The 226,608-nt window shown below is 73.5% G+C and carries 205 protein-coding genes, 4 tRNA genes, 1 pseudogene and 1 riboswitch; of the genes and pseudogenes, 121 read left to right on the top strand and 89 right to left on the bottom strand.

Annotation, left to right across the window (positions count from 1 at the left end; all coding sequences use genetic code 11):
- Positions 1-6 precede the first annotated feature (6 nt).
- From GA0070609_RS29750 to purD, 3 genes are all read left to right on the top strand, one after another.
- Positions 7-1,296 carry an adenylosuccinate synthase gene (locus GA0070609_RS29750; protein WP_088996856.1) on the top strand — a complete coding sequence of 430 codons (1,290 nt, stop codon included), beginning with the start codon at positions 7-9 and terminating at the stop codon, positions 1,294-1,296.
- Between the two features lie 613 nt (positions 1,297-1,909).
- On the top strand, positions 1,910-2,407 hold the full coding sequence (locus GA0070609_RS34660) for an endonuclease domain-containing protein (protein ID WP_231928455.1): 498 nt from the start codon (positions 1,910-1,912) through the stop codon (positions 2,405-2,407).
- Positions 2,408-2,509: 102 nt separating this feature from the next.
- Complete coding sequence (gene purD / locus GA0070609_RS29760) at positions 2,510-3,757, top strand: phosphoribosylamine--glycine ligase (RefSeq protein WP_088996858.1); 1,248 nt, start codon at positions 2,510-2,512, stop codon at positions 3,755-3,757.
- A gap of 172 nt (positions 3,758-3,929) precedes the next feature.
- Here the strand turns inward: purD and GA0070609_RS29765 are convergent, their stop codons facing one another.
- The 3 genes from GA0070609_RS29765 to GA0070609_RS29775 form a co-directional block, all read right to left on the bottom strand.
- Positions 3,930-5,495: an AMP-binding protein gene (locus GA0070609_RS29765; protein WP_088996859.1), complete on the bottom strand. Its 1,566-nt coding sequence runs from the start codon at positions 5,493-5,495 to the stop codon at positions 3,930-3,932.
- A 146-nt stretch (positions 5,496-5,641) separates the two neighbouring features.
- Positions 5,642-6,856 carry an acyl-CoA dehydrogenase family protein gene (locus GA0070609_RS29770; protein WP_088996860.1) on the bottom strand — a complete coding sequence of 405 codons (1,215 nt, stop codon included), beginning with the start codon at positions 6,854-6,856 and terminating at the stop codon, positions 5,642-5,644.
- A gap of 1 nt (position 6,857) precedes the next feature.
- Positions 6,858-7,310: an SCP2 sterol-binding domain-containing protein gene (locus GA0070609_RS29775; protein ID WP_088996861.1), complete on the bottom strand. Its 453-nt coding sequence runs from the start codon at positions 7,308-7,310 to the stop codon at positions 6,858-6,860.
- Between the two features lie 66 nt (positions 7,311-7,376).
- Here GA0070609_RS29775 and GA0070609_RS29780 point away from each other — a divergent pair, with 66 nt between their 5' ends.
- Positions 7,377-8,015, top strand: a complete 639-nt coding sequence (locus GA0070609_RS29780) for a TetR/AcrR family transcriptional regulator (protein ID WP_088996862.1) — start codon at positions 7,377-7,379, stop codon at positions 8,013-8,015.
- A 4-nt stretch (positions 8,016-8,019) separates the two neighbouring features.
- On the opposite strand, the gene GA0070609_RS29785 is transcribed toward GA0070609_RS29780, so the two are convergent.
- Positions 8,020-8,661 carry a DedA family protein gene (locus tag GA0070609_RS29785; RefSeq protein ID WP_088996863.1) on the bottom strand — a complete coding sequence of 214 codons (642 nt, stop codon included), beginning with the start codon at positions 8,659-8,661 and terminating at the stop codon, positions 8,020-8,022.
- 168 nt (positions 8,662-8,829) lie between these two features.
- On the opposite strand from GA0070609_RS29785, the gene GA0070609_RS34965 reads away from it, so the two are divergent.
- Together GA0070609_RS34965 and GA0070609_RS29795 are read left to right on the top strand one after the other, a co-directional pair.
- Positions 8,830-10,032: a sensor histidine kinase gene (locus GA0070609_RS34965; protein WP_088996864.1), complete on the top strand. Its 1,203-nt coding sequence runs from the start codon at positions 8,830-8,832 to the stop codon at positions 10,030-10,032.
- Positions 10,029-10,670, top strand: coding sequence for a response regulator (locus GA0070609_RS29795; protein WP_088996865.1), 642 nt, complete (start codon positions 10,029-10,031; stop codon positions 10,668-10,670). The genes GA0070609_RS34965 and GA0070609_RS29795 overlap by 4 nt, the downstream gene beginning before the upstream one ends.
- 11 nt (positions 10,671-10,681) lie before the next feature.
- On the opposite strand, the gene GA0070609_RS29800 is transcribed toward GA0070609_RS29795, so the two are convergent.
- Genes GA0070609_RS29800 through GA0070609_RS29810 form a run of 3 tightly spaced genes read right to left on the bottom strand, consistent with a single transcriptional unit; the run spans position 10,682 to position 13,569 of the window.
- Entirely contained in the window at positions 10,682-11,287 is a 606-nt protein-coding gene (locus tag GA0070609_RS29800; protein WP_088996866.1) for a DedA family protein, read from the bottom strand.
- A 40-nt stretch (positions 11,288-11,327) separates the two neighbouring features.
- Complete coding sequence (locus tag GA0070609_RS29805) at positions 11,328-12,209, bottom strand: MaoC/PaaZ C-terminal domain-containing protein (protein ID WP_088996867.1); 882 nt, start codon at positions 12,207-12,209, stop codon at positions 11,328-11,330.
- A 1-nt stretch (position 12,210) separates the two neighbouring features.
- A complete protein-coding gene (locus GA0070609_RS29810) occupies positions 12,211-13,569 on the bottom strand; it encodes a 3-oxoacyl-ACP reductase (protein ID WP_088996868.1) in 1,359 nt (452 codons plus the stop codon).
- A 54-nt stretch (positions 13,570-13,623) separates the two neighbouring features.
- On the opposite strand from GA0070609_RS29810, the gene GA0070609_RS29815 reads away from it, so the two are divergent.
- Together GA0070609_RS29815 and GA0070609_RS29820 are read left to right on the top strand one after the other, a co-directional pair.
- Complete coding sequence (locus GA0070609_RS29815; protein WP_088996869.1) at positions 13,624-14,916, top strand: acetyl-CoA C-acetyltransferase; 1,293 nt, start codon at positions 13,624-13,626, stop codon at positions 14,914-14,916.
- A gap of 132 nt (positions 14,917-15,048) precedes the next feature.
- Positions 15,049-16,737 carry a sugar ABC transporter permease gene (locus GA0070609_RS29820; RefSeq protein ID WP_157748330.1) on the top strand — a complete coding sequence of 563 codons (1,689 nt, stop codon included), beginning with the start codon at positions 15,049-15,051 and terminating at the stop codon, positions 16,735-16,737.
- 80 nt (positions 16,738-16,817) lie between these two features.
- On the opposite strand, the gene GA0070609_RS29825 is transcribed toward GA0070609_RS29820, so the two are convergent.
- On the bottom strand, positions 16,818-17,558 hold the full coding sequence (locus GA0070609_RS29825; RefSeq protein ID WP_088996871.1) for an SDR family NAD(P)-dependent oxidoreductase: 741 nt from the start codon (positions 17,556-17,558) through the stop codon (positions 16,818-16,820).
- A 179-nt stretch (positions 17,559-17,737) separates the two neighbouring features.
- Between GA0070609_RS29825 and GA0070609_RS29830 the strand changes: the two genes are divergently transcribed.
- Positions 17,738-18,328, top strand: a complete 591-nt coding sequence (locus tag GA0070609_RS29830; RefSeq protein WP_157748331.1) for a hypothetical protein — start codon at positions 17,738-17,740, stop codon at positions 18,326-18,328.
- A gap of 62 nt (positions 18,329-18,390) precedes the next feature.
- Complete coding sequence (gene purB / locus GA0070609_RS29835; RefSeq protein WP_088996873.1) at positions 18,391-19,815, top strand: adenylosuccinate lyase; 1,425 nt, start codon at positions 18,391-18,393, stop codon at positions 19,813-19,815.
- A gap of 134 nt (positions 19,816-19,949) precedes the next feature.
- On the opposite strand, the gene GA0070609_RS29840 is transcribed toward purB, so the two are convergent.
- Entirely contained in the window at positions 19,950-20,516 is a 567-nt protein-coding gene (locus GA0070609_RS29840; RefSeq protein ID WP_088996874.1) for a YbjQ family protein, read from the bottom strand.
- Between the two features lie 23 nt (positions 20,517-20,539).
- Positions 20,540-21,223 carry a S1 family peptidase gene (locus GA0070609_RS29845; protein ID WP_088996875.1) on the bottom strand — a complete coding sequence of 228 codons (684 nt, stop codon included), beginning with the start codon at positions 21,221-21,223 and terminating at the stop codon, positions 20,540-20,542.
- Between the two features lie 412 nt (positions 21,224-21,635).
- Between GA0070609_RS29845 and purS the strand changes: the two genes are divergently transcribed.
- The 4 genes from purS to GA0070609_RS29865 all read left to right on the top strand — a co-directional run bounded on the left by purS (position 21,636) and on the right by GA0070609_RS29865 (position 26,193).
- Positions 21,636-21,899: a phosphoribosylformylglycinamidine synthase subunit PurS gene (gene purS, locus GA0070609_RS29850; RefSeq protein WP_088996876.1), complete on the top strand. Its 264-nt coding sequence runs from the start codon at positions 21,636-21,638 to the stop codon at positions 21,897-21,899.
- Entirely contained in the window at positions 21,896-22,579 is a 684-nt protein-coding gene (gene purQ, locus GA0070609_RS29855) for a phosphoribosylformylglycinamidine synthase subunit PurQ (protein ID WP_088996877.1), read from the top strand. The genes purS and purQ overlap by 4 nt, the downstream gene beginning before the upstream one ends.
- 70 nt (positions 22,580-22,649) lie before the next feature.
- Complete coding sequence (gene purL, locus GA0070609_RS29860; RefSeq protein ID WP_088996878.1) at positions 22,650-25,433, top strand: phosphoribosylformylglycinamidine synthase subunit PurL; 2,784 nt, start codon at positions 22,650-22,652, stop codon at positions 25,431-25,433.
- Positions 25,434-25,437: 4 nt separating this feature from the next.
- Positions 25,438-26,193, top strand: coding sequence for a 2-phosphosulfolactate phosphatase (locus GA0070609_RS29865; protein WP_088998043.1), 756 nt, complete (start codon positions 25,438-25,440; stop codon positions 26,191-26,193).
- Between the two features lie 165 nt (positions 26,194-26,358).
- On the opposite strand, the pseudogene GA0070609_RS29870 reads toward GA0070609_RS29865, so the two are convergent.
- A pseudogene (locus GA0070609_RS29870) lies at positions 26,359-28,304 on the bottom strand (hypothetical protein).
- Positions 28,305-28,436: 132 nt separating this feature from the next.
- Between GA0070609_RS29870 and GA0070609_RS29875 the strand changes: the two are divergent.
- From GA0070609_RS29875 to amcA, 5 genes are all read left to right on the top strand, one after another.
- The gene (locus GA0070609_RS29875; protein WP_408630687.1) at positions 28,437-28,781 is read left to right on the top strand and encodes a sterol carrier family protein; all 345 of its coding nucleotides are present in this window, start codon (positions 28,437-28,439) and stop codon (positions 28,779-28,781) included.
- Between the two features lie 145 nt (positions 28,782-28,926).
- On the top strand, positions 28,927-30,468 hold the full coding sequence (gene purF, locus GA0070609_RS29880) for an amidophosphoribosyltransferase (protein ID WP_088996879.1): 1,542 nt from the start codon (positions 28,927-28,929) through the stop codon (positions 30,466-30,468).
- A gap of 55 nt (positions 30,469-30,523) precedes the next feature.
- Entirely contained in the window at positions 30,524-31,678 is a 1,155-nt protein-coding gene (gene purM / locus GA0070609_RS29885; protein ID WP_088996880.1) for a phosphoribosylformylglycinamidine cyclo-ligase, read from the top strand.
- Between the two features lie 130 nt (positions 31,679-31,808).
- The gene (gene amcB / locus GA0070609_RS29890; protein WP_331716944.1) at positions 31,809-32,909 is read left to right on the top strand and encodes a cyclophane-forming radical SAM peptide maturase AmcB; all 1,101 of its coding nucleotides are present in this window, start codon (positions 31,809-31,811) and stop codon (positions 32,907-32,909) included.
- Complete coding sequence (gene amcA, locus GA0070609_RS29895; RefSeq protein ID WP_088996882.1) at positions 32,881-33,114, top strand: multiple cyclophane-containing RiPP AmcA; 234 nt, start codon at positions 32,881-32,883, stop codon at positions 33,112-33,114. Before amcB ends, amcA begins: the two co-directional genes overlap by 29 nt.
- A 144-nt stretch (positions 33,115-33,258) precedes the next feature.
- Here the strand turns inward: amcA and GA0070609_RS29900 are convergent, their stop codons facing one another.
- Both GA0070609_RS29900 and GA0070609_RS29905 read right to left on the bottom strand, forming a co-directional pair.
- On the bottom strand, positions 33,259-33,474 hold the full coding sequence (locus GA0070609_RS29900; protein WP_088996883.1) for a DUF3073 domain-containing protein: 216 nt from the start codon (positions 33,472-33,474) through the stop codon (positions 33,259-33,261).
- A gap of 293 nt (positions 33,475-33,767) precedes the next feature.
- A complete protein-coding gene (locus GA0070609_RS29905; protein WP_088996884.1) occupies positions 33,768-34,850 on the bottom strand; it encodes a Glu/Leu/Phe/Val family dehydrogenase in 1,083 nt (360 codons plus the stop codon).
- A 170-nt stretch (positions 34,851-35,020) separates the two neighbouring features.
- Here GA0070609_RS29905 and GA0070609_RS29910 point away from each other — a divergent pair, with 170 nt between their 5' ends.
- Entirely contained in the window at positions 35,021-35,860 is an 840-nt protein-coding gene (locus tag GA0070609_RS29910) for a hypothetical protein (protein ID WP_088996885.1), read from the top strand.
- A 251-nt stretch (positions 35,861-36,111) separates the two neighbouring features.
- A complete protein-coding gene (locus tag GA0070609_RS29915; protein WP_007073996.1) occupies positions 36,112-36,321 on the top strand; it encodes a BldC family transcriptional regulator in 210 nt (69 codons plus the stop codon).
- A 99-nt stretch (positions 36,322-36,420) separates the two neighbouring features.
- Here the strand turns inward: GA0070609_RS29915 and GA0070609_RS29920 are convergent, their stop codons facing one another.
- A complete protein-coding gene (locus tag GA0070609_RS29920; protein WP_088996886.1) occupies positions 36,421-36,801 on the bottom strand; it encodes a PPOX class F420-dependent oxidoreductase in 381 nt (126 codons plus the stop codon).
- Between the two features lie 53 nt (positions 36,802-36,854).
- Here GA0070609_RS29920 and GA0070609_RS29925 point away from each other — a divergent pair, with 53 nt between their 5' ends.
- Positions 36,855-37,634 carry a class I SAM-dependent methyltransferase gene (locus GA0070609_RS29925; RefSeq protein ID WP_088998045.1) on the top strand — a complete coding sequence of 260 codons (780 nt, stop codon included), beginning with the start codon at positions 36,855-36,857 and terminating at the stop codon, positions 37,632-37,634.
- Positions 37,635-37,678: 44 nt separating this feature from the next.
- Here the strand turns inward: GA0070609_RS29925 and GA0070609_RS29930 are convergent, their stop codons facing one another.
- Entirely contained in the window at positions 37,679-37,975 is a 297-nt protein-coding gene (locus GA0070609_RS29930) for a hypothetical protein (protein ID WP_088998046.1), read from the bottom strand.
- Positions 37,976-38,212: 237 nt separating this feature from the next.
- Here GA0070609_RS29930 and GA0070609_RS29935 point away from each other — a divergent pair, with 237 nt between their 5' ends.
- The gene (locus tag GA0070609_RS29935; protein ID WP_088996887.1) at positions 38,213-39,070 is read left to right on the top strand and encodes a 3-hydroxyacyl-CoA dehydrogenase family protein; all 858 of its coding nucleotides are present in this window, start codon (positions 38,213-38,215) and stop codon (positions 39,068-39,070) included.
- Positions 39,071-39,116: 46 nt separating this feature from the next.
- The gene (locus tag GA0070609_RS29940; RefSeq protein WP_088996888.1) at positions 39,117-39,860 is read left to right on the top strand and encodes an enoyl-CoA hydratase/isomerase family protein; all 744 of its coding nucleotides are present in this window, start codon (positions 39,117-39,119) and stop codon (positions 39,858-39,860) included.
- Between the two features lie 63 nt (positions 39,861-39,923).
- Here GA0070609_RS29940 and GA0070609_RS29945 read toward each other — a convergent pair whose 3' ends face one another.
- Positions 39,924-41,261 carry an ABC transporter substrate-binding protein gene (locus tag GA0070609_RS29945; protein WP_088996889.1) on the bottom strand — a complete coding sequence of 446 codons (1,338 nt, stop codon included), beginning with the start codon at positions 41,259-41,261 and terminating at the stop codon, positions 39,924-39,926.
- A 161-nt stretch (positions 41,262-41,422) separates the two neighbouring features.
- Here GA0070609_RS29945 and GA0070609_RS29950 point away from each other — a divergent pair, with 161 nt between their 5' ends.
- Together GA0070609_RS29950 and GA0070609_RS29955 are read left to right on the top strand one after the other, a co-directional pair.
- A complete protein-coding gene (locus tag GA0070609_RS29950) occupies positions 41,423-41,812 on the top strand; it encodes a hypothetical protein (protein ID WP_088996890.1) in 390 nt (129 codons plus the stop codon).
- 61 nt (positions 41,813-41,873) lie between these two features.
- A complete protein-coding gene (locus GA0070609_RS29955) occupies positions 41,874-42,578 on the top strand; it encodes a DUF2786 domain-containing protein (RefSeq protein ID WP_088996891.1) in 705 nt (234 codons plus the stop codon).
- Positions 42,579-42,585: 7 nt separating this feature from the next.
- Here GA0070609_RS29955 and GA0070609_RS29960 read toward each other — a convergent pair whose 3' ends face one another.
- Positions 42,586-43,107 (bottom strand): SRPBCC family protein, encoded by a 522-nt coding sequence (locus GA0070609_RS29960; RefSeq protein WP_088996892.1) that lies wholly within the window; start codon positions 43,105-43,107, stop codon positions 42,586-42,588.
- 160 nt (positions 43,108-43,267) lie between these two features.
- Between GA0070609_RS29960 and GA0070609_RS29965 the strand changes: the two genes are divergently transcribed.
- On the top strand, positions 43,268-44,233 hold the full coding sequence (locus GA0070609_RS29965; RefSeq protein WP_088996893.1) for a hypothetical protein: 966 nt from the start codon (positions 43,268-43,270) through the stop codon (positions 44,231-44,233).
- Positions 44,234-44,251: 18 nt separating this feature from the next.
- On the opposite strand, the gene GA0070609_RS29970 is transcribed toward GA0070609_RS29965, so the two are convergent.
- A complete protein-coding gene (locus GA0070609_RS29970) occupies positions 44,252-44,728 on the bottom strand; it encodes a DUF488 domain-containing protein (RefSeq protein ID WP_231928456.1) in 477 nt (158 codons plus the stop codon).
- A gap of 76 nt (positions 44,729-44,804) precedes the next feature.
- The gene (locus GA0070609_RS29975) at positions 44,805-45,206 is read right to left on the bottom strand and encodes a RidA family protein (protein WP_231928457.1); all 402 of its coding nucleotides are present in this window, start codon (positions 45,204-45,206) and stop codon (positions 44,805-44,807) included.
- Positions 45,207-45,310: 104 nt separating this feature from the next.
- On the opposite strand from GA0070609_RS29975, the gene GA0070609_RS29980 reads away from it, so the two are divergent.
- The gene (locus GA0070609_RS29980; RefSeq protein ID WP_231928458.1) at positions 45,311-46,297 is read left to right on the top strand and encodes a helix-turn-helix transcriptional regulator; all 987 of its coding nucleotides are present in this window, start codon (positions 45,311-45,313) and stop codon (positions 46,295-46,297) included.
- A gap of 207 nt (positions 46,298-46,504) precedes the next feature.
- On the opposite strand, the gene GA0070609_RS29985 is transcribed toward GA0070609_RS29980, so the two are convergent.
- From GA0070609_RS29985 to GA0070609_RS30020, 8 genes are all read right to left on the bottom strand, one after another.
- Positions 46,505-46,578, bottom strand: a tRNA-Phe gene (locus GA0070609_RS29985).
- A gap of 100 nt (positions 46,579-46,678) precedes the next feature.
- Positions 46,679-46,755: transfer RNA gene (locus GA0070609_RS29990), tRNA-Asp, on the bottom strand.
- A gap of 30 nt (positions 46,756-46,785) precedes the next feature.
- A tRNA-Glu gene (locus GA0070609_RS29995) sits at positions 46,786-46,858 on the bottom strand.
- Positions 46,859-47,011: 153 nt separating this feature from the next.
- Positions 47,012-47,800, bottom strand: coding sequence for a polysaccharide deacetylase family protein (locus tag GA0070609_RS30000; RefSeq protein ID WP_088996895.1), 789 nt, complete (start codon positions 47,798-47,800; stop codon positions 47,012-47,014).
- A 76-nt stretch (positions 47,801-47,876) separates the two neighbouring features.
- Positions 47,877-48,818 (bottom strand): MerR family transcriptional regulator, encoded by a 942-nt coding sequence (locus GA0070609_RS30005; RefSeq protein WP_088996896.1) that lies wholly within the window; start codon positions 48,816-48,818, stop codon positions 47,877-47,879.
- Positions 48,808-49,431, bottom strand: coding sequence for an isopentenyl-diphosphate Delta-isomerase (gene idi / locus GA0070609_RS30010; RefSeq protein WP_088996897.1), 624 nt, complete (start codon positions 49,429-49,431; stop codon positions 48,808-48,810). The genes GA0070609_RS30005 and idi overlap by 11 nt, the downstream gene beginning before the upstream one ends.
- 32 nt (positions 49,432-49,463) lie before the next feature.
- Entirely contained in the window at positions 49,464-50,945 is a 1,482-nt protein-coding gene (gene crtI, locus GA0070609_RS30015) for a phytoene desaturase family protein (RefSeq protein ID WP_088996898.1), read from the bottom strand.
- Between the two features lie 28 nt (positions 50,946-50,973).
- Positions 50,974-52,128 carry a polyprenyl synthetase family protein gene (locus GA0070609_RS30020; protein ID WP_088996899.1) on the bottom strand — a complete coding sequence of 385 codons (1,155 nt, stop codon included), beginning with the start codon at positions 52,126-52,128 and terminating at the stop codon, positions 50,974-50,976.
- Positions 52,129-52,193: 65 nt separating this feature from the next.
- Here GA0070609_RS30020 and GA0070609_RS30025 point away from each other — a divergent pair, with 65 nt between their 5' ends.
- Entirely contained in the window at positions 52,194-53,123 is a 930-nt protein-coding gene (locus GA0070609_RS30025; RefSeq protein ID WP_088996900.1) for a phytoene/squalene synthase family protein, read from the top strand.
- Positions 53,124-53,148: 25 nt separating this feature from the next.
- Here GA0070609_RS30025 and GA0070609_RS30030 read toward each other — a convergent pair whose 3' ends face one another.
- Entirely contained in the window at positions 53,149-54,216 is a 1,068-nt protein-coding gene (locus GA0070609_RS30030; RefSeq protein WP_088998049.1) for a serine hydrolase domain-containing protein, read from the bottom strand.
- Positions 54,217-54,430: 214 nt separating this feature from the next.
- Between GA0070609_RS30030 and GA0070609_RS30035 the strand changes: the two genes are divergently transcribed.
- The 8 genes from GA0070609_RS30035 (at position 54,431) to GA0070609_RS30070 (ending at position 70,006) form a co-directional block, all read left to right on the top strand.
- Positions 54,431-55,906: a dihydrolipoyl dehydrogenase family protein gene (locus GA0070609_RS30035; protein WP_231928459.1), complete on the top strand. Its 1,476-nt coding sequence runs from the start codon at positions 54,431-54,433 to the stop codon at positions 55,904-55,906.
- Between the two features lie 115 nt (positions 55,907-56,021).
- Entirely contained in the window at positions 56,022-57,020 is a 999-nt protein-coding gene (locus tag GA0070609_RS30040; RefSeq protein WP_088996902.1) for a LacI family DNA-binding transcriptional regulator, read from the top strand.
- A 531-nt stretch (positions 57,021-57,551) separates the two neighbouring features.
- A complete protein-coding gene (locus GA0070609_RS30045) occupies positions 57,552-58,931 on the top strand; it encodes an ABC transporter substrate-binding protein (RefSeq protein WP_088996903.1) in 1,380 nt (459 codons plus the stop codon).
- Between the two features lie 86 nt (positions 58,932-59,017).
- Positions 59,018-59,968 (top strand): carbohydrate ABC transporter permease, encoded by a 951-nt coding sequence (locus GA0070609_RS30050; protein WP_088996904.1) that lies wholly within the window; start codon positions 59,018-59,020, stop codon positions 59,966-59,968.
- A gap of 12 nt (positions 59,969-59,980) precedes the next feature.
- Positions 59,981-60,868: a carbohydrate ABC transporter permease gene (locus tag GA0070609_RS30055; RefSeq protein WP_088996905.1), complete on the top strand. Its 888-nt coding sequence runs from the start codon at positions 59,981-59,983 to the stop codon at positions 60,866-60,868.
- Positions 60,869-60,968: 100 nt separating this feature from the next.
- Entirely contained in the window at positions 60,969-62,618 is a 1,650-nt protein-coding gene (locus tag GA0070609_RS30060; RefSeq protein ID WP_088998050.1) for a glycoside hydrolase family 13 protein, read from the top strand.
- A 153-nt stretch (positions 62,619-62,771) separates the two neighbouring features.
- The gene (locus tag GA0070609_RS30065) at positions 62,772-65,609 is read left to right on the top strand and encodes a discoidin domain-containing protein (protein ID WP_088996906.1); all 2,838 of its coding nucleotides are present in this window, start codon (positions 62,772-62,774) and stop codon (positions 65,607-65,609) included.
- Between the two features lie 110 nt (positions 65,610-65,719).
- Positions 65,720-70,006 (top strand): discoidin domain-containing protein, encoded by a 4,287-nt coding sequence (locus tag GA0070609_RS30070; protein WP_088996907.1) that lies wholly within the window; start codon positions 65,720-65,722, stop codon positions 70,004-70,006.
- Between the two features lie 90 nt (positions 70,007-70,096).
- On the opposite strand, the gene GA0070609_RS30075 is transcribed toward GA0070609_RS30070, so the two are convergent.
- Complete coding sequence (locus GA0070609_RS30075; protein WP_088996908.1) at positions 70,097-70,861, bottom strand: crotonase/enoyl-CoA hydratase family protein; 765 nt, start codon at positions 70,859-70,861, stop codon at positions 70,097-70,099.
- A gap of 162 nt (positions 70,862-71,023) precedes the next feature.
- Between GA0070609_RS30075 and GA0070609_RS30080 the strand changes: the two genes are divergently transcribed.
- Positions 71,024-71,875: a Rieske 2Fe-2S domain-containing protein gene (locus GA0070609_RS30080; RefSeq protein ID WP_088998051.1), complete on the top strand. Its 852-nt coding sequence runs from the start codon at positions 71,024-71,026 to the stop codon at positions 71,873-71,875.
- A 287-nt stretch (positions 71,876-72,162) separates the two neighbouring features.
- Here the strand turns inward: GA0070609_RS30080 and GA0070609_RS30085 are convergent, their stop codons facing one another.
- Genes GA0070609_RS30085 through GA0070609_RS30140 form a run of 12 tightly spaced genes read right to left on the bottom strand, consistent with a single transcriptional unit; the run spans position 72,163 to position 81,449 of the window.
- Complete coding sequence (locus GA0070609_RS30085; RefSeq protein WP_088996909.1) at positions 72,163-73,473, bottom strand: LysM peptidoglycan-binding domain-containing protein; 1,311 nt, start codon at positions 73,471-73,473, stop codon at positions 72,163-72,165.
- A gap of 15 nt (positions 73,474-73,488) precedes the next feature.
- Positions 73,489-73,917, bottom strand: coding sequence for a hypothetical protein (locus tag GA0070609_RS30090; protein ID WP_088996910.1), 429 nt, complete (start codon positions 73,915-73,917; stop codon positions 73,489-73,491).
- Positions 73,914-74,393, bottom strand: coding sequence for a TadE/TadG family type IV pilus assembly protein (locus GA0070609_RS30095; protein WP_088996911.1), 480 nt, complete (start codon positions 74,391-74,393; stop codon positions 73,914-73,916). The genes GA0070609_RS30090 and GA0070609_RS30095 overlap by 4 nt, the downstream gene beginning before the upstream one ends.
- Positions 74,378-74,818: a TadE/TadG family type IV pilus assembly protein gene (locus GA0070609_RS30100; protein ID WP_088996912.1), complete on the bottom strand. Its 441-nt coding sequence runs from the start codon at positions 74,816-74,818 to the stop codon at positions 74,378-74,380. The genes GA0070609_RS30095 and GA0070609_RS30100 overlap by 16 nt, the downstream gene beginning before the upstream one ends.
- A 6-nt stretch (positions 74,819-74,824) precedes the next feature.
- A complete protein-coding gene (locus GA0070609_RS30105) occupies positions 74,825-75,028 on the bottom strand; it encodes a hypothetical protein (RefSeq protein WP_088996913.1) in 204 nt (67 codons plus the stop codon).
- 23 nt (positions 75,029-75,051) lie between these two features.
- Complete coding sequence (locus tag GA0070609_RS30110; RefSeq protein WP_408630688.1) at positions 75,052-75,924, bottom strand: type II secretion system F family protein; 873 nt, start codon at positions 75,922-75,924, stop codon at positions 75,052-75,054.
- Between the two features lie 43 nt (positions 75,925-75,967).
- Positions 75,968-76,870, bottom strand: a complete 903-nt coding sequence (locus tag GA0070609_RS30115) for a type II secretion system F family protein (protein WP_088996915.1) — start codon at positions 76,868-76,870, stop codon at positions 75,968-75,970.
- A gap of 3 nt (positions 76,871-76,873) precedes the next feature.
- Positions 76,874-78,481 (bottom strand): CpaF family protein, encoded by a 1,608-nt coding sequence (locus GA0070609_RS30120; protein WP_088996916.1) that lies wholly within the window; start codon positions 78,479-78,481, stop codon positions 76,874-76,876.
- Entirely contained in the window at positions 78,471-79,271 is an 801-nt protein-coding gene (locus tag GA0070609_RS30125) for a P-loop NTPase family protein (protein ID WP_088996917.1), read from the bottom strand. Before GA0070609_RS30125 ends, GA0070609_RS30120 begins: the two co-directional genes overlap by 11 nt.
- Before the next feature lie 2 nt (positions 79,272-79,273).
- Complete coding sequence (locus GA0070609_RS30130) at positions 79,274-79,933, bottom strand: SAF domain-containing protein (protein ID WP_088996918.1); 660 nt, start codon at positions 79,931-79,933, stop codon at positions 79,274-79,276.
- Positions 79,930-80,889, bottom strand: a complete 960-nt coding sequence (locus tag GA0070609_RS30135; RefSeq protein ID WP_408630614.1) for a hypothetical protein — start codon at positions 80,887-80,889, stop codon at positions 79,930-79,932. The genes GA0070609_RS30130 and GA0070609_RS30135 overlap by 4 nt, the downstream gene beginning before the upstream one ends.
- Positions 80,883-81,449 (bottom strand): hypothetical protein, encoded by a 567-nt coding sequence (locus GA0070609_RS30140; protein WP_088996919.1) that lies wholly within the window; start codon positions 81,447-81,449, stop codon positions 80,883-80,885. The genes GA0070609_RS30135 and GA0070609_RS30140 overlap by 7 nt, the downstream gene beginning before the upstream one ends.
- Before the next feature lie 804 nt (positions 81,450-82,253).
- Here GA0070609_RS30140 and GA0070609_RS30145 point away from each other — a divergent pair.
- A complete protein-coding gene (locus tag GA0070609_RS30145) occupies positions 82,254-82,964 on the top strand; it encodes a prepilin peptidase (protein ID WP_231928460.1) in 711 nt (236 codons plus the stop codon).
- A 175-nt stretch (positions 82,965-83,139) separates the two neighbouring features.
- Entirely contained in the window at positions 83,140-86,475 is a 3,336-nt protein-coding gene (locus GA0070609_RS30150; protein ID WP_088996921.1) for a S8 family peptidase, read from the top strand.
- A 40-nt stretch (positions 86,476-86,515) separates the two neighbouring features.
- Here GA0070609_RS30150 and GA0070609_RS30155 read toward each other — a convergent pair whose 3' ends face one another.
- From GA0070609_RS30155 to GA0070609_RS30170, 4 genes are all read right to left on the bottom strand, one after another.
- Positions 86,516-89,374, bottom strand: coding sequence for an AfsR/SARP family transcriptional regulator (locus tag GA0070609_RS30155; protein ID WP_088996922.1), 2,859 nt, complete (start codon positions 89,372-89,374; stop codon positions 86,516-86,518).
- Between the two features lie 133 nt (positions 89,375-89,507).
- On the bottom strand, positions 89,508-90,032 hold the full coding sequence (locus GA0070609_RS30160; RefSeq protein WP_197700198.1) for a sigma-70 family RNA polymerase sigma factor: 525 nt from the start codon (positions 90,030-90,032) through the stop codon (positions 89,508-89,510).
- Positions 90,033-90,146: 114 nt separating this feature from the next.
- Entirely contained in the window at positions 90,147-92,960 is a 2,814-nt protein-coding gene (locus tag GA0070609_RS30165; protein WP_088996923.1) for an AfsR/SARP family transcriptional regulator, read from the bottom strand.
- Positions 92,961-93,025: 65 nt separating this feature from the next.
- A complete protein-coding gene (locus tag GA0070609_RS30170) occupies positions 93,026-93,661 on the bottom strand; it encodes a phosphatase PAP2 family protein (protein WP_088996924.1) in 636 nt (211 codons plus the stop codon).
- A 170-nt stretch (positions 93,662-93,831) separates the two neighbouring features.
- Between GA0070609_RS30170 and GA0070609_RS30175 the strand changes: the two genes are divergently transcribed.
- Positions 93,832-96,219 (top strand): glycoside hydrolase family 65 protein, encoded by a 2,388-nt coding sequence (locus GA0070609_RS30175; protein ID WP_231928461.1) that lies wholly within the window; start codon positions 93,832-93,834, stop codon positions 96,217-96,219.
- A 335-nt stretch (positions 96,220-96,554) separates the two neighbouring features.
- Positions 96,555-97,046, top strand: a complete 492-nt coding sequence (locus GA0070609_RS30180) for a GNAT family N-acetyltransferase (protein WP_088996926.1) — start codon at positions 96,555-96,557, stop codon at positions 97,044-97,046.
- Between the two features lie 14 nt (positions 97,047-97,060).
- On the opposite strand, the gene GA0070609_RS30185 is transcribed toward GA0070609_RS30180, so the two are convergent.
- A complete protein-coding gene (locus GA0070609_RS30185; RefSeq protein WP_088998054.1) occupies positions 97,061-97,525 on the bottom strand; it encodes a hypothetical protein in 465 nt (154 codons plus the stop codon).
- Between the two features lie 243 nt (positions 97,526-97,768).
- Between GA0070609_RS30185 and GA0070609_RS30190 the strand changes: the two genes are divergently transcribed.
- Entirely contained in the window at positions 97,769-98,932 is a 1,164-nt protein-coding gene (locus GA0070609_RS30190) for a low temperature requirement protein A (protein WP_088996927.1), read from the top strand.
- A 233-nt stretch (positions 98,933-99,165) separates the two neighbouring features.
- Here GA0070609_RS30190 and GA0070609_RS30195 read toward each other — a convergent pair whose 3' ends face one another.
- The gene (locus GA0070609_RS30195; RefSeq protein WP_088996928.1) at positions 99,166-99,744 is read right to left on the bottom strand and encodes a TetR/AcrR family transcriptional regulator; all 579 of its coding nucleotides are present in this window, start codon (positions 99,742-99,744) and stop codon (positions 99,166-99,168) included.
- A 135-nt stretch (positions 99,745-99,879) separates the two neighbouring features.
- Here GA0070609_RS30195 and GA0070609_RS30200 point away from each other — a divergent pair, with 135 nt between their 5' ends.
- Entirely contained in the window at positions 99,880-101,457 is a 1,578-nt protein-coding gene (locus GA0070609_RS30200) for a carboxylesterase/lipase family protein (protein ID WP_088996929.1), read from the top strand.
- Positions 101,458-101,516: 59 nt separating this feature from the next.
- Here the strand turns inward: GA0070609_RS30200 and GA0070609_RS30205 are convergent, their stop codons facing one another.
- Positions 101,517-102,404 carry an SdrD B-like domain-containing protein gene (locus GA0070609_RS30205; protein WP_088996930.1) on the bottom strand — a complete coding sequence of 296 codons (888 nt, stop codon included), beginning with the start codon at positions 102,402-102,404 and terminating at the stop codon, positions 101,517-101,519.
- Positions 102,405-102,657: 253 nt separating this feature from the next.
- Here GA0070609_RS30205 and GA0070609_RS30210 point away from each other — a divergent pair, with 253 nt between their 5' ends.
- The gene (locus GA0070609_RS30210; RefSeq protein ID WP_088996931.1) at positions 102,658-102,846 is read left to right on the top strand and encodes a hypothetical protein; all 189 of its coding nucleotides are present in this window, start codon (positions 102,658-102,660) and stop codon (positions 102,844-102,846) included.
- Positions 102,847-102,857: 11 nt separating this feature from the next.
- On the opposite strand, the gene GA0070609_RS30215 is transcribed toward GA0070609_RS30210, so the two are convergent.
- On the bottom strand, positions 102,858-103,145 hold the full coding sequence (locus GA0070609_RS30215; protein ID WP_088996932.1) for a DUF1905 domain-containing protein: 288 nt from the start codon (positions 103,143-103,145) through the stop codon (positions 102,858-102,860).
- A gap of 134 nt (positions 103,146-103,279) precedes the next feature.
- Between GA0070609_RS30215 and GA0070609_RS30220 the strand changes: the two genes are divergently transcribed.
- Positions 103,280-104,113 (top strand): LolA-like protein, encoded by an 834-nt coding sequence (locus GA0070609_RS30220; RefSeq protein WP_088996933.1) that lies wholly within the window; start codon positions 103,280-103,282, stop codon positions 104,111-104,113.
- Positions 104,114-104,210: 97 nt separating this feature from the next.
- On the opposite strand, the gene GA0070609_RS30225 is transcribed toward GA0070609_RS30220, so the two are convergent.
- Complete coding sequence (locus GA0070609_RS30225) at positions 104,211-104,957, bottom strand: class I SAM-dependent DNA methyltransferase (RefSeq protein ID WP_088996934.1); 747 nt, start codon at positions 104,955-104,957, stop codon at positions 104,211-104,213.
- A 295-nt stretch (positions 104,958-105,252) separates the two neighbouring features.
- Between GA0070609_RS30225 and GA0070609_RS30230 the strand changes: the two genes are divergently transcribed.
- Positions 105,253-105,627: a DoxX family protein gene (locus GA0070609_RS30230; protein WP_231928462.1), complete on the top strand. Its 375-nt coding sequence runs from the start codon at positions 105,253-105,255 to the stop codon at positions 105,625-105,627.
- Here GA0070609_RS30230 and GA0070609_RS30235 read toward each other — a convergent pair.
- A complete protein-coding gene (locus tag GA0070609_RS30235; protein WP_088996936.1) occupies positions 105,621-106,328 on the bottom strand; it encodes a hypothetical protein in 708 nt (235 codons plus the stop codon). The two genes, GA0070609_RS30230 and GA0070609_RS30235, sit on opposite strands and share 7 nt — an antisense overlap.
- Positions 106,329-106,561: 233 nt before the next feature.
- On the opposite strand from GA0070609_RS30235, the gene GA0070609_RS30240 reads away from it, so the two are divergent.
- Both GA0070609_RS30240 and GA0070609_RS30245 read left to right on the top strand, forming a co-directional pair.
- The gene (locus GA0070609_RS30240; RefSeq protein ID WP_088996937.1) at positions 106,562-107,641 is read left to right on the top strand and encodes an endonuclease/exonuclease/phosphatase family protein; all 1,080 of its coding nucleotides are present in this window, start codon (positions 106,562-106,564) and stop codon (positions 107,639-107,641) included.
- Positions 107,642-107,725: 84 nt separating this feature from the next.
- Complete coding sequence (locus GA0070609_RS30245) at positions 107,726-108,130, top strand: RidA family protein (RefSeq protein WP_088996938.1); 405 nt, start codon at positions 107,726-107,728, stop codon at positions 108,128-108,130.
- A gap of 80 nt (positions 108,131-108,210) precedes the next feature.
- Here the strand turns inward: GA0070609_RS30245 and GA0070609_RS30250 are convergent, their stop codons facing one another.
- Positions 108,211-109,302 (bottom strand): ArsR/SmtB family transcription factor, encoded by a 1,092-nt coding sequence (locus GA0070609_RS30250; protein ID WP_197700199.1) that lies wholly within the window; start codon positions 109,300-109,302, stop codon positions 108,211-108,213.
- Between the two features lie 118 nt (positions 109,303-109,420).
- On the opposite strand from GA0070609_RS30250, the gene GA0070609_RS30255 reads away from it, so the two are divergent.
- The gene (locus GA0070609_RS30255) at positions 109,421-110,752 is read left to right on the top strand and encodes an MFS transporter (RefSeq protein ID WP_088996939.1); all 1,332 of its coding nucleotides are present in this window, start codon (positions 109,421-109,423) and stop codon (positions 110,750-110,752) included.
- A 55-nt stretch (positions 110,753-110,807) separates the two neighbouring features.
- Here the strand turns inward: GA0070609_RS30255 and GA0070609_RS30260 are convergent, their stop codons facing one another.
- Both GA0070609_RS30260 and GA0070609_RS30265 read right to left on the bottom strand, forming a co-directional pair.
- A complete protein-coding gene (locus GA0070609_RS30260; RefSeq protein WP_088996940.1) occupies positions 110,808-111,581 on the bottom strand; it encodes a maleylpyruvate isomerase N-terminal domain-containing protein in 774 nt (257 codons plus the stop codon).
- A 359-nt stretch (positions 111,582-111,940) separates the two neighbouring features.
- Positions 111,941-112,015 (bottom strand) — tRNA-Lys (locus GA0070609_RS30265).
- A 158-nt stretch (positions 112,016-112,173) separates the two neighbouring features.
- Here GA0070609_RS30265 and GA0070609_RS30270 point away from each other — a divergent pair.
- Entirely contained in the window at positions 112,174-112,476 is a 303-nt protein-coding gene (locus tag GA0070609_RS30270; protein ID WP_088996941.1) for a hypothetical protein, read from the top strand.
- A 158-nt stretch (positions 112,477-112,634) separates the two neighbouring features.
- Positions 112,635-113,717: an NAD-dependent epimerase/dehydratase family protein gene (locus GA0070609_RS30275; protein WP_088996942.1), complete on the top strand. Its 1,083-nt coding sequence runs from the start codon at positions 112,635-112,637 to the stop codon at positions 113,715-113,717.
- Positions 113,718-113,830: 113 nt separating this feature from the next.
- On the opposite strand, the gene GA0070609_RS30280 is transcribed toward GA0070609_RS30275, so the two are convergent.
- The 4 genes from GA0070609_RS30280 to GA0070609_RS30295 all read right to left on the bottom strand — a co-directional run bounded on the left by GA0070609_RS30280 (position 113,831) and on the right by GA0070609_RS30295 (position 118,042).
- Entirely contained in the window at positions 113,831-114,997 is a 1,167-nt protein-coding gene (locus GA0070609_RS30280; protein ID WP_088996943.1) for a hypothetical protein, read from the bottom strand.
- Between the two features lie 62 nt (positions 114,998-115,059).
- The gene (locus GA0070609_RS30285; protein ID WP_088996944.1) at positions 115,060-115,809 is read right to left on the bottom strand and encodes a ZIP family metal transporter; all 750 of its coding nucleotides are present in this window, start codon (positions 115,807-115,809) and stop codon (positions 115,060-115,062) included.
- A 240-nt stretch (positions 115,810-116,049) separates the two neighbouring features.
- Positions 116,050-117,243, bottom strand: coding sequence for a GNAT family N-acetyltransferase (locus GA0070609_RS30290; protein ID WP_088996945.1), 1,194 nt, complete (start codon positions 117,241-117,243; stop codon positions 116,050-116,052).
- Positions 117,244-117,322: 79 nt separating this feature from the next.
- On the bottom strand, positions 117,323-118,042 hold the full coding sequence (locus GA0070609_RS30295) for a PP2C family protein-serine/threonine phosphatase (RefSeq protein WP_088996946.1): 720 nt from the start codon (positions 118,040-118,042) through the stop codon (positions 117,323-117,325).
- Positions 118,043-118,104: 62 nt separating this feature from the next.
- Here GA0070609_RS30295 and GA0070609_RS30300 point away from each other — a divergent pair, with 62 nt between their 5' ends.
- Positions 118,105-119,130, top strand: coding sequence for a LuxR C-terminal-related transcriptional regulator (locus GA0070609_RS30300; protein ID WP_088996947.1), 1,026 nt, complete (start codon positions 118,105-118,107; stop codon positions 119,128-119,130).
- Between the two features lie 39 nt (positions 119,131-119,169).
- Here the strand turns inward: GA0070609_RS30300 and GA0070609_RS30305 are convergent, their stop codons facing one another.
- Entirely contained in the window at positions 119,170-119,802 is a 633-nt protein-coding gene (locus GA0070609_RS30305; RefSeq protein WP_231928463.1) for a helix-turn-helix domain-containing protein, read from the bottom strand.
- A gap of 86 nt (positions 119,803-119,888) precedes the next feature.
- Here GA0070609_RS30305 and GA0070609_RS30310 point away from each other — a divergent pair, with 86 nt between their 5' ends.
- Positions 119,889-121,124, top strand: coding sequence for a benzoate/H(+) symporter BenE family transporter (locus GA0070609_RS30310; protein WP_088996948.1), 1,236 nt, complete (start codon positions 119,889-119,891; stop codon positions 121,122-121,124).
- 74 nt (positions 121,125-121,198) lie between these two features.
- Here the strand turns inward: GA0070609_RS30310 and GA0070609_RS30315 are convergent, their stop codons facing one another.
- The 4 genes from GA0070609_RS30315 to GA0070609_RS30330 form a co-directional block, all read right to left on the bottom strand.
- Positions 121,199-121,573, bottom strand: coding sequence for a hypothetical protein (locus tag GA0070609_RS30315; RefSeq protein ID WP_088996949.1), 375 nt, complete (start codon positions 121,571-121,573; stop codon positions 121,199-121,201).
- 71 nt (positions 121,574-121,644) lie between these two features.
- A complete protein-coding gene (locus GA0070609_RS30320; RefSeq protein WP_088996950.1) occupies positions 121,645-121,893 on the bottom strand; it encodes a hypothetical protein in 249 nt (82 codons plus the stop codon).
- A gap of 81 nt (positions 121,894-121,974) precedes the next feature.
- Complete coding sequence (mscL, locus tag GA0070609_RS30325; protein ID WP_088996951.1) at positions 121,975-122,448, bottom strand: large conductance mechanosensitive channel protein MscL; 474 nt, start codon at positions 122,446-122,448, stop codon at positions 121,975-121,977.
- 39 nt (positions 122,449-122,487) lie between these two features.
- Positions 122,488-123,171 carry a FadR/GntR family transcriptional regulator gene (locus tag GA0070609_RS30330; protein ID WP_088996952.1) on the bottom strand — a complete coding sequence of 228 codons (684 nt, stop codon included), beginning with the start codon at positions 123,169-123,171 and terminating at the stop codon, positions 122,488-122,490.
- A gap of 50 nt (positions 123,172-123,221) precedes the next feature.
- Here GA0070609_RS30330 and GA0070609_RS30335 point away from each other — a divergent pair, with 50 nt between their 5' ends.
- On the top strand, positions 123,222-124,574 hold the full coding sequence (locus tag GA0070609_RS30335) for an MFS transporter (RefSeq protein WP_088996953.1): 1,353 nt from the start codon (positions 123,222-123,224) through the stop codon (positions 124,572-124,574).
- 10 nt (positions 124,575-124,584) lie between these two features.
- On the opposite strand, the gene GA0070609_RS30340 is transcribed toward GA0070609_RS30335, so the two are convergent.
- A complete protein-coding gene (locus GA0070609_RS30340; protein ID WP_088642031.1) occupies positions 124,585-124,941 on the bottom strand; it encodes an STAS domain-containing protein in 357 nt (118 codons plus the stop codon).
- Between the two features lie 162 nt (positions 124,942-125,103).
- On the opposite strand from GA0070609_RS30340, the gene GA0070609_RS30345 reads away from it, so the two are divergent.
- From GA0070609_RS30345 to GA0070609_RS30370, 6 genes are read left to right on the top strand one after another with little or no spacing between them, the layout of a single operon-like run.
- Positions 125,104-125,964, top strand: coding sequence for an STAS domain-containing protein (locus GA0070609_RS30345; RefSeq protein WP_088996954.1), 861 nt, complete (start codon positions 125,104-125,106; stop codon positions 125,962-125,964).
- Entirely contained in the window at positions 125,964-126,377 is a 414-nt protein-coding gene (locus GA0070609_RS30350; RefSeq protein ID WP_088996955.1) for an STAS domain-containing protein, read from the top strand. The genes GA0070609_RS30345 and GA0070609_RS30350 overlap by 1 nt, the downstream gene beginning before the upstream one ends.
- Entirely contained in the window at positions 126,374-126,793 is a 420-nt protein-coding gene (locus GA0070609_RS30355; protein ID WP_088996956.1) for an ATP-binding protein, read from the top strand. Before GA0070609_RS30350 ends, GA0070609_RS30355 begins: the two co-directional genes overlap by 4 nt.
- Positions 126,790-127,806, top strand: a complete 1,017-nt coding sequence (locus GA0070609_RS30360; RefSeq protein WP_088998057.1) for a SpoIIE family protein phosphatase — start codon at positions 126,790-126,792, stop codon at positions 127,804-127,806. Before GA0070609_RS30355 ends, GA0070609_RS30360 begins: the two co-directional genes overlap by 4 nt.
- A complete protein-coding gene (locus tag GA0070609_RS30365; RefSeq protein WP_408630615.1) occupies positions 127,803-129,158 on the top strand; it encodes an ATP-binding protein in 1,356 nt (451 codons plus the stop codon). Before GA0070609_RS30360 ends, GA0070609_RS30365 begins: the two co-directional genes overlap by 4 nt.
- Before the next feature lie 2 nt (positions 129,159-129,160).
- On the top strand, positions 129,161-130,699 hold the full coding sequence (locus tag GA0070609_RS30370; protein ID WP_088996958.1) for a fused response regulator/phosphatase: 1,539 nt from the start codon (positions 129,161-129,163) through the stop codon (positions 130,697-130,699).
- A 79-nt stretch (positions 130,700-130,778) separates the two neighbouring features.
- Here the strand turns inward: GA0070609_RS30370 and GA0070609_RS30375 are convergent, their stop codons facing one another.
- Positions 130,779-131,597: a helix-turn-helix domain-containing protein gene (locus GA0070609_RS30375; protein ID WP_088996959.1), complete on the bottom strand. Its 819-nt coding sequence runs from the start codon at positions 131,595-131,597 to the stop codon at positions 130,779-130,781.
- Between the two features lie 31 nt (positions 131,598-131,628).
- Between GA0070609_RS30375 and GA0070609_RS30380 the strand changes: the two genes are divergently transcribed.
- The 6 genes from GA0070609_RS30380 (at position 131,629) to GA0070609_RS30405 (ending at position 137,713) form a co-directional block, all read left to right on the top strand.
- On the top strand, positions 131,629-132,201 hold the full coding sequence (locus tag GA0070609_RS30380) for a TIGR03086 family metal-binding protein (RefSeq protein ID WP_088996960.1): 573 nt from the start codon (positions 131,629-131,631) through the stop codon (positions 132,199-132,201).
- 95 nt (positions 132,202-132,296) lie between these two features.
- Positions 132,297-132,833 (top strand): PadR family transcriptional regulator, encoded by a 537-nt coding sequence (locus tag GA0070609_RS30385; protein ID WP_088998058.1) that lies wholly within the window; start codon positions 132,297-132,299, stop codon positions 132,831-132,833.
- Complete coding sequence (locus GA0070609_RS30390; RefSeq protein WP_088996961.1) at positions 132,830-133,531, top strand: ABC transporter ATP-binding protein; 702 nt, start codon at positions 132,830-132,832, stop codon at positions 133,529-133,531. The genes GA0070609_RS30385 and GA0070609_RS30390 overlap by 4 nt, the downstream gene beginning before the upstream one ends.
- Complete coding sequence (locus tag GA0070609_RS30395; RefSeq protein ID WP_088996962.1) at positions 133,528-135,054, top strand: FtsX-like permease family protein; 1,527 nt, start codon at positions 133,528-133,530, stop codon at positions 135,052-135,054. Before GA0070609_RS30390 ends, GA0070609_RS30395 begins: the two co-directional genes overlap by 4 nt.
- 110 nt (positions 135,055-135,164) lie before the next feature.
- Positions 135,165-135,581 (top strand): hypothetical protein, encoded by a 417-nt coding sequence (locus tag GA0070609_RS30400; protein ID WP_157748333.1) that lies wholly within the window; start codon positions 135,165-135,167, stop codon positions 135,579-135,581.
- A gap of 2 nt (positions 135,582-135,583) precedes the next feature.
- Positions 135,584-137,713 (top strand): bifunctional polysaccharide deacetylase/glycosyltransferase family 2 protein, encoded by a 2,130-nt coding sequence (locus GA0070609_RS30405; RefSeq protein WP_088996964.1) that lies wholly within the window; start codon positions 135,584-135,586, stop codon positions 137,711-137,713.
- A 102-nt stretch (positions 137,714-137,815) separates the two neighbouring features.
- On the opposite strand, the gene GA0070609_RS30410 is transcribed toward GA0070609_RS30405, so the two are convergent.
- Positions 137,816-138,010, bottom strand: coding sequence for a hypothetical protein (locus GA0070609_RS30410; protein WP_088996965.1), 195 nt, complete (start codon positions 138,008-138,010; stop codon positions 137,816-137,818).
- Between the two features lie 10 nt (positions 138,011-138,020).
- Complete coding sequence (locus GA0070609_RS30415) at positions 138,021-140,117, bottom strand: S9 family peptidase (protein ID WP_088996966.1); 2,097 nt, start codon at positions 140,115-140,117, stop codon at positions 138,021-138,023.
- 87 nt (positions 140,118-140,204) lie between these two features.
- Between GA0070609_RS30415 and GA0070609_RS30420 the strand changes: the two genes are divergently transcribed.
- On the top strand, positions 140,205-141,554 hold the full coding sequence (locus GA0070609_RS30420; RefSeq protein WP_088996967.1) for an FAD-binding oxidoreductase: 1,350 nt from the start codon (positions 140,205-140,207) through the stop codon (positions 141,552-141,554).
- Positions 141,555-141,564: 10 nt separating this feature from the next.
- On the opposite strand, the gene GA0070609_RS30425 is transcribed toward GA0070609_RS30420, so the two are convergent.
- Positions 141,565-141,996 (bottom strand): hypothetical protein, encoded by a 432-nt coding sequence (locus GA0070609_RS30425; protein ID WP_157748334.1) that lies wholly within the window; start codon positions 141,994-141,996, stop codon positions 141,565-141,567.
- Between the two features lie 65 nt (positions 141,997-142,061).
- Positions 142,062-144,143 (bottom strand): SpoIIE family protein phosphatase, encoded by a 2,082-nt coding sequence (locus GA0070609_RS30430; protein WP_088996969.1) that lies wholly within the window; start codon positions 144,141-144,143, stop codon positions 142,062-142,064.
- A gap of 360 nt (positions 144,144-144,503) precedes the next feature.
- On the opposite strand from GA0070609_RS30430, the gene GA0070609_RS30435 reads away from it, so the two are divergent.
- Together GA0070609_RS30435 and GA0070609_RS30440 are read left to right on the top strand one after the other, a co-directional pair.
- On the top strand, positions 144,504-148,871 hold the full coding sequence (locus GA0070609_RS30435) for a HAMP domain-containing protein (protein WP_088998059.1): 4,368 nt from the start codon (positions 144,504-144,506) through the stop codon (positions 148,869-148,871).
- Complete coding sequence (locus tag GA0070609_RS30440) at positions 148,868-149,422, top strand: response regulator (RefSeq protein WP_088996970.1); 555 nt, start codon at positions 148,868-148,870, stop codon at positions 149,420-149,422. The genes GA0070609_RS30435 and GA0070609_RS30440 overlap by 4 nt, the downstream gene beginning before the upstream one ends.
- A gap of 160 nt (positions 149,423-149,582) precedes the next feature.
- On the opposite strand, the gene GA0070609_RS30445 is transcribed toward GA0070609_RS30440, so the two are convergent.
- Positions 149,583-149,918 (bottom strand): STAS domain-containing protein, encoded by a 336-nt coding sequence (locus GA0070609_RS30445; protein WP_088996971.1) that lies wholly within the window; start codon positions 149,916-149,918, stop codon positions 149,583-149,585.
- A 188-nt stretch (positions 149,919-150,106) separates the two neighbouring features.
- Between GA0070609_RS30445 and hemL the strand changes: the two genes are divergently transcribed.
- From hemL to ccsB, 6 genes are read left to right on the top strand one after another with little or no spacing between them, the layout of a single operon-like run.
- The gene (gene hemL / locus GA0070609_RS30450) at positions 150,107-151,444 is read left to right on the top strand and encodes a glutamate-1-semialdehyde 2,1-aminomutase (protein ID WP_088996972.1); all 1,338 of its coding nucleotides are present in this window, start codon (positions 150,107-150,109) and stop codon (positions 151,442-151,444) included.
- Between the two features lie 2 nt (positions 151,445-151,446).
- A complete protein-coding gene (locus GA0070609_RS30455; RefSeq protein ID WP_088996973.1) occupies positions 151,447-152,094 on the top strand; it encodes a histidine phosphatase family protein in 648 nt (215 codons plus the stop codon).
- Positions 152,094-152,666 carry a TlpA family protein disulfide reductase gene (locus tag GA0070609_RS30460; protein ID WP_088996974.1) on the top strand — a complete coding sequence of 191 codons (573 nt, stop codon included), beginning with the start codon at positions 152,094-152,096 and terminating at the stop codon, positions 152,664-152,666. The genes GA0070609_RS30455 and GA0070609_RS30460 overlap by 1 nt, the downstream gene beginning before the upstream one ends.
- A complete protein-coding gene (locus tag GA0070609_RS30465; protein ID WP_088996975.1) occupies positions 152,666-153,499 on the top strand; it encodes a cytochrome c biogenesis CcdA family protein in 834 nt (277 codons plus the stop codon). The genes GA0070609_RS30460 and GA0070609_RS30465 overlap by 1 nt, the downstream gene beginning before the upstream one ends.
- The gene (resB, locus tag GA0070609_RS30470; RefSeq protein WP_088996976.1) at positions 153,499-155,187 is read left to right on the top strand and encodes a cytochrome c biogenesis protein ResB; all 1,689 of its coding nucleotides are present in this window, start codon (positions 153,499-153,501) and stop codon (positions 155,185-155,187) included. The genes GA0070609_RS30465 and resB overlap by 1 nt, the downstream gene beginning before the upstream one ends.
- Positions 155,187-156,161: a c-type cytochrome biogenesis protein CcsB gene (gene ccsB, locus GA0070609_RS30475; RefSeq protein ID WP_088996977.1), complete on the top strand. Its 975-nt coding sequence runs from the start codon at positions 155,187-155,189 to the stop codon at positions 156,159-156,161. The genes resB and ccsB overlap by 1 nt, the downstream gene beginning before the upstream one ends.
- Before the next feature lie 33 nt (positions 156,162-156,194).
- Here ccsB and GA0070609_RS30480 read toward each other — a convergent pair whose 3' ends face one another.
- Both GA0070609_RS30480 and GA0070609_RS30485 read right to left on the bottom strand, forming a co-directional pair.
- Positions 156,195-156,407 (bottom strand): hypothetical protein, encoded by a 213-nt coding sequence (locus GA0070609_RS30480; RefSeq protein ID WP_088998060.1) that lies wholly within the window; start codon positions 156,405-156,407, stop codon positions 156,195-156,197.
- Positions 156,408-156,556: 149 nt separating this feature from the next.
- Complete coding sequence (locus tag GA0070609_RS30485; protein ID WP_088996978.1) at positions 156,557-157,030, bottom strand: MarR family winged helix-turn-helix transcriptional regulator; 474 nt, start codon at positions 157,028-157,030, stop codon at positions 156,557-156,559.
- 106 nt (positions 157,031-157,136) lie between these two features.
- Here GA0070609_RS30485 and GA0070609_RS30490 point away from each other — a divergent pair, with 106 nt between their 5' ends.
- Complete coding sequence (locus tag GA0070609_RS30490) at positions 157,137-157,688, top strand: carboxymuconolactone decarboxylase family protein (RefSeq protein ID WP_088996979.1); 552 nt, start codon at positions 157,137-157,139, stop codon at positions 157,686-157,688.
- 51 nt (positions 157,689-157,739) lie between these two features.
- Here the strand turns inward: GA0070609_RS30490 and GA0070609_RS30495 are convergent, their stop codons facing one another.
- Positions 157,740-158,555: an alpha/beta fold hydrolase gene (locus tag GA0070609_RS30495; RefSeq protein WP_088996980.1), complete on the bottom strand. Its 816-nt coding sequence runs from the start codon at positions 158,553-158,555 to the stop codon at positions 157,740-157,742.
- Between the two features lie 164 nt (positions 158,556-158,719).
- Here GA0070609_RS30495 and GA0070609_RS30500 point away from each other — a divergent pair, with 164 nt between their 5' ends.
- The 3 genes from GA0070609_RS30500 (at position 158,720) to GA0070609_RS30510 (ending at position 161,833) form a co-directional block, all read left to right on the top strand.
- Positions 158,720-160,180, top strand: coding sequence for a menaquinone biosynthesis decarboxylase (locus GA0070609_RS30500; protein ID WP_088996981.1), 1,461 nt, complete (start codon positions 158,720-158,722; stop codon positions 160,178-160,180).
- Positions 160,180-161,091, top strand: a complete 912-nt coding sequence (mqnP, locus tag GA0070609_RS30505) for a menaquinone biosynthesis prenyltransferase MqnP (RefSeq protein ID WP_088996982.1) — start codon at positions 160,180-160,182, stop codon at positions 161,089-161,091. Before GA0070609_RS30500 ends, mqnP begins: the two co-directional genes overlap by 1 nt.
- A 109-nt stretch (positions 161,092-161,200) precedes the next feature.
- A complete protein-coding gene (locus GA0070609_RS30510; protein ID WP_088996983.1) occupies positions 161,201-161,833 on the top strand; it encodes a UbiX family flavin prenyltransferase in 633 nt (210 codons plus the stop codon).
- A 49-nt stretch (positions 161,834-161,882) separates the two neighbouring features.
- Here GA0070609_RS30510 and GA0070609_RS30515 read toward each other — a convergent pair whose 3' ends face one another.
- Complete coding sequence (locus GA0070609_RS30515; protein WP_088996984.1) at positions 161,883-162,149, bottom strand: BldC family transcriptional regulator; 267 nt, start codon at positions 162,147-162,149, stop codon at positions 161,883-161,885.
- A 269-nt stretch (positions 162,150-162,418) separates the two neighbouring features.
- On the opposite strand from GA0070609_RS30515, the gene GA0070609_RS30520 reads away from it, so the two are divergent.
- From GA0070609_RS30520 to cds1, 3 genes are all read left to right on the top strand, one after another.
- Positions 162,419-162,877: an Lrp/AsnC family transcriptional regulator gene (locus tag GA0070609_RS30520; protein WP_088996985.1), complete on the top strand. Its 459-nt coding sequence runs from the start codon at positions 162,419-162,421 to the stop codon at positions 162,875-162,877.
- Between the two features lie 67 nt (positions 162,878-162,944).
- A complete protein-coding gene (locus GA0070609_RS30525; RefSeq protein ID WP_088996986.1) occupies positions 162,945-163,772 on the top strand; it encodes an SDR family NAD(P)-dependent oxidoreductase in 828 nt (275 codons plus the stop codon).
- A gap of 22 nt (positions 163,773-163,794) precedes the next feature.
- A complete protein-coding gene (gene cds1, locus GA0070609_RS30530; protein ID WP_088996987.1) occupies positions 163,795-164,886 on the top strand; it encodes an L-cysteine desulfhydrase Cds1 in 1,092 nt (363 codons plus the stop codon).
- A gap of 193 nt (positions 164,887-165,079) precedes the next feature.
- Here the strand turns inward: cds1 and GA0070609_RS30535 are convergent, their stop codons facing one another.
- The 4 genes from GA0070609_RS30535 to GA0070609_RS30550 form a co-directional block, all read right to left on the bottom strand.
- A complete protein-coding gene (locus tag GA0070609_RS30535) occupies positions 165,080-165,709 on the bottom strand; it encodes a putative glycolipid-binding domain-containing protein (RefSeq protein WP_231928464.1) in 630 nt (209 codons plus the stop codon).
- Positions 165,710-165,806: 97 nt separating this feature from the next.
- Complete coding sequence (locus tag GA0070609_RS30540) at positions 165,807-167,738, bottom strand: DEAD/DEAH box helicase (RefSeq protein ID WP_231928465.1); 1,932 nt, start codon at positions 167,736-167,738, stop codon at positions 165,807-165,809.
- A gap of 199 nt (positions 167,739-167,937) precedes the next feature.
- A complete protein-coding gene (locus GA0070609_RS34675; protein ID WP_088996988.1) occupies positions 167,938-169,863 on the bottom strand; it encodes a hypothetical protein in 1,926 nt (641 codons plus the stop codon).
- A gap of 161 nt (positions 169,864-170,024) precedes the next feature.
- Positions 170,025-171,566, bottom strand: a complete 1,542-nt coding sequence (locus GA0070609_RS30550; RefSeq protein ID WP_088996989.1) for a C40 family peptidase — start codon at positions 171,564-171,566, stop codon at positions 170,025-170,027.
- A gap of 248 nt (positions 171,567-171,814) precedes the next feature.
- Between GA0070609_RS30550 and mqnE the strand changes: the two genes are divergently transcribed.
- The 3 genes from mqnE (at position 171,815) to GA0070609_RS30565 (ending at position 173,806) form a co-directional block, all read left to right on the top strand.
- Positions 171,815-172,984, top strand: coding sequence for an aminofutalosine synthase MqnE (gene mqnE / locus GA0070609_RS30555; protein ID WP_088996990.1), 1,170 nt, complete (start codon positions 171,815-171,817; stop codon positions 172,982-172,984).
- A 24-nt stretch (positions 172,985-173,008) separates the two neighbouring features.
- Positions 173,009-173,431 carry a hypothetical protein gene (locus GA0070609_RS30560; protein WP_088996991.1) on the top strand — a complete coding sequence of 141 codons (423 nt, stop codon included), beginning with the start codon at positions 173,009-173,011 and terminating at the stop codon, positions 173,429-173,431.
- A 93-nt stretch (positions 173,432-173,524) separates the two neighbouring features.
- Complete coding sequence (locus GA0070609_RS30565; RefSeq protein WP_088996992.1) at positions 173,525-173,806, top strand: DUF4229 domain-containing protein; 282 nt, start codon at positions 173,525-173,527, stop codon at positions 173,804-173,806.
- 83 nt (positions 173,807-173,889) lie between these two features.
- On the opposite strand, the gene GA0070609_RS30570 is transcribed toward GA0070609_RS30565, so the two are convergent.
- Positions 173,890-175,242, bottom strand: a complete 1,353-nt coding sequence (locus GA0070609_RS30570; RefSeq protein WP_088996993.1) for a C39 family peptidase — start codon at positions 175,240-175,242, stop codon at positions 173,890-173,892.
- A 213-nt stretch (positions 175,243-175,455) separates the two neighbouring features.
- Here GA0070609_RS30570 and GA0070609_RS30575 point away from each other — a divergent pair, with 213 nt between their 5' ends.
- The 4 genes from GA0070609_RS30575 (at position 175,456) to GA0070609_RS30590 (ending at position 180,569) form a co-directional block, all read left to right on the top strand.
- The gene (locus tag GA0070609_RS30575; RefSeq protein WP_088996994.1) at positions 175,456-177,336 is read left to right on the top strand and encodes a M14 family zinc carboxypeptidase; all 1,881 of its coding nucleotides are present in this window, start codon (positions 175,456-175,458) and stop codon (positions 177,334-177,336) included.
- Between the two features lie 181 nt (positions 177,337-177,517).
- A riboswitch (cobalamin riboswitch) is annotated at positions 177,518-177,610 on the top strand.
- Positions 177,611-177,719: 109 nt separating this feature from the next.
- Positions 177,720-178,661 carry an ABC transporter substrate-binding protein gene (locus GA0070609_RS30580; RefSeq protein ID WP_088996995.1) on the top strand — a complete coding sequence of 314 codons (942 nt, stop codon included), beginning with the start codon at positions 177,720-177,722 and terminating at the stop codon, positions 178,659-178,661.
- Positions 178,662-178,686: 25 nt separating this feature from the next.
- Complete coding sequence (locus GA0070609_RS30585; protein ID WP_088996996.1) at positions 178,687-179,772, top strand: FecCD family ABC transporter permease; 1,086 nt, start codon at positions 178,687-178,689, stop codon at positions 179,770-179,772.
- Complete coding sequence (locus GA0070609_RS30590; protein WP_088996997.1) at positions 179,769-180,569, top strand: ABC transporter ATP-binding protein; 801 nt, start codon at positions 179,769-179,771, stop codon at positions 180,567-180,569. The genes GA0070609_RS30585 and GA0070609_RS30590 overlap by 4 nt, the downstream gene beginning before the upstream one ends.
- Here GA0070609_RS30590 and GA0070609_RS30595 read toward each other — a convergent pair.
- The 4 genes from GA0070609_RS30595 to GA0070609_RS30610 form a co-directional block, all read right to left on the bottom strand.
- Positions 180,556-181,323 (bottom strand): VOC family protein, encoded by a 768-nt coding sequence (locus GA0070609_RS30595; RefSeq protein ID WP_088996998.1) that lies wholly within the window; start codon positions 181,321-181,323, stop codon positions 180,556-180,558. The genes GA0070609_RS30590 and GA0070609_RS30595 overlap by 14 nt on opposite strands.
- 136 nt (positions 181,324-181,459) lie before the next feature.
- Positions 181,460-182,230 (bottom strand): VOC family protein, encoded by a 771-nt coding sequence (locus GA0070609_RS30600; RefSeq protein ID WP_088996999.1) that lies wholly within the window; start codon positions 182,228-182,230, stop codon positions 181,460-181,462.
- A 94-nt stretch (positions 182,231-182,324) separates the two neighbouring features.
- Positions 182,325-183,062: an ABC transporter permease gene (locus GA0070609_RS30605; protein WP_088997000.1), complete on the bottom strand. Its 738-nt coding sequence runs from the start codon at positions 183,060-183,062 to the stop codon at positions 182,325-182,327.
- Between the two features lie 13 nt (positions 183,063-183,075).
- Positions 183,076-184,026: an ABC transporter ATP-binding protein gene (locus tag GA0070609_RS30610; RefSeq protein WP_088997001.1), complete on the bottom strand. Its 951-nt coding sequence runs from the start codon at positions 184,024-184,026 to the stop codon at positions 183,076-183,078.
- A gap of 146 nt (positions 184,027-184,172) precedes the next feature.
- Here GA0070609_RS30610 and GA0070609_RS30615 point away from each other — a divergent pair, with 146 nt between their 5' ends.
- Positions 184,173-185,915: an FG-GAP-like repeat-containing protein gene (locus GA0070609_RS30615; RefSeq protein ID WP_157748335.1), complete on the top strand. Its 1,743-nt coding sequence runs from the start codon at positions 184,173-184,175 to the stop codon at positions 185,913-185,915.
- A gap of 19 nt (positions 185,916-185,934) precedes the next feature.
- Here the strand turns inward: GA0070609_RS30615 and GA0070609_RS30620 are convergent, their stop codons facing one another.
- From GA0070609_RS30620 to GA0070609_RS30630, 3 genes are all read right to left on the bottom strand, one after another.
- On the bottom strand, positions 185,935-187,998 hold the full coding sequence (locus GA0070609_RS30620; RefSeq protein WP_088997003.1) for a HelD family protein: 2,064 nt from the start codon (positions 187,996-187,998) through the stop codon (positions 185,935-185,937).
- A 289-nt stretch (positions 187,999-188,287) separates the two neighbouring features.
- A complete protein-coding gene (locus GA0070609_RS30625) occupies positions 188,288-189,391 on the bottom strand; it encodes an HNH endonuclease signature motif containing protein (RefSeq protein ID WP_331716892.1) in 1,104 nt (367 codons plus the stop codon).
- Between the two features lie 341 nt (positions 189,392-189,732).
- The gene (locus tag GA0070609_RS30630; protein WP_088997004.1) at positions 189,733-190,590 is read right to left on the bottom strand and encodes a carbon-nitrogen hydrolase family protein; all 858 of its coding nucleotides are present in this window, start codon (positions 190,588-190,590) and stop codon (positions 189,733-189,735) included.
- Between the two features lie 92 nt (positions 190,591-190,682).
- Between GA0070609_RS30630 and GA0070609_RS30635 the strand changes: the two genes are divergently transcribed.
- The 3 genes from GA0070609_RS30635 (at position 190,683) to GA0070609_RS30645 (ending at position 193,771) form a co-directional block, all read left to right on the top strand.
- Positions 190,683-191,264 carry an ArsR/SmtB family transcription factor gene (locus GA0070609_RS30635; RefSeq protein ID WP_088997005.1) on the top strand — a complete coding sequence of 194 codons (582 nt, stop codon included), beginning with the start codon at positions 190,683-190,685 and terminating at the stop codon, positions 191,262-191,264.
- 42 nt (positions 191,265-191,306) lie between these two features.
- Positions 191,307-192,701: an MFS transporter gene (locus GA0070609_RS30640; RefSeq protein WP_088997006.1), complete on the top strand. Its 1,395-nt coding sequence runs from the start codon at positions 191,307-191,309 to the stop codon at positions 192,699-192,701.
- A gap of 218 nt (positions 192,702-192,919) precedes the next feature.
- On the top strand, positions 192,920-193,771 hold the full coding sequence (locus tag GA0070609_RS30645; RefSeq protein ID WP_088997007.1) for a menaquinone biosynthetic enzyme MqnA/MqnD family protein: 852 nt from the start codon (positions 192,920-192,922) through the stop codon (positions 193,769-193,771).
- A gap of 232 nt (positions 193,772-194,003) precedes the next feature.
- On the opposite strand, the gene GA0070609_RS30650 is transcribed toward GA0070609_RS30645, so the two are convergent.
- Both GA0070609_RS30650 and GA0070609_RS30655 read right to left on the bottom strand, forming a co-directional pair.
- Positions 194,004-194,936 carry a hypothetical protein gene (locus GA0070609_RS30650; protein WP_088997008.1) on the bottom strand — a complete coding sequence of 311 codons (933 nt, stop codon included), beginning with the start codon at positions 194,934-194,936 and terminating at the stop codon, positions 194,004-194,006.
- A complete protein-coding gene (locus GA0070609_RS30655) occupies positions 194,936-195,889 on the bottom strand; it encodes a hypothetical protein (protein ID WP_088997009.1) in 954 nt (317 codons plus the stop codon). The genes GA0070609_RS30650 and GA0070609_RS30655 overlap by 1 nt, the downstream gene beginning before the upstream one ends.
- Positions 195,890-196,249: 360 nt before the next feature.
- Between GA0070609_RS30655 and paaA the strand changes: the two genes are divergently transcribed.
- The 26 genes from paaA (at position 196,250) to GA0070609_RS30785 (ending at position 224,253) form a co-directional block, all read left to right on the top strand.
- Complete coding sequence (gene paaA, locus GA0070609_RS30660; protein WP_088997010.1) at positions 196,250-197,317, top strand: 1,2-phenylacetyl-CoA epoxidase subunit PaaA; 1,068 nt, start codon at positions 196,250-196,252, stop codon at positions 197,315-197,317.
- A complete protein-coding gene (gene paaB / locus GA0070609_RS30665) occupies positions 197,314-197,601 on the top strand; it encodes a 1,2-phenylacetyl-CoA epoxidase subunit PaaB (RefSeq protein ID WP_088997011.1) in 288 nt (95 codons plus the stop codon). Before paaA ends, paaB begins: the two co-directional genes overlap by 4 nt.
- A complete protein-coding gene (paaC, locus tag GA0070609_RS30670; protein ID WP_088997012.1) occupies positions 197,598-198,323 on the top strand; it encodes a 1,2-phenylacetyl-CoA epoxidase subunit PaaC in 726 nt (241 codons plus the stop codon). Before paaB ends, paaC begins: the two co-directional genes overlap by 4 nt.
- Complete coding sequence (gene paaD, locus GA0070609_RS30675; RefSeq protein WP_088997013.1) at positions 198,320-198,796, top strand: 1,2-phenylacetyl-CoA epoxidase subunit PaaD; 477 nt, start codon at positions 198,320-198,322, stop codon at positions 198,794-198,796. The genes paaC and paaD overlap by 4 nt, the downstream gene beginning before the upstream one ends.
- Positions 198,793-199,908, top strand: a complete 1,116-nt coding sequence (gene paaE / locus GA0070609_RS30680; protein ID WP_088997014.1) for a 1,2-phenylacetyl-CoA epoxidase subunit PaaE — start codon at positions 198,793-198,795, stop codon at positions 199,906-199,908. The genes paaD and paaE overlap by 4 nt, the downstream gene beginning before the upstream one ends.
- 166 nt (positions 199,909-200,074) lie before the next feature.
- Positions 200,075-201,265, top strand: a complete 1,191-nt coding sequence (gene mqnC, locus GA0070609_RS30685; RefSeq protein WP_088997015.1) for a cyclic dehypoxanthinyl futalosine synthase — start codon at positions 200,075-200,077, stop codon at positions 201,263-201,265.
- 188 nt (positions 201,266-201,453) lie between these two features.
- On the top strand, positions 201,454-202,644 hold the full coding sequence (locus GA0070609_RS30690; protein ID WP_088997016.1) for a cell wall anchor protein: 1,191 nt from the start codon (positions 201,454-201,456) through the stop codon (positions 202,642-202,644).
- 229 nt (positions 202,645-202,873) lie between these two features.
- Positions 202,874-204,070, top strand: coding sequence for a cell wall anchor protein (locus GA0070609_RS30695; protein ID WP_088997017.1), 1,197 nt, complete (start codon positions 202,874-202,876; stop codon positions 204,068-204,070).
- A 107-nt stretch (positions 204,071-204,177) separates the two neighbouring features.
- Positions 204,178-204,888 (top strand): demethylmenaquinone methyltransferase, encoded by a 711-nt coding sequence (locus GA0070609_RS30700; protein WP_088997018.1) that lies wholly within the window; start codon positions 204,178-204,180, stop codon positions 204,886-204,888.
- Between the two features lie 218 nt (positions 204,889-205,106).
- Entirely contained in the window at positions 205,107-205,334 is a 228-nt protein-coding gene (locus GA0070609_RS30705) for a hypothetical protein (RefSeq protein ID WP_088997019.1), read from the top strand.
- Between the two features lie 170 nt (positions 205,335-205,504).
- Positions 205,505-206,782 carry a geranylgeranyl reductase family protein gene (locus GA0070609_RS30710; protein ID WP_088997020.1) on the top strand — a complete coding sequence of 426 codons (1,278 nt, stop codon included), beginning with the start codon at positions 205,505-205,507 and terminating at the stop codon, positions 206,780-206,782.
- 138 nt (positions 206,783-206,920) lie between these two features.
- A complete protein-coding gene (locus GA0070609_RS30715) occupies positions 206,921-207,286 on the top strand; it encodes an NADH-quinone oxidoreductase subunit A (RefSeq protein ID WP_088997021.1) in 366 nt (121 codons plus the stop codon).
- 14 nt (positions 207,287-207,300) lie between these two features.
- Positions 207,301-207,975, top strand: coding sequence for a NuoB/complex I 20 kDa subunit family protein (locus GA0070609_RS30720; protein WP_088997022.1), 675 nt, complete (start codon positions 207,301-207,303; stop codon positions 207,973-207,975).
- Positions 207,976-208,030: 55 nt separating this feature from the next.
- Positions 208,031-208,756 (top strand): NADH-quinone oxidoreductase subunit C, encoded by a 726-nt coding sequence (locus tag GA0070609_RS30725; protein WP_088997023.1) that lies wholly within the window; start codon positions 208,031-208,033, stop codon positions 208,754-208,756.
- Complete coding sequence (locus tag GA0070609_RS30730; protein ID WP_088997024.1) at positions 208,753-210,078, top strand: NADH-quinone oxidoreductase subunit D; 1,326 nt, start codon at positions 208,753-208,755, stop codon at positions 210,076-210,078. Before GA0070609_RS30725 ends, GA0070609_RS30730 begins: the two co-directional genes overlap by 4 nt.
- Entirely contained in the window at positions 210,075-211,088 is a 1,014-nt protein-coding gene (gene nuoE / locus GA0070609_RS30735) for an NADH-quinone oxidoreductase subunit NuoE (RefSeq protein WP_088997025.1), read from the top strand. Before GA0070609_RS30730 ends, nuoE begins: the two co-directional genes overlap by 4 nt.
- A complete protein-coding gene (nuoF, locus tag GA0070609_RS30740; protein ID WP_088997026.1) occupies positions 211,085-212,401 on the top strand; it encodes an NADH-quinone oxidoreductase subunit NuoF in 1,317 nt (438 codons plus the stop codon). The genes nuoE and nuoF overlap by 4 nt, the downstream gene beginning before the upstream one ends.
- Complete coding sequence (locus tag GA0070609_RS30745; protein ID WP_088997027.1) at positions 212,401-214,884, top strand: NADH-quinone oxidoreductase subunit G; 2,484 nt, start codon at positions 212,401-212,403, stop codon at positions 214,882-214,884. Before nuoF ends, GA0070609_RS30745 begins: the two co-directional genes overlap by 1 nt.
- Positions 214,881-216,233 (top strand): NADH-quinone oxidoreductase subunit NuoH, encoded by a 1,353-nt coding sequence (gene nuoH / locus GA0070609_RS30750; RefSeq protein ID WP_088997028.1) that lies wholly within the window; start codon positions 214,881-214,883, stop codon positions 216,231-216,233. Before GA0070609_RS30745 ends, nuoH begins: the two co-directional genes overlap by 4 nt.
- A gap of 1 nt (position 216,234) precedes the next feature.
- Positions 216,235-216,876: an NADH-quinone oxidoreductase subunit NuoI gene (gene nuoI / locus GA0070609_RS30755; RefSeq protein WP_088997029.1), complete on the top strand. Its 642-nt coding sequence runs from the start codon at positions 216,235-216,237 to the stop codon at positions 216,874-216,876.
- Positions 216,873-217,643, top strand: coding sequence for an NADH-quinone oxidoreductase subunit J (locus GA0070609_RS30760; RefSeq protein ID WP_088997030.1), 771 nt, complete (start codon positions 216,873-216,875; stop codon positions 217,641-217,643). Before nuoI ends, GA0070609_RS30760 begins: the two co-directional genes overlap by 4 nt.
- Positions 217,643-217,960 (top strand): NADH-quinone oxidoreductase subunit NuoK, encoded by a 318-nt coding sequence (gene nuoK / locus GA0070609_RS30765; protein ID WP_088997031.1) that lies wholly within the window; start codon positions 217,643-217,645, stop codon positions 217,958-217,960. Before GA0070609_RS30760 ends, nuoK begins: the two co-directional genes overlap by 1 nt.
- Positions 217,961-217,973: 13 nt before the next feature.
- Positions 217,974-219,929: an NADH-quinone oxidoreductase subunit L gene (gene nuoL, locus GA0070609_RS30770; RefSeq protein WP_088998063.1), complete on the top strand. Its 1,956-nt coding sequence runs from the start codon at positions 217,974-217,976 to the stop codon at positions 219,927-219,929.
- A 64-nt stretch (positions 219,930-219,993) separates the two neighbouring features.
- Entirely contained in the window at positions 219,994-221,526 is a 1,533-nt protein-coding gene (locus tag GA0070609_RS30775; protein WP_088997032.1) for an NADH-quinone oxidoreductase subunit M, read from the top strand.
- Positions 221,523-223,076, top strand: coding sequence for an NADH-quinone oxidoreductase subunit NuoN (gene nuoN, locus GA0070609_RS30780; protein WP_088997033.1), 1,554 nt, complete (start codon positions 221,523-221,525; stop codon positions 223,074-223,076). Before GA0070609_RS30775 ends, nuoN begins: the two co-directional genes overlap by 4 nt.
- A 91-nt stretch (positions 223,077-223,167) precedes the next feature.
- The gene (locus GA0070609_RS30785) at positions 223,168-224,253 is read left to right on the top strand and encodes a polyprenyl synthetase family protein (protein ID WP_088997034.1); all 1,086 of its coding nucleotides are present in this window, start codon (positions 223,168-223,170) and stop codon (positions 224,251-224,253) included.
- Positions 224,254-224,366: 113 nt separating this feature from the next.
- Here GA0070609_RS30785 and GA0070609_RS30790 read toward each other — a convergent pair whose 3' ends face one another.
- The gene (locus tag GA0070609_RS30790) at positions 224,367-225,539 is read right to left on the bottom strand and encodes an MFS transporter (protein WP_088997035.1); all 1,173 of its coding nucleotides are present in this window, start codon (positions 225,537-225,539) and stop codon (positions 224,367-224,369) included.
- A 154-nt stretch (positions 225,540-225,693) separates the two neighbouring features.
- Here GA0070609_RS30790 and GA0070609_RS30795 point away from each other — a divergent pair, with 154 nt between their 5' ends.
- A complete protein-coding gene (locus GA0070609_RS30795; RefSeq protein WP_088997036.1) occupies positions 225,694-226,476 on the top strand; it encodes an IclR family transcriptional regulator in 783 nt (260 codons plus the stop codon).
- Positions 226,477-226,608: the final 132 nt, after the last annotated feature.

The raw sequence follows: 226,608 nt of genomic DNA on the forward strand, positions 1-226,608 counted from the left end.
AAGAAGATGCCAGCGATCGTGCTCATCGGCGCTCAGTGGGGCGACGAGGGCAAGGGCAAGGTTACCGACCTGCTCGGCGAGCGGGTCGACTACGTGGTGCGCTACTCCGGCGGCAACAACGCCGGGCACACGGTGATCACGCCGGACGGGCAGAAGTACGCGCTGCACCTGATGCCCTCCGGGGCGCTGTCGCCGAACGCGAAGATCATCATCGGTAACGGTGTGGTGGTCGACCCGAAGGTGCTGCTCACCGAGATCGACGGGCTCGCCGAGCGGGGCGTGGACGTCTCCCGGCTACGGATCTCCGGCGACGCGCACCTGATCATGCCGCACCACCGGGCGCTGGACCGGGTGGTCGAGCGCTACCTCGGCTCGGCCCGGATCGGCACCACCGGTCGCGGCATCGGCCCCGCCTACGGCGACAAGGTCGCCCGGATGGGTATCCGGGTGCAGGACCTGCTCGACCCGGGCATCCTGCGCAAGAAGCTGGAACTCGCGCTGCGCGAGAAGAACCAGATCCTGTTCAAGGTCTACAACCGCAAGGCGATCGACGTCGACGCCACGGTCGAGGAGTACCTGCAGTACGCCGAGCGGCTCACGCCGTACATCGCGGAAACCCGGGGGATGCTCTGGGACGCGCTGGACCGCGGCGAGACGGTGCTGCTGGAGGGCGCCCAGGCCACCATGCTCGACATGGACCACGGCACGTACCCCTTCGTGACCTCGTCGAACCCGACGGCCGGTGGCGCGTGCGTGGGCGCGGGCATCCCGCCCACGGCGATCAACCGGGTGATCGCGGTGAGCAAGGCGTACACCACCCGGGTCGGCTCCGGGCCGTTCCCGACCGAGCTCTTCGACGACAACGGCCAGCACCTGCGCAAGATCGGCCACGAGTACGGCACCACCACCGGCCGGGAGCGCCGCTGTGGCTGGTTCGACGCCGTCGTGGCCCGTTACGCCTGCCGGCTGAACGGCGTCACGGATCTGGTCATCACCAAGCTGGACGTGCTCACCGGCCTGCCCAAGGTGCCGATCTGCGTCGGCTACGAGATCAACGGCAAGCGGGTCGACGACATGCCGATGACGCAGACCGACTTCCACCACGCGGTGCCGGTCTATGAAGAGCTCGACGGCTGGTGGGAGGACATCACCAAGGCCCGCACCGAGGACGAGCTCCCGGAGAACGCCCGCCGCTACATCGCCCGCATCGAGGAACTCTGCAACACCCGGGTGAGCGTCGTCGGCGTAGGCCCCGGCCGCGAAGAAAACGTCCTCCGCCACCCCCTCCTCCCCTAACCCCACCCCGGGCCCCCGGGGGATCGCCCCCGTTGATCATGAAGTTATTGCGCTCTCGACCGGCGTGTCGCACCAACAACTTCATGATCAACGGAGCGGGTTGGCGGGGTTGTCCACAGGAGGGGGCGGGTTATCCACAGGGGGTTTAGTCGATCTTTGTTGGCCGGGACAGTCGGTCGGCGTGGATCCTCTGACAGTCATCCGGCGGGTGGCAGCCGCGCGGGACGGCATCGTCACGCTGGCCCAGGCGCGTGCGGCGGGGTTGACGGTGCACGACGTGCACCGGTTCTGCCGGGCCGGTCGCTGGCGAGCCGTGATCCGGGGCGGGTACCTCGTCGATGCCGACCTGAATGACGGGATCCCACGGCGGGCGAGGATCAGGGCCGCTGTCGCATCCTTTGGACCGGGTGCTGCCGCGGTCCTGACCACCGCCGCGGAGTTGCACGGGATCGGCGGAGCAAGGGCGACCGAGGCCGTTCACCTTTCGGTGCCGGGTCCGATTGCGCGGCCGGCTCGGCTCGCCCAACCCGACGTGGTGGTGCACCAGTTGGTCGTTGCGCCCGATCAGTTGGTCCGGATCAGTGGCATCGCCGCTACCAGCCCGCTCCGAACCGTGGTCGATCTCATCCTCCGCGAGGACCGCTACCCGGCAGTCTGCGTGCTCGACTCGGCCCTCAACCGAGGGCCGATCGACGGCGATGACCTGCTGGCGGTCCCCCGGCTGATCAGGGGTCGACGGGGCGCGGTGGCGGCGCGGGGCTACCTGGCCGAGGCGGACGGGCGGGCGCAGTCCCCGCTGGAGACCCGCACCCGGCTGCGCTGCGTCGACGGCAAGGTGCCACCGGACGCACTGCAACTGGAGGTGCGCGACGACGACGGCTACCTGCTCGGCATCGGTGACCTGGGCTGGCGTGGACCAAAGGTGATCGCCGAAGCCGACGGTCGAGGCCCGCACGGCACCCCCGATGCGGCCTACGCCGACCGCCGCCGCCAGAACCGCCTGGTCAACGCTGGCTGGACCATCCTCCGCTTCACCTGGCGCGACACCCTCGACCCCCACTACATCCCCTGGACCGTCCGCCAAGCCAGCGCCGCAACCCAGCCCCGTTGATCATGAAGTTATTGACATCCCCATCGGCGTGTCACCGCAATAACTTCATGATCAACAAGGGCTGGGTGGGGCGGCGGGGGGCCGTGGGTAGGATGCGGGGTCGTGCGGGTACTTCTTGTGGGTGGTGGGGGGCGGGAGCACGCGCTCGCGCTCGGGCTGGCGGCCGATCCGGCCGTGGACAAGCTGTTCGCGGCGCCGGGCAATCCGGGCATCGGGCAGCTGGCCGAGCTGCGGCAGGTCACTCCGACCGATCCGGTGGCCGTCGCCGCGCTGGCGGTGGAGACCGGCGCCGACCTGGTGGTGATCGGTCCCGAGGCGCCGCTGGTCGCCGGGGTCGCCGACGCGGTGCGGGCGAAGGGGATCGCGGTGTTCGGTCCGTCCGCCGCGGCGGCCCGGCTGGAGGGCTCCAAGGCGTTCGCCAAGGACGTGATGACCGCCGCCGGCGTACCTACCGCCCGCGCGTACGCCTGCGCCGACGAGGCGGCCACCGCCGCCGCGCTGGACGAGTTCGGCGCGCCGTACGTGGTGAAGAACGACGGGCTCGCCGCCGGCAAGGGCGTCGTGGTGACCGACGACCGGGCCGTCGCGCTCCGGCACGCCGCCGAGTGCGGGCAGGTCGTGGTCGAGGAATACCTGGCCGGTCCCGAGGTGTCGCTGTTCGTGGTCACCGACGGCGAGGCCGCCCTGCCGCTGCTGCCGGCGCAGGACTTCAAGCGGGTCGGCGACAACGACAGCGGCCCGAACACCGGCGGCATGGGGGCGTACGCCCCGCTGCCCTGGGCGCCGCCCGGCCTGGTGGACGAGGTGATGCGCGACGTCGTGCACCCCACCCTGGCCGAGTTGCGCCGCCGCGGCGCCCCGTTCGCCGGCCTGCTCTACGTCGGGCTGGCGATCACCGCCGACGGCCCGCGGGTGATCGAGTTCAACGCCCGCTTCGGCGACCCGGAGACCCAGGTGGTGCTGGCGCTGCTGGAGACGCCGCTGGGTGGGCTGCTGCACGCCGCCGCCACCGGTACGCTCGCCGACCACCCGCCGCTGCGCTGGCGGGACGGCGCCGCCGTGACGGTGGTGGTGGCCGCCGAGGGCTACCCGGCCGCACCGCGCACCGGTGACGTGATCAGCGGCGCCGAGGGCGCGGGCTTCATCCACGCCGGCACCCGCCGGGCCCCCGACGGCTCGCTCTGCTCGGCGGGTGGTCGGGTGCTCTGCGCCACCGCCACCGGCGCCGACCTGACCGCCGCCCGGGACGCCGCGTACGCGCTGGTGTCCGGCGTCGGGCTGGCCGGCTCCCACTACCGGACGGACATCGCGGCCGCCGCCGTCGCGGATCGGATCACGATTCCCGGCTGACCCGGGCAACCCCCACCGCCGCCGCCTCCGGTTGACCGGTGAGGCGAGGAGGTGGCGGGATTGCCGGCTGACATCGAGGGCGGGCCTCGCCTCCGGCGCGCGCCGGGCCGCCGGACGGGCGGGTGGCGGGCCGACGGACGGACAGGGCGGGTGGGGGGCCGGCGTCTGCCGGTCAGCCGTAGTAGCGGCGTAGCTCCCGGGTGAGCACCTTGCCGGTGGCGTTGCGCGGCAGGTACTTCACGAAGACGACGTCCCGGGGCACGGAGAACCGGGCCAGGTAGTGCCGGACGTACTCGCGGACCGCCTCGGGGTCGAGGGTCTCGCCGGGGTGCAGGGCGAGGAACGCGGCGAGTCGCTGGCCGTACTCCGGATCCGGCACCCCGATGACGGCGGCCTCGCGGACCTGCGGCAGCCGGGCGAGCAGATCCTCGACCTCGGACGGGAAGACGTTCTCCCCGCCGGAGACGATCATGTCGTCGGCCCGGCCGTCGACGAAGAGCAGCCCGTCGGCGTTGATCCGGCCCAGGTCGCCGGTGTCCAGCAGGCCGTCCCGGCTCTCCCGCCCCGCCCCGGAGGTGTAGCCCTCGAAGAGCATCTCGTTGCCGACGAAGATCCGGCCGACCCGGCCGGTGGGCACCGGCTGGCCCGCGTCATCGAGGATCCGCAGCTTGGTTCCGTGCGGCGGTCGGCCGGCGGTGGTGGGCGCCGCGCGCAGCTCGGCCGGGCCGGCGATGGAGGCCCAGGAGACCTCGGTGGAGCCGTAGAGGTTGTAGAGCACGTCGCCGTAGACGTCCATGAACCGGTGGGCGAGGTTGCCGGGCAGCGCGGAGCCGCTGATCGCGACCACCTTCAGCGGCGGCCGCGGGTCCGGCGCCGGCACCTCCAGCAGCCGCTGCACCATCACCGGTACGGCGAAGAGCGCGTCGCACCGGTGGGTGACCAGCGCGGCCAGCGTGGCGGCCGGGTCGAAGCGCCGGTGCAGCACGATGGTGGCGCGGAGCGCGAAGCAGACCTGGAGGGCGGCGAATCCCCAGGTGTGGAAGATCGGCGCGGCGATCATCACGCGGTCCCGGGTGTGCAGCGGGATGCGGTCGATGATGGACACCAGTGGGCCGAACCCGTTCGGGGTGGGTCGCCGGGCGCCCTTCGGCGTGCCGGTGGTGCCGGAGGTGAGCACGATGATCCGGCCGTCGCGCTCCGGCGGGCGCAGGTCGTCGCCGGGGAGCGCGCCGGCGATCAGTTCCTCGCGGGCCCGCTCGTCGACCCGGTGCAGCTCGGCGGGGAGGCCGAGGGTCCGCTCGGCGAACTCGTCGTCGTGCACCAGCACCCGCAGCGCCTGCTCGTCGGCCACGGTGCCGAGCTGGGCGGCGGAGAGACCGGTGTTCACCAGCACCGCGTCCACGCCGAGCAGGGTCGCCGCGACGATGGTCTCGATCAGGCCGTGGTGGTTGCGGCAGAGCACGCCGATCCGGTCGCCGGGCTGCACGCCGAACCCCGCGCGCAGCGCCCGGGCCAGCCGCTCGGCCCGGTCCAGCAGTTCCTGGTAGGTCAGCTCGGCACCCTGCTCGTCGACGATCGCGGTCCGGTCCGGGTCCCGGGCGGCCGCCTGGCGCAGCTCGCCGGCGAGGCTCCAGCCCCACTTGCGCAGCGCGCCGAGCTGGGAGGCGACCCGGATCGGGCGGCCGGGGGTGAGCAGTCCGCGGCGGGTCAGCGTGGCGACGATGAACGGCAGATCCATGCCACGGGCCTCCTTCGGCGGTGCGCGGAGGGCCCCCGACCTGGGGGCCCTCCGTGAACGGTCTTCTCGATCATGCACCGGGCGCCGGGTCGGGCCCCGCCGGCGGTGATCCGGACCACCTGCCGGACGCCGGTCGGCGCCGGCCGTCAGCGGATCTGGAGCCCGGAGATCGCCCGGGAGATGACCAGGCGCTGGATCTCCGAGGTGCCCTCGAAGATGGTGTAGATCTTCGCGTCCCGGTACCAGCGCTCGACCGGGTGGTCGCGCAGGAACCCGGCGCCGCCGAGCAACTGCACCGCCTTCTCGGTCACCGCGACGGCCACCTCACCGGCCTTGAGCTTGGACATCGAGCCCTCGCCGGCGGTGAACGGCCGGTTGTTGCGCCCCATCCAGGAGGCGCGCCAGACCAGCAGCCGGGCCGCGTCGATCTCCATCTTCATGTCGGCCAGCGCGAACGCGACCGCCTGGTTCTCGATGATCGGGCGTCCGAACTGGACCCGGTCCTTGGCGTAGTCCAGCGCGTACTCGTACGCGGCGCGGGCCACCCCGAGCGCCTGGGCACCGACGGTCGGCCGGGACAGCTCGAAGGTGCGCATCGCGGCCTGCGCCGAGGCCCGCTTTCCGGTGCGGGCCCGGTCCAGCCGTTCCAGCAGCGCCTCCCGGCCGCCGAGCAGGCAGCGCCCGGGCACCCGTACGTCGTCGAGGAAGACGTCGGCGGTGTGCGACGCGCGCAGCCCGAGCTTGCGCAGCTTGCGGGTCGCGGACAGCCCCGCGGTGCCCGGCGGTACGACGAACGCGGCCTGCCCGCGCGAGCCGAGTTCCGGCTCGACCGAGGCGGTGACCACGTGCACCCCGGCGATCCCGCCGTTGGTGGCGTACGCCTTCTGGCCGCGCAGCACCCACTCGTCGGTGGCCTCGTCGTAGACCGCCCGGGTCCGCATCGCGCCGACGTCGGAGCCGGCCTCCGGCTCGCTGGTGCAGAATGCCGCCACGGCCGGCTCGTCGACCGACCCGAAGCACTGTGGCACCCATTCGACCAGCTGGTCGGGCGTGCCGGCGCCGTAGATGGCGGCGACCGCGAGCGAGGTGCCGAAGATGCTCAGCCCGATGCCGGCGTCACCCCAGAAGAGTTCCTCGCTGGCGATCGGCAGGGAGAGGCCGGTGGGGTCGGCCCAGCAGGTGGCGAGGAACTCGAAGCCGTAGAGGCCGACCTTCGCCGCCTCCTGGATGATCGGCCAGGGAGTCTCCTCCCGGGCGTCCCACTCGGCCGCGGCCGGGCGCACGACCTCGGCGGCGAAGCCGTGCACCCAGTCCCGCAGATCCCGCTGTTCCTCGTTCAGGTCGAGCGAGAACTCGGCCATGTCAGGCCTTGGGGATGTCGAACAGGTTGGCGATGTTGGCGGCCAGGCCCAGGTCGCCCTTGGCCTTCAGCTTGCCGGTCATGAACATCATCACCGGGTTGGCGCCACCGGAGACGATCTTCAGGAACTCGACCGGGCCCATGGTCAGGCTCAGCTTCGGGTCGTGCTGCGGGGTCTCGTTGACGGTGCAGGTGCCGTCGGCGATGACCACCTCGTAGGTGTCGGTGCCGCCGTCGGGGCGCCCGGTGATGTTCCAGTGGATGACCGCGTTGGTGGAACCCGCCCGGTCGGCGCGGAACAGCGACGGCATCCGGCCGAAGACCTCGCCGAGGATCTTGCCGCGCAGGTCGCCGGACATCACCTCGGCGATCTTGTCGTCGGGGGTGGACTTGACCAGCTGGGCGAACTCCTTGGGGCCGACGTTGGCGAAGTTGGCCGGGTCGAAGTCAGTCATGAGGCGCACCTTCCGGGTATTGGCTACTCGTGCGTAACCTTACGGGCGAGTAGGTATGCTCGCAAGGTGTCCGGCACACCCACCTTCAAGCGCCTGCCCCGGGCCGTACGCGAGCAGCAGATGCTCGACGCCGCGGTCAAGGTCTTCTCCCGACGCGGCTACCACGCGTCCAGCATGGACGAGATCGCCGAGGACGCCGGCATCTCCAAGCCCATGGTCTACGCCTACCTGGGCACCAAGGAGGAACTCTTCGTCGCCTGCCTGCACCGCGAGGGCACCCGGATGATGCAGGCCATCGCCGGGGCGGCGGCCCCCGACCTGCCGGCCGACGAACGGCTCTGGCGGGGGCTGCGGGCGTTCTTCGGCTTCGTCGGGGCGCACCGGGACGGCTGGGCGGTGCTCTACCGGCAGGCCCGGGGCGAGCAGCCGTTCGCCGGCGAACTCGCCGCCATGCGGGCCCGGCTGGTCGAGGTGGTCGCCGGCATGCTCGACCACGCGCTGCGCGCCGAGGGGCGCGAGGTGGGCGAGACCGACCTGGAGGTGGTGGCGTACGCCCTGGTGGGGGCGACCGAGTCGCTGGCCGACTGGCTCGCCGACCACCCGGACGCCGACCCGGAGAAGACCGCCACCCGGATGATGAACGTCGCCTGGCTCGGCGCCGGCCAGTTGCTGCGCGGTGCCGCCTGGCGGCCCCCGGCGGGTTGAGGGCTCACCGGAGCAGCCCGGCGTACTCCGGCTCCGTGGTCGCGGCGCGCGCCCGATGCCGGCCCCGCGCCCAGCGGACCACCTCGACCACCAGGGTCACGGTGAGTGCCAGGCCGAGCCCGAGCAGCAGGCCGCGCAGCGGGTCCTGCTCGAAGGCGAGCCCGCCCAGGTAGCCGACCAGCGCCGAGTAGACGCCCCAGGAGACCGCGGCGAGCGTGTCGAAGGCGAGGAACCGCAGCCGGGGGAAGCCGATCGCGCCCATGGTCAGGGTGACCGCCGTCCGGCCGCCCGGGATGTACCGGGCCACGGTGAGGATCAGCCCGCCGCGCCTGCCGATGCCCCGCTGGGCCCGGTCGAGCGCCGCGCGCCGCCGGCCGCCGGCCGGCATCCGGGCCAGCAGCCGCCCGCCGCCGCCCCGGCCGATGGCGTACGAGACGTGGTCGCCGACCAGCGCGCCGGCCGCCGCGACCGCGATCACGACCGGCAGGTCCGGCTGGCCGGTCGCGGCGAACACGCCGGCGGTGATGACCGCCGTCTCGCTCGGCACGACCGGGAAGAACCCGTCCACCACCGCGATCGCGAAGAGTGCCAGGTAGACCCAGGGCGAGGACATGGTCTGGTGGAGCAGGTCGAGTACCGAATCCATGCCCCGATGCTGCTGCCGGCCCGGCCCGCCGCCATCGGCCGTGGGTCAGCCCGCGTCCACTACTTAAGTAGTGCCCGTCCCCGAGCGGTCTCAGGGGCGCCGGCCGGACCGCTCGGGGTACGCCCTCGGCGCGCGGGCGACCGGCCGGGCAGCGCCTACCCTCGGAGCGTGACCTCCAGCCTCGCCGGGCTCCGGCGGACCGTCGAGCGGTACCGCCCGCTCGGGCTGGCCGTGCTGGTCGGCGGCGGGGTCTGGTACTCGGCGGCCGGGGCGCTCGGCGTGCGGTCGCCGCTGCCCGGCGTGCTGGTCCTGGCCGTCGCCGTGACCGCCGGCTGGGCCGCCGCGACCGTGCACCGCCGGCGGTGGCCGCTCTTCGTCGCGGCGGCCGCCGCCTGGCTGCTGCTGGCCGCCTGGCCCGCGCCGGTCGCCGCCTCCTGGCAGGCCGGCCTGCGGCTGCGTGGCCGGCGCCGGCTCGGCGGCTTCCTGGCCGGCGCCGCGCTGGTGCTCGCGCTGGGTGTGCTGATCGGCCGGGCGGTGGGCGGCGAGCGCGGGTTGACCACCGCCACCCCGGGCAACGCCATCGCGATGGCCGCCTGGCTGGTGGTCTTCCCGCTGGTGGTCGGGCTGTGGATCGGGGCGCGCCGGGACACCCTCGCCGCGCTCCGCGACCGGGCCGCGCGGCTGGAGCGGGAGCAGGAGGCCCGCGCGGAGCGGGCCCGGGCCGAGGAGCGGGCCCGGATCGCCCGGGAGATGCACGACGTGGTGGCGCACCGGGTGTCGCTGATGGTGGTGCACGCGGGCGCGCTGGAGGTGACCGCCGCCGATCCGGCCACCGTCGAGGCGGCCGCGCTGATCCGGTCCACCGGCCGGCAGGCCCTCACCGATCTGCGCGAGGTGCTCGGCGTGCTGCGGCAGGCCGGCGGCGCGGCCGAACCCGCCCCGGCCGGGCCAGCCGCCGCCGCGGGACTGCCGGACACCGCCCCGCTGCCCGGCCTCGGCGCGGTGGACGATCTGGTCGGCGAGTCCCGGGCCGCCGGGCTGCGGGTGCAGCGGCAGGACGAGGGGACACCGGCGGCGGTGCCGGCGACGGTGGGGCGGACGGTGTACCGGGTCGTCCAGGAGGCGCTGACCAACGTCCGCAAGCACGCGGCCGACGCGGAGGTGACGGTCCGGCTGCGCCACCTGACCGGCGGGATCGAGGTCACCGTCCGCAACGGCCCGTCCACCGCTGGCGCCGGCCTGCCCGGCGCCGGGCTCGGCCTGGTCGGCCTGCGGGAACGGGTGGAACTGCTGGGCGGGCGGCTGGAGGCCGGCCCCCGCGACGGCGGCTTCCTGGTCCGGGCGCTGATTCCGGTGGAGGAGGAGCGGTGATCCGGGTCCTGGTCGCCGACGACGAGCAGTTGGTCCGCTCCGGGCTGCGGCTGATCCTGGAGGCGGCACCGGAGATCACCGTGGTCGGCGAGGCGGCCGACGGCGCCGAGGCGCTGGCCGAGACCCGCCGGCTCCGCCCCGACGTGGTGCTGCTGGACGTGCGGATGCCCGGCACCGACGGGCTGACCGCCGCGCCGCGGATCGTCGCCGACGGAGCGAAGGTGATCATGCTGACCACCTTCGACCGGGACGAGTACGTGCACCGCGCCCTGCGCGCCGGGGCGGTCGGCTTCCTGCTCAAGGACACCCCGCCCCGGGACCTCGCCGCCGCGGTGCGGACCGTGGCCGCCGGGAACGCGATGCTTTCGCCGACGGTGACCCGGCGGCTGATCGAGTCCTTCGCCGAACGGGGCCCGGACCGGCGGGAGGCTGCCCGGCGGCGGCTCGGCGAACTCACCGTGCGGGAGTTGGAGATCGTCCGGGAGGTCGCCCGGGGGCACGCCAACGCCGGCATCGCCCGCCGCCTGGGGATGAGCGAGGCCACGGTGAAGGCGCACGTCAGCCGCGCCCTGGCGAAGCTGGGCGCGGAGAACCGGGTGCAACTGGCGATCCTGGTGCACGACGCCGACCTGCCCTGAACCCGCCGGGCTCAGGGCGGGGCGGACGGGCCGCGGCGGTGGCGCAGCCGCCGGGCCGCCTCCAGTAGCAGGGTGATGACCACGGAGAGGCCCACCCCGACCAGCACGCCCCGGACCGGGTCGCGTTCGAAGGCAAGCCCGCCGAAGTAGCCGAGCAGCGCGCAGTAGACGGCCCAGGTGAACGCGCCGACGGCGTCGAAGAGCAGGAACGACCGGCGGGAGTAGCGCAGCGCGCCCATGGTCAGGGTGACCGCGGTCCGCCCGCCGGGGACGTACCGGGAGGTGGTCAGGATCAGGCCGCCGCGCCGTTCGACCGCGCGCCGGGCCCACTCCGAGCTGGCCCGCCGCCGCCCGTCCCGGCGGAGCCGGGCCAGCGGCCGGGCGCCCCGGCCGATGGCGTACGAGATGTGGTCGCCGGCGAGCGCGCCGAGGAAGGCCGCCACGATCACCCACGCCAGGTCGGGGTGCCCGCCGGCGGAGAGGACGGCGGCAGTGATCACCGCCGCCTCGCCCGGCACCGCCGGGAAGAACGCGTCGACCGCGGTGACCCCGAAGAGCACCAGGTACACCCACGGCGAGGCGACCGTCTCCCGGAGCAGGTCGAGCACCGCTTCCATGCCCCCATGCTGGCCGGGTGCCGGCCGCGCGGGGGCCGAGTCAGCGGATCGTGCCGATCAGGTGGGGCCGGCCGGTACGCGCGTCGTGCAGGGCGAACTCCCAGGCCGGGGTGGCGCTGAAGGCGACCGTGCCGGGCAGCGGCACGGGCAGCTTGAAGGCCACGTCGACGGTGAACGCGTCCGGCAGCCGACTCTCCAGCGCGGCCAGGCAGCGGGCCTTGCTCCACATCCCGTGCGCGATCGGGCGAGGGAACCCGAGCAGCCGGGCGCCCAGCCGGGAGGTGTGGATCGGGTTGTGGTCGCCGGAGACCCGCGCGTAGTCGGTGCCCACCCGGGGTTCGACCCGCCAGTGCGTGGAGGCGGGCGGCGGCGCCGGCCGCTCGCCCCGGTCGCGCCGCTCGCCGCCGCCGGTGCCGCGCTCCTTGCCGAGGTACGTCGAGACGCCCCGCCACACCTCCGCCCCGGCCACCGAGGCGACCAGGACCACGTCCAGTTGCCGGCCCCGGTCGTGCGGGCGCAGGTTCTCCGCGTACGTGGTGAAGTCGAGCGGCTCGTCGGCGGTGAGCGGGCGGTGCACGGTGATCCGGTTGCCCACGTGCACCACGCCGGTCAGCGGGATCGGGAAGTCGGCCGCGGTCATCAGCCGCAGCGCCAGCGGGAAGCCGAGCACGTGCGGGTACGTCGGCGGCAGCCGGTCGGCCAGCCGGAACCCGCAGACCCGGTCGTACTCGGCCAGGTGGGCCCGGTCGACGGTGGCCCCGGTGACGGCCAGCTCGACAGCGGGCACGGTGTCGCCGCGCCGGCCACCCGCGCCGGGCAGCGCGCCGAGCAGGGCGCGCCGGTAGAGCGCGCCGGCCGCGGGCATCGCCGGCAGCTCGACCCGGGCCCGGGTGGCGGCGGGACGGTCCTCGGTGGTCGCCATCTCAGGCCCCCAGCAGGCTCTGGCCGCAGACCCGGACCACGTTGCCGCTGACCGCGCCGGAGGCCGGCCAGGACAGCCAGCCGATGGTCTCCGCCACGTCGACCGGCAGGCCGCCCTGGGACATGCTGTTCATCCGCCGGCCCGCCTCGCGCAGCATCAGCGGGATCCGGGCGGTCAGCCGGGTCTCGATGAACCCGGGGGCCACCGCGTTGACGCTGATCTGCCGGTCGCGCAGCGCCGGGGCGAGCGAGTCGACCAGCCCGATCACGCCGGCCTTGCTGGTGGCGTAGTTGGTCTGGCCGCGGTTGCCGGCGATGCCGGCGATCGAGGAGACGGAGACCAGCCGGCCGCCGGCCGGGATCAGCTCCCGCTCCAGCAGCACGTCGTTGATCCGTTCCTGGCTGGAGAGGTTGACGTCGATCACCGAGTCCCAGCGGTCGGCGTCCATCCGGCCGAGGGTCTTGTCCCGGGTGATGCCGGCGTTGTGCACCACCACGTCGACCCGGCCGTGCCGGGCGGCCAGGTGGTCGGCGAGCCGGGTGGGTGCGTCCGGGGCGGTCAGGTCGAGCTGCACGGCGCTGCCGCCGATCTCGTTCGCCACCGCGGCCAGCTCGTCCCCGGCGGCCGGGATGTCCAGCGCCACCACCTGGGCGCCGTCGCGGGCCAGCACCCGGGCCAGCGCCGCCCCGATGCCCCGGGCCGCGCCGGTGACCAGCACGACCTGCCCGTCCAGCGGGTGGTCCCAGTCGGCCGGCGGTGCGGCCCGCCCGGCGCCGACCCGGACGACCTGCCCCGAGACGTACGCGGACCGGCCGGAGAGCAGGAACCGGAGGGTCGCTTCCAGGCTGGTCAGGGTGCCCGGGTCGGTGCCGGCGGTGACGTAGACCAGTTGGGCGGTGACGCCCCGGCCGAACTCCTTGCCGATGCTGCGGGTCAGCCCCTCCAGGGCGCGCTGCGCGGTGGCCTCCCGGGGTGTGCCGCACTCGGCGGGCGGGGTGCCGAGCACGATCACCCGGCCGCTGGGCAGCACCGAGCGGGCCCGCGGGTGGAAGAAGTCGTAGAGCTGCCGCAGCCCGGTCGAGTCGGTGATCCCGGTGGCGTCGTACACCAGGGCGCCGAAGCGGGCGGCGGCGTCGGTGTCGGCGGCGGGGTCGCGCACCTCGACCCCGGCGGCGGTGAGGATCTTGCCGACCGGCTCGGCGAGGCGGCCGTCGGTGGCCGCGCCGAGCAGGGCCGGCCCGGGCAGGAGGGGGTCGCCGGGGGTGTGCCGGCGCAGTCGCGGCGGGTCGGGCAGCCCGAGGCGCTTGACCAGCGCGCGGCCGGCCCCCGATTGGACGAAGCTCGCGTACCTGTCGGTCATAGGCGTAGCCTACTGACGAGTAGGGTTCGGGCAAGACTTTCCAGGAGGCGGATCGTGCAGAACATCCGGCGGGTCGCGGTCATCGGTGGCAACCGCATCCCCTTCGCCCGCTCCAACTCCCGCTATGCGAGCGCGTCCAACGCGGACATGTTGGGCGCGGCGCTCGACGGGCTGGTCGCCCGCTACGGGCTGGCCGGCGAGCGGGTCGGCGAGGTGGTCGCCGGGGCGGTGCTGAAGCACTCCCGGGACTTCAACCTCACCCGCGAGGTGGTGCTCGGTTCCCGGCTCGACCCGCACACCCCCGCGTACGACATCCAGCAGGCCTGCGGCACCGGGCTGGAGGCGGCCATCCTGGTCGCCAACAAGATCGCCCTCGGGCAGATCGACGTCGGCATCGCCGGCGGGGTCGACACCACCTCGGACGCGCCGCTGGCGGTCAACGAGGAGTTGCGCCGCACGCTGATCAAGCTGAACAGCGCCCGCACCCTGGGCGAGCGGCTGCGGCTGGCCGCGAAGCTGCGCCCGTCGCAGCCGTTCAAGCCGGAGATCCCGCGCAACGCCGAGCCGCGTACCGGGCTGTCCATGGGTGAGCACGCGGCCCGCACCGCGCTGCGCTGGAACATCGACCGGCAGTCCCAGGACGAGCTGGCGCTGCGCTCGCACCAGCGGCTCGCCGCCGCGTACGACCGGGGTTTCTTCGACGACCTGATGACGCCCTACCTCGGGTTGACCCGGGACCAGAACCTGCGTCCCGACACCAGCCTGGAGAAGCTCGGCTCGCTGAAGCCGGTGTTCGGCGCCAAGGGGCCGGACGCCGAGCAGGCCACCATGACCGCGGGCAACTCCTCGCCGCTGACCGACGGGGCGTCCACTGTGCTGCTCGCCTCCGAGGAGTGGGCCCGCGCGCACAGCCTGCCGGTGCTGGCCTGGTTCAGCTGGTCGGAGACGGCGGCGGTGGACTTCGTGCACGGCGACGAGGGGCTGCTGATGGCCCCCGCGTACGCGGTGCCGCGGATGCTGGCCCGGGCCGGGCTCACCCTTCAGGACTTCGACTACTACGAGATCCACGAGGCGTTCGCCTCGCAGGTGCTGGCCACCCTGGCCGCCTGGGAGTCGGCGGAGTTCTGCAAGGACCGGCTCGGCCTGGACGCCCCGCTCGGCGCGATCGACCGGGACCGGCTCAACGTCAACGGCTCGTCGCTGGCGGCCGGGCACCCGTTCGCAGCCACCGGCGGCCGGATCGTGGCCACCCTGGCCAAGCTGCTCGCCGAGTCCGGCAGCGGGCGCGGCCTGATCTCCATCTGCGCGGCCGGCGGCCAGGGCGTGACCGCGATCCTGGAACGTTGAGCGGACGGCTGCCCCGGCGATCGACAGCCGGGGCAGCCGTGCCGTGGATCCGGTGTGGACCGACGCCTCGACCCGGAGCCCAGCGCGGTGGCCTAGCCTGGGACGGCTTCCCAGTCGACCGAAGGACAGCCTGTGTCAGCCACCCCGACGTCCGCGTCCGATCCGCGGGCCCACCCCGCGCCACCGTTGCCGCCCCCGGCGCCTCCCGCGCCGACCGGGGGCGTCCGGATCGGCCGCGGCGCCCAGGTGGTCACCGGCCTGGTGCTGCTCGTGCCGGGGGCCGTCGCCCTGCTCTGGTCGTACGTGCTCCCGTCGGTCAGCACGCTGGCGGAGAGCTTCCGGCGGGGGCGGCTCCCGGGCGGCCCGAGCGAGCCGGCCGGCGGCGACAACTACACGCAGGTGATCGAGCGCGGGTTCCTCGGTGACCTGGGTCACGCGCTGCTGCTCGCGCTGGTGCCGCTGCTGCTCGCGCTGCTCGTCGCCCCCCTGCTCGCGTTCGCCGCGGAGCGGGCCGGCCGGGTGCCACGCCTGGTGACCCGGGCGCTGCTGGCCCTGCCGCTGGCGGCCTACGCCCCGCTCGCCATCGGGCTGGCCCGGACCCTGGACCGGTTCGAGGCCGACCGGGACGCCTGGACGCAGGCGCCCACCCTGACCGCCGTACGCAGCGGGGCGCTGCTGGTGGCCGGGCTGGTGGTCGCGGTCGGTGCCACCGCCTTCCTGGCCGCGCTGCGCCGCCGCCCCGGCGGTGGCCGGTCCGTTCCGGCGGCCCTCGCCGTCGGCGGCGTGCTCGGGTTGACCGTCGTCGCGGTGACCGTGCAGTCCTGGTCCCTCCAGTGGCCCGTCCTCGGCGGTGGCCGCGACGAGCGGACCGGCCCGATGGTGCGGATCGTGCGGGAGAGCCTGAGCCGCCTCGACTTCGGCGTCGGCGCCGCCGGCAGCGTGCTGCTGCTGGCGCTGCTGGCCGTGCTCGGCGTCCTCGCCGTCGGCCTGCTCCTGGTGACCCGCACCCGGATCTCCTTCACCGGTTGGCGCGACCGTCCGGCGGGTGCGGCGCCCGCCGAGCGGAACCTGGTCGCGCTCGGTGCGCTGGCCGTGGGGCTGGTGGCCTTCCTCGGCGTGCTCGGGTACGTGCTGGCGCCGTGGCTGCGGCTGCTCACCGCCGACGCGCCGCCGCTGCCGTCCGGCGTCTCCACCGGCCGGATCCAGGTCAACACCTGGCTCCCGCCGCTGATCTCGGCGGTGGTCGGGGTGGGCCTCGCCGCGCTGGCCGGCTTCGCCATCGGTGGTCTGCGCCCGCTGGGCCGGGCCAGCGAGCTGCTCCTGCTGCCCTTCGCGCCCTGGCTCTTCGTCGGCGACGGCCCGCTGGCCATCGCCCACTTTCTCCGGGCCGAGGAGGCCGACCAGCTCGACACCTTCGTCGGGCTGATCCCGCCGGGTTGGCTCTCGATCCCCGCGCTCGTGGTGTTCACCCTGTTCTTCCGGGGCCAGCGGGAACGCTGGGAAACCGGCGGCCGGTTCGCCTCGACGATGCTGCTGCCCGCCCTGCCGATGCTGGCCGGGGCGGGGCTGCTGAGCTGGCTGGTCGGCGCGCAGAGCTGGCTGTGGCCGCAGCTGGTCGTCCGGGACGTCCAGCACGCGCCGGCGGCGAACCTCGTCCTCCTGCGGCTCGCGCAGTCGTTCGGCGACCCGGAGGCGATGCGCGGGTTCGTCGCCCAGGTGCTGCCGCTGCCGATGCTGCTGCTCTTGCTGGCCGCGTTCCTGGCCTTGCAACTGGGCTACCTGGACCGCCTCGTCGTCTCCGCCGGGTCGAAGCGCGGTTGATCTACCCCTGCCGCGGCAGGTGGCGGTGTCCGTCGGTGCGGACACCCCACCTGCGCGGCCGCGGGGCGCGCCGGTCCGGGTCAGACGGTGGAGCCACCGTCGATGGCGATCGACGCGCCGGTGATGTGCCGTCCGCCCTCGCCCACCAGGTGGCTGACCGTCGCCGCCACGTCGTCCGGTGTCCCGTACCGGCCGAGCGCGATGTGCGACCGCTGCGCGTCGGCGCCGGTGCTGTCCGCCGGGTTCATGTCGGTGTCGGTGGAGCCGGGAAGGACCAGGTTCACGGTGATCCCGCGCGGGCCGAGTTCGCGGGCGAGCGCCCGGGTCAGGCCGTTGATCGCGCTCTTGGTCATGGCGTAGGCGCTCACCCCGGGAGCCGGGACGCGGCTGGCGAAGCTGCTGCCGATGTTGACGATCCGCCCGCCGTGACCCAGGTGGCGTACCGCTGCCTGGGTCACCAGGAACACCCCCCGCACGTGGACGGCGATGGCCCGGTCCAGGTAGTCGAGGCTGACCTCCTCGAACGGTCCGGACGAGAAGACTCCGGCGTTGTTGACCAGGATGTCCAGCCGTCCCAACTCGGCGACGGCGTGCGAGACCGCGCCGGTCAGAGCGGTCGCGTCGGCGCTGTCGGCGCGGATCGCCAGGCCGGTGCGGCCGTACGACTCGACGTCGGCGACGACCGCCTTGGCGCTCTGCTCCGCCTCGCGGTACGTGAACGCCACGTCGGCGCCGTCCTGCGCCAACCGGCGGACGACCGAGGCACCGATCCCGCGACTGCCGCCCGTGACCAGGGCGACCCTACCGGCAAGGCTGGCCACGCCTCCCCCATTCCGTTCGTCTACTCAGGAGGCCGATCATGGTAGCCCGGTCGGCCGGCGGCGGATCGGGCGCGGTCGGCTCGGGTCGGTGGCGGGAAAGGACGGCGTATTGCCCGCCGTCACTACCGTGGATCCAGCCCGCCCGACCGAACGGCGGCGGCCCTCGCGAGGGAGTTGTCATGCGCCGGCAAACTCTGCTCCGTACCCCCGTCGTCGTGCTGGCCGCCGCGCTGGCGGTCAGCGGCTGCTCGTCCGGCGGCACGAGCGACACGAAGGCCACCGCCACCACCACGGTCACCGAGGCGCCGGCGGATGCGACGGCGCCCCCGTCCGACGCGGCGGCGACCGCAACGCCCGCCGCCCGGGGCACGACCGACGCCGGGTCGACGGGCGGCGGCAGCACCGGGCGGCCCGACAGCGGGTCGACGACCGGTGCTCCGCGGTCCGCCGGCCCGACCATCGACTACTTCCGGGTCGCCCGCAAACCGTCCTGCCCGGCCGGGACCAGCGCGAACCCGATCCCGGGCACCCCGGTGACCGTGGAGTGGAAGGTCGGCAACGTCGACTCCGTCGCCCTCTCGGTCGACGGCCCGGGCGTGTACGCCGACAACCTCCCGCCCACCGGCAGCGAGACGCTGACCTTCCCCTGCTCCGGCGCCGAGGGCGACGTCCAGCGGCACACCTACCTGTTGACGGTCCGCAACTCCAGCGGCAAGCGGACGAAGACCCTCGTGGTGAGCGCGACGGTGCACGACATCCCGGAGGTGTGACCTCGGCCCGTCCGGGCCATGCCGGTGGGGCGGGGACCGGCGGGTACGGGAGAATGAGGGCCGTGACGACGATCCCGAACGTGCTCGCCAACCGGTACGCATCGCCCGAACTGGTCGCCCTCTGGTCGCCGGAGGAGAAGGTCCGGATGGAGCGGCAGCTCTGGCTCGCCGTGCTCCGGGCGCAGCGCGACCTCGGGGTGCCGGTGCCGGACGGGGTGGTCGAGGCGTACGAGCGGGTGCTCGACCAGGTCGACCTGGCCTCGATCGCCGAGCGCGAGCGGGTCACCCGGCACGACGTGAAGGCCCGGATCGAGGAGTTCAGCGCGCTCGCCGGGCACGAGCACGTGCACAAGGGGATGACCTCCCGGGACCTCACCGAGAACGTCGAGCAGCTCCAGGTGCGCCGCTCGCTGGAGCTGATCCGGGACCGGGTGGTGGCCACCCTGGCCCGGCTGGCCCGGCTCGCCGTCGAGCACTCCGACCTGGTGCTGACCGGCCGTTCGCACAACGTCGCGGCGCAGGCCACCACGCTGGGCAAGCGCTTCGCGTCGGCCGCCGAGGAGCTGCTGATCGCGTACGAGCGGCTGGTCGACCTCATCGACTGGTACCCGCTGCGCGGCATCAAGGGCCCGGTGGGCACCGCCGCCGACCAGCTCGACCTCTTCGACGGCGACGCCGACAAGGTGGCCGAGCTGGAACGCCGGGTGGCCGGGCACCTCGGCTTCACCCGGGTGCTGGACAGCGTCGGCCAGGTCTACCCGCGCTCGATCGACCTGGCGGTGCTCTCCGCGCTGGCCCAGATCGCCGCCGCGCCATCGTCGCTGGCCACCACGATCCGGCTGATGGTCGGCCAGGAGCTGGCGACCGAGGGCTTCAAGCCGGGTCAGGTGGGCTCCAGCGCGATGCCGCACAAGATGAACACCCGGTCGAGCGAGCGGGTGAACGGCTTCGCGGTGATCATCCGGGGCTACCTGTCGATGGTCGGCGAGCTGGCCGGCGACCAGTGGAACGAGGGGGACGTCTCCTGCTCGGTGGTCCGCCGGGTGGCCCTGCCGGACGCCTTCTTCGCCGCCGACGGGCTGTTCCAGACCTTCCTCACCGTGCTGGACGAGTTCGGGGCGTACCCGGCGGTGATCAACCGGGAGCTGGAGCGGTTCCTGCCGTTCCTGGCCACCACCAAGATCCTGGTGGCCGCGGTCCGGCGCGGCGTCGGGCGCGAGGCGGCGCACGAGGCGATCAAGGAGCACGCCGTCGCCGTGGCGCTGAACATGCGGGAGAAGGGGGCCGCCGAGAACGACCTCTTCGACCGCCTCGCCGCCGACGACCGGCTCGGCCTCACCCGAGCCGAGATCGACGCCCTGGTCGCCGACCGCACCGCCTTCGTCGGCGCCGCCCCCGCCCAGGTCGACTCCGTCGCCCGCCGGGTGGCCGCCGTGGTCGACACCCACCCCACCGCCGCCACCTACACCCCACCCCCCATCCTCTAACCCCCACCCAGGCAGCATCCCCCGCCCAGGCCGCCGTCGATCATGAAGTTGTTGCCGCGGCACGCCGATCCGGGTGGCAACGACTTCATGATCAACCGGGCCGGGGCCGGGGCCGGGGCCGGGGTGGGGCGGGGTCAGGAGTCGCGGGTGGGGGTTTCGGCGGCGGTGCGGAGGTTGGGGGCGCTGGCCGGCTCGGCGATGCCGCCGGGGGCCTCCGCGATCTCGCCCTCGTGCGCGGTCTCCGCGGCGACCAGCGGCTGGTCGGGCGGCATGACGTCGGGCACCTTGGGTACCACGATCACCGCGGTGCCATACGCGCAGATCTCCATCCACATCTCTCCGCAGTCGCGGCTGTCGAACCGCATGCCGACCACGGCGTTCGCGCCGAGCCGGCGGGCCTCCTCGCCGAGCCGGGCCACCGAGTCGGTACGCCACCGGGTGAGGTTGTCCGGCGCCATCGGGTCGTACGCGCCACCGCGCAGGTTCTTGACCCCCTCGCGGTACGGGTTCCGCGTCCTGGCCATCGATGACACCACTTCGCCGAGAATCTGGCGGATCTCGTACCCGGGTAGTTGCTCCGTCGTCACGACCAGCACGTTTCCGATGCTGTCAGGGGACCCCGCACCCCATCGTGAGGGTTGTTCACCTGATCGGATGCTGCAAAACGGCGCGGCGCGGACGGCCGGCACGCCGCCGACCATCCGCGCCGCCCGGGCGCTAACCGTCAGACACCGGCCACCGAGGTGATCCAGGCCCGGTTGTACGCGACACTGCCGTAGTTCTGGATGTTCACGCCGTCGGCGGTCGAGGCGACGCCGACCTGGCGGCCGTTGTAGAACTGCGGGCCGCCCGAGTCGCCCCGCCACGCGTTGCCGTTGATCCGGGTGCTCCGGATCGCCTGGCCGCCGTACGCGTCGGTGGCGCTGTTGCTGGTCACCCGGACCGAGGCGGTCTTGAGCTGGGTGGAGGCCGAGCAACCGCTGTAGCAGGTCATGCCCCAGCCGTAGATGGTGTTGGTGGAGTTGATCGGCGGGTTGCTGGTGGCCAGCGAGACGTACGAGGTGCTCACCGAGCTGGACAGCCGCATCAGGGCCAGGTCGTAGCGGCTGTAGGTGGCGCTCACGGTGCGGGTGACGCCGCCGGAGGAGCGGTAGACGCTGCCCACCCGGACCGACATCGAGCCGCCGAGGCAGTGCCGGGCGGTGAGCACCCACTGCGGGGCGATGATCGTGCCGGAGCAGGTGAACGAGCCGTTGCTGAACACCGCGGCCGCCCACGGGGCGGACGAGACGGTGCCGCCGCCGATGATCGGGTCCGGGCCGGCCGGGGCGGCGACGGCGCCGGAGCTGGCACCGAGCAGGGTGGCCGCGGTGGTGGCGAGGACCGCGACCAGGGATCGGATGCGCATTGCGGGGGCTCCTTCTGCGGAGATGGACCCGGGTTCGCCGGGTCCGGCCTGCCGGTCGGCGGGCGGGGGTGGCCCGGCGGCCGGGGACAATCATCGACGTCCGACGATGTACCGTAGAGCCCTGAGATGTCGTTCACAAGAGTTTCATCGAAATTGAGCGATGTCCCGGATGGGGGCGGTCCGGCCCGGCGCGCCGGACCGGTCGAACCGGGCGAAACGGCACGTGCGGCAACGAACACGCATCGGGATCGCAACGACTCGGCATCGGTCCCACCGGCCCGCCGCCGATTACGTCGATCACTGCCTGACCCGCGTCCGGCCGGTGCGGCCGGGGCGGGATCTGCCAGGTAGGCTGGCTGCGCTCGCCCGTTGTGGGTCGGCACCCAACTGCGTACACAGTCAGGAGTGCCCAGTGCCTCGCGTCGTCGTCGACGTCATGCTCAAGCCCGAGATCCTCGATCCGCAGGGCCAGGCCGTCGCAAACGCGCTGCCCCGGATCGGCGTCAGCGACGTCGCCTCGGTCCGGATCGGCAGGCGGATCGAGATCGAGTTCACCGGTGAACCGGACCTGGACCGGGCCCGGGAGATCGCCGACAAGCTGCTCGCCAACCCGGTCATCGAGGACTTCACGGTCCGCCTGGTCGAGGCCGACGAGACCGCGGACGCCCGCTCGTGACCGCGCGGGTCGGTGTGGTGACCTTCCCCGGCTCGCTCGACGACGGGGACGCGGCCCGGGCCGTCCGGATCGCCGGCGCCGAGCCGGTCCGCCTCTGGCACGGCGACCCGGCGCTGCACGGGGTGGACGCGGTCGTGCTGCCCGGCGGCTTCTCCTACGGTGACTACCTGCGTTGCGGCGCCATCGCCCGGTTCGCCCCGGTGATGGAGACGATCGTGGACGCGGCCCGGGGCGGCCTGCCGGTGCTCGGCATCTGCAACGGCTTCCAGATCCTCTGCGAGGCCCACCTGCTCCCCGGCGCGCTGACCCGCAACCAGCACCTGCACTTCCGCAACCGCGACCAGTTCCTCCGGATCGAGTCGGTCGGCACCGCCTGGACCAACACCTTCCAGCCCGGCCAGGAGGTGCTGATCCCGGTCAAGAACGGCGAGGGCTGCTACGTCGCCGACCCCGCGACCCTGGACCAGCTCGAGGCCGAGGGCCGGGTGGTCGCCCGGTACATCGGCGGCAACCCGAACGGGTCGCAGCGCGACATCGCGGCGATCACCAACTCCGCCGGCAACGTCGTCGGCATCATGCCGCATCCCGAGCACGCGGTGGAGGAGCTGACCGGCCCCTCCCTGGACGGTCTCGGCTTCTTCACCTCGGTCCTCAAGCACCTGGTGGGGGCGCCGGCGTGACCGGTCGCGGCGGGATCATCGGTCGGCTCACCCGCCCGCAGGGCGGCCCCGAGCGCAGCGAGGAGAGGTCATGACCACCCACCCGGACCCGGTACGGGAGACCCCGGAGGTCGCCCCGGTTGAGCCGCGGGCGGCCGCCGACGTGCCGCCGGCCGCGCCGGCCGCCGGTTCGGCACCCGCCGACTGGGCCGCCGGCGTGGACACCGTGCCGCGCGCCGGTGGCACCCCGGGCGAGCTCCAGCCGTACGCCGAGCTCGGGCTCCGCGACGACGAGTACGAGCGGATCCGCGACATCCTCGGCCGCCGGCCCACCCAGGCCGAGCTGGCCATGTACTCGATCATGTGGAGCGAGCACTGCTCCTACAAGTCCAGCAAGGTGCACCTGCGCCAGTTCGGTGAGAAGGCCCCGCCGAGCGACCGGCTGCTCGCCGGCATCGGCGAGAACGCCGGCGTGGTGCGGGTCTCCGACGAGCTGGCGGTGACCTTCAAGGTCGAGTCGCACAACCACCCGAGCTTCGTCGAGCCCTACCAGGGCGCGGCCACCGGCGTCGGCGGCATCGTCCGGGACATCCTCGCCATGGGCGCCCGCCCGGTGGCGGTGATGGACCCGCTGCGCTTCGGCGCCGCCGACCACCCCGACACCGCCCGGGTGCTCCCCGGCGTGGTCGCCGGCATCGGCGGCTACGGCAACTGCCTGGGCCTGCCGAACATCGGCGGCGAGGTCGTGTTCGACCCGTGCTACCAGGGCAACCCGCTGGTCAACGCGCTCTGCCTGGGCGTGCTGCCGGTGAACCGGCTGCAGAGCAAGGCCGCCGCCGGGCCGGGCAACATCGTGGTGCTGATGGGCGCCAAGACCGGCCGGGACGGCATCGGCGGCGTCTCCGTGCTGGCCAGCGCCACCTTCGACGAGGGCAGCGAGGAGCGGCGCCCGTCCGTCCAGGTCGGCGACCCGTTCATGGAGAAGCTGCTCATCGAGGCGTGCCTGGAGCTGTACGACGCCGAGCTGGTCGTCGGCATCCAGGACCTCGGCGGCGCCGGCCTGACCTGCGCGCTCACCGAGACCGCCGCCGCGGCCGGCACCGGCATGCGGGTCTGGCTGGAGCGGGTGCCGCTGCGCGAGCCCTCGATGGAGCCGCACGAGATCCTGGCCAGCGAGTCGCAGGAGCGGATGCTGCTGGTCGTCGAGCCGGAGAAGCTCGACGCGGTGCTCAAGACCGCCGAGAAGTGGGGCGTCTGGGCCACCGCCATCGGCGAGGTCACCCCGCCGGCGCCGGACGGCCAGCCGGGTCGGCTGGTGATCACCTGGCGGGACCACCTGGTGGTCGACGTCCCGCCGGGTTCGCTGGTCGACGACGGTCCGGTCTACGCCCGCCCGATGCGCGAGCCGGCCGACCTGATCCTGCTCCAGGCCGATCGGGCCGAGACGCTGCCCCGGCCGGCCGACCCGGAGGCGCTGCGCGAGACCGTGCTGCGCATGGTCGCGTCGCCGAACCTGGCCGACAAGACCTGGGTCACCGAGCAGTACGACCGGTACGTGCTGGGCAACACCGTGCTGGCCCAGCCGGAGGACTCCGGCGTGATCCGGATCGACGAGCGGACCGGGCTCGGCGTGGCGCTGTCGGTGGACGGCAACGGCCGGTACGCCCGGCTCGACCCGTACCACGGCACCAAGCTGGCGCTCGCCGAGGCGTACCGGAACGTGGTGGTCACCGGCGCGAAGCCGATCGCTGTCACCAACTGCCTGAACTTCGGCTCGCCGGAGGACCCGGGCGTGATGTGGCAGTTCGCCGAGGCCGTCCGCGGCCTGGCCGACGGCTGCGCCGAGCTGGGCATCCCGGTCACCGGCGGCAACGTCAGCTTCTACAACCAGACCGGCGCCGCGGCCATCCACCCGACCCCGGTGGTCGGCGTGCTGGGCGTTCTCGACGACGTGGCCAACCGGGTGCCGATGGGCTTCGTGCCCCGGCCGAACGGCGACCACGACCAGCTCTTCCTGCTCGGCGAGACGCACGTGGAGCTCTCCGGCTCGGAGTGGGCCTGGGTCACCCACGAGCACCTCGGCGGCGTACCGCCGCAGGTCGACCTGGCGCACGAGCGGGCGCTGGGTGAGCTGCTCGCGGAGGCCGCCCGGGTCGGGCACCTCAGCTCGGCGCACGACCTCTCCGACGGCGGTCTGGCGCAGAGCCTGGTCGAGTCCTGCCTGCGGCGCGGCGTCGGCGCCCGGGTCGCGGTGCCGGAGCGGTTCGCCGGCGGCTCGATGCCGTTCGTCTACCTGTTCAGCGAGTCCGCCGGGCGGGTGCTGGTCTCGGTGCCGCGCGGCCACGAGAAGGCGTTCACCGCCCTCTGCGCCGAGCGCGGGGTGCCGTTCGAGCTGATCGGCGTCACCGACCCGGCCGGCGGTGCGCTGGAGGTGCACGGGCAGTTCCGGATCGGCCTGGACGAGCTGCGCGCCGCGCACACCGCGACCCTGCCGCGCCTCTTCTCCGGTGCCGAGGTCGTCGAGGTGCCCGCGCCGGCGACCGGCGTGGCCGGTGCCGTCGAGGCGGTCCCGCTGCCGGTCACCGAGCCGGCCGCCGAGGTGGCGCCGGTGGACCCGGCGAGCGTCGACTCCGAGCCGATCGCGTCGGCCGGGCCGACCCCGCGGACCGGCGCAGCGGAGCCCGTCGCCCCAGCCGCCGACGAGGCCCCCGAAGCCGTGGCGGACCCCGCCGAGGCCGCCGCCGACGAGCCGGCCGAGGCCGCTGGCGCCGACGAGCCGGCCGAGGCTGCTGGCGCTGCCGAGCCGGCCGAGGCTGCCGCCGAGGCGACCGACGCCGGTGACGGTGAGCAGCCCGCCGCGCCCGATCAGCGCTGAGGCGTTGGCCGCGGCGGTCTACGCGCAGCCCGGTTCGGGCGCCCGGTTGGACTGGGGGCTGAGCGGGGCGGCCGAACTCGGCCGGGTCTGCGCGGTGCTGGTGGTGGTGGACGTGCTCTCGTTCACCACCGCCGTCGAGGTGGCGGTCGGCCGCGGCATGCGGGTGCACCCGTTCCCGTGGGGCGAGCAGGCCGCCGAGTACGCGCGCCGGGTCGGTGCGGTCGCCGCGGTGGGCCGCCGGAGGACCACCCCCGAGCATCCGTGGTCGCTCTCGCCGGCGGCGCTGAGCACCGCCCCGGTCGTGGCCGACCTGGTGCTGCCCTCGCCGAACGGTTCGGCGATCAGCGCCGCGGCCAGCGCCACCGGCCTGCCGGTGGTCGCGGCCTGCCTGCGCAACGCCCGCGCCGTCGGGCGCTGGCTCCAGCGACAGGGGTACGGCTCGACGGACGCGCCGGTCGGCGTGATCGCCGCCGGCGAGCGCTGGCCGGACGGGTCACTGCGACCCTCGGTGGAGGACCAGCTCGGCGCGGCCTGCGTGCTGGACGCGGTGTCGAACGTGCCGGGCGGGCTCTCCGTGGAGGCGGCCATGGCGCTCGCCGCGCTGGCCAGCACCCCGGACGTGCCGGCCGCCGTCCGGGGCTGCGTCTCGGGCCGGGAGCTGATCGAGGGCGGCTTCGCCCAGGACGTCGAGATCGCGGTACGGGTCGGGGTCTCGGACGTGGTCCCGGTGCTCCGCTCCGGCGTCTTCTCCGCCGCCTGACCCCACCGCCCGGCGTACGCCCGGCGAACCGTGCCCTCCGTGCTGTCCCTACGGCCCCGCCCCGGCCAGCGGGTGGCCTGCCCCGGCGACAGCGGCGAACGGAAAGGGCCGCCCGGTCGACCGGGCGGCCCTTCGGTGTTCGTACGGGCCGGAAGGCCCGGATGGTCAGTCGTCCAGCCAGTCCAGCCGGCGGCCACCCCGGTCCTGCGGCGGCGGGCCGTCCGGCCGACCGCGCCCGCCCTGCGGCTGGTCGCCGTAGTAGCCGCCCTGCTCGTAGCCGTTGTCGTAGCCGCCGCGCTGGGTCGGCGGCTCCTGACCGTAGCCGCCCTGCTGGCCGTAGCCGCCCTGGTCGTAGCCGCCGTCATAGCCGCCGCGCTGGGTCGGCGGCTCCTGGCGGTAGCCACCCTGCTGGCCGTAACCGCCCTGGTCGTACCCGCCGGTCGGCTCGCCGCCCCGGCCGTAGGGGGCCGGGTCGGGCTGGCCGTAGCCGCCCTGGTCGTAGCCACCGGTGGGCTCGCCGCCCCGACCGTAGCCGCCCTGGTCCGGCTGGTAGGTGCCGGTCGCGTACGGGTCGGCGGGGGCCGGGTACTGGGTGGCGTCGCCGGTGTACCGGCCGGTCGGCTCGTCGTACCGGTCGCCGTAGCCGCCGCCGTTGGGCGGGTAGCCCGCGGCGCCACCGGCCGGGGGGCCGTAGTCCCGGCTGCCGTAGCCGCCGCCCGAGGAGGGGGCGTTGCCGTAGCCACCGCCCGAGGACGGCGCGTTGCCGTAGCCGCCACCGGAGGAGGGGGCGTTGCCGTAACCGCCGCCGTAGCCACCCGGGCCGGCCGGCTCGTCGCCGTAGCCGGCGCCCGCCCAGCCCGACTGCGGGCTCGCCGCGCCGTACGGCTGCGGCGGGGCGCCGTACGGGTCCGGCGGCACGTCGTCGACCACCGGCCGGTGCATCATCGTCGGCGCGTCGGCGAGCGACCCGCCGCCGGCAACCATGGTCCGGTCCGGTCCGGCGCCGACCCCGTTCACCACCCGGGTCTGGTCGTCCGCACCCCGGTACGCGCCCCGGGCGGCGGGGACCGCGCCGGCGCCGGCGGCGGCACCCATCGGGGCGTCCCCGTCGGCGTCGTCGGTGTTCTCCCGGCGCTTCATCCAGAGCAGCACGATGGTGCCGACACCCGCCGCGACCAGCAGGCCGCCGAGTAGGATGATCAGGTAGGAGCCCATGCCGCCGCCATCGGAGTTGCTGGCGTTGTTCGCCGCGCCCGCCGTCGCCTCCGGCGTCTCCTCGGTCGTCTCGTCGGTGGCCTCGTCGGTCGGCAGGGGCTCCTCGGACGCCGACGGGGTGGCGCTCGGCGTCACCTCGACCTTGATCGCCAGCGCGACGCGAATGCCGGTGACATTGTCCCCGGCACCGGCGGTGAAGCTCTTGGTGGCGAGGATGTTGTCGAAGCTCGCGCCGACGGCGAGCCGGCCCGGGGCGATCGGCTTGCTGCTGGTGCCCGTGAAGCGGAAGTTGCCGCTGTCGTCGCTGACCGCCTCGAACCGCTTGTTGTTGGCGTCCTGGAGGATCACCACCGCGTTCGGCACGGAGGTGCCGTCGGCCTGCTTGACCACCTTGCCGGCGACCGACTTGACGGTCTGTACCTCCGGCGGGGCCGCTGCCTTGACGGTCACGCTGAGCGAAGCCGAGTCGGTCCCGTTGCCCTCGACCCGGATCGTCGCCCGGGTGCCGTTCGCCGCCGGAGCGTTCGCGTTCGCCGTCAGGGTCAGGGTGACCGAGGCCCGCGGCGGTACGCCGTCGAAGTTGACGTCTCCGCAACCCCCGGTGCACTGCACGCCGCTCGGCAGGCCGGTGACGCTGACCTTGGCGGAGTCCTCACCGATCTCCCCGGCGATCTCGACAGCCACGGTGCCGCTGCGGCCGGCGTCGATGGTGACCGAGTTGCCGGAGGATGTGATGCGGGCGGCCTGGGCTGGTGTGGCGGGGACGGCGAGCAGGGCGCCGACGACCAGCGCCACGACCACACCGGCCCGCTGCTTCCAGGCTCGTCGGTGTGTTGACACGTCCACCGCCTTCCGGGCTGACTTCCCTGGACCGGCGGGCGCCGGCCGGGGATCATCACGGTACGAATACGCCGTCGGCAACTATGCCTTGTCTGACCGGATCAGCGCGACCCAGGGGCAGCGTCGGGCCGGCTCCGGGCGAGTCGTATCGTCCCGTGGTGTCCTCTCCGCACATTAAGTCCGCCGCGGTGACGGCGGCGTTGTCGGCGCTCGACGAGGGGCTTACCCCCGAACGACCGGTGCTCCGAGAGGCGGTCCGTGCCCTGTTGACCGCCCTCGCGGATCGCGCCCCCGGCCGATCGGTGGAGGTGCGTGTCCCACCTTACGGTGCAGTTCAGTGCATTTCCGGTCCCCGACACACCCGTGGCACGCCGCCGAACGTGGTGGAGACGGATCCGCGTACCTGGCTGGAACTGGCGACCGGGCGGCTCGACTGGGAACGGGCGGTTACGCAGGGTCGCGTATCGGTGAGCGGGGTCCGGGCGGATCTTTCCGAATATCTGCCGCTCCACGCGGACGGGGAAGCGATCTAGGTAACGGATCGGAGCGATTCCGTGACTTTCTGTATCGACACCGATTCGCGTACACTGTCAGGCGACGACAGAGGTCCCGGCCGAGACGTGTGGGTCGCCCCCGTGATCCGCCAGGCCAGTCCAGATCAGCATGAGGGAGCGGCAGGTGCCCCGAGGCGACGGCCGGCTGAGCCACGACCTTGACCCCCAACGACCCGGCCCGCAGGACGCGTGTGGCGTCTTCGGCGTCTGGGCGCCCGGGGAGGAGGTCGCCAACCTCACCTACTTCGGGCTCTACGCGCTGCAGCACCGGGGTCAGGAGGCGGCCGGCATCGCGGTGAGCGACGGCTCCGGCGTGGTGGTCTACAAGGATCTCGGCCTGGTCGCCCAGGTCTTCGACGAGCCGACCCTGGCCAGCCTGCGCGGGCACGTCGCGATCGGGCACGCGCGCTACTCCACCACCGGCGGCTCGACCTGGGAGAACGCCCAGCCGACCATCCGGTCCACGAGTTCCGGCACGACCATCGCGCTGGCCCACAACGGCAACCTGGTCAACACCGCCGAGCTGCAGCGCGAGGTCGCCGACCGGGGCCTCGTCGCGGACGGCTCGACCAACGACACCTCGCTGGTGACCATGCTGCTGGCCAGCCGCCCCGACCTCTCCGTCGAGGCGGCCGCGCTGGAGGTGCTGCCGCAGCTGCGCGGCGCGTTCAGCTTCGTCTTCATGGACGAGTCGACGCTCTACGCGGCCCGCGACGCCCACGGCGTACGCCCGCTGGTGCTCGGCCGGCTGGAGCGCGGCTGGGTGGTGGCCAGCGAGACCGCGGCGCTGGACATCGTCGGCGCCAGCGTGGTGCGCGAGGTGGAGCCCGGCGAGCTGATCGCCATCGACGAGGACGGGCTGCGCTCCACCCGGTTCGCCGTCCCGGAACCCAAGGGCTGCCTCTTCGAGTACGTCTACATCGCCCGCCCGGACGCCACCATCGCCGGCCGGAACGTGCACGCCGCCCGGGTGCAGATCGGCCGCCAACTGGCCAAGGAGCACCCGGTCGAGGCCGACCTGGTGATCCCGGTGCCGGAGTCGGGCACCCCGGCGGCGATCGGCTACGCCGAAGAGTCCGGGATCACCTACGGCGCCGGCCTGATGAAGAACCCGTACGTCGGGCGGACCTTCATCCAGCCCTCGCAGACCCTGCGCCAGCTCGGCATCCGGCTCAAGCTCAACCCGCTGCGGCAGAACGTGCGGGGCAAGCGGCTGGTCGTGGTCGACGACTCGATCGTGCGCGGCAACACCCAGCGGGCGATCGTCCGGATGCTGCGCGAGGCCGGCGCGCTGGAGGTGCACGTACGCATCTCCTCGCCGCCGGTGAAGTGGCCGTGCTTCTACGGCATCGACTTCGCCACCCGGGCCGAGTTGCTGGCCAACGGCCTGGACACGGAGGGCGTCCGCCGCTCGATCGGCGCCGACACGCTCGGCTACGTGTCGCTGCCCGGGCTGATCGCCGCCACCGAGCAGCCGAAGACCCGGCTGTGCCGCGCCTGCTTCGACGGGGAGTACCCGATCGAGCTGCCGGCCGGCAACCTGATCGGCAAGCACGTGCTCGAAGGGGTGGGCCGTCGGGTCGCGAACACCACCCCGGACGCCCTCGACCGCACCACCCCGCCACTCGTCGCCACTCCGGGCGGCGCGACCGCACACCGCCCGTAGCACCACCGGCGCCCCGGCCACCGCCACGGCGCCGAGAACCACAAAGGGGAGAACCGTGACGCACGTGTCCGAGCGCAGCGGCGCAGGAAGCAGCCCGACCGGCGCCGGCGGCGAGCGCCAGCCGTGGACGGCCGGTGCCGGCCGCCAGGCGCGCAAACGCTCGGTCTCGTACGCGGACGCCGGCGTGTCGATCGAGGCGGGCGACCGCGCGGTCGAGCTGCTGAAGTCCAAGGTGCGCCAGACCCGGCGGCCCGAGGTGCTGGGTGACCTGGGTGGCTTCGCCGGCCTGTTCCGGCTGGACACCAAGAAGTACAAGAACCCGATCCTGGCCTCGTCCACCGACGGCGTGGGCACCAAGCTGGTGATCGCCCAGCAGATGGACATCCACGACACGGTCGGCATCGACCTGGTCGCGATGGTCGTCGACGACCTGGTCGCCTGCGGCGCGGAGCCGCTCTTCCTGCTCGACTACATCGCCACCGGCGAGGTCGTGCCGGACAAGGTCGCCGAGATCGGCGCCGGCATCGCCGACGGCTGCCGGTACGCCGGCTGCGCGCTGCTGGGCGGCGAAACCGCCGAGCACCCGGGCGTGCTCCGGCCGGACGAGTACGACATCTCCGCCACCGGCGTCGGCGTGGTGGAGGAGAGCGAGATCCTCAGCCCGGAGCGGGTCGAGGTGGGCGACGTGGTCATCGCGATGCGCTCCTCCGGCCTGCACTCCAACGGCTACTCGCTGGTCCGGCACGTGCTGCTCGGCGCCGGCCGGATGCGGCTGGACGTGGTGATCGAGGACTTCGGCCGGCAGCGGACGCTCGGCGAGGAGCTGCTCACCCCGACCAAGATCTACGCGCAGGACTGCCTCAAGCTGATCGCCGAGGCCGAGGTGCGGGCGCTGGCCCACGTCACCGGCGGCGGCATCCCGGGCAACCTGGTCCGGGTGCTGCCGGAGCACGTGGACGCCGTGGTCAACCGCTCCACCTGGAAGCCGCAGCCGATCTTCGACCTGATCCAGGCCAAGGGCCGGATCGAGGACCCGGAGATGGAGGCGACCTTCAACATGGGCGTGGGCATGTTCGCCATCGTGTCGGCGGAGGACGCCGACCGCGCGCTGGCCACGCTGACCGGCCGCGGCGTCGACGCCTGGCAGGCCGGCGAGATCATCGAGGGCTCCGGCAACGTGCAGATGATCGGTCACCACACCCGCGGATGATCACGCTCTGGTGATCGTACGGGCACCTGATCAGGGCTTCACCCGAGTGGCCATCGCCGCCTAGCCTGAAGGGCACCCTCAGGCACAGCGGAGGAGGGCGATGGCTGCTCGGGGACAGTCGTTCAGCGGAATGCGCGGCCTGGCCGCCGTTCCGTCGTACGTCGTGATGCAGCCCACCACCCTCTGCAACCTGGACTGCGCGTACTGCTACCTGCCCTTCCGCTCGGCCGATCGGCGGATGCCGGTACCGGTGGCCGAGGCGGTCGCGGCGTCGGTCAACCCGTGGGCGGCGGCCGGGCGGTTCTCGGTGGTGTGGCACGGCGGTGAGCCGCTGGCCGCCGGCCGGGAGCACCTGGCCGCGCTGTTCGCGCCGTTCGGGCCGGAGGTCGAGCACCACGTCCAGACCAACGCCACGCTGATCGACGACGCCTGGTGTGCGTTCTTCGCCGAGCACCGGGTGCGGGTGAGCGTGAGCGTGGACGGGCCGCGGGAGCGCAACGGCGACCGGGTGACCCGGGTCGGCCGGCCGGCGTACGACCGGATCCTGCGCGGGGTGGCCGCGCTGCGCCGGCACGGCCTGCCGTTCTCGGCGCTGGCGGTGGTGAGCCGCCCGGAGCCGGGCCTGGCCACCGAGCTGTACGACTACTTCCTCGCGCTCGGCTGCGACGTGCTCGGCATCAACATCGAGGAGACCGAGGGGGTCAACACCCGCGACAACTCCCACGACGCCGGGGTGGTGACCGCCTTCTGGGCGGAGCTGGTGGCGGCCTGGCGCCGGGACCCGCGGATCCACCTGCGGGAGGTCGAGTGGTCGCTGCGGTACACCGCGGCGGTGCTGGACGGCACCGCTGACGACCTGCTGCCGCGCCGGCTGGACCCGATCCCCACAGTGGGCCACGACGGCTCGGTGACCGTGCTCTCGCCGGAGCTGGCCGGCTTCACCGACGCCCGGTACGGCGACTTCAGCAGTGGCAACGTGCTGGCCACGCCGCTGGCCGAGATCCTGGCCGGCGCGGCGGGCACGCCCTGGGTGGGCGAGTTCCTGACCGGCGTGGAGGCGTGCCGCTCGTCCTGCCCCTACTTCGGTTTCTGTGGCGGGGGTCACGCGGCCAACCGCTACTTCGAGCTGGGGCGTTTTGACGGTACGGAGACCGAGCACTGCCGCAACAGCAAGATCCGCCTACTGGAGGGAGTGTTGGAGCATGCCCGAGACCACCAGTCACCGGCCTGAGCGCGTGGCGGGTGCCGCCCCGGACGGGGTCGCCGAGCGGGTGCGGGAGGCCGCCCCGGGACTCACCGCGCTACTGCACGAGGCCGAGGCCGCGCGACGGCTGCGGGCGGAGGTGTCGGGCGGCGACGGTGCCAGCGCGGTCTGCGCCTGGAACCACTTCGAGAACATCCCGACGTTCTACAACTGGAACAACCGGCCCCGCTGAGGCGGACCGGGATCAGGGACCTGCCGATCGACCGGAGTCGCCTCCGGCGCGGTCAGGTCCCTGATCGTCGGTCGTGGCGCCGCTCGATGGGCACATGCGTGAGCACGCGGGAGGCTACCGCGTGCTCAGCTACGACCGGAGAGGTCAGCGGGTCGGGCGGACCCAGGTGTCCGGGTCCTCGTCCGCGTGATCCTCATCATCGTCGTCGACATACTCTTTGTAGTCGTCGTCGAAGTTGTGCTCAGACTTACCAGCACCCGCCAACTCGCGCTGCAAGGCGGTGAGGTCGGTGTTCGGGGAGTGGTACTTCAACTCCCGGGCCACCTTCGTCTGCTTGGCCTTAGCACGGCCGCGCCCCATGGCTCGACCCCCTCGCACAGAATGCGGGGCAGCCCGAAGGCGGGCCCCGATGACGTCAGGCATCTCTCGTGGCTCTTACGGTACATGGGGATGCCACCGTTCGGCACCTCGGGTTACCGTCGACCGGCCCTGCGCGTCGCGGTTATCCGGTCGTCACACAGTGTACCCGGTAAGGAGCGGTGCTGCGAGCACCCATGACACCGGACGAATCCCCACGAACCGACCCGATTCTCAGCTTAACGGCGTGCCCCGGTCCGGGGGCGGAACCGGCACGGCCCGCCCCCGGTGACCGGTCAGCGCAGGTGGATCGTGCGCAGCCGGCCGACGTCGGCCATCCGCCGCTCGGCCAGCCGGTCGGCGGCGACCGCCGGCGGCACGCCCTCGGCGTCGGCGAGCTGGAGGATCTCCCGGGTGGTGTCGTAGATCCGGGTGGCCCGCAGCTTGGCCCGATCGAAGTTGAAGCCCTCGATCTCGTCGGCGACCTGGATCACACCGCCGGCGTTCACCACGTAGTCCGGGGCGTAGAGGATGCCCCGGTCGGCCAGCAGCTTCTCGATGCCCGGGTGGGCGAGCTGGTTGTTGGCCGCCCCGGCGACCACCTTCGCGCGCAGCGCCGGCACCGTGTCGTCGTTGAGCGCGCCGCCCAGCGCGCACGGGGCGTACACGTCGATGTCGGCGGCGACCAGCATCGCGGCGTCGTCGACCAGGGTGACCTGCGGGTGGGTGGTGCGCGCCCACTCCAGCGCCTTCGGGTTGACGTCGGTGGCCACCACCTCGGCGCCGTCGTCGAGCAGGTGGCCGACCAGGTACTTGCCGACCTTGCCCAGGCCGGCCACGCCGACCCGCCTGCCGTGCAGCGTCGGGACGCCCCAGACGTGCTCGGCGGCCGCCCGCATGCCCTGGAACACGCCCCACGCGGTGAGGATCGAGGAGTCGCCGGCGCCGCCGTGCTCGACGCTGCGCCCGGTCACGTAGCTCGTCTCGCGGGCGATCACGTCCATGTCGGCGACGTAGGTGCCGACGTCGCAGGCGGTGTAGTAGCGCCCGGCCAGCGACTCCACGAAGCGGCCGTACGCGCGCAGCAGCGCCTCGGTCTTGATCTGCTCGGGGTCACCCCAGATGACCGCCTTGCCGCCGCCCAGGTCCAGCCCGGCGAGGGCGTTCTTGTAGGCCATCCCGCGGGACAGGTCGAGCACGTCGGCGAGGGCCGCCTCCTCGCTGTCGTACGGGTAGAACCGGGTGCCGCCGAGCGCGGGCCCGAGCGCGGTGGAGTAGATGCCGATGATCGCCTTCAGGCCGGTCTGCTTGTCCTGGCAGAAGACCACCTGTTCGTGACCGGTCGATCCCGGGTCGTCGTTGCTGGCGAATACGCCCATGGCTTGCTCCTGTGTCGGTGTGCGTCCTTGTGGGGCGCGGACCTGGTGGGACGCCGGCGGGATGCTGCCGGTGCCGCTGAGCCTAGTATCGGCCGACGCCGTCCGGTCGCCCCAGGCACGTGGGGGCGGCGCGACGGCGCTCGGGTCCCGATTCGTGGGAGGATCGCGCCGTGCCGTCGCTCTTCGCTTCATACCTGCGCGTGTACGAGCCGCTGACCGCCTTCGACCGGGACCGCCAGTCGTACTGGCGGCGCTACGTCGAACAGGGCCGGGCGGTCGCCCCGGTCGAGGGGCCGGGCCGGCAACGGACGTCGGTGATCGAGGCGCTCGGCGCCGGGTGGACCCGGCTGCCCGATCCGCCGGACGAGGCGTACGTCCTGGAGACGGACGACACGCTGCTGGTCTGCCCCTGGAACCTGCGCATCCGGGTGGCCGAGGCGGCGCTGAGCGCCCGCGACGGGGTGCCCCCGGTGCTCGCCGACGCGTTCGTGCCGCCGGTGCTCGCCGGCCAGGCCAAGGCGGTGGTGGAGGACTGGCGCAGCGGCGCCCGGGTGCTGGAGCACGGCGTGCCGCGGGTGCACGAGCAGGTGGCCACCTGGGGCGTGCCGCTGCGCTGGTTCGTACTCTTCGAGCCGGCCGAGCGGGACCTGGTCACCCGGCCCGGGCGGCGGGCGCTGCGCTACCGGACGGAGATCTCCAAGGCCCGGCGCCGGTCGTCGCGGGCGCTGTCCGTGCTGCGCAAGTCGGTCGGCGAGGCGCCGATCACCGAGGCGGTCGAGGAGGCCGCCCGCTGGCTGGAGGAGTTCCACCCGCGCTCGGTGGTCGAACTGGACTACGGCGGCCTGGTCGAACTGCTCTCCGACGAGACGCTGGCCGCCGACGACTCGCCCGAACTGGTCGCGACGGGTCTGGCCGGGCTGTCCCGGGGCGAGGCCGAGGAGGCGTCCGCGGCGTACGACAAGCTGGTGGCCCGGTGGCGCGCGGTGCAGTTGCTGGAAAGGTGCAACTGATCACCAACCGGTCAGGGAGCGCGCCCAAGGTGAGCAAGACTCGTAGCTAGCGCATCACGAACCGTGATCATGAGTCCGAATAAGGTACTTTCTGCCGTGTAAAAGTCGCATAAATCGGGCATGGTTCATCCGTCCGTCTAGGGACGTTCGGCCGTTCGGCCCATGTCGGACATCGGGGACTAGCCGGACCATGGGAGACGCGTCGGCCGGCGGGACCCCGGCCGATGTCTATACATGTGGAGGAGTGACCGATGGCATCGCGAACGCACGAACCAGAGCCGCTACTCACGCCGGCCGAGGTGGCGTCGATGTTCCGTGTCGACCCGAAGACGGTGACCCGGTGGGCGAAGGCTGGCAAGCTCAGCGCCATCCGGACCCTCGGTGGCCACCGCCGTTACCGCGAGTCGGAGGTCAGGGCCCTGCTGCAGGGGCAGATCCCCCAGCAGCGCCAGGGGGACTGACGGCCGGGAGCCAGCAGACGAACTGCCCGAGGGGGCGGTGGAGCCATTCCACCGCCCCCTCGTCGCGTCCGGTGAAGCGTCGTCCACGCGTGTCCCCGCTCAGCCGGCCAGGGTGACCCGGACGCCGACCGTCCCGCCCTCGCCCCGGCGCAACCGGCTGCCGAGCAACGAGAGCCGGCCGATCAGCCGGTACTTCTGCTTGATCAGGCCGCGTACGCGGCGGGTGCCGGCCGGGTCGCAGAGGGTGGCGTGGCCCGGCACCGGCTCGCCGTGCGGCCGACCCCGCACGTCGCACGGGGCCACGGTCACCTCGCCGCTGCGCCGGATCCGCTTCACCTTGCCGGAGTTCGCCGCCGTCCACACCGCCAGCGCGTCGCCGTCGCGGACCGCCCAGACCGGGGTCGCCACCGCCCGGCCGTCCTTGCGGAAGGTCGTGAGCAGCAGGTACTTCTCCGCCGCCAGGCGGTCCAAGGTGGTCACGCCGCCAGGATACGACCGCGCGGTTCACTGACCGGCCGGATAGCGTGAAGCCCGTGACGGGTGAGCCACGGATCGGTGACGTCTTCGGTGAACTGCTGCGCGATGCGTACGCGGTGGCCACCGGGGTCGGTCCGCGGCCACTGGCCGGCGGGCGGCTGCCCCGGCCGGTCATCGAGATCATCGAACGGGACGACGGGCTGGTCAACGGCGCGCCCGCCGCGCACTACCTGGACGGTCCCGCCGACTGGCAGCCGTACGACCGGCGGGCGGTGGACCGGGTGCGGGGCGCCACCCTGGACGTGGGCGTCGGCGCCGGCCGGATCGCGCTGGAGTTGCAGGACCGGGGCGTGCCGGTGACCGGGTTGGACACCTCGGCCGGGGCGCTGGACGTATGCCGGCGCCGGGGCGTACGCGACCTGGTGCACGGCACCGTCGACGAGCACGTCGCCGACGGCCGGCGGTACGACACGTTCTTGCTGCTGGGCAACAATCTCGGTCTGATCGAGGGGCGGGAGCGCGCCCCGGCGTTCCTCGCCGCGCTCGCCGCGCTGGCCCGCCCGGGCGCGCAGGTCATCGCGCACGGCACCGACCCGTACGGCACCCGCGACCCGGTGCACACCGGGTACCACGAACAGAACCGCCGGCGGGGCCGGCTCGGCGGCCAGCTGCGGCTGCGGCTGCGCTACCGCGAGCTGGGCACCCCGTGGTTCGACTACCTGGTCTGCTCGCCGGAGGAGCTGAGCACGCTGGTCCGGGGCACCGCCTGGCGACTGGCCGACGTGGACGACCGGGACGCCCCGTACTACCTGGCCACGCTCCGGCTGGCCGGCTGACGCGGACGGACCCCCGCCGCGTGGCGGGAGCCCGGGCGGATCGGTCAGACCTGGACGGTCGGCGGCAGCTGCTCGGGCGGGAGGCCACCGTCGCCGTCGATCACCTCGTCCGGGGTGCCGTCCTCGTCGAGGTCGACCATGGTGACGTCGACCTTGCCGTCGTGGTCCGTGTCGAACTGGAACAGGTCGGCCTTGCCGTCGCCGTCGGTGTCCACCACCCACACGTCGGTCCGGCCGTCGTTGTTGGTGTCGGCGCGCAGCAGCTCCACCCGCTCGTCCCCGCGGGTCTGCACGGTCTCGGTGGTCTCCGCGCCCGCGACGCCCTCCGGTGCCTGGCTCATCTCCACTGGTCCTTCCCTCGGTTGACCGCCGTCTGTACCCGATCCGCCGCGCCCCCACGCGTGCCGGCGTGACCGGGGCTCATAGGGTCGCACCATGAGCGAGCGTCAGCGAGCGGTTCATCGGTGCAGCGCGGTCGTGCCTCATGGCGGCATGAAGCGTGCCGGTGTGAGCGGACGGAGCGGACCGTCGGGCGCGGGTGACCCTCGCGTCGCCGCCGGACGCGGTGGGGAGGCGTGATGGGCGATCGGTTCGTCGTGGTGGGCGCCGGCACGATGGGGCTCGGCATCGCGTACGTGGCGGCGGACGCGGGACACGCCGTCGAGCTGGTGGAGGTCGACCCCGACCGGGGCGCGGCGGCCATGACGCGGCTCGACGAGCTGTGGGACCGGGCGGTGCGGCGCGGCAAGCTGACCGCCGACCGGGCGGCGGAGGACCGGGCGCGGGTCACCCTGCGCGCCGCCCTGACCGAGGTGGCCGACGGGCCGGAGGTGGTGGTGGAGGCGGTGCCGGAGCGGCTCGACCTCAAGCGGTCGGTGCTGCGCGACGCCGAGGCGCTGCGCCCGGCGCTGCTGGGCAGCAACACCTCCAGCATCCCGATCGCCGAGCTGGCCACCGGCCTGGCCCGGCCGGAGCGATTCCTCGGGCTGCACTTCTTCAACCCGGTCTGGGCGATGGCGCTGCTGGAGATCGTGGTCGGGCAGGCCACCGCCGAGGAAACCACCGCCGCGGCCGTCGCGCTCGCCGGGCGGCTGGGCAAGGACCCCGTCGTGGTACGCGACATGCCGGGCTTCGCCACCTCCCGGCTCGGCGTCACCCTCGGTCTGGAGGCGATCCGGATGGTGGCCGACGGGGTGGCCTCCCCGGCCGACATCGACAAGGCGATGGTCCTCGGCTACCGGCACCCGGTCGGTCCGCTGGAACTCACCGACCTGGTCGGGCTGGACGTGCGGCTGGACATCGCGCGCACCCTCCAGGCCGCGTACGGCGACCGGTTCGCGCCGCCGCCGCTGCTGGTGGAGATGGTGGCCGACGGGCGGCTGGGCAAGAAGTCCGGGCAGGGCTTCTACCGCTGGGAGAACGGGGTGAAGCAGTGAGCGCGAAGCTCGCGGGCCCCGCGATCACGAACGGGAGGCGAGCCGGGTGAGTGGGCTGCGAATCGAGGAGCACCCGGACCGGCTGGTGGTCACGCTGGACCGGCCGGAGAAGCGCAACGCGATCGACGCCGACCTGATCGCCGAGCTGCACGCGGTCTGCGCCGAGTTGGAGGCGCGGCCGCGGCTGCTGCTGCTCACCGGCGGGACGGACGGCATCTTCGCCGGCGGGGCGGACATCGGGCAGCTGCGCGAGCGTGGCCGACTGGAGGCACTCGCCGCGATCAACTCCGCCGCGTTCGCCCGGATCCGGGCGCTGCCGATGCCGACCGTGGCGGCGGTGGACGGCCCGGCGCTGGGCGGCGGCGCCGAGCTGGCGTACGCCTGCGATCTGCGGGTCTGCACGGAGCGCGCGGTCTTCGGCCAGCCCGAGGTGCGGCTCGGCATCCTGGCCGGCGCCGGCGCGACGCATCGGCTGCCGGCGCTGGTCGGCGAGGCCCGGGCCAAGGAACTGCTCTTCACTGGGCGCCGGGTGGATGCCGCGGAGGCGTTGCGGATCGGGCTGGTCAACCGGGTGGTGACTGAGCCCGCCGAGCTGCTGCCCAGCGCGCACGGTCTGATCGACGAGATGGCCAAGGGTTCCGCGCTGGCGCTGCGGCTGACGAAGCTGGCCGTCGACGCGCCGGCCGCCGCCCACCCCCAGCTCGACCTGGTCAGCCAGGCGGTGCTCTTCGAGGACGAGGAGAAGCACCGGCGGATGACCGAGTTCCTCGAACGGCGCCGCCCGCGCTGACCCCGGAACGACGGACGGCCGCACCGGTCAACCGGTGCGGCCGTCCCGCGTCTGGTGCGGCGGTCAGTGCCGGATCTGCACCCCGGCGTCCGCCAGCGCCCGGATCACCTGCGCCGACTCGGCGAACCCTATGATCAGCACGGCCTCGGCGCCGAAGTCCTTGATCTCCTTCGCCCCGGCGGTGAAGTCGACCGGCGCGGCCTTGGCGTCCTCCGGCGGGTCGTAGGTGAGCAGCTTGACCCGGTCGGAGCCGAAGCCGGCCCGCTCCAACTCCTCGCGGACGTTGCCCTGCAGGCCCTCACCGTAGGAGTCCTTGCGGGCGACCAGAGCGATCTTGCGCGGACCGTCGCGCAGTATCACGTCGGCGAGCGCCCGGCCCTGGAGGCTGTCCGGCGGCGCGGTACGGAAGTAGAGGCCGTTGTCGTCCACCTCGGTCAGGCTGGCGTCGGTGTTCGACGGGGAGATCATCACCTTGCCGGCCTTCACCACCTCCGGCAGCACGGCCCGGGAGATGCCCGAACCGCCGGCGCCGATGATGACGTGCACGCCCGCCTCGACGTGGCTGGCCACGGTGGCCTTGGCGATCTCCGGGTTGGTGCCGTCGTCGCCGTCGATCCAGGTCACCGGCTCGCCGAGCACGCCGCCGGCCGCGTTGATCTCCTTGAGGGCCAGCGCCGCGCCGGCCGCGATCGGCGGGTTGGCCAGGGCCAGGTCACCCGTCTTCGGCAGCAGGCCGCCCAGCACCAGCGGGGCGTCCGCGGCCTTGCCGCGCTGCTTCTTCGGCTTCGGCGGGGCCTTGCTGCTGGCCGCCGACTCGTCGCCGGCACCGACGAACTCGGTCTTGCCGTCGTTGAGCTGCTGACCGTCGAAGTGCAGCGTGGCGTAGCTGGCGGTGGCCGGCTCGCCGGCGTCGGTGAAGCCCGCCCGGGTCAGCGAGACGCTGCGGTACTCGACGTCCTGCCCGTTGCGGGCCAACGCGAGGCAGCTCGCCGGGTCCTCGCAGCGCTGCCCGCCGTTGGTGACGCCGACGATCTGCTTGGCGATGGCGGCCGGGTCGGTGGTGCCGGCCAACTGGGCGGCCAGCGCGCTGATCACGACCGCGTCGTACGCCTCGGCGGAGTAGAGGAAGTCGCCCAGCTTCGGGTCCACGGTGCGTAGCCGGTTCTTGAAGTCCTCCGGCAGCGGCGTGAGCGGCGTGGTGCCCTTCATGCCGTCGACCAGATTGGCCCGCTCCTTCAACTCGGCGGGGTACGAGTTGAGCATGTTGCCGTCGGTCCCGTAGAGGCGCACCTGGTGGGTGGTCGCCTCCTCGGGCTGGTCGGTCCCGCAGGCGCTGGTAGCGAGCAGGAACGTCGCGCAGGCGGCCAGGGTGGCTGCCCGCGAGGCGCGTGAGATGAGCATGGTCGTCCTTCCTCCGGCGAAGGTCCGTTGCGCACATTAGCGTGCCGGCTCGAACCGTGGGACCGTGGAGCCCTGTCAATCCGCAGGTAGACCGCGCTGCCTACGCAGAGTGACGAGTGGCCGGAGGTGGTGGCTTGACCCGTCCCTCTACTGTGCGGTGCGTGACGAACTCACCACAGCAGATCCGCGACGACGCGGCCGCCGTGCTCCACTCCGCGCTGGCCGGCGACGGCGACGCGGTGGTGGGCACGTTCGACGCGGTGGTCGACCGGTCCGGCCTGGCCGGCGCGTACGGAGTGGCGTGGTGTCTGGCCGCGGCGATGGTGGGCGACGAGGTGCCGCGGGGGGCGTGCGCGCTGGACTTCCCCGGCATCGACCAGGCCGGCTACGACACCCGCTGGGTGGCCCGGTTCGTCAGCGCGTACGCCAACGCCGACGTGGACACCGGCGAGGCCCTGTTCGGCGCGGCCGCCGCCGACGGTCTGCTGTCGGACTGCCTGCTCACCCTCGCCGGCTCGACGGTCGCCACGCTGCGCCACCGAGCCGGCTGAGCCCCTCCCGACCGGTGGTCGGCGCGCCGGGAGGTCGGGCCGCCGTGATAGGTCTGTGGGCATGTCCGAGGCCATGCTGAGCAAGGTGCGCAAGCTGCTGGCCCAGGCCGAGGACCCGGCCTGCACACCGGCCGAGGCGGCCGCGTTCACCGCCAAGGCTACCGAGTTGATCGCCCGCTACGGTGTGGACCGGGCGCTGCTCGCCGTCCGTGACCCGGCCACCGACCCGGTCGGCGACCGGGTGGTCGAGGTGGTCGCACCGTACGCCCGGGACAAGGCCGGTCTGCTCGCCGCGGTCGCCGAGCCGCTGCGCTGCCGCTGCGTACGCCGCCGCCAGGGCAGCGGGTTCGCGATGCACCTGTTCGGGTTCGCCAGCGACCTGGAGCGGGTGGACCTGCTCTTCACCTCGCTGCTGGTGCAGGCGGCACACGGGCTGGCCGCCGCCGTGGTGCCGGCGGGGGAGCATCCGGCCGCGTACCGGCGCTCCTGGCTGGCCGGCTTCGCGCAGGTCGTCGGCGGCCGGCTGCGCGCCGCCGAGGAGGTCGCGGCCACCGAGGCGGGCGGCCGATCGGTCGCGTTGGTGCTCGCCGACCGGTCCGACCGGGTGCAGCGGCGGCTAGCCGAGGTCTATCCGCGGCTGCGTACCGCGCCGCCGCGCCGGTTGGCCGGCTCCGGGTTCGGCTCCGGTGCGGCCGCCGGTCGCCGCGCCGACCTGGGTGGCCGGGGAGTTCCCGCCCCCGGCGGCCGGCCCGGCCTGGGCCGCTGAGCCGCCGTCAGCTGATGTCGGCGTGCCGTCCCACCGAGGCGGCGTAGCGGGATAGCAGTTCGTGCCAGCCGGCGGTGAGCGCCTGCCGGTAACCCTCCGCGGCGTCGCCGTGCCGGTCGAAGTGCCGGTGCACGACCTCGACCCGGGTCTGCCCGGGACCCTCCGGGTGGAAGAGCACCTCCACCTCGCTGGCCTGTGCCGGGTCCGGCACCGGCACCCGGTCGGCGCCGATCTGCCAGGTGAAGACCAGCCGCCGGGGCGGGTCCCAGGTCAGCACCCGGCCCCAGTCGTTGCGGAAGCCGTACGGGCCGACCTCGTAGAGCATGCCGCCGGCCCGCGGCTCGATCCCCAGCTCGGCCAGGTGCGCCGGCCCGGACCAGGTGTACTCGGTCACCCACCAGTCGGTCAGCGCCCCGGTGAACACCGCGAACGCCTGCGCGGTGGAAGCGGGAACGAGGAGACTGCTGCGTAACGAGAACCGCTCGGAATCCTGCTGGATCGTCGCCGGACCGGCCGTCTCCTGTCCCATAGGCCCGGACCATACCGGCTGATGCCCCGGTGTGCAGCTTCGAGCGGTGCCCGGTTCCGGACAGCCGACGCGGGCAGGGATGGTCGCCCCGCGAACGGGTAACCGCGCCCGGTGCGGCCGGGCCCTCCCGGCCGCAGTCGTCAGCGGGGGAGCGACGGAGATGAGTGAAACCGGGTCGGGCCAGCAGGGTCAGCGGCAGGAGCAGCCGGGGGGCCAGCAGCCGGGCGAGCGCACCCGGCACGCGCAGTACGGCGAGGAGCCGCGCGGGCCGGGCCGGCAGGGTGAGCCGGACGTGCTGCTGGACGTGCCCGACCTCCGGGTGGAGTCGATCCGGCTGGCCGTCGACGACCTGCGGGCCGACCTCTCGCTCAAGGCCCGGCTGGCGAACCTGGTGCAGTTGGACGCCGGCGTGCGGGTCGACCTGCACGGCGTCGAGCTGGACATCACCGACGTACACGCCGAGGCCGTGCTGAAGGTGCGGCTGGAGGAGCTGCGCCGGATCCTGGACCGCGCCCTGACCACCATCGAGCGGAACCCGCAGATCATCGAGACGCTGGCCGGCAGCGTCGGCGGGGTGGTCGACGACGTGCACCGGAGCGCCCAGCAGGTCACCGGCAGCACCGAGCACCTCGACACCGTGGTGGACCGGCTCGGCAAGCAGATCGGCTCGATCAGCGCGCAGGCCAGGTACCAGGGGCCGGAAGCGGTCGTCCAGCAGGCTGCCAAAGGCGGCCAGGAGCAGCGCGGTGGTGGCGAGGAGCAGGGTGGCGGTGGCCAGCAGCAGGGTGGCGAGGCCGGGCAGCGGCAGCAGGGCGGCGGGGCGCCCGGCGGTGGCCAGGCCGAGCAGGCGCGGCCGGGCGGTGCGCCGGGCCGGCCGGGTGGCGGCCAGGGGCAGCAGCCGGGTGGTGGCGGGCGCCAGCCGAGCGGTGCCGGGCCGGGCCGGCCGGAACAGGGTGCGCAGGGCGCCGGTCAGGGCAAGCCGGGCGCCGGTCAGGGTGGGCAGGGTGCCGAGGCCGCTCCCAGCTCGGCGGACCTGGCCGCGCAGGCCAGCGAGGCGCTCCGGCAGGCCGGGCGCAGTGTCTGGGAGGCGATCCAGAGCGGGGTGAGCCAGCACCGGCCGCGCTGACCGGAGGGATTCCACGCGTCACATCGGGCCCAGGTGCTCGATCGTGACGCGGTGCTGCTCGGCCAGCCGCTGGGCGATCAGCGAGCGGTGACAGGCCTCAGCGTCGCGCTCGACGCAGAGCAGCGCCGCGGTCCCGCCGCTCGGCAGCGCCGACACGATCGGCGTGAGGTCGACGCGATCGAGGATCTCCATGCGGTAGCGGCGGGTGTACTCGGCGGCGAGCTGTTGGCGCGATCGCTTGCCGACCCCGTGGCGGTCGTCCTCGGCGTACTGGAGTCGGCGTAGCTCGGTGGTCGGGGCGAGTTCGGGGTGATGCGCGTAGGCGATCCAGGCCTGGGCGAGGGCCGCCTGCAGGCGGAGGGAGTTCGCCCAGGCGTACTCGGGGCCGCGGACGCTGCGGCGCTGGCGAACGTCGAGCAGCAGGCGGACGTCCGCGTGCCGCAGTCGTCGCAGGAAGGACTCGGCGTCGAAGCCGTAGACGCCGATCGTCGCCATTCCGCGCACCGGAACCACCCGCCTGTCTGCTACTCGTGCCGCCCCCGGCAGCCCTGCCGGGGGCGGCGAGGTCGGATCACGCGACGGCGGTCCCCTCGAGCTCGACCATCAGGTCGGGGATCGCCAGCCGGGTCACCCCGAGCATCGTGGTGGTCGGCGCCACCCCGGCCGCGCCCAACCGCGACGCCAGCACGCCGTAGTGCTCGAAGAGCAGATCGACGTCGGTGGTGTAGACGTTGAGCCGGACGAGGTTCTCCAGGGACATGCCGGCCTCGCCGAGCACAGCCTCCAGGTTGTCGAGGCTCAGCGCCAGCTGTGCCGCCATGTCACCGGCATGCTGGGGCTTGCCCTCGTCGTTCGTCGCGGTCTGCCCCGAGCAGTACAGGGTCCGGGTGTGCCGGGAGACGAGCTCACCCTGGTTGAATCCCATCGGCACCGACCAGGTCACCGGGTTGACCGCCGTTCGCTCCACAGCCACATCTGCTCCATTCGGCTCATCGTCGATCGGCTCGGTAGCCAGCTCGACGTCGTGGTGAGGAGCCTGTCAACGAATCACGACATCCTGTGTCGTGTATTCCTGGCATGATCTTCCGGGTGCGGGCCGACCGGTTGGTCTCGCTGGTGCTGCTGCTGCGCCAGCGCGGTCGGCTGTCGGCGACCACGCTGGCCCGGGAGCTGGAGGTGTCCACCCGCACCGTGCTGCGGGACATCGAGGCGCTGTCCGCGGCCGGCGTTCCGGTCTACGCCGAACGCGGCCGGCGCGGCGGTTTCGCGTTGTTGCCCGGCTTCCGGACCGAACTCACCGGACTGAACCACGAGGAAGCGCTCGCCCTGCTGGTCGCCGGATCGCGGCGCGGCGCGCAGGCATTCGGCCTCGGCTCGGCGCTCGCTTCGGCCATGCTCAAGGTGGTCGACGCGCTGCCCGAAAGCTATCGGGACACCGCGGCCGGCGCTGTCGAGCGACTGCTCATCGACCCGGAGACCGACCTGCTCGCGCGCCGGCAGGTCGCCGAGGAGGTGCCCGACGCCATCGTGGCCGAGGTCCGGCGCGCGGTGTTCGCCGGGCACAAGCTGCGCATCCACTACGCGGCCGTGGGCCGGGCCCCGCGGTGGCGCACGGTGGACCCGATCGGCCTGGTCACGGTGCGCGACCAGGGCTACCTGCTGGCCACGCGGGCTGGCGAGGACCGTACCTACCGGCTGTCCCGGGTGCTGGCCGCCGAGGAACTCGCCGAACCCGCACAGCGACCCGACCGGGTCGATCTGGACCGGGCCTGGCAGGAGCGCAGCACGCGGTTCCGGACCGGCGGCGACCAGGTCACCGTGCTGGTACGGGTGAACCCGGCGCGGCGCGAGGACCTGGTGGGCACCGCGCTGGCCGTCCTCGCCGAAGCGACCGAGGCGGACGGCTGGCTGCGGCTGGAGGTGACCTTCCAGGATTCGAGGCACGCCGAGTGGGCGCTGTGGCAGCTCGCCATGAACGCGGAGGCCCTGGCCCCGCAGTGGTTGCGCACCTCCCTGCGCAACCGCGCCGCCGCGATCACCACCCGCTACGGAGCGCCGTCCTGAGCTGACCAGGGTTGCGGCGACCGGGCTCGCCTACAGGTGGGGGTAGTGGTACGGGAGCGACCTGCAGCGAACGGGCAACCTGCGGCGGCGATCAGGGGCGAAGGGCGATCACGGCCAGCGACGATCACGGCAGCAGGGCCACATACAGCAAGATCCCCACCGACGTTTCCGCTGGTGGGGACCTCTGTAGCCCGGCGAAAGGCTATGTGGCCAGGGGCGGGGTCGAACCGCCGACCTTCCGATTTTCAGTCGGACGCTCGTACCAACTGAGCTACCTGGCCGTGCTCCCGGCTCATGCTACCCGCAGGGCGGGGAATCCGCCGCGAGGGTCGCACGCTCCGATACGCAGAACGCCGCGCGGGTTGGGCGCGGCGTCAGCGCTGGCGGTCCTGACGGGACTTGAACCCGCGACCTCCGCCTTGACAGGGCGGCGAGCACTCCGACTGCTCCACAGGACCTAGCTTTGTTGCTCCGGCTTGCGCCGGTCGTGCCCCCAACGGGATTCGAACCCGTGCTACCGCCTTGAAAGGGCGGCGTCCTGGGCCGCTAGACGATGAGGGCGGCCCCGCCATCATTGCACACTCGCAACTTCAAGCGGACTTGCTCCCATCCGGCCCCGCCGGAGGCTTGGAAAGCATACGTGATGCCCGGCCGGTCGACCAAACCGGTATGGCAGTAGCCACAACGATCCACGAAACCGCAGGTCAACCGGGTTCAGCGGAGCTTGGTGACGCCGTAGCGGCGCTTCAGGTCACCGATCAGGGCGGGGCAGGCGGCCAGGGTCGCGTGTCGGTCGCCGCCCCCGTCGTGCAGCAGCACGACCGCGCCGGGCCGGGCGGCGGTGTGCACCCGCTTGGCGATCGTGGCCGCGGGCGGCTTCCCCCAGTCCTGCGGGTCCACGGTCCAGTGCAGGGACTTCATGCCGAGCTGCTTGGCGGTCGCCACCACCTCGGCCGTCCACCGCCCGCCCGGCTGCCGGTAGAACGGCACCCGCGCCCCGGGGACGGCCGCCTGGATGGCCTTGTTCGTCCGGACCAGGTCGGCCCGGATCTCCGCCACCGGCCGCCGGCCGAGGTCCAGGTCGTGGTTCCAGCTGTGGTTGCAGAGCTGGTGGCCCTCCCGGACGATCCGCTGGACCAGTTGGGGGTGCCGGCGGGCGTTCCGCCCCACCACGCAGAAGGTGGCGGTGACCCGGGCCGCCCGCAGCCGGTCGAGGACCTTCGGCGTCCAGACCGGGTCGGGCCCGTCGTCGAAGGTGAGCGCCACCTGGCGGACGCCGGTGCCGCGCTGCAACCCAGCCGGCAGGGTCTTCGGCAGCGGACGCAGCCGGGGGCGGGACGGCGTGCTCCGGGTCGGGCGGGGTGCCGGGGTGGCGTCGGGCGTGGGGGTGGCCGTACCGGCGACGGTCGGTGGGGGTGCCGGCCGCACCTTCGCGGTGCTGCTCTCGCCGGCGAGGACGATCACCAGGACCAGGGCGTACGCCAGCAGGGCGCGGTGACGCATCGTTCGCTCCCGGAGGGGGTCGGGGTCCGCGGACCCCACGACGGTAGTGGACGCCCGCCGTGACCCGGGAGCCCGGTCAGCTCGCCGCCGGCCGGTCCAGCGCGTCCCGCACGGCCACTGCCAGCGACAACGCCTCGGAGAGATCGACCGGTCGGACCACCCCCGCGGGCAGCGTGTCGGCCTGCCAGCCCGGCCCCGCCGCGAGCACCAGCAGCGGCCGGCGGTGTGCCGCCAGCAGGGCGGCGAGCTGGCCCGGATCGGCGGTCGTCCGGGTGTGCGACCAGACCACCACGGCGGCCGGTCCGGTCCGGTTGACCGCCTCCAGCAGTGCCGGCACCGGCACCCGGGCGCCCAACATCCGGTAGCCGGCCCCGACCTCGGCGAGCGCGGCGGCCAACGCCTCCAGCGGCAGGCTGTGCTGCTCCTCGTCGGCGCAGGCGAGCAGGATGCGCGGCGGCCCGGCCGGCGCCGCGGCCCGGGCGGTCGCGGCGAGGGACTCGGAGACGCATCGGGACACCAGGTGCTCCACCTCGACCAGGCCGCCGGTGGCGTCGTGCCGCTCGCCGATGCCGACCAGCACCGGTCGCAGCAACCCGTCCCAGGTGGCGACCACCCCGTCGGTCGCGATCGCGCGGGCGATCGTCTCGCTGATCGCCACCGAGTCCAGCCGCAGCGCGGCCCGGGCCAGGCCCCGGGCCGCCGGACCGGCCCGGCCCACCGGGATGGTCGGTCCGCCGTCGCGGCCGACGGCGGTACGCGACCGTACGTCGGCGCCGGGGCGTGCGACGTCCGGACCCTGGCGGGCCCAGCGGGCCGCCTCGGCCGGGGCCACCCCCTCGGCGGTGAGCCGGCGCATCACCTCCAGCCGGGCGAGGTCGGCCGGCGTGTAGCGCCGGTGGTGCCCGGGGACGTGTTCGCTCGGCCCCAGCCCGTAGCGCTGGTGCCAGGTGCGCAGCGTGGTCACCGCGACCCCGAGCCGCCGGGCGACCGCCCCCGCGCTCAGCGCCTCATCGGCCACCCGGCCGCTCCGGCGCGTCGTCGGCCGGCAACCCGGCCGGCAGTCCGGACGGGTTCACGGCCGGGCCGGCCAGTTGGCCGTCCGGGTTCAGCAGGCGGTTCACCACCCCGCCCAGCCACGGCGCGTACGCCCGGGGGTCGGTGTCCAGGTCGGCCGCCAGCTCGGCCGGGTCGACCCAGCGCAGCTCGGCCACCTCGTCGGGGTCTGGACGCAGCGGGCTGCCCGGCCGGAGGTCGCCGCGCAGGACGTGGTCGTACTCGAACTCGACCCGCCCGGTGACCGGATCCTCGGCGTAGTAGACGTACACCCCGAGCTCGGTGAGCTCGACCGGGCCGGCGCCCAACTCCTCGCGGAGCCGGCGGTTCGCGGCGTCGACCGGCGACTGGCCGGGCGTGGGGTGGCCGCAGCAGGAGTTGGCCCAGCGCAGCGGGAAGCGGGTCTTGGCCGCGGCCCGCCGTTGCAGCAGCACCCGGCCGTCCGGGTCGACCAGCACCACCGAGAAGGCGCGGTGCAGCTGGCCCGGCGGCTGGTGCGCAACCGACACGGTCGTCTCGCCGACCGCCCGACCGGCGTCGTCGACCAGCTCGACCAGGTGGCTCTCCCGGGAGGTCACCGATTCCTGCCCTTCCAGTCCGAGGGGACGGCTCACCGGCCACCGCCGGTGATCCGGCCGGCGGCGAGCTTGCCGGAGATCAGCACCATCGGCACGCCGACGCCGGGCTGGGTGCCGGAGCCCACGAAGACCACGTTCGGCAGCGTGCGGTGCAGGTTGACCGGGCGGAACGGGCCGGTCTGGAACAGGTTGTGCGCGGCGGCGAACGGGGTGCCGGCGGCCATGCCCTGCTCGGCCCAGTCGGCCGGGGTGATCGTCCGGAGCACCTCGACGCCCGCACCGAAGCCGACGTAGCCGCGTTCCTCCAGCGTGCCGACGAGCTGGTCGGCGTAGCGGCGGTCGAGGTCGCCCCGCCACTCGAACGGCGCCCGGTCGAGGTTGGGCACCGGGGCGAGCACGTAGTAGGTGTGCCGCCCGGCCGGCGCCACCGACGGATCGGTCCGGCTCGGGTTGGTGACCAGCAGCGAGGGGTCGCTCATCAGCTTTCCGCGCCGGATGACCTCGTCGAAGGTGCCCCGCCAGGCGCGTCCGAAGTGGATGTTGTGGTGGGCGATCTTCGAGTAGCCCTGGGTCGAGCCGACGTGCAGCACCACGCAGGAGGGCGAGTAGCGCAGCCGCCGCTGCCGGGCCGGCGGCAGCAGGTCGCGGTAGGCCACCGGCAGGTCGGGGTTGAGCACCACCACGTCCGCCGGGATCCGCTCGCCGTCGGCGGTCAGCACCCCGGTGGCCCGCCCGCCCGCGGTCTCCACCCGGCTGACCGTGGTGCCGTAGCGGATCTGCACGCCGTGCTTCTCGGCCGCGCCGGCCATCGCCCGGGAGACCGCGTGGATGCCGCCGCGCGGAAAGTAGACCCCGGCCACCGAGTCGAGGTACGCGATGACCGCGTAGATGGCCAGCGCGTCGTGCGGGGCGAGCCCGGCGTACATCGCCTGGAAGGAGAAGATCCGCCGGGTGCGCGGGTCCTGGAAGAACTGGTCGATCTTGGTCTGGAGCCGGCGGAACGCGCCGCCGGCGAGCAGCTTCAGCAGGTTGCCGGTGAGCAGGTCGGTCGGCGCGTCCAGGTTGCGCTCGATGAAGTCGGCCCGCTCCAGCTGCCACAGCCGCCGGGCGTAGTCGACGAAGCGCAGGTAGCCGTCGGCCTCCCGGGGCCCGCAGACCCGGGAGATCTCGGCCGCCATCCGGGTGGTGTCGGTGATGACGTCGAGCGTCGAGCCGTCCGGGTAGTAGGCCCGGTAGGCCGGGTCGAGCGGGGTGAGGTCGAGCCAGTCGGTCAGCTCCTCGCCGACCGCGCCGAGCGCCTCGGCGATCAGATCCGGCATGGTGAGCACGGTCGGCCCGGTGTCGAACTCGTAGCCGTCGACGCCGAGCCGGCCAGCCCGCCCGCCCGGCACCGGCTCCCGTTCCAGCACGGTCACCTGCCGGCCGCTGCCGGCCAGGTGCAGCGCGCAGGCCAGCCCGCCGAGGCCGGCCCCGACCACCACCACCCGGTCGGTGGGTCCGCTCACGGTCCGCACGCGATCACCTCCTTCACGAAGTTGCCCATCATGCCCGCCGGTCGGTGGCGGTGCCGGCGAGGCCGGTGAGCGCGATGCGCGCGGTCTCGTCGATCGACGCGTCGTCGAGCGCGGCGAGCGCCTCCGCCACCCGGTCGGCGATCATCCGCTCGACCCGTTCGACGGCCCCGGTGTCGGCGACCAGCTCGGCCAGCCCGGCGATCTCCCGGTCGCCGCCGCCCGCGCCGGCCCGCTCCAGCGCCCGGCGCTGGCTCGGGGTGGCGAGCTGCCGGGCCAGCATGAGCAGCACCGTCGGCTTGCCGGTACGCAGGTCGTCGCCGGCCGGCTTGCCGGTGGTGGCCGGATCGCCGTAGACGCCGAGCAGGTCGTCGCGGAGCTGGAACGCCTCGCCGACCGCCCGGCCGTAGTGGGTGTAGGCGGCGACCAGCGCGTCGTCGGATCCGGCGCCGGCCAGGTGGGCGCCGAAGAGCAGCGGTCGCTGCACCGTGTAGCTGGCGGTCTTGTAGCGGGCGACCCGCAGCGCCCGGTCGACCGACCAGCGGGCGGCGTCACTCTCGCCGAGCACGTCGAGGTACTGCCCGGCCACGGTCTCCACCCGCATCTGGTCGTAGCAGCCGCGGACGTCCAACAGCCGTGCCGGGGGCACGGCCGCGCGGGCGAGCAGCCGGTCGGCCCAGACCATGCAGAGGTCGCCGACCAGCACCGCGACCGCCTCGCCGAACCGGCGCGGGTCGCCCCGACGGCCGGCGGCGACGTGCTGGGCGGCCAGCGCCACGTGGGCGGTCGGCCGGCCGCGCCGGGTGGTCGAGGCGTCCATCACGTCGTCGTGCACCAGCGCGAAGGTGTGCAGCAGCTCCAGGGCGGCGAGCGCCGGCAGCACCGGTGGCAGCGGCTCGCTGCCGCCCACCGCCCCGCGCCAGCCCCAGTAGGCGAACGTCGGGCGGACCCGCTTGCCGCCGGCGAGCACGTGGTCGCGTGCGGTCGCGGCGAACCCGCCCATCGCCGCGTCGATCTCGGCCAGCGCGTCGACCTCGGTGGTCAGGAAGTCGGCAAGGGTGTCGTCCACCGCCGTGACCAACTCGCGGGTGTACGCGGTGAGCACCGCGCGGACCGGATCGTCCCGGCCGGACGGGTTTGCCGGCACGTCGCGAAGCGTATTACCCGCGGGTGCGTCGTTGGCCATGCGGCTGAGCGTACCCTAGGGTTGTGAGTTGCGTCGATTGGTGCGTCGATTGTGAGGGAGGGCCGGTGGACACTGATCTCACCGCTGCCTACGACCGCTGCCGTGAGCTGCACCGACGCCACGGTCACACCTACTATCTCGCCACCCGGCTGCTGCCCGGGTGGAAACGGCGGCACGTGCACGCCCTCTACGGCTTCACCCGGTACGCGGACGAGATCGTCGACCGCACCGACGACCTTGCCCCGGCCGAGCGCGCCGCCCGCCTCGACGACTGGGGCGGCCGGTTCATGGCGGGCCTGCACGGCCAGCCGATCGACGACCCGCTGCTGCCCGCCGTGCTGCACACCATCGCCGTCTTCGACCTCGACCGCGACGACTTCGCCGCGTTCCTCAAGAGCATGGCGATGGACCTGACCGTCGACTCGTACCGGACCTACGACCAGCTGCTCGACTACATGGAGGGCTCGGCGGCGGTCATCGGCACGATGATGCTGCCGATCCTGGGCAGCAGCGACCCGGCCGCGGCCCGGGAACCGGCCCGGCAGCTCGGCTTCGCCTTTCAGCTCACCAACTTCATCCGGGACGTGGCCGAGGACCTGGACCGCGGGCGGACGTACCTGCCGGAGGAGGACCTGGCCCGGTTCGGCGTCACCCGGCAGGACCTGCTCGAGGCCCGCGCGCGGCGGCGGGCCAGCCGGGCCATCCGGGCGCTGATCGCGTACGAGGTGACCCGCGCCCAGGCGCACTACGCCGCGGCGGCGCCCGGGATCACCCTGCTCGCACCCGCCTCGCAGGCCTGCCTGCGGACCGCGTACGCGCTCTACGGCGGGATCCTCGACGAGGTGGCCGCGCAGGACTACGACGTCTTCGCCCGCCGGGCCGTGGTCGGCCAGCGGCGCCGGCTGGCCGTGGCGGCCCAGGCCCTGCTCACCCCGACCGGCACGCCGGTGGTCGCCGTCCCCGGGCCACCGCTGCCCTCCCCGAGCGCGCCGTGACCGCCGGTGCCCGTCGGGCGGCGGCTCAGAGGCAGCTGTGCAGCGCGTCGACCAGGGCCTCCACCCGGTCGAATTCGGCCAGCCGGGCGGTCGCGTAGCCGAAGGTGTAGCCGCGGACCGGGTCGGCCCAGGCGCAGCTGCCGCCGATCCCGCCCATGCCCCAGCTACCGTCCTCCTCCCACTGCATGCCCAACGTCCACCGGGTCCGCCGGTCGAGCAGCAGATCCGGGCCGTCGTACTGGACCCGGGTCGCCTCGGCGACCAGTTCCGGGCTGAACAGCCGTACGCCGTCGAGCGTGCCGCCGGCGAGCAGTCCCGCGTACAAACGGGCGAGGGCGCCGGCCGTCGAGTGCAGGTTGACGGCGGGCACCTCGGCGCCGCGCCAGAGCGGGCTGTTCACCACCGACAGGTCCCGGCCACCGGGCGGGTTGTCCAGGGCGCGCGCCCGCAGCGAACCCGGCTCACCGGCCACCCGGACCGGCCACTCCGGGGCGCCGTACGACAGGTCGGCGCAGCGGCGCTGGTCCGCCGGGTCCAGCCCGAAGCCGAGGTCCAGCCGCCACGGGCCGGCGATCTCCTCGGCGAGGAACCGTCCCACCGACCGACCGTCCACCCGCCGGACCAGCTCGCCCACCAGGTGCCCGTACGTCCAGGCGTGCTCGCCCGCGACGCTGCCCGGCTCCCACTCCGGCTCGGCGGCGGCCAGGTCGCCGGCGAGCAGGTCCCAGTCGGCGATCGCCTCGGCCGGCCGGGGCACCGGGAAGACCGGCAGCCCGGCGGTGTGGTCGAGCACCTGCCGGACGGTGGCCGGAGTGCGGAAACCGGGCCAGTGGGCGGCGACCGGATCGTCCAGCCCGATCCGGCCCCGGTCCACCAGCAGCAGCAGGCAGAGCGCGGCCACCGGCTTGCCGACCGAGTAGACGTTGACCAGCGTGTCGGCCGGCCACGGCCGGCCCGGCGACCGCTCGCCGCCGACGATGTCCACCACCGGCGCGCCGTCGTACCAGATGGCCAGGCCGGCCCCGGTCTCCCGGCCGCTGGCGAGCAGGTCGCGGAAGCAGTCGTGGACGGCGGCGAAGCGGGTGTCGGGCATCCGGCCACGGTAGGCGATCCGGGGCGTCAGCCGCGCCGCCATTCGACGGCCCGGCGCGACCCGCGCTCTACGGCCCGGGCGCGACCCGCTCCACGGCCCGGCGCGAGCGTCGCGGCGCCGCCCGCCGCCTTCGATGGCACCGGGGAGCGCACGGTACCGCGACCGTTCCCCCGACCGGCTGGCCCGTCGGCGGCGGCTGGGGGATGCTGTCCGGGTGGCGGAGCCGGAGCAGGTGGACGTGGTAGTGGTCGGGCTCGGCGTCGGCGGCGAGGAGGTGGCCGGGCGACTCGCCGAGGCCGGACTGAGCGTCGTCGGCGTCGAGCGGGACCTGGTCGGTGGGGAGTGCCCGTACTGGGGGTGCATCCCGAGCAAGATGATGATCAGGGCGGCGAACGCGCTCGCCGAGGCGCGCCGGGTCGACGGCCTCGCCGGCACCGTCGAGGTGCGCCCGGACTGGGCGCCGGTGGCCAGGCGGATCCGCGAGGAGGCCACCGACAACTGGGACGACCGGGTCGCGGTGGACCGCTTCGTCGGGCGGGGTGGCCGGTTCGTCCGGGGCAGCGGCCGGCTGGCCGGGCCGGGCCGGGTCCAGGTCGGCGACCAGGTGTTCCAGGCCCGGTACGGCGTGGTGCTGGGCACCGGCACCCGGCCGACGGTGCCGCCGATCGACGGGCTGGCCGGCACCCCGTACTGGACCAACCACCAGGCGGTCGAGGTCACGGAGCTGCCCGAGTCGCTGCTGGTGCTGGGCGGCGGGGCGATCGGGCTGGAGCTGTCGCAGGTCTTCGCCCGGTTCGGGGTCCGGGTCACCGTCGTGGAGGCGCTGGACCGGGTGCTCGCGGTCGAGGAGCCGGAGGCGTCCGAGGTCGTCGCCGCGGCGCTCCGCGCCGACGGGGTGGAGATCCACACCGGCGTGCGGGCGGAGCGGGTCGGCCACGACGGGCAGCGGTTCACCCTGTCCGCCACCGGCGGCGCCGAGTTCACCGCCGAGCGGCTGCTGGTGGTGACCGGCCGCCGGGCGCACCTGGAGGAGCTGGGGCTGGACTCCGTCGGGGTGGACGCCGGCCAGCGCTATTTGCCGGTCGACGACCGGATGCAGGTCGCCGACGAGCTCTGGGCGGTGGGCGACGTGACCGGGGAGGGCGCGTTCACCCACATCGCGATGTACCAGGCGGCGATCGTGATCGCCGACATCCTGGACCGTGCCCGGCACGCGCGGGCCGGAGCGGATCCGAGCGGCACCGCGAGCGTGGTGGGCGGCGCCATGGGCGCGGCCAGCAGCCTCAGTGCCAGCGGGTCGAGCGGCTCGGCCGGCACGGTGCCGCGCGCCGACTACCGGGCGCTGCCCCGGGTCACCTTCACCGACCCGGAGGTGGGCGCGGTCGGGCTGACCGAAGAGCAGGCCCGGGCCCGCGGGATCAACGTGCAGGTGGGCTTCACCAAGCTGGGCAGCTCGACCCGGGGCTGGATCCACCGGGTCGGCGACGACGGCTTCATCAAGCTGGTCGCCGACGCCGACCAGGGGGTGCTGATCGGGGCGACCTCGGTCGGGCCGGCCGGCGGCGAGGTGCTCTCCGGGCTGGTGGTCGCGGTGCACGCGGCGGTGCCGCTCAGCCTGCTCCGGCACATGATCTACGCGTACCCGACCTTCCACCGGGCCATCGAGGACGCGCTGCGCAAGCTGTCCTGAGCTGCCGGTCGAGGAGGCGGCGGCTGACGGGTGGCGGCAGCGTCCGGCAGAAGTGAGCAGCAGGCCGGCAGGTGGCTGCTCATTTCTTTCACTCCGATGACGTACGATTGCGGCCGTGACGAAGCGGTTGACCGAAGTTGCCAAGAAGGCGGGCGTCAGCGAGGCCACCGTCAGCCGGGTGCTCAACGGCCGAGAGGGAGTCTCCGAGGCGACCCGGACGGCGGTGCTGACCGCGCTGGACGTGCTCGGCTATGAGCGCCCGACCAAGCTGCGCGGCGAGCGCGCCCGGCTGGTCGGGCTGGTCCTGCCCGAGTTGCAGAACCCGATCTTCCCGGCCCTCGCCGAGGTGGTCACCGGGTCCCTCGCCCAGCGGGGGTTCACCCCGGCGCTCTGCGCGCGCACCATCGGTGGCGTCTCCGAGATGGACTACGTGGAGATGCTCCTCGACCACCAGGTCTCCGGGGTGATCTTCGCCGGTGGCTCGTACGCGCTCGCCGACGCCCGGCACGACCACTACCGCCGGCTGACCGACCGGGGCCTGCCGGTGGTGCTGGTCAACGCGGGAGTGGACGAGCTGGGCTTCCCCCGCGTCTCCACTGACGACGCGGTGGCCGTGGAGCAGGCGTACGGGCACCTGCGCTCGCTCGGGCACGAGCGGATCGGGATGGTGCTCGGCCCGGAGGGGCACGTGCCGTCCCGGCGCAAACTGAACGCGATGATCCAGGCCGCCGGCTGGGCCGACGACGAGTTCGTCGAGCGCTCCAGCTTCTCCATGGAGGGTGCCCGGGTCGCCGCCACCAAGTTGGTCGAGCGCGGGGTGACCGGCATCATCTGCGCCAGCGACGTGCTGGCGCTCGGTGCCATCCGGGCCGCCCGGCGGCTCGGTCGGGCGGTGCCGGCCGACGTGTCGGTGGTGGGCTTCGACGACTCCGCGTTCATGACCTGCACCGACCCGCCGCTGACCACCGTGCGGCAGCCGATCGAGACGATGGGGCAGGCCGCGGTGGACCTGCTGGTCACCCAGATCGAGGGGGCCGGCGTGCTGCACGACGAGCTGCTGTTCGAGCCCGAACTGGTGGTACGCGGCTCCACCGGGCCCGCCCCCGGCCGCTGACCGGCGCCCGCCTCCCGCCCGCCGACCCAGGCCTGCCTCCCGCCCGCTGATCCGCGCCCGCTCCCGGCGGCCGAGGCGGTGCCACTGTCCATCGTGCTGCCCGCCGCTGACTGGACACCCTGGCCCGGGCCACCTGCCGGGTCGCTGACCCGACGCTCCGGCCGTCGACCGCTGCCCGCGGTCGGCGGCCGTTCTCGTCCTGCCCCGCGGATCGGGCACGCCCTGCCCGGCGCCCCGACCCAGGGCTCCCATCACCGTCGCCAAAACGGGGCGAAGCATGGCTTTCCGGGTGCATCCGGGAGCGCTGTCGGCATCTATCGTACCAAAGTCGCGTCTTTTCATAATCACGTCGAAACCTTGCCGACGTTCGTTCGTCTCGTTACAGTGACTCCACTCACACCAGGCCCCGGAGTGGTTGCCGCGGGTCAGGTCGCATGACGGATGCATCACGTAGCAGGGCATCGGCCGCGGTGACGATCACCGCAGTTCCGCGAAGGTCATGGAGACACCCGTTCCCGAAGGGATGGACAGATGTCCGTACCGCAGTACCGGAAGGCTGCGGCGTTAGCGCTCGTGGCCGGCCTGGGGCTCAGCCTCACCGCCTGCTCCACGAAGGGCGACGACGCCTCGGACGAGGCAGGTGGCAAGGTCACCATCACCGTCGACTGCCAGCCGGTCGGCTCCCAGAAAGAGCTGTTGCAGAACTGGAACGACGACGTCGCCGAGTTCCAGCGACAGAACCCTGACATCGTCATCAAGAGCGTCAGCGTCGGCGAGCAGTGCAACAACCCGCCGGACTTCACCGCCCGCCTGGCCGGCGGCACCGTGACCGACGTCTTCTACGGGTACATGACCGACCTGGCGCAGGTGCTCGACTCCGGCCAGGCGATGGACATCACCCAGTACGCCACCAAGGACACCATCCCGACCTGGGACAGCGTCGACCCGGCGCTCAAGGAGGTCTTCAGCGACGGCGGCAAGCTCTACGGCGTCCCGGTGAAGAACTACTCGATGGGCCTGGTCTACAACAAGGTCCTGTTCCAGCAGGCGGGGCTCGACGTGAACAACCCGCCGAAGACCTGGCCCGAGGTCCGGGTGGCGGCCAAGAAGATCGCCGCGCTCGGCAACGGCGTCGCCGGCTACGCGGAGTACAGCGCCGGCAACACCGGCGGCTGGCACTTCACCTCCCTGCTCTACTCGCAGGGCGGGCAGGTGCTGACCGCGGACGGCAAGAAGGCCGACTTCAACAACGCGATGGGCAAGCAGGTCCTGCAGAACCTCAAGGACATGCGGTACGGCGACAACAGCATGGGCAGCCGCCAGCTGCTGCAGTGGGGCGACCTGCTGACCAACGCCGCGGCGGGCAAGGTCGGCATGTTCATCGGCGCGCCGGACACCACCCAGGCGATCGTCAGCCAGTTCCAGGGCAAGTTCCAGGACTGGGCGATGGGCCCGCTGCCCGGCCAGGACGGTCCGGCGAAGGCGACGCTCGGCGGCGGCGAGGGCTACTTCTTCAAGAAGGGCCTCTCCCCGGAGCAGGTCAAGGCCGGTCTGAAGTGGATCGCGTACCAGAAGCTGACGCCGGGCAAGGGCCAGTTCGACTACGTCCGGTCCAAGCCGCAGAACTACCCGGTCGGCCTGCCCCAGCCGCTGCTCTTCGCGAACGGCAGTGAGGCGCAGAAGCAGGAGCTGGAACTGCGCAAGGCGAACGCGAACGTGGACACCGCGAACTTCGCGGTCTTCGAGGCGAACCCGGTCCCGATCAAGGGCGAACCGCGCAACGCGCAGGCGATCTACGCGGTGCTCGACGCGGCGATGTCCGGGGTGCTGACCAACCCGAACGCGAACATCGACGCGCTGCTCAAGACGGCTGAGGACAAGGTCAACCAACTCCTCGCGGCGGAGAGCTGATCGACGGTGTGGGGGCCGGCGCGCCGGCCCCCACCCACCGTCCGGGTCCAGACCGTCCGGTCACCGACTTCCGCGCAGGAGCTGCCTTGACCATCACCACCGTTCCCGGCACCACCAGGAAGCCAGGCCGCCCGCCGGCCCCGGCGGGGCGACGACCCACCGGCCTCGGCCGCAAGGTGCGGGACAACCTCACCGGGCACGCGTTCCTGATCGGCGCGCTCCTCTGCTTCGTGGTCTTCTCCTGGTACCCGATGGTCCGTGGCGTCGTGATGAGCTTCCAACGCACCCGGCGCGGCGAGACCACCTGGGTGGGCTGGGACAACTACGCCCGCATCATCGACGACCCGAGCTTCTGGACCGCCTGGAAGAACACCTTCTACTTCACCGTCCTCGCGCTCGCCCTCGGCTACGCGGTGCCGTTCTTCGTGGCGATCCTGCTCAACGAGTTCCGCCACGCCAAGGGCTACCTGCGGATCCTGGTCTACCTGCCGGTGATGCTGCCGCCCGCCTCGGCGCTCTTCCTGTTCAAGTTCTACGCGTACGACCCCAGCGACGCGGGGCTGTTCAACGCGATCCTCAAGGCGCTGCACCTGCCCACGTCGCAGTGGATGCAGTCCCCGGAGATGACCATGCCGGCGATGGTGATCGCGTCGACCTGGATGAACATGGGCAGCGCCGTGCTGATCTACCTGGCCGCGCTGCAGAACATCCCCGGCGAACTCTACGAGGCGGCCGAGCTGGACGGCGCCGGGCTCTGGCGGCGGATCCGGCACGTGACCATCCCGCAGACCCGGCTGATCCTCGCGCTGCTGGCGATGCTCCAGATCGTCGCCACCATGCAGCTCTTCATCGAGCCGCTGATCCTCGCCAACGGCGCGGGCGCCCAGGACTCGGCGACCTCGGTCGCGTACCTCATCTACCAGCACGGTTTCTTCCAGAACGACCTCAACGGGGCCGCCGCGCTCGGCGTGATCATGCTCGTGGTGCTGGCCGGCTTCTCCGCCGTGTACGCGCGGCTGACCGCGAAACAGGACTAGGACGGACGACCGATGGCACAGGACTCCGGGAACCGCACCCTCATCTCCCACGCCCAGCTCCGGCGGGGGCGTGGCAAGGCGATCTACTGGACGCTGCTGGCCGTCGTCGTGGTGGTGTTCACGCTCGTCTTCCTCGGGCCGCTCTACTGGATGGTCACCGGCGCGCTCAAGTCCGGCCAGGAGATCGCGCAGACCCCGCCGACGCTGTGGCCGAAGGACCCGCAGCCGCAGAACTACGTCGACGCGTGGCACAACCTGGACCTCGCCAAGCTGCTGTTCAACACCTTCTACTACGCGGCCGGCGCGGTGGCGTTCCAGCTCGTCCTCGACACCGCCGCGGCGTACTCCCTGTCGAAGCTGCGGCCGGTCCTCGGCAACGTGATCCTCGGCCTGATGCTGACCACGCTGATGATCCCGGCGATGGTCCTCATCGTCCCGCAGTACGTGACGGTGATCGACCTGCCGATCCTGCACCTCAACCTGCTCGACTCACCCTTCGCGATCTGGCTGCCGCTGGTCGCTAACGCGTTCAACATCTTCCTGCTGAAGCGGTTCTTCGACTCGATCCCGGAGGACCTCATGGCGGCGGCGCTGATGGACGGGGCCACGCCACTGCGCACGCTCTGGTCGATCATCCTGCCGATGTCGCGTCCCATCCTCGGCGTGGTCTCGATCTTTGCGGTGACCGCGGTCTGGAAGGACTTCCTCTGGCCGAAGCTGGTCATGCCGCACCCGGAGACCCGGACGGTCAGCGTCGGCATCTACGCCTTCTCGGGCGGCACACCGATGAACGTGGTGGTCGCCGCGTCGGTCATCGCCGCCATCCCGACCGTGATCGTCTTCCTGATCTTCCAACGGAACATCATGTCCGGCCTGACCACCGGCAGCCTCAAGGGTTGACCCCCGGCCAGCGCAACCACCCGCGGCGGACAACGACGTCCGCCCGACCCGTCCGCCTCCGGCGGACCCGCCGACGTACCGACGCAGAAAGCAGGTGCTCGTGTCCACAGCAGACGACGGTCCGTGGTGGCGTGGCGCGGTGATCTACCAGGTGTACCCGCGTAGCTTCGCCGACGGCGACGGTGACGGGATCGGCGACGTCGCCGGCATCCGGTCCCGGCTGGATCACCTCGCCGCGCTCGGCGTCGACGCGATCTGGTTCAGCCCCTGGTACCCCTCCCCGATGGCCGACGCCGGCTACGACGTGGCCGACTACCGCGACATCGACCCGGTCTTCGGCACCCTGGCCGAGGTGGAGGCGTTGATCGCCGAGGCGCACGCGGTCGGCATCAGGACCATCGTCGACGTGGTGCCCAACCACTGCTCCGACGCGCACCCGTGGTTCCAGGCGGCGCTCGCCAGCCCGGACGCGCCGGAACGGGAGCTGTTCTGGTTCCGCCCCGGCCGTGGCCCGGACGGGGCGCGCAAGCCCACCGACTGGGTCTCGCCGTTCGCTGGCGACACCTGGACCCGGACCACCAACCCGGACGGCACGCCCGGCGACTGGTACCTGCACCTCTTCGCCCCCGAGCAGCCGGACTTCAACTGGGACCACCCCCGGGTGCGCGCCGAGTTCGAGGACATCCTGCGGTTCTGGCTCGACCGGGGCGTGGACGGCATCCGCATCGACTCCGCGGCGATGCTGGCCAAGGACCCGACGCTGCCGGAGGCGACGCCGGACGGCCCGAGCCCGTTCGTCGACGTGGACGCGGTGCACGACATCTACCGCGGCTGGCGGCGGATCACCGACAGCTACCCGGGCGACCGGGCGCTGATCGGCGAGGTGTGGCTCCCCGACCATGAGCGGTTCGCCAACTACCTGCGCCCGGACGAGCTGCACGCCGCGTTCAACTTCGACTTCCTCGGCTGCGCCTGGGACGCGGTCGCGCTGCGGGCCTGCATCGACACCACGCTCACCGCGCACGCCCCGGTGGGCGCCCCGGCCACCTGGGTGCTCTCTAACCACGACGTCACCCGGCACGTCACCCGGTACGGCCGGGCGGACACCACGTTCAGCTTCGCCGCCAAGCGCGAGGGCATCCCCACCGACCTGGAGCTGGGCACCCGGCGCGCCCGGGCGGCGGCGCTGCTCTCCCTCTCCCTGCCCGGCGCCGCCTACGTCTACCAGGGCGAGGAACTGGGCCTGTGGGAGGTCGAGGACATCCCGCGCGAGCTGCGCCAGGACCCGATGTACCACCGTTCCGGCGGGGTCGACCCCGGCCGGGACGGCTGTCGGGTGCCGATCCCGTGGACCGGTGACGAGCCGCCCTTCGGGTTCAGTCCCGACGGCGCCGCCGCACCCTGGCTGCCGCAGCCGGCCGACTGGAAGGACCGGACGGTGCGGGCGCAGACCGGCGACCCGACCTCGATGCTCGAGCTGTACCGGGCGGCGATCCGGATCCGGCGCACCCACCCGGCGCTCGGCGACGGAACGATGAGCTGGCTGCCCGCCCCGGACGGGGTGCTCGCCTTCCACCGCCCGCCCGGCTTCACCTGCCTGGTCAACCTCTCCGCCGCGGCGGTGCCGCTGCCGCCGCACACCGAGCGGCTGCTCGCCAGCGGGCCACTCGACGACGACCTGCTTCCGCCGGACACCGCCGTCTGGCTGCGTACCGCCGATCCGAGGTCGGCCGGACCCGCAACGGCCTGACCGACCGCCGTGCCGGCGGCCCCGTCCCGGCCGCCGGCACCGCACCACCCCGCCGGCCCCGACCGGCCCGAGCCCGACAAGGAGGTAGGCCACCCCAGCGCCACGCCGCAACGCACGGGGGACCTGGACCACACGAAAGGGAGAGCCCAGCTCATGCCCGACCACGCCACCGCCACCCCGCCCCGAAAAAGCCGGACCCGCGCGGGCATCGCCGCCCTCGCCGGTGCCGCCCTCACCGCGACCTCGCTCACCGCCATCGCGCTGACCAGCACCGCCACCCCCGCCCAGGCCGCCGGGATCTCCCCGTTCGACATCCCGGGCCGGGGCGCGACGGTCCCGTTCGTCGAGCACGAGGCGGAGGAGGTCGCGCACACCGGCACGAAGATTGGCCCGGACCGGCACTACGGCACGCTGCCGTCCGAGGCGTCCGGCCGCGAGGCGGTCACCCTCGACGCCGTCGGCGAGTACGTCGAGTTCACCCTGACCGCGCCGGCCAACGTGGTCACCTTCCGGTACAGCATCCCGGACAACGCCGCCGGCACCGGCCGGGATGCCAGCATCGACCTGCGGGCCAACGGCGCCCTGGTCAAGGCGGTGCCGGTGACCTCCCGGTACGGCTGGTACTACGGCGGCTACCCGTTCAACAACAACCCGGGCGACACCAACCCGCACCACTTCTACGACGAGACCCGCACCATGTTCGGGACCACCTACCCGGCCGGCACGAAGATCCGGCTCCAGGTCTCCTCGACCGCCCAGTCGCCCACCTTCACCATCGACCTGGCCGACTTCGAACTGGTCGGCGACCCGATCACCAAGCCGGCGGGCGTCCTCGACGTGGTCGCCGACTTCGGCGCCGATCCGACCGGCGCCACCGACTCCACCGCCAAGTTCCAGGCCGCGGTGGACGCCGGCCGGGCCCAGGGCCGGGCGGTCTGGATCCCGACCGGCACCTTCACGCTCTGGGACCACGTGGTCGTCGACGGGGTGACGCTGCGCGGCGCCGGCCCCTGGTACTCGGTCCTCGGCGGCCGGCACCCCACCGACCGCAAGCGCGCCGCCGGCATCTACGGCAAGTACGTTCCCGGCGGCGGCTACAGCGGCGAGATCCGCCCGCACGAGGCCGGCGGCCCGAGCCGCAACGTCACCCTGCGGGACTTCGCGATCATCGGCGACATCCGCGAGCGGGTGGACGAGCACCAGGTCAACGCCATCGGCGGGGCCATGTCGAACTCGGTGGTGGACAACGTCTGGATGCAGCACACCAAGGTCGGCGCCTGGATGGACGGCCCGATGGACAGCTTCACCATCCGCAACAGCAGGATCCTCGACCAGACCGCGGACGGGGTGAACTTCCACTGGGGAGTCACCAACTCCACGGTCACCAACACCTTCGTCCGCAACACCGGCGACGACGCCCTGGCCATGTGGGCGCAGAACGTGCCGAACGTCAACAACTCCTTCACGTTCAACACGATCGGCGTGACCATCCTCGCCAACCACCTGGTCACCTACGGCGGGCGGGACATCCGGATCACCGACAACGTGACCGCCGACTCGGTCACCAACGGCGGCGGCATCCACGTCGCCAACCGCTACCCCGGAGTGAACGGCCCGACCGCCGTCTCGGGCACGATCACGGTCGCCCGGAACACCCTGATCCGCAACGGCAACTCCGACTACAACTGGCGCTTCGGGGTCGGCGCGGTCTGGTTCTCCGCGCTGAACGAGCCGATCCAGGGCGCGTCGATCACCGTCACCGACACCGACATCCTCGACAGCTCGTACGCCGCGCTGCACTGGATCGAGGGCGCCACCAGCGGGATCAGCTTCTCGAACGTGCGCATCGACGGCGCCGGCACGTACGCCCTCCAGGTGCAGGCGCCCAGCCAGGTCTCCTTCACCAACGTCCGGGCCACCGGGATCGCCCAGGCCAACCCGATCCACAACTGTGTGGGCAGCGGCTTCCAGATCACCCAGGGGCCCGGCAACTCCGGCTGGTACACGCCCACCCCGTACTGCGGGCCGTGGCCGGAACCCCAGTGGGGCGGCGGCCCGACCAGCCCACCGCCGACGACCACCCCGCCGCCGACCACTCCGCCGCCCACCGGCGGGAACCTGGCGTTGGGCCGGCCGGTGACGGCCACCAGCTCCACCCAGAACTACGTGGCGACGAACGCGGTGGACGGCGCCGCCGCCAGCTACTGGGAGAGCGCCAACAACGCGTTCCCGCAGACGCTCACCGTCGACCTCGGCGCGAACCGCGCCGTCGACCGGGTGGTGCTGAAACTGCCCGCCGGCTGGGAGCGGCGTACCCAGACGCTGTCGGTGCTCGGCTCCACCGACGGCTCGGCGTGGGCCACGCTCGCCGGCCCGGCCGGCCGCACCTTCGACCCGGCCAGCGGCAACACCGCCAGCATCGCCCTGCCGGCCGGTGACCGCCGCTACGTGCGGCTGAGCTTCACCGGCAACACCGGCTGGCCGGCCGGCCAGGTCGCCGAGTTCGAGGTGTACGGCGACGGCGGCACCCCGCCACCGACCACCCCGCCACCGACCACGCCGCCGCCGCCGACCGGCAACCTGGCGCTCGGCCGGCCGATCACGGAGACCAGCCACGCCGACGTGTACGTGGCCGCCAACGCGGTCGACGGCAACCCGAACACCTACTGGGAGAGCGCCAACAGCGCCTTCCCGCAGTCGGTGACGGTCGACCTGGGTGCGGCCCGTCCGGTGTCCCGGGTGGTGTTGAAGCTGCCGCCGTCCCCGGCCTGGCAGACCCGTACCCAGACGCTGTCGGTGCTCGGGTCCACCGACGGCTCGTCGTGGGCCACGCTCGCCGGCCCGGCCGGCCGCACCTTCGACCCGGCCACGGGCAACACGGTGTCGATCAGCGTGCCGACCGGCGACCGCCGGTACGTCCGGATCACCATCTCCGGCAACACCGGCTGGCCCGCCGGTCAGCTCGCCGAGTTCGAGGTCCACGCCACCTGACGTGTGGGCGAGGCCCCGTACGCCGACCGGGGTCCCGCCCGCGCCGCACCACCACACCGCAGCACCCGCACACGCCTCTCCACGTCCCCGGAAGAAGGTGTTCCCCCACCATGTCCAGACTCCGTACCCGGGTCGTCGCGGCGCTCGCCGTGCTCGGCCTCGCCGTCACCGCGGCGCCCGCGCCGCCGGCCGTCGCGGCCGGCGGACCCAACCTCGCCGCCGGCCGCACCGCCGCGGCCAGCAGCGGCAACGGCCCGTACGTCGCGGCCAACCTCACCGACGGCAACCCGGCGACCTACTGGGAGAGCAGCGGCGCCCTCCCGCAGTGGGCCCAGGTCGACCTCGGCTCCGGCCGGTCGATCGACCAGGTCAAGCTGAAGCTGCCGGCCGGCTGGGAGGCGCGCACCCAGACGCTGTCGGTGCAGGGCAGCGCCGACGGCAGCGGCTTCAACACCATCGTCGCCTCGGCCGGCCGCGCGTTCAGCCCGGCCAACGGCAACACCGTCACCCTCGACTTCCCGGCCACCACCACCCGGTACGTCCGGGTCGTCATCACCGCGAACACCGGCTGGGGTGCGGCGCAGCTCGCCGAGCTGGAGGTCTACGGCGCGGCGGCCTCCTCGGCGAACCTGGCGTCGGGGCGGACCATGACCGCCAGCGCCCACGCGGACGTCTATATCGCGGGCAACGCCAACGACGGCAACCAGGGCAGCTACTGGGAGAGCGCGAACAACGCGTTCCCGCAGTGGCTCCAGGTCGACCTCGCGGCCACGGTGAGCGTCAACCGGCTGGTGCTCAAGCTGCCCGCCGGCTGGGACGCGCGGACCCAGACGATCACCGTGCAGGGCGGCACCAACGGCTCCACCTTCGGCACCATCGTCGCCTCGGCCGGGTACGCGTTCACCCCCGGCGCCAACAACACGGTGACCATCACGTTCACCGCGGCCAGCACCCGCTACCTGCGGCTGCTCTTCACCGGGAACACCGGCTGGCCCGCCGGGCAGCTCGCCGAACTGGAGGTCTACGGCCCGGCGACCGGTGACACCCAGCCGCCGTCCGCGCCCGGCAACCTCGCCTACACCGAGCCGGCGAGCGGGCAGATCCGGCTGACCTGGAGCGCCTCGACCGACAACGTCGGGGTGGCCGGGTACGACGTCTACGCCAACGGCACCCTGCGCACCAGCGTCAGCGGCGGCACGCTCAGCTACACCGACACCCAGCCGGCCGGCGTCACCGTCAGCTACGTCGTCCGGGCCCGGGACGCGGCCGGCAACGTGTCGGCGGACAGCAACACGGTGACCCGGACCGGCGACACCGGCGACACGGTCGCGCCGACCGCGCCAAGCAGCCTGGCCTACACCCAACCGGCCGCCGGGCAGATCCGGCTGACCTGGACGGCGTCGACCGACAACGTCGGGGTGACCGGCTACGACGTCTACGCCAACGGCGCGCTGCGGGGCAGCGTGAACGGCTCCACCCTCAGCTACACCGACAACCAGCCGGACACCGCCACGGTCTCCTACGTCGTCCGGGCCCGGGACGCGGCCGGCAACGTGTCGGCGAACAGCAACACGGTGACCCGGACCGGCAGCACGCCGGGCGGCAGCAACCTCGCGGTCGACAAGCCGATCACCGCCTCGTCGATGGTGCACGTCTTCGCCGCAGCCAACGCCAACGACGACGACGTCACCACCTACTGGGAGGGCGCGCCCGGGGCGTACCCGAGCACGCTGACCGTCGCGCTGGGCGCGAACGCGAGCATCAGCGCGCTGGTGGTGAAGCTGAACCCGGACCCGGTCTGGGGTCCGCGTACCCAGACCTTCCAGGTGCTCGGCCGGGAGCAGTCGGCGTCCGGCTTCAGCACGCTGGTCGGCTCGGCGACGTACTCGTTCAGCCCGACCGGCAGCAACACGGTGACCATCCCGGTGTCGGCGACGGCCGCCGACGTCCGGCTCCAGTTCACCGCCAACTCCGGCTCCTCCAACGGGCAGGTCGCCGAACTCCAGGTGATCGGCGTGCCGGCGCCAAACCCGGACCTCACCGTCACCGGGATCTCCGTCTCACCCGCCGCGCCGGTGGAGACGGATCCGATCACCCTGTCGGCCACCGTGCGCAACGCTGGCGCGGCGGCCTCCGCTGCCACCACCGTCGACCTCCACCTGGGTACGACGAAGGTCGGCACGGCCGCCGTCGGCCCGCTGGCGGCCGGCGCGTCGACCACCGTCTCGGCGAACATCGGCCCGCGCGACGCCGGCAGCTACCAGGTCGGCGCCACGGTCGACCCGGCGAACACGGTCATCGAGCAGAACGAGGCGAACAACGGCCACACCAGCCCGACCGCGCTCACGGTCAGCCCGGTGGCCAGCTCGGACCTGGTCGCCTCGGCGGTGACCTGGTCGCCCGGCACGCCGAGCGCGGGCGCCACGGTCAGCTTCGCGGTGACCATCCGCAACCAGGGCACGATCGCCTCGGCGGGCGGCGGGCACGGCATCACGCTGACCGTGCGCACCGACACCGGCACCGTGGTCCGCACGCTGACCGGCTCGTACAGCGGCACCATCGCCGCCGGGGGCAGCGTCGGCCCGGTCAACCTGGGCACCTGGACCGCCGCCAACGGCCGGTACACGGTCCGGGTGGTGCTCGCCGACGACGCCAACGAGCTGCCGGTGAAGCGGCCGAACAACACCAGCGAGCGGTCGCTCTTCGTCGGGCGCGGCGCCAACCTGCCGTACGACATGTACGAGGCCGAGGAGGGCTCCGTCGGCGGCGGGGCGCAGCTGGTCGGGCCGAACCGGACCATCGGCGATCTGGCCGGCGAGGCCTCCGGCCGGCGCGCGGTGACCCTGAACAGCACCGGCGCGTACGTCGAGTGGACCACCCGGGCCCCGGCCAACGCCCTGGTCACCCGCTTCTCCATCCCGGACGCGCCGGGCGGCGGGGGGATCACCTCGACGTTGAACGTCTACGTCAACGGCGTGCTGCACAAGCCGATCAGCCTCACCTCGAAGCACATCTGGCTGTACGGCGCGGAGGCCAGCCCGAGCGACTCGCCCAGCGCCGGCCCGCCGCGGCACATCTACGACGAGGCGAACGTGCTGCTGGACTCGACCATCCCGGCGGGCAGCCGGATCCGGCTGCAGAAGGACCCGGCCAACAGCACCACGTACGCCATCGACTTCGTCAACCTGGAGCAGGTGGCGCCGCGGGCCAACCCGGACCCGGCGAAGTACAAGGTGCCGAACGGGTTCAGCCACTCCGACGTGCAGAACGCCCTGGACGCGGTCCGGATGGACACCACCGGCACCCTGGTCGGCGTCTACCTGCCGGCCGGCACGTACGAGACCGCGCAGAAGTTCCAGGTCTACGGCAAGGCGGTCAAGGTGGTCGGCGCCGGCATGTGGTTCACCCGGTTCCAGACGCCGGTGTCCCAGCAGAACACCGACGCCGGCTTCCGGGTGGAGTCCTCGGCCAGTGGGTCGTCCTTCGAGCACCTGGCCTTCTTCGGCAACTACACCAACCGCATCGACGGCCCCGGCAAGGTCTGGGGTGAGCTGCGCGACGTCGACAACCTGACGCTGGACAACGTCTGGGTCGAGCACACCGTCTGCGCGTACTGGGGGGTGAGCGTCAGCGGCCTGAAGATCACCAACAGCCGCTTCCGGAACACCTTCGCCGACGCGGTCAACATGACCAACGGCAGCACCGACAACCTGGTCAGCAACTCCGAGGGCCGGTCGAACGGCGACGACGCGTTCGCCCTCTTCTCGGCCATCGACCAGGGCGGGTCCACGGCCAACCACGGCAACGTCTTCGAGAACCTGACCGCCACGCTCACCTGGCGGGCGGCCGGGATCGCGGTGTACGGCGGCTACGACAACATCTTCCGCAACCTCTACATCGCGGACATGCTGACGTACTCCGGCATCACGATCAGCTCGCTGGACTTCGGCTATCCGTTCATCGGGTTCGGCGCCAGCCCGCCGACCCAGTTCCAGAACATCTCGCTGATCCGGGCCGGCGGCCACTTCTGGGGCGCGCAGACCTTCCCGGCGATCTGGGTCTTCTCGGCGTCGAAGGAGTTCCGCGGCATCCGGGTGTCCGACGTGGACATCGTCGACCCCACGTACTCGGGGATCATGTTCCAGACCAAGTACAACGGGAGCCAGCCGGAGAACCCGATCACCGACACGGTCTTCACCAACGTGTCGATCTCCGGGGCGCGGCGCAGCGGTGACGCGTTCGACGCCAAGTCGGGCTTCGGCATCTGGGTCAACGAGATGCCCGAGCAGGGCCAAGGCCCGGCCGTCGGCTCGGCCACCTTCGTGAACCTGCGGCTGACCGACAACTGGCAGGACATCCGCAACACCACGTCGACCTTCACCATCAACCGCAGCTGAGCCGGCAGCGAACGGGGCGCCGCCGGGAGGAACCACCCTCCCGGTGGCGCCCGCCGTTCCGAGCCGCCCTCGGGTTGCGGCAGGACCGGGTCAGTCGGCCGGGGCGCCGTGCCGTCCGGCGCCGGCCGCGAACCGGGCCGCGCCGGCCGCCGCATCGGCGGCCAGCGAGTCCATCCCGTACGCCAGTTCGGTGGCGAGCGCCGCCGGCTCCGACAGGCCCGCGCCGGCCAGCACCGAGGCCCGGTCGTTGCGCAGACAGGTCTGCGGGTGTCGGGCGATCTCGGCGGCCAGCCGCTCGGCCGCCGCCCGCGCCTCACCCGGCGCGACCAGCCGGTTCACCAACCCGATGGCGTACGCCTCCGCGGCCGGCACCGGCCGGCCGGTGAGGATCAGGTCCATCGCCCGGCTCTCGCCGATCAGCCGGGGCAGCCGGACCGTCCCGCCGTCGATCAGCGGCACCCCCCACCGCCGGCAGAACACCCCGAGCACCGCGTCGGACTCGGCGACCCGCAGGTCGCACCAGAGCGCCAGCTCCAACCCGCCGGCCACCGCGTACCCGGAGACGGCGGCGATCACCGGCTTGGTCAGGGTCATCCGGGTGGGCCCCATCGGGCCGTCGCCCTCCGCCTCCACCCGGTTGCCGCTCGGCGTGCCGATCGCCTTCAGGTCGGCCCCCGAGCAGAAGGTGCCGCCGGCCCCCCAGAGCACGGCCACCGCCGCGTCGGGGTCGGCGTCGAAGGCCCGGAACGCGTCGGCCAGTGCCCGGGCGGTCGGCCCGTCGACGGCGTTGCGCGCCGCCGGCCGGTCCAGGATCACCGTGGTCACCGGCCCGTCGCGTTCGACCCGTACGCCCATCGGCACAGCATGCCCCCGGCGGTGCCGGCCCGCCAGAGGCGGCCGGCAGCCGACCCGACCGGCGTTGCCCGACTGCGGTGCCGGCGGCCCGTCGTCACGTACGGCGGCGGATCCGTCACCGCCGACCGGTTTGCGACCGCGAACGCCGGGAAGTCGGTACGGGTGCGAGCACTGTTGACGAAGATCGAACAGAACACCCGGCTGGACCGGGTGGGTGACCGGTTGCAGCGCGCGGTGCAGGCGACGCTGCGGCCGCAGCGGGTCCGCGACCTGCTGCACGGGGTGTGGCTGGGCCACCCGTTGCACCCGGCGATGGTGCAGGTGCCGGTGGGCGCCTGGATCAGCGCGGCGGTTCTGGACGTGCTGCCCGGGCAGCAGCGGGCGGCCACCACGCTCACCACGCTGGGCACGGTGAGCGCCCTGCCGGCGGCGGTCGCCGGCCTCAACGACTGGGCCGCGCTCGCCCCCGACCAGCGCCGGGTCGGCCTGGTGCACGCCGCGTCCAACACCGTCGCCCTGGCCTGCTACGCCGGCTCGGTGAGCGCGCGCCTGCGCGGCCGGCACGGGCTCGGCCGCGCCCTCGGCATGATGGGGCTCGGCGCGGCGAGCATGGGCGCCTACATCGGCGGGCACCTGGCGTACAAGCAGGGCGCGCAGGTCAACCAGAGCATCTCCGAGCTGCACCGGATGAGCGGCGGCTGGCATCCGCTGGGCGACCTGGCGGCCCTGCCGCAGCGCGAGCTGATCACCCGGGAGATCGACGACGTGTCGGTGATCCTCTACCGGCACGGCGACGACGTGACGGTGATGCTGGAGCGCTGCCCGCACCAGAGCGGCCCGCTCGGCGAGGGTGAGGTGCAGGTGGTCGACGGGCACGAGTGCGTGGTCTGCCCGTGGCACGGCAGCACGTTCCGGCTCAACGGCGGCGAGGTCGTGCACGGCCCGTCCGGCAACGACCAGCAGATCCTGCCCACCCGGGTCCGTGCGGGCGTGCTGGAGGCACGGCTTCCCTGACCCCGCGGTGGCGCGCTGACTCGGTGGCGCGCGGTCCGCAACCACGCGACTGTGCCCCCGGCGGGTCGCGTCGCTCGTCGGCGTGTCGTGGGCTGCGAGCGAGGTGGCCGTAGAGCTTGATGACTCTGCGGCATATTCATGCCGGAGAGTCATCAAGCCTCTGTGGATGTGTCGCCGGACCGGCGTGACCGTCGGTGACGATCCCCGCACCTCCGGCCTGCTCGGCCGGTGGTTCCGGGGCCGAGCTAGGTAGCAGGGCCGGTGTGGGCGCTCCCTGGGCAGTACAGCTAGTCGCGGCGGTGCCGGCCCACCGGGAGCTCTCCGGCCGCGCTCGCGTGCGCTCTGGCCTGGCCGCGCCCGGATCTCGCACCACGCACGGCGCCGCCTCGCCGCCGGGCGGTGCCGCCGAGCCCGCTGGAGTCGGCGCGCACGGTGGCCGGGCGGCGGCGCAGGCCGAGGACGGCGCCGACCTGGGCGCCGACGATGCTGGCCACGGTCAGCACGGCGGCGACCGCCAGCGGCCGGTTCATCCGATCCGCCTCGCCTGCCCTTGCCGCCCCGACCGTCACCGGGGCGCCGCCGGGTGCCTGCGCTTCCGGCGGAGCCGCTCCCGGCCGTCCCTGCGTTGCCCCGGCCGAGCCTTCAACGGCCTGGCCGGAGCCGGCCTTCCCCTGGGCCACCCGACCCGGCGTGGTCTGGCCCGGGGCCTGCTGGCCCGCGGCGGCCTTGCCCGGGGCGGGCTGTTCCGGTGCGGTCCGGCCGGGGATCGGGCGACCAGGGAGTGCGGGCCGGGTGGGGCGGGCGACCAGGCGGCCGGTGGCGTGCGGGCGGGCGCCCCGGTCGCTGGCCTGCGCGGGCAGCTTCAACAACTGGCCGGCGCGGATCCGGTCCGGGTCGTCCAGCCGGTTGAGCCGCGCCAACTCCCGGTAGTCGCCGAACTCGCCCAGGTACCGCTCGGCGACGGCACCGAGGTAGTCCCCCTTCGCCACCCGGTAGACGGGCGTGCCGGCACCCGGCGCCCGGCTCCCCGACCCGCCCGCGCCGGGCGACAGCGCGCCCGACCCGCCCGCGCCGGGCGACAGCGCGGGCGACGCGATCGAGTACCAGGCGGCTTCGGACGCCGACGGTGGGACCGATGCCGGCACCAGCGGCGCGACCGCGGCCGGGGCCGCCGGCTGGGCGTACGGCTGCATGGTGGCCGTGGCGGCGCTCGCCGCCGGCGCGGTGGCGACGATCAGCGCGACCGACCCGACCAGCGCGGCGGCCGCGCGCTGCTGGCGGCTCATCCCGGGCAGCCGGGGCGCCGGTCGGCGCAGCGCCTGCGCCCCCAGTTCGACCAGCACGGAGAGGGCGAAGCTGGCCCAGCCCAACCAGCCGGCCAGCGCCAGCGCCCGCAGGAAGAGCCGGCCGTCGTCGCGGCTGGTCAGGGTGGCGCCGATCTCGCCGACGGTGGGCACGTGGTCGGGCAGCGGGTTGCCGGCGAGAGCGAGCAGCGCCACCGGCCCGCCGACCAGCACCGCGCAGAGCACGACGAGCGCGACGAACCCGGTCAGGATCCGTCCGGTCCGCCGTGCCACGGAGCGACCCGATGCGGCCATGGCTGCCTTCCTTCCCTACGGCGCCTCGGTGAGCGCCCGCGCGGTGGCCTCCCCGGAGACGGTGACGGTGTCGTCAAAGCCGAAGAGGCCGAGCATGGACCTGCGGTAGGTGACGGTGACCTCGACCCGGACGAGGGTCTCGCCGTCGACGGTCGGGAAGCTCACCGTGTGCCGGGTCGCGCCGGCCGCGGCGAGGTAGTCGGCTATCGCCCGGCGCGCCTGGGGCTGGTTGATCCGCTTCGGCCCGCCCTCGATCGCGGTGGCCCGGTCGATGGCCTGGCCGCCCGTCCGGGCCGCCTCGGCGGCGAGGTTGTCGGCCCGCTGCAGGGTGCGTAGCTGCCCCGCGCCGTCGAAGGCGAGACCGATGATCGCCAGGACGCCGACCATCGTCACGGCGAGGAACACGCTCACCCGGCCGGTGTCGTCGGCGCGGCGGGCGTTCATCCCCGGCTCCGGTAGCGGTCCAGCGGCGAGGTGAAGCTCGCCGCCACCCGGTTCCCGGCCGGCATTCCGGGCAGCGCCGCGAGCTGGATGTCCGCGAAGGAGACCGTGCAGGCCACCTGGACGGTGACCGTCGCCTCCTGCCCGGCGCGGCTGCGGAACGCCGCGTCGAAGGTGGCCGGGTTGCCCCGTACCGAACCGCTGAAGGTCACCTCCGGGATGCCCGCGCAGTCCAGCCCACGCCAGACCAGTTGCCGGCGGGCCGCCTCCCGCGCCGCACGCCGGGCGGTGGCCGGGTCCCGGGAGATCGACGCGGCCCGGGCGGCGTCGTGCGCGGCGGCGTCGATCGCCTCGGCCGCCACCGCGGTACGCCCGGCCACCCCCGCCAGCACGATCAGCGCGATGAAGGCCGGCGCCAACACCGCCACCTCGATGGAGACCGAGCCCCGCTCGGCGGTACGCCTCACGGCTCGGTCCACCGTTCCACCGTCCCGTGCGCGGTCTGGCGCACCGGAAAGTCCACGCCGGGGATCACCGACAGGGAGCGTCCGCGCACCGTGCAGGTCACCTCGGTGGCGCTGGTGACGCAGTTCGGTCCGGGGTCGTCCCAGCCGACCAGCCAGTCGCCGGCGGCCCGCAGGAAACGGGTGGCCCGCGCCTCCCCGGCCCCGGGCGGGGCCTGGTGCAACCGCTGCGCGTTGACCGCGCTCTGCGCCGCGTTCAGCGCGGTGGCCCGGGCCACGAACCAGACCGCCACCTGGATGGAAGCGAAGAGCAGCACCAGGATCAGCGGCAGCAGCACGGCCAACTCCACCGGGTTGGCCCCCCGGTCAGCGGGCGGGCGCGGGCGCCGGGCGGTGGCGGCGACCGCCCGGCGCCCGCTGGAGAAAGCCGTGTGACGCATCGCCGATTACTGCGGGTTCTTGTGGCCCGGGATGGCGTTCATCCAGTCGTTGGCCTTGGCCAGCGCCACCCCGGTGACCACCGTGGCCACGAAGACCAGGCCGAAGATGATCACCGCGGTGGGCACCGGGCTGTCGCCGCGCTCGCCGTCGCGGCGCAGCTCGGCCAGGCGCGTCGTCAGCGCGACGTGCAGGTAGGTGACGAGGGACATGACGTACTCCTTCTCTTACCGGGTCAGACCCGGGCGATGAACGGATAGACGGCGAAGCCGAGCAGGACGAAGACGAGCAGCGCGCCGGGGATGTCCAGCCGGCTGGTCACTCCCTCCGCGCGGGCCAGGTTGTCGGTACGGATCTGGTCCCGCAGCGAGTCGGCCCGGCTGCGCAGGGTCTCGTGCACCTGGGCGCCCTCGCTGCCGGAGGAGCGCATGATCGCGCCCACGTCGCCCAGTTCCGGGATGCCGATCCGGTCGGCGAGGTCGCGCAGCTCGTCCCAGGGCGAGTGCATCTGCAACTGGGCCAGCCGCAGCGCCTCCCGGAGCCGGTCGAAGACCCAGCCGTCGCAGACCGCCGCGGCCCGCTCCAGCGACTGCACCGGCCCGTGGGCGGCGCTGAGCTGCAACGCCACCAGGTCCAGGTAGGTGCAGACCGCCTGGCGGAACTCGTCCCGCGCGGCGTCCGCCCGGGTGAGCACCGCGCGGTGGGCGAGCAACGCGCCGAGCAACGCCATGCCGAGGCTGCCCAGCACCGGTACGACCACCGGCACCCCGATGCCGAGCACGAACAGGGCCACCCCGAGCACGCTCGGCATGGCGAGCCCGACCAGCGCGGAGAGCAGCAGCGACAGCGCGTACTGCTCGGGGGTGCGGTCGATCAGCGCGAGCTGCCGGTGCGGCGGTCGCAGCCAGCGGGACAGGCCGGCGAGCCACTCCAGCCGGCGGCCGGTGGCGGTGGCGGCCCGCCCCGGGCCAGCGGCCGGCTGGTGCAGCCGGCGCAGCGCGGGGCCGAGCGCCGGAGTCGCCGGCACCAGCTCCCGGACCACCAGGAACAGGCCGAGCCCGACCGTGGCCCCGCCGCAGACCGCGATCGCGAGCTGCCAGTTGCCGATCATCCTCGTCCTCCGTTCCGCCCCGCGAGGTCCGGGCGCGCGCTCACGCGATCGCCTCCTGCGGATCGGGGGCGGGTAGGAAGCGGGCCGGCCGCTGCGGCTGGCTCATCGACCGCACCCAGGCCAGCAGCCCGACGAAGGCCGCGCCCAGGGCGGCCATCACCAGCTGCCCGGCCGGCGTGCCGTACGGGCGGATGTACTCGGTGTTGACCAGCCCGTACGCCAGCGTGGCCAGGGTCATCCCGGTGAGGAAACGGACCGCGAACCGGGGTTGGGTGCGCTTGGCCTCGATCTCCCGGCGGGTGGCCACCTCGGCGGCCGCCGCCGACGCGATCGAGCCGAGCACGTCGCCGAGCCGCTCGCCCCGGTCGGACAGGTGCAGGATCAGCGCCGCCACCACCTGGTCACCGACCGGGTCGCCGATCTCCTCGGCGAAGGCGAGCAGCGCCGAGCGGGCCAGCCAGCCGGCCTGGAGCCGGGCGGCGAGCAGCCGTACCTCCTCTTGAATCTCCTCCGGCGCGGTGGCGACCGTGCCGATCACCGCCTGCTGGAGCCCCTGGCCGGTGGCGGAGACGTCCTTGAGCCGGCGGGTCCACTCGCCGACCGCCTCGATCCGGGCGATCGCCCGCTGCTCGGCCCGCCCGACCGAGAAGAGCCACGGCGTGCCCGGCACGGCCACCGCCACCAGCAGGCCGACCACCGGCAGCCCGGTGACCAGGAAGGCCAGCGCGCCGGCGACCAGCGCGCCGGCCAGCAGGGCCTGGTACGCCCGCTGCTCCCGGGGCGTCGCGCCGGAGCCGCGCCAGAGCCGGTCGACTCCCCGCCCCGCGCCCGGTGCCGGGCCGGGTGGCCGGCGGGTGCCGACCAGCGCCACCACCGCCAGCAGCAGCCCGGCGACGCAGGCCGCCCCGGAGACCACCGCGATCAGTTCGACGTTGGCGAGCACCGGTCACCGCCGGCCGAGTCGGGTCTGCAGGGGCCGCCGCCAGGCGCCGGTGCCGACCTCGATCCACCGGGTCAGCAGGCGGGCGTCGTAGCCGACCCGGAGCAGCTGGGCGCGGATCCGCTCGGGCAGGTGCCGGGGCACCGCCCGGCCGTCCGGGCCGGGGCCGAAGACGGCGGTGGTGACGATCCGGTTGCCCTCGCCGACGCCGATCACCTCCTCGACGTGCGAGACGAAGCGGTGCTTGCGCCCGCCGATCGCTGTCTCGTCCTCGACGGTGACGTAGACGATCAGATCGAGCGCGTTGCCGGCCATCCGGCGGGCCTGGTCGACGGTCATCTCCCGGCCGTGCGCCAGCGCCAGCTCGATGATCCGTTCGCTCACCCCGGCCGGGGTCCGGGCGTGGATGGTGCACATCGAGCCCCGGCTGGTGGTCATCGCCTGGAGCATCGGGACGATCTCCCGGGACCGGACCTCGCCGACGATGATCCGCAGTACGCCCATCCGCAGCGAGACTGGGATCAGGTCGGCGATGCTCACCTCGCCGGCCGGTCGGCCGTCCAGCCCCCGTTCGCCGTGCCCCTCCCGGGCCTCGAAGCTCATCACCGCCCGGTGCCGCAGCCGGCGGCGGGCCGGCAGCAGCTCGCGGCTCTCCTCCAGCAGCACGTACGGCTCGTCGGCCGGGATCTCGCTCATCAGGGCCCGGATGACCGTGGTCTTCCCCGCCCCGGCCAGCCCGGCGACCATGATGTTCAACCCGGCCCGCAGGGACGCGCGGAGGAAGTCGCGCAGCAGCGGGTCGATCATCTCGTCCAGGTCGCCCCGGCCGCCGGTGATGTCGTCCAGGCTCACGTCCAGCGTGTTGTGCTTGCGGATCACCGCGTACGGGCGGTGGCTGACCAGGAACACGGCGGCGAGCCGGCTGCCGTCGGGCAGTTGCAGGTCGAGGGTGGGCTTCGAGGTGGACAGCGACCGCTCGGTGGCGCCGGCCCGGCGGGCGGCCGCCTGGAGGATCTCCACCAGTTCGTCGTCGCTGTCGGCGATCGGCTCGGCCCAGTCGACCCCGCCGCCGTGCCGGGTGATGCGCACCTGATCGCAGCCGAGGATGTGCACCTCCTCGATGGTGTCGTCGACCAGCAGCGTCTGCAGCCGGCCGAGCCCGGCCAGCTCGGCGGTGACCTGGTCGAGCAGCAGCCGCTCCTCGCCGGCCGCCATCGGGGTGCCGGCCCGGCGCACCGAGTCGGCGTACTCGGCGACCACCGCCACGGCCAGCCGGGCCCGCTCGGTGTCCTCGGCGTCGGCGTCGAACTCCCGGCCGCGCTGCCAGCGGGTGAGCCGTTCGCTGAGCTCCCGGCGCAGCTCGCGGACCACCTGGAAGTCCACCCGCGGTCGGGGTGGCGGCTCCGGCGGCGCGCCGACCGGCGCCGGCGCGGCGTGCTGGTGCCGACCGTTCGACAGCACCCCGTTCGTCGGCGTCCCGTGCCCCGTGCCGGGCGGGATCGTGCCGTTCGCCCCGGTCGGCACGGCCCCGTTCGGCGCGGGCAGCGGCGGCGCGGTGGAGGTGGCCCCGGGCGGCTGGCGGCGCGGGTCCGACGAGACCGGCTCAAAGCGCATCCGGCACCCCCTGCGACACCGGCCAGGCCAACCGGGCCCGCCGCCGCTCCAGCAGCGACCCGATCGGCACCTCCAGCGCGCCGGCCGCGCGCATCAGCGGCCGTCCGGCCCGCACGGTGCCGCCCAGGCCGAGCACCTCGGCGGTACGCGGGTCGTGCGGCAGCCGGGCGATCACCGGCAGCCGCAGCACCTTGCTGATCTCGCCCCGCCCGTGGCCGTCGCCGACCAGCAGCAGCCGCGGCGTGCCGGGGGAGACCCGGTGTTCGGTGAAGTCCCGCTCGATCGCCCGGACCATCGCCCGGGTGCCGGAGAGGTCGGGCAGCTGGGCCCGGCTGACCAGCAGCACCACCGAGGCGGCCCGCAGGATCGGCCAGGGCGGGCCGGCGACCTGCAACCGGCCACAGTCGACCAGCACGTCGTAGCCGGGCTCGCCCCGCTCCAACCCGGTGAGGAAGTCGGCGAACCGCTGCCAGAGCGGCGTGACGCTGCCGGCCTGCGCGGGGTCCACCACGCCGGGCAGCAGCAGCCGTTCCCGCTTCGGCGCGTCGAGGTCGACCAGTTGTGACCAGAAGGCGGTCTCCAGGTTGCCGTCCCGCAGTTCGCCGACGGCCAGCTCACCGATGCCGCGGGGCCCGTCCAGCGCGCCGCCGAGATAGCCGGCGAGGATCGACCCGCCGGCCGGGTCGGCCTCGACCAGCACCAGCCGGCGGTGCCAGCTCAGCGCGCAGGCCAGGGCGGTGGTGGTGACGCCCGGCGAGCCCTTCGCCGACACCAGCGCGATGATCGCCATGCTCAGGCCGCCTCGGTGAGCACGACGGCGATCCGCTCCTGGGCCGAGAGCGCCACCACCGCCGGCACGTCCCGCACCCCGAGCGCCAGGTAGAGCACGATCTCGGTGTCGCTCTGGCCGGTCGCCGTGTCGATCACGGTGGCCTCGAACCGGGTGGCGGTGGCCGCCGGGCCGGTGTCGTCGTCGTCCGGGGTGCTCACCAGCAGGACCTGGTCGCCGGGGTGCAGCTCGCGGGCCGGCACCTCGGCCGGGCCGAGGCCCAGCGCGAGCTGCTGCTGGCCGGGGGCGAGCAGCGGGTCGTCGGTGAGCTGGGCCATGGTGAGCAGGGTCCCCGGGGTGAGCGACACCGCTGCCCGCTTGCCGACCACCTCGTCGAGCCGGCCGGCCGGCACCGGTTTCAGGCCCTGGCCGCCGGCCACCTGCACCGGCACCAGGTCGTCCGCGCTGAGCTGCCGGCCGACCTCGACCGGTCGGGCCACCGCCAGGTAGCTGCCGGTGGCCCGGACCGAGGTGACCGCGAACGCGGCGCCGAGCCCGCCGAGGGCGATCAGCAGCACGGCCAGACCGAGCAGTCCGGGGCGGGTCCGGCGCTGCCGGACCACCTTGGGCGGGGCGACCGGCGCGTCCACCGGTCCGGTTCCGTTGCGGGTCGCCAGGCTCATCGGGTCACCACCTGCAGTTCGTTGATCTGGATCGGGACGGTGCCGCTGGTCCGGGTCTGCGGGATCTCGCCGCTCTGGCCGCCGCCGCTCCAGGTCACCGTCCAGTACGTGGTGGCGCTGACCCGGTACGTGCCGGCCTTCGGGTAGCCGGTGTGGTAGCCGCAGTCGGGGGAGGGCCGCCCGGCGCGCGGCCCGGTGGCCGAGTACGCGGTGCCCGGCCCGGTGCAGGTGACCTTCCGGCCGTTGCCCATGCTCCAGACGATCCGGTCGACCTTGGCCTCGATGACGACGCGCAAGCCGCGGTCCTCCGCGTCGGCGCGCAGCGGGCCGAAATAGTTCTCGCCCCGGCTGGCCCACATCCACACCGGCAGCCCGACCAGCCCGGGGCCCTTGCTCTTGCGCGGCGCCACGGCCACCCGGGGCGGGAGCAGCCGGATCGAGGCGAGCGCCCGGCGGGCCAACTCCTCCGGGTCGGGTGGCGCGCCGAACCCGGGCGGCGGGCTGTCCCGCAGCACGGTGGTCTGGTCGCCCAGGTCGCCGCCGTTGCAGGTGCGGACGTACCACTGCTGGCCGGGTGGGGTGTTGGCCGGCTGCGGCTGGGCGAGCTTGTAGTAGCAGCCGTCGCCGTTGTTGAACCAGCCGAGCAGGTCGTCGTAGCAGGGGATGGTGCGGCCGTTCCACTGGCACCTGCCGGCGCCGCCACCCCCGGAGTCCCCGCCCCCGCCGGTGTCGCCGCCGCCCGGGCCACCGGGCGTGCCCGGGTCGTCGTCCCAGACACTGCAGTCGGGCTGCCCGGGCGGGCACTCGACACCCGGGTCGGCCCGGCCGGCGGCGACCGCCGGCACGGTGGCCGCGGCGGCCAGCAGCAGCGCCAGGCCGACGCCGCCGAGCGCGCGGCGGGCCGCCCCGACCCGGGTGGTGCGGCCCGGGGCGGCCCTTCCTCCCCAGGTCAGCACGGCTGGTCCTGGTGGCCTGCGCCGGCGCTGATCAACCAGCGGCCGTCGGGGTAGCGGGTGGCGGTGGCGGTGGCCAGGTGCCGGGTTCCACCGGTGCCGGGGACCACCCGGTTGGTCCGGGCGTAGACCAGCCGGTAGCCGGTCGCGTCCAGGCAGTCCTGGATCTCCACGGTCGGCGGGTCGGCGGCCAGGTCGACCGAGGTGACGGTCGGGGCGGAGCGCAACGTCCCGGTACGCATCGCGCCGTGCTCCTTCGCCTCCCGAATGGCCACCCGGACCCGGGTCAACAGCGGGTCGGCGAGGAATCTGGACAGTTCCGGATGATGCGGATCGCTTCTCCGGCTGGCCGTACGGGATGCGTCGAGATAACCCGAGTACGCGGCCAGTGCCGCTTTTCCGGCCGCCTGTTCCTCCGCTTTCCGCTGCTCGGGGGCGGGCGCCCGCCGGTCGTCGCCCGGCCGGCCGATCGCCTCCCGCTCGGCTCCGCAGGCGGTGGCCGAACCGACCGCCGCGAGCGTGAGCAGGCAGGCCAGCCAGCGGTTGAGCTGCCGTCCTCGCACCGTCGTGCCTCCTCGGTGGTGACCCGGGGCCGCCGTCGCGGTGACCTCCGGGCATGCGGCAGCGCGGCCGGATGACCACATCCGGGCCGGTGAATTGCGCAGCCACATTTACCGGTATGGATTAGTTGCGAATGCACGTTCCAGCAAGCGTCCTGTCGTTTGAACGTGTGTTGCGTCACACCCAAGGGGCGAGCATAGGCTGACGTCCGCCGATGCAACAGAGGCAATTCAATCGAATACCGAGAGTGATGACAGGTGGTGGCGACCGGTGGCCGACGTGCGACCGCGGGAAGGGCAGGGACGTGGCGGGCTGATCGCCTCGCAGCGTTCGCGGCATGGATTTCCCATGCGACATCGAACTGGACCTGCCGACGGGAAGGAGTCGATCCGGCGCGGCATCTGGCCCGATCCGTCCACCGGTCACGCTGGCCGGACCGGGCGCTACTCGCAAATTATGGGAATCCCATCAATGCAGAAGCCGGATTTCCCGCCGCGCGCCAACTGTGTCGCTGGATCGGTCGGGAACGCGCCCGCCCGTTACACCTCGCGGCTAATCGCACTACGGTCCGTGTCCACTGTTGGCCACCGCTTCAGCCACCGGAGCCGGGCCGCGCGGCTCGGCGCCGCTTCGTCGGGGGTTCCGGCATGGCGCTGAGCGAACCCCCCGAAGGGCTCGACCGCGCGACCGGACGCTCCCGCGGGCTCGCCCCGGCGACCGCCCCCGCTGAGGTCCCCACCACCGCGTCGACCGATAGGCGCTCCTCCGTTACCCCGCCGGCCGGTTCGCGCCGCTGGTCGAGGTGGTTGGCCGCGCTGGCGCTCACCCCGCTGCTGCGGCTGGCCGCGATCCGGTACGCCGTACACCCGGACCGGCCGGAGCGGACCGGCTGCGACGGCTGCGCCGCCCCGATCGGGCTGGACCGGCCCTGGCCGGCGCTCGGCCCGGCGGCCCGCTGCGGCGGCTGCGGCGCGCGGATCGGCCCGCCACCCGGCGCCGTCGAGCTGGCTGTGCTGGCGGTGCTGGCGCTGCTGGCGCTGACCGGTCCGCCGCCGGTCGAACTGGCCGCGACGGCCTGGTGGCTGGGCTGGGCGGTGCCGCTGGTCTTCGTGGACCTGGCGGTGCACCGGCTGCCGAACCGGCTCACCTGGCCGGCGGCGGCCGGGACCTGGCTGCTGCTCGGGGTGGCGGCGCTGGCCGGGGCCGGCCCGGCGTCCTGGCTGCGGGCCACCGGCGCCGGGCTGGGGCTGGCCGCCTTCTTCGCGACCAGCACGCTGCTGCTCGGCCGGCGCGGCTTCGGCCTCGGCGACGCGAAACTGGCGCTGAGTGCCGGTGCCCTGCTCGGCTGGTACGGCTGGGCGTTGCCGGTGGTCGGGCTGCTGCTCGCGGTCACCGCCTCCGGGCTGGTCGCGGCGGGCCTGCTGGTGGCGCGCCGGGTGCGCTGGTCGAGTCACCTGCCGTTCGGCCCCTACCTGGTGCTCAGCACCGCCGGCGCCCTGCTCCTGGCCCGGTGGTAGCTCGACCCGCCTCCGTCCGGGCAGGTACGCGGATGCGCGGATGCGGGGCTCGGGGGTCCAGACGCGCCGGCCCCCGCCCGGGCCGTTAAAAGTGACCCAGGTCACACCAGATGAACTTTCATCCGCCCGTCACGTCCGGTGCACCTGGATACCTCTCGCTCATCCAGGGAGAACGATGCGTTCAATTCGGAAGTTATCGGCGCTGACACTGCTGGTGCTCGGCGTCTCGGCGGTGGCTCCGGGCGGTTCGCCGGCATCGGCGCAGCCCGGGGCCGCGCAGCCGGCGACCACACCCCCGGTCGCGGCCAAGCCCCGGACGGTCACTCTGCTCACCGGCGACACCGTCCACCTCAGCACCGTGAACGGCCAGACGGCTGTCGACGTCGTGCCGGGCAAGGGGCGGGAAAAGATCCCGTTCCTCACTCACCGGGCCGGCGAGGACGTGCGGGTCATCCCCGCCGACGCCGTCGGCCTGCTCAACCGGGGCAAGCTCGACGAGCGGCTCTTCGACATCTCGACGCTGGTCGACTTCGGCTACGACGACAAGCGGGCCACCCTGCCGCTCATCGTCCAGCACAGCGGTGCCGCCCCCGCCGGCCTGACCGGCGCCCGGACCACCCGGAAGCTTTCCGGGGCGAGCGCTGTCGCGGAGAGCCGGGCGGACGCGGTGTCCTTCTGGAACACCGTCACGTCCACCGCGAGCGGGACCGAGCGGCACCTGCGGGCCGGGTTCGACAAGATCTGGCTCGACGGGCTGCGCCAACCCACCCTCGACGTCAGCGTCCCGCTCACCGGCGCGCCCGAAGCCTGGCAGGCCGGCTGGACGGGAACGGGGGTGAAGGTCGGCGTGATCGACACCGGCGTCGACCAGACCCACCCCGACCTGGCCGGCAACGTCGCCGCCGCGGAGAACTTCACCGCCGAGCCGGACGCCCTCGACCGGATCGGCCACGGCACCCACGTCGCCTCCACCATCGTCGGTAGCGGGGCTGCGTCGCAGGGCCGCTACAAGGGCATGGCGCCCGGCGCGAGCCTCTACAGCGCCAAGGTCTGCATGGAGGAGGGCTGCCCGGAATCGGCGATCCTGGCTGGCATGACCTGGGCGGCGGAGCAGGGCGTCAAGGTCGCCAACATGAGCCTCGGCGGACCGGACAGCCCGGGAACCGACCCGATCGAGGCGGCCGTGGCCGACCTCACTCAGCGCTACGGCGTCCTTTTCGTCGTCGCCGCTGGCAACAGCGGCGAGGGCGGCGAGTCCACGGTGAACTCGCCCGGCAGCGCGGCCGAGGCGCTCACCGTGGGCGCCGTGACCAAGGCGGGCGAGCTGGCCTGGTTCTCGAGCCGGGGTCCGCGCGTGGGTGACGCCGGCATCAAGCCGGACATCACCGCGCCCGGCGTCGGGATCGTCGCCGCCCGCAGTTCGATCTCCGCCTACGAGCCGGACGCCGGGAACCCGCAGTACACCAGCCTCAACGGCACCTCGATGGCGACTCCGCACGTGGCCGGTGCGGCGGCGATCCTGGCCCAGCAGCACCCGGACTGGACGCCTGAACGGATCAAGTCCACGCTGATGGCCGCCGCGCAGCCGAACGCCGACATCGGCGTCTACGAGCAGGGCGCGGGCTTCCTCGACGTCGCCCGGGCGACCCGGCAGACCGTCACGGCGAGCCCGGTCAGCGTCGCCTTCGAGCGGAACACCGCTGCGCAGCAGCGCACCATCACGTACGCGAACAGCGGCTCTTCCGCCCGCACCCTGGCCGTCTCGTTCGACGCCAGGGACGCCGACGGCGCCCCGGCGCCGGCCGGCCTGTTCAGCCTCAGCGCCTCCTCGGTGACGGTCCCGGCCGGCGGCACGGCCACCGTGACCGTCACCGTGCAGGCCCGCGCCGACCTGCCCGAGCGCTACTTCGGCGGTGCGGTGACCGCCACCGGCGGCGGCGTGCAGGTGCAGACCCCGGTCGCGCTCGACCTCGCCCATCACCGGCTGACCCTCAAGCTCGTCGGACCGGACGGGGAAGCGCCCACGCCCGAGCAGAGCTGGGTGAGCGTCCTGACCGACCTGGACCGGCAGACCGTCCTGGTGCTCGGCGACCCGGCGACCACCACGTACCGGGTCCGCGCAGGCCGGTACGTGGTCCAGACCTACCTGGTGAGTGGCGACCCGTCCCTCCCGCACGTCACGTCGCTGGTGCGCCCGAGCCTCGACCTGACCACGGACGCGGCGCTCACCATGGACGCCCGCCTGGCGAAGCCGATCGCGGTGTCGGTGCCGAATCCGAAGGCCACTGCGGTCTTCCAGGAGGCCGGCTGGACGATCCGGACCGAGCAGCCGCAGATCTGGGGCAGCAACGATCCGTACGGCGCGCTGATGTACGTCTCCCTCGACCGCCTGCGGACCGCGCAGATCGGGGCCGGCAGGACGCCCGGCTTCGTCTCCTACGTGCACGGGATGTGGGGCCAGCGGGCCGAGGACGGCAGCCTGCACAACAGCCCGTACGTCTACCGGGTCTACCTCTACGAGCCGGAGAAGATGATGACCGGGCTGACCCGCAAGCTGCGCGCGGGCGACTTCGCCACGGTCCGCTCCCAGATCAGCGCGGACGTGGCCGGCATGCCGGTGGCGCGGACCGCGGTCGCGCACGCGCCCGGCAACTCACCGGTCTATCGGGAGGGGCGCAACGTCCCGCCGAGCTTCACCTACGACGTGCCCAGCACGATCACCGAGTACTACAACCAGGACAAGAAGGCGGTGTGGCAGTCGACCTCGGCCCAGATCGGGTACACGTACTACCAGTCGGCGTGGACCAGCTTCCGGCCCGGGCGTACGTACACCGTGAAGTGGGCCAACGCGGTGGCCGGGCCGGTCTTCCCGGAGCCGAACTTCGGCCAGCAGTTCGCCACCCGCTACTGGGGCGACCTGATCGGCGGGCCGGGGCCGCTGCACGGCGACGGCAGCGGACACATGGGCTTCCGGCACACCGTCGGCGGCAGCGTGCAGGTGGACCTCTACCGCAACGGGGTGAAGATCGGCGACGCGAGCGAGGCGCCCTGGGTGTGGAACGTGCCGGCGGAGACTGGTGACTACCGGCTGGCCGCGACCTTCCGCAGCGACCCGGCGTTCACCCTGTCGACCCAGGTCGACGCCGAGTGGACCTTCAAGTCCGGGCACGTGGCCGACGGCGAGCTGGTGAAGCTGCCGATGACGGCGATCCGGTTCACCCCGGAGCTCGACATCGACAACCGGGCGCCGGCCGGCCGGCTGTTCGCGATCCCGGTCTCGCTCGACCGGCAGGTCGGGGCGGCGCCGGGCCGGACCAGGACCTTGTCCGTCGAGGCGTCCTTCGACGACGGCAAGACCTGGCAGCAGCTGACCGTACGGCGGTCCGGCGAGAAGGCGGTCGCCTGGGTGCACAACCCGGCCGGCACCGGCTTCGTCTCGCTGCGGGCCGCCGCGACGGACACCAGCGGTAACACGGTCAAGCAGACCATCATCCGCGCCTACCGGTACTGAGGGTGGGCCCGGACGCGGCGCAGACCGCGCCGCGTCCGGGTCACCCGTGCCAGCGCAGCCGGACGCGGATCTCCCGGGACATCGGCGAGTCCGTCCCGTCGAGCTCGGCGAGGGCCTCGCTCCACGCCTGCCCGGCCAGAGCCGGGTCGCCGTTGGCGGAGTGGAAGTCGCCGATGGAGACCAGCACCTCGGCGGTGTGGTGGGTGGCCTGGGCACCGCGGAACGTGTCGATCGCCTGCTGCCAGATCGCCAGCGCGTGCGGCAGGTCGTCGATCATCGAGTACGTGTGCGCCAGCCAGGCCTGGGTGGTGCCCATTCCGTGCAGGTCGCCGAGAACCTCGAACTGCCGCCGTGCCTCGACGAACATGCCCAGCGCCTCGGCGTGCCGGCCGAGCCAGCCCTGTGCCCGTGCGATGGCCAGCAGGGAGTTGGTGGCGCCTCGCACGTTGCCCTCGGCGAGGAGAAGCGCCCGCGCGGCCTCGGCATGCCGGATCGCCTCGTGGTAGCGCCGCTGGGCCAGCCGGATCTCGGCGATGTTGTTCTCCACGTGGCCCTGCTCGGTGCGCCGGCCGAGCCGGTCGAAGAGCGCCCGGGCGTGCTGCAGGTGCGACAGCCCGCGGTCCAGATCGGCCAGGAAGTAGCAGGCACCGGCGAGGCTGCGGTGCAGCAGGGCCTGCGCGGCGGGATCGTCCCCGGTCACGGCGAGGGCGGTGCTCACCGCCGCCGCCCACTGCTTGAACTGCGCGGTGTCCTGGAAGAAGTTCTGCAGGGCCAACGCGATCCGCCAGGCCGTGTGCGGCCGGCGCTCCCCGGCCCGCGCGACGATCTCGGTCAGCACCCGCTGCTCGACGGCGAACCAGTCCATCGCGTCGGCCCGACCGGTGAAGCCGCGCCCGGTCACCCCGCGCTCGGCCGGCTCCGGCTCGGGCAGCGGTACCTGCGGCTGCAAGGGCAGATGCGCCGCGTACGCACTGAGCTGGTAATAGTCGTAGACCCGCTCGATGGCGGCGTTCCGCACGGCCGCGTCGTCGTGCTCCTCCCCGAGCTCTGCGGCATAGGCGCGCAGCAAATCGTGCATCCGCCACCGGCCGTCGCTGGGCTGGACCAGCAGCTGCGCCCCCAGCTCGGCGAGCAGACCGCGGGCCGAGCGCGGCGGGAGGCCGCCCAGGGCGGCCGCCGCTTCCGTGCTCAGCTCCCCGGTCGGGTGCAGGGGCAACAACCGGAAGAGCCGAGCGGCCTCGGGAGTCAGCGCCCGGTAGGACCAGGAGAAGATCGCCTCCAGATCGGCGTGTGCGTCCCCGAAGCCGGACAGCCGGCCGTCGGCCTCGGCCAGCTCACCGGCGACCGCGGGCAGGCTGAGCCCGGGCCGGCCGACGCTGCGGGTGGCGACCAGCGCCAGGGCCAGCGGCAGCCGGCCGCAGCGCGCGATGATCTCGTCGACGGCCGGGTCGGTGGCCGCCGCCTCGCCGAGCCAGCGGGCGAGCAGCTCGCGGGCCTCGGCGTCGGTCAGCAGGTCGAGGTGCAGTGGGTGGGCGCCCGCCGGGCCGGCGACGCCGGTGATCCGGCGGCGGCTGGTGGCGATGACGAGACTGCTGCCGGTTCCCGGCAGCAGGTGCCGGATGTGGTCCCAGTCGCGACAGTTGTCGAGCAGGATGAGCATCCGGCGCTCGGCCAGGATGCTGCGGTAGAGACCGGCCTGGGCGTGCAGCTCGGCCGGGATGGCGGCCGGCGCGACCCCGAGGGACCACAGGAAGCCGCGCAGTGCCTCCGCCGGTGTCATGACCGATTCGCCGGAGTCGAAAGCACGCAGGTCTGCGTGCAACTGCCCATCGGGATAGCGGGCGGCCAGCTGGTGGGCCAGATGCACCGCGAGGGTGCTCTTCCCGACGCCGGGCATTCCGTCGATGACCAGCGCGGTGGGCCGCGGGTCTCCGGCCAGCAGTTCCTTCACCGCGGCCACGACGCCGCGGCGGCCGGTGAAGTAGGGGTGGTCGGCCGGCAACTGCGCCGGCGGCTCGACCCGGGTCGGCTGGGACAACTCCAACTCGGCTGGCGGCCATAATTCGGCCTCCGCGCCGCTAAACGGCACTCCGGACCGAATGAAGGCCGGGCTGACGCCGTGCCGCGACCCGGCGCCATCAGCCGGGGCGACGTGGTCGAGCAGGCTGTCCCGGGCCGCGCGCAGGTCGGCGCCGGGCTGGATGCCGAGTTCGTCGGCGAGCCGGTGCTCGATGTCGGCATAAGCCGCGAGGGCCTCGGCCCGCCGGCCGTCCGCGGCGAGGGCGAGCAGCAGCCGCGCCTGCAGCGCCTCGTCCAGCGGCTCCTGGTCGGCGGCCAGCCGGATCGCGGGCAGCACCGCGTGGACGCGTCCGGCCCGCAGGGCGGCGTCGGTCGCCGCCCGGACGGCCGCGTACCGCTCACCGTCGACTGCGACGAACTCCGGATGGGTTCGGCCGCCGGTCTGCAGACCAGCGGCGCACCGGTCGCGCCACAGCGCCAGCGCCTCCCGGTAGAACTCGATGGCCGGCTCGCCGGAGCTGCCCTCGGCCTGGGCGACCAGGCGCCGGAAACGCAGCAGGTCGAGCGACTCCCGGTCCATCCGCAGCCGGTATTCGGCACCGTCGCGGATCAGTACCGAGCCCGCCGCCCGCGTCGGCAGGCCCGGCTCGAAGCGCCGCCGGAGCATCCCGACGTGCCGGTGCACCACGTTGACCGCGCTGGCTGGGGGGTCGGACTCCCAGAGCAGGTCGACGAGCTCGGTGACGCTGACCGCGCCGCCGGCCCGGGCGAGCAGCAGTGCCAGGATCAGCCGTTGCTGCCGGGTGCCCAGGTCGATCTCGGACTGGCCGGCCCAGGCCCGCACCGGACCGAGAACGGCGAACGAGAGCGGGCTGGTCATGCTGATGCGATCCGTACAGAGCTGGTTGCCACGACCGCCACAGCATGGCAGGGCCGGCCGCGAGACGGTTCCGCGCTACGGCTGTGAGCTTCGACTCAGCACCCCGATCGCCGGCCGGCGGTGTCGTCCCTGCTCAGGCCGCCTCGAGGCCGGTGCGCAGGGCGCGCAGCGCGTAGTGGGTCCGGGACTTCACCGTGCCGATCGGCACTCCCAGCCGGCCCGCGACCTCTTCCGCGGACCGCCCGACCAGGTAAACCTCGGAGAGCAGGTTGCGCTGCGCCGGGCTCAGCCGGCCGAGCGCGTGCCGGATGGCGTGCGCGGCCAGGGCACTGCCGGTGGTGTCGTCACCAGCGGGGATCCAGGTCATGTCGACCAGATGGACCTCGGCCGGGCGGCCCCGCCGCAGCCGGACGCCGTCGATGACGAGCCGCCGGGCGACGGTGCAGAGCCACCGGCGGGCGGCGTCGGGCTCGGCCGGCACCGAGTCGAGGTGCCGCCAGGCCCGCAACATCGTCTCCTGGAGCAGATCCTCGGCGGTCTGCCGCTGGTCGCGGGTCAGCACGAGCAAGAGACGCAGTACGGCACGGGCGTGGTCCGCGTGCAGCGCGGTCATCCGCTCGGCCCGGCCGGCCAGTGATCCGTCGAGTGCCCGCAGCACGATGCCTCCCCCACAGCCAGCAGCAACGGTGGATGAGTTACGAGCCTAGGGACGACGGATGTGAATGGACTGACGCGTGAGTGCCGATCGAGTGCCGTCGCCGGTCGCAACCGGTCACGGACGTGACGTGACCGCCGCGAGCAGAGCGGCCAGCCGCCGGCCGGTCCGGGTCTGCGCGTACGGGATCAGGGCCAGCGCCTCCTGCCACGCCCGTACCGCGGCGTCCTGGTCGCCGGCGGCAGCGAGGGCGTCGCCGAGCAGCGCCAGCACCTCCGCGGCCGGTGCCGACGCCGAGGCCTCCTGGTAGGCGACGGCCGCCTCGCGCCAGCAGTCGATCGCCTTGCCGGGCTCCCGGCGGACGGAATGCACCTGGCCGAGCACCTCCCACGCCTCGGCGATGCCCAGCCTGTACTGCGCACCGCGCGACAGCGCCATCGCCTGCTCGGCGCAGCGCACGGCCTCGTCCTCCCGGCCCAGTTCGGCGTAGCTCGCGGCCATGATCACCAAGGCGTCCGCGAGCAGTTTGTCGTCTCCGGTCGTCCATGGCCCCAGCGCCGCGCAAAGCGCCCGGACGACCTCCTCGTGTCGCCCCTGGGCGGCCAGGATCATCGCCCGGTTGATCTCGGCCCGGGTCATCTCGTCGTACAGGCCGAGCCGGGCGAGTAGCTCGAGCGCCCGGTCGAGATGCCCGACCGCAATCTCGTGCTCGCGCCGGAAGTAGGCCGCCCCGGCCAGGCTGCGGTGCATCCGGGCCTGCCCGACCAGGTCGCCGCCCGCGCGGGCGGCCTCGAGGGCAACCTCGCCGGTCGTCGTCCAGTCGACCCACCGGCCGCTGCGGTCGAAGAAGTGCTGCATGCCCAGGGCGAGCTGCCAGGCGTCGGTGTGCCGGCCCTGCCGGGCGGCCCGGCCGACCAGCGCGATCAGGACCTGCCGCTCGGCGACGAACCAGCGCATCGCGTCGCCGTGGCCGGCGAAGCGCAGCGGGGTCTCGCCCGGCCCCGGCTCGATCATCGGGTGGTACTCGGAGGCCAGCAGCCGCCGGTGCGCCTGATAGCAGGTGGCCCGGTAGAACTCCAGGCAGCGCAGTTCCGCGGCGGCGCGCTCGGCCGGGCTGTCGACCTCCTCGCCGAGCTCCGTGGCATAGGCCAACAGCAGGTCGTGAGTGCGGTAGCGGCCGGGCAGGTCCTCGCCGATCAGGTGCGCGCGGCTCAGTTCGCCGATCAGCGCCCGGCCGGTCGGCAGCGGGACGCCGGCCAGGCCCGCCGCGCCGGCGATCGAGATGTCGGGGCCGGGGTGGGTCGGCAGCAGCCGGAAGAGCCGGGCGGCCGGGGCGGAGAGTGCCTGGTAGGACCAGGAGAAGGCGGCGCGCAGTCCGGTCCGCGGGTCCTCGCAGTGGAAGCCGTCCAGGCTTCCGGGCGCCTGAACCAGCTCGGCGGCGATCTGCGCCGGTGGCGTACCCGGCTGGCTCGCCGCGCGGGCGGCCACCACGGCCAGCGCGAGCGGAAGCCGCCCGCAACTGGTGATGATGGCGTCGATCGCGGCCGGATCCGCCGCGACACGGATGGCGCCGAGCGGCCGAAGGAGCGCCGCGCGGGCCTCGTCGACGCTCGGCAGGCCGACCGGCAACGGGTGGGCGCCGGCCGTGGTCAGCAGGGTGCTGAGTCGGCCGCGGCTGGTGACGATCACCAGACAGCCGGGACTGCCCGGTAGCAGGTGCCGGATCTGCTCGGCGTCCCGGCAGTTGTCGAGCACGATCAGCACGCGCTTGCCGGCCAGGCTGCTGCGGTACATGCCGGCCTGCGCGTGCAGCTCGGCGGGAATGCCCTCCTGCGGCACCCCGAGCGAGCCGAGGAAGCCGCGCAGCGCCTCGGCCGGACACATCGCCGGCTCCCGCCCGTCGTATCCGCGCAGGTCGACATAGAGCTGCCCGTCCGGATAGCCGGCGGCGAACTGGTGGGCGAGGTGGACGGCGAGGGCGGTCTTGCCGATCCCGGGCATGCCGTCGATCGCGAGCACCTTCGGCCCGCCCGGGCGCGCGACCGCCGCGCGGGCCTCGGCGATGAGGTCGTCGCGGCCGCTGAAGAAGGGCAGGTCCGGCGGCAGCTGCGCGGGCCGGGGGAGGGGCGCCGGCGACCCGGCACGTGTCGGCCGGGTGCGCTGGTGCAGCAGCCGGTCGTACGCCTCCCGCAACTCCTCGCCCGGATCGATGCCCAGCTCGTCGGCGAGCCGGCGACGCACCACCCGGTACGTCTGGACGGCCTCCGCCTGGCGGCCGTCGGCGGCGAGCGCCAGCAGCAGCCGGCTCTGCAGCGACTCGTCGAGCGGGTGCTGCTCGGCGGCCTGCCGCAACGGCGCCAGCACCGCGCTCAGCCGGTCGCAACGCTCGGCGGCGTCGGCGGCCTCGCGCACGGCCTGGGCGCGTTCGGCCTCCACGGCGATGAACGCGGGATGCAGGCGGGAGGCCGGTTCCAGGCCCGCAGCGCACCGGCCGCGCCACAGCCGCAGCCCGTCGAGGGAATGTCGCAGCGCCGACTCCGGGTCGCCGTCCTGCAGGCTCCGGCCTGCCAGCCGGCTCAGCGACCGGAACTTCAGCAGGTCAAGGGACTCCTCGTCGGCGCGCAGCCGATAGCCGGAGAGGTCCCGGAGAATGTGCCGGCCTGCCGACCGGGTGGGCAGGCCGGGCTCGAGCAGCCGCCGGAGCACCCCGACGTGGCGGTGCACGACGTTCGCGGCGCTTGCCGGGGACTCCTCGTCCCAGAGCAGCTCGACCAGCTCGGCCAGGGAGACCGGTGAACCGGCCCGGGCCAGCAGTAACGCGAGCACCAGGCGCTGCTGGCGGGCGCCCAGATGCAGCTCGGTGCCGGCGCGGACGACCCGGATCGAGCCGAGCACCGAGAAGCCGATCGTGTCGCCCGCCTCCGCCCGCACACCGGCAACGGTAACCGCCGGTCAGCCGCCCGGAGCTTCCGGCCAGGGGACCCGGGGGCGACCGGTCAGCGGCGGGCCGGGCGGCCCAGGGCGTCGGCGACCGGGCGCTCGGCGCGCCGGGCCCAGCGGCGCAGCAGGTCACCGCCTGGCCGGGCGAGCAGCGCCGTCACCAGCACCGCCACCAGCGCGCCGAGCAGTGCTCCGGCGATGACGTCGTGCGGGTAGTGCACGCCGACGAAGGTGCGGGAGAACGCGCCCAGCACCGCCACCGGCAGGGCGACCAGCCCGACCCGGCGGGACAGCAGCAGGGCCGCCGCAGCCAGCGCGCCCGCGATGGTGGCGTGGTTGCTCGGGAAGGACCAGTCGCCGGTCGGCGGGCAACTGCTCGCCACGATCACCACGTCGGCCACCGCCCGGCACGGCCGCTCCTGGTCGACCACCGACTTCAGCGCCTCGCTGGACCCGTACGCCAGAATGACCGACAGCGGCGCGACCAGCGCGAGCGCCCGGTCCCGGGGCCCGCCGCCGAGCCGGGTCAGGGCCGCCGCCAGCAGCAGCGCGCCGAGCAGCAGGATCGCCCCCTCGGTGAAGTGCCCGGCGAACCACCGCACCGGTTGCGGGGTGCCCGCCGCGAAGCTGACGATGTCCTGGTACCACTCGACGCTGATCTCCGGAACATCCGGCTTGCTGGCAACAACCATGACTCACCTCACCAACCGTTCATACCGGGTTTACCGCCCAGACAAGGTTGGAACACCGTGGCGGTCACCGCAGTGTGCGATGGTCGGGACGGGCACCTGACTTTCGTCTCAGTGGCCTCACAGCCGGGTCTGCTTCGGTGATGACAGGTACGTCGAACCAGGGAGGCGCGGTGCCGCAGACCCGTACCAGTGATCGACCGCCGGCCGGGCCGGTGACGGACGACGAGAGCTGGCGGATCCGGCGTACCGAGGCGGACCTGCACCGACTCGCCGAGACCGAGTCGATCTTCGCGCTCGGTAACGGGTGGGTGGGTTGGCGCGGCAACCTCGACGAGGGCGAGCCGTACGGCATGCCGGGCAGCTATCTCAACGGCTTCTACGAGGAACGCGAGCTCAGCTACCCCGAGGACGGGTACGGCTTCCCGCAGCTCAGCGACACCGCGGTCAGCGCACCCAACGCCGCACTGATCCGGCTCTGGGTCGGCGACGAACCGCTGGACCTGCGTACCGGCACGCTGCGTACCCACGAGCGGGTGCTGGACCTGCGGGCCGGCACGGTCGAGCGGTACACCGAGTGGATCTCACCGGCCGGCCACGGCGTACGCGTCCGCAGCACCCGGCTGGTGTCGCTGCCCCGGCGCCCGGTCGCGGCGGTGCGCTGGGCGGTCGAGCCGCTGGACGGGCCGGTCGAGGTGCGGATCGTCGCCGATCTGCTGGCCAACCAGCGGGTGCCCGAACGCTCCGACGACCCCCGGGCCGCCGCCGTCATCACCGACCCGCTGACCGCCGAGTACCGCCGCTGCACCGGCCACGACGGCGTGCTGGTACACCGCACCGAGCGCAGCGGGCAGCGGGTGGCGGTCGCGGTGGCCCACCAGGTCGACGCGCCGGACGGGTTCGGCTCGGACGTCGACCGCACCCCGGACCGGCTGCGCCTGACGCTGGCCGGCACGCTGCGCCCCGGCGAGCCGGCCCGGCTGGTCAAGTTCGCCGCGTACGAGTGCGCGCGGGTGGACGCCACGCCGCCGGAGGAGTTGGCCGACCTGGCCGTACGGGAGGCGGAGGACGCTCGCGCGGACGGGTTCGACGCGCTGCTCACCGGCCAGCGCGCGGTGCTCGACGCCGCCTGGCGGGTGGCCGACGTGCAGCTCGACGGGGACGCCGAGTTGCAGCAGGCGATCCGGTTCGCGATCTTCCACCTGATTCAGGCCGGCCGCGCGGAGGGCGACCGGACCATCCCGGCGAAGGGGTTGACCGGCAACGGCTACGACGGGCACGTGCTCTGGGACACCGAGGGCTACGTGCTGCCGGTGCTGACGTACCTCGCCCCACGGGTGGCCCGCTCGGCGCTGCGCTGGCGGCACGCGCACCTGCCCGAGGCCCGCGAGCGGGCGGCCGAGTTGCGGCTGCCCGGGGCCACCTTCCCGTGGCGCACCATCGGCGGCCGGGAGTGCTCCGGCTACTGGCCGGCCGGCACCGCTGGGCTGCACGTCAACGCCGACATCGCTGACGCCGTGCTGCGCTACGTCGCGGCCACCGGCGACCAGGAGTTCCTCGCCGAGACGGGGTTGGACCTGCTGGTGGAGACGGCCCGGCTGTGGCACGGCTTCGGCCACTGGTCCGACACCGGCGCCTTCCACCTGCACGGGGTCACCGGCCCGGACGAGTACTCCGCGGTGGTCGACGACAACGTCTTCACCAACCTGATGGCCCGGCGCAATCTGCGCGGCGCCGCCGACGCCGCCGAGCGGCACCCGGCGGCGGCCGCCCGGCTCGGCGTCGACCCGGCCGAGGTGGCCGGCTGGCGGGCCGCCGCCGACGCGGTCTTCATCCCGTACGACCGCAAGCGCGGGGTGCACCAGCAGTCGGCCGGCTTCACCGAGCAGCCGGAGTGGAACTTCGCCCGCACCGGCGAGGACGACTATCCGCTGCTGCTGCACTTCCCCTACCTGGAGCTGTACCGCAAGCAGGTGGTCAAGCAGGCCGATCTGGTGCTGGCCATGCAGCGCTGCCCGGGCGAGTTCACCGCCGACGAGAAGGCCCGCAACGTCGCCTACTACGAGGCCCGCACGGTCCGGGACTCGTCGCTGTCGGCCTCCCCGCAGGCGGTGCTCGCCGCCGAGGTCGGGCACCTCGACCTGGCGTACGACCTGTTCGCCGAGTCGGTCCTGCAGGACCTCGCCGATCTGGGTGACAAGACCGGCGACGGGCTGCACCTGGCGTCGCTGGCCGGTGCCTGGCTGGCGCTGGTGCAGGGCTTCGGCGGGCTGCGCGACGATCGGGGAGTGCTCTCCTTCGACCCGCGGCTGCCGGCGGCGATCGACCGGCTGGTGTTCCACCTGTACTGGCACGGCCAGCGGCTGCGGGTCACCCTCACCTGGAACGAGGCCCGCTACGAGCTTCCGGACGCCGACCCGGAGACCTCCGTCGACCTGTGGCACCACGGCGAACCGCTCCAGGTCACCGGCGGGACCCCGGTGATCCGACCGATGCCGCCGGTCCCCGATCCAGGCCCCGAGCCCCCGTCGCCCCCCGGCCGCCGCCCCGCCCACCGCTGACCCCCCGGGCACCCACCGTCGGCCCGCGCCTGCCCCCGCGCCTGCCCCCCGCTCCGCGGCGCCACGCTCCGCGCTCCCGCCCACGGCGGCCGCCTCGCGTCGTTCGCGCCGGCGGTGGTGCGCCCCATGTCCGCGTCCGTGCTCCGCCCTGCGCCCGCACCGCAAGATCGTGCTGTAACCAGGATGTAGTGGCATCGATGTAGCTGGGAGGCCACTACATCCATGTTCCAACGCGATGTTCTCGCGTCGCGCGTGGTCACCGCCGCCGCGCCTCCTCGCCGGGAGCCGGGTGAAAGTCGGCGGCGTGAGGGGCGGGTGATCGGTAGGGTGGCGCGGTGGCTGATCTTGAGCGCCTGGCGGAACGGCACGCCGAGGCGGTGTTGCGGTTCGAGCGGGAGAACCGGGAGTGGTTCGCGCGTTCGGTGCCGGACCGCGGCGACGACTACTTCGCCCGGTTCGCCGCGCGGCACGCGGCGCTCCTCGCCGAGCAGGCCACCGGACGGTGCCACTTCCACGTCCTGGTCGACGACGACGGTGCGGTGATCGGCCGGTTCAACCTGGTCGACGTCGCGAACGGCGAGGCCGAGCTGGGCTACCGGGTGGCCGAGCGGGTCGCCGGCCGGGGCGTGGCTACCGAGGGCGTCCGCCGTGTCTGCGAGCTGGCTCGCGACGAGTACGGCCTGCGCCGGCTGGTCGCCGACACCACGCTGGACAACGCCGGCTCACGGGCGGTGCTCCGGCGCACCGGGTTCACCCCGGTGGGCGAGGTGCTGCTCGGCGGCCGCCCCGGGCTGCGGCACGTCCGCGAGCTGACCGCCACCGACTGATCGGGCGAAGGCCGTCAGCCGGCGGCGAGACCGCCGGACATCCGCTGCTTGACCTCCTCCAGCGCCTCGAAGGCGTACGCCCAGTTGTGGCACTTGAAGCTGCGTAGCCCCTCGATGGGGGTGCGGCAGTCGGAGCAGTTCACCCCGGCGATCGCGGCCGGGATCTCGGTGTTGACGTACTTGCGGTCGCCGAGGATCACCGTCGCGATCATCATCGGGTCGTGCACCCCGGTCAGCGCCGAGGAGACGATGTCGTACCAGCTGATCCGGCGGCCGCACTTCGGGCAGTCCGGATGGTCGCCGCTGACCCAGAGCGGCGCGCCGATGCTGCGCAACGGCATGCCGAGCAGCTTCTCGATCCGCCGGACGTCCGACTCGGGCGTGGTCCACCGGTGCTCGCCGGGCAGCGAGGCCGGCGAGTCGTACACGGCGCGGAACAGGTCCGGATCGACCTGCACGGTCTCCCGCTGACTGGTCACGGCGTCCTCCTCGACGGTCGGTGCCCCCACCGTGGTCCGGGTGATCGACGGGTGCAGCCGGATCAACGACAGGACGCCGCCGCCGGTCGTCGCGAGTGCCGACGCACCCGACCGGCTGCCGGGCTGGACCCGGCACGCGAGCGCCGACGCACCCGGGCGGCTCCGGGCCAGACCCGGCGTCGGGCGATTGCGGATCGGCGTGAATGGTACGAATTGAGCAGGTCGTCCGCCGGAAGGAGTGCGATGAAGAGCGGGTCCGAGCGGCTGCTCCGCCGACGCGACGACCCCATCCGCACCTCGTTCCTGGAACTCCTCTTCGACCTGTCGTTCGTTCTCCCGCTCAGCCAGTTGTCCAGCGTCCTGCTGGCGGACCTGAGCGTCCCCGGTGCGCTGCGGGCGATGCTGCTGCTGGCACCGGTCTTCTGGGTCTGGCTGACCGTCATCTCGTCGACCGACTGGTACGACCCCGGCACCGGGGCGGTGCGGCTCCTGCTGGGCGGCGCGGCGTTGGGCAGCCTGCTGATGGGGGTGGCCGTCCCAGAGGCGCTGGACGACCGCGCCCTCATGTTCGCCGCGGCGTACGTCGCGGTCCACCTCGGTCGTGGGCTGATCGTCGGCGTCGCGCTGCGGCGCCACCCGCTGCGCCGACGAACCCTGCGGGTCCTCACCTGGTACGGCGCCACCAGCGTCCTCTGGCTGGCCGGGGCGTTCGTGCCGGCGGTGCGGGTGCCGCTCTGGCTGGTCGCGTTGGCGGTGGACCTCGTCGGGCCGGTGCTCGGCTGGCCCGCTCCCCGACTCGGCCGGACCCGGCCGGACGAACTGCGCCTCAGCGGCACGCATGTCGCCGAGCGCTTCCAGCAGATCTTCATCGTCTCGCTGGGTGAGTTGATCCTGTCCGCCGGCCTGTCGTACGCCCGCGCCGGCCCGAGTCCCGCTCGGACCGCCACGTTCATGCTGGCATTCGCCGTGGCCGTGCTGATCGGTCTGCTCTACGTGACGCCCGCGGGGGTTGCGCTCGCCCCGGCGATCGACCGATCCACCCCGGCCCGACTGGCCGTGACCGTGGGTTACCTGCACATCGTGATGATCGCCGGGGTGGTGGCCACCGCGGTCGGTACCGAGTTGGCCATCGCCCGCCCGACCGAACCGGCCAAGACGGGCGCGCTGGTGGTCACCGTCGCCGGCCCCACGCTCTTCCTGGCCGGGCGGATGTTGCTCTCCGCGGCCATCTACCGCCGATTCTCCTGGCCGCAGTTGGCCGCCCTGCTCGCGATGCCCGCCGTGGCGGTGGTGACGGTGGAGCTTCCGCTGCTGGTGCTCGCCGCGGCCACCACCTCGGTGCTGTTCCTGACGGCCGCCCTCGACCACACCGGCTTTTTCGCGCCACGCCCGTCGAGGCCGGCCTGATCGCCCGACCGCCGTCTCGATGACTGCGACACCACGACGCCCGGCCGCCCGGCCGCCCGGAGCGGTCCGACGCCGGCCGCCCGCCGTTGGGTCGCCGGGAGCGGTCCAACGCCCGGCCGCCCGCCGTTGGGCCGCCGGGAGCGGTCCAACGCCCGGCCGCCCGCCGCTGGGCCGCCGGAAGCGGTCCGACACCCGCCCGCCCGGTCGGCCCGACCGCCGGGAGCGGCCCGGTTTCAGCCGAGGATCTTCGCGAGCGCGCGCAGCCCCGCGACGACGTCGGCCCCGGTGGGGGCGTTGTCGGGGTCGGCGAGCGCCTGCATGACCACGCCGGACATCAGCGCGAGCTGCACCGTGCCGAGGGTCCGGACCGTGCGGTCCGGCACCTCCGCTTCGGGGACGCTGGCCAGGATCGCGGCCATCCCGCTGCGGCCCTGCCGCATCCCGTCGGCGAGTTGCGGCAGCAGGTCCGGCTGTCGCTGGGCCTGCATGAACAGCTCGACCGAGGTGAGCCAGAGCTTCGGGTGCGCCCGGGCCTGCGCGAGCAGCTCGTCCCACATCCGCTCGTACGCCTGCTCCGGGCCGAGGTCCGGCGCGTCGGCGGGTACCAGGGCCCGCCCGGCCAGGTCACCCCACTCGTCGAGGAGCGAGAAGAGCGCCTGGAACAGCAGGTTCTCCCGCGAGCCGAAGTGGTAGCCGATCGCGGCCATGCTCACGCCCGCCGTGGTGGCGATGTCGCGCACGCTCGTCCGGTCGAAGCCCTTTTCCAGCAGGCACGTCCTGGCCCCGGCGAGCAGGGCTTCGCGATTCCCCATGGTGGCAGGGTAGCAGCATCTTGGACGACCGACTAAGGCGATCGTCTTAGGCGAGCGCCTTGCGCGATCGTCCAAACATGCCCTACGGTTCTCGGCACGACCACTCCGGTCCCTTCAATCCGCAGGAGAACCGCCATGCAGACCTCGCCCCGCCGCCGGAAGCGCACCCTCGCGGGCCTGGCGCTCGCCATGCTGACCGCGCTGACCGCCGGAGCGGCCGCACCGGCGGTCGCCGGTAGCGGCGACCCCGCCGTCGTCGGCACCGACCAGGGCGCGGTCCGCGGCACGGTCACCGCCGGCCTGCGGTCCTTCCAGGGCATCCCGTACGCAGCGCCTCCGGAGCGCTGGACCTCACCGTCACCCGCTCCGAACTGGACCGGGGTGCGCGACGCCACCCGCCCGGGCCCGGCCTGCGCCCAGCCGGTCGGCCTGCCCATCGGGGTGCCCGGCGAGGCCGAGGACTGCCTCTACCTGAACGTCACGACGCCCGGCCGGAAGGGCGACGACCTGCCGGTCGTCGTGTGGATCCACGGCGGCAGCCTGATGTTCGGCACCGGCGACATGTACCGGCCGGACCGGCTCGCCGCCGACGCCGTGGTGGTCTCGATGAACTACCGGCTCGGCGTCATGTCGTTCCTCACCCACCCGGCGCTCGACGCCGGCTCCGCGTACGGCTCGGGCAGCCTGGCGCTGGAGGACCAGCAGGCCGCGCTGCGCTGGGTACGGGCGAACATCGACGCGTTCGGTGGCGACCCGGGCAACGTCACGATCATGGGCCAGTCCGGCGGCGGATACACGGTCTGCGACCACCTCGCCTCACCGATGTCGGCGGGCCTGTTCCAGCGGGCGATCATCCAGAGCGCGCCCTGCGCGGCGGGCGGTTCGCGCACCCGGGCCGAGGCGGAGACGGACAGCACCGGCGTGATCAAGACCGTCGGCTGCGAAGACGCTGCGGACGTGGCCGCGTGCCTGCGGTCGGCCGAGACCACGGTGGCCGACCTGCTGGCGGCGTACGGCGCGTGGGGCGAGCCGCGGCCGGTGTCCGGTACCCCGCTGCTGCCGCTGAGCCCGGCCGAGGCGTTCCGCACCGGCCGGTTCAACCGGGTCCCCGTCCTGGTCGGGGTGAACCACGACGAGGAGAACGGCATGTACGGCGGCCTGGAGGTCAACCCGGGCGGCAGCCCCATCCCGGCCGAGGCGTACGAGTCGACGGTCCGCGAGCAGTACCCCGCCGATGCCGACGCGATCCTGGCCCGGTACCCGCTGTCGGCGTACGACAACTCGGCGGGTCTGGCCCTGTCGACCATCGGGACCGACCGGAACTGGGCGAAGCCGACCTTCGACACCGCGAAGCTGCTGTCGAGGTGGACGCCGACGTACCTGTTCGAGTTCGCCGAGCAGCAGACGCCTTGGTTCGTCGGCTACGACGAGCCGAGCTTCCCGTGGCGGGCCCAGCACATGTCCGAGCTGGCGTACCTGTTCGACCTGGACCTCTTCCTGCCGCGGACCCGGCAGCAGGATCGGCTCGCCGACCGGCTGATCGGCGCCTGGACGCGGTTCGCCGCGGACGGCGACCCGAACGGCGGGCGTGACCGCGGCTGGCAGCGGTTCACCGAGCGCCGCCCGCACGTGCAGTCGCTCACCTCGGCCCGCTGGAAGCCGACCGAGTTCGTCCGCGACCACGAGTACGCGTTCTGGTCGCGGCTGAGCTGACCGACCGAGGAGCGGTCCCGGTGCGCGCGCACCGGGACCGCTTCCGCGTCGGAGTTCGGTCAGCTACGGGTGACCAGGCCGGCGTCGACCACGTACTCGCCGCCGTGTACCGCTTCGAACTCGCCGCTCGCGGTGAGCAGGATCGGGTCCCACTGGTAGGTGCTCACCAGGTCCGAGTCGGTGGCGTCGTCGCCCACGTTGGCGGCGGTGCGGTCGTAGCTGCTCGCGGCCTCCAGCCAGACCTGGTAGAGCAGTTCGGTGCGGGTGGTCAGCGACCAGGTGCCGTCCGGGTTGACGGTGGCGGAGCCGCCGCCGATGGCCTGGCCCTGCCGGGCCCCGACCCGCACGCTGAGCACACCGTCCGGGCCGGGGGCGATGCCCGGCTCACCCTCGTCGCGCTGGCCGTCCCGGTCCAGGTCGTGCCAGACGACGCCGCGCACCACGCAACTGCCGGAGATCGCCACGGTCACCGAGGCCGTGTTGTTCTCGGTGCTGATCTCCTTGCGCTGCGGGGCGATCGTCGCGGTGATCGCCGGCCGGGAACCCGGCTCGGCGCCGGCCACCACGAACGGCAGCCACAGCCGCGGCGCCCAGCCGGGCGCCACCGCCGGGTGGGCGCAGGTGTAGCTCGTCGCACCGGCCACCGCGCAGGTCCACTCGCCGTCGGTGGGGGTGAGGTCAGTGGTCCGCAGCCCCGCCGGCACGGAGACGGTGAGGCTGACCGGCCCCGACTCGCCGGTGCCGCCGTTGTAGGCGTCCACGTGGGCGCGGAAGGTCTCGCCCTCCGCCGGGTTCAGCACGTCGGTCATCATCAGCTCGACGAACAGGTCGGGCTGGGTGCGTCCGGCCGCCACCGCGTCGGCCGGGAGCAGTGTCGCCGCGGCGCCGGCCAGGGCCAGGGCGGCCAGCGAGCTGGCGAGGGTACGTCGGATCGAACGGGATCGCATTGCGTCCTCACGTCGCAGGTTCGGCCGCACCGGAGGCGGCGACCGAGGCGGAGATCAACTCTCCTCCATTCATCCGGCGTCCTCGATGCCTTGGGTGTTACGCCCCGCGGCTGTCGCACCCGGCGGACACAATGGCGGCTCGGCCTGCCCCTCACGGACACCTCGCCGGCCAGCGCCGCCGAGCTCGGCATCGACCTCGCCGCCCGCCCCTCGTACGCCGAGGTGGTGGCGGTCTTCGCCGACCGCCCGGCGGGTGCGCGAGGTCGTCGCGGCGGTCACCGACGCGGAGCTGACGGAGACCCGCACCGCCGCGCTGACGCCGGAGTGGGGGGTGGAGTCGCATCCGGTCGGCGAGTGCCTCCGGGTGGTGCTGGAGGAGCACTGCGAACACCGCCGCTTCGCGGTACGCGACCTCACGCTGATCGAGGCGAGGTCGGCGTAGCGCGCGGGGGCCTACGCGTCCACGGTCAGCCGGACCGTCACCGTGTCGCCCACCTCGAGCTCCTCGGCCTTCCGTACGCCCGCCTTCACCGGCACGATGTAGCGCCCGTCCTTGGGCCAGAGGGAGGTCTGCCAGTCGGTCGCCCCGATCCGGGCGGTCACCGGGATCATGCCCCAGCCGTAGCTGACCAGCGTGGCGGTCGCTTCCAGGGCGGCGCACTGCTCCTCGGGGACGGTGACGAAGTGCCACGGCGCCGGCCCGCGCCAGAACCAGATCTCCCCGCTGAACTCCAGGTCCACCGCCGCAGGATACGAGTCGGAGACAATCCGCCGCGGACGACGGGGAGGGGCCCGTCGAGATTGACCGGTTGGGTTAGCGTGTCGTCGGTCTGCTGGGGAGAGCCCCGGCATCCTTCGGGGAAAGAAGCTGTCACGTGTCCTTGTGGAAGAAAACCACGGTAGTTGCGGTCTCCGCGCTCACGGCGCTCGCCGTGTCCGCCTGCGGCTCGGAGTCGGGCTCGTCCGACGCGCCGAAGCAGCCGAGCGTGCTGGAGTTGCTGGCAACCGATCTCAAGGGATCGCTGCAGAAGACGGTCGACGCCACCGCCAAGAGCGACTCCGTGACCGTGAAGATGGAGGGCACGGCCGGCGGCGAGAAGGTCTCGATGCAGGGCGTCATGGACCTGGGCGACCCGGTCAAGGCCGAGATGACGACGGAGGGCCCGGACGGCGCCCCGACCACCGTGCGCATGATCGGCGGCGTGTTCTACGTCGAGATCCCCGAGGAGGACCGCGAGAGCACCGGCGGTAAGCGCTGGATGAAGCTGGACCTGGCCGCCGCCGGCGCCCAGTCGGGGATGGACTTCAGCAAGCAGTTCGAGGACATCGACCCGACCAAGCAGGTCAAGACGCTGCTCGCCACCGAGGGCACCACCGTCGTCGGTGAGGAGACGGTGAACGGGGCGCGCACCGTGCACTACACCGTCACCGCGCCGGTGGCGACCTACCTGGGGCAGGTCGACGCCCAGATGCGGGCGGACGTCGAGAAGGAGTTCGCCAAGCAGGGCGTCAAGGAGATCAAGCTCGATCTCTGGGTCGACGAGCAGTACCAGCCGCGTCGGGTGCACATGGTCATGGGCAAGATGGGCGACCTGACCGTCGACTACACCGACTACGGCAAACCGGTGAACATCGAGACGCCGCCGCCGGCGGAGACCGCCGACTTCGCCGAGCTGCTGGAGGGCCTGAAGGACCTGGCCACCAGCTGACCCAGCGGGAACACTGCCCGGCCGGCGATCTCTCGCCGGCCGGGCAGTTGCGTATCGGGAGGCGTCCCACCGGCGCCGCGGGACCGGCGGGTGTCTGTCAGTGGGCGTCGATGGGCTTGCGCCAGACCGACACGTGGCTCTCGCTGTCGGAGGTGAAGGGCGACCCGTCCCAGTCCGCCACCCGCTGCTCCAGCTCCAACCCGGCCAGCCGCGCCATGAGATCGCACTCGGCCGGCCAGATGTAGCGGAAGTTGCTGTAGCCGTACCGGAGGCTCCCGTCGTCCAGCCGCCGGTAGTGGTGCGAGGTCCCGCGCTGGGTGACCATGTCGTACGTGTCGAAGCCGACGTGTCGGTCGGTCACCTCGAACGGCACCGCCGACTGCCCGGGCGGGAACCGCCGGATGGGCGGGACCCACAGTTCGACGACGAAGCGGCCACCGGGCGACAGGTGCCGGGCGGCGTTGCGGAAGCAATCCACCTGCTCGTCCTGGGTGCGCACGTTGCCGATGCTGTTCCACACGACGTACACCAGCGAGAACTGACCCGGCACCCTGGTGGTGGCCATGTCACCGACGACGACCGGCACCTGCTCCCCGGGCGCCTTGCGCCGTAGCTGGTCGACCATCGGCGCCGACAGCTCGATCCCGCTCACCGGGATGCCGCGGGCGGCGAGCGGGATCGCCACCCGGCCGGTGCCGATCGCGAACTCCAGCGCGGGGCCGGAGCCGGCCAGCCGGGCGAGGAAGTCCACCGCCGGGTCGAGCACCTGGGGTGCGAACATCTCGGCCGAGAGGTCGTCGTACTTCTCCGCGGTGTCCTCGTCCCACAGATCGCTGCTCGTCATGGGCCCGAGCCTGCTAGCTCCGCTGTGCTGGCGCGACCCATTAACGACGGCCGTCCGCCTCGCCGCCAGCCGGTTCCGGCGGCTACTCGATGGTGGAGCCCGCGTCCCCGTCCTGCCGCCGATGCTGCTCCGAGCCAGCCTGCCAGTTCGGCCCGCCGATGTCCGGTGCGGGTCGCTGGCCTCGACGTCTCTGGCGACGGGCACCACCGAGGTGCCGGCACGAGGAGAGGACAGGGCCGTGTCACGGAAGAAGGCACTCCCGAGAACCCGCAGAGCGGCCACGATCACCGCCTGGGTGCTGCAGATCCTGCTCGGCTTCGCCATCGCCGGGGCCGGGCTGCTCAAGCTCACCGGCGACCCCACCATGGTCGAGTTGTTCGACGACATCGGTGCCGGCCAGTGGCTGCGCTTCGTGGTCGGCGCACTCGAAGTGGCGGGCGGGGTGGGTCTGCTGATCCCACGAGTGCGAGCCCTGGCCGCACTCTGCCTACTGGGGCTGCTCCTCGGCGCAGCCGTCACCAACGTGGCAGTGCTTCACACCAGTCCGCTCAGCGCTCTCGCCTTCGCTGCCCTGGCGCTGGCCATCCTGCTGCTGCGTCGACACGAGCTGCTGACCACGGCGAGCTCCGTCACGTCCTGGTCGAAGTCCGGAAGCCGTGCACCTCAGTAGTCGAGGAGAAGAGGCTGGCGGTGCTCGATCGCGGTCTCGGCCAGGTCGAGCATCACCGCGAGGCCGAACCGGGCGAGGTCCTCCACCGTCGGGTCGCCGGTGGACAGCCCTCGCCGCAGCTCGGCCGGGTCGTACCCGGCAAGGAGGCCGGTGCGTTCGGCCAGCAGGCGCAGCTCCGCGGCGAGCCGGTCGACCGAACCCATCCGGGTCGGCTGACCCGTCGGTCGGGACGCCTCGATGACGAGTGGATCCGCCGCGAGCGGCAACCACCACTCCACCCCGGACAGCAGGGTGAGGTAGCGCTCGGGCTGCGCCGAGGCCGCCTGGTACGCGGGAGCGCCGGCGAACTCACGCGGGCTGTCCGGCTTGTCCCAGGGGCTCGGCTGCAGGTCCGGATGCTCGTCGTACGCGGCGAGCAGCAGCACGGCGCCGAATCCGTCCCAGTCGGGCTTGTCGGTCCAGTACGGCTGGGACGCGCTCTCCGACCAGTCCACCGGGCCGCCGAGCGCCTCCCCGAGCCACTGCTGCCAGTCCCGTACGGCGGCCTGCACCACGTCGGGGTCGGTCTCGGGCTCCTCGTCCTCCTGCGCCCGGATGACCCGCACGGTGAATCCGTCCTGCGCGCCGATCTGCTGTGTGATGGTCAGCCAGTCGTTCAGGTGGTAGCGGGTCAGTGGTCCGACGTAGAGATCAAGGCCCATGGGGAAGCATTCTGCCTACGGCGCGCGTGACGTGTCGACCTGGGTCGAAGCCTCGGGCGGAACGTCTGGCGCCGCGCGATCCGGGTACCGGCTGTACAGATCTGCGCGACGAGGCCTGGCACCACGAATTGCGCCATGAAGCGATGGGCGACGGCTGCTGCCCCGAGAATGAATGTCGACCCCATCCAGGACCTGAGGATGCGGCAGTGGCCGGTGGTGAGCGAGGACGGACGATGAAGCAGGTGGACACGGCGGAGGCCGGGCAGGGTGGCGCCGGCCGCCGGGGTACCGGCGCCGGGACCTGGCGCGAGCGCATCCGCCGGGCGACACGCGCCGCCTCCCGGCCGGGCCTGTGGAAGCGCGGCCGGGTGCTCGCGGCGCTGGCGCTGCTGCTCGGGCTGTTCATGCTGCTGCACGCGCAGATCCCGAACCGGATCGGCAACCTCGGCAGCCTGGTGGAGACCTTCCTGCCGTGGTTCGGCCTGTTGATTCCCGTACTGCTGATCGGGGCGCTGTGGCGCCGCTCCGCCTCCGCGGTGGCCGCGTTGCTGTTGCCGGTGGTGGTGTGGCTGAACCTCTTCGGCGGGCTGCTCGGCGACAAGTCCCACCCGGGCGGCGGCCTCACCGTGGCTCAGCACAACGTCGGCGCCGGCAATCCCGACCCGGCCGGCACCGCCACCGACCTGGCGACCGCCGGGGCCGACGTGCTGGCCCTGGTCGAGCTGACCGAGCAGGCCCGGGGCACGTACGAGAGCGAGCTGGCGGAGGCGTACGCCTACCACACGGTGCAGGGAACGGTCGGGCTGTGGAGCAAGCTGCCGCTGTCGGACACCCAGCCGGTCGACATCAAGATGGACGCCGGGCCGCTGGCGGACACCAAGCCGGTCGACATCAAGATGACCTACACCCGGGCGCTGCGCGCCACGGTGACCACCGACCAGGGTCCACTGGCGGTGTATGTAGCCCACCTGGGGTCTGCGCGGGTGAATCTCAAGGCGGGCTTCTGGACGGCCCACCGGGACAGGAACGCGCAGGCGCTCGGCCAGGCCATCGCCGCCGAGCAGAACGAGCGGGTGGTGCTGCTCGGGGACTTGAACGGCACCATGGACGATCGTGCGTTCGCCAGCATCACCGCGCAGCTGAGCTCGGCCCAGGACGCGGCCGGGAACGGCTTCGGCTTCACCTGGCCGGCCGAGTTCCCGGTGGTGCGGATCGACCAGATCCTGGTCAGAGGCGTCAAGGCGGAAAGCTCGTGGGTGCTGCCGGCCACCGGCAGCGATCACCGGCCGGTGGCGGCCCGGATCACGCCCTGAGCACAGCGTTCCCGGCACCCCACAAGTCCGTTCCTAGGAGTGCGGCTCGAACCCGCCCGGAGGCGCGGCCCTAGGGTGGTCGCCATGGCCGACATCGAGCTCACGACACCGCCGACGCTCCCGCAACCCAACGGGTACAGCCATGTGGCCAGCATCGGTCCGGGGCATCGGCTGGTCTGGACGTCGGGTCAGGTGCCCATCGCCGCGGACGGCAGCGCAGCGCCCGCCGACGACTGGGAGGCCCAGACCCGCCAGGCCATGCAGAACGTCGGTGCCGCCCTGGCCGCCGCGGGCGCAACCTGGGACGACGTCTTCAAGCTCACCTTCTACGTGGTCGATACCGCCGCGCTGGCGATCGTCCGTGCGGTACGGGACGAGTTCATCAATGCCGAACGCCCGCCGACCAGCTCACTCGTCCAGGTGGCAGGTCTGTTCCGACCGGATCTGCTGATCGAGGTCGAGGCGGTCGCAGCGATCGCCGACCGCTAGACCTCACGCTGAGGGCCGATCGTGGCAACAGCGACAGGATGCTCATCGCGTCTTCCTGCCCACGTACGCGTCCCGGCTGTTCAGCGCCCGAGGACGTCCACCAGTTGCTGCCCCAGGCCGGTGCAGGCCGCCATGTCCAGGCGGTACGTCACGTAGCGGCCGCGGCGCGCCGAGATCAGCAGTCCGGCCGCCTTCAGCACCGCGAGGTGCCTGGACACCTCCGGCGCCGTTACCCGCCAATAGTCGGCCAGCTCGCCGGTCGTGTGCGGGCCTCGGGCGAGCGTGCGGCAGAAACGTAGCCGCAGCGGGTGCGCGAGCGCGGTCAGCCGAGCATCCAGCTCGTCCACCCGCAACACTGGGCGCGGGTCCCAGCCGGGTGCCGGGTACTGCAGCACGGGCAGCCAGCCGGGCGCGTACACGACGGTCATGTGCGGTGCGCCGTACGCGCTCGGGATGAGCGTCATCCCGCCACCGCGACCGTCTGCGGTCTGGTCCTGCAGCTTGTCGATCGTCAGAACGCCGCGCTCGGTGTCGACCCCGATTGCGTGCGAGATCCGGCCGAGGGCGCCGATACCCTCGCGGGCCAGATCGAAGCGTCGACGTTCGGCTTCCTCGGTGAGCGCCGGGTGGACGCGTTTCCAGACCGTGCCGAAGAAGGCGGACTCGCAGGCGAGCAGAGAACGTCGTACCCGCTCGCGCTCGGCGGCCGGATCGGCGAGCACCCGCTCGGCCCACGCCGCCTGCCGCGGCCCTCGGGCGCGGGCCGCGGCCAGCGCCCGCTGCCGCACGATCGGGTCACGCAGCGGCGACCACGTTCGCGGCGCCGGTGAGACGGCTCGATGGGCGGCGAGCGCCGCAGCGACCCAACGCTCGTCGTCCAGGCGGTCGACGTCGTCCAGCTCCTCGCGCAGGCTCGGCCGTGGATCGGACGGGAACAGAAAGTCAGCCCGGCCGGAGTGCCAGAGCAGACCAAATTCCTCGAGGTCTGGGGCCAGCTCCGCGGGAAGGGCAGCCGCCATCCTCGCAACCGCCGCGGCGGTGTCCGGATGATGCTGCGGCTCCGCGAGCACGTGCAGCACCGCGCCGAGCTCCGCGAGCGGCGACGGCGTTATCCGGATCCGATCGGCTGGTACGCCGGCGATGTCGACCGAGGTAACCACAGTACCGATCATGGCAGGGGTCCGCGCCCGGGCAGACCGATTGACGTCGTCTGTCAATCGACGAGGCATGGATTGACGACGCTGGCCAACCTGGGTCCCTTCGCAGCCGTGCGGCCAGACGATCGGAGCCGTGACGACCACCCGTACGACCCTTCGTGAGCTGGTCCGCATCCCGGGCGGCGGCCGCTACGCGCTCAGCGCCACAGTCGAGGCGGCGACCTCGGGGATGCTGCGCCCGTTCATCGTGATCTACGCCGTGCTGATCGGGCTCAGCGCGCCGCAGGCCGGCATGACGCTGACCGTCGGCATGCTGGCCGGCCTCGGCGCCGTCCCACTCGCCGGATGGTGGATCGACCGCGGAGCGCGGCGGGCCCCCGCCGTCGCCGCCCTACTGGTACGGGCGGTGGGGTCGCTGCTGCTTGCCCTGGTGCCCGGCATCGCCGGATTCGCGATCGGTGCGGTGCTCATCGGCGTCGGCACGCAGATCGCTCCACCCACCAACTCCGCGCTGGTCGCCGCGCTCGCCGGCCCGGCCCAGCGTGCGGCGGCGCTGGCCGCGGGCCGCTCACTGCGCAACGCCGGCCTGGGCGCCGGCGCCCTGCTCGGCACCGTTCTGGTCGCGACCGGGCCGGAGGTGCTCCGCTGGCTCGCGCTGGCGACGGCGCTCGGGTGCGCGTTCGGCGCGGCGGTGATCGCCCGGGTGCCGCTGCCCCAGCAGGATGTTCCGGCCCCCGCCCCGGCTGCGGCAACGAAGGAAGCGCACAGTGCTGGCCTACGCACCGTCACCATCCTGGCCCTGGCCGGCATTCCGTACGCGTTCTACGCCGACGTCCTCGAGATCGCCCTGCCGCTGCTGCTGGTGCAGGGCCTGCACGCGTCCCTGGCGTGGCCCTCGGGCATCTTCGTCGCCAACACCGTCATGGTGATCGCGCTGCAACTGGTCGTCGTAGTGCGCCTCGCGAAGTGGCCGCACCGCACTGTGCTCTTCTGGTCCGGCCTGTTGCTCGCCGCCTCCTACCTCGCCTTCTGGCTCGGCGGGGCGACCGGCGGCGGCCCCGGCACGGTGCTCGTCGCGCTGGTCATCGTCCCGTTCACGCTGGGGGAAATCCTCTACACCAGCAGCAGCGTGCCGCTGGTGATCGAGTCAGCACCGCCACACCTGATGGGGCGCGCGCTCGCCCGCTGGCAGCTCAGCTACGGCCTGGCCCGGGCCGTCGACCCCGTCATCATCACCGGTCTGCTCAGCCTGGGCGCGGCGGCGCTGTGGCTGCCGCTGGCCGCCGCGACCCTGCTGGGCGCAGCGACGGTGCGTCTGAGCACTCGACGGCATCGTCTGCACCGTTCGCCTGAGCGGTCCATGAGTCATGCCGCAGATGGCGGGAGCCCGGCCGTCGGTGGTTCCCTTATCGAGAGCGTTCACGGTGGGACTGTCACGTCCAGATCGGTGAAAGCCGGAAGCTAGACCCCTCCCGGCTACTCGACACGGGCCCATCGGCTTCCCTGGTCCAGCCGAGGTCTTACGCGTTCGGGTCCCAGTCTGCGAGCTGCTCCATCGGCTCGGTGTCGCCGGTGGTCTCCAGGCTGTCGAGCGGGACGCGATCGTAGAAGTAGAGGACCATTTCGCTCGCTGCGCCTCGCATCGCCATGTCGCCCGGCTCCGCGTCGGCGGCGAGGTCGTCGCAGCGGACGCCGTCGGCGTTGAGGGTCAGGCGCCAGGAGCGGCCCTCGGTCATGTGCAGGTCGATGGTCGCCGGCTTGAACGGCCAGGGGACGGTCGTCGCCGCGACGGTCGTCAGGAACTCGTCGACGCCCTCGACCGCGACGTCCGTCGGCAGCGGCTGTGCGGCCCCCTGGGTGAGCTGGGCGTCGTAGGTGTGGACGGCGATCTCCTGGATCTGGTGCCGGGCCACGGCTCCGCTGGTCTCCGGGGCCTGCGAGCGGCCCCACCAGGTCCAGCAGCCGCGGTCCGGGCCGGCCTCGCGCATCGCGTCGAGCATGAGCTCGGTCGACTCGGCGAGCCAGGCGTCCAGGGCTTCGCGGTCGCGGGGCGCGGTCGGGGCGCCCTTCGGGTCCGTCCTCGCCGGGGGCTCAGCGCCCGGGCCCGCCGCGATGATGGCGGCCTGGCGGCGGCGGCCGTCGCCGAGGTGCTGCGCCAGTTCCCGCAGCGTCCAGTCCGGGCAGGTCGGGACCTGGACGTCAAGGTCGGGGGCGGACGCGATCGCGGCGCGGAACGCGGCCGAGCGGTCTTCGATCAGCCGCAGGACCTCGGGGAACTCCACAGTGTTTTGCACCTCGGCTGTGTATCACTGCGCTCCGGCCGCCGGGTAGCGAATTTTTCGGACGAACGCGTCGACAGCTGGGCGCAGCGCCGGCGCCGAAGCCGTCCTGAAACTCCGCGCACTGCTCCACATATGCCGCTTGTGGGTTTCCCAGCCAGCGCTGGCAGGCACGCCTACCTGCGGATCACCTTGGAGACCTACGTCCACTGGCTGCCGAAGAAGGACCGTCCGCGCGGGGTCGTCGGGCAGCTCCTGCGCCAGGCTGTCGCCAAGCAGCCCGGCACGCCCGCAAGCCAAGGTCCCCGCTAGTTTGTGCCCTGGTTGTTCCCGATGATCTCTTCCCAGCGTTCCCGCAGCTCAGAGGCGGTAGATGGTGGGCCGCCAGGGACTCGAACCCTGAACCTATGGATTAAAAGTCCACAGCTCTGCCATTGAGCTAGCGGCCCGCGCGCTCAGGTTACCGGACTTCCTGTCGATGCGACTCTCGCCCGTCGCGCCGCCCCCGGTCACGGCAGATGCCGGCAGCAGGTCACAAGTAACGGGACGCCATGCCCACTTCGGCTGCGACGGGCATGGGGGAGGAGCGGCGGGGAACCGTACCGGCATGAGGATGAGCAGCACCCCGGCCGTGGCGGCCTCCGGCGAGGAGGTCGGCCCGGATGGTGTGCGGGAGCCGGGTGGCGAGGTGCACGCCTGGCTGCCGGGGCAGAACCAGACCGTCTGCGGGCTGCCGTTGAGCCGTACCCGGCTGCGCCGCTTCCCGCACGTGCGGTTCGACTACTCCGGCACCGACCAGCTCACCGAGGCCGACCCGGTCGGCTGGATCTGCCCGCGCTGCCTGGCCGCCACCGCCGGCCGCCGCCGGGACGAGAAGCACGCCTGGGTGCGCCACGCCCCCCGCCCCTGACAACCGCTCCGCCCAGTCCGGCAGCGCGGCGCGGGATCCCCCGAATCCGTCGCGGCGCGTGGCCCCCGGTCCGGACGTCCGGGAGAGCGGGCGGACGCAGGCCGAGCCGGCGGCGAAGACGGGCGGTTGATGGGCGGCTGACCGGGTACGGGTCGGGCATGCGGATCGTGGTGGTGGGGGCGACCGGCAACGCCGGCACCGCCCTGTTGCGGCGGCTGCGCCGGGAGCGCGGCGTGGAACTGGCCGGGGTGGTCCGCCGGCTGCCCGGGCCGGACGCCGGTGAGCCGTACGACCAGGTGGGGTGGCACTCCTGCGACATCGGCCAGCCGGGCGCCGCCGGCCAGCTCGCCGAGGTGTTCACCGGGGCGGACGCGGTCGTGCACCTGGCCTGGCAGATCCAGCCCAGCCACGACCAGCGGGTGCTGCGCCGGACCAACGTCGAGGGCAGCCGGGCGGTGCTCGATGCGGTGGCCCGGGCCAGGGTCCCGGCCCTGGTGTACGCCTCGTCGGTCGGCGTCTACGCGCCCGGCCCGAAGGACCACCCGGTCAGCGAGCGCTGGCCGGCGACCGGGGTGCCCGGGTCGTCGTACAGCCGGCACAAGGCCGAGGTCGAGGCGTTGCTCGACCAGTTGGAGCGGGAGCACCCGGCGGTGCGGGTGGTGCGAATGCGACCCGGGTTGAACTTCCAGCGGGAGGCCGCCACCGAGATCAGCCGCTATTTCCTCGGCCCGTTCGCGCCGGTCCGGCTGCTGAAGTACGGCCGGATCCCGCTGGTGCCGACGCACCGCCGGCTGCGGATGCAGGCGGTGCACACCGACGATGTCGCCGACGCGTACGCCCGAGCAGTGCTGGGTGATGCGCGCGGGCCCTTCAACCTGGCCGCGGACCCGGTGTTGACCCCGGAGCTGGTGGCCCGGCACTTCCACGGCTGGACGGTGCCGGTGGCCGCCCCGGTGCTGCGCGTCGCCGCCGCGCTGACCTGGCGGGCGCGGCTGCAACCGATCGACGCCGGCTGGGTGGAGCTGGCGTTGAACGCGCCGCTGATGTCCAGTGAGCGGGCCGAGCGGGAGCTGGGCTGGGAGCCCCGCACGGACGCGCTCGCCGCCCTGAAGGAACTCTTCGCCGGCATGGCGACCCGCGCCCACACCCCCAGCCCGCCGATGTCCGCCGCCCGCAACCTCCCCGGCCGCCCCGCCGCCCTCCTCCGCGCCCGCCCCGCCGGCCACAAGAACCCCTACTGACCCTCGATCCACGCCGTTGATCATGAAGTTGGTGGCACTCGTGTCGGTGTGTCGTGGCACCAATTTCATGATCAACGGGGGCCGCGACGGGGCAACCAGGCGCGGGGTCGGGGTTAGGTGAGGGTGGGTGGGCGGGCGCCCAGGAAGAAGATGCCGGGGTAGCCGGGGGTTTCGAAGCCGTCGCTGGGGTTGCGGCGGAGGGTAGAGCTTTCGATCTTCAGGGTGCCGGTGCGGTTGTTGCTGACGAAGAAGATCGCCCCGCCGCCCTCCTTCGCCCGGTTGCCCTCGATGATGGTGCCAGCGATCCGGACGGTGAACTCGTCGCCGTCGCAGTAGATCGCGCCGCCGCTGCCGCCGCCGGGGGTGCCGGCCCGCGCCGGGTTGGCGCCGTTGCCGATCGCCTGGTTGCGGGTGAACACGCTGTTCAGCACCACCCAGGAGACGCCGATGCTGCTCAGCGCCCCGCCGTTGGAGCAGGAGCCGCCGTCGAAGGTGCTCTGCACCACGTACACCGGCTTGTTCTCGTGCTGGCTGAGCACCCGGACGGCGGCGCCGCCCAGGTCCGGGCCGGTACGGTCGCAGCGGTTGCGGACGAAGCGCGAGTTGACCACCTTGAACCGGCCGCCCCGGACGAAGATCGCCCCACCGCCGCCGCCCTCGGCCCGGTCCCCGGTGGAGTTGCCGTCGGCGAAGGTCAGGTTCTGCACGGTGAGCTGCGGGTGGTCCTGGTTCTGGCAGTGCGAGGTGGTCCAGCCCTGCGCGCTGTCGCAGGTGTTCATGTAGAGGATCCGCCGGCGCCCCTGCCCGCTGAGCGTGACCTTGCCGCCGCCGTCCAGCACCACCTTCGGCCCGTTGGCGTTGCGCACCTTGGCGGTGGCCTTCATCGCGATGGTCACCGGGTCGGGCCCGCAGTCGAAGGTGATGATCCCGCCGGCCGCCACCGCCTTGACCACCGCCTCGGAGGTGCAGCTCGCCGCCGTGCCGGTGCCGATCCGGCGGGTCGGCTTCGAGGTGTCCACCGCCCGCGCCTCGGCCGGCACGCCGGCCCGGCCCTTCGGGTTGCCGGCCTTGAACACGGCACCGGTCGAGGGCTTCGGGCTGACGGTCGCGCCCGGGCCGCCGAGACCCGCCCGGGCGGCCGGGGCGGCGTCCGGGCCGGGGCTGGACGCGCCGGCCGACGCCGCTGGCTCGACCCGGGGCGCGTCGGACGATCCGCAGGCTGGCAGGCCCGCCGCGGCGACGGTCAGCGCGAGCAGGACGAGGAGCGACTTCGGGCGCACCCCGTGATGCTAGGAGCACACCGGCCGTCCGCACCGGTCCGGCGCAACGGTTTAACCCGGAGCTAAGGATGGGCGACGGCGAAGGCGATCAGAAACCCGGCGACCGTGATCAGGCCGGCGAGCAGGTGCGCGTTCTCGAACGCCTCCGGCACCATGGTGTCGATGATCATGGCGAGGATGCCGCCCGCCGCCAGCGCGGTGATCGCCGCCAGCGCCGCCGGTGAGGCGTTGCCGAGCAGGATGTGGCCGGCGACCGCGGACACCCCGGTGGCCAGCGCGATCAGCGTCCAGAGCGTGAAGACCCAGCGCCGGCTCCGGCCGGCGTGCCGCATGCCGGCCGCGCTGGACAGCGCCTCCGGCACGTTGCTGAGGAAGACCGCGCCCACCGTGACCAGACTGACCGTCTTGCCGCCGAGCAGGCTGGCCCCGATCACCACCGACTCCGGGATGCCGTCCAGCAACGCGCCGACCGCTATCGCGTTGCCCGAGCCGGGTCGTTGTGCCTCGGTGGGCTGCCGCCGGCCGGAGCGCTTGCGGTGCTGGCCGCCACGCCGCGCCAGCACCACATTGGCCAGTGTGAAGACCACCGCCCCGGCCGCCGCGCCGAGCGTCGTCGGCAGCACCCCGCCATGCTCGTACGCCTTGACGATCAGCTCGAACGAGACGGCCGAGAGCAGCGTGCCGGCGCCGAACGCCATGATCGAGGCGATGACCCGCTGCGGCACCCGGGCGTACCAGCCGGCCGCCGCCCCGATCAGCAGGGCGGAGCCGGCCAGCAGCCCCCACCCACCCGCCTGCAACGATTCCGGCACGCGCCGGACGCTACCCGGATCGGGTGGTGCGCAGGCCAGGAGCGCGCTGATTCCCGGAAGTGGCGAACCACCCCATGCGCGCTGCGGGCGGAACTGCTCGCCGCGGTCGGCCGGCACGGCCCGGGCGCGGTCCGCGGGTCGCGCCGGCGGCGGCGCGGTCGGACCGGAAGTGGCCAGCGCCTTCCCGGCCCGCGAGGAGCGAGATCGCCGTCCGCGGACCCGCGTCGGATGGCGGCGCGGTCAGAAGCCGGCGAAGAGGTACGGCAGCCGGCGCGGGAAGAGCCGGCGCAGCTCGGTCGCGGCGTCCGCCGGCACGTCGCCCAGCCCGCGCAGGTGCACCTCGGCCGGGTCGAGCACCCCGTACGCGAGGGCGGAGAGCCCGGCGGCGGTCAGCGTGGCCTTGGGCGGGGTGCCGGTGGCCGGCCCGGCGACCAGCTCCAGCGAGCCGGTGGTGCCGTCCAGCAGGTACGTCCCGGCCAGCCAGCGGTCGCCGGTCAGCTCGACGCGGACCCGGCCCGGCCCGGCGGGCAGCCCGGCCAGCGCGTCCACCGACAGCAGCCGAGCCATCGGGGCGGCCGAATCCGGCCGGGCCACCCGCGCCTCGACGTGCACGGCCAGGTCGGTCAGCCACAGCTCGGGCAGCTCGTCGGCGGGGAGCTGGACGGTCACCTTCGCCACCTGGTCGACGTGCCGGGCGAAGAACTGCAACAGCAGCGCCCGGGCGTACGGGTCGGTGGCGAGCAGATCGCCGGCGGCCAGGGTGCCGCCGTGGTCGTCGATCCGGTAGGTCACCGCGCCGGTGACCGTTCCGCCGCTGCGGGCGGTGAGCAGCCAGTGCTCGTCGCGGTCGCGCAGCCCGACGTCCCGGTAGTCGGGGAAGATCGCGAAGCCGTGCCGCTCGCGCAGGCACCGCTCGGTGAACTCGCGCCAGGTCGGGTAGCCGTCGCCGATCCGCTCCCAGCCCACCTCGCCGGGCAGGTCGGCGGCGATCAGCTCGCCGAGATCCGCCGGGGCGAAGGTGGCGGCGCGCGGCATCGGCAGCCCGACGTAGCCGAACCGGGCGTAGAACGAGGGCCGGAACGGGTAGAGCGCGGTGAGCTGGTGCCCCTCGTCGCGCATCTCGTCGAGGAGTTGGTTCAGCAGGGTCCGCACGTGCCCCTTGCGGCGGGCCAGCGGGTGGCTGGCCACCCCGGCGACGCCGGCCATCGGCAGCACCGCGCCGCGCAGGTTCTGCCGCATCGGGATGGCCGAGGCGGCGGCCAGCGTGGTGCCGTCCTCCTCCACGACCAGCGTCCGGTTGCCCTCGTTGTAGGGCAGGTAGCGGCGGAACTCCTCGGCCCGGGCCGCGCTGCGCGGCGACGCCTCGAAGGCGTACGCGCCGAGCAGGAAGCTGGTGGTCAGTCGTTCCTCGGAAGTCACCCGGCGGACCGTCATCCGATCATCCCAACCCGGCCGGCCCGCCGGCGCAACCGGAATCCGGCCAGCCGGTCGACGGCTGCCGCCAGCGCCGGGATCAGGCGGTGGTGACGTCGGAGACCACCACCGTGACGTTGTCCGGTGCGCCGGCCTGGTGGGCGAGCTTGACCAGCTGCTCGCCGCACTGCTGTCGGTCGGCGTACAGGGTGAGCGCGGCGGCGATCTCCGGATCGGCCACGTAGTCGGAGAGGCCGTCGCTGCACAGCAGCAGACGGTCGCCGGCCACCACGGTGATCACCCCGATCGCGGGTGGGGTGTCGGCGCCCTGCACGGCCCGGGTCACCAGCGACCGCTGCGGGTGGTGCCGGGCCTGCTCGGGTGAGAGCGCGCCCTGGTCGACCAGCGCCTGCACGAAGGTGTCGTCCCGGGTGAGCTGGCTCAGCTCCCCGTCGCGCAGCAGGTAGCAGCGGGAGTCGCCGACCTGGGCGAGCACCAGCGCGTCCCCGGCGAGCAGGGCGGCGGTCAGCGTCGTACCCATTCCCTCGCGGGCGGGGTCGACGGTGATGGCGGCGTGGATGCGCTGGTTGGCGGTGCTCACCACGGCGCGTAGCGCGTCCGCGGCCTCGTCGGGGGTCGACGGTGGGGTCAGCTCGTCCAGGATCCGGATGACGATCTCGCTCGCCACCTCGCCCGCCGGCAGGCCGCCCATGCCGTCCGCCACCGCGACCAGGCGGTCACCGGCGAGGGCGGAGTCCTCGTTGTTGGTCCGGACCAGCCCGATGTCGTTGCGGATGGCCGAGCGGAGGATCAGCGTCATGGGACAAGCTTGCCAAGAACACCCTGCCGCCGTCTCTACGCACTACTGCGTAGGGTTGGGGAATGATGCCGGTGTCCATGGTCGGGCGCGCCGGTGAGCTGGCCGAGCTCGACCGGGCCTGGTCCACCGTGGTCACCGGTCGGCGTACCGCCCCGACCGTGGCGGTGATCAGCGGCGACGCCGGGGTGGGCAAGAGCCTGCTGGTCGCGGCCGCCGTGGACAGCTTCAGCCCGCGACCGGCGGTGCTGCTCTCCGGCGCGGCCCGGGTGCACGACCCGGCGCCGTACGACTGGCTGGCCGCCGTGCTCAGCGGGCGGGACACCAGCGCGCTCGACCTGCCCCCGGACGCGCTCGCCTGGCTGGCCCAGCAGCCCACCGCGCCGCGCGAGCGGTACGCCCCGGGCGCCCTGCTCCGACTCGCCGTGCGGACCGTCCGGCTGCTGGTCGGCGCCGGCCCGGCCGTGCTGGTGGTGGAGGACCTGCACGCGCTCGACCCGGCCAGCCTGAACCTGCTCGGCGAGCTGGCCGCCGCCGCCGAACTGCCGGCGCTGCTGCTGGTGGCCACCCGGCCCGCCGCGGACGCGGTCGCGCCGGACCTCGCGGCCCGCGCGCTGGCCCGGCTCTGCGGGGTGCCGGGCGCGGTGCGCCAGCGCCTCGGCCCGCTGCGCCCGGCCGAGGTCGCCGAGGTGCTGACCCAGGTGTACGACGGGACGCGCCCACCCGCCGCGCTGGTGCGCTCGGTCTGCGCCCGCACCGGCGGCAACCCGTACGCGCTGACCGAGCTGCTCGCCGCACACGCGGGCCAGGAGCCGGCGGCGCTGCTGCGGTCACCGGTGGCGCCGGCCTCCCGGGCCCCGGCGGAGCCCTTGGCCGGCGGCGAGGTGGAGCTGACCTCCCGGGAGTTGGAGGTGCTCGGCTGCCTGGTCGCCGGGATGTCCAACAAGCAGGTGGCCCGGGAGCTCGGCATCTCGGTGCGGACGGTCACCGTGCACGTGTCCAACCTGCTGCGCAAGACCGGGGCCGCGTCGCGTACCGAGGCGGCGATCTGGGCGGTGCGGCACCGGCTGCCCGCCCCGGTCGACGGCTGACCGCGCCCGCACGGTGTGGCGGGGGCGGGTGTGCCGGGGTCAGCGACGCGGGTAGCGGAGCAGCAGACTGGCCGCCACCTCCTCGTCGCCGACGGCGGCGTACAGGTGCGGCACGTCCGACGTCCAGCGCAGGTGCCCACCGGCCGCCGCGGTGAGCGGCGCGTCCACCGGACCGGCGCGCAGGACGCCGGCGAAGACGGTGACGTGCTCGGTGACGCCGGGCTGGTGCGCGGGGGAGAGCTGGCCCGGGCCCGGCGCGACCCGCATCCGGTACAGCTCGTAGGTGGCGTCGGCGTCGTCGAAGACCTCCAGCAGGGTGGCGCTGACCGCCGCCCCGCGTACGGTCGGCGTCGCGGCCGGCCCGGAGAGCACAGCGGTCAGCGGTACGCCGAGCTGCGCGGTCACCGCGTATAGCGTCTCCAGGGTCGGGTTGCGGGTGCCGTTCTCCAGCCCGGAGAGGGTCGCCTTGCCCACCCCGGCCAGCCGGGCCAGCGCGGAGAGCGAGATCCCGCGTTCCTCGCGGAGCGCCCGGACCCGCCGGCCGACCTCGGCGGCACCCGAGTCGGCGCCCTGGTCGGCACCGGCACCAGCACCAGGGCCAGCACCCGAGCCGGCACCCGGGTCGGCGCCGGGGTCGGGGGTCGTTCGGCGGGTTGGAGAGGGCTGCGGCACCCCGCTATGGTGCTACACGACTGGTGTTCCGTTTACGGAACGATGACGTACGGGCAGCCGGCGGAGCGCCGGGGTGGGAGGCGGGGATGGCCGGGCTGACCCAACCGGTGCTGGCCGGGGTGGTGACCGCGCTGGTCGGCTTCGCCAGTTCGTTCACCGTGGTGCTGGCCGGCCTGCGGGCGGTCGGCGCCACCGACGCGCAGGCCGCCTCGGGGCTGCTCGCGCTCTGCCTCGCGTCCGGCCTCTGCGCCGCCTGGCTCGGGCTGCGGCACCGGCTGCCAATGAGCATCGCCTGGTCCACCCCGGGTGCGGCGCTGCTGGTGGCCACCGGCCCGATGCCCGGGGGCTGGCCGGTCGCGGTCGGGGCGTTCCTGGTCTGCGGCGGGCTGATCGTGGCCGCCGGGCTGTTCCCGGTGCTCGGCCGGGCCGTCGCGGCGATCCCGCAACCGGTGGCCGGGGCGATGCTGGCCGGCGTGCTGCTGCCGCTCTGCACCGCGCCGGTCCGCGCGCTGGTCGAGGTACCCCGGCTGGCCGTGCCGGTGGTGGCGGCCTGGCTGCTGCTGCACCGCTTCGCGCGGCGCTGGGCGGTGCCCGGGGCGCTGGTGGTGGCGGTGGTGGCGATCGCGCTGACCACGCCGGCCGCCGGCCTCGGCGACGTCGGGCTGCGGCCGGTGGTCGAGTTGACCGCCCCGGCCTGGGACGTCGCCGCGCTGGTCGGGCTGGCGCTGCCGCTGTTCCTGGTCACCATGGCCGCGCAGAACGTGCCCGGGACGGCGGTGCTGGTCGGCTACGGTTACCGGCCGCCGCTCGGCTCGGCGTTGCGGGTCACCGGGCTGGCCAGCGCCGCCGCCGCGCCCGTCGGCGGGCACGCGGTCAACCTGGCCGCGATCACCGCCGCGCTGGCCGCCGGGCCGGACGCCCACCCGGATCCGGACCGCCGCTGGATCGCCTCGGTGACCGCCGGGGCCGGGCTGGCCCTGCTCGGCCTGGGTGCCGGGGCGGCCACCGCGCTGGTCGCGCTCTCCCCGCCGGTGCTGATCGAGGCGGTCGCCGGGTTGGCGCTGCTCGGCGCGCTGGCCACCGCGCTCACCTCGGCGCTCGCCGAGCCGGCGGCGCGCGAGGCCGCGGTGGTCACCTTCGTGGTCACCGCCTCCGGGGTGACGCTGCTCGGCGTGGGCGGCGCGTTCTGGGGCCTGGTCGCCGGCGGCCTGATGCTCCTCCTCTTCCACCGCCGCCGCACCCCACCCCCAACCCCCACCGAACCCCCCACCCCGCAGCCCCCGGCCCCGACGCCGGCCGCGCCGGCAACCGAGATCGTCTGATGCTCAGCAGGTGCCAGCACCCCTTCCGGCCCTGCCCAGCAGCAGACGATCTTCGAGGGCTGGTGAGCCGGCGGTCACTCCTCCGGGGGTAGGTCGGTGGCGGGGACGGTGAGGCGGACGCGGTCGTCCGCGATCGCGGCGATCTGGTCGGCCAGCACGTAGACCGCGCCGGTGCGAACCAGGTCGGTGGAGACCTTCAGGTAGCCGCTGTGCAGCAGCCGGGCCGCCAGGTCGGCCGGTACGTCCGGCTCCTCGACCGCTGTCGACTCGATCAGCTCGTCCAGGCTGCTGCCCGGGTCGGCGGTCGGCGCCTGCACGGTCACCGCGTTCGGGTCACCCCGCTGGACCAGGTCCACGGTGCCGACCTCGGTGCCGGCGGCGTCGATCACCCGCATTCCGGTGGTGACCCTGGAGATGGTCGGCTGCTGCCCGGTGCCCTGCTGGTTCATTGTGGCGCGGTTCCCGGGCCGGCGCGCCGCTAAACGCCGCCCCGGTCACGCCCCGCCAGCCGCCGCCCCGGTCAGGCCCCCGTCGACCAGCCGCCGGGCGGCCGGGGGGAGAGTTCCCGCCAGGCGTCCGTCCCGTCGAGCAGCGCCCGGACCGTCTCCTCGGCCTCGTCGGCACTGGCGTACTCGTAGAACTGGGAGACCCCCTCGGCGCCACCGGCGCGCTGCTCGACGTACCAGCGGTCGGCGTCCACCCGGAGGAAGACGTCCCGCCGGGCCAGTCGCCCCCATTTCCCGTTCCACCAGTGCTTTCGCTGCTCCATGGCGGGACTCTATCGAACACACGTACGAGAATGTGCGACCCCCACGGGATTCCCATGGGGGCCGATGTGCGGATGCCGGATTCAGCGTGCGGTGGGCGGTTCCGGCCGCCGGCCGAGCACGTCGTCGAGCGCGCCCCGCTGCTGACCCGGGGTGGTGTGCCCGGCGGCGACCAGGGCGTCGCGGATCTCGGTGAGCAGCTTGACCTCCTCGCTGGGCGCGGCGGGCGGCGGCTCCTCGCCCCGCTTGCGCCGCTCGGCCAGCCTGTTCATCGGGTAGACCACCAGGAAGTACAGCGCCGCCGCGGTGAGCAGGAAGGTGATCACCGCGTTGACGAACGCGATCCAGTCGAAGGCGATGCCCCGGAACTTCGGGGCGGTCCCGGCCAGGCCCTTGTCGCTGCCGGTGATCAGCAGCACGAAGACCCGGATCAGCGGTTCCAGGAACGACTTGGTGAGCTGGGTGACCACGCCCGTGAACGCGGCGCCGATGACGACGCCGACCGCCAGGTCGACGACGTTTCCGCGCATGATGAAGTCTTTGAAGCCCTTGAGCATCCGTACTCCCGAGGTGTCCGGTCTTCCGTCCGGGACAACCTATGCCCCGGGCCCGGGCTCCAGAAAAGCGCCGGCCTCGATGGCGGCCCGCGCCGGGTCGCCGGCCCGGATCGCCTCCACCAAGCGGGAGTGGTCGACGTAGCGCTCCGGCGCCAGGGCGCCGCCCATCGCCTGGGCGACGGTGCTGCGCAGCGCGGCGCCGACCGAGGCGTACAGCTCGGCGAGCATGCCGTTGTGCGCGGCGGCGACCACCGCGGTGTGCAGCGCGGCGTCGGCCTCCACGAACTCGTCGACCCGGCCGCCGCGCCAGGCCGCCTCGCGGACGGCGAGCGCGGCGTCGAGCGCGGCCAGATCCTCGGGCGTACGCCGCAGCGCGGCGAGCCGGGCCGCCTCCACCTCGAAGGCGCGGCGCACCTCGACCACCTCGGCCATCCGGTCGTCGGTGAGCCGGCGGGCCACCACCGGGGCCAGCTCGTCGGTGGACACCACGTACGTCCCGGAGCCCTGCCGGCACTCCAGCACCCCGGCGTGCACCAGGGCACGGACCGCCTCGCGGACGGTGTTGCGCCCCACCCCGAGCGCCGCGACCAGCTGCGGCTCGGTGGGAATCCGGCCGCCCACCGGCCACTCGCCGCCGAGGATCCGCTCCCTGAGCTGCTCGATGGTCTGCCGGACCCGGTGCCCGCGGGGCGGCACGGTGACGGAATCAACCGGCGGTGGCACTGGTTACAACTCCTGCCCGGAATTCATCCCATGATTGTAGGTTCGGACGCATGACCCCGCCAACCACCACCGCCGCCGTCGACGCCGGAGCCTCGCCGCGTTCCGGTCGGGAGACGATCGCCGGGCCGGACGACCTGCCCACCCCGGTCGGCGCGGCGGCGGATGAGACGGCTCCCGCCGCCGGACCGTCCGGCGCCACCCCCGCGTCGGTCGGCCCGGTCGCCGGTGGCCTGCTCGTGCTCGTCGGCATGCTGCTCGTCGCGCTCAACCTGCGGGCCGCCATCACCAGCCTCGGCGCCCTGCTTGACGAGGTGCGCGACGGCCTGGCCCTCTCCGGTGCGCTGGCTGGGCTGGTGACCACCCTGCCCGCGGTGGCCTTCGCCGTCTTCGGGGCGCTCACCCCTCGGCTGGTCCGTCGGCACTCCCCGGCCCGGGTGCTGGTGGTGGCGATGACCATCCTCGCCGCCGGTCAGCTGGTCCGCGTCGGCACGGACTCCGCGCTGGTCTTCATCGCCGGCAGTGCCCTCGCGCTGGCCGGGATCGCGGTGGCGAACGTCCTGCTCCCGCTCCTGGTCAAGCAGTACTTCCCGCACCGCATCGGGCTGGTCACCGGGGCGTACTCGATGACGTTGACGGTGGGGGCGGCGGTGGCCGCCGCGGCGGCGGTGCCGGTGGCGCACGTGTTCGGCACCTGGCGGGCCGGGCTCGCCGTCTGGGCCGGACTGGCCCTGGCGGCCCTGCTCCCGTGGGTGCCGCTGGCGCTGCGGGCGCGGGCCGCCCGGCGGGCGGCGACCCCGGCGGCGGTGGCGCCCCGGTCGAGCCGGATCCGGCCGGGACGGACCCGGCTCGGCTGGGCGATGGCGGTCTACTTCGGGACGCAGTCGCTGGGCGCGTACGCGATCATGGGCTGGCTGGCCCAGCTCTTCCGCGACGCCGGCTACCGCCCGCAGGACGCCGGCCTGCTGCTCGCCGGGGTGACGGCGTTGGGCGTGCCGATCGCGCTGCTCATGCCGACCCTGGCCGGCCGGCTGCGCACGCTGCACCCGCTGGTGCTGATGCTCTCCGCCGCGATGGCTCTCGCCTACGTCGGGATGGCCGTCGCGCCGCACGACGGGGCGCTGCTCTGGGTGGTGCTGCTCGCGATCGGGCAGAGCGCCTTCCCGATGATCCTGGCGACCATCGGGCTGCGCGCCCGGACCACCGAGGGGACGGTGGCGCTCTCCGCGTTCAGTCAGAGCGTCGGCTACCTCGTCGCGGCCCTGGGCCCGCTGCTGGTGGGCATCCTCTACGAGGCGACCGGCGGGTGGACCGCGCCGATCGGGTTCCTGCTGGTCGCGCTCGCGGTGCAGACCGGCGCGGGCATGGTGATCGCCCGTCCCCGACACATCGAGGACGAGACGTGAGCCGGAACGCTCAGGAGGAGGCCGGGGTCGGGTCGCCGGCGACGGCCTGCTCGACCGTGGGGTAGGTGTGCAGCACCTCGACCAGGCCGCTGACCTCCAGGATGCGCAGCACCCCGCGCTGCGGGGCGGCCAGCCGCACCACGCCGCCGGCCTCGTCGCAGCTGTTCTTGGCCCGGACGAAGACCGACAGCCCGGTGGAGTCGCAGAAGGAGACCTCCGCCAGGTCGAACACCAGCCGGCTGCGGCCCTTGTCGAGCAGATCGGTGATCTGGTCCTGCAGCTGCGGAGCGGTCGCCATGTCCAGCTCGCCCGCGACCGACACGACGACCACGTCGCCGCGCTGTTCCGTGTGCACCGTCAAGGACATACGCCAGACCTCCTGTTATCGGTGGAACGTTATCCCACCGGGCAAGGAGTAGCAGAACGGGAGCCGGGATCCGGTGCCACCGGTCATACCGTTGCCATGCGGCAAGTAGCTGACGGTGTTGCGGTGATAGAGTCCGCCGGGTCCAGGTCGAGGGGGGTTGCCATGGCGCTGAGCGCCGAGGAGAGCGGTCGACTGGCCGATCTGCTGACCGAGCACGCCGAGCGGGTCACACAGCGCTGGACCGAGATCGTCGCCGGTTCGTTGCGCGGCCGGCTCAGCCAGGCCGAGCTGCGCCGGCAGGTGCAGGAGCTGCACCAGAGCATGGTCACCGTGAGTGGTCACGGGGTCCTCGACCTCGAGGCGGAGCGTGCCGCCGAGCTGCGCGCCGTGCTGGCCGAGCTGTCCCGGGGCCGGGCCCGGCAGGGCTTCTCCGCCACCGAGACCGCGATCAGCGTGTTCGCGGTCAAGGACGTGCTGCTGGAACTGATGGAGGAGAACGGCGGGGCGGCGAGCCTGCGCGACTACGTCGCCTTCTCCGGCCTGGTCGACCAGATGGGCCTGTTCACCTTCGAGAGCTTCGTCCGCACCCGGGAGAGCCTCATCGCCGACCAGGCGGAGCAGCTGCTGGAGCTCTCCACCCCGGTGGTGAAGCTCTGGGAGGGCGTGGTCGCCGTGCCGCTGGTCGGCACGCTCGACTCGGCCCGGGCCCAGGTGGTGATGGAGCGGCTGCTGCAGACCCTGGTCGACACCGGCTCGCCGTACGCGATCATCGACATCACCGGCGTCCCGGCGGTGGACACCCAGGTCGCCCAGCACATCCTGAAGACCGTGGTGGCCGCCCGACTGATGGGGGCCGACTGCATCATCTCCGGCATCCGCCCGCAGATCGCGCAGACCATCGTGGCCCTCGGCATCGAGTTCGGCGACATCGCCACCAAGGCCAGCCTGGCCGACGCGCTGCGGCACGTCCTGCGGCTGACCGGCGTGGAGACCGGTCGCCGGCAGCTCCGCCGGGAGGCGTGATGGAGCGGGTGCCGATCCTCAAGATCGGCGACATCCTGCTGGTCTCCATCCAGGTCGACATGTCCGACCAGACAGCGGTCCAGCTCCAGGAGGACCTGGCCGAGCGGATCGTCGCCACCGGCAGCCACGGCGTGATCATCGACATCACCGCGCTGGACATCGTCGACTCGTTCGTCGGCCGGATGCTCTCCACCATCGCCTCGATCTCCAAGGTGCTGGACGCCGAGACGGTGGTCGTCGGGATGCGGCCGGCGGTGGCCATCACGCTGGTGGAACTCGGCCTGTCGCTGAACGGCATCCGGACGGCGCTCAACGTCGAACGGGGCATGGAACAGATCGCGGCCGCCCGCGCCGACGAGTCCGAGATCGAGTTCGACGACGAACCGGACGCCGAGACGACGGCCTCGGCATGACCACCGGCATCGACCTGGGCCACCCGCAGGCGCAGGCGATCCAGAGCGACGAGGACGTGGTGCGCGTCCGGCAGCTGGTGCGGACGGTGGCGGTGGCCGCCAAGCTCTCCCTGGTCGACCAGACCAAGCTGGTCACCGCGGCCAGCGAGCTGGCCCGCAACACCCTGGTCTACGGCGGTGGCGGCGCGGTCGAGGTGAGCGTGGTGGACAACGGCCGCCGGCGGGGCGTCCGGATCCTCTTCGCCGACTCCGGGCCGGGCATCGCCGACCTCGACCTGGCGCTCACCGACGGCTACACCACCGGCGGTGGGCTGGGCCTCGGGCTCAGCGGCGCGCGCCGGCTGGTCGACGAGTTCGACATCCAGACCGCGGCGGGTGCGGGCACCCGGGTGACGGTCACCAAGTGGTCCCGATGACCGAGGACGCCGTCCCGGACCGCGGCGTCTGGTTCCGGGTGGAGACCAGCAGCGCGGCCAGCGCCGTACGGCGGGCCGCCGAACGCCTGGCCCGGCAGTTGGGGATGGGCGAAGCCGGTACCGCCGACCTGGCCATCGTTGCCGCCGAGCTGACCAGCAACCTGGTCAAGCACGCGGAGGAGGGCAACCTGCTGCTCCGCCCGGTGCGGCGCGAGGGCGAGGCCGGCGTGGAACTGGTGGCCGTCGACTCGGGGCCCGGGATGGCCGACCTGACTCTCTCCTCCCGCGACGGGCACTCCACCACCGGCACCCTCGGCATCGGGCTCGGGGCGATCGTCCGGCAGGCGACCTGGTTCGACGGCTACTCCCGGCCCGGCCGGGGTACGGTGCTCGCCGTGCAGCTCTGGCCCGGTCAGTCGGACGCCGAGCGGCCCTGGGTCGGCGGCCTGACCCGGCCGTTGACCGGCGAGTCGGTCAGCGGCGACGCGTTCGCCGCGCGGGTGGTCGAGGGCCGGCACCAGGTGCTCGTCTGCGACGGCCTGGGGCACGGCCCGCTGGCGTCCGCCGCCTCCGACGCCGCCCTGGCCGCGTTCCGCGCCGCCCCGCCCGGGCCGCCGGCCGCCGTGGTCCGGCACCTGCACGGGGCGATGTCGCACACCCGGGGCGCCGCGCTCGCGGTCGCCGAGCCGGATCCGGCGGCCGGTGTGCTGCACTACAGCGGGCTCGGCAACATCTCCGCCGCCGTGGTCGGCGGGGACGGCCGCCGTCGAGGTCTGGTCTCGCTGCCCGGCATCGCCGGGCACCAGCGCCCGGCGGTGCGGGAGTACGACTACCCCTTCGATGCCGACGCGCTGCTGGTCATGCACAGCGACGGGGTGGCCGACCGCTGGCAGCTCGCCGATTACCCCGGGCTGGCAGAGCGGTCGCCGCTGGTGATGGCCGCGACGCTGCTACGCGACGCCGGCGTCCGCCGCGACGACGCCTGCGTCCTGGTCGCCCGGGCATGGACGTGAGTGATTCGGCCCCGCTGCTGCAGTTGGCGCTGCGGGTGGAGCACGACATCTTCCTGGTGCGCCAGCGCGGCCGGGAGGTGGCGGCCGTCGTCGGGCTGGAGCACCAGGACCAGGTCCGGATGGCCACCGCGCTCAGCGAGGTGGCGCGGGACCTGCTGCGTACCTCCGGCGGAGCCGACGTGACGTTCCGCCTGACCGATGACGCCGATGTCGGTAGGCGTCAGCTGCGGGTGGACCTCGCCCCGGTGACCCCGCTGCCCGACGGCCGGTACGAGCCGGAGTCGGCAGCGGTGGCGCGGCTGGTGGACAAGTTGGGCGTGGTCACCGGGAAGGGGGATACGGTCGTGATGATGTCCCGACGTGTCCCGGTCGCCGCCCCCACGCTGACGCCGGAGCGTCTCGCCGAGATCCGTGCCGAGCTCGCGCGCAGCGCTCCGGGCAGCGCCGTGGACGAACTCGCCGCGCAGAACCAGCAGCTGATCGCCGCGCTGGACGAGGTACGCAGCCAGCGCGACGAGCTGGCGGTGCTGAACGACGAGTTGCAGGAGACCAACCGCGGTGTGATGGCGCTCTACAACCAGCTCACCGAGGAGCTGGAGGAGACCAACCGCGGCGTGGTGGCGCTCTACGCCGAGCTGGACGAGAAGTCGGCCCAGCTGCGCGCGGCGAGCGAGTCGAAGAGCCGGTTCCTGGCCAACGTCAGCCACGAGCTGCGCGCCCCGGTCACCGCGATCATGGGGCTGGGCCGGCTGCTGGCCGACTCCGCGTCCGACCCGCTCACCGCCGAACAGGCCCGCCAGGTCGGGCTGATCCGCTCCTCGGCGGCCGACCTGCTCGCGTTGGTCAACGAGCTGCTCGACCTGGCCAAGGCGGAGTCGGGCCGGATCGAGCCGGACTGGACCGAGGTGGACCTGCGACCCGTCTTCGGCCAGCTGCGCGGCACGTTGCGGGCCCTGGCCACCGGGCCCGACGTCGCGCTGGTGGTGGAGGAGCCGCCCACGCCGGCCACGCTGCGCACCGACGAGGTGCTGCTCGGCCAGGTGCTGCGCAACCTGCTGCACAACGGGCTCAAGTTCACCCAGCGCGGTGAGGTGCGGCTGCGGGCGCGGCGGGAGGGCGACCGCTGGCTGCTGTCGGTCAGCGACACCGGGCCGGGAATCCCGGAGGAGCTGCACGGACGGATCTTCGAGGAGTTCTACCAGGTGCCGGGCGCGACCCGGGTCGGCGGCACCGGCCTCGGTCTGCCGTACGCCCGGCGGCTCGTGACGCTGCTCGGCGGCACCCTGGAGCTGGCCAGCGAGCCGGGCCGGGGCAGTACGTTCACCGTCACCCTGCCCGTGGGCGGAGCGTGACGGTGGAGGGCGGCCCGGCGACCGTACTGGTGGTCGACGACAGTCGCACCAAGCGGTACCTGCTGGTCAGCTGGCTGAGCCGGGCCGGGTTCACGGTGCTGGAGGCGGAGAACGGCGGCGAGGCGCTGGCCCGGGTCGAGGCGGAGCCGATCGACCTGGTGGTGCTCGACGTACGGCTGCCCGACCTGAGCGGCTACGAGGTCTGCGAGCGGATCAAGGCCGCGCACCCGGCGATAGCGGTGATCCACGTGTCCGCGCACGCGGTGGACGTGCGGGACCGCGCGCAGGGCCTGACCCGCGGCGCGGACTCGTACCTGGCGGAGCCGATCGAGCCGGAGGAACTGGTTGCCACCGCGCACGCGGTGCTGCGTTACTACCGGGCCCGGCAGCGGGCCGAGTTCCTGGCCGAGCGGCTGCTCGGGCTGGCCGACACCACCGTGGCGGTGCACTCGGCACAGAACTTCACCCGGCTGCTCGAAGAGGCGGCGGCCGGTGCCGCGCAGATCTTCAAGAGCCCGGCCGCGGTGGTGGCGGAGACCTTCGACGGCGACTGCCTGGCCGGGGTGGCCTCCGGGCCGGACGCCGAGGCGGTGATCGTCCCGTGGATCGTGGACGACACCGGGGTGCCCACCGGGTCGACCGTCCGGGTGCAGGACCCGGCGGGCTGGGACCTGCTCGGGTGGCCGGCCGGGGACACCGTGACGGTGGCCGCCGCCCGGCTGCGCGACGACCGGCCGCCGCTCTACGTCGTGGTGCCCACCAGCACCCAGACCTACCGCACGCCGGTGCTGGTGCAGCTCGCCCAGTCCGTCGCCGCGGCGGTGGAGGCGCAGCGCTCGTTCGACGAGGAACACCGGATCGCTGTCACCCTCCAGCGCAGCCTGCTGCCCCAGCGGATCCCCGAGGTCAACGGGCTCGACCTGGCCGTCCGCTACGAGCCGGCGAGCGCGCGGACCGAGGTGGGCGGCGACTTCTACGAGCTGGTCATGCTGGACGGGCACCTGCTGCTGGCGATCGGTGACGTGGCGGGCCACTCGCTGCACGCGGCGACCGTGATGGCCGAGCTGCGGCACGCGGTGCGGGCGTACGCGGTGGAGGGGCACCAGCCGGGCGAGATCCTGCACCGGGTCAACGAGCTGATGCGGACACTGCTGCCGAACGAGCTGGCCACCATCTGCGTGCTGCTGCTGCACCCGCCCACCGGACGGGTCCGGCTGGCCAGCGCCGGCCACCTGCCGCCGCTGCTGGTCGTCGACGGCAAGGTCGAGTTCGTACAGCACCACGCCCCGCTGCTCGGGGTCCGCGCGCAACGTCCGGCCGACCTGGAGTTCGTGCTGCCGGCCGGGGCGACCCTGGTCTTCTACACCGACGGGCTGATCGAGCGCCGGGACGCCACCATCGACGAGGGCCTGGCCGCGCTGGCCGCCTGCGCCGCCGAGGTCGAGGACGACCTGGACCGGTTCTGCCAGCGGCTGCTGGTCCAGCTGGCGCCGTCGGAGATCCAGGACGACGTCGCCGTGGTGGCGCTGCGCCGCCGCTGACCCGAGCCCGCGGCCGGCCCGTGCCGCGCTCGCGGCTCGGCCCGGACGGTCACCGGGTCGCGGGGCCGCGCCGCTCCGGTCAGCTGACCGAGCGGGCGTAGGCCGCGGGGGAGACGCCGGTGACGGCGGTGAACTCGCGGACCAGGTGGGCCTGGTCGCTGTAGCCGAGGTCGGCGGCGAGGGCCGCCCAGTCGAGCGGCCCGCCGGCCGCCTGCTCGATGGCCTCCTGGAGCCGGTAGCGCCGGATCACCCACTTCGGGCTCACCCCGACGTGGTCCAGGAAGAGCCGTTGCAGCCGCCGGGTGGAGACGTCGTGCCGGGCGGCGAAGTCATCCACCCGCACCAGGCTCCGGTCGGTGCGGATCTCCTCGACCAGCGAGATCACCTCCTCGGTGACCGGGTCCGGTTCGGGCGACCAGCCGGTGAGCAGGTCGTCCAGGGCACGGCGGCGCTCGGCGTCCGTACCGGCGCAGCGGCCGGACCCGGCCGGCCCGCCGGCGGCGGGTGGCCAACGGTCGGCGAGGTCGGCGAACGGCCAGCGCCGGCCGGTGAGTTCGGCGACCGGCCGGCGCCAGAAGGGATGGAAGCCGCCCGGCCGGAACTGCACGCCGCTGACCCGCCCGGTGTCGCGCAGCGTGATCGAGAAGAGTTTCAGCCCGACGCCGGCCACCTCGGCCCGCTCGGGCCCGGCGCCGTCCCGCTGGAAGACCACGTTGACCGCGGGGTGCGGCACGACGTGCTGCACGAAGGGTTCGGTCAGCTCCCAGTCGACGAACCAGTAGTGCTCGACCCACGGGCGGAGCGCCACGGCGGGCAGGTGCCGGCGGAAGCGGACCTGCCGCAGCAGCCGGGCCGGGTCCAGGATGCCCCGGCTGTCCCGTCGCGGCTGCTGTCGCATTTCTTCAAGACCGCCCTCATACGCTGGCTTTATGGCTACCCAGACTAGTGATCTGCTGGCAGCGGCAGCGCCGCGGACCGTCGCGGTGGTCCGCGCCGTCGCCGACGAACAACTACACGTGCCCACCCCGTGCAGCGATTACACGGTGCGCGACCTGCTCAACCACCTCTACCAGGTGGTGGTGAACTTCCAGGAGCTCGCCGCGAAGCGGAGCGTGCAGTGGGCCGACAAGCCCGACCATCTCAGCGAGGGCTGGCGGGACCGGTTCGAGGTGGAGACGCGGCGGTTGGTCGACGCCTGGTCCGACCCGGCCAGCCTGGAGGGCGTCTCGCCGGGGATGGGCATGCCGCAGGCCGTGATCGGCGGCATGGTGCTGCTGGACCTCACCGTGCACGGCTGGGACCTCGCCGTGGCCACCGGCCAGTCGTACCGACCGGCGCCGGAGGTGGTGCCGGCACTGCACGAGCTGGTGGAGCAGTTGGCCCCGCAGGCCCGGCAGATGGGCGTCTTCGCCGAGCCGGTGCCGACCGACGCCGGCCTGCCCGACCTCGACCGGCTGCTCGGCCTGACCGGCCGGGATCCCGCCTGGACCGCCTCGGCCTGACCGGCCGCGGCCTGACCGCCCTCCGAGGCCCGCGCGGCACCCGTCCGCGCGGGCTTCGTTGACAACGACTATTCGCTCAGTGAATAGTGGCGGACGTGTCCACTCCGCACGTCCTGCTCGGGCTGCTCGCCACCGGCACCAAGCACGGCTACGAGCTCAAGCGCGCGCACGACGAGCGGTTGCCCCGGGCCCGTCCGCTGGCCTTCGGGCAGGTCTACGCGACGCTCGGCCGGCTGCAACGTGACGGGTTGGTGGCGGCGGCCGGGCAGGAGCGCCAGGGCGGCCCGGAGCGCACCGCGTACGAGCTGACCGAGCAGGGGCGCGCCGCGCTCGACCGGTGGCTGGGCGCGGTCGAGCCACCGATGCCGTACGTCACCAGCACGCTCTTCGCCAAGGTCGTGGTGGCCCTGCTGGTGGCCGACGTGGACCGGGCCCGGGCCTACCTGGTCGCCCAGCGCGGGGCGCACACCGAACGACTGCGGGAGCTGACCGCGGTCAAGACGTCGCCGTCGGCCACCCTCGACGACGCCGTGGCGGCCGATTACGCCATCGCTCACCTCGACGCCGATCTCCGGTGGTTGCGCACCACCCTCGACCGGGTCGCCGACTGGCACCGGGAGGTGCACTCGTGACGCAACTTCAGGCTCGCGCAGTGGTCAAGGCGTACGGGCCGACGCCCGCCCTGCGCGGCGTCACGCTCGACGTGGCCGATGGGGAGATCGTCGCCGTCACCGGGCCCAGCGGCTGCGGCAAGTCCACCCTGCTGCACTGCCTCGCCGGGATCCTGCGGCCGGACGCGGGCGAGGTGAGCTGGCGGGGCGAGCGGATCGACACCTGGTCCGAGGCGGCCCGGTCCCGGCTGCGTCGCACCGAGTTCGGGGTGCTGTTCCAGTTCGGTCAGCTCGTCGCCGAGCTGACGGCGGCGGAGAACGTCGCGCTTCCGCTGCTTCTCGCCGGCACGGGGCGGCGAGAGGCGCGGACCGCGGCGCTCACCTGGCTGGACCGGTTCGGGGTGGCCGAGGTGGCCGACGCCCGGCCGGGCGAGATGTCCGGTGGCCAGCAGCAGCGCTGTGCCACCGCCCGCGCGCTGGTCACCGAGCCCCGGGTGCTCTTCGCCGACGAGCCGACCGGCGCGCTGGACACGCTCGCCGGCGAACAGGTGCTCACCCAGCTGGTCCGGCTGGCCCGCCAGCAGGGCACCGCGGTGGTGCTGGTCACCCACGAACCGCGGATCGCCGCGTACGCCGACCGCGAGGTGGTCCTGCGCGACGGCATGGTGGACCACACCGGGCTGGGGCTCGACGTGCCGCTGGCCGGCGGTCACCGGTGAGGCCGGCGACGCTGCTCCGGCTGGCGCTGGCCGGCACCCGCACCGACACCGCCCGGGTGGTGCTGACCGGGCTCAGCGCCGCGCTGGCCACCCTCGCCGTGCTGGCCGCGCTGACCGTGCTGGCCATCCCGGAGGTGCCGGGCGACCCATGGGCGCAGGCCGAGCAGTACCGCAACAACCTGCTGCGTGAGCCGGGGCTGCGGGGCGGCACCGCGTTCGCGTTGTTGCTGCTCACCATCCCGGTGCTGGCGCTGGCCGGGCAGTGCGCCCGGCTGGGCGCACCGGCCCGGGACCGCCGGCTGGCCGCGCTCCGGCTGGCCGGCGCCACCCCGGGCCAGGTGACCCGGGTGGCCGTGTCCGAGACCGGGCTGGCCGCCCTGCTCGGCACGCTCGCCGGGCTCGCGGTCCATCTCGGCGGGCGCCAGCTGCTGCACCGCCCGGACGAGCGGGGTCTGCTCGCGCTCCCCACCGACGTGCTGCCGCCGGTCGGCGCACTGGTCGCGGTGGTGCTCGGGCTGCCGCTGGTCGCGGCGGCGGCCACCGCGCTGCTGCTGCGCCGGGTCACCACCACGCCCTTCGGGGTGGTCCGGCGCACCGGCCAGCGGCGTGGACCGCGACCCTGGCCCGGTCTCCTGATCGGGCTGGGCCTGGCTGCCGGCGTGGGCGCCCTGCCGCTGCTGCGCACGGGTGACGGCCTTGGGAGCGGGGCGGCCCGCTGGCTGGTGCCCACGGTCGTGCTCGGGGGCGGGTTCGCCGCCGTGCTCGGCGTGGTGCTCGGCACCGGCTGGATCTCGTACGTCTCGGGGCGGCTGCTGCACCGGCTCGCCCGCCGCCCGGCGATGCTGCTGGCGGCCCGGCGGCTGATGGCCGACCCGTGGGCCGGCAGCCGGACCTTCGCCGCCCTGCTCGCCGCAGTGGTCTTCGGGGCGGGCGCCGCGGCTCAGCGGGCCTACTTCGCGCTCAGCGACCGGGTGCAGCGCCAGGAGCACCGGCTGGTCGGCCTCGACGAGGGCGCGAACCCGTTCTACCTGCGCACGATGAATCTGGTCGACCTGGCCGTGGCGGTGGCCGTGACGATCGCCGCCGGCGGCCTGCTGGTCGCGCTGGTCGAGGGCATCGTCGCCCGCCGCCGGGCGTACGCGGCGCTGGTGGCGGGCGGGGTGCCGCGGAGCGTCGTCGGCCGGTCCATCGCCTGGCAGGCGCTGGTGCCGGCCGTCCCAGCGATCCTGGTCGCGATGACCGTCGGGCTGCTGCTCGGCCGAGCCTGGTCCGGCCCGGTCTCCACGGGCACGGTCAGCGGGATGGTCTGCGACGCCGGGCCGGAGCTGTGCGCGGACCCGGCCACCCGGGCGCGGTACGAACGTCTGGTCGAGCCGGTCCGCCGCCAACTCACGCCCGACGTACCGCTGGAGCAGTTGGCGCTGCTCGGCGCGGGCGCGCTGGCCGCGGTGCTGGTCACCGTCGGTGTCGGTCTGCTCTTCCTGCGGTCCAGCACAGCGGTGGAGGAGCTGCGGACGACCTGACGCGGTGTAACGCCCGACGGTGCCGGGGCGCTGTCAGCACCGGAAGGCCCGGTCCTCGGGCCCGCGCCCGGATCGGATCGGGCGCGCGTGGCAGCGGGAGAGTGCACCAGATGCGGAACCAGCCGGGCGAGCCGACGCCGGTGTTCGTGGACGGCACCGGCCGACGCCGACGGGTCACCGTCATCGCCGGCAGCGCCATGGGCGTCGGGCTGCTGGCCAGCCTGGCGTTGATCCTCGCCGGCCTGTTCCTGGACACCTCGGTGTCGGTCCCCGGCTGGTCCGACGACCGGCCGCCGGCGGGCGTCGACGGCCGCGCCGAGCTCGGGGAGGCCTCCCTGATCACGCCGGGCCCGTCGCCGGTGACCAGCACCTCGGCGCCGGCGCCGACCGGCTCGCCGACGACCGGCGTGCGGCCCACCTCGGTCCCGTCCGCAGCGCACCCCACCGCCTCGGACCACCCCGGGCTGGGCGACGAGCGGCGCGAGAACACCGGGAAGCCGTCGAAGTCGCCGGGCAAGCCGAGGTAACGGTGGCGCGACACGTCGCCCGCCGGGACCCGCGGGCGCACTGGATCCTGCTCCTGCTCGGGCTGGTGCTGCTGCTGGCCGCGCTCACCCTGAACGGCCTGGTGACCGGGCTGGCCGGCGGTTCCGGCCCGGCGGGCGGCGGCGCGGGCGCCGGCGCGGCGGCCGGCGTGCCGAAGCAGGTCACCTCCGGAGGCCCGGTGCTGCGGCTGGACCGGCCCGAGCCGGTCGACCGCACGCTGCCGGACCGGACCATCGCGCTCACCTTCGACGACGGACCGGACCCGCGCTGGACCCCGCAGGTGCTCGACGTGCTGCGCCGGCACCGCGCCCACGCCACCTTCTTCGTGGTCGGCGCCCGGGTCAACGAGCACCCGGACCTGGTCCGGCGGATCCTCGACGAGGGACACGAGATCGGCTCGCACACCTTCACCCACGCCGACCTCGGCGGCGCACCGCAGTGGCGGCGGGACCTGGAACTCTCGCTGACCCGCAAGGCGGTCGCCGCTGCCACCGGCCGGGAGGTGACCCTGCTCCGGCCGCCGTTCTCGTCCAGCCCGCAGGCGTTGACCGGGCCGGAGTACGCGGCGCTGCGCGCCGCCGCCGGCAGCGGCCACGTCGCGGTGCTCGCCGACCGGGACACCAAGGACTGGCAACGCCCTGGGGTGCCGGCCATCGTCGAGGCGGCCACCCCGGCGAAGGGGCGGGGCGCGGTGGTGCTGATGCACGACGGCGGCGGCGACCGGGCCCAGACGGTCGCCGCGCTGGACCGGCTGCTGCCCGAGCTGACCGGGCAGGGCTACCGGTTCACCACCGTCTCGGCCGGCATCGACGCGCCCGGGTCGATGCTGCCGGCCGCCGCGAGCAGCCGCTGGAGCGGCACCGCGCTGCGCTGGGCCCAGCTCGGCGCCGGTGGGCTGGCCACGGCGATGAACGTGCTGCTCGGGATCGCGTTGGTGCTGGGGGTGGCCCGGCTGGCCGTCCAGGTGGTCTGTGCCCAGCGGCACGTGCGGCGGGTCCGCCGGCCGAAGCACCGCCGGCCGCCGGTCACCGTGCCGGTCTCGGTGATCGTGCCGGCGTACAACGAGGCGGCCAACATCGCGGCGACCGTCCGGTCCCTGGTGGCCAGCGCCTATCCGGCGCTGGAGGTGATCGTGGTCGACGACGGCTCCACCGACGGCACAGCGGACATCGTGGAGCGGATGCGGCTGCGCGGGGTGCGGGTCCTGCGGCAGGCCAACGCCGGGAAGCCGGCGGCGCTGAACACCGGGATCCGGGCCGCCCGGGCCGACCTGCTGGTGCTGGTGGACGGCGACACGGTGTTCCAGCCGGACACCGTGTACCGGCTGGTGCAGGGCTTCGCCGACCCGACCGTGGGCGCGATCTCCGGCAACACCAAGGTCGCCAACCGGCGCCGGCTGCTCGGCCGGTGGCAGCACCTGGAGTACGTGATCGGCTTCAACCTCGACCGCCGGATGTATGACGTGCTGGAGTGCATGCCGACCATCCCGGGCGCGATCGGCGCGTTCCGCCGGCAGGTGCTGCTCGCCGTCGGCGGGGTGCCCGCGGACACCCTCGCCGAGGACACCGACCTCACCATGCGGGTACTGCGGGCCGGCTGGCGGGTGGTCTACGAGGAGGCGGCGATCGCCTGGACCGAGGCGCCGTCGTCGCTGCGTCAGCTCTGGCGGCAGCGCTACCGCTGGTGCTACGGCACCATGCAGGCGATGTGGAAGCACCGGCACGTGCTGCGCGAGCGGGGCGCCGGCGGCAAGCTCGGCCGGCGCGGCCTGCCGTACCTGGCCGTGTTCCAGCTCGTGCTGCCGCTCACCGCGCCGGCGGTGGACGTCTTCGCCCTCTACGGCCTGCTCTTCCTGCCCTGGTCGTCGCTCGCCCTGGCCTGGGCCGGGCTGCTGCTGCTCCAGGCGCTCACCGCCGGCTACGCGCTGCGGCTGGACCGGGAGCGGCTCGGGCCGCTGTGGAGCCTGCCGTTGCAGCAACTGGTCTACCGCCAGGTGATGTACCTGGTGGTGGTGCAGTCGGTGGTCACGGCGGTGATCGGCAACCGGCTCCGCTGGCAGCGCATGGTCCGCACCGGCGAGGCAGCCGCCCTCGTCACCGGCCGCTCCGCCTGACCCCGCCTCCCCGCATCCCGCACGTACCGAGAAAGAGTGGCCGCTCTTCGCGGAATGGCCACTCTTTCTCGGTACGAGCGCGGTTGTAGTGGGCCGGGCGGGTCAGGTGGGGGCGTCGAAGAGGCCGGTGGACCAGGAGATGGCCAGGCCGACGAGGGCCGAGCAGCAGCAGACCAGCAGCGCGGCGGCGACCACGCCGAGGACCAGCCAGGCCGGTCCGCGCCGGGACACCGGCTGCTCCGCCGGAGCCTCCGGACCGGGCGGCTCCGCGTCCGCCCGGTCGTCGTCGAGGGTCATCGCGGACGCCTCAGGCGCGGCCCAGCCGGTCGAGGATCCAGGCGTTGATGAACGCCTCCTCCTTCCAGGCGTCGTACCGGCCGCTCGGTCCACCGTGGCCGGCGCCCATCTCGGTCTTCAGCAGGTAGTCGCCCTGCGGTGCGGTGGCCCGCAGCCGGGCGATCCACTTGGCCGGCTCGTGGTAGAGCACCCGGGTGTCGTTCAGGCTGGTCACCGCGAGGATGGCCGGGTAGTCCCGGGCCGCCACGTTCTCGTACGGCGTGTAGGACTTCATGTACGCGTACACCTCGGGGTCGTCGAGCGGGTTGCCCCACTCCTCCCACTCGGTGACGGTCAGCGGCAGCGACGGGTCGAGGATCGAGGTGAGCGCGTCCACGAACGGCACCTGCGCGACGATGCCGGCGAACGCGTCCGGGGCGATGTTGGCCACCGCGCCCATCAGCAGCCCACCCGCCGAGGCGCCCCGGGCGACCAACCGGTCGCTGGCCGTCCAACCCGTCTTGACCAGGTGCCGGGCGCAGGCCACGAAGTCGGTGAAGGTGTTCTTCTTGGCCAGCAGCTTGCCCTGGTCGTACCAGCGGCGGCCAAGCTCGCCGCCGCCTCGGGTGTGCGCCACCGCGAAGACCACCCCGCGGTCGAGCAGGGAGAGCCGGGCCACCGAGAACCAGGGGTCCATGCTCGCCTCGTACGAGCCGTAGCCGTACAGCTCGCAGGGCGCGGAACCGTCGCGCGGGGTGCCCTTGCGGCAGACCAGCGAGATCGGCACCCGGGTGCCGTCGTCGGCCAGCGCCCAGTCCCGGTGCTGCTCGTAGTCGGCCGGGTCGTACGGCCGCCCGTCCGGCCCGGGCAGCACCGGCTTCCGCTTGCGCAGCACCATCTGCCGGGTGACCAGGTCGTAGTCGTAGATCGAGTCGGGCGTGACCAGCGAGGTGTAGCGCAGCCGCAGCTGGGTGGTGCGGTACTCCGGATTGGCGTCCAGGCCGACGCTGTAGATCGGTTCCGGGAAGTCGATGTCGTACCGGTCGCCGCCGCCGACCGGCAGCACCCGCACCCCGGTCAGCCCGTTGCTGCGCAGCGAGACGACCAGGTGGTCAGCGAACGCGTCCACCGACTCCAGCCGGGTGCCGGGCTGGTGCTCGATCAGCGGCACCCAGTCGCCCGGCGCGTCCGCCGAGGTGTACGCCAGCGCGAAGTCCTCCGCGCCGTCGTTGTGCAGGATCAGGAACCGGTGTCCGTGGTGCTCGACCGAGTACTCCACACCCTGCCGCCGGGGCGCGATGACCGCCGGCGCGCCGGTGGGGTTGCCGGCCGGGATGACCCGTACCTCGCTGGTCACCTTGCTGGCGATGTCGATCAGGATGAACCGCTCCGAGCGGGTCAACTCGACCCCGACCCAGAACCGCTCGTCGTCCTCCTGGTGCACCACCACGTCGTCGCCCGCGGCCGAGCCGATCACGTGCCGCCAGACCCGGTGTGGCCGCCACGCGTCGTCTACCGTCAGGTAGAACAGCACCGACGCGTCGGCGGACCAGGCGGTGCCGTAGAAGGTGCCGGGGATCTCGTCGGGGAGCAGTTCGCCGGTGGTCAGGTCCTTCACCCGCAGGGTGAACCGCTCGTCCCCGGAGAAGTCCGTCGAGTACGCCAGCCAGCGCCCGTCCGGGCTGACGTCGAAGGCGCCGAGCGCGAAGAAGTCGTGCCCCTCGGCGAGCAGGTTGCCGTCGAGCAGCACCTCCTCGCCGTCCAGCGGGGCGCCGTCGGCGCTGACCGGCGGCTCGGTCTCGCCGTCGCGGACCGCCCGGCGGCAGTGCACGCCGTACTGCTGGCCCTCGACCGTGCGGGTGTAGTACCAGTGGCCGCCCTTGCGGGTCGGCACCGACAGGTCGGTCTCCTGGGTGCGCCGGCGGGTCTCCTCGAACAGCTCCGCGCGCAGCCCGGCCAGGTGGGCGGTGCGCGCCTCGGTGTACGCGTTCTCCGCGGTCAGGTAGGCGATCGTCGCCGGATCGTCCTTGCCGGCGAGCCAGGCGTACTCGTCGACGACGGTGTCGCCGTGGTGGGTGCGCTCGCTGGGCACCCGCTTCGCCACGGGAACGGAAGTCTCGGTGGTCACGGCGTCACGTTACCGGCCGGCCGCCGTCCGTCGCCCGATTAGGCGACGCGTCACCACCGGCTTTCGAACACATGTACGATGACCGGCATGGCGGCTGCAGCGAGTTCCACCGATCGACCCGGAGCCCTCGACATCACCCGGCGGTTGACCGAGATCTGCGGCCCGCCGTTCGCCCGCTTCGCCGGCCCCGCCGACGAGGTCGCCGGCCGCCCGGCCCGCTGGGTCGCCGTGCCCGGCCGCCCGGCCGCCGCCGCCGAGGTGCTCCGGCTGGCCGCTCGGCACGACCTGACGGTGGTGTCCCGGGGCGCCGGCACCAAGATCGACTGGGGCGCCGCGCCCGACCGGGTCGACATCCTGCTCGACACCGGCCGGCTCGCCGGGATCGGCCACGAGCCGGTGGGGGCGCCGACGGCCGAGGTCGGTGCGGGCACCCCGCTCCGGGCCGTACAGGCCACCCTGGAGCGCACCGGGCAGCGGCTGGCGCTGGACGCGCCCTCGCCCGGGGCGACCCTCGGCGGGGTGCTCGCCGCCGGCGAGGCCGGGCCGCTGCGGCACCGCCACGGCACCCCCTGCGACCAGTTGGTCGGCCTGCGCTACCTCGACGCCGACGGCGAACTGGTCAGCGCCGGCGGTGGCGCGCCGGGGCTGGAGCTGGCCCGGCTGCTCTGCGGCTCGCAGGGGGCGCTCGGCGTGCTGGTCTCGGCGACGTTGCGGGTGCAGGCCGCCCCGGCGCGCCGGGTTTGGGTCACCCGTCCGGTGTGGACTCCGCTGGAGGTGCACGACCTGGTGCGTACGCTGCTCGCCGCCCGGCTCGACCCGGCCGCCGTCGAGCTGGATCTGCCGGCCGGCGCGGGATCCCGGCCGGTGCCGCGCGGCCGGGCCGCGGCGATGGCGCGTCATCCGTCCATGACGGGGCGCGCGTCGACCGGCCCGGCCGCTGCCGGCAGCCTGGCGGTGCTCCTCGAAGGCGGCCCAGCGGACGTGGTCGAGCGGTCCGAGCGGCTGGTGGCGCTCTTCGGCGACGGGTCGGCCACCCAGCAGGCCGCGCCGGGGTGGTGGCGGCGCTACCCGTTCGCCCCGGGCGACACCGCCCTGCGCATCGAGGTGCCGATCACCGACCTGCACGCCGCCGTCTACGCGCTGCGCGACGCGGCCGGCGCCCCGGTGCCGGTCCGCGGCTCGGCCGGGCTGGGCGTGGTGCACGCCGCCCTGCCCGGGGCGCTGCCCGCCGACCGGGTCGCCGCGATCCTCGCCGCGGTACGCGGGGTGCTGCTCGCCCGCAAGGGCCGGTGCGTGGTGCTCGCCGCGCCGGCGCCGGTGCGACGGGCGGTCGACCTGTGGGGCGAGCTGGCCGGGCTGGCCCGGCTGCGGGAAGCCAAGGAGCACCTCGACCCGCACCACCGGCTCGCCCCCGGCCGCCTCCCCGGCGGCTTGTGATCCGTCTGGCTCAGTCCAGCCACCAGCGGGTCAGCTCGGTGCCGGCCGGCGCGAAGCGCAGGGCGGTCACCGTCACCGCGGCGACGGTGACCGCCAGCAGTTGCCGCCGGGTCCGGCGCGGCGTCTCCGCCCGGTCCCGGATCAGCAGCAGAAGGGAGTAGCACGCCAGCAGCGGCACCGCGACCAGGCCGGCGAGGAAGAGCAGCGACACCGCCAGATAGAGCCAGGTGAACGGGTTAGCCACGGACATCCCGAAGGGCACCATGTCCTTCGGGTCGTACGCCCCGGTTGCCAGCTCGGCGGGGCCGACGCCGCCGGCGGCCATCCGGCCCAACCACATCCCGGTCACCACGACGGACGCGGTGACGAGGGCGAACTGCGCCGCGAGGACGGTGCGCAGCAGGGGCACCCGGCCGGGGGCGGTCTGCACGGCACTCGACATGCCACCAACCTAGCCCGCGCGGCCACGCCGAGCTGTCCCGCCGGACGGGTCGCTCGGCCGGCCGGTCAGCCGGCGTCGTTGCGAAGGACCAGGATGGCGATGTCGTCGCGGGGCGCCTCGCCGGAGAACCCGATCGCGGTGGACCGCAGCCGGGCCGCCACCACGTCCGCCGAGTAGCCGGCCAGCGGGGCGGCGGCGTCCCGGAGCCGGTCGGTGCCGAAGAGTTCCCGGCCGCGCCGGCGCTCGGTGACCCCGTCGGTGTAGAAGATCAGCGCGTCGCCGGGGTCGAGGGAGAGCTCCGCCGTCGGCGAGGCGATCGAGTCGAGCAGCCCGAGCGCGGTGCCGCCGGTGCCGACGAAGGTCGCGCCGCCGCCGGCACCCACCAGCACCGGCCGGTCGTGGCCGGCGAGGTGCAGCGAGACGTCGAGCTGGTCGCGCTCGCCGGGGCCGACGGCCGCCAGGGCCAGCGTGCAGTAGCGCCCACTGCCCCGCTCGACCAGTGTCTCGTTCAGCCGGGACAGCACCTCGGGCAGCGGCTTGCCGTCGCCGACCAGCACCCGGATCACGTCCCGGACCAGGCCGGTGACCGCGGCCGCCTGCACCCCCTTGCCGGAGACGTCGCCGACCACCACCAGCCAGCGCCCGTCGGGCAGCGGCAGCACGTCGTAGAAGTCGCCGCCGACGTCGGCGTCGTCGCCGGTCGGGACGTACTCGGCGGCGAAGCCGATGCCCTCGACCACGGGCAGCACCGGCGGCAGCAGCGACTGCTGGAGGGTCTGCGCCACCCGGCGGCGCTCGGCGTGGATCCGGGCGTTCTCGATGGCCAGCGCGGCACGGCGGGCCACGTCCTCCAGCACGGCGACCTCGTCCGGGTCGTGCCGGTGCCGCTGCGGCCGGCCCACCGCCAGGGTGCCGAGCCGCTGCCCGCGGGCGATCAGCGGCACCGCGAAGCCCTCCATCGGGGTGCCGAGCGGCGTCTGGGTGCCGTTGCGGGACGCCTCGCGCAGCCGGGCCTGGATCGAGTCCGGGCCGGTCTCCCGAAGCACCGCGTGCAGCTGCGGCAGCATCGACTCGTCGGCGTGGCTGGCGGCGGCCAGCCGCAGCCGGCCCCACTCGTCGGTGGTGTGCACCGCGCACCACTGGCCGAGCCGGGGCACCACCAGCTGCGGGATCAGCGCCATGGTCAACTCGACGTCCAGGGACTGGGCGAGCAGCTCGCTGGCCTCGGCGAGGAAGGTCAGCCAGGCCTGCCGGCGCACGTCCGCCCGGCGCAGCCGGTCGTTCTCCAGGTGCAGCGAGAGCCGCTCGGCCATCAGCGCCGCCAGCGGCCGGGCGTACGCCGAGGGCGCCGCGTCCAGCTCCAGCTCGCCGGCGTACGGCCGGTGCACGGTCAGCGGCACCCGGAGCAGCTCGTGGTCGGCCCGGGGCTGGCGGCCGTACCGGGCCAGCACCTGGGGGCCCTGCCCGTCGCCCCGGTCCAACCGGACCACGCCGCCGGTGGCGCCGACCATCTCGGCGACCCGGGTGAGCAGGCTCGTCGCGAAGTCGGGCAGCGGGTCCTCGGCGTACGGGTCGGGGCTGGTCTGCATCAGCTCGCTCATCGCGCCGGCGCTGGGCGCGGAGCTCTCCCCGGTGGTGCTCCCGCTCCCGCCATTGCCCGGCGTCGCCGCCTCCGCCCCCAAGGCCGCCGGCTCGTCGCCCGGCGCGTCGGGCCGGTCCAGCCGGAACCAGACGCCCTTCCCGCTGGGCAGGTAGGTGGTGCCCCACCGGCTGGCGAAGTGGTCGACCAGCAGCAGGCCCCGGCCACGCTCGGCGACCTCGGTGATCTCGGTGGCGTCGTTGCGGACGCCCACGGTCAGCTCGTCGACCGGGCCGGACGCGAAGTCCGACACCATCACGGTCAGCCCGGTACGGTCGGCGACGACCTCGATGTCCAGTTCGGTGCCGGCGTGCTCGACCGCGTTGGTGGAGAGTTCGGTGGTCAGCAGCAGCGCCTCGTTGAGCAGCTGGTCGAGATCCGCCTCGGCGAGCACCGACCGGACGACGGCCCGCGCGGCGGCGGGCGTACGCCGGTCGGCGGGCAGCCGGACCCGCCGGACATGCTCGTCCGGGCCCCCGGTCGTCGTGGGGCCTGCCTCCGCTGCCACCCCCGTATCCTCCACCGCCACCCGCCCGGTGCCAAGCCGATCCCCCGCCGGCCGGTCCCACCGACCGGGCCGCGGGCGGTCTCGCGGGGAGCGCCGCGCTCCGGACGGTCGGCTCGATCCCGGCGAAAGCGGGCGCCCGAGGCGGTGCGGGCGTGGCCGGGGCGGGACGGCGGCGAGCCCTCCGGGCTGGGCCCGGAGTGGTCCCGATCGGGTTGGCGCGGCGGGCCGGGCCGGGCGGCGGACGTCGGTTTGCGCGTGCCGAGCGGCCGCGCGACGTGGCGCTGGCCGAGCTCGCGGGCACAATGATGGGATGCCAACGTGCCGGCACGCACCGGTGGCCCCCGACGTGAGCGAGGAATGATGACCACGGCGAAACAGTCGGTAGCCGCGGACCAGACCGCGCCCGACCACGAGGCGGTCCTCGTCGAGCTGACCGAGGCGCTGCGGCGGGTGCGCCGCGGCGACCTGAAGGTCCGGCTGCCCAGGCGGGCGGGCCGGGCGGGCGAGGTGGCGGACGCCTTCAACGAGGTGGTCTCCCTCCAGGAGCGGCAGTACCTCGACCTGCGCCGGATCAGCCGGATCGTCGGCCGGGACGGCCGGCTCACCGAACGCCTCGACGACGAGGGGCTGGACGGCTCGTGGGCGGAGGGCCAGCGGGCGATCAACTCGCTGATCGACGACCTGGGCCGGCCGACCACCGAGATCGCCCGGGTGATCGTGGCGGTCGCCGACGGCGATCTCTCGCAGCACATGGCGCTGGAGATCGACGGCCGGCCGCTGCGCGGTGAGTACCTGCGCATCGGGCGCACCGTGAACACGATGGTCGACCAGCTCTCCTCGTTCGCCGACGAGGTGACCCGGGTGGCCCGCGAGGTGGGCACCGAGGGCAAGCTGGGCGGCCAGGCCGACGTCCGCGGCGTCGCCGGCACCTGGAAGGACCTCACCGACTCGGTGAACACCATGGCGTCGAACCTCACCGGCCAGGTGCGGTCGATCTCCCAGGTGGCGACGGCGGTGGCCAAGGGCGACCTGTCGCAGAAGATCACCGTCGGGGCGCGCGGCGAGGTGGCCGAGCTGGCCGACACGATGAACTACCTCACCGACACCCTGCGGCTCTTCGCCGAGCAGGTGACCCGGGTGGCCCGGGAGGTGGGCACCGAGGGCAAGCTGGGCGGCCAGGCGGAGGTGCCGAACGTCGCCGGCACCTGGAAGGACCTCACCGACAGCGTCAACTCGATGGCGTCGAACCTGACCAGCCAGGTGCGCAACATCGCCCATGTCTCCACCGCGGTGGCCCGGGGCGACCTGTCGCAGAAGATCACCGTGGCCGCCCAGGGCGAGATCCTGGAGCTCAAGGACACCATGAACACGATGGTGGACCAGCTGTCGTCGTTCGCCGACGAGGTGACCCGGGTGGCCCGTGAGGTGGGCACCGAGGGCAAGCTCGGCGGTCAGGCCCAGGTGCGCGGGGTCTCCGGCACCTGGCGCGACCTCACCGAGAACGTCAACCAGCTCGCCGGCAACCTGACCAGCCAGGTGCGCAACATCTCCCAGGTCTCCACGGCGGTGGCCAAGGGTGACCTGTCGCAGAAGATCACGGTCGACGCGCAGGGCGAGATCCTGGAGCTGAAGAACACCGTCAACACGATGGTGGACCAGCTGTCGTCGTTCGCCGACGAGGTGACCCGGGTGGCCCGCGAGGTGGGCACCGAGGGCAAGCTGGGTGGTCAGGCCCAGGTCAAGGGCGTCAGCGGTACGTGGCGGGACCTGACCGACAACGTGAACTCGATGGCGTCGAACCTGACCAGCCAGGTGCGCAACATCGCCTCGGTGACCACGGCGGTGGCCAAGGGCGACCTGTCGCAGAAGATCACCGTGGACGCCCGGGGCGAGATCCTGGAGCTGAAGTCGACGGTCAACACGATGGTGGACCAGCTGTCGTCGTTCGCCGACGAGGTGACCCGGGTGGCCCGTGAGGTGGGCACGGAGGGCAAGCTCGGCGGCCAGGCCCAGGTACGCGGGGTCGCCGGCACCTGGCGGGACCTGACCGACAACGTGAACTCGATGGCGTCGAACCTGACCGCCCAGGTACGCAACATCGCCCAGGTCTCCACGGCGGTGGCCAAGGGCGACCTGTCGCAGAAGATCACGGTCGACGCGCAGGGCGAGATCCTGGAGCTGAAGTCGACGGTCAACACGATGGTCGACCAGCTGTCGTCGTTCGCCGACGAGGTGACCCGGGTGGCCCGTGAGGTGGGCACCGAGGGCAAGCTCGGCGGCCAGGCGCAGGTGAAGGGGGTTTCCGGCACCTGGCGGGATCTGACCGACAACGTGAACTCGATGGCGTCGAACCTGACCAGCCAGGTACGCAACATCGCCTCGGTGACCACGGCGGTGGCCAAGGGCGACCTGTCCCAGAAGATCACCGTGGACGCCCAGGGCGAGATCCTGGAGCTGAAGAACACCGTCAACACGATGGTCGACCAGCTCTCGTCGTTCGCCGACGAGGTGACCCGGGTGGCCCGTGAGGTGGGCAGCGAGGGCAAGCTCGGCGGCCAGGCCCAGGTGAAGGGGGTTTCCGGCACCTGGCGGGACCTCACCGAGAACGTCAACCAACTCGCCTCGACGCTCACCACTCAGCTGCGCGCGATCGCCCAGGTCTCCACCTCGGTGACCCGGGGCGACCTGACCCAGCGGATCGCGGTCAAGGCGCAGGGCGAGGTCGCCGAGCTGAAGGACAACATCAACCAGATGATCGTCACCCTCCGGGAGACGACCAAGAAGAACGCCGAGCAGGGCTGGCTCGACTCGAACCTGGCCCGGATCGGCGGCCTGCTCCAGGGCCAGCGCGACCTCGGCGAGGTCTGCCGCATGATCATGATGGAGGTGACCCCGCTGGTCGACGCGCAACTGGGCGCGTTCTTCCTGGCGGACACCTCCGAGGGCGTGATGCGGCTGCGGCTGACCGCCTCGTACGGCTACGTGGCGCGCGGGCACGACGTGACCTTCGGGCCGGGCGAGGGGCTGGTCGGCCAGACCGCGCTCTCCCGCCGGACCATCCGGGTCGGCGGCGCGCCGGACGGGCGGCTCACCCTGCGCTCCGGGCTGGCCGACACGCCGCCGGCCGACCTGGTCGTGCTGCCGGTGCTCTTCGAGGGCGAACTGCTCGGCGTGATCGAGTTCGCCAGCGTGACCCCCTTCTCCGAGCTGCACCTGTCGTTCCTGGAGCGGCTGGTGCTCACCATCGGCATCGCGGTAAACACCATCCAGGCGAACCGGCGCACCGAGGAGCTGCTGGCCCAGTCCCAGCGGCTGGCGCTCGAACTGCAGGAGCAGTCGGCGGAGCTGCAGCGCACCAACGCCGAACTGGAGGAGAAGGCCACCCTGCTCTCCGAGCAGAAGGGCAACATCGAGACCAAGAACCGGGAGATAGAGCTGGCCCGGCTGGGCCTGGAGGAGAAGGCGCAGCAGCTCACCCGGGCGTCGGCGTACAAGTCGGAGTTCCTGGCCAACATGAGCCACGAGCTGCGGACGCCGCTGAACTCGCTGCTGCTGCTGGCCCGGCTGCTGGCCGAGAACTCGGAGGAGAACCTCACCCCGAAGCAGATCGAGTTCGCCCGGACCATCCACAGCGCCGGCTCCGACCTGCTCTCGCTGATCGACGACATCCTCGACCTGTCCAAGATCGAGGCGGGCCGGATGGACGTCCAGCCGACCGAGGTCCGGTTCGAGGAGATCCGCGCGTACGTCGAGCAGGCGTTCGCGCCGCAGGCCGAGGAGAAGGGCCTGGACTTCCAGGTACGGGTCAGCAAGGACCTGCCGTCCGCGGTGGTCACCGACGCCCAGCGGCTGCAGCAGATCCTGCGCAACCTGCTCTCCAACGCGGTCAAGTTCACCGACAACGGCGCGGTGACGCTGCGCATCGCGCCGGCCGCGGAGAACGAGGTCTTCGACGTGCCGGCCCTGGTCAACGCCCGGCAGGTGATCGCCTTCACGGTGATCGACACCGGGATCGGCATCTCCGACGACAAGCTGTCGCTGATCTTCGAGGCGTTCCAGCAGGCCGACGGCACCACCAGCCGCCGCTACGGCGGCACCGGGCTGGGGCTGTCGATCAGCCGCGACCTGGCCCGGCTGCTCGGCGGCGCGATCAGCGTGACCTCGGCGCCCGGGCAGGGCTCGACGTTCACGCTCTTCGTGCCGGACGTCCTGGCGCCGGACGCGGTGGTGGCCCCGCTGCCACCGTCGCCGTCCCGCGCGGGGCTGCCGTCCTCGCTGCTCATGCCGCCGGTGGAGCTGACCGAGCCGACGCCCGGCCCGACCACCCGGCGGCTCGAGGGAGCCACCGTGCTGATCGTGGACGACGACGTCCGGAACGTCTTCGCGCTGACCAGCGCGTTGGAACTGCACGGCATGACCGTGTTGTACTCGGACAACGGGGCGGACGGCGTTCGCCTGCTGGCCGAGCATCCGGAGGTGGACATCGTCCTGATGGACGCGATGATGCCGGACCAGGACGGTTACGAGACGACCCGGCAGATCCGGCGTAATCACCGCTTCGCCGACCTGCCGATCGTCTTCCTGACCGCGAAGGCGATGCCCGGGGACCGGGAGTCCGCCCTGGAGGCCGGCGGCAGCGACTACATCACCAAACCCGTCGACCTGGACGAGCTGATCGAGCTCATGGCGTCCTGGATCAGCGGCGGCCGGACCGAGGAGAGCTCGTGACCCAGATGGCGAAGGCGCTGCTGGTCGATGACCGGCGGGAGAATCTGATGGCACTGGAGGCGATCCTCCAGGGGCTGCCGGTCCAGTCGGTCGCCGTGGAGAGCGGCGAGGCGGCACTGAAGCAACTGCTGGTGGACGACTTCGCGGTGATCCTGCTGGACGCCCAGATGCCGGAGATGGACGGCTTCGAGACGGCCAGTCACATCAAGCGCCGGGAGCGTACCCGGCACGTGCCGATCATCTTCCTCACCGCGGCCGACCGGGACGCCCAACTGGCCCTGCGCGGGTACGCGGTCGGCGCCGTCGACTACCTCACCAAGCCGTTCGACCCGTGGGTGCTGCGCGCCAAGGTGTCGGTCTTCGTGGAGCTGTGGGTCAAGACCCGGCAGTTGGCCGCCCAGTCCGACCTGGTGCGCGAGCGGGACGCGCAGTGGCGGATGCTCACCGACGCCGTGGACGAGGCGACCACCCTGCTGCGCGCCGACGACTCCGACGCCCACCACCGCGCCGTGGAGATCCTCGAACAAGCCCGCTGGGGCAACACCCCCTAACCCCCCGGAACCTCCCACCCACCCGGGCCCCTGCGTTGATCATGAAGTTAATTGCCGCATTTCGGACGAGGGGCGGCAACAACTTCATGATCAACCCGGGAACCCGGGCGGGAACCCGGGAACCCGGGAACCCGGGCGGGGGGCGCGGGTGGGGAGGGGGTCAGCCGGTGGTTTGGTCGTTGCGGATCATCAGGGCGGAGCGGAGGCCGGTGATGTCCAGGACGCGGAGCAGGAAGTCGCCCACGTGGGTGAGGACGAGCAGGCTCTGCGCGTGACTGGCCTTGCGGCTGAGTACCACCAGGGTGCCCAGGCCCTGCGAGTCGCAGAAGGTGACCCCGCCGAGGTCGAGCACGATGCGCGGTGGCGGGTCGGTCAGCACCTCATTGACGACGGTCGACAGCTGGGCGGCCGTGAGCATGTCGATCTCACCGGCGAGGCGCAGCACTGCTTCGTCGCCCGTCCGGTGTACCGTGATGGACAGTTCGGCACGATCCACCCGGTCACCCTATCGCGATCTCGACCGCCCGGCCCGTCGAGGCGAGCCGACCGGGCCCGATCCGGACGCCCGATCGCCGGCCGGGCGCGTGGCGGGCCGCCGGTCGGCGGTGCGACCGGGTGAGACTGGTAACCCCCGCGCGGGGTGCCTGCCGATTCGCCGTCCGGCGCTGACACAATGGCCGCATCGTGACCGATATGTTTCCCGCCGGATCCGGCCGTTACCCGGCCGACGCGCCGGCCTCCGAGGCCCTGTTCGACCGCGCCCGCGCCCTCGTGCCGGGCGGGGTGAACTCGCCGGTGCGCGCGTTCCGCGCCGTCGGCGGCACCCCGCGCTTCATGGTCCGGGGGGAGGGTCCCTGGCTCTACGACGCCGACGACCGGCGCTACGTCGACCTGGTCTGCTCCTGGGGGCCGCTGATCCTCGGTCACGCCCACCCGGAGGTGGTCGCCGCCGTGCAGGCCGCCGCCGCCCGGGGCACCAGCTTCGGCACTCCGACGCCCGGTGAGGTGGAGCTGGCCGCCGAGATCGTCGACCGCACGCCGGTCGAGCAGGTCCGGCTGGTCAACTCCGGCACCGAGGCGACCATGTCGGCGATCCGGCTGGCCCGCGGCTTCACCGGCCGCTCCAAGATCGTGAAGTTCGCCGGCTGCTACCACGGGCACGTCGACGCGCTGCTCGCCGCCGCCGGCTCCGGCGTGGCCACCCTCGGCCTGCCCGACTCGCCCGGCGTCACCGGCGCCGCGGCGAGCGAGACCATCGTGCTGCCGTACAACGACGTCCGGGCGGTGGAGGAGGCGTTCGCCGCCGAGGGGCAGCACATCGCCGCGATCATCACCGAGGCCGCCGCGGGCAACATGGGCGTGGTCGCCCCGCGCGACGGCTTCAACCAGGAACTGGCCCGGATCGCGCACGCGCACGGCGCGCTGCTCGTCGTCGACGAGGTGATGACCGGGTTCCGGGTCTCCCGCTCCGGCTGGCACGGCCTCGACGCCAGCGACGCCGACCTGTGGACGTACGGCAAGGTCATGGGGGGCGGGCTGCCCGCCGCGGCGTTCGGCGGGCGCACGGAGATCATGGCCCGGCTCGCCCCGGCCGGCCCGGTCTACCAGGCCGGCACGCTCTCCGGTAACCCCCTGGCCTGCGCCGCCGGCCTGGCCACGCTGCGGCTGGCCGATGAGGCGGTCTACCGCAAGCTCGACGAGACGGCCGCCGTCGTGGGCAAGCTGGCGTCCGACGCGTTGGCCGCCGCCGGGGTCCCGCACCGGCTGTCGTACGCGGGCAGCATGTTCTCGATCTTCTTCACCGACGCCGACGTGGTCGACTACGACAGTGCCCGCACCCAGCAGGTGCCGGCCTTCAAGGCGTTCTTCCACGCGATGCTCGCGGCCGGGGTCTACCTGCCGCCGAGCGCGTTCGAATCGTGGTTCGTGTCGGCGGCGCTGGACGACGCCGCGCTGGAACAGATCGCCGCCGCGCTGCCGGGTGCGGCCGCCGCGGCGGCGTCGGCGGGTCTCGGGGGGTAGCGGTGAGTACGACGGTGGTCCACGTGCTGCGGCACGGCGAGGTGCACAACCCGGACAAGATCCTCTACGGCCGGCTGCCCGGGTTCCGCCTCTCCGAACTCGGCGTGCAGATGGCCAAGGCGGCGGCGCAGGGGCTGGCCGACCGGGAGATCGTGCACGTGGTGGCGAGCCCGCTGGAGCGCGCCCAGCAGACCGCCGAGCCGATCGCCGCGCAGTTCGGGCTGCCGGTCGGCGTGGACGAGCGGCTGATCGAGAGCGCCAACTGGTTCGAGGGTAAGAAGGTTTCCCCGGGTGACGGCTCGTTCCGCGACCCGCGCAACTGGTGGGTGCTGCGCGACCCGGTCACCCCGTCCTGGGGCGAGGCCTACCGGGCCATCGCCGAGCGGATGTTCGCCGCCCTGCACGCCGCCCGGGTCGCCGCCGAGGGGCGCGAGGCGGTGCTGGTCTCGCACCAGCTGCCGATCTGGACGCTGCGCCGCCACATCGAGCGCAAGCGGCTCTGGCACGACCCGCGCAAGCGGCAGTGCGGGCTGGCCAGCCTCACCTCGTTCCACTTCGAGGGCGCCAAGGTGGTCGGCATCGGCTACTCCGAGCCGGCCGCCCACCTGATCGCGATGTCGCCGACCGCCCGGACGGCCAAGGGGGCCTGATGAACGTCCGGAGGTGCACCGGCGCTCTGCTCGCCGCCGTCACCGCGGTGGCGGTGGCCGCCTGCTCGCCGGCGGGCGGGGAGGAGGCCTGCGCCAACCGGGACGGCATCATCGAGTGCGCGCCCGACCAGCGGTCCGCCGCTCCGAAGCTCGCCGGTGAACTGCTCACCGGCGGCAGCTACGACGTCGCCACCGCCCGCGGCCAGGTCGTGGTGGTCAACTTCTGGGGTTCGTGGTGCGCGCCCTGTCGGGCCGAGGCGGACGACCTGGAAGCCACCTACCAGGCCACCAAGGGCTCCGGGGTGACCTTCCTCGGCATCAACGTGCAGGACCAGCGGGACAAGGCCAAGGCCTTCGAGGAGGGCCGGGTCAGCTACCCGAGCCTGTTCGACCCGCCCAGCCGGCTGGCGCTCGCCCTGGACATCCCGCCGAACACCATCCCGGCCACCGTGGTGCTGGACCGGGAGGGGCGGATCGCCGCGGTGATCCGGGCGGCGGTCAAGCAGGAGGGCCTGCAGCCCATCGTCGAGCGGATCGCCGCCGAGTCGCCGGCACCGACCGGTCAACGCTGATGGGCGAGACGTTCCGGGAACTGGCGCAGAGCGGCCCGCTGCTGCTCGCCATCGGCGCGGCCGCGCTGGCCGGGCTGGTCAGCTTCCTCTCCCCGTGCGTGCTCCCGCTGATGCCGGGCTACCTGTCGTACGTGACCGGGCTGGCCGGGGCCGACCTGGAGGGCCACCCGAAGCCCAGCCCGGCCGCCGGAGGCGATCCGGACACCTCGGGCGGCGGGCTGGCCGTCGCCGCCCGGCCGCTGGCCAGGACCGCTGTCAAGGGCCGGGTGCTGGCCGGGACGCTGCTCTTCGTCGCCGGCTTCACCGTCGTCTTCACCGCCACCGCGATCCTCTTCGCCGGGTTCGGGCGGATCTTCTTCGACCACGAGCGGACGCTGGAGATCGTCATCGGCGCGCTGGTGGTGCTGCTCGGCCTGGGCTACCTCGGGCTGGTGCCGGGGATGCAGCGGGAGTTCCGGATCCAGCGGCTGCCCGCCGCCGGGCTGCTCGGCGCGCCGGTGCTCGGCGCGGTCTTCGCGCTCAGTTGGGTGCCCTGCGTCGGACCGACGCTGGGCGCGGTGCTCGGCATGGCCGCCATCGAGGGGCAGACCGACCGGGCAGTGGTGCTCGCCGTGGCGTACTGCCTCGGGTTGGGGATACCGTTCGTCGTCTTCGGGCTGGGCTTCCAGCGCCTGCTCGGGGTGTTCCGCGCCGTCCGGCGCAACAGCCGTTGGGTCACCCGGATCGGCGGCGCCCTGCTGATCCTGATCGGCCTCGCGCTGGTCACCGGCGGGTGGACCAACTTCGTGATCTGGCTGCAGACCACCGTCGGGGTGGGCGAGGTGAGCATCTGATGACCGTCGTGGACGACCGGCCGGCGTCCCCGGCCGAGGCTCCCCGGCGCCGGCCCAACCCGGTGCTGGCCCTGCTGCGCAACTCCTGGCGGCAGCTGACCAGCATGCGTACCGCGTTGGTGCTGCTCTTCCTGCTCGCCGTCGCCGCCATCCCCGGTTCGGTGCTGCCCCAGCGCGGCGTCAACCCGGAGGACGTCCGGGACTACTTCGTCGCGCACCCCGACCTGGCGCCGGTGCTGGACCGGATCGGTGCCTTCGAGGCGTTCGGCTCGGTCTGGTTCTCCGCGATCTACCTGCTGCTGTTCACCTCGCTGATCGGCTGCATCACGCCCCGGCTCCGCGACCACGCCCGGGCGCTGCGGGCGAAGCCGCCGGTCGCGCCGAAGCGGCTGGACCGGCTGCCGCAGCACGCGGTGCTGGCCGCGCCGGCCGGCGGCGCGGCGGCGATCGCCGAGGTGCTGCGCCGGCGGCGCTGGCGGGTGGTGGTCCGCGGCGACGAGGTCTCCGCCGAGAAGGGCCACCTCAAGGAGACCGGCAACCTGCTCTTCCACACCTCGATGGTGGTGGTGCTGATCGGCGTCGCGCTCGGCTCCTGGTACGGCTGGAGCGGCAACCGGCTGCTGGTCGCCGGCGCGGACAACGCATTCTGCAACACCCAGCAGCAGTACGCCGAGACGAAGTTCGGCCCCCGGGTGAGCAGCGCCGACCTGCCCGGTTTCTGCCTGCGGCTGGACGACTTCGAGGCGGAGTTCCTCGAGGACAACGGCCAGCCGAAGTTCTTCAACGCCAAGGTGACCGTCGACGAGGAGGGCCGCGCGCCGCGCCCGGCCGAGTTCTCGGTGAACTCGCCGCTGCGGGTCGACGGCGCGAACGTCTACCTGCTCGGCCACGGGTACGCCCCGGTGATCCGCTACACCGACCGGTTCGGCCGCAGCCAGACCAGCACGACGCCGTTCCTCACCACCGGCGACATCGGGATCACCGGCGAGGGCGTGGCTGCCTTCCCGGACGCGAACGTCGACCCGGCCACCGGGCGGCGCGACCCCGACCTCCAGATGGCCTTCACCGGGCTGTACCTGCCGACCGCCCCGCAGCAGGGGCCGTTCGTCCGGTCGGAGTTCCCGACCGAACGCAACCCGCTGCTCAACCTCGTCGCGTACCGGGGCAACCTCGGCCTGGACGCGGGCATCCCCGGGTCGGTCTACGAGCTGGACCAGCGGCAGGTGCGGACCGGCAAGGTCAAGGAGGTCGGCACCAAGCTGCTCAAGGTCGGCGAGACCTGGACCCTGGACGACGGCACCAGGCTGGAGTTCCTCGGGACGGAGCCGTACATCGTGCTGTCCGTCCGGTACGACCCGGGCTCGACGCTGCTGCTGGTGAGCGCCGCCACGCTGCTCGCGGGCCTGATGGGCTCGCTCTTCGTCCGTCGCCGGCGGGTCTTCTTCCGGGTGCTCCCGGCCGGTGCCGTCGTCCCGGCGGGTGGTTCCGCCGACCCGGCGAGCGGATCTCCGACGGGCGGTAGTAGTTTGGTCGAGGCCGGTGGATTGCCGCGCACCGACCACCCCGGGTTCGCCGACGAGTTCGCACAGCTCGTGGCCGCGGTCAGCGGTGACGAGCGGGCGGACGAGCGGGCCGGTGCGGATCGCGACGGAGGCGACCCGGCCGGAGCGCGAGAAGGAGCCGAGTGATGTCCGCACTCTCCGACCAGCTGGTGTCGTTCGCGATCCTGGCCTACCTGGTCGCCATGATCAGCCACGCGGTCGAGTACGCGCTCGGCAACGCCCGCGCCCGGGTCGTCGCGCCGGCGCGGGAACTGGTCGGCGCCGGCGTCGGCGCGGCCGGTGGCAGCGTTCCGGCCGAGCCGGTGGTGGCCGAGTCGACCGCCGCCGGGCGCAGCGCGCACCGGGCCCGGCTGGCCGGCCGGATCGCGGTCGGCGTCACCGCGCTCGGCGCCGTGCTGCACCTCGCGGCGCTGGTCACCCGCGGCATCGCGGCCGACCGGATGCCGTGGGGCAACATGTACGAGTTCGTGCTCACGGTCTCGTTCATCGGCGTCGCCGCCTGGCTGGTGGTGCTCTGGAAGCGGCCGTCGCTGCGCCGCCTCGGGCTCTTCCTGACCCTGGTGATGGTGCTGCTGGTGGCCACCGCCGAGCTGGTGCTCTACGTGCCGGTGGTGCCGCTGGTGCCGGCGCTCAACTCGTACTGGTTCGTCATCCACGTCTCGACCGTCGTGTTCAGCTCCGGCATCTTCCTGCTCGGCGTGGTGCCGGCGGTGACGTACCTGATGCGGTCCGGTTACGAGCGCGGCAAGCGCAGCTTCCCGTACACGCTGGCGAAGCGGCTGCCGGCGGCGGCCGCGCTGGAGCGGCTGACCTTCGTGCTGCACGCCTTCGCGTTCCCGATCTTCACCTTCGCGGTGATCGCCGGGGCGATCTGGGCCGAGGCCGCCTGGGGCCGGCCGTGGGGCTGGGACCCGAAGGAGACCTGGTCGTTCATCTCCTGGGTGATCTACGCCGGCTACCTGCACGCCCGGGCCACCCCGAGCGTGCGGCGGAACGTGGCCACCTGGCTGGCCGTGGTCGGCTTCTGCACCATGCTGATGAACCTGTTCGGCGTGAACATCTTCTTCGAGGGCCTGCACTCCTACGGCGGCCTCGACTGAGGTCCGGACGCTCCTGGTCGAGCCGGCCGGGCACTACTCCGGCGGGTGACCGCCGCTACCGCGCCGCCGTACCGTCTCGTCCACCCGCAGGGTGACCTGGTAGGCCACCTCCGGCACGTCGGCCAGCTCGATCCGCTCCGCCCGGAGCGCGAGCTGGGCGTGCAGTTCCCGGGCCACGACGTCCCGGATCTCGGCCAGCAGCGGCGACAGCCCGTCCGGGTCGCCCACGACGTACGCGTCCGACATGCGCCCACCCTGCCCCCGCGCGCGGACGCCGGCCAGCACCGGTGAGACTTCTCGCCGCCGGACCGATCCGGCCGGTGGTCCGGCCGATGCTCCCTGTTGGCCGGCCGGCCTGGCCGCGTGGCCCGCGAGGGCAGTCCGGCGGCGGCCGGTCAGCCGCCGAACCAGCCGGGGACGTCGAGGCGGAACCAGTTGGCCGGGGTGACCATGCGCAGGTCGTCCTCCAGCGCGGCCACCCGGTCCGCGCCCAACGTGTCCGCCCAGCGCTGCCGGAGCTGGTCGAAGATCACCGCCGAGCGGCGCAGCCCGTCGTGCCCGTGCGGGGTCATCCGGACCAGCTTGCGCCGGGCGTCGCGGGGATCGTCGGCGCGTTCCAGGTAGCCGAGGGCGACCAGCCGGTCGACCGTCTTGCCGGCCGCCTGCTTGGAGATGCCCAGCCGCTGGCCCAGCTCGGTGGCGGTGGTGCCGTCGGCGCCGACCGCCTGGAGCACGAAGCCGTGCAGCGGGCGCAGCTCGGGGTGCCCCTGCCGGGCCAGCTCGGCGTGCAGGTCGTCGATGAGCGTACGGAAGCCGGCCAGCAGCAGCAGGGGCAGCAGGAAGCCGGGCCGGTCGGGGTCAGTTGCCATGTTCGACAACCAGGTTTACCATTTGGACAACCACGTTGACGATCCTACGTCACGGCCGGTCCCGGTCCGCGTGCCGTGCCGCCCCTGCCCGACGAAAGGCCCACCCGTGCCCGTCTTCACCCCGCACACCGTCGAGACCGCTCCCGCCGCCGCCCGCCCGACCGTCGAGGGGGTACGCCGGAAGCTCGGCCACCTGCCCACCGCGGTCGGACTGATGGCCGAGTCCCCGGAACTGCTCACCGGATTCCTCACCGTCACCGGCATCTTCGACAAGTGCGACCTCGGCCCGATCGACCGGGAGGTCGTCGTGCTGACGGTCGCCACCCGCAACGAGTGCCACCTCTGCGTCGCCATGCACACCGCCACCCTGACCCGACACGGCGCCGCGCCGGAGCTGATCGAGGCGCTGCGCGCCGGCACGCCGCTGCCCGACGACCGGCTCGAGGCGCTGCGCCGCTTCACCCGCGCCGTGCTCGACCACCGGGGCGCGGTGCCCGAGGCGGAGCTGTCCGCGTTCCTGGCGGCCGGCTACCAGCCCCGGCACGCGCTGGACGTGGTGCTCGGCGTCGGCACGTACACCATCTCCACCTTCGCCAACCGGCTCACCGCCGCGCCGGTCGACCCGCCGTTGGCCCGGTACGCCTGGCAGCCCGCCTGACCGCGGCCGGCGGCCCGCTGAGCGCCCGGCCGTGAGCCGGCCGCTGGTCGCTCAGCGTTCGGCGGCGACCCGGTCGAGCCACTCGCCGACCAGCGCGGCGAAGAGCCCTGGCTGCTCGATCTGCAGGTTGTGGCCGGCCACGTCGAGCACCGCGAACGTCGCCCGGGGGTAGTGCGGCAGCAGCGCGAACTGGTCGAGGTAGCCGGTGACGTGGTCCTGCCGCCCGGTGAGGACCAGCGTCGGCCGGGTGAACGGCGCGCCGCCCTCCGGGTCCTCGGTGAGGGTCCACCGCTGCCGGATCCGGGCCATCGCCGCGGCGTCGGCGGCGTCCAACCCGGCCATGATCTCCTCGCGGAACCGGCGCAGCGTCTCGGGCGTCTGCACGACCGCGATGTCGGCGAACTCGGTGGCGGTGCGCGCGTCGGTCGCGGCGAGCAGGGCCGGGTCGGGCCGCAGCACCTGCCGTTCCGGCAGCCGGCGGTCCGCGTGCTCCACGGCGGTGCCGGTGGGGCAGATCAGCGCCAGGCCGAGCACCTGGTCGGGGCGGGACCGGGCGAGCGCGCGGGCCAAATAGCCGCCGTACGACTCGCCGACCAGTAGGAACGGCTCGTCGCCGAGCAGGTCGTCGACGAGGTCCTGGACGGTGTCGAGCACGTCGTCGGAGCTGGCGATCTCCGCCGGGGCGGGCGAGGCGCCCATCCCGGGCAGGTCCGGGTAGAGCCGCCGGTAGCCGGCGCGGGCGGCGAAGACCGGTTCCAGGCAGCCGAGCATCAGCCGGTGGTCCGGGGTCCAGCCGTGCAGCGCCAGCACCGGGGTGCCCGCTCCCCGCTCGACGACCTTCAACGACACGGACGTGCGGCGTGGCATCCCGGCTCCCCTCGTACTCCTGCGACGGCCCGGGGATGTTGCCACCCGGCACCGACATTCCGGCCCGGTCCGGGCGGCCGGTGTGGTGGAGTGCACACGGCCGGCGGCGGCATCCGCCCACCCGGCGTGGGCGGCGCGCACACGGGTGCGGGAGACTGGCTGGCATGGCGGCTCGTGGCTTCCCGTACAACGATCTGAAGGACTTCCTCGCGGCGCTGGAGCGCGCGGGCGAACTCCGGCGGGTGAGCGCCCCGGTCGACCCCACCCTGGAGATCAGCGAGATCGTCACCCGTACCGTCCGGGCCGGCGGCCCGGCCCTGCTCTTCGAGCGGCCGACCCGGGGCGAGATGCCGGTGGCGATCAACCTCTTCGGCACCGAGAAGCGGATGGCGATGGCGCTCGGGGTGGAGCACCTCGACGAGATCGGCGAGCGGATCGGCAACATGCTCAAGCCGGAGCTGCCGATGGGCCTCTCCGGGATGATGGACGGGCTCGGCAAGGTCATGCAGCTCAAGTCGATGCCGCCGAAGAAGGTCAGGACCGCCCCCTGCCAGCAGGTGGTCTACCGCGGCGACGACGTCGACCTGAACCGGCTGCCGGGGCTGCAGGTCTGGCCGGGCGACGGCGGGATCTTCCACAACTTCGGGCTGACCCACACCAAGCACCCGGAGACCGGCAAGCGCAACCTCGGGCTCTACCGGCTGCAGCAGCACTCGCACAACACGATCGGCATGCACTGGCAGATCCACAAGAACTCCACGGCGCACCACGCGGTCGCCGAGCGGCTCGGGCAGCGGCTGCCGGTGGCGATCGCCATCGGCGCCGACCCCGCGGTCGCGTACGCCGCCAGCGCGCCGCTCCCCGCCGACATCGACGAGTACCTGTTCGCCGGGTACCTGCGCGGCGAGCGGGTGGAGATGGTGGACTGCCTGACCGTCCCGCTCCAGGTGCCGGCGCACGCCCAGATCGTGCTGGAGGGCTACCTCGAGCCGGGCGAGCGGCTGCCGGAGGGACCGTTCGGCGACCACACCGGCTTCTACACGCCGGTGGAGCCGTTCCCGGTGATGCACATCGAGTGCATGACCATGCAGCGCAACCCGGTCTACCACTCCATCGTCACGTCCCAGCCGCCGCAGGAGGACCACGGTCTCGGCAAGGCCACCGAGCGGATCTTCGCGCCGCTGCTGCGCTTCCTGATCCCGGACATCGTCGACTACGACCTGCCCGCCGCCGGGGTCTTCCACAACTGCGCGATCGTGTCGATCCGCAAGCGCTACCCGAAGCACGCGCAGAAGGTGATGAACGCGATCTGGGGCGCGCACATGATGTCGCTGACCAAGCTGATCGTGATCGTCGACGAGGACTGCGACGTGCACGACTACAACGAGGTCGCCTTCCGCGCGTTCGGCAACGTCGACTACGCCCGCGACCTGCTGCTCACCGAGGGCCCGGTGGACCACCTGGACCACGCGTCGTACCAGCAGTTCTGGGGCGGCAAGGCGGGCGTCGACGCGACCCGCAAGCTGCCCGAGGAGGGCTACACCCGGGGCTGGCCGGAGGAGATGCGGATGTCGTCCGAGGTGGTCTCGCTGGTCGACAAGCGTTGGAAGGAGTACGGGATCTGATGGCCGTCGTGGACGTGCCGGTCGAGCGGCCGGGCCGGGTCAAGTCCTTCCTCAGGCTGGTCGCGATCGAGCACTCGGTCTTCGCGCTGCCGTTCGCGTACCTGTCGGCGCTGACCGCCATGCAGGTCAACGGCGGGCGGGTGCGCTGGCTCGACCTGCTGCTGATCACCGTGGCGATGGTCGGCGCGCGGACGTTCGCGATGGCCGCCAACCGGATCCTGGACCGGCGGATCGACGCGCGGAACCCGCGTACCGCCTCGCGCGAGCTGGTCACCGGCGCGGTGAGCGTGCGGACGGCCTGGACCGGCGCGGCCGTCGCGCTGGTGGTCTTCCTGGCCGCCGCCGCCCTGCTCAACCCGCTCTGCCTGGCGTTGGCGCCGCTGGCCGTGGTGCCGCTGGTCGTCTACCCGTACGGCAAGCGGTTCACCAACTGGCCGCACGCCATCCTCGCGGTCGCCCAGGCGGTCGGCCCGGTCGGCGCCTGGCTGGCGGTCACCGGCACCCTCGACGGCTCCGGGCCGGCCTGGCTGCTCGGCGCGGCCGTCGGGCTCTGGATCGGCGGGTTCGACCTGATCTACGCCTGCCAGGACGCCGAGGTCGACCGGCGGATCGGCGTGCACAGCGTGCCGGCCCGGTACGGGCTGCGGTTCGCCCTGCACGCGTCGACCGTCGCGCACGTGGTGACCTTCGCGCTCTTCGTCTGGTTCGGCGCGCTGGTCGGGTTCGGCTGGCTCTGGTGGATCGGCCTGGCGCTGACCGCTGTCGCCTTCGGCTACCAGCACCTGGTGGTCAGCCCGACCGACCTGAGCCGGGTCAACCGGGCGTTCTTCACCGCCAACGGCTTCGTCGGCATCGCGCTGTTCGCGTTCGCCCTGCTCGACCTGGTGGTCCGGCTCGGCCTGCGGCCCTGACCGGCGGACCGCCGCCCCGGGCCGGGTGGTCCGGGCCGGCCGGTGGTCCAGCGCGCGGCGTTCCGGGGGCGGCCGACGGCCGGCGGCGGCGACCAGGCAGGCTGGAGGCATGCGAGAGCCATGGGTGGTCGGGGTGTCCGGGGCGTCCGGCACGCCGTACGCGGCGGCCGTCGTCCGGGGGCTGCTCGACGCCGGGCAGCCGGTTGACCTGATCGTCTCCCGGGCGGCCCGGCTGACCCTGCTGGACGAGACCGGGCGGCCGTTCCGGGACGGGCACTGGGCCGAGGACCTCGCCGCCTGGCTGGGCCGGGACCTGGCCGGCGCCGACCTGCGGCACTGGCCCGCCGGTGACCTGGCGGCCGGGCCGAGCAGCGGCTCCTACCCGGTACGCGGGATGGCGGTGGTGCCGGCCAGCACGGCGGCCTGCGCCGGCATCGCGATCGGCCTCTCCAAGGATCTGCTGCAACGGGCGGCCGAGGTCAACCTCAAGGAGCGGCGGCCGATGGTGGTGGTGCCGCGGGAGACCCCGGTGACCCGTAGCCACCTCGAACACCTCATCGCGCTGCACGACGCCGGCGCGGTGGTGCTCCCGGCGAGCCCGGGCTTCTACGGCGCGGGTGCGGCGGCATCCGCCGCGCAGTTGGTGGACTTCGTGGCCGGCAAGGTGCTGGACTCGCTGGGCGTGCCGCACACCCTGTTCCGGCGCTGGTCGGGCGAGTTGGGCGCGGCCCGGGACCAATAGGTGAGTCAGGACGCGGACCGGACCCCGCGTCCGGTCCGCGTGCCGATCCTCAGTACATTCCGGCGTTGGCCGGACCGGGCCCGGTCGAGGCGGCGGGGCCCACGTTGCGCGGTTTGCCCACGTCCTCCGCCTCGTCCAGCATGCCCTCCCCTTCCAGCAGGGCGCGCACCTCGGATTCCCGAAACCGGCGATGCCCGCCTGGAGTCCGGATGCTTCCTATCCGGCCCGCCGCCGCCCATCTCGTCACAGTCTTCGGGTCAACCCGAAACAGCGCGGCGACCTCTCCCGGTGTCAGCAGGCGATCTCCAGTGTCCACAGCCCCCTCCTCGCGTCGACGAAGCCCCCGGCTGAACACACTGCCCCCGGCCGGTGCGAGCCCAGAGCCGTCATGAGGGACGTATGGCAATTACAGCACCAGCGACCTGGCCTGTCCGCCAAACGCGAAAAACGCACTGAGTGGGAAGTTAGTAAATGGTACCGGCGTTGCCCTCCCGTCACCGTCAGTCTGCGAACAGTCACCTGCTGTTATATCCAACGGATGCCGAACGCCCGGCGTTACGCCTGTGCGACTAGGGTCTACATTCCGTGGACGCCATCGACCTGAGCCTCGTGGAGCTGTTGCGCGGCAACGCCCGCCTGTCCTACGCCGAACTGGCCCGACAGGTCGGCCTCTCGGCCCCCGCCGTGCACGAACGGGTCGGCAAGCTGGAGGCCGGCGGGGTGATCCGGGCGTACCGGGCGGAGATCGAGCCCGAGGCGCTCGGGCTCGGCGTGACCGCCCTGATCGGCATCATCGAGGACTCCGGCGCGGACACCGACGACGTGCTGGAGGCGTTCCGGGCGATCCCCGAGATCGAGTCCTGCTATTTCATGGCCGGCGTCGAGTCGTTCCTGCTCAAGGCCCGGGTGACCACCATCGCCGAGCTGGAGCGGCTGATCGTGCGATTGAACCGAACGCCCGGGGTGGCGTCCACCCGCACCGGCATCGCGCTGTCGACCAAGTGGGAGAACCGCCCGCAACCGGTCACCCCGCCCTCCGCCTGACCGCCCCGGCCGGCCGGCGCGCGGTCGGCTCTGGCGCGGCCCGGCGTGGCGGCGGTAGCGTGCGCCGATGAACACGCCCGCGCCCGGAGCCGCCGTGGTGACCGGTGCGGCGGGCGGCCTCGGCCGGGCGCTCGCCGCCGCGCTGCACGCCGACGGCTGGCCGGTGCTCCTCACCGACCTCGACGCGACCGCGGTCGCCGAGGCCGCGGCCCCGCTCGGCGGCTGGTCCCGCCCGCTCGACGTCCGCGACGAGGCGGCCTGCGCGGCGGTGGCCGCCGAGGCAGCCGACCGGGGCGGTCTCGGGCTCTGGGTGAACAACGCCGGGATCCTGGTCACCGGCCCGTCCTGGGCGCACGACGCGGCGACCCGGCGGCGGGTCGTCGAGGTGAACACCCTCGGCGCGATGAACGGCACCCTGGCCGCGCTGGCGGTGATGCGCGCCCAGGGCCACGGGCACGTGCTCAACGTCGTCTCGCTGGCCGGCCTGATCGCCGCTCCCGGCGAGACCGTCTACGCGGCCAGCAAGCACGCCCTGCTCGCGTTCAGCCTGGGCACCCTGGCCGACCTGCGGGCGGCCGGGCACCGGGGCGTACACGTGTCGTGCCTGTGCCCGGACGGGATCTGGACGCCGATGCTGCACGACCGGCTGGACGACCCCGGGGCGGCGGTCTCCTTCACCGGCACGCTGCTCACGCCGGAGCGGGTGGCCGCGCGGGCCGCCCGGCTGGCCCGGCGGCCCCGGCCGGTGGTCAGCCTGCCGCGCTGGCGTGGCGCGCAGGTGCGGCTGCTGGACACGCTGCCCCGGCTCGCCGTCGGGCTGACCCCGGTGATCGCGGCGGTCGGCCGGGCCGGCCAACGCCGGCAGCGCCGCCGGGGCGGCGCGGAGCGGCCCTGACCGGCCTTGTTAGGTTTCCGGCGTGACTCATCTCGACCGGTGCGACGAGGCCAGCCGGGCGTGGGTGACCGAGGCGATCGCCACCGTGGAGGCCGACGCCAACCGGTCCGCCGACACCCACCTGCTGCCCTTCCCGCTGCCCAGGGAGTGGGGCATCGACCTCTATCTCAAGGACGAGTCGGTGCACCCCACCGGCTCGCTGAAGCACCGGCTGGCCCGTTCGCTCTTCCTGTACGGGCTCTGCAACGGCTGGATCGGCCCGGAGACCACCATCGTGGAGGCCTCGTCCGGGTCGACGGCGGTCAGTGAGGCGTACTTCGCCCGGATGCTCGGGCTGCCGTTCATCGCGGTGATGCCGGCGTCCACCTCGCCGGAGAAGGTCGCCCAGATCGAGTTCCAGGGCGGCCGCTGCCATCTCGTCGAGGACCCGGCCCGGGTGGTCGTGGAGGCCCGCTGGCTGGCCGAGGACACCGGCGGGCACTTCATGGACCAGTTCACCTACGCCGAGCGGGCCACCGACTGGCGGGGCAACAACAACATCGCCGAGTCGATCTACGCGCAGCTCGCCCTGGAACGCCACCCGCTGCCGGCCTGGATCGTGGTGGGCGCGGGCACCGGCGGCACCAGCGCCACCATCGGCCGGTACGCCCGCTACCGCCGGCTGCCCACCAAGCTCTGCGTGGTCGACCCGGAGAACTCCGCGTTCTACCCGGCCTGGCAGGCGGCCGACTGGTCGATCCGCACCGGCCGGGGCTCCCGGATCGAGGGGATCGGCCGGCCGAGCGTGGAGCCGTCCTTCCTGCCCTCGGTGGTCGACCGGATGGTCCAGGTGCCGGACGCCGCGTCGCTGGCCGCCATGCGGGCCGCCTCGGCGGTGCTCGGCCGGCGGGTGGGCGGCTCGACCGGCACCAACCTCTGGGGCGCGTTCGGGCTGATCGCCGGGATGCTCGCCGACGGCCGGCAGGGCTCGGTGGTCACCCTGATCTGCGACGCCGGTGACCGGTACGCGGACACCTACTACGCCGACTCCTGGGTGGCCGCCCAGGGCCTCGACCTGGCGCCCCACCTGGCCACCGTCGACCGCTTCCTCACCACCGGCGCCTGGCCCGCCTGACCCACCCGCCCCCAGCGCCACCCCGCCCGCCAGGGCGCACGCCCGCCGGGGGCGCACGCCCGCCGGGGGCGCACGCCCGCCGGGGGCGCATGCCAGCCCGGGGCGCACGAACAGAGAAAGAGTGGCCATTCCGCGGAGAATGGCCACTCTTTCCGTGAACGAGCGGGGTCGTGGGCGGCGCGGGCGGCGGGGGTCAGGTGCCGGCGGAGCGCTCGGCGAGGCCGGGGTAGCGGAGCACGTAGCCGTTGGCGTCCAGCTCCAGGTCGGCGGTGAAGGTGTCGCTGGCGAAGCGGACCCGGCCCGGGCCGAGCGCGGTGTAGACCTGCTCGGCCGGGACCACCTGCAGGCCCGGCACCAGCACCCAGGCGACGGTGATCCGCCGCGCCGTGTCCGGCGGCGCGTCGGTCAGCCCGAGCCGGCGTACCGGCAGGATGTTGAAGAGCGCCGAGCCGCCGAGGTCGATGTCGAGCGCGTCGGCCAGCCGGTCCGGATCGTCGGTGCCGGGCAGCCCGGCCGGCGGGTGGCCGGCGGCGGTCAGCGCGCCGTCCAGGTCACCCTGCTCGGCGGTGGTCACCCGCCACCGGTCGGCCGCCCGTTCCAGGCGTACGCTGCGCAGCCAGCCCGCCCCCTCGACCTCGATCTCGAGCCGGGTGCTCGCCCACCCCTCGTCGGTGGCCAGCTGGTAGCGGCAGGTGTAGGGGATCGGGTCGACGGCCAGCTGGGTGCCCCGCGCGGTCAGCCCCCGGGTGTCGTCGAACCGGGCGTGCTCGGCGCCGGCGGTGTCCGTCCGGGTCCAGAAGAGCGACTTCGGCATGGTCGGCATGAGCCGGACGTTACGCGACCCGGCCCAGGTCGGCAGGGCATGCGGAAACGCCGCCCGAAGCTTCGGCTCCGGGCGGCGTTTCCGTTGCGTCGTACGGTCAGTGGGTACGCGCCGGCGGCCGGCCACCGTGGCCGCGCCGGTCGTCCCGCGGCCGGTCGTCCCGGCCCCGGCCCTCCGGCCGGAAGCCGCCCCGGTCGCCGTAGCGCCGCTCACCCTGCGACCGCTCACCGTGCCCCCGGCCGTCGGCCGGCCGGTCGCCGTAGCGGCGCTCGCCGTGCGGGCGGTCGGTGAACCGGCGCTCGCCCCGGTCGTCGAAGCCGCGGGCGCCGTAGCCGCGGCCGTCGGCCGGTCGGTCGCCGAAGCGGCGCTCGGCCCGCTCACCGTGGCCGTCGTTGAACCGCCGCTCGCCCTGCGGTCGGTCGCCGAAGCGGCGCTCGCCCCGGTCGTCGAAGCCGCGGGCGCCGTAGCCGCGGCCGTCGGCCGGTCGGTCGCCGTGGCGCCGACCGTCGCGCTCGCCGTAGCTCCGGCCGTCGGCCGGTCGGTCGCCGAAGCGGCGCTCGGCCCGCTCACCGTGGCCGTTGAACCGGCGCTCGGCCTGCGGCCGGTCGCCGTAGCGGCGCTCCGGCCGGCCGTCGCGGTCGGCGAAGCGGCGCGGGCCGCCGGGCCGGTCGCCGTGCCGGCGCGGCTGTTCGGGCTCGTCGCGCACCGGTACGCCGCTCGGCTCGCGGGCGCCGGTCAGCTCGGCGAGCGCCGGGTCGCCGGCCCGCACCCGGGTCTGCGCCGGCTCCACGCCGGCCTTCTCCAGCATGGCGAGGGTGGTCCGGCGCTGCTTGGGCAGGACCAGGGTGGCCACCGCGCCCGACTCGCCGGCCCGCGCGGTGCGCCCGGCCCGGTGCAGGTAGTCCTTCGGGTCCTTCGGCGGGTCGACGTGCAGCACCAGCGACACCCCGTCCACGTGGATGCCGCGGGCCGCCACGTCCGTGGCGACCAGCACGTTCATCCGGCCCTCGCGGAACTCGGCCAGGGTGCGGGTGCGCATCCGCTGGGTCTTGCCGCCGTGCAGCCCGCCGGCCCGTACGCCCACCGCGGCCAACTGCTCGACCAGCCGGTCCACGCCGAGCTGGGTGCGGGCGAAGACCATGGTCCGGCCCTCCCGGGCCGCGATCGACGCCGCCACCGGGAACTTGTCGTGCGGCGGGATCAGCAGCAGGTGGTGGTCCATGGTGGAGACGGCGGCGGTCGGCGGTGCGGTGGAGTGCGTGACCGGGTCGGTCATGAACCGCTTGACCAGCGCGTCCACGTCACCGTCCAGAGTGGCCGAGAAGAGCAGCCGCTGCGCGCCGGCCGGGGTCTTGGCCAGCAGCTCGGTGACCTCCGGCAGGAAGCCCATGTCGGCCATCTGGTCGGCCTCGTCGAGCACGGTGACCTCGACGTCGTCGAGGCGGCAGACGCCCCGCTCGATCAGGTCGCCGAGCCGCCCCGGTGTGGCCACGACGATCTCCACGCCGCGCCGCAGGGCGTCGATCTGCCGGTCGTACGGCACGCCGCCGACGGCGGTCTTGAGGAACACCCCGACCGCCTTGCCGAGCGGCAGCAGCGCGTCGTTGACCTGCATGGCCAGTTCCCGGGTCGGCACCAGGACCAGGGCCCGCGGGTGCAGCGGCCGGGCCCGTTCCCCGGCGGCGACCCGGGCGAGCACCGGCAGGCCGAAGGCGAGGGTCTTGCCGGAGCCGGTCTGGCCCCGGCCGAGGACGTCCCGGCCGGCCAGCGCGTCCGGCACGGTGGCGCGCTGGATCTCGAACGGGGCGGTGATGCCCTGCCGGGCGAGCGCGCGGACCAGCGGCTGGGCTAGCCCCAGCGCGGCGAAGTCGGAGGCCGGCGGAGCGTCGGCCGGCTCGGCGGCGGTCACCGGGGCGGTCACCGCGTCGGTCGGCTCGGCTGCGGTCACCGCGGCGGCCGGTTCGGTGGGATCTCCGGTGAGGGCGTTGAAGGCGGACGGAAACGTGCTGGGATCAGCAAAGGTGGTCAAGAAATGCCTTTCGAGCGGGGCGCATCTTCGCGATGGCCGGTCGCGGCTCACCGCCGCCGAATCGCTCGCAAGATCGCCCATGGGCGCGCAGGACGCGCGCCGGGTCAGTGATCTCCACAAGTGTACGGCGGAGCGACCGGCCCGCCAGGGTGACGCGGAGCCGTAGTGGGCGGGCTCACCATCGCCCCGGCAGCGGGGGTCAGTTGGTCAGGATGCCGCCCACCAGCCCGTCCATGACGTCGTTGGCGAGCAGCACGACCAGCACGCTGATCGCCACGAGCAGGCCCAGCGAGGCCGCCAGGACGATCACCACCCGGGTGTTGCTGGACCGTTCGGCAGCCGGCGAGTCGGCCCAGCCCTGGGCCAGGATGTGCCCGGTCAGCGAGCCGGAGTTCTCCAGCGGGTTGCCGGCGGGGAAGGAGACAGTGGTGAATCCCGGCCCGTCGGTGCCGGCGCCGTAGACCGTGCTGGCCAGGTCCGGCCCGCCGTCGTACCGGCCGGGCTGCCCGGGGGCGCTGACCGGGCTGGTGGCCGACCAGCCGGCGGCACCGGCGGGCGTCGCCGGCTCCGGCCCGCTGGCCCGGTCGTTCCGCCGGTCGGCGGGGGCGGCCGGCGGCGGCCAGGCCGGCAGCGCCGGCGCGGGCACCACGGGCGGTACCGGCGCCACGGCGGGCGGCCCGGGAACCGACGGCGGGGCCGGTGATCCGGCGGCCGGTGGTGCGGACACCGGCGGCGGCGTGGCGGGCCGGCCGTAGGGCGGCGCGACGGTGACCGGCGCGGCGGCCGGCGGTGCGGGCGGATCCGGCATCGGTACCGGTGGTGCGGAGGTGGGCGCGCCGCCGGCCGGCGCCGCGGAGCCGGGTGACGTCGGGACTCGCGCGGCACCCCGCGGGGCCGGTCCGGCGACCGGGGCGCTCGCCCGGGCGGTGAAGACCGGCGACTGCCCCGGTGCGGCGGCGGTGGCCGGCGGTGGGGGGAACGGCGGGGCCGGCATCGGACCGGGTGGCGGCGGAGGCGGCGGCACCGGCGGGCCAGGCGGCGGGGCCGGCGGCCCGGGCGGTGGCAGGGGACCGGGCGGGGTCGGTCCCGGCTTCGGCGGCACCGGGCCGGGCGGATAGGGCCCGGGGGTCGGCGGCGTCGGGTGCGGCACGGGTGGGGCCGGTGCGGGCGGGGTCGGCCCGGGCACCGGCGGCACGGGCGCGGGTGCCGGTTCCGGCTCGGGGGTGGGCGGCTTCGGGGGCTGGGCCGGCTCCGGCGGCTGGGCGGGCTCCGGCGGTTCCGGGTTGACCGGCGCGGCCTGGTAGACCTTCGCCGTGCCGGCGCGGGCACCGGCTGGCAGGTCCGCCTCGCCGGCCGCGACCCGGCTGGCTCCGGGTACGGCCGCGCTGGCCCGGGCCGGGGCGCCGGCGCGCTGGCCCGGCACGGCGGGCGTGCCCGGGTTGACCGACGCGGTGGCCCGGTAGGTGCCGGCGGCCCCCACGCCGCTGGGCGACGGGCCGGCCCCCGGCGGGGCGACGGCGCCGGCGACGCTCACCCGCGCGCTCGCCCGGGCGACACCGCCCGCCACCGCCCCGGCACCGACCCGATCGGCCTGGTCCGGCGCGTCCTCAGCCGGCTCGGTCCCGTCCACGGCCCCCGGCTCGGCGTCTTGAAGTGCGGTCGGCGCAACCACTGCGGGGGCCGGGTCGGCCTTGGCAGCGGTCGGCGCGGCTTCCTCGGAGGTGGCCCGCTCCGCCATGTCGGTGACGGCCGGCTCGGCCGCGGTCGGCGCAACCTGTGCGGGGGGCGGGTCGGCCTTGCTGACGGTCGGCGCGACCGCCCCGTCCACGGCCGCCGGCTCGGCGTCGTCGACCGCGGCCGGGTCGGCCTCCTCGACGTCGGCGGGGTCGACCTGGCCGGTGGTCGGGGCGCCCTCGGTGGCCTGCTCGGCGCCGGCCGGCCGCTCGTCGGGCTCACGCTGGACGGGTATCCCGTCGTCGGTACCGGTCGGGTCGTTCCCGGTCGTTGCGGCGGCGGCCTGGTCGGTGGCGGGCGGCCCGGCCGACTTCCGCGCCGTCGTCTCGGCCCGCTCGGCCGGGGCCGGGGCGTCGTCGACCGGCTCCGCCGGAACCTGCTGATCGGCCATGTGCCCGCCCTCCGCGCCACGCTCGCGCCCGGATCCGCGGCGAGGGGTCCGGGCGTGCCTGAGTGTCACCGTGCCACATTCCGCCCCGACCGCACAGCCGGAGTCCGTACCGCGCCGGTAGGCGCCCGCGTCGCCCGCCGGGTCGGTGGTGGAGCGCTGGCTCAGTTACCCGCGCTGGGGCTCGCCGAACCGCTCGTCGTGCTGCCGCTGGGCTCCGCCTCGCGGCTGGGCTCCGCGTCGCCGCTGGACGAGGCGCTGGCGCTGGCCGGCGCCGAGGTGGTCGCGTCGTCGGCGGGGGTGGACTCCGTCGGCGAGCCGGTGGCGCTCGGCGAGGTGCTGCCGGTGGGCGTCGGGGTCGGCGACGGGCTGGTCGGCGTCGGCCGCGGCGGAAGGGTCGGCTCGGTGGTCTTCGGGGGCTTCGACTGGGTCGGCGTCGGCTTCGGGGTGGCCGGCTTGCTGGGGGTCGGGCTGGGGGAGGTGGTCGGCGCGGGCACCGCACCGATCACCCGGGTGGCCGCGTACAGGCGGGACCAGCGGACCGTGGAGATCTTGACGACGTCGCCGGTGGTCGGGGCGTGCACCATCTTGCCGCCACCGATGTACATGCCCACGTGGTGGATGCTCGTCCAGCTGCTGCCCGAGGCGAAGAAGAGCAGGTCGCCGGGGAGCAGCGCGGTACGGGCCACGGTGCGGGAGCGGGTCGCGTAGTACTGGTCGCGGGAGACCCGGGGTAGGGCCTTGTAGCCCGCCGAGCGGTACGCGGCCCACATCAGCCCGGAGCAGTCGAACCGGTCCGGCCCCTCGGCCGCCCAGAGGTAGGGGTCGCCGAGCTGCGCCTTGGCGTACGCCACCGCGGCCAGCGCCGACGGGTGCGCGGCCAGCCCGTCGACCGTCTCGTTGGCGAGGTAGCCCGCGCCGAGCCGCTGCTCGGCCGCTTCCTGCTGCCGCTCCAGCTCGATCAGCTGCGCGGAGTTGTCCTTGCGCAGCTTGAGCAGCTTGGCCTCTTCGGCGCGGAGGGACTGCTCGGTGGTGGTGAACTCCTGCTGGGCGCCGCGGGCCCGGGAGTCGGCCGCCAGCCAGGCCTGGTAGGCGACCTGCTCGCCGGTGCGCGCCCGGGACAGCTCGCCGGCCGCGGCGGTGGTGCCGCCCTCGGTCTTCTCCCCCCGGGTGATCCGGGAGAGCCGGTTCAGGTCGTGCAGGTCGCCGGCGAACCCGCCGGGCGGCAGGGCCGCGGCGGCCTTGAACGCGTCCGCCGCGGCGGCGTCCGCGCCCTGCTGGGCCCGGGCGAGCGCGTCCCGGGCGAGGTCGAGATCCCGCTTGGCCGTGGCCAGCTGGGTGTCCGCCTCGGTGCGCTTCTGCCGCAGCAGCAGCAACTGGTCACCGAGCTGGCCGACCCGCACCTCGGCGGCGTAGATCTGGCTGGCCAGCGGACCGTTGCCCAGGTTGGACACCGGCGCGCCGGGAGCGCCGGGCAGGCCGGGAACGGGCGCGCCGCCGGGCAGCCGCAGCGCCCCGGTGTACGTCGGGCGGGCGCCGCTGTCCGGGACGGTGGTGGGCAGCCCGGGCTCCGCGTACGACGGGCTGGCCAGGACCGCGGCGGCGACGGCGCCGAGCAGGGCGGACCAGAGCGCCGGCCGTAGCACCGGTGAGACCACCGGGCGCCCCCGTCGTCCGTGTCGCCGCCCGCGCCCGCTGTCGACCATTCCGCTCCCCGTCCGGTACCGTCCCCGCGCCCGGTGGGGCGCGGCCGTGCGTGCGGACGCTACCAGTGTGTGTCCGCGTCCCAATCTGTCTTACCGCACGGAGACAGCGATGTCGATGCGTCGTCAGGTAACGGCCGGCTGAGAGTTCGGTGAGCGGGGGCACCCGGCGCCGACCGTGCCGACGGCGACCCGTCGCGGGCGACGTAGGCTCGGTCCCGGACCGCAGGTGGAAGGGGACGTGGCTGTCGATGGACGCCGGACTCAAGCGTGAGCTCGAAGCGAAGGTGTACGCCGGGGAGCGGCTGACCCGGGAGGATGGCATCGCCCTCTACGACAGCGACGACCTGACCTGGCTGGGGCGGCTGGCGCACCACCGGCGCACGGAGCTGAACGGCGACCGGGTGATGTTCAACGTCAACCGGCACCTGAACCTGACCAACGTCTGCTCCGCCTCCTGCGCGTACTGCTCGTTCCAGCGCAAGCCGGGCGAGAAGGACGCGTACACGATGCGCATCGACGAGGCGGTCCGCAAGGCCAAGGAGATGGAGGACGAGCAGCTCACCGAGCTGCACATCGTCAACGGCCTGCACCCGACGCTGCCCTGGCGCTACTACCCGAAGGTGCTGCGCGAGCTGAAGGCCGCCCTGCCGAACGTCAAGCTGAAGGCGTTCACCGCGACCGAGGTGCAGTGGTTCGAGAAGATCAGCGGGCTGACCGCGGACGAGATCCTCGACGAGCTGATGGACGCCGGCCTGGAGTCGCTGACCGGCGGCGGTGCGGAGATCTTCGACTGGGAGGTCCGGCAGCACATCGTCGACCACGCCTGCCACTGGGAGGACTGGTCGCGGATCCACCGGCTGGCCCACTCGAAGGGCATGAAGACCCCGTCGACCATGCTCTACGGGCACATCGAGGAGCCCCGGCACCGGGTCGACCACGTGCTGCGGCTGCGGGAGCTCCAGGACGAGACCGGCGGCTTCGTGGTCTTCATCCCGCTGCGCTACCAGCACGACTTCGTCGACTCGGCGGACGGCAAGGTCCGCAACCGGATCCAGGAGCGGACCACGATGGCCTCGCCGGCGGAGTCGCTGAAGACCTTCGCGGTCTCCCGGCTGCTGTTCGACAACGTCCCGCACGTGAAGTGCTTCTGGGTGATGCACGGGCTGTCGGTCGCCCAGCTCTCGCTCAACTTCGGCGCGGACGACCTGGACGGCTCGGTGGTGGAATACAAGATCACCCATGACGCGGACGCGTACGGCACCCCGAACACCATGCACCGGGACGACCTGCTGCACCTGATCTGGGACGCCGGCTTCCGGCCGGTGGAGCGGAACACCCGCTACGAGGTGGTCCGCGAGTACGACGCGGCGCCGTCGCTGGCGCAGCGCCGTGCCGAGCCGCAGCGGGTCTGGGCCTGAGCCGGCACGTACCCTCGTAGGACCATGACCGAGCAGCAGAGCGGCTTCCCCCGGCGCGACGCCGAGGGCCGCATCCGTACCCTGGGCGACCTGGTCGGGGTGGCCCTGGCCGGCCTGGTCATCGGCGTGCTGGCGCTGGTGCTCTTCGACTGGGCGTTCGCGCTGGTGGGCAGCGGCGACTTCGGCCGCGCCAACGGCTGGCTGGCGGTGATCCTGCCGGCCTGGCTGTTCTGGGACGATTTCCGGGCCTGGCAGTTCGGCGCGGCCCGGGTGGTGGCGGCGCTGCTGGCCGCCGCGGTCGGGGTGGTCGCCGGGCTGGTGGTGGCCGGCCTGGTCGCCGGCCTGCCCCCGCTGGCGTCCGGCGCGCTGGCCGCGACGGCGTTCACGCTCTGCTACGCGGTGGTGTGGTTCCCGGGCGTGCGCTGGCTGGCCCGCCGCACGGGCTGAGGCTCCGCCGGTGATCCCGGCGGGCGGAGAAGGAGTGGACAGAGTGAGCGCGAGGAGTGCGCGGGCCCGGCGGTCGCGAACCGAGGTTCTGCCGTGAGCGCGGCGGTCAAGTACACGCTGGGCCGGATCGGCCTGTTCGTGCTCGTGCTGGCGGCGCTCTGGCCGGTCGACATGAACGTCTTCCTGAAGCTGATGGTGGCGCTCGCCTTCTCCGCCGCGGCCTCCTTCTTCCTGCTGCGCGGCTGGCGTGACGAGATGGCCGAGGAGATGGCCGCCGCCGCCGAGCGCCGCCGCGCCGAGAAGGAGCGCCTCCGCTCCGCCCTCGCCGGCGAGGACCAGCCGGACGACTCCGCCGACCGTCCCGACTCCAAGTGACCAGGAGGTTCGCGTCGCCCGGACGGACCGGGACGACGCGAACCCCCTGATCGACGGGCGGGACCCGCCGGGATCGGGTCAGGTCACCAGTTGGTGGAGCCGGCGACCGTGGGCCAGGGCAGACGTTCCGGCTTGATCAGGTAGACCACGCCGCCGGAGCCGCCGGACACCCCGCCGCTGGCGTTGATCCGCTTGGTCCGCAGCCAGATCTGCTCGAACTGCTTGCGGGAGTACACGTTGCGGACCACGTCGTTGCTGGACGACGCGGGGTCGTTGACGATCACGTCGCCGTCGGCGGTGAAGCCGACCACCACGAAGAGGTGCCCCGAGGTGCCGTAGTTCGCCCCGTCCAGCTCGCTGGCGAGGAAGGACTGGCTGGTCACCACCGGGATACCGGCGGCGATGAAGCGCTCCAGCTCGTCCAGCGAGTGCAGCCGGGTGACCCGCCCCTCCAGGCCGGGGTAGCTGGCCGCGTACGCGGTGTTGAACGGCCAGTTGCCGGCGCCGTCGTAGGCGTAGTCGTAGACCATCCGGGCGGCGTGGTTGACGGTCGGGTCCGGGTAGGTCGGGTCGACCCAGGCGGTGTCCTCCTCGGACGCCTTCCGGCCCCAGTACTCGATCACCATCGTGGTGGAGGTGGGGGAGCACCAGGCCTGGCCGCCGCCGTCGTACTCGGGGTAGTGGCCGGTGTGGACGTTCTGCGAGTAGCGCGGCACCGGCAGTTCGACGCCCCAGGCGATCCCGCCGGCGCTCGGCTCGACGGTGAACCGGTCCGGCACGGTGGAGCTCATCGCGCCCAGCGTGCGGACCTTCGGCGCGGCCTGCTGGCCGGGCGCCCGGTAGAGGGTGACCCGCAGCTGGTACGCCCGCAGCAGCACCCCGGCCGCGGCGTCGTCGATGCTGAAGGTGTCGGTCCAGATGGTCGACCAGGGGTCGCCCTGCCGGTTCACGGTGGTGCGCTTGATGTCGGCGTCGCCCTCGGCCCACCGGCCCATCACGTACCACGGGGTCTGGCCGCCGGTGTTGTACGTGCCCTGCAGCTCGACCTGGATCCAGGTGCCGGCCGGGGTGTCCGCGTTCCACGAGGCGATCAGCTCGGTGGCGTCGAACCCGACCTGGGTCAGCGGGGAGGTCCAGGTGGCGTACTCCCAGCTCCGGGTGGTGCCGGTGTGCGGGTCGGTGTAGTCGGTGGTGCCGGCCGGCCGGGCCAGGGTGAGGCCCGGGTGCGCGCCGGGCACCGCCCGGGTGCCGGCGTGGGTGCCCCGACGCCAGTCGGGATACCGCGACCACTCGTGGAAGGTGATCTGCTCGTCGTGCACCACCGGCCGGCCGGCCGGGGCCGCGACCGGCGCGGCGCCGACGGGTGCCGTCGTGCCGAGGAGGGCGAGCGCGGTGACCCCGGCGAGGGTGGCCGCGCGTAGACGTCTTCTGGGCATCGCTACTCCACAGGGAAGGAGGTGGGGCATCGTTGCCGGTCAGTGTCCCGCCTGCAAGGAAGTTTCGCCATAGGTCGGGAGTTGGAAAATCCTTGCCAGTGTGAGGATCCGGTTGGCATGGACCAAACAGCGATGAATATTGATATGACCATGTGGCTGGTGGTGGAGTGTCCCCCACCGAGCGGGATCTCCCGCCCTCCGAGGAGGTTGTCCATGGCCTTCCGCACCACAACCCCGCGCCGCCGGCTGGCGCTCGCCGTCGCCGTCGGGTTCGGACTGCTCACCGTGGCCGCCGCACCGGCCTCCGCCCGGCCGGACCCGGGCCGCGACGCCGGATCGGCCGCCACGTCCTACCGGGTGCTCGGCCCGCGTACCGTGGCGGACCGCACAGCGGTCGCCGGCACCGGCGCCGCGATCGACTACGTCGAGCACGGCGTGCTCAACGTCTCGGCCACCCCGGCCGAGGCGGCCGCCATCACCCGGCTCGGCTTCCGGCTGGAGGCGGTCCCGGCTCCGTCGGCCGACGGCCACAGCCACGGCGAGGGGAACGTCGGCACGGCGGCCTTCCCGCCGGCCGACTCGAACTACCACGACTACGCCGAGCTGACAGCGGTGGTGAACCAGGTGGTCGCCGACCACCCGGCCATCGCCCGGAAGATCAGCATCGGCAGCTCGTACGAGGGCCGGGACCTGATGGCGGTGAAGATCTCCGACAACGTCGGCACCGACGAGAGCGAGCCGGAGATCCTGTTCAACGCGCAGCAGCACGCCCGCGAGCACCTCACCGTGGAGATGGCGATCTACCTGCTCAACCTCTTCACCGACAGCTACGGCTCGGACTCCCGGGTGACCGGCATCGTCAACAGCCGGGAGATCTGGATCGTCCCGACGGTGAACCCGGACGGCAGCGAGTACGACATCGCCACCGGCTCCTACCGGTCCTGGCGCAAGAACCGGCAGCCGAACAGCGGCTCGTCCTACGTGGGCACCGACCTGAACCGCAACTGGTCCTACCAGTGGGGCTGCTGCGGCGGGTCGTCCGGCTCCACCTCGTCGGAAACCTACCGTGGCCCGTCGGCGTTCTCCGCCCCGGAGACCCGGGCGCTGCGCGACTTCGTCAACAGCCGGGTGGTCGGCGCGGTGCAGCAGATCAAGGCCAACATCGACTTCCACACCTACTCCCAGCTGGTGCTCTGGCCGTTCGGCTACACGTACAGCAACACCACCACCGGGATGACCGCTGACCAGTACAACACCTTCGCCACGCTGGGCCAGCAGATGGCGAACACCAACGGCTACACCCCGCAGCAGTCCAGCGACCTCTACATCACCGACGGCGACAGCATCGACTGGATGTGGGGCGCCCACGGCATCTGGGCGTACACCTTCGAGATGTACCCGGGCTCGGCGTCCGGGGGCGGCTTCTACCCGCCGGACGAGGTGATCCCGACCCAGACCTCGCGTAACCGGGAGGCGGTGCTGCTGCTCAGCGAGTACGCGGACTGCCCGTACCGGGTGATCGGCAAGCAGGCGCAGTACTGCGGCGGTGGCGGCGGCACCACTGTCTGGTCGGACACCTTCGAGACCGCTACCGGGTGGACCATCAACCCGAACGGCACCGACACCGCGACCACCGGTGCCTGGGAGCGGGGCGCCGCCCAGGCGACCACCTCCAGCGGCGCCAAGCAGCTCACCCCGTACGCCGGCAGCAACGACCTGGTCACCGGCCGGCTGGCCGGCACCGGGGCGGGTGACTACGACATCGACGGCGGCGTGACCAGCGCCCGGTCGCCGGCGGTGACCCTGCCGTCCGCCGGCACGCTGACCCTTTCGCTGGCCTGGTACCTGGCGCACGGGTCGAACGCCTCGTCGGCCGACTACCTCCGGGTCAGCGTGGTGCACAACGGCGGCACCACGGCCCTGTTCACCCAGTCCGGGGCGGCCACCAACCGCAACGGCTCCTGGGCGGTGGCGAACCTGAACCTCACCCCGTACGCCGGGCAGTCGGTGCGGATCGTGGTCGAGGCGGCGGACGCCTCCGGCGCGAGCCTGGTCGAGGCGGCTGTGGACAACGTCACCATCACCAGCTCCTGACCGGTGGGGCCCCGTTCCGCCCCCGACGGGGCCCCACCCACCAGCCCGATCCAGGACATATCGCCGCCGGACGGTCGCCGGTGACCCGCCGCACCGCGGGTCGACGGCCGTCCGGCGGCGATCGTCCGTAGGGGCACGTCCGGGCGGTGCGCTACCGTCTTACCGACCATCTCGCAGCGAAGCCGGTGTGAAACCGGCGCTGTCCCGCAACTGTGATGCCCCGCGCGGCGTCACCGGCCCCGGCCGGTGCCCGACGCGCGGTGGACGAGCCAGGTCGCCTGCGGGTGGTCGCGATCCGCGCTCTCGAGGAAGGGCGCCTCGCGGACGGGCGCACGGGGTCCCTGTCGGCGAAGCACCACGCTCCTCGACCGACAGGAGGACAGATGTCCAGACGTATCCCCCGGCTGTTCGCCGCGACCCTCGCGGTCGCCGCGCTCGCCCTCGGCGCCTGCGCCGAGAAGACCTCCGACACCCCCGCCGCCGGCGGCAGCAGCGGCGCCGCGGCCGCCGCCTTCCCGGTCACGGTCGGCGACCTCACCCTGGAGAAGCGGCCCGAGAAGATCGTGTCGCTCTCCGCCTCGGCCACCGAGATGCTCTACGCGATCGGCGCCGGCCCGCAGGTCACCGCCGTTGACGACAACTCGAACTACCCGCCGGACGCGCCGAAGACCGACCTGTCCGGCTTCTCGCCGAACGCCGAGGCGATCGCCGGCCGGAGCCCCGACCTGGTGGTGCTCTCCGACGACCGCAACAAGATCGTCGAGCAGCTCGGCACCCTGAAGATCCCGGTGTACATCACCCCGGCGGCGACCACGCTGGACGACTCGTACCGGCAGCTCACCGAGCTGGGCGCGCTCACCGGCCACCCGGCCGAGGCGGCCGACGTCACCAAGCGGATGAAGGACGACATCGCCAAGCTGGTCGCCGGCCTGCCGCAGCGCACCGAGAAGCTGACCTACTACCACGAGCTCGGTCCGGAGCTGTACACCGCGACCAGCAAGACCTTCATCGGCTCGCTCTACGCGATGGCCGGCCTGGAGAACATCGCCGACCCGGCGGACGCGGACGGCAAGAACGGCGGTTACCCGCAGCTGTCCCAGGAGGTGATCGTCAAGGCGGACCCGGACTTCGTCTTCCTCGCCGACACCAAGTGCTGCCAGCAGAGCGCCGAGACGGTCAAGGGCCGCGCCGGCTGGGCCGGGATCACCGCGGTCAAGAACAACCAGGTCGTCGGGCTGGACGACGACATCGCCTCGCGCTGGGGCCCGCGGGTGGTGGACCTGCTCCGGGCCATCATCGACGCGGTCGCCAAGGCGCCGGCGTGACCTGCCGATGACCAGGTCCGCCGTGATGGCGCCGGCCAGCCGGCGGGTCGGGACGCCCCGCGCGTCCCGGCCCGCCGGGCTGCGGCCGCGCTGGCTCGTCGCCGGCCTGGTCGCGGTGCTGGTCGCCCTGGTCGCGGGGGTGTCGCTCGGCCCGGTCAGCCTGCCACCGGGCAGCGTCGCGGCCGAGCTGCTCAACCTCGTTCCCGGGGTACGCATCGACAGCGGGCTGACCGAGCGGGAGATCGCCATCGTCACCGAGCTGCGGCTGCCCCGGGTGGTGCTCGGCCTGCTGGTCGGCGGGCTGCTCGCCCTGGCCGGCGCCGCCTACCAGGGGGTCTTCCGCAACCCGCTGGCCGACCCGTACCTGCTCGGGGTGGCGGCCGGGGCCGGCCTGGCGGTCACCGCCGCGATCACCCTCGGGGTGGGCGCGGGCGGCGCGCTGACCGGGCTGCCCGCGACCATCCCGCTCGCCGCGTTCGTCGGCTCGATCGGCGCGGTCGCGATGACCTACCTGCTCGGCGCCGCCGGAGGCCGCGGGCGTTCGCCGGCCACCCTGATCCTGGCCGGGGTGGCGGTCTCCGCGTTCCTCTCCGCCGGGCAGACGTACCTGCTGCAACGCAACTCCGACAGCATCCAGCAGGTCTACTCCTGGCTGCTCGGCCGGCTGGCCACCGCCGGCTGGCACGATGTCCGGCTGGTGCTGCCGTACTTCCTGCTCACCGCCGTGGTGGTGCTGCTGCACCGGCGCGAGCTCGACGTGCTCTCCGTCGGCGACGACGAGGCGACCAGCCTGGGGCTGCACCCGCAGCGCTCCCGCTACCTGCTGATCGCCGCCGCCTCGCTGGGCACCGCCGCGGCGGTCTCCGCCTCCGGCCTGATCGGCTTCGTCGGGATCATCGTGCCGCACACCGTACGGCTGCTCGCCGGGTCGAGCTACCGGGTGATCCTGCCGCTCTCGCTGCTCTTCGGCGGCGCCTTCCTGGCGCTGACCGACGTGGTGGCCCGCACCGCGGCGGCCCCCGCCGAGGTGCCGATCGGCGTGGTCACCGCGCTGCTCGGCGGCCCGTTCTTCGTGCTGGTGCTGCACACCACCCGGCGGGTGATCGGATGAGCGCGCCCGCGGTCGAGGTGCGCGACCTGCGCGTCCGCCTGGACGGCGCGCCGATCCTGGCCGGCGTCGACCTGACCGTCGCCGCCGGCGAGTGGGTCACCGTGATCGGCCCGAACGGCGCCGGGAAGTCGACCCTGCTGCGCGCCGTCGGCGGCCTGCTGCCCGCGCCGGGCGCCATCTCCCTCTTCGGTACGCCGAGCGAGTCGCTGCGCCGCCGGGAGCGGGCCCGGGTGGTGGCCACCGTGGCCCAGTCCCCGGTCGTGCCGCCCGGCATGGCGGTGCTGGACTACGTGCTGCTCGGCCGCACCCCCTACATCCCGCCGCTGGGCCGGGAGTCCGCCGCCGACCTGGCCGCCGCGTACGACGTCCTGGACCGGCTGGACCTCGCCGGCTTCCACGACCGGGAACTGGCCACCCTCTCCGGCGGTGAGCGGCAGCGGGTCTTCCTGGCCCGGGCGCTGGCCCAGGGCGCCACCCTGCTGCTGCTCGACGAGCCGACCAGCGCGCTGGACATCGGCCACCAGCAGGAGGTGCTGGAGCTGGTCGACCAGTTGCGCCGGGCGCACGGTCTCACCGTGCTGGCCACCATGCACGACCTCTCCGTGGCCGGCGAGTACGCCGACCGGCTGGTGCTGCTCGCCGACGGCCGGGTGGTGGCCAGCGGCGCGCCCCGCGAGGTGCTCACCGAGCGGCTGCTCGCCGAGCACTACCGGGCGAGCGTGCGGGTGGTGGACGGCGAGCACGGGCCGCTGGTGGTGCCGGTGCGGCCGGAGCCGCGGACGGTCAGGGCGGAGTAGTACCGAGGATCGAGAAGAACGCCCCCTGCGGGTCGGTGAGCACGGCGAACCGGCCGCGCGGCAGGTCGGTCGGCTGGACGGCGAGTGCCCCGCCCAGCCGCAGCGCCTCGGCGGCGACGGTGTCGGCGTCGGTGACCGCGAAGTAGACCATCCAGTGCGACGGGAGATCGCCCCAGTCCTGGCCGATCATCGGCATCATCCCGGCGACCGGGCTGCCGTCCAGCTGCCAGGTGGTGTAGGTGGTCTCGCCCATCGGCTGGTCGTCCGCCGTCCAGCCGAACACCGCCCGGTAGAACTCCTTCGCCCGGTCCCACTCCCGCGTGGTCAGCTCGGCCCAGGTCAGCGAGCCGGGTACGTCGAACACCTCGGCCCCCGGCAGGCCGAGCGACTGCCACACCCCGAACGACGCCCCGGCCGGGTCGGCGCAGAGCGCCGTCCGCCGGGAGCCGGTGACGTCGGACGGCCCGGCCAGGACCCGACCACCGGCGGCGGTCACCCGCTGGGCGACCCCGTCGACGTCGTCGGTCGCCAGGTACGGCGTCCAGGCCGGCGGCCGCTGCGGTCCCGCCCCCAGCCCGGCGCCGGCCACCGGTCTGCCCTGCTGGTGGAAGACGAGGTGACCGTCGGCGGGGGGCTGCGCGTCCGCCCCGGCGACGGCCCAGCCGAACAGCGGCGCGTAGAAGCGCGCCGCGCCGGCGAGGTCGGTGGTGACCAGGTCGACCCAGGCGGGTGCCCCCGGTGGGATGTCCGTCATGGCTTCGGCTCGGCTTCCTCTGCTCGTGGGCGGCTCTGGTGCTCGTGGACGGCGCTGGTGCTGGCGGGCGGCGCTGGTGCTCGTGGGCGGCGCTGGGCGGGGGCGCTGGGCGGCGGGACGGCGAGCGCCATGGCCGTCAGCCGGGGCCGGCCGGGGCGATGACGTTGAAGAGCGCGCCCTGCGGGTCGCGGAGGGCGGCGTACCGGCCGGCCGGGATGTCCTGGGGCGGGACCAGGATGGTGCCGCCCAGCTCGGCGGCGCGGGCGGCCGCCGCGTCCGCGTCGGCCACCGCGAAGTACACCGACCAGTAGGCGGGTGAGTCGGCCGGGAAATCGTCGCCGAGCGGCGGCATCATCCCCGCCACGATCTGCGCGCCGAGCCGCCAGCCGGTGTAGGTGACCGAACCCATCGGCTGGTCGTCCGGGTGCCAGCCGAAGACCAGCTCGTAGAAGACCTTGGCGCCGTCCGGGTCGGGGGTGACCAGTTCGTTCCAGCTCATCGCGCCGGGTACGCCGAGCACCTCGGCGCCGGGCATCGCCATCGGCTGCCACACGCTGAACGCCGCACCGCACGGGTCGGCGAAGACCGCCATCCGCCCCCGGTCGAAGACCGCGAACGGCGGCACCACCACCTGCCCACCGGCCCGCTCGACCCGCCCGGCCACCAGGTCGGCGTCGTCGGTCGCGACGTACGTCGACCAGATCGGCACCTGCTCCGGGATGGCCGGGGGCCCGACCCCGGCCACCGCCCGCCCGTCGAGCTGGAAGACGGTGTAGCCGCCCGCCTCGGGCTCCGGCGCGATCCGCCCCGTCCAGCCGAACAGCTGCGGGTAGAAGCGCCGCGCGTCGGCGAGATCCGGGGTGGCCAGGTCGGCCCAGCAGGGCGTACCCGGCGGCACGGTGCTCACGTCGACCCCCCTCGGCTGTGGGCGCCCACGCCGGCACGCCCTGCCGGCATCGTGGCACCGTTCGCGCGCCGTACGGGGCGGATCGGGCGAATCGTCAGCTGAACCGTCGACCCTCGTCCCGCCGGTACGCCCACCCGGCCAGCGCCGCCAGGACCACCACCCAGACCCCGAGCATGGCCATCGACAGCGGGTTCAGCGGGTAGTCGCCGACCGCCGCCCACATCAGCTCCACCGCGCCCCGGGTCGGCAGGTACGGCGCGATCGCCTCGATGAAGGCGGGCGCCTGGTCCGGGGCGGTGAGCAGGCCGCCGCCGAAGGCGAGCGGGAAGAAGACCACCTGGGCCACCACGATCGCCGCCTTGCTGGGCAGCGAGTAGCCGATGGCGAGCCCCATCAGCGTGAACGGCACCGACACCAGCGCGACGGTGACCAGGGCGAGCAGGAACGCCGGCGCGGTGATCCGGGCTTCGGTGAGCGTCGCGCCGATCACCACCACCGGCACCAGCGACAGGTAGGTGAGCGCCAGGCCGGCCAGCACCCGGCCGGCGAAGCGCGGCGCCGACCCCGCCGGGAGGGTCCGGGTGTACGGGTTCCACGGCTGGTCACGGTCCTCGGCGACGCCGACCCCGTACTGGAAGATGTTGGCGCTCATCACCGAGAAGGTGACCATCGAGGCGGTCGCGAAGGTGGCCGCGACCGGGTCCTTTCCGGCGAACGGCACCACGAAGAAGAGCATCGCGGCGGCCGGGAAGAACGCGCTGCCGAACACCGCCACCGGGATCCGCACGATCTCCAGCAGTTGGTAGCGGGCGTGGATCAGGGCGAGCTGCACTCCGGTCGCCTCCTCAGACGGTGGTGGTCGGTCGGGCGGCCGGGGCGTCGGCGGGTCGGCCCTCGGCGCCGGGCTGGCCGCCGTCGGCCGGCCGCTCGCCCTCGGTGGCGGTGATGGCGAGGAACGCCTCCTCCAGCGAGGTGGGCCGGACCTCCAGGTCGGCGAAGGGCACCCCGGCGGTGACCAGGTCCCGCACCAACTGGTCGGCGTCGGTGGTGACCAGGTGGGTGCGCCCGTCGACCTGTTCGGTGCGGACCACGCCGGGCAGCGCGGGCAGCGCGTCGGCGACCAGGCTGACCCGGCGTACGCCGACGATGCCGCGGATCGCGGCCACCGTGTCGTCGGCGAGCACCCGACCCTGCCCGATCACCACCACCCGGTGCGCCAGCGCCTCGACCTCCTCCAGGTAGTGGCTGGTCAGCAGGACTGTGCCGCCGTCGTCGTGGAACGCCCGGATCGCGTCCCAGAGGGTGTGCCGGGCGGCCACGTCCAGGCCGGTGGTCGGCTCGTCCAGCAGCACCAGCCGGGGCCGGCCGACGAAGGCGAGCGCCACCGCGAGCCGCCGCCGCTGCCCGCCGGAGAGGCCGCCGGTCTGCCGCCGCGCCAGCTCGGTCAGGCCGAACCGGTCGAGCAGTTCACGGCGCGGGACCGGATCGGGGTAGTGGGCGGCGACGAAGTCGACCACCTCGCCGACGCGCAGCGTGCCGGGCAGGCCGGTCTCCTGCGGGGTGACTCCGATCTGTCGCCGGCTCGCCGGGTCCCGGGGGTCGCCGCCGAAGAGTTCGACCCGGCCGGAGGTCGGCCGACGCAGCCCGACGAGCAGGTTCAGCAGGGTGCTCTTGCCGGCGCCGTTCGGGCCGAGCAGGCCGACCAGCTCACCGGCGGGCACGTCGAGGTCGACCCGGTCCAGGGCGAGGACGTCGCCGTAGCTACGGCTGGCCTGGACGGCCCGGGCGAGGATCATGGCGGCTCCCAGTCGGCACCGTGGACGGTCGGGTACGGCTCAGGTGTACTCCCTCCCCGCAACCGCCGACCACCGGAGGATGTACGCCGCCCCCGGCGCCGTCTACGCTGCCGCTGGCTGATTGCGCTCGAACGAAGGTGGTCGCCGTGCGGGGGATCCTGACCAGGAACGTGTTGGCGGCCGGAACGGCCCTGGTGAGTCTCGGACTGGTCGCGGCCTCGTCGCCCGCGCCGGCCGCCGACCCGGCGCTCGCGCCGGCCGCCGACGCGGCACCCGTACCGGCGGTGGGCGAGCGGCCCGGATCCGGCGCCGAGCCCCGGCCGGCGCCCCACGACCGCGCGGCCTCGGCGCCCACCACCGGCGCGTCGGGTGCCCGCGCCACCGCGCCGTCAGCCCCGACCGGACGTACGGCCACCGCAGTGGCGCCCCGCTCCGGGCGGGCCGACGCGGCGCCGGCGGACCCGCGGGCCCGGTTCGACCTCGACGGCGACGGCCGCGACGAGCTGGTGGTGGCGGGTTTCGTCACCACCCAGGGCGCCACCGGCTACGGAATCATGATCGACTACTCCGGCTCAGACTGGCGCCAGTACCTCCTCCCGCCCGGTGGGGCGCGCCTGAACTCCCGGTTCGGCGACGCGCTGGCGGCCGGCGACCTGAACGCCGACGGCTACGCCGATCTGGTCGTCGGCGACCCGATGGCGAACGGCTCGGCCGGCGACATCTGGATCTACTCCGGCGGCCGGTACGGCGTCGATCCGGCTGCGGCCCGGCAGGTCACTCAGGACACGCCGGGAGTTCCCGGCGTCGCGCGGGGCGGCGCCGAGTTCGGCCGCGCGCTGGCCGTCGGTGACCTCGACCGCGACGGGTACCCGGACCTGGTGGTCGGCGCGCCGGGCGAGACGGTGGCCGGTTACTCGCTGGCCGGAACGGTGACCGTGCTGCGGGGCAGCGCCGGTGGACTCACCACCGAGGGCGCCCAGCAGCTCAACCAGGACTCGCCGGGCGTCCCCGGAGCGGCAGCCGGGCGGGGCCACTTCGGCTTCGCCGTCGCCGCCGGGGACGTGACCGGCGACGGCCATCCGGACGTGGCGGTCGGCGCGCCGGGCATCGACGGCGCCGGCGCGGGCAGCCTGGTCATCCTGCTGCCCGGCGGCCCGACCGGCCTCCGCCCCGACGGGGCGACGAGCGTCAGGGGCGAGGACTTCGGGATCGGCGCCCTCGGCGAGACCCTCCGGATCGCCGACCTGGACCGGGACGGCCACGGTGACGTGCTGGCCGGAGCGCCCCGCTCCGCCCACGGTGAGTTGGCCTACGTCCGCGGCTCGGCGACCGGGCTGACCACGCAGGGCGCGCAGGTACGCCGGCCGGCCGAGGAGTACGTCGGTGGCATCACCGCCGCCGACTTCGCCAACTCGCTCTCCACGGGTGACGTGACCGGCGACGGCTACCCGGACGTGCTGGTCGGCGCGTCGCAGCGCACCGCCGCCGGGGTGGAGGGGGCCGGCGGGGTGGTGCTCTACCCGGGCGGGCCGCGCGGGCTGGGCGTCGCGGTGGCGTACCACCAGGGCATGGCGACGCCCGGTTACCGGGGCCCGGCGGAGCAGCCGGAGCAGGGCGACTGGTTCGGCAGCGCGGTGGCCGTCCTCGACCTCGACGGCACCGGCCCGCTGGAGATCGTCGTCGGCGCGCAATACGAGAACACCGCCGGCCTGCTGACCGAACTCGCGGTGGGGAAGGCCCCCGTCCGTTCCGGCCCGGTCCCGCCGGGTGGCTCGGCCCCCGCCGTCTCGCCCTGGCTCCTCTACCCGGTGCAGCAGTGGTACTGGAATGACCTGTCGAGCTCGCCGAGCAACCGGATCATGTACGCCGGCCGGCAGTTGCTGGGCTGACCCGGCCCGGCCGCCGGGCTCACCTGAGCTCGGCGGGGAGCGGCGCGTGGTGTAGCACCGACAGCCGGGACACCGCCCGGGTGAGCACCACGTAGAGCCGGTGCAGGCCGCGCTGCTCGGCGGCCACGATGGCGGCCGGTTCGACGACGATGACGTGGTCGTACTCCAGGCCCTTCACCAGCGTCGCCGGCACGACGGTGACCCGCGCCCCGGCGGCCGGGTCGTCGGCCGTGGCCGCCTCGACCCCGGCGGCGGCCAGCGCCGCGCGCAGCCCGTCGACCGCGTCGTCCGCGGCGATCACCGCGATCGAGCCCTCGTGCGCCAGCGCCGCCCGCACCTCGGCCACCGTCGCGGCCGGGAGATCGCCGACGGTACGCACGTCCAGCGCGCCGTCGCGGCGCAGCGACTCCGCCGGCGGCACGTCGACGGCGAGCGCCGGCAGCAGCCGGTTGGCGAACGCGACCACGGCGGCGGGCACCCGGAAGCCGATCGTCAGCGGGACCACCGTGGCCTCCGGCTTGCCTAGGTGGGCGAGGGACTGGCGCCAGTCGGTGGCGGCCCACGGCGCGGTGCCCTGGGCGAGGTCCCCGAGCAGGGTGATCGACCCGTGTTCGCTGCGCCGGGCGATCACCCGGCACTGCATCGGCGAGAGGTCCTGCGCCTCGTCGACCACCACGTGCCCGAAGCCGGCCGGGCGCTCGATCAGCCCGGCCGCCTCGTCGATGAGCACCGCGTCGGCGGCCGTCCACTTCACGGCCTTGGCGGTGCGCGCCGGCTTCGCCCAGGTCAGCAACGCCTGCTCGGCCGGGGTGAGCAGGCCCTCGGCCACCGCCGCCAGCCGGGCCGGGTCGGCGAACAGGGCGTGTACCAGCCCTTCCGGGGTGAGCGCCGGCCAGACCGCGTCGAGGAAGTCGACGACCGGCCGGCAGCGGCCCATCCGCCGCAGCCAGGCGTCGCTCGGCGACTCGGCCCGCCGCGCCTCGGCCTGGCGTTGCAGCAGGCTGACCACCCGGGCCCGGACCCGATCCCGGCCGACCGCGTACGGCAAATTCTCCCGGCGGGTCTCCTGCACCACCCGGTGCAGCGGCTCCAGGCCGATCCGCCACCGGTACGAGCCGTCGGAGACGGTGATCGGTTCGGTCGGCTCGCCGATGTGCGCGTGCACCGCCCGGCGGAGCAGCTCGGCCATCCCTGCGTCGTGCTTGACGACCGCGGCCGCCGGGTCGTCGACCGCCCGCACCGGCACCCGGTCGAGCAGGTCCTCCACGGTGGCCTGGGCGACCTCGACCTCGCCGAGCGCCGGCAGCACCGCCGCGATGTACGCCAGGAACGCCCGGTTCGGCCCGACGATCAGCACGCCGGCCCGGCGCAGCCGTTCCCGGTGCAGGTAGAGCAGGTACGCGGCCCGGTGCAGGCCGACGGCGGTCTTTCCGGTGCCCGGCGCCCCCTGTACGCAGATCGAGTCGGCCAGTTCGGCCCGGACCAGTTCGTCCTGCTCGGGCTGGATGGTGGCCACGATGTCGCGCATCGGCCCGACCCGGGGCCGCTCGATCTCGGCGGTCAGGATCCGGCTGGCCGTGCCGAGCTCCTCGCCCCGGTCCAGGTGTTCGTCCTCGAAGCTGGTCAGCGCGCCGTTGTTGAAGCCGAACCGGCGCCGGACCGCCAGGCCCTGCGGATCCCGCGCGCTGGCCCGGTAGAACGCCCGGGAGACCGGGGCCCGCCAGTCCAGCACCAGCGGCTCCCCCCGCTCGTCGGTCACGTGCCGCCGGCCCACGTGGTACCGGCGCCCGGCGTGGTCCAGGTCCCCCTCGCCGCCGGGTTCGGTGGCCGGGGCGGTGTCGCCGGCGAAGTCGAGGCGGCCGAAGAAGAGCGGCGTGGACGGGTCGTCGGCGAGTTCGGCGACCCGGCGGGCCAGCGTACGGCCCAGCGTCTCGGCCGCGTACGCGTCGCCGGCCACCTGGTCACCGGTGGCGAAGAGGGCCTCGGCGCGTTCCCGCATCCGCTTCAGCGCGGCGCGGGAGGCGGCGAGGTGCTCGCGCTCCGCGGCGAGGTCGGTGTCGAGGTCGAGGTCGAGTGCGGTCACGCTGATTTCCCCTCGAGGTCATCTGCTGATCGCTCGCGTGTCCGGCAGGCGGATGGCCGGCCTCCGGCGCGGGACGTCCGTTGCGGTGCCCAGCGCACCCTGGCCGTCGAAGCGACCTGACAGCCTACGCGCCCCCCAACCACCCCTCCACCGAATTTCCACCGCCCCTCGCCGCGGCGGTTCGCGGAGGTCGGACGGGTGCCGGACGGTGGGGAGTGCCGACGCTGGCCGCCGGTTGTGCGGGTGCGAGGGCCGGGACGAGGGCATGCGGCGGTCCCGGATGGCTGGATCATGGTCTTCGATGCAGGAGGTTGCGGCGCGGCTGCCGCTGCGGGTCGAGCCAGGCGGGCGGGAGAAATTCGGGTCGGCCGTCGGCGGCGAGTCGCACCGCCCATTCGCCCTGATGGACGAGTCGGTGGTGGTGGCCGCAGAGCAGCACCGCGTTGGACAGGGCGGTGGGGCCGCCGTCGGCCCAGTGCCGGATGTGGTGGCCGTCGCACCAGCGCGGCGGCCGGTCGCAGCCGGGAAAGGCGCAGCCGCCGTCGCGCAGGACGAGTGCGCGGCGCAGCGGGCCGCTGATCAGGCGTCGCTGGCGGCCGAGGTCGAGGACCTGGCTGTCGCCGCCGAGCACGGCCGGCAGGACGGCGGCGTCGCAGGCGAGCCGGCGGAGTGCGCCGGGAGTCACCCGCAGGCCGGTGTCGAGGGTGCCGGCACCGAGCTGATTGGTCATCGGGTCGAGCGGCACGGTGACGACGAGCTGTGGCCGGTCGCCGCCGTTGGCCGGGAGAGCGCCGGTGCGCAGGGCGAGGCGGCAGACCTCACCGAGGGCGTCGGCGCGGCGCTGGCCGGGTGCCCGGTCGTCGTGCGGCCCGCTCGGGGCGCAGAGCGAATCGATGGCCGCGCGCAGCACGGCCGCGGTCTCGGCGTCCAGGGTGCCGGTGAGCCGTACCTGGCCATCGGCCTGGTCGGCGAGAGTGAGGTGCCGGCGCGCCTCGGCGCGGGCTTCGGCCGCCTCCAGTGCCGCCAGCTCGGCGCGGTCGGCCAGGTCGGGGGCGACGTGGACGAGCACCCGCTCGCCGAGTCGGCGCAGGATCGCCGGCTCGAACCGGTCGGCCCAGTCGACCAGGAGCTGTGCGGCCTTGTCCGCCACCTCCGGCCCCGCCTCGGTGGGCAACGCGGCGACCGCCTGCGCCACCACCATGCCCTGCTCAACCGTCATCGACCCGGACAGCAGCGCCGCGCGCGCCACTGCAGGGGCGGCATCGACAGCGGCGGCGACCTCGACCAGGCGACGCGCCGACCGGCCCGAGACGCGTAGCCGCTCCCGCAGCCACACCGCCGTCGACGAGGCGCCCTGCGCGACCGCCAGGCCGCGGCCGTCGACCTCGCGCACCAGGCAGCTTCACCGCCGCCAAGCGCTGCTCCAGCAGGTGCACCGCATCGAGCGACGCGGTCAGCTCGGCGTCGGACAAGGCCCACGCGGCGGCGTCGGCGCACTCGCCCACCACCTCACCGACCTGCGCCAACGCCGTCATCACGCAGTCCACGTTAGAACACCCGTACGACAGTTTCGTGAAGTCGGTCGAGCTGGCCGGCAGGGGATCGGGCGGGTCCAGGCAGACCGCGCTGATGCGGACTATCGTCCCGGCCGCCGGGCCGTTGCCTGGACCTGCGCCGGCACGCGGTCCCGGCCGCCTCGTGGCATCGGCGACGCCGTGTCGGCGGTTGCGGGTGCTACGGCCGCGTCGACGTTTCCGACGGATGCCGGTGAGCAGCGGATGGGCGGGGTGCGGTGGCGGCCGGGTGGTGCGGCGTCGGCCGGTAGCGCAGGTCGATGACGTCCCGGCGTTGCTGGTTGAGGCTCCAGTCCGAGACCTCGGCCAGGTCGATGGTGGTCCGGAGGATGCCGGTCTCCCCGGGCGGCAGCTCGCCGAGCACCTCGCCGCGGGGCGAGACGACCATGCTCGGGCAGTGCTGCCGCGGGTCGGCGAGGTTCACCGCGAACACGTACCGCTGGTTCTCGGCGGCGCGGCTGATCAGGTGGCTGCGCCAGACGCCGGTGGTGGCCTCGGGGTTGGCGGCGTTGGTCAGGTAGACGAAGGCGGCCGCGCCGGAGCGGGCCAGCTGCTGCCACTGCTCGGGGTAGCGGAGCTCCCGGCAGAGCTGTACGCCGACGAGGAGGTCGCCCCAGGGCTGGGCCACCCGGCGGACCGGCAGTTCGGCTCCGGCCCGGAGCACCGGGCGCTCGTTCACCGCGAGGTTGATCTTCCGGTAGGTCCACCGCTCGCCGGCCGGGGTGAAGTGCAGCGCGACGTTCCACCAGACGCCGTCCTCGGGCAGCAGCGAGCCGCAGAAGAGGTGCACGCGGCGCTGCCGGGCCAGTTCGCCGACCGTCCCGACCGCTCGGGCGAGACGCGCCCGGTCGAGCGTGGCCAGGGGCGACAGGTCGGGGGCGTACCCGGAGAGCGCGCCCTCGGGCAGCAGCACGAGGTCGTCCGGCTCGGCGCGGCCCACGACCCGCGCGATCGCGGCGAGGTTCGCGTCGATGTCCCAGTCGGTCGGGATCTGGCCGATCGTCACTGTCGTCTTCATCTCGTCCTCCTACCGACCCGTCCTGCCTGGTCGGGGCGCCGGTCCGCGCGGGGCGATGGTGCGGCGGCGGGGTGGGCGGGGATCATGAGGGGATGACCGAGCCGCGTGCCGAGCGTAGTCGGGTGACCATCAGCGACCCGCGGGTGATGCGGGCGCTGGCCCATCCAGCCCGACTCGCGATCACCGAACACCTCAGTGGGCTGGAGGGCGGGGCGACCGCCACCGAGTGTGCGGAGATCGTCGGGCTCTCTCCGAGCGCCACCAGCTACCACCTGCGGGAACTGGCCAAGGCCGGGCTGGTGGAGCAGGCGCCGAGCCGGGGCGACGCGCGGGAGCGGGTCTGGCGGACGGTCAGTCCGAGCTGGACGATCGACGCCGGACGGACCACCGAGCCGGAGGCGCAGGCCGCCGAGCGCGCGCTGATCGAGGCGTGGCTGGCCCGCGACCTGGAGCGCAGCCGTGACTGGTTGCGGCGCGCGCCCCACGAGCCGCCCGAGTGGTACGCGGCGACCCGTCTCGCCGACAGCCAACTGCTGCTCACCGCGGCGGAGTTGACCGAGCTCAACGATGCGGTCGACCGCCTGTTGGAGCCGTACCGGAAGCGGTCCCGGGTGAACCCGCCGGCCGGGGCGCGCACGGTCGCCATCCAGTACAAGGCGGTGCCGCTGGACTGACCGGGTTTGAGTCGATCAGGTGTGAAGGATTATTTTCGAAGTATGTCCTTCATATCTGGCCGGTCGCGCTGGTCCGACGTCTGGCTCGCCACCGCCGCGCGAGGCATCGCCAGCTGCGGCGATTTCCTGGTCGCCAGCGCGCTGACCCTCGCCCTGCAGTCCGCCGGGGCCGGCGGGCTCGCCGTTTCCGGGGTGCTCCTCGCGGCGACCCTGCCCCTGGTGGTGCTCGCCCCGCTGACCGGGCGGCTCGCCGACCGGGTGGACAGCCGCACCATCCTGGTGGCCGCCGGGCTGGCCCAGGCCGGCATCTGCCTCGCGCTCGCGTACGCCGAGCACCCGGCCCTGGTCATCGTGCTGGTGGCGCTGCTGGCGGCCGGTCTCGCCGCCACCCAGCCGGTGATCTCGGCGCTGGTGCCGGTGATGGTCCGGGCGGCGGATCTGCCCCGGGCCAGCGCGCTCAACCAGTCTGCCGGCACGCTCGGCGCGCTCGCCGGTCCAGCCCTGGCCGGGCTGCTGGTGGGCCAGTTCGGCGCCCGTCCACCGCTGCTGCTGGCCGCTGGCAGCTATCTCGCGCTGGTGGTGGCCGGGCTGTTGATCCGTACCCGCCGGGGCGGCCGGCGGCGCGCGGAACCGGCGCTGCCCGGCGGCGCGGTGCCCGCGACCGGCTGGCGGCTGTGCCAGGACCCGCTGCTGGTGGCGATGGTGGCCAGCGTCGCCGGCGTGATCGGCGCGGTCGGCGCGATCAACGTGGTGGAGGTCTTCTTCATCCGCGAGACGCTGGGCAGCTCCACCACGGTGTACGGGCTGGTGACCGGCGCCTGGACGCTCGGCATCCTGGCCGGCGGGTGGCTGTTCGCCCGGGTGGTGCGGCGGCTCGATCGGGACGGCGCGCTGGTCGGGGCCGGCCTGGCGTTGCTCGGCGGCTGCTGCCTGATGGTGCTGGCCTCGGCGGCGGTGCCGGCCGCCCTGCTGCTGGTGCCGATCTTCGTGGTCGGCGGCGTCTTCAACGGCGGCAACAACGTCTTCGACACCGTGCTGCTGGCCCGCCGGGTGCCGGAGGCGGCGCGGGGACGCGCCTTCGCCTTCTTCGGGGCGTCGGTGCAGGGCGCGGCGATGGTCGGCTACCTGGCCGGCGGGCTGCTGTTGGAGGTGGCCGCGCCGCGGCCGCTGGTCGCCGCCTGCGGGGTGGCCGGCCTGGTGGTGGTCGCCGCCGTCGCGCTGCCCCTGCGCCGGGCGAGCCGCGCGGCCACCCCGGCCGTCCTCGAACCGGCACCTGCCGGTCCGCCGCCGCTCGCCCCCGACTCGGTGCGGGGAGAGCTGGAACCCGCCGGTCCGCCGCCGTTCGCCTCCGACCTGGGAGACCCGGCACCTGCCGGCCCGCCGCCGCTCGCTCCCGACCTGGTGCGGAAGAACCCGGCGCCGGCCGGCCCGGCGTGAGCCTGCCTCCCGGGTCGCCTGCCGCTGGATCGCCGGCGACCCGGGAGCCGGTGTGCCGGGAGCCGGCGGAGTCGTGTGCCCGCCGCCCGTACCCGAGGCGGCGCTGGCCGGCCCGGCGGCGGGTGCTGCTAAGGCCGGCCGGCGGGGCGGGTGCGGAATTGGCCACTCCGGGGCCGGCCCGCCGAGCCCCGTCCCGCGGGCCGGGATACGGTCGGGCCATGGTCGAGCACGTCGCACGCCCCCGGGTCGGGCACATCCAGTTCCTGAACTGCCTGCCGATCTACTGGGGTCTGATGCGCTCCGGCGCGCTGATCGACGTCGACCTGCACAAGGACTCGCCGGACCGGCTGAGCGCGGCGCTGGTCGCCGGCGACCTGGACATCGGCCCGATCTCCCAGGTGGAGTACCTGCGGCACGCCGACGAGCTGCTGCTCCTGCCGGATCTGGCGGTCGGCAGCGACGGCCCGGTGCTCTCGGTGAACGTCGTCTCCACCCGGCCGCTGGCCGAGCTGGACGGCGCCCGGGTCGCGCTCGGCTCGACCTCGCGCACCGGGGTGCTGCTGGCCCAGCTGCTGCTCGCCGAGCGGTACGGCGTCCGGCCGGAGTACTTCCGCTGCCCGCCCGACCTGACCCAGATGCTGCTGGAGGCGGACGCCGCCGTGCTGATCGGCGACGTGGCGCTGCGCGCGCTCTACGAGGCACCCAAGCAGGGGCTGGAGGTCACCGACCTCGGGCAGGCGTGGCGGGAGTGGACCGGGCTGCCGATGGTCTTCGCCGTCTGGGCGGTCCGCCGCGACTTCGCCGCCGCCCACCCCGGGCTGGTCAAGGAGGTGCACGAGGCCTTCCTGCGCTCGCGCGACCTCTGCCTCGCCGAGCTGGACCAGGTGGCCGAGGCGGGTGCCCGCTGGGAGCCGTTCGACGCGGCCACGCTGGCCTCGTACTTCCGGGCGCTGGACTTCTCGCTCGGCGAGCGCCAGGTGGCCGGGCTGCGCGAGTTCGCCCGCCGGGCCGCGAACCTGGGCGCCGCCCCGGCCCTTCCGGCCGGCGGCCCCGCCTTCTTCACCGGCTGACGCCGAAGCCGGCACCCACGGCGACGTCGGTGCAGCGGCGGCACGGGCGAGGCCCAGCCGATTCGCCGCTGGCGCGGCCAGCGCCCCATGCCGGCCATCATCCCCACCGCCGGACAGCCCTACGAATACCGCTGCCGGCCAGCCCGGCCCGCGTCCAGCACGGACCTGCGGTGGGCCGCTTGGACCTGCGGTGGGCCACTTGGACCGACCCGGGTCGGGCGGCCGCCGAAGGTCAGGTGGCGTCGCGGAGGAGGGCTGCGGTGATCTTCTGGCAGTTCTTCATGCCGTAGTCGTAGCCCATGTCGATCGGGTAGCGGACCATCACGCCCATCGTCCAGGTGTCGCCGATGGCCAGGCAGTTGATGTGCATCTCCTGCTCCTTGGTCCGGTCGATCCAGCCGTTCTTGATGGCGATGGTCTTCCGCTCGGCGGACGGGAAGGCCTTGCGGATGCCGAAGTCACCCGCGCCGCGGACCAGCCGCATCTCGTTGAGCAGCCACTTGGTCCACTTCGGCCCGGTCGCCCGGCCGTCGGCGATGCAGTTGCCCAGCCTTGCGGTGTCCCGCGGGGACAGCTTCGTCCGGCTCCAGCCACCGTCGCTGGCGACGCTGCTGTCGGTCAGCTCGCACATCGAGATCAGCCGCTTGATCGAGGCGGACCCGCCGATGGCGTTGTAGAACTGCTGGGCCCGGGTGTTGTCGCTGTCCCGGATGATCTTCGTGGCGTCGGCCAGCTTGGCGTCGCTCGGGGTCTGGTCCTTCTCGTCGGCCCGGCGCAGGTAGTCGGCGACGATCCAGGACTTGATCAGCGAGGCGGTGGTGCTGGTCTCGTCCATGTTGTCGGAGCCGATGATGTCGCCGGTGCGCCGGTCCAGCACGCTCCAGGCATACCAGCCCTCGATGTCCAGGTCGAGGTCCTTCGCCTCGAACGGCAGCGGCTCCAGCGTCTCGCTCGGGCTCGGCGTGGGCGTCGGCCGCGACCTGCGGTCGGTCGGCGTACCGGTGGAGCGGTCGCCGGCGTCGCCCCACCGCGCGGCCGCCGTGGACTCGAACGGCGAGCCGGGAAGCAGGCGCAGGGACACCAGCACCATGCCGATCAGGATCGCCGCGACGGCGATCAGCTTCAGCGGCGAGGTCTCCTTGCGCTCGCCCCGGCGGCCGGCCATCAGAGCTTCCCGACCGGCTGCTGCGGCACCTTGAGCGCGGCACCGGGCTGCGGGGTCACCAGCTGGCTGGCGACGCTGGCGCAGACCTGGGCGCCGTACTTCAGCCCACTCCTGATCGGGTAGCGCAGCATCACGGCGAGGCTCCACCGGTCCGTCACGGCGAGGCAGTTGACGTGCCAGTTGCCGTCGTAGTTCAGCGGGGTCCAGCCGTTCTTCATGCTGACCGGGCCCTGGCTGGTGATCGACTCTGGCAGCCCGTCGATGATCCCCCAGCGACCGCCGCCCTGGCGGGCCTTCTGGTCCTTGGCCGCCGTGGTGCCCCGGACCTTGGCCATCTCGTCCAGCAGGAACTTGGTCCACTTCGGCCCGGCGGCGGTGCCGTCGGCGATGCAGTCGCCGAGGCGTACCGCGTCGCGGGGCGACATCCGGGTGAAGCTCCACCAGCCGACGTAGCCCGGCACGTTGCCCGGCTTGGTGTCGGTCAGCTTGCAGGTGCTGCTCATCCGCTTGATGCTCGCGGCGCCGCCGATCGCCCGGTAGAGCCGGTTGGCGGCGTCGTCGTTGCTGTCCCGGATCGCCGTGGTGATGTCCTTCTTGAAGCTGGCCGGCAGGGCCTTGTCGCCGAGCCGGTTCAGGTAGTCGGCCGCGAACCAGGACTTGATCATCGACTCGGTGGAGCTGGTCGAGGCCATGTTCTTCGAGCCGGAGATCTCACCGCTCTCCCGGTCCATCAGGGCCCAGGAGAAGAACTCGCCCTTGAAGTTCACCGCGACCGGGGTCGCCGCGAGGGTCGGCGGGGGCGGTGGTGCCGGGGCGGGCGCCGCGACGCTGCCGCCGCCTCCGCCGCCGGTCTCGCCGTCGCCGGCGAGCCGGGCGTACGCGGCCGGAACCAGCAGGACGCCACCGAGGAGGACCGCCACGATGGCGAGCACCATGGTCACGCGGGAACGCATGAGTGGGTGAGCTCCAGATGTCAGGGCCGGGGGGAACCGGCTGTGTTGCCCGGACGGATCGGCGGATCGCCGAGGCCGGGGGAGACGGCCTCGATGGCTGGCGATCGTCGGCAGCCGATCGGTGTGACGGCGAAAGTCTACGTCCGGATCGCCGGCACGCCAGAACTCCACACCTGGCAACTTGCCATGAAGGCGGGAGAACGGCCCGGTATGCGTTTCTTGGGGGGATTCATCTTTGTAGCGTGAGCCACGTCATAGCCGGGGCGTCCACCGAGAGCGATCCTCCGGTCACGGAAGGTGTCACCACAATCCTGTTACACCCTCTGGTTTCTTGAGTCGTCAGCTGTAACACTTGTCTTCATGTATGGCAACGACTTCACCCCCGACGACGCGCCCGGCGGTGGTCTGCTCGGCGAGGTCGAGGCGGCCGAGACGGCGCTGCGGGAGGCCGCCGAGCGCGGGCGGCGCGGCGGGCCCGCCCCGGACGAGGACCTGGCGGCGTACTTCGCCGCGGTCGTCGACGCCGACCAGAAGATCGAGCCACGCGACTGGATGCCCGAGGCCTACCGGAAGACGCTGATCCGGCAGATCGCCCAGCACGCCCACTCCGAGATCATCGGCATGCAGCCGGAGGGGAACTGGATCAGCCGGGCGCCGTCGCTCAAGCGCAAGGCGATCCTGCTCGCCAAGGTGCAGGACGAGGCCGGCCATGGCCTCTACCTCTACGCCGCCGCCGAGACCCTCGGGGTGAGCCGGGAGGAACTGGTCGACCTCCTGCTCAGCGGCCGGCAGAAGTACAGCTCGATCTTCAACTACCCGACCCTCACCTGGGCCGACGTGGGCGCCATCGGCTGGCTGGTGGACGGCGCGGCGATCGTCAACCAGGTGCCGCTGTGCCGCTGCTCCTACGGCCCGTACGCCCGGGCGATGATCCGGGTCTGCAAGGAGGAGTCGTTCCACCAGCGGCAGGGCTACGAGATCCTGCACACCCTGGCACACGGCACCCCGGCGCAGAAGGCGATGGCCCAGGACGCGGTCGACCGCTGGTGGTACCCGTCGCTGGCCATGTTCGGCCCGCCGGACACGGACTCCACCCACTCGGCGCAGTCCATGGCCTGGAAGATCAAGCGCTTCTCCAACGACGAGCTGCGCCAGCGCTTCGTCGACATGTGCGTGCAGCAGGCCGAGATCCTCGGCCTCACCATCCCCGACCCGGACCTGCGCTGGAACGACGAGCGGCAGTCGTACGACTTCACCCAGCCGGACTACGCCGAGCTGATGCGGGTGATCTCCGGCGACGGACCGTGCAACCGGCAGCGGATGGCGCACCGGCAGGCGGTGCACCGCGAGGGCGCGTGGGTCCGCGAGGCCGCCGCGGCGTACGCCGCCAAGCGGGCACAGCAGCAGAAGGAGAAGGTGGCCGCATGAGCAAGGAACAAGCACCGCTGTGGGAGGTGTTCGTCCGGGCCCGGCGCGGGCTTTCGCACACCCATGTCGGCAGCCTGCACGCGCCCGACGCCGAGCTGGCCCTGCGCAACGCTCGGGACCTCTACACCCGCCGTCAGGAGGGGGTGTCGATCTGGGTGGTCCCGGCCGCCGCGATCACCGCGTCCAGCCCGGACGAGAAGGACGCCTTCTTCGACCCGGCCGCGGACAAGGTCTACCGCCACCCCACCTTCTACGAGGTGCCGGACGGGGTGGCCCACCTGTGAACGGCCCGTTCGACTTCGCCCTCGCCCTCGGCGACGACGCGCTGATCGCGGCGCAGCGGCTCGCCGAGTGGACCACCCGCGCGCCGGAGATGGAGGAGGACATCGCGCTGGCCAACATCGCCCTCGACCAGCTCGGCGCGGCCCGGCTGCTGTTCACGTACGCGGGCGAGCTGGAGGGCGCCGGCCGGGACGAGGACGCGCTGGCGTTCCTCCGCGACGACCGCGAGTTCCGCAACTGCCTGCTGGTCGAGCTGCCCAACGGCGACTTCGCGGTGACCATGGCCAAGCTGCTCTTCCTGTCGGCCTACCAGCTGCCGCTCTACACCGCGCTGGCCGGCTGCGCCGACGAGCGGTTGGCCGCGATCGGCGGCAAGGCCCGCAAGGAGTCGGCCTACCACCTGGACCACAGCTCGCTGTGGGTGAAGCGGCTCGGCGACGGCACCGAGGAGTCGCACCGCCGGATGCAGGAGGCGGTGGACCAGGTCTGGCCGTACGTGCACGAGCTGTTCGCCCCCGCCCCGGCGGCGCCGGTCGATCCGGCCACCCTGCGGGCCGACTTCGACGTCGCCGTCTCCGCCGTGCTCGACGAGGCCACGCTGACCCGGCCGGAGAGCGGCTGGGCGCCGGCCGGCGGGCGGGACGGCGTGCACACCGAGCACCTGTCGTACCTGCTGGCCGAGATGCAGGTGCTGCACCGCGCCCACCCGGGGGCACGCTGGTGACCGACCCGAGGGCGGCCGTGGCGGCGGTGGTGGACCCGGAGATCCGGGTGGTCACCATCGACGAGCTGGGCATCCTGCGGGCGGTCGACGAGGATCCGGCCACCGGCCGGGTGGTTGTCACCATCACCCCCACCTACACCGGCTGCCCGGCGATGGACGTCATCCGGGCCGACATCCGCCGGGCGCTGGCCGCCGCCGGCCACCCGGACGCCGAGGTCCGTACGACCTACAGTCCGGCGTGGAGCACCGACTGGATCTCCGAGAGCGGGCGGGCCAAGCTCGCCGCCGCCGGCATCGCCCCGCCGGCCCCGGTGCGCTCGGCCGGTGTCGTGCCGCTCACCCTGGCGGTGCGCTGTCCGCGCTGCGGATCCCCCGAGACCGAACAGGTCAGCCGGTTCGGCTCCACCGCCTGCAAGGCGCTCTGGCGCTGCCGCTCCTGCTCCGAACCCTTCGACCACCTGAAGGCGCTGTGACTGTCACCATCACCCGCCCGGTCCGCCGCCGGCCGGTCTTCCACCCGCTGCCGGTCGCCGCCGTCGACCGGCTCACCGACGACGCCGTGGCGATCACGTTCGCCGTGCCGGAGGAACTCCGGGAGACCTTCGCGTTCCGGGCCGGCCAGCACCTGACCGTACGCCGCGCCGGCGAGGCCGGCGAGGACGTGCGCCGGTCGTACTCGATCTGCTCCACGCCGGACGACCTGGCCCGGCACGGCCGGCTGCGGATCGGGGTGCGGGAGATCCCCGGCGGCGCGTTCTCCGCGTTCGCCTGCGGCGCGCTGCGCGGCGGCGACACCGTCGAGGTGCTGCCGCCGCTGGGGCACTTCACCTCGGCGTTCGACCCGGGCCGGGTCCGCCGCTACGGCGCGGTGGTCGCCGGCTCCGGGATCACCCCGGTGCTCGCGCTGGTCGCGACCGCGCTCGCCGTCGAGCCGGCCAGCACCTTCACCCTGGTGTACGGCAACCGCACGGCGAACACGGTGATGTTCGCCGAGGAGTTGGCCGACCTGAAGGACCGCTACCCGACCCGGCTGCACCTGGTGCACGTGCTCTCCCGGGAGCAGGGCGAGTCGCCGCTGCTCTCCGGCCGGATCGACGCCGACCGGCTGGGCCGGCTGCTGGACACCGTGGTGCCCGGCGACGCCATCGAGGAGTGGTTCCTTTGCGGCCCGTACGGCCTGGTGGTGGACGCGAAGGCGGTGCTGACCGGGCGCGGCCTGCCGGAGTCGGCGGTGCACACCGAGCTGTTCCACGTCGACGCGCCGCCGGAGCCGCCGCGCCGGGCCGACGACGGGCCGGGCACCGGCACCGGCACCGAGGTGACCATCATGCTGGACGGCCGTTCGTCGAACTTCACCATGGGTCGCCACGAGCGGGTGCTGGACGCGGCGCTGAAGGTGCGCGGCGAGCTGCCGTACGCCTGCAAGGGCGGGGTCTGCTCGACCTGCAAGGCGAAGGTCGTCGACGGCGAGGTGACGATGGCCCGCAACTACGCCCTGGAGCCCGACGAGGTGGCCGCCGGCTACGTCCTCACCTGCCAGTCCAGCCCCACCACCGACACCCTCACGGTGGACTACGACGCATGATCCCCGCCCTCCCCGCGATCTTGCAGTTGTCGCCCCGACATCTGCCGCCATCCGGGCGAAACGAGGGCCCGAAGTGCAAGATCGCGGTGGGCGGGCGCGTGGGATGGGTGACACGGGGCGGGGCACCCTGGGGGAGAGATATTCGGGGCGACGTAGGCTCGGGGGCGTGACGGTGAGCCGGGAGATCGACGACATCCTGCAGCGCGGCGCGGACGGCGGGCGGATCACGCCCGAGGAGGCCCTGCTGCTCTACACCGAGGCGCCCTTCCACGCTCTGGGCGAGGCGGCCGACGCGGTACGCCGGCGGCGCTACCCGGACAACATCGTCACGTACCTGATCGACCGCAACATCAACTACACCAACGTCTGCGTGACCGCGTGCAAGTTCTGCGCGTTCTACCGGGCGCCGAAGCACAAGGAGGGGTGGACCCACCCCACCGAGGAGATCCTCCGCCGCTGCGGCGAGGCGGTCGAGCTGGGCGCCACCCAGGTCATGCTCCAGGGCGGGCACCACCCGGACTACGGCGTGGAGTACTACGAGGAGCTCTTCTCCTCGGTCAAGCGGGCGTACCCGCAGCTCGCCATCCACTCGATCGGCCCGAGCGAGATCCTGCACATGGCCAAGGTCTCCGGCGTCAGCCTGGACGAGGCGATCTCCCGGATCAAGGCGGCCGGCCTGGACTCGATCGCCGGCGCCGGCGCGGAGATGCTGCCCGAGCGGCCGCGCAAGGCGATCGCCCCGCTCAAGGAGTCCGGCGAGCGCTGGCTGGAGGTCATGGAGCTGGCCCACCGGCAGGGCCTGGAGTCGACCGCGACCATGATGATGGGCACCGGCGAGACGAACGCCGAGCGGATCGAGCACCTGCGCATGATCCGCGACGTGCAGGACCGCACCGGCGGCTTCCGGGCGTTCATCCCGTGGACGTACCAGCCGGAGAACAACCACCTCAAGGGCCGGACCCAGGCCACCACTCTGGAGTACCTGCGGCTGGTCGCGGTGTCCCGGCTCTTCTTCGAGACCGTGCCGCACCTGCAGGCGTCCTGGCTGACCACCGGCAAGGACGTCGGCCAGCTCGCCCTGCACATGGGCGTGGACGACCTGGGGTCGATCATGCTGGAGGAGAACGTCATCTCCTCCGCCGGTGCCCGGCACCGGTCCAACCTGCACGGGCTGATCGGCATGATCCGGGCGGCGGACCGGATCCCGGCCCAGCGGGACACCCTCTACAACCGGCTCGCGGTGCACTGGACCCCGGCCGACGACCCGACCGACGAGCGGGTGGTCTCGCACTTCTCCTCGATCGCCCTGCCGGGCGGCGGGGCGGGCCGGCAGTTGCCGCTGGTCGACGCCCGCTGACGGGCGGTTCACCGACCGTTCGGGTGCGCGTGGGTGTCCGTGTGGCACCGGCGTGTCGGCCGGACGGCGAGGTGCTCGTGGCCGAGACGGTCGCCGACGGCTGGCCGGCGGCGTAGGGACAGCGGGGCGGGTGGCCGGTGGCTATGGTGCGGCCTACCGATCATCCTGCCCACGGGGGAACCTCTCACATGATCTTCCGTAACCTGGCACGGCTCGGGGCCGCCGCCCTGCTCACCTCGGGTGCGTTCGCCGCGCTCGGCGCTCCCGCGTACGCCGAGGACACCGGCACCGACCTGTCGATCGACGTCGCCGGCACCCGCCTCGCCGCGGGCACCACCGACAAGCTCGGCTCCATCAAGCTCACCAACAGGGGCGAGGACACCCCGACCGGCGTCAAGATCAACATCGACGTCACGCAGCTCGACCTGGACAAGGTGACGCTCGCTCCGTTCGCCGAGGAGAAGTGTGCGGAGACCGAGTCCGCCGGCCGGCGGGTCTGGGAGTGCGCCATCCACGACTTCGCCGTCCCGGAGCCCGGCACCACGTCCGACCTGCCGCTGGTCGTGTTCCGCGCCGCCGAGGGGCTGAAGGAGGCGTACTCGGCGCCCGTCACGTTCACCGTGGTGGCACCGGGCGACATCAACTCCGAGAACGACTCCAAGACCGTCCAGATCGAACTCACCACCGAGAACGGCGTCGACCTGGAGGTGTGGGCCCCGGACGTCGATTCCCAGGTGGCCTGGGAGCCCGGCGGCGAGCCGGAGTTGCTGAAGCACACGCTCAACCCGGGTGACGAGACCATCGTCTTCGCGGCCTTCGGCAACCAGGGCGACATGATCGCCGACGGCCTCGACTTCGTCGCGTCCCTGCCGGAGGGGGTCACCTTCAGCGAGCGTCTGAAGGGGTGCGAGGTGAGTGCCGACCGGCGCCGGGCGACCTGCGCGGCGGGCACCACCCGGCTGATGCCGGGCAAGACGGTGTACGGCGTCTTCGCGGTGAAGGTCGCCGCTGACGTGCCGGCGCCGGTGCTGCTGTCCGGTGGCACCGTGTCGGCCACCTCCCGTGGCGCCCTGCCGGTGACCGACAAGAGCCTGGCCCGGGCGGCCGGCGGCGAGCTGCCGCCGTTCCTGACCACGAAGATCGACGTCGCCGAGGACATCGACCCGAGCGACGACAGCGACGACTTCACGGTGAAGGTGGCCGCCGTGACCGGCGGCGGGGGCGGTGGCGACGGCGGCCTGCCCGTCACCGGTGCGCAGGCCGGTCTGATCGGTGGCGTCGGCGTGGCGGTGCTGGCTGTCGGTGGCACACTGTTCGTGCTGGCGCGGCGTCGTCGGGTGGTCCTGGTGACCCCGAACGACGAGCGGCCGGCCGCCTGACGGGCGACCGGCCCGGCGGTTCCACCGTCCTCCATCGGTCCACGAGGGCCGTTCACATATCAGGTACGGCAGTGGGGGCGGGATGGGTGACCATCCCGCCCCCACTGTTCGTCCATCCGGGCAGCCCTGGACGCGACTCGTACGGCGGCGCTGGCGTACGCCGCTCGATCTCCGATAGCGTCCGCTCGGTTCCGCAACCATCAGTTTCTTCCCTAACCCCGGGGGATCGATGACACCGTTCCACCGTTCCGCGCTGGCCCGCGCGGGCGTCGCAGCCCTGCTCGCGGTCGGCGGCGTGACCGTCGCGGCCGCCCCGGCCCACGCCGCCGACACCGCGGAGCTCCAGCTGATCCCGCTCAGCTACGAGCTGGCCAAGGGCGTCAAGGAGGCCAAGGCCAAGCCGTTCAAGTTCCAGGTCGCCAACACCAGCACGGTGGACGCCGAGGACGTCCGCGTCCTGGTGGACACCAAGGGCCTCAACCCGAAGAAGCCCAAGGTCGGCGTGGTGGTGCCCGAGGGCTGCGAGGTCGAGGGCAGCACGTTCAGCTGCCTGCTGGGCGACCTGACGGCCGGCACCACCGAGGACTTCGGCATCCCGATCTTCTCCACCGGCGGGCGCGGCGCCGCCGGCACGTTGAAGGTCACCATCAGCGCGGCCAACGCGGAGGGCGACAGCGTCGACCACGACATCACCGTCGCCAAGCCCGGCTACGACCTCACCACCTGGGTGCAGGACGTCTACGCCGACGTGCAGGTGGACGGCGACGAGGCCGGCGAGACCGGGCTCAAGCCGGTCCGGCCGGGTGACACCGCGCCGCTGGACTGGGCGGTCTTCAACGACGGCAGCCGCAAGGCGACCGGGATCGCGTACGGCATCACGCTGCCGGCCGATGTGACCTTCGCCGAACTGCCGGAGGGCTGCGTCGAGCAGACGCTGGGTGGCCTCGCCCAGGCGTACTGCGAGGACTCCGGCGTGGTGTTGAAGCCGGGCCAGTACTACACCGCCGACGTGCGGGTGAAGGTCGGCGCGGGCGTGACCGAGCCGGTGCTGCGCCCCGGCTTCCTCTTCGCCTCCGGTCTGGACGCCGCCGAGGGCGCGCCGGAGGAGGCGCCGCGGATCGCCAGCGGGACGCAGCGCAAGGCCTTCACCGAGACCGACCAGGGTGACAACATCGCCCAGTTCGACGTGTTCGTCGACCTGACGGCGGGGCCGACCCCGACCCCGACCCCGACCGGTGGGCCGACGGCCTCCCCGACGCCGGGCACCGGTGGTGACGGCGGTGGCCTGCCAGTGACCGGTGTGCAGGCCGGCCTGATCGGCGGGATCGGCGCGGCCGTCCTGCTGGCCGGTGGCGCGCTGCTGCTGATCTCCCGGCGGCGCCGGGTGGTCCTGGTGGCCCCGGGCGACGAGAAGTCGACCGACTGACGGGTGACACGTGACGGGCGGGGTGGGTGACCACCCCGCCCGTTCGCGTCCGGCGCCGGGGACGACCCTGCGGCCGTCGGCGGTCGCCCGGCTGGCAGAGTGGAGGGGTGAGCCGTACCCCCCAGGGCCAGCGCGCCAGCCTGGACAAGCAGCCGCACGAGGTCGCCGCGATGTTCGACGGCGTGGCCGCGCGTTACGACCTGACCAACACCGTCCTTTCGTTCGGCCAGGACCGGTTCTGGCGGCGGGCGACCCGGGAGGCGCTCGGGCTGCGCCCCGGTGAGCGGGTGCTGGACGTCGGCGCCGGCACCGGCGTCTCCACCGAGGAGCTGGCCCAGTCCGGGGCGTACGCGGTCGGCGCCGACCTGTCGCTCGGCATGCTGTACGCCGGCAAGCGCCGCCGCCCGCTGGTGCCGCTGGTGGCCGGGGACGCGCTGCGGCTGCCCTTCGCCGACGCCAGCTTCGACGCGGTGACCATCTCCTTCGCGCTGCGCAACGTGGTGGACACCGAGGCGGCGCTGCGCGAGCTGGCCCGGGTGACCCGGCCCGGCGGGCGGCTGGTGGTCTGCGAGTTCAGCCGGCCGGTCAACCCCGCGTTCCGCACGGTCTACCTGTCGTACCTGATGCGGTCGCTGCCGGCGGTGGCCCGCGCGGTCTCCAGCAACCCGGACGCGTACGTCTACCTTGCCGAGTCGATCCAGGCCTGGCCCGACCAGGCCGGGCTGGCGGCGCGGATCGGCGCGGCCGGCTGGGGCAAGGTGGCCTGGCGCAACCTGACCGGTGGCATCGTCGCCCTGCACCGCGGCATCCGCCCCTGACCCGGCCGCCGGCTGCCGCCGACCACCGGCGCTGCCGCCAGCCTCCGGCTGTCGCCGGCGGAGTTTCGGTGGCCCGTGGCTGCGCGGCGAGGTCCGGCGTGGTCGGCAGCTGGTGGTGGTGGGCGCCGGTGGGCACCCCGGCTCGGGGTGGCTGACCCAGGCCGCCTGATTTCGTGAATATCCGTCTTTAGTCCATTTTGTTCCGTACGCTCTGCGGCATGAGACCCGAGCGGCCGGACGAGGTGGCGGCCACCGACGAGGACGCGGCCGAACTCATCGCGCAGCTCAAGGAGTTGGCCGGTGCGGATCCCGCCGACGTCCGCCAGGTGGTGGCCGAGGTGCTGGCCGCGCTCGACCGCGCCGCCGGTGGCGCGTTGCGCGAGCACCTGCCGGAGACGATCCGGCACGACGCCGGACTGGACCCGGCCAGCCCCGCCCGGCGCTGACACCGCGCCCCACGCCCGGGATCGGCGGCCGCTCCGCCCCAGGTGAGCGCCAGTCAACCGGGTTTCCGGCAAGTTAGGTACCCCTCAGCGGGCGCCGGTGTTACCCCGGTCATAGACTCCCTCCCGACTGGCTTGTGAAGCATTTCACGAGCATGCGGGAGGAGGCGCGGATGACCGCGGTGGAGCACGACGCCGACGTCATCGTCGTGGGCGCCGGTCCCGGTGGGTCGGCGACCGCGTACCACCTGGCTCGGCACGGCGTACGGGTGCTGCTGCTGGAGAAGACCGAGTTTCCCCGGGAGAAGGTCTGCGGAGACGGGCTGACGCCGCGCGCGGTGCGGCAGTTGGTCCGGATGGGCGTGGACACCTCGGAGGAGGCCGGCTGGCTGCACAACCGGGGACTGCGGGTGATCGGCGGCGGGGTCCGGCTGGAGCTGGACTGGCCCGACCTGGCGAGCTTCCCCAACTACGGGCTGGTGCGCACCCGGCTCGACTTCGACGACCTGCTCGCCCAGCGGGCGGTCGCCGCCGGCGCCAAGCTGCGCACCAGCGTGAACGTCACCGGCCCGGTGCTCGACCCGGACGGCCGGGTGATCGGCGTCGAGGCGGAGGTGGGCCCGGACAAGGCCCCCGCGACCTTCCACGCGCCGCTGGTGGTCGCGGCCGACGGCGTCTCCGGCCGCTTCCCACTCGCCCTCGGGCTGGCCAAGCGGGAGGACCGGCCGATCGGGGTCGCGGTGCGCCGCTACTACCGCTGCCCGGCCAAGCACGACGACAACTACCTGGAGTCCTGGCTGGAGCTGCGCAGCAAGGACAGCGGCGACAACCTGCTGCCCGGGTACGGCTGGATCTTCGGCCTCGGTGACGGCCGGGTCAACGTCGGCCTCGGCGTGCTCAACTCCTCGTCCGCCTTCGGCAAGACCAACTACCGGCGGCTGCTGACCGACTGGCTGGCGAACACCCCGGCCGACTGGGGCATGACCGACGAGTCCAACGCGGAGGGTCCGATCCTCGGCGCGGCGCTGCCGATGGGCTTCAACCGGGTGCCGCACTACACCCGCGGGGTGATGCTGGTCGGCGACTCCGGCGGCATGGTCAACCCGTTCAACGGCGAGGGCATCGCGTACGCGATGGAGTCCGGCGAGCTGGCCGCGGAGATCGCGGTGCAGGCCCTGGCCCGGCCGGCGGGCGCCGAGCGGGAGCGGGCGCTGACCGCGTACTCGACCGAGCTCAAGGCGCGGTTCGGTGGCTACTACCGGCTCGGCGGCATCTTCGTGAAGCTGATCGGCCGTCCGGAGATCATGCGGATGGCCACCCGGCACGGCATGCCGCACCCGATGCTGATGCGCTTCGTCCTCAAGCTGCTGGCCAACCTGACCGACCCGCGCGGCGGGGACGCGATGGACCGGGTCATCAACGCGATGACGAAGGTGGCTCCGGCCGTGTGACCACTGGATCCACGGTCCGTGACGATCGCGGGCCCGGAGCACAGAGATCGGCCCCCCGGCGCAGGTCGCCGAATGGGACGTGAATAGTGTGATTTTTGTCAAGCACCGAGGGCAGGGAAGGACGAGCAGGAGATAACGATGACGCTCTCCCCTTACGCACCGATCATCGGGCTGTTCGCCATCGCCGCGGCGTTCGCGCTGTTCTCCGTGGCGGCCGCCCGCTTCGCCGGCCCCCGGCGCTACAACAAGGCCAAGCTCGAGGCGTACGAGTGCGGCATCGAGCCCAGCCCCCAGCCGGTCGGCGGTGGGCGGTTCCCGATCAAGTTCTACCTGACGGCGATGCTCTTCATCGTCTTCGACATCGAGATCATCTTCCTCTATCCCTGGGCGGTCTCGTTCGACGCCCTGCCGATCTTCGGCTTCGTGGAGATGGTCCTGTTCATCGTCGCGGTCTTCGTCGCGTACGCCTACGTGTGGCGGCGCGGCGGCCTGGACTGGGACTGAGGGAGGAACCTCAGATGGGTATCGAGGAGAAGCTTCCCGCCGGTGTCCTGCTCACCTCGGTGGAGAAGCTGGTCAACTGGTCGCGGAAGACGTCGGTCTGGGGTGCCACCTTCGGCTTGGCGTGCTGTGCGATCGAGATGATGGCGGCCGGCGGCCCGCACTACGACATGGGCCGCTGGGGTATGGAGGTCTTCCGCGCCTCGCCGCGGCAGGCCGACCTGATGATCGTGGCCGGCCGGGTGAGCCAGAAGATGGCCCCGGTGCTGCGCCAGATCTACGACCAGATGGCCGAGCCCCGCTGGGTCATCTCCATGGGCGTCTGCGCCAGCAGCGGTGGCATGTTCAACAACTACGCCATCGTGCAGGGCGTCGACCACATCGTCCCGGTCGACATGTACCTCCCCGGCTGCCCGCCCCGGCCCGAGATGCTCATCGACGCGGTGCTCAAGCTGCGCGAGAAGATCATGCATGAGCCGCTCGGCCCGAACGGCCGCAAGATGCTGGAGGCGCGCAAGGCCCGCGGTGACGTCCCGGTCGTCCCGTACGGCTCGATGCCCTCGTCGTACCGCAGCGACAAGGCCCGGCGGGCCGAGTGGACGCAGGCCGTCCGTGAGGGTCGCGAGGAGCAGCTGCGGATCGAGAACTGGATGAAGGCCCAGAACCACCTGCAGCACGGAGGGTCGCGGTGAACGCGAGCAGTGCGGCGGAGCGGAGCCCCGCAGTCGTGAACGGAGGGCAGGCACGGTGACCGCACCCAACGACGGCGGCGTACCGGTACCGGTCACGCCGGCCGGCGCCACCAGCGGGGCGCCGGCGGAGTACCCGCCGGCCAGCCCGGCCGGTCGCGGCATGTTCGGCAACCAGGGCACCGGCGACGTGTCCGGCTACGGCGGCCTGATCCGCCCGCGCCGCGCGATCGAGGACTCGCCCCGGCCGTACGGCGGCTACTTCGACGAGGTGCGCGACGCGCTGGAGGAGGCGTATCCGGCCTTCGCCGACGCGATCGAGAAGGTCGTGGTCGACCGGGGTGAGCTGACCCTGCACGTACGCCCCGAGCGGATCGCCGAGGTCTGCCAGGTGATGCGCGACGACCTCGCGCTCCGCTTCGAGCTCTGCTCGTCGGTGTCCGGGGTGGACTACCTCGGGGCCGACGCCCGCCGGCTGCACGTCGTCTACCAGCTCACCTCGATGACCTACCGCCGCACGGTGCGGCTGGAGGCCGCGGTTTCCGCCGAGGACCCGCACCTGCCCAGCGTCACCGCGATCTACCCGACCGCGGACTGGCAGGAGCGCGAGGCGTACGACATGTTCGGCATCGTCTTCGACGGCCACCCCAACCTGACCCGGATCCTGATGCCGGACGACTGGGAGGGGCACCCGCAGCGCAAGGACTACCCGCTCGGCGGCGTGCCGGTGGAGTACAAGGGCGCCGAGATTCCGCCGCCGGACCGGAGGAGGTCGTACCAGTGAGCACGTCCAACTACGCGACCGAGCGGGAGACCGCCGAGGGCAAGGTCTTCACCGTCACCGGTGGGGACTGGGACAACGTGGTCTCCGGCACCGACCCGATCAACGACGAGCGGATCGTCGTCAACATGGGTCCGCAGCACCCGTCCACGCACGGCGTGCTCCGGCTGATCCTCGAACTCGAGGGTGAGACGGTCCGCGAGGCTCGCTCGGTGGTCGGCTACCTGCACACCGGCATCGAGAAGAACCTCGAGTACCGCAACTGGGTCCAGGGCAGCACCTTCGTGACCCGGATGGACTACCTCTCCCCGATCTTCAACGAGACGGCGTACGCGCTGGCGGTGGAGAAGCTGCTCGGGATCACCGAGCAGATCACCGAGCGGGCGAACACCATCCGGGTCCTCATGATGGAGCTGAACCGGATCTCCTCGCACCTGGTCTGGGTGGCCACCACCGCCATGGAGCTGGGCGCGATCAACATGATGCTCTACGGCTTCCGGGAGCGGGAGCACATCCTCGAGATCTTCGAGATCATCACCGGCCTGCGGATGAACCACGCGTACGTCCGGCCGGGCGGCGTGGCACAGGACGTGCCGGACGAGGCGATCGTCAAGATCCGCGAGTTCCTGAAGCTGATGCCGAAGCGGCTCAAGGAGTACGAGAACCTCCTCTCCGGCCAGCCGATCTGGCTCGAGCGGACGAAGAACGTCGCGGTGCTCGACGTGACCGGCTGCCTCGCGCTCGGCGTGACCGGCCCGGTGCTGCGCTCCGCCGGCCTCGCCTGGGACCTGCGCAAGACCATGCCGTACTGCGGCTACGAGACGTACGAGTTCGACGTCCCGACCCACACCGACGGCGACGTGTGGGGCCGCTACCTGGTCCGGCTGGCCGAGATCCGGGAGTCGCTCAAGCTGGTCGAGCAGGCGCTGGACCGGCTCAAGCCGGGCCCGGTGATGGTGGCCGACAAGAAGATCGCCTGGCCGGCGCAGCTCGCCATCGGCGTCGACGGCATGGGCAACTCGCTCGAGCACGTCGCGAAGATCATGGGTCAGTCCATGGAGTCGCTGATCCACCACTTCAAGCTCGTCACCGAAGGCTTCCGGGTGCCGCCGGGCCAGGTCTACGTGGGCATCGAGTCGCCCCGTGGCGAACTGGGCGTGCACGCGGTCTCCGACGGTGGCACCCGGCCGTACCGGGTGCACTACCGGGAGCCGAGCTTCGTCAACCTCCAGGCCCTCCCGGCCATGGCCGAGGGCGGCCTGATCGCCGACGTGATCGCCGGCGGCGCCTCGCTGGACCCCGTGATGGGTGGTTGTGACCGATGACGACGTTCACTGAAGAGACCCGGGCCCGGGCGCGGGAGATCATCGCCCGTTACCCGGCGGACCGGTCCCGCTCGGCGCTGCTGCCGCTGCTGCACCTGGTGCAGTCCGAGGAGGGCTACGTCTCCCCGGCCGGGGTGGAGTTCTGCGCCGAGGTGCTCGGGCTGAACAAGGCCCAGGTCGGCGCCGTCGCCACCTTCTACACCATGTACAAGCGCCGGCCGACCGGCGACTACCTGGTGAGCGTCTGCACCAACACGATGTGCAACGTGCTCGGTGGCCAGGAGGTCTACGACACCCTCGCCGAGCACCTCGGCGTCGGGCACGACGAGACCACCGCCGACGGGAAGATCACCCTGGAGCACGCCGAGTGCCTGGCGGCGTGCGACTACGGCCCGGTGATGACCGTCAACTACGACTTTTTCGACAACGTGGACCCGCAGGCGGCCCTCGGCGTCGTCGACGAGCTGCGCGCCGGCGGCCGGCCGATGCCGACCCGGGGTGCCCGGCTCTGCACACTCAAGGAGATGGCGGTGCAGCTCGCCGGCTTCGCCGACGAGCGGGACGGCGCGGTCGCCGACGGCGGTCCGGGCGAGCCGACCCTGCGCGGCCTGCGGCTGGCGCAGGAGCACGGCATCTCGGTGCCGGGCTTCGACCCGAACACCCCGATCCGCAGCAAGGCGGAGGCCGACGCGGCCGCGGCGAAGGCGAAGGCCGAGGCGGCGAAGGCCGAACCGGCCGCCGCGACCGGCAGCACCACCCGCGACGTGAAGGCGCCGGACGCCAAGAACCCGCAGGTGCGGACGGCGGAGACCCGCCAGCCGGACGCGCGGACCGCGGTCCCGGACGCCCCCGGCACCAAGGTCCCCACCGACGGTGTGCCGCCGTCGCCGCGCGACGCCCAGGCGGCGGAGGCGGCCGGCACGGCCGCCAACCCGCCCGCAGGGGACGGCAAGCCCGCCGGCGACGAGGCCGGGGCGCAGGAGCGCAACCTCAAGGAGGCTCAGAAGTGACGACGCCTCGACGGGAGACGCTGGCCAAGCTCACTCCCGTGCTCACCAAGCGCTGGCTGTCGCCGGACGCCTGGCGGATCGGCACCTACGAGAAGCTGGACGGCTACGCGGCGCTGCGCAAGGCGCTCAAGGCCCACCCGGACGACCTGATCCAGCTGGTCAAGGACTCCGGCCTGCGCGGCCGCGGCGGCGCCGGCTTCCCCACCGGTCTGAAGTGGGGCTTCATCCCGCAGGGTGACGGCAAGCCGCACTACCTGGTGGTGAACGCCGACGAGGGCGAGCCGGGCACCTGCAAGGACCTGCCGCTGATGACGCACGACCCGCACTCGCTGGTCGAGGGCGTGATCATCGCGTCGTACGCGATCCGGGCCAACCGCGCCTACATCTACATCCGGGGCGAGGCGGTGCACGCCGCGCGCCGGCTGCGCAACGCGGTCCAGGAGGCGTACGCCAAGGGCTACCTGGGCCGCAACATCCAGGGCAGCGGCTTCGACCTGGAGCTGGTGGTGCACTCCGGCGCCGGGGCGTACATCTGCGGCGAGGAGACCGCGCTGCTGGACTCGCTGGAGGGCTTCCGCGGCCAGCCCCGGCTGCGCCCGCCCTTCCCGGCCACCCACGGCCTGTACGCCAGCCCGACGGTGGTGAACAACGTCGGCACCATCGCCAGCGTGCCGTACATCGTGCTGGGCGGCGCCGACTGGTGGAAGAGCATGGGCACGGAGAAGTCCTCCGGGCCGATGATCTACTCCCTCTCCGGCCGGATCGCCAACCCGGGCCAGTACGAGTGCTCGATGGGCATCACCCTGCGCGAGCTGCTGGAGCTGGCCGGCGGGATGCAGCCCGGGCACAACCTGAGGTTCTGGACCCCGGGCGGCTCGTCGACGCCGCTGCTCACCGCCGAGCACCTGGACGTGCCGCTGGACTTCGAGTCGGTGGCCGCGGCCGGGTCCATCCTCGGCACCACGGCCACCCAGATCTTCTCCGACCAGGACTGCCCGGTCTACGCGACCTACCGGTGGCTGGAGTTCTACCACCACGAGTCGTGCGGCAAGTGCACCCCGTGCCGCGAGGGCAACTACTGGATGGTCCGGGTCTACCGGCGGATCCTCTCCGGCCAGGGCACCCACGAGGACCTGGACACCCTGCTGGACACCTGCGACAACATCCTCGGCCGTTCGTTCTGCGGCCTGGGTGACGGCGCGACCAGCTCGGTGACCTCGTCGCTGAAGTACTTCAAGCAGGACTACCTCGACTACATCGAGGGTCGTACCGCGCCGAAGCTGTCGGACAAGCAGCTGGTGGGAGCCCACTAATGACCGACGTAGCCAAGCACACCGAGACCGTCACGCTCACCATCGACGGGGTCGAGGTCACCGCCCCCAAGGGCGCGCTGCTGATCCGCGTCGCAGAGGAGATGGGGATCGAGATCCCCCGGTTCTGCGACCACCCGCTGCTGGCCCCGGCCGGCGCGTGCCGGCAGTGCCTGGTCGAGGTGGAGGGGCAGCGCAAGCCGGTCGCCTCCTGCACCCAGACCGTCGCCGACGGCATGGTGGTCCGCACCCAGCTCACCTCCGGCGTCGCCAAGAAGGCGCAGGAGGGGGTCATGGAGCTGCTGCTGCTCAACCACCCGCTCGACTGCCCGATGTGCGACAAGGGCGGCGAGTGCCCGCTGCAGAACCAGGCGATGTCCACCGGCCGCACCGACTCCCGGTTCCACGAGCACAAGCGGGAGTACGAGAAGCCGCTGGAGATCAGCACCCAGGTGCTGCTGGACCGGGAGCGCTGCGTGCTCTGCCAGCGGTGCACCCGGTTCTCCGAGGAGATCGCCGGCGACAAGTTCATCGACCTGATGAACCGGTCGTCCGCCGAGGAGATCAACATCTACCGGGACGACGCGTACGGCGCGGAGGACGGGGACGGCGACGTGCCGTTCAACTCCTACTTCTCCGGCAACACCGTGCAGATCTGCCCGGTCGGCGCGCTGACCGGCGCCCAGTACCGGTTCCGGGCCCGCCCGTTCGACCTGGTCTCCACCCCGAGCGTGTGCGAGCACTGCTCGGCCGGCTGCGCGCAGCGCACCGACTGGCGGCGCGGCAAGGTGCTGCGCCGGCTGGCCGGCGACGACCCGGCGGTGAACGAGGAGTGGAACTGCGACAAGGGGCGGTGGGGCTTCCAGTACACCCGCGCCTTCGACCGGCTCACCACCCCGCTGGTCCGCGACCAGCGCACCGGTGAGCTGCGCGAGGCGTCCTGGAGCGAGGCGCTCACCGTCGCCGCCGAGGGGCTGCGCGCCGCCCGGGACGGCGGCCAGGGCACCGCGGTGCTCACCGGCGGCCGGCTGACCGTCGAGGACGCCTACGCGTACGCGAAGTTCGCCCGGGTAGCGCTGAACACCAACGACATCGACTTCCGGGCCCGGCCGGTCTCCCGCGAGGAGGCCGAGTTCCTGGCCAGCTCGGTCGCCGGGGTCACCGACGTCACCTACGCCGACGTGGAGAACGCGCCGGCCGTGGTGCTGGTCGGCCTGGAGCCGGAGGAGGAGTGTCCGATCCTCTTCCTGCGGCTGCGCAAGGCGTACCTGAAGAAGAAGCTGACGGTGTACGCGATCGCGCCGTTCGCGACGCGCGGCCTGGAGAAGCTCGGCGCCAAGCTCGCCCGGGTGGTGCCCGGCGAGGAGGCCAGCGTGCTCGCCGAGCACGCCACGGTCGCCGAGGCGCTGAGCGCCGAGGGTGCCATCCTGATCGTCGGCGAGCGGCTCGCCGAGGTGCCGGGCGGCCTCTCCGCCGCCGCCGACGTGGCCCGGCGTACCGGGGCTCGGCTGGCCTGGGTGCCCCGGCGCGCGGGTGACCGCGGCGCGGTCGACGCGGGCTGCCTGCCCAACCTGCTTCCCGGCGGCCGCCTGGTCACCGAGCCGGCCGCCCGGGCCGAGCTGGGCGAGGCGTGGGACATCGCGGCCGGAGTGATCCCCAGCCAGGCCGGCCGGGACACCGACGGCATCATCGCGGCGGCCGCCAACGGCCAGCTCGGCGCGCTGGTGGTGGCCGGCGTCGACCCGGCCGACCTGGCCGACCCGCGGCTGGCCGAGCAGGCGCTGGACGCGGTTCCGTTCCTGGTCAGCCTGGAGCTGCGGAACAGCGCGGTGGCCCGGCGCGCGGACGTGGTCTTCCCGGTCGCCCCGGTGGCCGAGAAGGCCGGCAGCTTCCTGGACTGGGAGGGCCGGCTGCGCACCTTCGAGGCGGTGCTGCAGACCGCCGCGATGAGCGACGGCCGGGTGCTGGACGCGCTGGCCGCGCAGCTCGACGTGCGGCTGGGCACCGGCGACGTGCTCAGCGTCCGGCGCGAGCTGGGCGGGCTGCCGCCCACCCGGCTCCAGCGGCCGGCCGCCCCGGCGGTGGAGCCGGCCACGGTGCCGACGCCCGGCGCGGGCGAGGCGGTGCTGGCGACCTGGCACCAGCTGATCGACCTGGGCAGCCTCACCGACGGCGACGAGCACCTCGCCGGCACCGCCCGCCCGCCGGTGGTCCGGCTGGGCAAGGGCACCGCCGAGGCGCTCGGCGTCGCCGACGGCGACCCGGTGACGGTGGGCACCGACCGCGGGGCGCTGACCCTGCCGGCGGCGATCACCGAGATGCCGGACGGCGTCGTCTGGCTGCCCACCAACTCACCCGGCTCGACCGTCCGGCGCGGCCTCGGCGCCAGCTCCGGCACGGTGGTCCGGATCTCGACCGCGGCGGTGGCCGCGGACGCCGCCGGCCGCCCCGGCCCGCTCCTCAACGCAGGGGGTGCAATCCAGTGAACGCGGTCTACCTGGCGCAGGACCCGACGTTGGCCGACTTCGGCCGGGACCCGTGGTGGCTCGTCCTCGGCAAGGTTCTCTTCGCCTTCGTCTTCGCCGTGCTCGCCACGCTGCTCGGCGTCTGGTTCGAGCGGCGGGTCGTGGGCCGGATGGCGGTGCGGCCCGGCCCCAACCAGGCTGGCCCGTTCGGCCTGCTGCAGACCCTCGCCGACGGCCTGAAGATGGCCTTCAAGGAGGACATCCTGCCGAAGTCGGCCGACAAGGTCGTCTTCTTCTTCGCGCCGACCATCTCGGTGATCTGCGCGGTCACCACCCTGTCGGTGGTGCCGTTCGGCCCGATGGTGAGCATCTTCGGCCACTGGACGCCGCTGCAGGTCACCGACGTGTCGGTGGCGGTGCTGGTGATCCTCGCCTGCTCCTCGATGGGCATCTACGGCATCGTGCTCGGCGGCTGGGCCTCCGGCTCGACCTACCCGCTGCTCGGCGGCCTGCGCTCCAGCGCCCAGATGATCTCGTACGAGGTCGCCATGGGGCTGAGCATCGTGGCGGTGTTCATGACCGCCGGCACGATGTCGACCAGCGGGATCGTCGCCGCCCAGGGAGACGCCACCCGGCTGACCCTGTTCGGCACCGAGCTGCCGGCGCCCGGGTGGTACGCGATCCTGCTGCTGCCGAGCTTCGTCATCTTCTTCATCGCCACCGTCGGTGAGACCAACCGGGCGCCGTTCGACCTGCCCGAGGCCGAGTCCGAGCTGGTCGCGGGCTACATGACCGAGTACAGCTCGCTGAAGTTCGCGCTCTTCATGCTCAGCGAGTACGTCGCCATGGTGACCATGTCCGCGGTCACCGTGACGCTCTTCCTCGGCGGCTGGCACGCGCCGTGGCCGATCACCCTCTGGGAGGGCGCCAACTCCGGCTGGTGGCCGATGCTGTGGTTCTTCGGCAAGGTGATCGCGCTGGTCTTCGTCTTCGTCTGGCTGCGGGGCACGCTGCCCCGGCTGCGCTACGACCAGTTCATGCGATTCGGCTGGAAGGTGCTGCTGCCGATCAACCTGGTCTGGATCCTGGTGCTCGCCGGGCTGCGCTCGATCGAGGACTGGGACACCCAGGGCAAGCTGATCGCGGTCGGCATCCCGGCCGGCCTGCTGCTGCTCGCCACGCTGCTGTGGCCGAGCCGCAAGCCGCAGCCCAAGCCGACGGTCCAGGAACAGGTCAACAACCGGCCGCACGGCAGCTTCCCGCTGCCGCCGATGGACCTGCAGGTACCACCGAGCCCGCGCACCAGGCGCGTGGTCGCCGAGCGGGAGCCGGCCAACATCGCCGCCGGCACGGACTCCAGGGAGGTGTGACGTGGGCGCGATCACCGGAACGTTCAAGGGCTTCGGGGTCACCTTCTCGCACATGTTCAGGAAGGTCGTCACCACCGACTACCCGTTCAAGCCGCCGGTCTCGGCGCCGCGCTACCACGGGCGGCACATCCTCAACCGGCACCCGGACGGGCTGGAGAAGTGCATCGGGTGCGAGCTGTGCGCCTGGGCCTGCCCGGCGGACGCGATCTACGTCGAGGGTGGCGACAACACCGACGAGCAGCGTTTCTCGCCCGGTGAGCGGTACGCCAGCGTCTACCAGATCAACTACGCCCGGTGCATCTTCTGCGGCCTGTGCATCGAGGCCTGCCCGACCCGTTCGCTCACCATGAGCAACGAGTACGAGCTGGCCCGGGACAACCGGCAGGACCTGATCTTCACCAAGGAGCAGCTGCTCGCGCCGCTGCTGCCGGGCATGGAGCAGCCGCCGCACCCGATGCGGCTGGGCGACAGCGAGAAGGACTACTACGTCGGCGCGCTGGAGAACCCGGGCACCTCGGCCGGGGCCGAGCGCTCCCCGATGGGCCCCGGGCGGTACCGGGTGGAGGAGCACCCCGGCGTGACCTTCCCCGGCGCCGAGCAGCACGCCCAGCGGGCCACCGCGGGCAAGGGAGACGGAGCATGACCACGCAGACGGTGCTCGCCGCGGCGGGCTCGGTTTCCAGTGGCGAGGCGGTCACCTTCTGGATCCTCGCCCCGCTGGCGCTGATCGGCGGGATCGGGATGGTCGCCGCCCGCAACGCCGTGCACTCGGCGCTCTGGCTGGTGCTGGCCATGCTCTGCCTCGGCGTGTTCTACGTGCTCCAGGCCGGGCCGTTCATCGGCATGGTGCAGATCATCGTCTACACCGGCGCGATCATGATGCTGTTCCTGTTCGTGCTGATGCTGGTCGGCCGGGACGCGTCGGACTCGCTGATCGAGACGCTGCGCGGGCAGCGGACCGCGGCGCTGCTGCTGGCGCTCGGCTTCGCCGGCCTGGTCGGCACCGGCCTCTACCGGGGGCTGGACGGGGTCACCGCGGTCGGCCTGGCCGAGCCGAACGCCGAGGGGAACGTGCAGGGCATCGCCCGGCTGCTGTTCACCAAGTACGTCTTCGCCTTCGAGCTCACCTCGGCCCTGCTGATCACGGCGGCGGTCGGCGCGATGGTGCTGGCCCACGTCGAGCGGCGCAAGCAGGACAGGCTCGACCAGCCGGCGACCATGCGGGCCCGCTTCCGGCCGGGCAACTACCCCGGCCCGAAGCCCGGCCCCGGCGTCTTCGCCACCTCCTCCTCGGTGGCCACCCCGGCCCGGCTGCCGGACGGCCGGCTGACCGAGCGGAGCACCCCGGAAATCCTGCCGGTGCGCGAGCTGACCGCCGAGGAGACCGCGCTGAAGGGGACGGACAAGTAATGGACGAGTTCTTCTCGGTCGAGCCGAACTACTACCTGGTCCTCGCCGCGGTGCTGTTCACCATCGGCGCGGCCGGGGTGCTGATCCGGCGCAACGCGATCGTGCTGTTCATGTGCGTCGAGTTGATGCTCAACGCGGCCAACCTGACGCTGGTCACCTTCAGCCGGATCAATGGTGACCTCAACGGCCAGATCATGGCGTTCTTCGTGATGGTGGTGGCGGCGGCCGAGGTCGTGGTCGGGCTCGCGATCATCATGTCGATCTTCCGGACCCGGCGCTCCGCGAGCGTCGACGACGCCAACCTGCTGAAGTACTGAGGGGCCTGCGGTGGTGGAGATTCTTGCGAACGCCCCGGCCGAGCCGGCCGGCGCCGTCACCTATGCGGCGGCGGACGGGCTGCTGGGCAGCGTCTGGCTGCTGGTGGCCATCCCGCTGGTCAGCGCGGCGGTCCTGCTGCTGCTCGGCCGGCGGGCCGACCGCTGGGGGCACTGGCTCGGTGTGGCGGCCATCGGCGCCGCCTTCCTGCTCGGCCTGACCTACTTCTTCCAGCTGCGCGGCCTGGAGAACAAGTCGGTCGAGCTGAGCCTCTGGGACTTCATCACGGTCGGCAACCTGCGGGTGGACTTCGGTCTGCTCTTCGACCCGCTGGCCGCGGTCTTCGTCCTGCTGATCACCGGGGTGGGTTTCCTGATCCACCTCTACGCGGTCGAGTACATGGCCCACGACGCGGGCCGGCGGCGCTTCTTCGGGTACTTCAACCTGTTCGTCGCCGCCATGCTGCTGCTGGTGCTCGGCAACAACTACGTGATGCTCTACTTCGGCTGGGAGGGCGTCGGTCTGGCGTCGTACCTGCTGATCTCCTTCTGGTACGAGCGGCCGAGCGCGGCCACCGCCGGCAAGAAGGCGTTCCTGATGAACCGGGTCGGCGACGCCGGCCTGGCGATCGGCATCTTCATCATGTTCGCCACCCTCGGCACCACCCAGTACGACGAGGTGTTCACCGGGGTCGGCTCGCTGACCGCGACCACCGTGCTGGTGCTCGGCCTGCTGCTGCTGCTCGGCGCGACCGGCAAGTCCGGCCAGTTCCCGCTCCAGGCGTGGCTGCCGGACGCGATGGAGGGCCCGACCCCGGTGTCGGCGCTCATCCACGCCGCCACCATGGTCACCGCCGGCGTCTACCTGATCGCCCGGTCCAACCCGATCTTCTCGGCCAACTCGACGCTCCAGCTGGTGGTGGTCAGCGTCGGTGCGCTGACCCTGCTGATCGGCTGCGTCATCGGCGCGGCCAAGGACGACATCAAGCGGGTGCTGGCCTGGTCGACGGTGAGCCAGATCGGCTACATGTTCCTCGGCGTCGGGCTCGGTGGCGCGGCGTACGCGCTGGCCATCGTGCACCTGCTGGCGCACGGCTTCTTCAAGGCCAACATGTTCCTCGGCGCCGGCTCGGTCATGCACGGGATGAACGACCAGGTCGACATCCGCCGCTTCGGCGGGCTGTCGAAGTACATGAAGGTCACCTGGATCACCTTCATGATGGGCTGGCTCGCCATCATCGGCATGTTCCCGTTCTCCGGCTTCTTCTCCAAGGAGCCGATCATCGTGGCCGCGTTCGAGCGGGAGGACTGGACGGCCTGGCTCTTCGGCATGGCCGCGCTGCTCGGCGCCGGGCTGACCGCGTTCTACATGACCCGGCTCTTCGTGCTCACCTTCCACGGCCCGAAGCGCTGGACCGAGGACATCGAGCACCCGCACGAGTCGCCGAAGCTGATGACCATCCCGCTGATCCTGCTCGCCGCGGGCTCGGTCGGGGCCGGCTTCCTGCTCGCCACCTCGGTGCCGGACTGGCTGGCGGCCACCGCCGGCCTCGGCGGCCAGGAGGAGGGCCACCACGCGGTGCTCTCGCACACCGTGATCACCGTGCTCTCGCTGCTGGTCACCGTGCTCGGCGCCGGGCTCGCCTGGTTCCTGTTCCGGGCCGGCACGGCCACCGAGCCGCAGCCGGCCGGGGTGCTGGTCACCGCCGCCCGGCGCAACCTCTACACCGACGCCTTCAACGAGGCGGTCTTCGAGAAGCCGGGCATCTTCCTCACCCGGGCGCTGGTCTACCTCGACAACCGGGGCGTGGACGGGCTGGTCAACGGCCTCGCCGCGGCGGTCGGCGGCGGCTCCGGTCGGCTCCGGCGGCTGCAGACCGGCTTCGTCCGGTCGTACGCCACCTCGATCCTGACCGGCGCGCTGCTGGTGCTGGCGGCGTTCCTGGCCGTCGAGGCGGGGTGGCTGGCGTGATCGACCTCTTCCAGGCGGCCGTCACCGGCGGACCGCGCAGTGACGACGGAGGTAAGGCCGCATAATGTCCGACTTCCCGTTCCTCTCGGTGCTCACCGTGGCGCCGCTGGTCGGCGCCCTGGTGGTGGCCCTGCTGCCGCGGTCGCGGCCGGAACTGGCCAAGCAGGTCGCGCTCGGCTGGTCGGTGCTGGTGCTGGCGCTGTCGGTGGTCATGTGGGTGGCCTTCAAGGTCGGCGGTGAGCGGTTCCAGTTCCGCGAGTCCTACCCGTGGATCCCGAACTGGGGCGTCAACTTCACCTTCGCCGCCGACGGCATCGCGCTGGTGATGCTGATGCTGATCGCGGTGCTGGTGCCGCTGGTGATCCTGGCCTCCTGGCACGACGCCGAGTCGTCCAAGCGGTCGGTGCCGGTCTACTTCGCGCTGCTGCTCGTCCTCGAGTGCACGATGATCGGCGTCTTCGCCGCCGCCGACGTCTTCCTGTTCTACGTGTTCTTCGAGGTCATGCTGGTGCCGATGTACTTCCTGATCGGCAGCTACGGCGGCCACCAGCGGCAGTACGCGGCGGTGAAGTTCTTCCTCTACTCGCTGGTCGGCGGTCTGTTCATGCTCGCCGCGGTGATCGGCCTCTGGGTGGTCGGCGGGAAGACCTTCGACTGGCAGGCGCTGTCCCAGGTGGACATCTCCACCGGCACCGAGCGCTGGCTGTTCCTCGGCTTCTTCCTCGCGTTCGCGATCAAGGCGCCGTTCTTCCCGTTCCACACCTGGCTGCCGGACGCCGGTGGGGCGGCGCCCGCGGGCGCGGCCGCGCTGCTGGTCGGCGTGCTGGACAAGGTCGGCACGTTCGGCATCCTGCGCTACTGCCTGCCGCTCTTCCCGGACGCCGCCAAGTGGTTCGCCCCGTGGGCGCTGGCGCTCGGCCTGATCGGCATCATCTACGCCGCGCTGCTGGCGGTCGGCCAGAACGACCTGAAGCGGCTGGTGTCGTACACGTCGATCGCGCACTTCGGCTTCATCGGGGTGGGCATCTTCGCCTTCACCACCCAGGCCGGCACCGGCGCGGTGCTCTACATGGTCAACCATGGCCTCGCCACCGGCCTGCTCTTCCTGGTGGTGGGCATGTTCGTGGCCCGGCGGGGCTCGGCGCTGGTGAGCGACTTCGGCGGCGCCGGCAAGCTGGTGCCGCTGCTGGCCGGGGTGCTCTTCTTCGCCGGTCTCGCCTCGCTGGCGCTGCCCGGCACCGCGCCGTTCGTCTCCGAGTTCCTGGTGCTGATCGGCACCTTCACGGTGAACAAGCCGGTGGCGGTCATCGCCACGCTCGGCATCATCCTGGCCGCGGCGTACGTGCTCTGGATGGTGCAGCGCACCACGCAGGGCACGCTCAACCCGGCGCTGACCGAGGTCGACGGCATGCGGCGTGACCTCAACCTGCGCGAGAAGGTCGTGGTCGCACCCCTGATCGCGCTGATCGTGCTGCTCGGCTTCTACCCGAAGCCGGTCACCGACGTGATCAATCCCGCCATCCAGGCGACCATGCAGGACGTCGGCAGCACCGACCCGGCGCCCTCGGTCGGCACCGTGCAGGAGGCCGCGAAGTGAACGAACTGAAATTGCCCTCGATCGACTACCCGGCGCTCGCGCCGAGCCTGATCATGCTGGGCGCCGCGTTGCTCGGCGTGCTGGTCGAGGCGTTCGTGCCCCGGCGGCTGCGGCACCTGGTGCAGCTGTCGCTGGCGCTGCTGGCGGTGCTCGGCGCGCTCACCATGGTGGTGCTGAACGCCGACGACCGGCTGATCACCATCGGCGGGGCGATCGCGGTGGACGGGCCGACGCTCTTCCTCCAGGGCGCGATCCTGGTGCTCGCCGCGATGGCGCTGCTGCTCATCGGTGAGCGCTCGGTGGAGCGGGGCGGGGCGTTCGTCGCCCAGGCCGCGTTCCCCGCCGAGTCCGCCGACGACCGGCGGCAGGCCGAGGGCGTGAGCGGGGCCACCGAGGTGTACCCGCTGACCACCTTCGCGATCGGCGGCATGCTGATCTTCGTGGCGGCGAACGACCTGCTGACCATGTTCATCGCGCTCGAGGTCTTCTCGCTGCCGCTCTACCTGCTCTGCGCGCTGGCCCGCCGCCGGCGGCTGCTGAGCCAGGAGGCCGCGCTGAAGTACTTCATGCTCGGCGCGTACGCCTCGGCCTTCTTCCTGTTCGGGGTGGCCCTGGTCTACGGCTTCACCGCGGGCACCCCGAACGGCGCGGCCGGGGTCGACTTCGCCACCATCAACGCCGCCGTGGCCGAGTCCACTGCCAGCCCGCTGCTGCTCTTCGCCGGCATGGCGCTGCTCAGCATCGGTCTGCTGTTCAAGGCGGCGGCCGCCCCGTTCCACGTCTGGACGCCGGACGTCTACCAGGGCGCGCCGACCCCGATCACCGGCTTCATGGCCGCCTGCACCAAGGTCGCCGCGTTCGGCGCCCTGCTGCGGGTGTTCCACGTCGCCTTCGACGGGGCCCGGTGGGACTTCACCCCGGTGCTCGGCGCGGTCGCGGTGCTGACCATGCTGGTCGGCGCGGTGCTCGCGGTCACCCAGACCGACATCAAGCGGCTGCTCGCCTACTCGTCGATCGCGAACGCCGGGTACCTGCTGGTCGGCGTCCTGGCGCCGAACCGGGAGGGGCTCTCCGGGACCATGTTCTACCTGGTCGCGTACGGCTTCTCGGTGCTCGCCGCGTTCGCCGTGGTGACCCTGGTGCGGGACGCCGACGGGGAGGCCACCCACCTGTCCCGCTGGGCCGGGCTGGGCAAGCGTTCGCCGTTCTACGCCGGGGTGTTCACCTTCATCCTGCTGGCCTTCGCGGGCATCCCGCTGACCAGCGGCTTCACCAGCAAGTTCGCGGTGTTCGCCCCGGCGCTCGACGGTGGGCAGGCGTGGCTGGTGATCGCCGGCGTGCTGACCAGCATGGTGCTGGCCTTCCCGTACCTGCGGGTCGTGGTGATGATGTGGCTCTCCGAGCCGGGCGAGTCCACCCCGACGGTCACCGTGCCGGGCGGCCTCACCTCGGCCGCGCTCATGATCGGCGTGGTCGCCACCCTGGTGCTCGGGGTCGCCCCGGCGCCGCTGCTCGACCTCGCCACGGGAGCCGCCGAATTCGTGCGGTGACCCGTCGTCCGGGCCCACGGGGGCCGGTCCGCCACGGCGGGCCGGCCCCCGGTGCGTATCCCCAGTCCGGAGCAGGTCGAGGGGGTGTGGCATGGTGGATAGCGTGGTGATTCCGGCTGGCGAGCGTTCAGGTGCCACCGGCTCCGGCGGCCGCCGGAGCCGGGTGAGCACGAGTCAGTTCGGCGCGCTCGGCCTCTATCTCGCCGATCCCCGCGTCGAGGCGTCCGTGCTGGGCCTGCTGGAGGCCGTCGAGGTCGAACTGCGGGCCAGTGTGGCCAGCGCCGACCCGTTCGTGACCGAGGCCGCCCGGCACTTGGTGGAGGCCGGCGGCAAGCGGTTCCGGCCGCTGCTGGTGGCGCTCGGCGCCCAGTTCGGCGACCCGACCGGCGCGCAGGTCGTACCGGCCGCGGTCGTGATGGAGCTCACCCACCTGGCGACGCTCTACCACGACGACGTGATGGACGAGGCCGCCGTGCGTCGGGGCGCGCCCAGCGCCAACTCGCGGTGGACCAACTCGGTCGCCATCCTGGTCGGCGACTACCTCTTCGCCCGGGCCGCGGACATCGCGGCCGACCTGGGCGCCGAGGCGGTACGCCTGCAGGCGCGCACCTTCGCGCGGCTGGTGCACGGCCAGATCGCCGAGACGGTCGGTCCGCGCCCCGGCGACGACCCGGTGGCGCACTACCTCGACGTGATCGCCGGCAAGACCGGCTCGCTGATCGCCACCTCGGCCCGCTTCGGCGGGATGTTCGGCGGCGCCGCGCCGGAGCACATCGAGGCGCTGGCCGGCTACGGCGAGACCATCGGCGTCGCCTTCCAGCTCTCCGACGACCTGCTCGACATCGCCTCCGAGTCGGTGCAGTCGGGCAAGACCCCCGGCACCGACCTGCGCGAGGGCGTACCGACCCTGCCGGTGCTCTACGCGCTGGCCTCCGACGACGCCGACGCCGCCTCGGTGCGGCTGCGGGAGATCCTGGCCACCGGCCCGGTGACCGACGACGACCTGCACGCGGAGGCGCTCGGCCTGCTCCGGGAGAGCCCGGCGCTCAAGCGCGCCCGGGAGACCGTCCGCAGCTACGCCGAGGACGCCCGCGACCAGCTCGCCCCGCTGCCAGAAAACCCGGCCCGGCGCGCCCTCGAATCCCTCTGCGACTACATCGCCGACCGCACCAGCTGACCCCGGCCCCCTCCCGCACCACCCGGCCGCCCCGGTCGTCGTTGATCATGAAGTTGTTGTCACCCGCATCGGCGTGTCGCCGCAACAACTTCATGATCAACCCGCCGGTACCGTTAGCGGGGGAGGAGGCGGGTGGCCGTGAGCATGAGGAGGGCGGCCAGGAGCATGGCGGTGGCGGCGGCGGCCCACATGGCGGGATAGCCGGTCTGGGCGGCGACCGTGCCGAGGACGAGCGGGCCGAGGCAGCCGCCGGCGTACACCCCGGTCTGGGTGATCGAGGTGGCCGCGGCCGGCGCCTGCGGATGCAGCCGGACCACCGCGAAGTTCATCAGCCCCGGCCAGGCCCAGCCCAGTCCGAAGCCGAGCACCACGCCGACCACCAGCGGCCCGGTGCCGGCCACCGCGAGCAGACCGAGCCCACCGGCACCGACCACCAGCATGCCGGCGATGACGGCCACGTGACCGCCGGAGCGGCGGTCGGCGAGCCAGCCGGCGCCGACCCGGGCGGCGACGCAGACCGCGCTGCCGAGGGTCAGGGTCAGGCCGGCCGGTCCGGGCGCCAGCCCCCGGTCGACCGAGGAGTCGACCAGGAAGGTGCCGAGCGCGTTCGCGGCCGCCGCGGCGAGCGTCGCGGCCACCCCGACGAGCACCAGGGCGCCGGTGGCCCGGCTGGCGCGGCTGCCGGCGTCCCGCCGTGCCGGGCGGGGCTCCCGCACGGGTACCGCCGCCCAGGCGGCCAGCGCGGCTGCGGCGGCCGCCACGAACGCCCAGCGCCACCCGGCGGTCAGCGCCACGGTCGGCACCGCCACGCCGGCCAGCAGCGTGGAGACCGGGATGGCCGCCTGCTTCACCCCGAACGACAGGCCCTGGCGCCGCGGCGGCACGTGTCGGGCCAGCGCGGCGTTGCTGCCCATCTGGCCGAGGGCGTTCGCGGTGCCGCTGAGCGCGAGCAGCCCGAGCAGCACCGGAAAGGAGCGGGCCAGCGCCGCCATGGCGAGCAGGCTGCCAGCCGAGATCAGGATGGCGGCCCGGGCGACCAGGGCCGGCCCGTACCGCTCGGCGAGCGCGCCGGAGGGCACCGAGGCCAGCGCGCCCACCCCGAAGTAGACCGACACCGCCAGGCCCAGCCCGGCCGGGGAGAAACCCAGATCCTCGCCCACCTGCACGGCGAGCCCGCCGACCAGGAAGACCGGCAGGACGGAGGCGATGGTGACGGCGACGGCGCCGGCGGCGGCCCGGACGGGCCGGGCCGGCGCGGGAGCCGGGTGCAGCGCGGTGTCGGCCATGATGCGGCAAACCTACGCGAGTCCAGCTCACGGCACGCATCGTGTCGGCTGAAGCACAACTCGTCTATGACGATCTGGCATCCTCCACCCGAACAGGCATTTCGCGCCCGGCCGGTATTTCATATGGTGTAAGTCCCCGGCGGCGGAGGTGGTTGTGCGCGACCCCCTGGCGGAGCCTTCGGATCTGATCCGGAGCGTGTCCCGCGCGCTACGAGTGCTCGAGTCGGTCGGCCGTGCCCCCAAAGGGCTGACCGTGAAGCAGATCGCCCGGCGCTGCGAGCTGACCGTGGCGACGACCTATCACCTGGTCCGCACGCTGGCCTACGAGGGCTACGTGATCCGCCGCGAGGACGGCACGTACATCGTGGGCCTGGAGGTCGCGGACCGCTACCGCGAGCTGGTGACCGCGTTCCGCGGGCCGCCGGCGGTCGGCGAGAGCCTGCGCCGGGTCGCCGCGGACACCGGCTACAGCCACTACCTGGGCCGGTTCGTGGGTGGCCAGGTGGCGATCACCGCGGTGGCCGAGGGGCCGCGTACGCCGTACCTGGAGGACCTGGTCCCCGGCTTCGACGAGGGCGCGCACGCCACCGCGCTGGGCAAGGCGCTGCTCGGCACGCTCACCGCCGAGCAGCGCTTCCGCTACCTGCGCGAGTACGGTATGCGGCCGTTCACCAGCGCCACGCTGACCAACGTGGAGGCGTTCGAGGCCGACCTGGCCGCCGGTGACCGGCGCGGCATGCAGCTGGAGCTGGGGCAGTTCCGGCAGGGCGTGGCCTGCGCGGCGGTGCTGGTCGCCCCGGACAAGGACATGGAGCGTCGGGTGGTGCTGGCCTGCGCGCTGCCGGCCAGCGAGATGATGACCTCAGCCCGGGTGGTACGCGCCAAGCTGCTCACCGCCGCCCGGGCGATCGCCGACGGCATCGCCGCCGAGAGCTGAGCCGGGGGCGGTGGCCGGCGGCGGGCCGGGACAGCGGGGCCGGTCAGCCCGCCGGGCACCGCGAAGAGCGCGACGACGGCACGGGGCCCTCTCCCCGGTTGGGAGAGGGCCCCGCCGGCGGTCCGGCGCCGG

It is taken from the genome of Micromonospora echinaurantiaca (assembly GCF_900090235.1).
GTDB classification, from domain to species: Bacteria; Actinomycetota; Actinomycetes; order Mycobacteriales; family Micromonosporaceae; genus Micromonospora; species Micromonospora echinaurantiaca.

What these genes read in the sequence shown, in the direction of transcription:
- GA0070609_RS29830 (WP_157748331.1), top strand. Translation starts at nt 17,738, where the DNA reads ATGCGCCGGCAAACTCTGCTCCGTACCCCCGTCGTCGTGCTGGCCGCC.
- GA0070609_RS30400 (WP_157748333.1), top strand. Translation starts at nt 135,165, where the DNA reads ATGCGGAACCAGCCGGGCGAGCCGACGCCGGTGTTCGTGGACGGCACC.
- GA0070609_RS30590 (WP_088996997.1), top strand. Translation starts at nt 179,769, where the DNA reads ATGAGCGCGCCCGCGGTCGAGGTGCGCGACCTGCGCGTCCGCCTGGAC.
- GA0070609_RS30650 (WP_088997008.1), bottom strand. Translation starts at nt 194,936, where the DNA reads ATGGCCGGCCGCCGGGGCGAGCGCAAGGAGACCTCGCCGCTGAAGCTG.
- GA0070609_RS30585 (WP_088996996.1), top strand. Translation starts at nt 178,687, where the DNA reads ATGGCGCCGGCCAGCCGGCGGGTCGGGACGCCCCGCGCGTCCCGGCCC.
- GA0070609_RS30270 (WP_088996941.1), top strand. Translation starts at nt 112,174, where the DNA reads ATGAGGATGAGCAGCACCCCGGCCGTGGCGGCCTCCGGCGAGGAGGTC.
- GA0070609_RS30630 (WP_088997004.1), bottom strand. Translation starts at nt 190,590, where the DNA reads ATGAAGACGACAGTGACGATCGGCCAGATCCCGACCGACTGGGACATC.
- GA0070609_RS30570 (WP_088996993.1), bottom strand. Translation starts at nt 175,242, where the DNA reads ATGCCCAGAAGACGTCTACGCGCGGCCACCCTCGCCGGGGTCACCGCG.
- GA0070609_RS30070 (WP_088996907.1), top strand. Translation starts at nt 65,720, where the DNA reads ATGTCCAGACTCCGTACCCGGGTCGTCGCGGCGCTCGCCGTGCTCGGC.
- GA0070609_RS29945 (WP_088996889.1), bottom strand. Translation starts at nt 41,261, where the DNA reads ATGCTCATCTCACGCGCCTCGCGGGCAGCCACCCTGGCCGCCTGCGCG.
- GA0070609_RS34675 (WP_088996988.1), bottom strand. Translation starts at nt 169,863, where the DNA reads ATGGCCGATCAGCAGGTTCCGGCGGAGCCGGTCGACGACGCCCCGGCC.
- GA0070609_RS30125 (WP_088996917.1), bottom strand. Translation starts at nt 79,271, where the DNA reads ATGGCGATCATCGCGCTGGTGTCGGCGAAGGGCTCGCCGGGCGTCACC.
- GA0070609_RS30710 (WP_088997020.1), top strand. Translation starts at nt 205,505, where the DNA reads ATGACCGCGGTGGAGCACGACGCCGACGTCATCGTCGTGGGCGCCGGT.
- GA0070609_RS30495 (WP_088996980.1), bottom strand. Translation starts at nt 158,555, where the DNA reads ATGCCACGCCGCACGTCCGTGTCGTTGAAGGTCGTCGAGCGGGGAGCG.
- GA0070609_RS29980 (WP_231928458.1), top strand. Translation starts at nt 45,311, where the DNA reads ATGATCTTCCGGGTGCGGGCCGACCGGTTGGTCTCGCTGGTGCTGCTG.
- GA0070609_RS30045 (WP_088996903.1), top strand. Translation starts at nt 57,552, where the DNA reads ATGTCCGTACCGCAGTACCGGAAGGCTGCGGCGTTAGCGCTCGTGGCC.
- GA0070609_RS30435 (WP_088998059.1), top strand. Translation starts at nt 144,504, where the DNA reads ATGACCACGGCGAAACAGTCGGTAGCCGCGGACCAGACCGCGCCCGAC.
- GA0070609_RS30315 (WP_088996949.1), bottom strand. Translation starts at nt 121,573, where the DNA reads ATGAACCAGCAGGGCACCGGGCAGCAGCCGACCATCTCCAGGGTCACC.
- GA0070609_RS30245 (WP_088996938.1), top strand. Translation starts at nt 107,726, where the DNA reads ATGGCCGACATCGAGCTCACGACACCGCCGACGCTCCCGCAACCCAAC.
- GA0070609_RS29800 (WP_088996866.1), bottom strand. Translation starts at nt 11,287, where the DNA reads ATGGAAGCGGTGCTCGACCTGCTCCGGGAGACGGTCGCCTCGCCGTGG.
- GA0070609_RS30310 (WP_088996948.1), top strand. Translation starts at nt 119,889, where the DNA reads ATGGCCGGGCTGACCCAACCGGTGCTGGCCGGGGTGGTGACCGCGCTG.
- GA0070609_RS30290 (WP_088996945.1), bottom strand. Translation starts at nt 117,243, where the DNA reads ATGACGGTCCGCCGGGTGACTTCCGAGGAACGACTGACCACCAGCTTC.
- purL (WP_088996878.1), top strand. Translation starts at nt 22,650, where the DNA reads ATGACCACCCACCCGGACCCGGTACGGGAGACCCCGGAGGTCGCCCCG.
- GA0070609_RS30320 (WP_088996950.1), bottom strand. Translation starts at nt 121,893, where the DNA reads ATGGAGCAGCGAAAGCACTGGTGGAACGGGAAATGGGGGCGACTGGCC.
- GA0070609_RS30360 (WP_088998057.1), top strand. Translation starts at nt 126,790, where the DNA reads ATGACCGAGGACGCCGTCCCGGACCGCGGCGTCTGGTTCCGGGTGGAG.
- GA0070609_RS30335 (WP_088996953.1), top strand. Translation starts at nt 123,222, where the DNA reads ATGACCCCGCCAACCACCACCGCCGCCGTCGACGCCGGAGCCTCGCCG.
- GA0070609_RS30300 (WP_088996947.1), top strand. Translation starts at nt 118,105, where the DNA reads ATGATGCCGGTGTCCATGGTCGGGCGCGCCGGTGAGCTGGCCGAGCTC.
- GA0070609_RS29770 (WP_088996860.1), bottom strand. Translation starts at nt 6,856, where the DNA reads ATGGCCGAGTTCTCGCTCGACCTGAACGAGGAACAGCGGGATCTGCGG.
- GA0070609_RS30130 (WP_088996918.1), bottom strand. Translation starts at nt 79,933, where the DNA reads ATGAGCCTGGCGACCCGCAACGGAACCGGACCGGTGGACGCGCCGGTC.
- GA0070609_RS30655 (WP_088997009.1), bottom strand. Translation starts at nt 195,889, where the DNA reads ATGCGTTCCCGCGTGACCATGGTGCTCGCCATCGTGGCGGTCCTCCTC.
- amcB (WP_331716944.1), top strand. Translation starts at nt 31,809, where the DNA reads ATGCGCGGCCTGGCCGCCGTTCCGTCGTACGTCGTGATGCAGCCCACC.
- paaA (WP_088997010.1), top strand. Translation starts at nt 196,250, where the DNA reads ATGTATGGCAACGACTTCACCCCCGACGACGCGCCCGGCGGTGGTCTG.
- GA0070609_RS30425 (WP_157748334.1), bottom strand. Translation starts at nt 141,996, where the DNA reads ATGTCGAGTGCCGTGCAGACCGCCCCCGGCCGGGTGCCCCTGCTGCGC.
- GA0070609_RS30420 (WP_088996967.1), top strand. Translation starts at nt 140,205, where the DNA reads ATGGCGGCTGCAGCGAGTTCCACCGATCGACCCGGAGCCCTCGACATC.
- nuoK (WP_088997031.1), top strand. Translation starts at nt 217,643, where the DNA reads ATGGACGAGTTCTTCTCGGTCGAGCCGAACTACTACCTGGTCCTCGCC.
- GA0070609_RS30635 (WP_088997005.1), top strand. Translation starts at nt 190,683, where the DNA reads ATGACCGAGCCGCGTGCCGAGCGTAGTCGGGTGACCATCAGCGACCCG.
- GA0070609_RS30485 (WP_088996978.1), bottom strand. Translation starts at nt 157,030, where the DNA reads ATGGCAACTGACCCCGACCGGCCCGGCTTCCTGCTGCCCCTGCTGCTG.
- GA0070609_RS29955 (WP_088996891.1), top strand. Translation starts at nt 41,874, where the DNA reads ATGTCCGAGGCCATGCTGAGCAAGGTGCGCAAGCTGCTGGCCCAGGCC.
- GA0070609_RS30105 (WP_088996913.1), bottom strand. Translation starts at nt 75,028, where the DNA reads ATGTCCCTCGTCACCTACCTGCACGTCGCGCTGACGACGCGCCTGGCC.
- GA0070609_RS30480 (WP_088998060.1), bottom strand. Translation starts at nt 156,407, where the DNA reads ATGTCGGACGCGTACGTCGTGGGCGACCCGGACGGGCTGTCGCCGCTG.
- GA0070609_RS30275 (WP_088996942.1), top strand. Translation starts at nt 112,635, where the DNA reads ATGCGGATCGTGGTGGTGGGGGCGACCGGCAACGCCGGCACCGCCCTG.
- amcA (WP_088996882.1), top strand. Translation starts at nt 32,881, where the DNA reads ATGCCCGAGACCACCAGTCACCGGCCTGAGCGCGTGGCGGGTGCCGCC.
- GA0070609_RS30760 (WP_088997030.1), top strand. Translation starts at nt 216,873, where the DNA reads ATGACCACGCAGACGGTGCTCGCCGCGGCGGGCTCGGTTTCCAGTGGC.
- GA0070609_RS30580 (WP_088996995.1), top strand. Translation starts at nt 177,720, where the DNA reads ATGTCCAGACGTATCCCCCGGCTGTTCGCCGCGACCCTCGCGGTCGCC.
- GA0070609_RS30375 (WP_088996959.1), bottom strand. Translation starts at nt 131,597, where the DNA reads ATGCGACAGCAGCCGCGACGGGACAGCCGGGGCATCCTGGACCCGGCC.
- GA0070609_RS30535 (WP_231928464.1), bottom strand. Translation starts at nt 165,709, where the DNA reads ATGCCGACCATGCCGAAGTCGCTCTTCTGGACCCGGACGGACACCGCC.
- GA0070609_RS30355 (WP_088996956.1), top strand. Translation starts at nt 126,374, where the DNA reads ATGACCACCGGCATCGACCTGGGCCACCCGCAGGCGCAGGCGATCCAG.
- GA0070609_RS30170 (WP_088996924.1), bottom strand. Translation starts at nt 93,661, where the DNA reads ATGGTTGTTGCCAGCAAGCCGGATGTTCCGGAGATCAGCGTCGAGTGG.
- GA0070609_RS29965 (WP_088996893.1), top strand. Translation starts at nt 43,268, where the DNA reads ATGAGTGAAACCGGGTCGGGCCAGCAGGGTCAGCGGCAGGAGCAGCCG.
- GA0070609_RS30030 (WP_088998049.1), bottom strand. Translation starts at nt 54,216, where the DNA reads ATGCCCGACACCCGCTTCGCCGCCGTCCACGACTGCTTCCGCGACCTG.
- GA0070609_RS30690 (WP_088997016.1), top strand. Translation starts at nt 201,454, where the DNA reads ATGATCTTCCGTAACCTGGCACGGCTCGGGGCCGCCGCCCTGCTCACC.
- GA0070609_RS30000 (WP_088996895.1), bottom strand. Translation starts at nt 47,800, where the DNA reads ATGCGTCACCGCGCCCTGCTGGCGTACGCCCTGGTCCTGGTGATCGTC.
- paaB (WP_088997011.1), top strand. Translation starts at nt 197,314, where the DNA reads ATGAGCAAGGAACAAGCACCGCTGTGGGAGGTGTTCGTCCGGGCCCGG.
- GA0070609_RS30020 (WP_088996899.1), bottom strand. Translation starts at nt 52,128, where the DNA reads ATGGCCAACGACGCACCCGCGGGTAATACGCTTCGCGACGTGCCGGCA.
- GA0070609_RS29765 (WP_088996859.1), bottom strand. Translation starts at nt 5,495, where the DNA reads ATGGATCTGCCGTTCATCGTCGCCACGCTGACCCGCCGCGGACTGCTC.
- GA0070609_RS30745 (WP_088997027.1), top strand. Translation starts at nt 212,401, where the DNA reads ATGACCGACGTAGCCAAGCACACCGAGACCGTCACGCTCACCATCGAC.
- GA0070609_RS30550 (WP_088996989.1), bottom strand. Translation starts at nt 171,566, where the DNA reads ATGGTCGACAGCGGGCGCGGGCGGCGACACGGACGACGGGGGCGCCCG.
- GA0070609_RS30340 (WP_088642031.1), bottom strand. Translation starts at nt 124,941, where the DNA reads ATGTCCTTGACGGTGCACACGGAACAGCGCGGCGACGTGGTCGTCGTG.
- GA0070609_RS30790 (WP_088997035.1), bottom strand. Translation starts at nt 225,539, where the DNA reads ATGGCCGACACCGCGCTGCACCCGGCTCCCGCGCCGGCCCGGCCCGTC.
- GA0070609_RS30595 (WP_088996998.1), bottom strand. Translation starts at nt 181,323, where the DNA reads ATGACGGACATCCCACCGGGGGCACCCGCCTGGGTCGACCTGGTCACC.
- GA0070609_RS30100 (WP_088996912.1), bottom strand. Translation starts at nt 74,818, where the DNA reads ATGCGTCACACGGCTTTCTCCAGCGGGCGCCGGGCGGTCGCCGCCACC.
- GA0070609_RS30240 (WP_088996937.1), top strand. Translation starts at nt 106,562, where the DNA reads ATGAAGCAGGTGGACACGGCGGAGGCCGGGCAGGGTGGCGCCGGCCGC.
- GA0070609_RS30500 (WP_088996981.1), top strand. Translation starts at nt 158,720, where the DNA reads ATGGCGGCTCGTGGCTTCCCGTACAACGATCTGAAGGACTTCCTCGCG.
- GA0070609_RS30195 (WP_088996928.1), bottom strand. Translation starts at nt 99,744, where the DNA reads ATGGGGAATCGCGAAGCCCTGCTCGCCGGGGCCAGGACGTGCCTGCTG.
- GA0070609_RS30720 (WP_088997022.1), top strand. Translation starts at nt 207,301, where the DNA reads ATGGGTATCGAGGAGAAGCTTCCCGCCGGTGTCCTGCTCACCTCGGTG.
- GA0070609_RS29805 (WP_088996867.1), bottom strand. Translation starts at nt 12,209, where the DNA reads ATGGCGACCACCGAGGACCGTCCCGCCGCCACCCGGGCCCGGGTCGAG.
- GA0070609_RS30205 (WP_088996930.1), bottom strand. Translation starts at nt 102,404, where the DNA reads ATGCGATCCCGTTCGATCCGACGTACCCTCGCCAGCTCGCTGGCCGCC.
- GA0070609_RS30345 (WP_088996954.1), top strand. Translation starts at nt 125,104, where the DNA reads ATGGCGCTGAGCGCCGAGGAGAGCGGTCGACTGGCCGATCTGCTGACC.
- GA0070609_RS30460 (WP_088996974.1), top strand. Translation starts at nt 152,094, where the DNA reads ATGAACGTCCGGAGGTGCACCGGCGCTCTGCTCGCCGCCGTCACCGCG.
- GA0070609_RS30155 (WP_088996922.1), bottom strand. Translation starts at nt 89,374, where the DNA reads ATGACCAGCCCGCTCTCGTTCGCCGTTCTCGGTCCGGTGCGGGCCTGG.
- GA0070609_RS30200 (WP_088996929.1), top strand. Translation starts at nt 99,880, where the DNA reads ATGCAGACCTCGCCCCGCCGCCGGAAGCGCACCCTCGCGGGCCTGGCG.
- GA0070609_RS30525 (WP_088996986.1), top strand. Translation starts at nt 162,945, where the DNA reads ATGAACACGCCCGCGCCCGGAGCCGCCGTGGTGACCGGTGCGGCGGGC.
- GA0070609_RS29935 (WP_088996887.1), top strand. Translation starts at nt 38,213, where the DNA reads ATGGGCGATCGGTTCGTCGTGGTGGGCGCCGGCACGATGGGGCTCGGC.
- GA0070609_RS30510 (WP_088996983.1), top strand. Translation starts at nt 161,201, where the DNA reads ATGCGAGAGCCATGGGTGGTCGGGGTGTCCGGGGCGTCCGGCACGCCG.
- GA0070609_RS30560 (WP_088996991.1), top strand. Translation starts at nt 173,009, where the DNA reads ATGACCGAGCAGCAGAGCGGCTTCCCCCGGCGCGACGCCGAGGGCCGC.
- GA0070609_RS30640 (WP_088997006.1), top strand. Translation starts at nt 191,307, where the DNA reads ATGTCCTTCATATCTGGCCGGTCGCGCTGGTCCGACGTCTGGCTCGCC.
- GA0070609_RS29905 (WP_088996884.1), bottom strand. Translation starts at nt 34,850, where the DNA reads ATGGGCGTATTCGCCAGCAACGACGACCCGGGATCGACCGGTCACGAA.
- GA0070609_RS30225 (WP_088996934.1), bottom strand. Translation starts at nt 104,957, where the DNA reads ATGACGAGCAGCGATCTGTGGGACGAGGACACCGCGGAGAAGTACGAC.
- mqnE (WP_088996990.1), top strand. Translation starts at nt 171,815, where the DNA reads ATGGACGCCGGACTCAAGCGTGAGCTCGAAGCGAAGGTGTACGCCGGG.
- GA0070609_RS30235 (WP_088996936.1), bottom strand. Translation starts at nt 106,328, where the DNA reads ATGGGCCTTGATCTCTACGTCGGACCACTGACCCGCTACCACCTGAAC.
- resB (WP_088996976.1), top strand. Translation starts at nt 153,499, where the DNA reads ATGACCGTCGTGGACGACCGGCCGGCGTCCCCGGCCGAGGCTCCCCGG.
- GA0070609_RS29930 (WP_088998046.1), bottom strand. Translation starts at nt 37,975, where the DNA reads ATGAGCCAGGCACCGGAGGGCGTCGCGGGCGCGGAGACCACCGAGACC.
- GA0070609_RS30190 (WP_088996927.1), top strand. Translation starts at nt 97,769, where the DNA reads ATGAAGAGCGGGTCCGAGCGGCTGCTCCGCCGACGCGACGACCCCATC.
- GA0070609_RS29840 (WP_088996874.1), bottom strand. Translation starts at nt 20,516, where the DNA reads ATGGTCGGCGGCGTGCCGGCCGTCCGCGCCGCGCCGTTTTGCAGCATC.
- GA0070609_RS29970 (WP_231928456.1), bottom strand. Translation starts at nt 44,728, where the DNA reads ATGGCGACGATCGGCGTCTACGGCTTCGACGCCGAGTCCTTCCTGCGA.
- GA0070609_RS30695 (WP_088997017.1), top strand. Translation starts at nt 202,874, where the DNA reads ATGACACCGTTCCACCGTTCCGCGCTGGCCCGCGCGGGCGTCGCAGCC.
- GA0070609_RS30065 (WP_088996906.1), top strand. Translation starts at nt 62,772, where the DNA reads ATGCCCGACCACGCCACCGCCACCCCGCCCCGAAAAAGCCGGACCCGC.
- GA0070609_RS30465 (WP_088996975.1), top strand. Translation starts at nt 152,666, where the DNA reads ATGGGCGAGACGTTCCGGGAACTGGCGCAGAGCGGCCCGCTGCTGCTC.
- GA0070609_RS30090 (WP_088996910.1), bottom strand. Translation starts at nt 73,917, where the DNA reads ATGAACGCCCGCCGCGCCGACGACACCGGCCGGGTGAGCGTGTTCCTC.
- GA0070609_RS30705 (WP_088997019.1), top strand. Translation starts at nt 205,107, where the DNA reads ATGAGACCCGAGCGGCCGGACGAGGTGGCGGCCACCGACGAGGACGCG.
- GA0070609_RS29750 (WP_088996856.1), top strand. Translation starts at nt 7, where the DNA reads ATGCCAGCGATCGTGCTCATCGGCGCTCAGTGGGGCGACGAGGGCAAG.
- ccsB (WP_088996977.1), top strand. Translation starts at nt 155,187, where the DNA reads ATGTCCGCACTCTCCGACCAGCTGGTGTCGTTCGCGATCCTGGCCTAC.
- GA0070609_RS30575 (WP_088996994.1), top strand. Translation starts at nt 175,456, where the DNA reads ATGGCCTTCCGCACCACAACCCCGCGCCGCCGGCTGGCGCTCGCCGTC.
- GA0070609_RS29915 (WP_007073996.1), top strand. Translation starts at nt 36,112, where the DNA reads ATGGCATCGCGAACGCACGAACCAGAGCCGCTACTCACGCCGGCCGAG.
- GA0070609_RS30410 (WP_088996965.1), bottom strand. Translation starts at nt 138,010, where the DNA reads ATGACCCTCGACGACGACCGGGCGGACGCGGAGCCGCCCGGTCCGGAG.
- GA0070609_RS30120 (WP_088996916.1), bottom strand. Translation starts at nt 78,481, where the DNA reads ATGCGCTTTGAGCCGGTCTCGTCGGACCCGCGCCGCCAGCCGCCCGGG.
- GA0070609_RS29810 (WP_088996868.1), bottom strand. Translation starts at nt 13,569, where the DNA reads ATGACCGACAGGTACGCGAGCTTCGTCCAATCGGGGGCCGGCCGCGCG.
- GA0070609_RS30055 (WP_088996905.1), top strand. Translation starts at nt 59,981, where the DNA reads ATGGCACAGGACTCCGGGAACCGCACCCTCATCTCCCACGCCCAGCTC.
- GA0070609_RS30785 (WP_088997034.1), top strand. Translation starts at nt 223,168, where the DNA reads ATGGTGGATAGCGTGGTGATTCCGGCTGGCGAGCGTTCAGGTGCCACC.
- GA0070609_RS30295 (WP_088996946.1), bottom strand. Translation starts at nt 118,042, where the DNA reads ATGACGCTGATCCTCCGCTCGGCCATCCGCAACGACATCGGGCTGGTC.
- GA0070609_RS30645 (WP_088997007.1), top strand. Translation starts at nt 192,920, where the DNA reads ATGGTCGAGCACGTCGCACGCCCCCGGGTCGGGCACATCCAGTTCCTG.
- GA0070609_RS29785 (WP_088996863.1), bottom strand. Translation starts at nt 8,661, where the DNA reads ATGGATTCGGTACTCGACCTGCTCCACCAGACCATGTCCTCGCCCTGG.
- GA0070609_RS30715 (WP_088997021.1), top strand. Translation starts at nt 206,921, where the DNA reads ATGACGCTCTCCCCTTACGCACCGATCATCGGGCTGTTCGCCATCGCC.
- GA0070609_RS30250 (WP_197700199.1), bottom strand. Translation starts at nt 109,302, where the DNA reads ATGATCGGTACTGTGGTTACCTCGGTCGACATCGCCGGCGTACCAGCC.
- GA0070609_RS30075 (WP_088996908.1), bottom strand. Translation starts at nt 70,861, where the DNA reads ATGGGCGTACGGGTCGAACGCGACGGGCCGGTGACCACGGTGATCCTG.
- mqnP (WP_088996982.1), top strand. Translation starts at nt 160,180, where the DNA reads ATGGCCGTCGTGGACGTGCCGGTCGAGCGGCCGGGCCGGGTCAAGTCC.
- mscL (WP_088996951.1), bottom strand. Translation starts at nt 122,448, where the DNA reads ATGCTCAAGGGCTTCAAAGACTTCATCATGCGCGGAAACGTCGTCGAC.
- GA0070609_RS30350 (WP_088996955.1), top strand. Translation starts at nt 125,964, where the DNA reads ATGGAGCGGGTGCCGATCCTCAAGATCGGCGACATCCTGCTGGTCTCC.
- GA0070609_RS30085 (WP_088996909.1), bottom strand. Translation starts at nt 73,473, where the DNA reads ATGGCCGCATCGGGTCGCTCCGTGGCACGGCGGACCGGACGGATCCTG.
- GA0070609_RS30775 (WP_088997032.1), top strand. Translation starts at nt 219,994, where the DNA reads ATGTCCGACTTCCCGTTCCTCTCGGTGCTCACCGTGGCGCCGCTGGTC.
- GA0070609_RS29775 (WP_088996861.1), bottom strand. Translation starts at nt 7,310, where the DNA reads ATGACTGACTTCGACCCGGCCAACTTCGCCAACGTCGGCCCCAAGGAG.
- GA0070609_RS29960 (WP_088996892.1), bottom strand. Translation starts at nt 43,107, where the DNA reads ATGGGACAGGAGACGGCCGGTCCGGCGACGATCCAGCAGGATTCCGAG.
- GA0070609_RS29900 (WP_088996883.1), bottom strand. Translation starts at nt 33,474, where the DNA reads ATGGGGCGCGGCCGTGCTAAGGCCAAGCAGACGAAGGTGGCCCGGGAG.
- GA0070609_RS30150 (WP_088996921.1), top strand. Translation starts at nt 83,140, where the DNA reads ATGCGTTCAATTCGGAAGTTATCGGCGCTGACACTGCTGGTGCTCGGC.
- GA0070609_RS30610 (WP_088997001.1), bottom strand. Translation starts at nt 184,026, where the DNA reads ATGATCCTCGCCCGGGCCGTCCAGGCCAGCCGTAGCTACGGCGACGTC.
- GA0070609_RS29845 (WP_088996875.1), bottom strand. Translation starts at nt 21,223, where the DNA reads ATGCGCATCCGATCCCTGGTCGCGGTCCTCGCCACCACCGCGGCCACC.
- nuoE (WP_088997025.1), top strand. Translation starts at nt 210,075, where the DNA reads ATGACGACGTTCACTGAAGAGACCCGGGCCCGGGCGCGGGAGATCATC.
- GA0070609_RS30380 (WP_088996960.1), top strand. Translation starts at nt 131,629, where the DNA reads ATGGCTACCCAGACTAGTGATCTGCTGGCAGCGGCAGCGCCGCGGACC.